Source organism: Streptomyces sp. NPDC048584, assembly GCF_043199595.1.
Classification (GTDB): Bacteria; Actinomycetota; Actinomycetes; order Streptomycetales; family Streptomycetaceae; genus Streptomyces; species Streptomyces edwardsiae.
Map to the genome: position 1 here is coordinate 1 of NZ_JBICWF010000017.1, position 183151 is coordinate 183151.

Consider the following 183151-nt stretch of genomic DNA (forward strand, 5'->3'; position numbering starts at 1 on the left):
GCTCCGTCGACCGCCCCGTCTACGACACCCTCATGGCCGACCAGCTCGACACCGCCCTGGAACAACAGGGCAAGGGCGACCTCGGAGCCCTCCTCGCCGGCGGCGACACCTGGACCGTCGTCGGCTGAACCGCCGAAGGCCGTGACGAGGCCCGGGTGCGCTAGCGCACCCGGGCCTCGTCGTATGCCTGCCGGGCCCGCGTCACGGCGGCCATGCGCTTCTCCGTCCACAGGGCGAGGTCGCGCACCTGCTCGGCGGCCTCGCGGCCAAGGCCGGTGAGGGAGTAGTCGACGCGGGGCGGGATGACCGGCTTGGCGTCGCGGTGGACCAGGCCGTCGCGCTCCAGGGTCTGAAGGGTCTGGGTGAGCATCTTCTCGCTGACCCTGCCGATCGCCCGGCGCAGTTCGCTGAACCGGTACGGGCGTTCCAGCAGCTGGATCAGTACGAGCACGCCCCAGCGGCTGGTCACATGCTCCAGGACCAGCCGGTGCGGGCACATGGCCTCGGCCTCGATCAGTCGTTCCGTCTCGCTTACCGCCATGCCAGTACCTTACTCCAAAGTGGGTACTTTCCAAAAGTTAGCGCACCTCCTAGAGTGAGTGGCACATCCGCATCCGCACCACCCCCCTGGAGTTCCGCATCATGAGCATCGTCGTCACCGGCGCCACCGGACACCTCGGCCGTCACGTCGTGGAACAGCTGCTGGAGAAGGTCCCGGCCGAGCAGATCACCGCCGTCGTCCGCAGCGCGGAGAAGGCGGCGGACCTCGCCGGGCGCGGGGTGCGGATCGCGGTCGCCGACTACAACGCCCCCGCGACCTTCGACGGCCTGTTCGCGGCCGGCGACAAGGTCCTGCTGATCTCCGGCAACGAGTTCGACAAGGGCAGGGTGGGCCAGCACCGGGTCGTCATCGACGCCGCGAAGGCCGCCGGTGTCGCCCTGCTCGCCTACACCTCCGCCCCCGGCACCCTGACCGCCGCGCTCGCCGACGACCACCGCGGCACCGAGGAGGCGCTGCTGGGCTCGGGCGTGCCGTACACGCTGCTGCGCAACGGCTGGTACCACGAGAACTACACCGAGAACCTGGCCCCGGTGCTGGAGCACGACGCGGTCCTCGCGGCCGCCGGTGAGGGCCGGATCTCCTCCGCCTCGCGGACCGACTACGCGGCCGCCGCCGTCGCCGTACTGACCGGTGAGGGGCATGAGGACGCGACGTACGAGCTGGGCGGCGACGAGGCGTGGAGCTTCGCCGAGTACGCGGCCGAGCTGAGCCGGCAGACCGGCAGGGAGATCGCCTACAACCCGGTCACGCCCGAGGCGCTCACGGGGATTCTCGCCGGTGCCGGGATTCCCGGGCCGATGGCCGCCGTCCTCGCGGGCGTGGACGTCTCGATCGAGAAGGGCGAGCTCGTCGTCGACAGCGGCGATCTGTCCCGGCTGACCGGCCGTCCGACCACCCCGCTCGCCGACGCGGTCGCGGCCGCTCTCAAGAACTGACCTCCGGGGCCGGCCCCCGCGCGTCATGACCGTATGCCGGTACGGACATGACGCGCGGGGGTGTCCGGCGTTACCGTCGTCCGGTCGAGCACCGCGCGCGTGCGCGGGCCTCGCCAGGACACGGCACGCACCGGACACGAAGGAGGGCCCCATGACCGGGAAGTCGGCCGCAGAGCGGCGCACAGGACTGCTGAACGGCTTCGCCGCGTACGGCATGTGGGGCCTGGTCCCGCTGTTCTGGCCGCTGCTCAAGCCCTCGGGCGCGGTGGAGATCCTGGCCCACCGGATGGTCTGGTCACTGTTCTTCGTGGGTGCCGCCCTGCTCTTCATACGCCGCTGGGCCTGGCTCGGCGAGCTGCTGCGGCAGCCGCGCAGGCTGGCGCTGGTCGCGGTCGCCGCGGCCGTCATCACCGTGAACTGGGGCGTCTACATCTGGGCCGTCAACTCGGGCCATGTCGTGGAGGCGTCCCTCGGCTACTTCATCAACCCGCTGGTCACCATCGCGATGGGCGTGCTGCTGCTGAAGGAGCGGCTGCGGACCGCACAGTGGGCGGCGGTCGGGGTCGGCGCGGCGGCGGTGGTCGTGCTCACCGTCGGCTACGGCCAGCCGCCGTGGATCTCGCTCTGCCTCGCCTTCTCCTTCGCCACGTACGGGCTGGTGAAGAAGAAGGTCGACCTCGGCGGCGTCGAGTCGCTGGCGGTCGAGAGCGCGATCCAGTTCCTGCCCGCGGTCGCCTATCTGGTGTGGCTGGGCACGCGGGGCGACGCCACCTTCGGTGCGGAGGGGGCGGGGCACGCGGCGCTGCTCGCCGCGTCCGGGATCGTCACCGCGCTGCCGCTGGTCTGCTTCGGTGCCGCCGCGATCCGCGTGCCGCTGTCCACGCTGGGGCTGCTCCAGTACATGACGCCGGTCTTCCAGTTCCTGCTGGGCGTCCTGTACTTCAAGGAGGCCATGCCGCCCGAGCGCTGGGCCGGTTTCGCGCTGGTGTGGCTGGCGCTCACCCTCCTCACCTGGGACGCGCTGCGTACCGCCCGCAGGTCCGCGCGGGTGCTCGCGGAGAAGAAGAGGCGCGCGGCGGCGGCCGACCCCGCGAGCGTGCCCGCCGAAGCGGACCCGATCCGGAGCACGACCTAGAAGTCCTCCCGGCGGCCACCCCGGAGACCCGGAACCCGCCCCGCACACTCCCGAGAGCCGCCCGGCGTCCACCCCGGAGACACAGGGCCCGGCGCGCGCATCCGCACGCACCGGACGCCGCCCGCCCGGGCCGGAGGGCGCCGCCGGTTTCCTCCGGCCCGCTCCGCCGGACAGGCGCTAACGCGCGCGTTCCGTCAGGCGGCCCATGCGGGCGCGGGCGGATTCCAGTTCCTCGATCTCGTCGGCGGCGGGGCCGTCCTCGGTGGTGAGTTCGGTCCACAGGGTGATCAGCTCGTGCCCGAGCTCCAGTCCGGGCCCCGGGTCGCGTACCGCGCGCCAGGCGGTCGCCGCGCTGCGGACATTGCCGTAGGCGGCCTCCGCGTCCCCCGCGCGGCGGCAGATGACGGCGAGGTCGAGGGAGATCCGGAAGGCGCGCAGCGGCTCTCCGGCCAGATAGGCGATGTACGCGGCGAGCTCGCGCAGCCGCAGCACCTCGGGGTGGTCCGGGCCCAGGGTGCCCGACGCCTCCGCGACGGTCTCCTCGGCCAGCCGGGCCGCCTCGTCGATCCTGCCCGTCCGGACGGCGTCGTTGATCCGTGCCATGGGTCCGGCGAGGTGGTTCTCGGCGGCGGGGGGCTCGTCCCCGAGCACCGCCTCCGCCACGGCGTCGAACCCGCGCGGCGGGGTGGGCTTGGGGTCGGGGTCGTACGCGGACTCCGGAGCCGAGGTGACCGGATCGGGTTCGGGGTGCGGCCGCGCGTCCATGGGCGGGGGCGGGCCGAACTCGCCCGTCGGCGGTACGACCGTACCCGGCGGCGTCGGCTCCGCCGGCTCGGGGACGGCCCGCAGCGGGAACGTGGGGGCGGCGTCCCGGGGTGTCTCCGGTCCGGGCAGGGGGCGCAGCTTGAAGGTGGGGGCGCTGTCCCGGTGGGGCGCCGGCGGTGCGGACGCGGTCCCGTGCGCCGCCTGCTCGGGTACCGGCCGCAGGAGGTGGGTCGGCAGGTCCCTGTCGGGCGTCGGCGCCGGCCCGCGGTCCCGCGGGGGTTCCGTCAGGACCGGCTGTCCCGTGAAGTGGCTGGAGCCGTCGGGGTCGACCCGGAGCGGGATGACGTAGCCGACGCGCTCGTCGTGCACGGTGGCGAGGGCGGCGTGCCCGGAGGCGATGGCGATGCGGTGGAGGCGGTTCAGCACCGCCTGCTGGATCTCCTCGCCGGGGCCGGCGATCACCGTCACCCCGCCGACGGACGCGCCCGTCCCGCCCAGGGGGACATGGACGTCGATCGGCGCCGCCGCAGGGTTCACCGCGTCCGCGGCCTGCTGCTGTTCCCGCTTCTTCTCACGGCTGAGTCGCGACATCGTCCCCTCATTCGGGTCGTACACCTACGGTCGAGTCTGTCCGCTCGCCCGCTCTTCTCACGTCACCGCGTTGTCACAGGCTCGTCCCAACGACCGTATGTGCGGTTTCCTGTCCCTGGGGCGGCATGGTGATCGACAGGGCGAGCAGGAGAAGCAGCATGCGAGAGGGACCGGAGATCTGGATCCGAGGACCGGTGGCGTTACCGGAGCCGGCCGCGCCGGAGCCCGCCCACGCGCGGGCGTCGGCGCGGCGCTTCTTCTGGGTCGGTCTGCACGGCGGCGCGGGCGTCTCCACGCTGGCCGCGGTCTACGGCGGCCATGACGGCGGACGTGCCTGGCCCGGCCCCGCCGATCCGCGGTCGGTGCTGCTCGTCGCCCGGACCCATGCGGCCGGCCTGGACGCGGTGGTCCCGGCGGTGGAGCTGTTCCGGCGCGGCGACGCCCCGGAGGGGCTGGACCTGGACGCGGTGGTGCTGGTGGCGGACGCGCCGGGACGGCTGCCGCGTCCGCTCGCTCACCGGGTCCGGCTCATCGAGTCGGTGATCGACGTGTACCGGGTGCCGTGGGTGAGCGAGTGGCGCCTCGGTGACCTCGGCGAACGGCCGCCCCGCGAGACGGAGTCGCTGGCCCGGCTGACGGGCGCGATGCGCTGACCGGGGGCAGCGCGCGGGAGGTCGCGGCCGCCGTGGGCGCACGGCGGCTGCGGGCCGTGGACGTGGTCGGGGAGGCGCTTTCGCGGATCGAGCGGGCCGATCCGGTGCTGTGCGCGTTCCTCGAGGTATGGGGCGAGGAGGCCCTGCGACGGGCGGCCGAGGTGGACGCGCGGGTCGCCGCCGGTGAGCCGCTGCCGCTGGCCGGGGTGCCGGTCGCGGTGAAGGGGCGGCACGGACGGCGTGCGGCGCGGGCGCTGCTCGCGGCCGGCGCGGTCGCCGTGGGCGCCACGTCGGTGCCCGGTCCGGGAACTCCGTGGCAGACCTGGGGGCTCGGGGCGCACGGCCGTACGGTCAACCCGTGGCGGGCGGACCGTACTCCTGGCGGCTCCTCGGCCGGGGCGGCGGTGGCGGTCGCGGCCGGGCTGGTGCCGCTGGCGACGGGCAGCGACGGGGCGGGCTCGGTGCGGATCCCGGCGGCGTGGTGCGGGGTCGTCGGGCTGAAGGTCACGGGCGGCCGTCTGCCCTCGGCCGACCGTACGGGCCTGGCAGCGCCCGGCGTCCTCACCCGTACGGCGTCGGACGCGGCGGCGTGGTGGCGGGTGGTGTCGGGGCGGGCCGACCCGGTGGCGCTGCCCGTCTCCGCCTGCTGGTCCCCCGACCTGGGCTTCGCCGCCCCCGACCCGGAACCCGTCGCCCTGGCCCGCGCGGCGGCCGACCGGCTGGCCGACGCGGGGATCGTACGGCTCGTACGGCGGCCCCCGCCCGGACTCCTCGACCCTGCCCCCGCCTGGCTCGCCCTGCGCACTCCCGGTGCCGATCCGGCCGACGCCCATCGGATCCGGGCGGAGAACGACCGGCGTCTGGACGACCTCTTCTCCGGCGCCGACCTGCTGCTCACCCCCACCGCGCCCACCGCCCCGCACGGTCACGAGGGCCCCGGTGACGTCTACTCGACGGCACTCACCTGGGCGTTCAACCTCAGCGGGCACCCCGCGCTGAGCCTGCCGGCCGGGTTCGGCACCGACGGCTGCCCGGCGGGGCTCCAGTTGGTGGCACGGCACGGGCGGGAGGACCTGTTGCTGTCGGTGGCGGGGGAGGCCGAGCTCCGGGGAGCTGTCACCCTTTGACATGTAAATGCATGCGCATATGATGCAGAGGCGCTTAATTGACGTCCGCCGAGCATCTGGGGATGACCATGGCTCGCCGTTTTCTCTTCGTCCTGGGCAGTGCCCGCCCTGACGGCAACACCGAACTGCTGGCCCGGGGGGCCGCCGAACAGCTGCCCCCCGATGTGGAGCAGCAGTGGATCGACCTCACCTCCGACCCCCTGCCCGACTTCGAGGACCTGCGCCACGACAGCGACCACGCCCGCCCCACCGAGGGCCCCGTGGCCGAACTCCTGGACGCCACCCTCGCCGCGACCGACGTGGTGATCGCCTCGCCGCTGTACTGGTACTCCGTGTCCGCACAGACCAAGCGCTACCTGGACTACTGGTCGGGCTGGCTGCGCACCCCCGGCCTGGACTTCAAGGCGGCGATGACGGGCCGCACCCTCTGGGGCGTCACCGCCCTCGCGCACGAGGAGCCGGAGGTCGCCGACCCGCTGGCCGGCACGCTGAACAACTCGGCGGCGTACCTGGGGATGCGGTTCGGCGGGGTACTGCTCGGCAACGGCAGCAGGCCGGGCGACGTACTGAAGGACACGGAGGCGCTGGCGCGGGCCAAGACGTTCTTCGCGCGGGAGGCACCGCTCGCCCGCTTCCCGTACGAGACGGGCTGACGTCACCAGCCGAGCTGCGCCTCGCCCAGGACCTCGCTGCCGATGTGGGCGGCGAGGTCCTGGGCGAGGGGCAGGTCCCCCCACTTGGTCACATGGACGAAGACGGTGTGCTCCTCCGTCCATTCGCCCCACTGGGCCTCGTCACCGTGGAACAGGACCTGGATCCCGTCGTACTTCGAGGGCCAGTCCACATCCGCGTCCGAGTCGTCCGGCCAGCGCCCGTGCCACTCGACGGAGACCATGCCGTCGCCCAGCGCGGCCAGGATCCCGGCCTCGACGCGCTCCCGCTCGACGTCCTCCGAGAAGGTCAGCGGCAGGTGTTCCGCCAGTGCCGCGTCGTCCAGTGCCGTCACGTCGAGGTCGAACCGGAGGTAGTCACCCGTCGCCGGATCGGTCCGGGTCCCCGAGTAGTCGAAGGGCAGCCCAGGAGCGATCGCGGCGATCGCCCTCACCTCGCGGACCGTTGCCGGTTCGGCGAACAGCCACACCTTGTCCTCGACATTCTTCAGCAGTGCGCACAGCCGCATGGCCTGCCGAAACGCCTCGGCCGCGTCGGTGGTCCGCAGGACGGGGTATGCCTTCGAGTTGCCCATGGCCCGAACCGTCACACGCCCCGCCACGCTCCAGCCACCGATTTCTTACGCGCTGATGTCCTTCGCCGTGAACCGGGCCCACGCCGCCGAGCCGAACACGGCCGCGTAGAGGGCCTGGAGGCCGAGGTTCCTGGTCAGGTCGTCCCAGTAGACCGGTTCGCGCATCAGGTCGGCGAAGGACAGCCAGTAGTGGGAGAAGAGGTAGGGGTGCACGGCGTGCAACTGGGGGATCTGGTCGACGATCTGGACCGTGATCAGCAGTCCCACCGTGGTCGCCATCGCCGCGATGCCACTGTTGGTCAGCGTGGAGACGAACAGGCCGAGCGCCGCCACACCGATCAGTGACACGGCGACGACCAGGGCGATCAGCAGCGCTCTGGCCAGCCCCTCGGAGAAGCTGATCCGGGTGCCCGAGATGGTCGTGAGATCGCCGAGCGGGAACAGCAGCGCGCCGGTGATCAGCGCCGACACGGCGACCACGAGGGTGGCGACCAGACAGAACGTCATGACCGTCGCGTACTTGGTGAGCAGCAGCCGGGTCCGCCCGGCCGGGGCGACGAGCAGATAGCGCAGGGTGCCGGCGTTCGCCTCACCCGCGACGGCGTCGCCCGCCACGACCCCGATCGCCATGGGCAGGAAGAACGGCAGCGTGGCGGCGAGCGCGGTGAACACCAGGAAGAGGCCGTTGTTGGTGATCTGCGAGATGAACGCCGGGCCCCCGCCGCCCCCTCCCCCGGCCGACGACCCGTCACCCGTCTCGATCCGTACGGCGATCCCGACCAGGACCGGTACGGCCGCCAGCACCCCCAGCAGGGCGAGAGTGCGCCAGCGCCGGAAGGTGGTGAGCAGTTCGCTGCGGAACAGTCCGAGGGTCCACAGCGGACTCACCGCGCGCACCGCTTCAGCCCGCGACATCGAAGCCCTCCCCGGTCAGTGCCACGAACGCGTCCTCCAGCGAGGCCCGTTCGACCGCGAAGCCGCGCACCCGGACCCCCGCCGTCACCAGGGCCGCGTTCACCTCGGCGAGGTCACGCTCGGGCACCTCCCCGGTCACCCGCTCCCCGTCCGCCACGACATCGGCGACCCCCTGCTCCTTCAGCAGCCGGGCCGCGTCCGCCGGGTCCGGGGTGGTCACCACCAGCCGGCCCCGGGCGCCCGCGGCCAGGTCGGCGACCGGGCCCTGGGTGAGCAGCCGGCCCCGCGCCATCACGGCGGCGTGGGTGCACACCTGCTCGATCTCGTCGAGGAGGTGGGAGGAGAGGAAGACGGTGGTGCCGTCCGAGGCCAGTTCGCGCACGAGGCTGCGGATCTCGCGCATGCCCTGCGGGTCGAGACCGTTCGTGGGCTCGTCCAGGACGAGCAGCCGGCGCGGCTGGAGCAGGGCGGCCGCGAGACCGAGCCGCTGCTTCATGCCGAGGGAGTACGCCTTCGCCTTCTTGCCCCCGGCGGCCGTGAGGCCCACCCGCTCCAGCGCGGCCAGGACGCGGATACTCCGGGTGCGCGGGTCGGCGGTCGGGTCGGCGGCGTCGTAGCGCAGGAGGTTGTCGCGGCCGGAGAGGAAACCGTAGAGGGCCGGGCCCTCGATGAGGGCGCCGACGTGGGGCAGCACGGCGCGCGCGGAGCGCGGCATGGGGCGCCCGAGGACGTGCGCCGTGCCGGAGGTCGGCTCGATCAGGCCCATCAGCATGCGGATGGTGGTGGTCTTGCCGGAGCCGTTGGGGCCGAGGAAGCCGAAGACGCTGCCCGCCGGGACGGTCAGACACAGACCGTCGACGGCGAGCTGTCCGCCGCGGAAGCGCTTGGTGAGCGCGCGGGTGGTGATGACTGCCTCACCCGTGTGCTCCCCGTCCTGCTCACTGGCGGACGCCTCGCCCATCGGCTCCCTCGATCCCTGTAGGGCCTTGTAGGGCCTTGTCACTTACCCGCGTCGGCGGCCTTCACGAGCGCGTCCTTGGTGACCGTGCCCACGTAGACCTTGCCGTCCTCGGTGATCAGGGCGTTGACCAGGCGGGTGCTGAACACCGTGCCGGTGCCGAAGTCGCCCTTGACCTCGTCGCCGAGGGAGCCGAGGAAGCCGCCGAGGTCACCGCCGGGTCCGCCCGTCTCGCCGGTGGGCAGGCCGCCCTCGCCGCCGGTGTCGAAGACGGCGACGGAGTTCCAGCCCTCGCCGAGCATCTTCAGCCCGTCGAGCCCCTTGCCCAGGTCCTCTTCGGACTTCGGGCCCCGCTCCGGCTTCCCGGAGTGCTCCCGGCCCTTGGCCGGCGCGTCGTCCTCGGTCACCTTGGCGCCCTTGGGCGGGGTGAAGTCGAACGTCGACGCGGACGGCTTGTCGAAGCTCACCTGGGTGAAGCCGACGTCCACGACGGCCGCGCCCCCGCTGGACGGGGTGAGCGTGAACTTCAGCGGCATACCGGTCTTGTGGTCGACGGCGATGCTGATCGCGCCGACCGTGGAGCCGGACTGCCTCGGCTTGACGACCAGTTTGTAGGCGTCCCGGCCGGCCACCTGGGCGGTGCCGTCGACGGTCACCGACGTGGTGTCGTCGACCGACTTCAGCGCCTCCTCGGCGAAGTCCTTCGGGGTGGCCGGGGGCTGCTGCTCCCGGTCCTCGCCGGACGCGCCGACGGTGCCGTGGTAGACCTCGTTGGAGCCGCTGTCGTAGCCCCAGACGTCCTTGCCGTTGTGGATCAGGCTGTACTCGGCGGCGTTCTCCAGGAGCGACAGCTTCTGCCGGTCCGGGCCGTCGGCCGCGACGCGCAGCGTGTGCGTGCCGGAGGCCAGTTCGGTGAGCTTGGCGGACGGGTCGGCCGAGGAGCCGCCGTCGTCGCCGCGCCCCATGGCGCCGGACGTGAGGCTGTTCTCCAGGCCGCCGAGGTTCGGCAGTCCGAGGTCCGTGGTGATCTTCACGGTGCCGGACAGCCGCTCGACGTCCGACTGCGCGATCTTCTCGATGAGCTGCGCGGCGGTGATCTCCGGCAGGTCGGGGTCGCCGGAGTCGGCGAGCGCGGGGACGAGCCCGATGGTCGCGGCCGCCACCCCCATCACGGTGACCGGGACGATGTACCGTGCGGCCCTCCGCCGCCCCGTGCGCGGCTCGTCGACGTCCCCCGCGGTCGTCATGTCGTCGGATTCGTACGGTGCCATGTGTGCCCTACCTCCGTGGTCGGCGGCGGCTTCCGTCTCGTGTGCTCGCACCGGTCCCACCCTGAGCCGCCATTCTCACCCGAATCAGTGAGAAGTGGTGTGGTCCGTCGTTGTCCATCTGACCAAATCCGGCAGGCTCAGTCGTCAGACCCCGGACGCAACTCCGTGTACTGCTGCGGTATGACACGGGGGACGGTTTCGTCCCCCGACCAGTAGGGGTCGGCAGGGAGATCGAGGCCCGCTCAGCCCGCGCGGTGCACCACGGCGTCGCACAGCTGCACGAGCGCGGTCTTCGCGGCGCACTCCCGCAGCGGGGCGAGCGCCGCGCGCGCCTCCTCGGCGTAGCGCACGGTGTCGCGGCGGGCCTGCTCGAGCGCGGGATGGGCGCGCAGCAGCCGCAGTGCCTCGGCGTGCCGGGTGTCGTCGGTGAGGTCGGAGTCCAGCAGCTCGCACAGGGCGATGTCCTCGGCCAGGTCCAGCCGGGCCGCCCGTTCGCGCAGCCGCAGCACAGGCAGGGTGGGGATGCCCTCGCGCAGGTCGGTGCCGGGGGTCTTGCCGGACTCGTGGGTGTCGGAGGCGATGTCCAGGACGTCGTCGGCGAGCTGGAACGCGACGCCGAGCCGCTCGCCGTACTGGGTGAGCACGTCCACGACCGTCTCGTCCGCGCCGGACATCATCGCGCCGAACCGGCAGGAGACGGCGACGAGGGAGCCGGTCTTGCCGCCGAGCACGTCCAGGTAGTGGTCGACCGGGTCGCGGCCGTCCTGCGGTCCCGCGGTCTCCAGGATCTGCCCGGTGACCAGCCGCTCGAACGCCTCCGCCTGTACCCGTACGGCCTCGGGGCCGAGGTCGGCCAGGATGTGCGAGGCGCGGGCGAAGAGGAAGTCGCCGGTGAGGACCGCGACGGAGTTGCCCCAGCGGGTGTTGGCGCTGTCGACGCCGCGCCGCACCTCGGCCTCGTCCATCACGTCGTCGTGGTACAGCGTGGCCAGATGGGTCAGCTCCACGACCACGGCCGACGGCACGACACCGGGCGCGTAGGGGTCGCCGAACTGGGCGGCGAGCATCACGAGCAGCGGACGGAACCGCTTGCCGCCGGCCCGCACCAGATGCTGGGCGGCCCCGGTGATGAAGGGCACCTCACTCTTGGTGGCCTCGAACAGCCCCTCCTCGACAGCCGTCATCCCGGCCTGGACATCGGCTTCCAGAGCCTGGTCCCGCACGCTCAGCCCGAACGGCCCGACGACGGTCACGAGGGGTCTCCTGTCTGCTGGTGTCCACTGGCGGTTATACGGAATGTCGATAGGTCGCTGCCCTCACTCAAGTCAGCGTATCCGGTCATGTTTCGATCACCGCCAGCGCCCGACGTTACGGGCAGGGCGACAGGGGATCAGGAGCGGAGTGTTTTTGATCAGGTGATCACAAGGGGCATTCCCCGACATTCCCGTATGTACCGATCCACTCCTCGACCCGACTCTCGACCCGGCCCGCGACCCGCCTTCCGTCACGCGGACCATCCTGCCCGCCCTCGCGTCCGATTTGCCGCACATACAGAGCGAATTCCCTTTGGCGAGTAATGCGCTCACAGGTGAGGCACAGTGAAGTGGCTCACGCGCGAACCCGTACCCCCGCCACGGTCCGCGACACCCGTTTCCCCCGCCCCCGCAACCGAGTTGACCCTTGGCACTCGCAAAGGATCAAGCATCCCAAAAACCCCATCGCAAGATCAAACGACCTCATCCATGAGATCCGCACTTGTTCCCGACATGTGCTCTCGCATACGTTCCGGGCCTGCCGGGTGGACGCCTGATCCTGCCGCCGCCCGCATCACACCCAACGACATCCCAGACGGCAGGAGTGGGGGACCCAGGTAAGTCGCCGGGCCGGTCATGTGCCGGAACGGCTAGGGGTGAAGCCATGCCCGCAGGGGCACGGCCGGGCACTCTCCCGCCCGAACCCGACAGCTCACCTCGCAGGCGTAGGAGAGGAACCCAGTCATGCCCGCTTCCGCTCGTCACCGGCGTCTCGTCCGCTCCCTCGCCGTCGCCGGCACCGGCGTCGCCGTGGTCGCCCTGCCGCTGTTCGGTGCCACCGCCGCCTCCGCGGCCACCACCGGAACGACCACGACCGCCGCCTCCGCCACGGCCTACCCGGACAACCTCGACGGCTGGATCCGCGAGTCGCTGTCGGTCATGGCGCAGAACGGCATCCCGGGCAGCTACGAGAGCATCCACCGCAACATCATGCGCGAGTCCTCCGGCAACCCGTTCGCCATCAACAACTGGGACTCCAACGCCGCCGCCGGCACCCCGTCGAAGGGTCTGCTGCAGGTCATCGACCCGACCTTCGCGGCCTACCACGTGGCCGGCACCGCCTTCGACCCGTACGACCCGGTCGCGAACATCACGGCGGCCTGCAACTACGCGGCCGACCGCTACGGCTCCATCGACAACGTCTTCGGCGCGTACTGAGCCACCCGCTGACGGGCGAGCACCCCCGCGCCGCCGAACAGTCGCTCGAGGACGACGGCCACGCCGTCGTCCTCGTTCGACGTGGTGATCTCGTCCGCGACCGCCTTCAGTTCGGGATGCGCGTCGGCCATGGCGACACCATGGGCCGCCCAGTCGAACATGGGGATGTCGTTCGGCATGTCGCCGAAGGCGATGGTCCGCTCCGGGCCCACCCCCAGTTCCCCGGCGGCCAGCGCGAGCCCGGTCGCCTTGGTCACCCCGCACGGCTGGAGCTCCACCGTGCCGGGGCCGGACATGGTGACCGTGGCCAGTGAGCCCACCACCGCCCGGGCCGCCGCCGCCAGTTCGTCGTCCGACAGCTCCGGATGGCGCAGCAGCACCTTGCTGATCGGCCGGTCCCACAGCTCCCGGCGCCGCTCGACCCGCACCGCGGGCAGGGTCGGGTGCGGCATCAGATAGCCGGGCTCGATCAGCGTCAGCCCGTCGACCCCGTCCTGGTCGACCGCGGCGTACACCTCCCCCACCTCGGCCTCGATCTTGCCGAGGGCGGTCTCCGCCAGTTCCCGGTCCAGCGTGACCGACCACAGCAGCCGGTCCGCTGCGGCGTCGTACACCTGCGCGCCCTGGCCGCACACCGCGAGCCCCGTGGAGCCGAGGTCGTCCAGGAGCGCCCGCACTCTGGGGGCCGGCCGCCCCGTCACCACGAGGTGCCGCGCACCCGCCCGGCCCGCCCGCGCGAGCGCGGCGAGGGACCGGTCGGAGAGGGTGTCGTCGCCGCGCAGCAGCGTCCCGTCCAGGTCGGTGGCGATGAGTGAATATGCGGTGGGTGCGGCCATGATCAGAGAATACGGACAACACGACCGTCCGATTCACCGTGCCCGTATCCGCTCGCTTCGGTGCGATTCCCCTTCTCTCGATGCCGGTCGAGGAACGTTTCGGGCCTCTTTCCCCGATTGCCTCGAACATGGTCCGCTGTCTGTCCCTGCGACGACGCGGTCGGACGATCGACGCCGGTGTGTCCGCCCGGAGCGCCTCCCGTTCGCAGCCGGGACGCCCGGCGAACAGCGTGACGGTCCAGGAGGAAGTGCGGGTGCGCCACCACGCCGGCTCTGCCCAAGACCGCCGTCGCACCCGTAACGTGTGGCACGGCCACAGACACGTGGAGCACCTGCGCACACGAAAGCGAGGCAGCACCCGATGCCCCCCTTCGATGTACCCGAGGGCGATCCCTTCGGCCCGCACAACCTGCCGTACGGCGTGTTCTCGCCCCCCGGTTCGTCGGAGCGGACCGTGGGCGTCCGGCTCGGCGACCACGTCCTCGACGCCGGCGCCGCGGCACACGCCCTGGGCTCGCCGTACGCCTCCCTGCTCGCCCGTCCGAGCCTCGACCCACTGCTGGCGGCGGGCCGCACGGCCTGGTCGGACGTGCGGCGGGCGCTCACGGCGTGGGTGACCGTACCGGCGCACCGGGAGACCGTCGAACCCCTGTTCCACCCGCTGTCCGAGGTGACCCTGCACCTCCCCTTCGAGGTCGCGGACTACGTCGACTTCTACGCCTCGGAGAACCACGCCCGGAACGTCGGCCAGATCTTCCGCCCCGACGCCGCCGACTCCCTGACCCCCAACTGGAAGCATCTCCCGATCGGTTACCACGGCCGCGCCGGCACCGTCGTGGTGTCCGGCACCGATGTCGTACGCCCCTCGGGCCAGCGCAAGGCGCCCACGGACGCCGCACCGGTGTTCGGGCCGTCCGTCCGGCTGGACATCGAGGCCGAGGTCGGCTTCGTGGTCGGCGCCCCGTCACGACTGGGCCGGCCGGTGCCGCTCGCCGACTTCCGCGACCACGTCTTCGGCCTCTGCCTCCTCAACGACTGGTCCGCGCGCGACGTCCAGGCCTGGGAGTACGTGCCCCTCGGCCCGTTCCTCGGCAAGTCCTTCACCACCTCGGTGTCGGCCTGGATCACCCCGCTGGACGCCCTGGACGCCGCCCGTGTCGCGCCGCCCGAGCGCACCCACGAACTGCTGCCCTACCTGGACGACACGGACGAGGAGCCCGGCGGCTACGACCTGCGGATCACCGTCACGGTCAACGGCCACACCGTCTCCGAGCCGCCCTTCTCCACCATGTACTGGACGGCCGCGCAGCAGCTCGCCCACATGACCGTCAACGGCGCCTCGCTGCGCACCGGCGACCTGTACGGCTCCGGCACGGTGAGCGGCCCCGCCGAACGGGAGCGCGGCTCGCTGCTCGAACTGACCTGGAACGGCCGTGACGCCCTCGAACTCCCCGACGGCAAGCGGACGTTCCTGGAGGACGGTGACGTGGTGACGCTGTCGGCCTGGGCGCCCGGACCGGACGGCGTCCGCGTGGGCCTCGGTGAGGTCACGGGACGGGTGGTCCCCGCGGTGTGACCCGTCAGGCCCTCACGGATCCTCGCCGACCCCTGACCCGCACCGCCCCGCGCCGTCATAATCGGAGTGGGGCGGTGTGCGCGTCCGTACCGCGCTCCCTCTGTACGCCCCCGCACCGTCGCACGCCCCGAAGCCGCCCTCTTCCGACAGGATCCGGAGCCCGTGGCATGACCGTCTGCCTGCTCCTGCTGAGCGTTGTCGCCGTGACGGCCGCCGTGCCCGTCCCCCGGACGCTGACCCGGGCCAAATGGCCGGAACGGGAGCCGGTGGTCGCGCTGTGGGTGTGGCAGTGCCTGGTCGCCACCGTCCTGCTGTGCTGTGTCACCGCTCTCGCCCTGGGTGCCGCCGCGGTCTTCGGCACCGTCCGCGCCCAGCTCTTCGCCCCGGCCCCGCCCGCCGTCACCGCCGCGTACAACCTGTCCGCCGCCTCGCCCTGGACCGTGGCCCTCACCCTGCTGCTCGCCTGCGGCGCCGCGTGGACGACCGCCATGCTCGGGCGTGAACTGGCCGAGGCCCGCCGTCGGCGCACCCGCGCCCGGGAGCAGCTGCGCGAACGCGCCCCGGACCTGCCGGCCGGCCTGCCCGAGGCCCGCGGTCCCCTGCTGGTGCTGGAGGACGAGTACCCCGACGCCTGGTGGATGCCGGGCAGCCCGCCCCAGCTGATCGTCACCACCGGCGCCCTGCAGCGCCTCACCGACCACCAACTGGACGCCGTCCTCACCCATGAGCGCGGCCACGCCCGCGCCCGACACGACTGGCTGCTCCACCTCTCCACCGCGCTGGCCACCGGCTTCCCGCGCATCCCCCTGTTCGCGCACTTCTGCGACCAGACCCACCGCCTGGTCGAGATGTCCGCCGACGACACGGCCTCCCGGCGCTGCGGCCACCTGACCACGGCCCTGGCCCTGATCGAGCTCAACCAGCACCGGGGCGTCCTCTCCTGCGCCTCCAGCCACCGACTCCTCGGCGAACGCGTCGACCGCCTCCTCGCACCTCCGCCTCGTCTCACCCGTCACCACCGCGCCCTGACGACGGCAGCGGCGGCCCTGGTCCCCCTGGTCCCCTTGCTGATCACTTTCGCGCCGGCCCTGACAGCGCTGCCGTAGCCCCCACAGGCAGCCACCCCGCTGCCACGTAGCCGCACGCGGCTGAGCCGCGTAGCCGCACGCGCCCCTCCCACATAGCCGCACGCGCCTCTGCCGCGTAGCCGCACGCGCCTCTGCCGCGTAGCTGCGGGCGGCCCTGCCGCGTAGCTGCGGGCAGTCGTGCCGCTGGGGCGGCACGGGTGGGCGCAGCGGCACCCCCTCCAGCGGGGCCAGCGCACACCCACCCCCGCCCAGCAACCACCCGGGGTGACGGCTGAGCAGGGGGACGGAGCGCGGCCCGGCGCAGGCGGGGTGCCGTCGCGCCCACCCGTGCCGCCCTGCGGCACGCCTGCCCGCGGATCGGCGGAGGCTGCCCGGAGCCGCGGGAACGCGGGGCGCGGAGGCGCGGGGGTGACGGGAGCGCGAATGGGCGGCAGGCGCGCGGGGAACGGAGGCGCGGGCGCGCCGAGGCGCGGAGGCGCCTGGGTGCGGGCACGCGGGCACGCCAAGGCGCCGGGGTGCGGGCACGCCGAGGCGCCGGGGTGCGGGCACGCCGAGGCGCCGGGGTGCGGGCACGCCGAGGCGCCGGGGTGCGGGCACGCCGAGGCGCCAGGGCGCGGGCGCGCCGAGGCGTGGGGGTGTCTACTCCCAGTCGTCGGGCTGGGGTTCCTCCTCCGGCCAGTCGTCGGCGCCCGCGTCCCCCGGCGCCGTCAGTCCGGCCAGCACACCCACCACGCCCTCCCCGTACGTCGCCAGCTTCTTCTCCCCCACCCCGCTGATCCCGCCGAGCTCGGCCACCGACGTGGGCCACACCGTGGCGATCTCCCGCAGCGTCGCGTCGTGGAAGATGACGTACGCAGGGACGCCCTGCTCGCGGGCCTGCTCCGCCCGCCAGGCGCGCAGCGCCTCGAACGCGGGCTGAAGCGACTCGGGCAGCTCCGCAGCAGCGGCCTTGCCCTTACGCCCCGAACCCGACCGCGAGGTCACCGCCTTCTGCGGCTCCTTCCGCAACGGCACCTCCCGCTCCCGCCGCAGCACCGCCCCGCTCTCCTCGGTCAGCACCAGCGTGCCGTACTCCCCCTCCACGGCAAGCAGCCCCTGCGCCAGCAACTGCCGTACGACGCCCCGCCACTCGGCCTCGCTCAGCTCCTCACCGATGCCGAACACCGACAGCTGGTCGTGGTCGAACTGGATGACCTTGGCCGTACGCCGCCCCAGCAGGATGTCGACGATCTGCACCGCGCCGAACTTCTGCCCGCGCTCCCGCTGCAGCCGCACCACCGTGGACAGCACCTTCTGCGCCGCGACGGTGCCGTCCCAGCTCTCCGGCGGGGTGAGGCAGGTGTCGCAGTTGCCGCAGCCCGTCGGGTCCGGGTCCTGGCCGAAGTAGGCGAGAAGCTGGCCCCGCCGGCACCGCACGGTCTCGCACAGGCCGAGCATCGCGTCGAGGTGCTGGTTGGCCCTCCGGCGGAACGCCTCGTCGCCCTCCCCCGACTGGATCAGCTTGCGCTGCTGTATGACGTCGTTCAGCCCGTAAGCCATCCACGCCGTGGACGGCAGCCCGTCACGGCCCGCACGCCCCGTCTCCTGGTAGTAGCCCTCGACCGACTTGGGCAGATCGAGGTGGGCGACGAAGCGGACGTCGGGCTTGTCGATACCCATGCCGAACGCGATGGTCGCCACCACGACCAGCCCCTCCTCCCGCAGGAACCGCGACTGGTGCGCGGCGCGCGTCCTCGCGTCCAAGCCCGCGTGGTACGGCACCGCCTCGACACCGTTGCGGGAGAGGAACTCGGCGGTCTTCTCCACCGAGTTGCGCGACAGGCAGTAGACGATGCCCGCGTCCCCGGCGTGCTCCCCGCGCAGGAAGCTCAGCAGCTGGTTCCTGGGGTCCGCCTTGGGCACGATCCGGTACTGGATGTTGGGCCGGTCGAAGCTCGCCACGAAGTGCCGGGCGTCCGGCATGCCGAGGCGCTCGGTGATCTCCCGGTGCGTGGCGTGCGTCGCCGTAGCCGTCAGCGCGATACGCGGTACGTCCGGCCAGCGCTCGCCCAGCACCGACAGCATGAGGTAGTCCGGCCGGAAGTCGTGCCCCCACTGGGACACGCAGTGCGCCTCGTCGATCGCGAAGACGGAGATCTTGCCGCGTGACAGCAGGTCCTGGGCGCTGTCGAGACGCAGCCGCTCCGGCGCGAGATACAGCAGGTCCAGCTCGCCGGCGAGGAACTCCGCCTCGACGGTCCGCCGCTCGTCGAAGTCCTGCGTGGAGTTCATGAACCCGGCCCGCACGCCCAGCGCCCGCAGCGCGTCCACCTGGTCCTGCATCAGCGCGATCAGCGGGGAGACGACCACTCCCGTCCCCGGCCTGACCAGGGCCGGAATCTGGTAGCACAGCGACTTTCCGCCACCGGTCGGCATGAGCACCACGGCGTCGCCGCCCGTGACCACATGCTCGATGACCGCTTCCTGCTCACCGCGGAAGGCCTCGTACCCGAACACGCGGTGCAGCGCGGCCAGCGCCTCACTCTCCGTCACTGCCATTCCGCCACTACCGCCCATCACCGGTGCCCCCCGAAAGCCGTCCCTCGACCACTGCCTCCACGATAGGGGTCCGCACCGACAGCCCCCGGAGTTGTCCACAGGCCCATCCGTACGACAACGGCGGCCCGGCCCCCCGAAGGGTGCCGGGCCGCCGTCGGCGTACCGAACCGAGTGATCAGCGCACGAACACTCCCGCGTCCCCCGCCAGCTCCAGGAAGTACTGGGGCGCCACGCCCAGCACCACCGTGACCGCCACGCCCACCGCGATCGCCGTCATCGTCAGCGGTGACGGCACCGCGACGGTCGGGCCCTCGGGGCGCGGCTCGCTGAAGAACATCAGGACGATCACGCGGATGTAGAAGAACGCCGCGATGGCCGACGAGATCACACCGACCACGACCAGCGGGGCGGCCCCGCCCTCCGCCGCCGCCTTGAACACGGCGAACTTCCCGGCGAAGCCGGAGGTCAGCGGAATGCCCGCGAAGGCCAGCAGGAACACCGCGAACACCGCCGCCACCAGCGGGGAGCGCCGGCCGAGTCCCGCCCACTTCGACAGGTGCGTCGCCTCACCGCCGGCGTCCCGCACCAGCGTGACCACCGCGAAGGCGCCGATCGTCACGAACGAGTACGCCGCCAGATAGAACAGGACGGACGAGATGCCGGACGGCGTGGTCGCGATGACACCCGCGAGGATGAAGCCCGCGTGCGCGATCGACGAGTACGCCAGCAGCCGTTTGATGTCGGTCTGGGTGATCGCCACGATCGCACCGGCCAGCATGGTGACGATGGTGACGGCCCACATGACCGGCCGCCAGTCCCAGCGCAGGCCCGGCAGCACGACGTAGAGGATCCGCAGCAGCGCGCCGAACGCGGCCACCTTGGTCGCCGACGCCATGAAACCGGTCACCGGTGTCGGGGCGCCCTGGTACACATCGGGCGTCCACATGTGGAAGGGGACGGCGCCGACCTTGAACAGCAGGCCCATGACCAGCAGCGCGGTGCCGATCAGCAGCAGCGCGTCGTTGCCCATGGTGCCGGCGAGCGCCGGGCTGACGTCCTGGACCGTGCCGTCGACGACCTGCGCGATCGTGGCGTACGACATCGAGCCCGAGTAGCCGTACAGCAGGGCGATGCCGAACAGCGTGAACGCGGAGGCGAACGCGCCGAGCAGGAAGTACTTGACCGCGGCCTCCTGCGACATCAGCCGCTTGCGGCGGGCCAGCGCGCACATCAGGTACAGCGGGAGCGAGAGGACCTCGAGCGCCACGAACAGCGTCAGCAGGTCGTTGGCCGCCGGGAAGACCAGCATGCCGGCGACGGCGAAGAGCAGCAGCGGGAACACCTCGGTGGTGGTGAACCCGGCCCTGACCGCCTGCTTCTCGCCCTCGCTGCCCGGTACGGCCGCGGCCTGCGCGGCGAACGAGTCGACCCGGTTGCCGTGCGCCTCCGGGTCGAGCCTGCGCTCGCCGAAGGTGAACAGGGCGACCAGTGCCGTCAGCAGGATCGTGCCCTGGAGGAACAGGGCCGGCCCGTCGACGGCGATGGCGCCCATCGCCGCGATGCCCGCCTTCGTCGTGCCGTAGCCGTCGGCGGCGAGCGCCACGACCGCGGCGAACGCGGCGGCCAGGGCGACCACGGCGACGCACATCTGCGCGTGGTAGCGCGACCTGCGCGGGACGAACGCCTCGACCAGCACCCCGACGAGCGCCGCTCCGACGATGATCAGGGTGGGCGCGAGCTGCCCGTATTCGATCTTCGGCGCGTCGATCTTGGAGATCGGGTCGGCCGCCGTTGTCCACAGGCTGTGGACGGCTGTTGCGCTCACTTGGCCGCCTCCACCTCGGGCCGGGGGTCCTGCTTCTGTACGTCGGACATGGTGTGCTTCACCGCCGGGTTCACGACGTCCGTGAGGGGCTTCGGATAGACGCCGAGGAAGACCAGCAGCACGACCAGCGGCGCCACCACGGCGATCTCCCGCACCCGCAGATCGGGCATCGCGGAGACCTCGGGTCTCACCGGACCGGTCATCGTCCGCTGGTAGAGGACGAGGGTGTAGAGCGCGGCGAGGACGATGCCGAAGGTGGCGATGATGCCGATCACCGGATAGCGCGTGAACGTGCCGACCAGGACCAGGAACTCACTGACGAAGGGCGCGAGCCCCGGCAGTGAGAGGGTCGCGAGTCCGCCGATCAGGAACGTGCCGGCGAGCACCGGGGCCACCTTCTGCACACCGCCGAAGTCGGCGATGAGCCGCGAGCCGCGCCGCGAGATCAGGAATCCGGCGATCAGCATCAGCACGGCGGTCGAGATGCCGTGGTTGACCATGTAGAGCGTCGCTCCGGACTGGCCCTGGCTGGTCATCGCGAAGATGCCCATGATGATGAAGCCGAAGTGCGAGATCGACGCGTACGCGATCAGCCGCTTGATGTCGCGCTGGCCGACCGCGAGCAGGGCGCCGTAGATGATGCTGATGACCGCCAGGACGAGGACGGCGGGCGTCGCCCACTTGCTGGCCTCCGGGAACAGTCCGAGGCAGAAGCGGAGCATCGCGAAGGTGCCCACCTTGTCGACGACCGCCGTGATGAGCACGGCCACCGGGGCGGTGGACTCCTGCATGGCGTTGGGCAGCCAGGTGTGCAGCGGCCACAGCGGCGCCTTCACCGCGAAGGCGAGGAAGAAGCCGAGGAACAGCCAGCGCTCGGTGTTCGTCGCCATGTCCAGCGAGCCGTTGGCGCGGGCCTCGGCGATCTCCGGGAGCGAGAAGTTCCCGGCGACGACGTACAGGCCGATCACGGCGGCCAGCATGATCAGACCGCCGGCCAGGTTGTAGAGGAGGAACTTCACCGCCGCGTACGACCGCTGGGTCGCCGCCGTCTCCTCGCCGTGCTCGTGGGCACGGTCCCCGAAGCCGCCGATCAGGAAGTACAGCGGGATCAGCATGGCTTCGAAGAAGATGTAGAAGAGGAAGACGTCGGTGGCCTCGAAGGAGATGATCACCATCGCCTCGACGGCCAGGATCAGGGCGAAGAAGCCCTGCGTCGGCCGCCACCTCTTGTTCCCCGTCTCCAGCGGGTCGGCGTCGTGCCAGCCCGCGAGGACGATGAACGGGATCAGCAGGGCGGTCAGCGCGATCAGCGCCACCGCGATGCCGTCCACACCCAGCTCGTAGCGCACGCCGAAGTCCGCGATCCAGGCATGGGACTCGGTGAGCTGGTAGCGGTCGCCGTCCGGGTCGAACCGGACCAGGACGACGATCGCCAGCACGAGCGTGGCGAGCGAGAACAGCAGGGCCAGCCACTTGGCGGCCGTGCGCTTCGCGGCCGGTACCGCGGCCGTGGCGATCGCCCCGATGGCCGGGAGCACCGCCGTCGCTGTCAGCAGAGGAAAGGACATCGGTATCAGACCGCCCTCATCAGCAGGGTCGCGGCGACCAGAACCGCCGCGCCCCCGAACATCGAGACCGCGTAGGACCGCGCGAAGCCGTTCTGCAGCCTGCGCATCCGCCCGGACAGGCCGCCCATGGAGGCCGCCGTGCCGTTGACGACCCCGTCGACCAGGGTGTGGTCGACGTACACCAGCGAGCGGGTGAGGTGCTCACCGCCACGGACCAGGACCACATGGTTGAAGTCGTCCTGGAGCAGATCGCGCCGGGCGGCCCGGGTGAGCAGCGACCCGCGCGGGGCGACGGCGGGCACCGGACGGCGCCCGTACTGGGCCCAGGCGATCGCCACGCCGATGACCATCACGGCCACCGTGGAGGCGGTCACCGTGGTCGCGCTGATCGGCGCGTCCCCGTGGTCGTGACCGGTGATGGGCTCCAGCCAGTGCACGAAGCGGTCGCCGATGCTGAAGATCCCGCCGGCGAAGACCGACCCGAAGGCGAGCACGATCATCGGGATCGTCATGCTCTTCGGCGACTCGTGCGGGTGCGGCGGCTCGTAGGCGCCGCGTGTCTCGGCGGCGGGCTCCACGTCCGGCGCGGCCGGGGACGGCGTCGGGGCGTCGCGCCAGCGTTCCTCGCCGAAGAACGTCATCAGCATCACGCGTGTCATGTAGTACGCGGTGATGGCCGCGCCCAGCAGGGCGCAGGCGCCGAGGATCCAGCCCTCGGTGCCGCCCTTGGCGAACGCCGACTCGATGATCTTGTCCTTGGAGAAGAAGCCGGACAGGCCCGGGAAGCCGATGATGGCGAGGTAACCGAGGCCGAAGGTGACGAAGGTGACCGGCATGTACTTCCTCAGGCCGCCGTAACGGCGCATGTCGACCTCGTCGTTCATGCCGTGCATCACCGAACCGGCGCCCAGGAACAGCCCGGCCTTGAAGAAGCCGTGCGTCACCAGGTGCATGATCGCGAAGACATAGCCGATGGGGCCGAGGCCGGCGGCGAGGACCATGTAGCCGATCTGCGACATGGTCGAGCCGGCCAGCGCCTTCTTGATGTCGTCCTTCGCGCAACCGACGATCGCACCGAACAGCAGCGTGACCGCGCCGACGATGGTGACGACCAGTTGCGCGTCCGGGGCGCCGTTGAAGACGGCCGCGGAGCGGACGATCAGGTACACGCCCGCCGTCACCATGGTCGCCGCGTGGATCAGGGCCGAGACGGGGGTCGGGCCCTCCATCGCGTCCCCGAGCCAGGACTGCAGCGGCACCTGGGCGGACTTGCCGCACGCGGCGAGCAGCAGCATCAGCGCGATCGCGGTGAGCTTGCCCTCACCGGCCTGGCCCGCGAGTCCGGCCTCCCCGTGGCCGCCGAGCACCGGCCCGAAGGCGAAGGTGCCGAACCACAGGAACATCAGCATGATCGCGATGGACAGGCCCATGTCGCCGACCCGGTTGACCAGGAAGGCCTTCTTCGCGGCCGTGGCCGCGCTGGGCTTGTGCTGCCAGAAGCCGATCAGCAGGTAGGAGGCGAGACCGACGCCCTCCCAGCCGACGTACAGCAGCAGGTAGTTGTCGGCGAGGACGAGGATCAGCATCGCCGCGAGGAACAGGTTCAGATAGCCGAAGAAGCGGCGGCGCCGCTCGTCGTGCTCCATGTACCCGATGGAGTACAGGTGGATCAGCGAGCCGACTCCGGTGATCAGCAGGACGAACGTCATCGACAGCTGGTCGAGCCGGAAGGCGACGTCCGCCTGGAATCCCTCCACCGGGATCCAGCTGAACAAATGCTGCGTGACCGTGCGTTCCTCGGCGCCCTTGCCGAGCAGATCGGTGAACAGCACCAGGCCGAGCCCGAAGGAGACGGCCGCGAGCAGCGTACCGATCCAGTGGCCCACGGCATCCAGCCGGCGTCCGCCGCACAGCAGGACCACCGCTCCGAGCAGGGGCGCCGCCACCAGCAGCGCAATCAGGTTCTCCACGATTCAGCAGCCCCTCACAGCTTCATCAGGCTGGCGTCGTCGACCGAGGCCGAGTGGCGGGAACGGAACAGGGACACGATGATCGCCAGCCCGACCACGACCTCCGCGGCGGCGACGACCATCGTGAAGAACGCGATGACCTGCCCGTCGAGGTTGCCGTGCATCCGGGAGAAGGCGACGAACGCGAGATTGCAGGCGTTGAGCATCAGCTCGACGCACATGAACAGGACGATCGCGTTGCGCCTGATCAGTACGCCGGTGGCGCCGATCGTGAACAGCAGCGCGGCCAGGTACAGATAGTTCACGGGGTTCACTTCGACGCCTCCTCGGCCCGCTTGAAGGTCGGCGCGTCGATCGCGGTGCGCTCCAGCCGCTCCTCGGCGCGTCGCTCGATCGCCCGCAGGTCGTTGATCGCCTCGTGCGACACATCACGGATCTGGCCGCGCTCCCGCAGCGTCTTGCTGACGGTGAGGTCCGACGTGGTGCCGTCGGGCAGCAGGCCCGCGATGTCCACGGCGTTGTGCCGGGCGTACACACCGGGCGCCGGCAGCGGCGGCAGGTGCCTGCCCTCACGCACGCGCTGCTCGGCCAGTTCCCGCTGGGTCCTGGCGCGTTCGGTGCGCTCGCGGTGGGTGAGCACCATGGCACCGACGGCGGCCGTGATGAGCAGGGCGCCGGTGATCTCGAAGGCGAACACGTACCGGGTGAACAGAAGCGTCGCGAGACCCTCCACATTGCCGCCCGCGTTCGCCTCGCCGATGCCATTGAACTCGCTGAGCGAGGCGTTCCCGATCCCGCCGACCAGCAGGGCGCCGAAGCCGAGCCCGCACAGCAGGGCCAGCCAGCGCTGGCCCTTGATGGTCTCCTTGAGGGAGTCCGCCGCGGTGACGCCGACCAGCATCACCACGAAGAGGAACAGCATCATGATCGCGCCGGTGTAGACGACGATCTGCACGACACCCAGGAAGTAGGCGCCGTTGGCCAGGTAGAACACCGCCAGGATGATCATGGTGCCGGCGAGGCAGAGCGCGCTGTGCACGGCCCGCCGCATGAAGACGGTGCACAGGGCGCCGATCACCGCGACCGTGCCGAGCACCCAGAACTGGACGGCCTCTCCGGTGGAGGTGCCGGCGGAGAGGGTCGCCGCGGCGGCGAGCTGCGCGGTCATCGCCCGACCACCTTCTCCGACACCGGCTCCTCGGGCCCGAAGGTCGAGTCGGCCTCCTGCACGACCTCACCCTTGGAGTGGGCCTCCTGCTGCTCCGTGCCGGGCGCGGCCTCGGTCACCAGGCCCCGGTAGTAGTCCTGCTCGTCGGTGCCCGGGTACATGGCGTGCGGGGAGTCGACCATGCCCTCCTCCAGACCGGCGAGCAGCTGCTCCTTGGTGTAGATGAGGTTGGCGCGGCTGGAGTCCGCCAGTTCGAACTCGTTGGTCATCGTCAGCGCCCGTGTGGGGCACGCCTCGATGCACAGACCGCACAGGATGCAGCGGGCGTAGTTGATCTGGTAGACGCGGCCGTACCGCTCGCCGGGCGAGTAGCGCTCCTCGTCCGTGTTGTCCGCGCCCTCGACGTAGATCGCGTCGGCGGGGCAGGCCCAGGCGCACAGCTCGCAGCCGACGCACTTCTCCAGGCCGTCCGGATGGCGGTTGAGCTGGTGCCGTCCGTGGAAACGCGGAGCGGTGGTCTTCGGCTGCTCCGGGTACTGCTCGGTCAGCCGCTTCTTGAACATGGCCGTGAAGGTCACGCCGAAGCCGGCCACGGGGTTCAGGAAACCGGGCTTGGTGTCCTTGGGTTCCTCAGCCATCGGACGCCTCCTTTCCATCCGTGGACCCGCCCGCGGATCCGTCACTCTGAGTATCGGGTGCACCACTGACAATCAGTTCCCGCTCGCGGCGCGGACGGCGTCGCGGCACCGGCGGCACCTCCTGTCCCGGCAGCGGCGGTACGGGGAATCCGCCGCCCATGGGGTCGAAGGCGGGCGGGCCCTCGGCGGGCTGTCCCGCCTCCTTCTCCTTGCCGCGGAACAGGTCCGCGACGAAGGACAACAGCAGGAGGGCGAGGACGGCACCGCCGATGTAGAGCGCGATGTCGGTGAAGTCGTAGCCCTCGTTGCGCAGTGCCCGCACGCTGGCGACGAGCATCAGCCACACCAGGGACACCGGGATGAGGACCTTCCAGCCGAGCTTCATCAGCTGGTCGTAGCGCACGCGCGGGAGCGTGCCGCGCAGCCAGACGAAGGCGAACAGCAGGCTCACGAGCTTCCCGGTGAACCAGAGCATCGGCCACCAGCCGTGGTTCGCGCCCTCCCAGAAGGTGCTGATGGGCCATGGGGCCCGCCAGCCGCCCAGGAAGAACGTCACGGCGACGGCCGAGACGGTCACCATGTTGATGTACTCGGCGAGCATGAACATCGCGAACTTGATGGACGAGTACTCGGTGTTGAAGCCGCCGACCAGGTCGCCCTCGGACTCCGGCATGTCGAAGGGGGCGCGGTTGGTCTCGCCGACCATCGTCACGATGTAGATGAGGAAGGACACCGGCAGCAGCAGGATGTACCAGCGGTCGGTCTGCTGTTCCACGATCGTCGACGTCGACATCGACCCCGAGTACAGGAACACGGAGGCGAACGCGGCGCCCATGGCGATCTCGTACGAGATCATCTGCGCGCAGGAGCGCAGGCCCCCCAGCAGCGGATAGGTGGAGCCGGAGCTCCAGCCCGCGAGGACGATGCCGTAGATGCCGACCGAGGCGACCGCGAGGATGTACAGGGCCGCGATCGGCAGGTCGGTGAGCTGCATCGTGGTGCGGTGGCCGAAGATCGAGATCTCGTTGCCGGCCGGCCCGAAGGGGATCACCGCGATCGCCATGAAGGCCGGAACGGCCGCGACGACCGGCGCGAGGATGTACACCGCCTTGTCGGCCCGCTTGACGACGAGATCTTCCTTGAGCATCAGTTTGATGCCGTCGGCGAGCGACTGGAGCATGCCCCAGGGGCCGTGCCGGTTGGGGCCGACGCGCAGCTGCATCCAGGCGACGACCTTGCGCTCCATGACGATGGAGATCAGCACGGTCACCATCAGGAACGCGAAGCAGAACACCGCCTTGAGGACTACCAGCCACCAGGGGTCGGTGCCGAACATCGAGAGATCTTCGGCGGCGAGGTACGGGCTCATGCCTCCACCTCCTCGGAGGCCTCGTCGGCGAGCGTCGCCGGGCCGATACGGACGAGGGAGCCGGGCAGGGCCCCGGTGCCGGAGGCGACGCCGCCGCCGACGGAGTTCAGCGGCAGCCACACCACGCGGTCGGGCATCTCGGTGACCGCCAGCGGCAGCGATACCGTCCCGGCGGTGCCGGTCACCGCGAGCAGGTCGCCGTCCTTGACGCCGGCCTCGGCGGCCGTGGCCGCCGACACCCGCGCGCGGGCGGCGTGCCGGGTGCCGGCGAGCGCCTCGTCGCCCACCTGCAGGAGGCCCTCGTCGAGCAGCAGCCGGTGTCCGGCGAGCACGGCCTCCCCGGCGGCGGGCCGGGGCAGCGCGCTCGCGGTCTCCAGCGGGTCGCTCGCGGCGGGGCCGTCCCAGGCGCCGAGCCGGTCGAGCTCCGCGCGGACGGTGCGCAGATCCGGCAGCCCCAGATGGATGTCCATGGCGTCGGCCAGCATCTGCAGCACACGCGCGTCGGTGGGCGGAAGCCGCCGGGTCATCTGGTCGGGCTTGAGCGCCGCCTCGAAGAGGCGGACCCTGCCTTCCCAGTTGAGGAAGGTGCCGGCCTTCTCGGGGACCGCGGCGACGGGCAGCACCACGTCGGCCAGTGCGGTGACCTCGCCGGGCCGCAGTTCGAGGGAGACCACGAACCCGGCCTCGGCGAGCGCGGCACGCGCGCGTGCCGGGTCGGGCAGGTCGGCGACCTCCACGCCCGCGACCAGCAGCGCCTGCAGCTCACCGCGCGCGGCCGCCTCGACGATCTGTCCGGTGTCGCGCCCATAGCGGTGCGGCAGTTCGGCCACGCCCCACAGGGCGGCGACCTCCGCGCGTGCGCGCGGGTCGGTCGACGGGCGGCCGCCCGGCAGCAGCGCCGGCAGCGCGCCCGCCTCGACGGCGCCCCGCTCACCGGCCCGGCGCGGGATCCACACCAGCCGGGCGCCGGTCGCGGCGGCGAACCGGACGGCGGCGGTGAGACCGCCCCGTACGGCGGCCAGCCGCTCGCCGACGACGATGACCGCGCCGTCGCCGCGCAGGGCCTCGGCGGCTGCCCTGGCCCCGTCGCCCTCCAGGCCGACGCCGCTCGCCAGCGCGTCCAGCCACTCGGTCTCGGTGCCGGGGGCCGCCGGCAGCAGGGTGCCGCCGGCCTTCTCCAGCCCGCGCGTGGCGTGTGTCGCGAGGGCGAACGTCTTCTGCCCGTGCCGCCGCCAGGCCTTGCGCAGCCGCAGGAAGACGCCGGGCGCCTCCTCCTCCGACTCGAACCCGACCAGCAGGACCGCGGGCGCCTTCTCCAGGGCGGTGTACGTGACACCCGTGCCGTCGAGATCGCGGCCGCGTCCGGCGACCCGCGCGGCGAGGAAGTCGGCCTCCTCGGCGCTGTGCACGCGCGCGCGGAAGTCGATGTCGTTGGTGTCGAGCGCCACCCGCGCGAACTTGCTGTAAGCGTAGGCGTCCTCGACGGTGAGCCGGCCGCCGGTCAGCACACCGGTGCGGCCCCGCGAGGCCAGCAGCCCCTGGGCCGCGATCTGCAGCGCGTCCGGCCAGGAGGCGGGCTCCAGCTCACCCTCCGGGTTGCGCACCAGCGGGGTGGTGAGGCGGTCCCGCTGCTGTGCGTACCGGAAGCCGAAGCGTCCCTTGTCGCACATCCACTCCTCGTTGACCTCGGGGTCGTCGGCGGCGAGCCGCCGCATGACCTTGCCGCGCCGGTGGTCGGTGCGGGTGGCGCAGCCGCCGGAGCAGTGCTCGCACACGGACGGCGAGGAGATCAGGTCGAAGGGACGGGAGCGGAACCGGTACGCCGCCGAGGTGAGCGCGCCGACCGGGCAGATCTGGATGGTGTTGCCGGAGAAGTACGACTCGAACGGGTCGCCCTCGCCGGTGCCGACCTGCTGCAGCGCACCCCGCTCGATCAGCTCGATCATCGGGTCGCCCGCGACCTGGTTGGAGAACCGGGTGCAGCGGGCGCACAGCACGCACCGCTCACGGTCGAGCAGCACCTGGGTGGAGATCGCGACGGGCTTCTCGTAGGTGCGCTTCTTGCCGTCGAAGCGGGAGTCGGCCTGGCCGTGCGACATCGCCTGGTTCTGCAGGGGGCACTCGCCGCCCTTGTCGCAGACCGGGCAGTCCAGCGGGTGGTTGATGAGCAGCAGCTCCATCACACCCTTCTGGGCCTTCTCCGCGACCGGCGAGGAGAGCTGCGTCTTCACCACCATCCCGTCGGTGCAGGTGATGGTGCAGGACGCCATGGGCTTGCGCTGGCCCTCGACCTCGACGATGCACTGCCGGCACGCGCCGGCCGGGTCGAGGAGCGGATGGTCACAGAACCGGGGGATCTCGATGCCGAGCCGCTCGGCGGCCCGGATGACCAGGGTGCCCTTGGGCACGCTGATCTCGGCGCCGTCGATGGTCAGCGACACGAGGTCCTCCGGCGGGACCGCCGCCTCTCCCCCGCCGGAGGGAGCGTTGGTGGTCACAGTCATGCGTGCACCTCCGTACGGTCGGCCCAGGCCGTGGACTTGGCCGGGTCGAAGGGGCAGCCCCGGCCCGTGATGTGCTCCTCGTACTCCGCGCGGAAGTACTTCAGGGAGGAGAAGATCGGCGCGGCGGCACCGTCGCCGAGGGCGCAGAAGGCCTTGCCGTTGATGTTGTCGGCGATGTCGTTGAGCTTGTCGAGGTCGGACATCCGTCCCTTGCCGGCCTCGATGTCACGCATCAGCTGGACCAGCCAGTACGTTCCCTCGCGGCAGGGGGTGCACTTGCCGCAGGACTCGTGGGCGTAGAACTCGGTCCAGCGGGTGACGGCGCGCACGACGCAGGTCGTCTCGTCGAAGCACTGCAGGGCCTTGGTGCCCAGCATGGAACCCGCGGCGCCCACACCCTCGTAGTCGAGGGGGACGTCGAGGTGCTCGTCGGTGAACATCGGCGTCGAGGAACCGCCGGGGGTCCAGAACTTCAGCCGGTGGCCCGGGCGCATTCCGCCGCTCATCTCCAGCAGCTGGCGCAGCGTGATGCCGAGCGGCGCCTCGTACTGGCCGGGGGTGGCGACATGGCCGCTGAGGGAGTAGAGCGTGAAGCCCGCGGACTTCTCGCTTCCCATCGAGCGGAACCAGTCCTTGCCCCGGTTCATGATGGCGGGAACCGACGCGATCGACTCGACGTTGTTCACCACGGTCGGGCAGGCGTAGAGCCCCGCGACGGCGGGAAAGGGGGGACGGAGCCGCGGTTGGCCCCGGCGTCCTTCGAGCGAGTCGAGCAGTGCGGTCTCCTCGCCGCAGATGTACGCGCCCGCGCCCGCGTGCACGGTGAGCTGGAGGTCGAGTCCGCTGCCCAGGGCGTTCTCGCCGAGGAGACCGGCCGCGTAGGCCTCGCGCACCGCCTCGTGCAGCCGCCGCAGTACGGGGACGACCTCACCCCGCAGATAGATGAACGCGTGGGACGACCTGATGGCGTGGCACGCGATGACGATGCCCTCGATGAGGCTGTGCGGGTTCGCGAAGAGGAGCGGAATGTCCTTGCACGTCCCGGGTTCCGACTCGTCGGCGTTGACCACCAGGTAATGGGGCTTTCCATCGCCCTGGGGAATGAACTGCCACTTCATGCCCGTCGGGAATCCGGCGCCGCCGCGTCCGCGCAGTCCGGATTCCTTGACGTACGCGATGACGTCGTCCGGGGACATGGCGAGCGCCTTGCGGAGCCCCTCGTATCCCCCGTGCCGCCGGTAGACGTCCAGCGTCCAGGACTCGTCCTCGTCCCAGAAGGCGGACAGCACGGGTGCGAGCAGCTTCTCCGGGCTCATGTCCTTGAGTTCGGGTGCCAAGGTCATCACTCCCCCTCCTCGGCGGCGGGACCCGACGGGTGGGAAGGGTCGGAGGCCGATGTGTCCTGCGGCGCGTCGTGCGAGCTGAGGTGCTCCGTGGGCGACGGCTCGTGCGGCGGGGTGTCCCGGGGCGCCTCACCGCGCGGGTGCACCACACGCGCGGGCGCGGCCTCGCCCTTGGCCAGCTTCAGGCCGACCAGGGAGGCGGGCCCCGCGCTGCCGGTGGCCGCGACGGCTCCCTCGCGTGTGTCGGGGAAGCCGGCCAGGATGCGGGCGGTCTCCTTGAAGGTGCACAGCGGCGCCCCGCGCGTGGGCGAGACCTCGCGGCCGGCCCGCAGGTCGTCGACCATGCGCTTGGCGCTCTCGGGGGTCTGGTTGTCGAAGAACTCCCAGTTCACCATCACCACGGGCGCGAAGTCGCAGGCCGCGTTGCACTCGATGTGCTCCAGGGTGACCTTGCCGTCGCCGGTGGTCTCGCCGTTGCCGACGCCGAGGTGCTCCTGGAGCTCCTCGAAGATCGCGTCGCCGCCCATGACGGCGCACAGGGTGTTGGTGCACACCCCGACCTGGTAGTCACCGCTCGGCCGGCGCCGGTACATGGTGTAGAAGGTGGCGACCGCGGTCACCTCCGCGGTGGTCAGGTCCAGCATCTCCGCGCAGAACCGCATCCCGGTGCGCGTGACATGGCCCTCCTCGGACTGCACGAGGTGCAGCAGCGGCAGAAGGGCGGAGCGGGAGTCCGGGTAGCGGGCGATGACCTCGCGCGCGTCGGTCTCCAGCCGGGCCCGTACGTCGTCGGGGTAGGCGGGCGCGGGCAGTTCGGGCATGCCCAGGCTGACGCCGTGGTCCGAAGAAGAGGTGGTCACCGGTCGACGCCTCCCATCACGGGGTCGATGGACGCGACGGCGACGATGACGTCGGCGACCTGGCCGCCCTCGCACATCGCCGCCATGGCCTGCAGGTTGGTGAAGGACGGGTCGCGGAAGTGGACCCGGTAGGGGCGGGTGCCGCCGTCGGAGACGACATGCACCCCGAGTTCGCCCTTGGGCGACTCGACCGCCGTGTACGCCTGTCCGGGCGGGACCCGGAATCCCTCGGTGACCAGCTTGAAGTGGTGGATCAGGGCTTCCATGGAGGTGCCCATGATGTTCTTGATGTGGTCGAGGGAGTTGCCCAGTCCGTCCGGTCCCAGGGCGAGCTGGGCGGGCCAGGCGATCTTCTTGTCGGCGACCATGACCGGTCCGGGCTGCAGCCGGTCCAGGCACTGCTCGACGATGCGCAGCGACTGGCGCATCTCCTCCAGCCGGATCAGGAACCGGCCGTAGGAGTCGCAGGTGTCGGCGGTCGGGATGTCGAAGTCGTAGGTCTCGTATCCGCAGTACGGCTGGGCCTTGCGCAGGTCGTGCGGGAGGCCGGTGGAGCGCAGGATCGGGCCGGTGGCGCCGAGGGCCATGCAGCCGGCCAGGTCGAGGTAACCGACGTCCTGCATACGGGCCTTGAAGATGGGGTTCCCGGTGGCGAGCTTGTCGTACTCCGGGAGGTTCTTCCGCATCTTCTTCACGAACTCGCGGATCTGGTCCACCGCGCCGGGCGGCAGGTCCTGGGCGAGTCCGCCGGGCCGGATGTACGCGTGGTTCATCCGGAGGCCGGTGATCAGCTCGTAGATGTCGAGAATGAGTTCACGATCACGGAATCCGTAGATCATGATCGTGGTGGCGCCGAGCTCCATGCCGCCGGTGGCGATGCACACCAGGTGGGAGGAGAGCCGGTTCAGCTCCATCAGGAGGACCCTGATGATGGTGGCCCGGTCCGGGATCTGGTCCTCGATCCCGAGGAGCTTCTCGACGCCCAGGCAGTACGCCGTCTCGTTGAAGAACGACGTCAGGTAGTCCATGCGCGTCACGAACGTGGTGCCCTGGGTCCACGTGCGGTACTCGAGGTTCTTCTCGATGCCGGTGTGCAGGTAGCCGATGCCGCAGCGGGCCTCGGTGACCGTCTCGCCGTCGATCTCCAGGATCAGCCGGAGCACTCCGTGGGTGGAGGGGTGCTGGGGACCCATGTTGACGACGATGCGCTCGTCGTCGGCGCGGGCGGCGGTCTGGACGACCTCGTCCCAGTCGCCGCCGGTGACCGTGTAGACGGTGCCCTCGGTGGTCTCCCGAGGGGAGGCGTGCGAAGTGCTCATGAGTACGACCTCCGCTGGTCCGGAGCCGGGATCTGGGCGCCCTTGTACTCGACGGGGATGCCGCCGAGGGGATAGTCCTTGCGCTGCGGATGGCCCGGCCAGTCGTCCGGCATCATGATCCGCGTGAGCGCCGGGTGGCCGTCGAAGACGATGCCGTAGAAGTCGTACGTCTCGCGCTCGTGCCAGTCGTTCGTCGGATAGACCGAGAACAGCGACGGGATGTGCGGGTCGCTGTCGGGGGCGCTGACTTCCAGGCGGATCAGCCGGTTGTGGGTGATCGAGCGCAGGTGGTAGACGGCGTGCAGTTCGCGGCCCTTGTCGTTCGGGTAGTGCACGCCGCTGACGCCGGTGCACAGCTCGAAGCGCAGGGCGGGGTCGTCGCGCAGGGTCCTCGCGACCCGGACCAGGTGTTCGCGCTCGATGTGGAAGGTGAGTTCGCCCCGGTCGACGACCGTCTTCTCGATGGCGTTCTCCGGGAGCAGGTCCTGCTCCTCCAGCGCGCCCTCCAGTTCGTCGGCGACCTCGTCGAAGTATCCATATGCGCCTCCGCCGCGTGGGCCGCCGTAGGGGCGGGCCGCCGGTCCGGGGAGGCGGACGGAGCGGACGAGTCCGCCGTAACCGGAGGTGTCGCCGCCCTCGGTGGCGCCGAACATGCCGCGCTGGACGCGGATCTCCTCGCCGCCCTGGCCGCGCTGGCCGGGGAGGTTCTCGGCGGAGAGGTCCTTCTCGGGGTTCACCCCGTCCGACCCGCCCGCGCCGTTCGCGTCGCTCATCGCAGCAGCCCCTTCATCTCGATCGTGGGCAGGGCCTTGAGCGCCGCCTCCTCCGCCTCACGGGCCGCCTCCTCGGCGTTCACGCCGAGCTTGGAGTTCTGGATCTTCTCGTGGAGCTTGAGAATCGCGTCCAGCAGCATCTCGGGGCGGGGCGGGCAGCCGGGGAGATAGATGTCGACCGGGACGACATGGTCGACGCCCTGCACGATCGCGTAGTTGTTGAACATGCCGCCCGAGGAGGCGCAGACCCCCATGGAGATCACCCACTTGGGGTTCGGCATCTGGTCGTAGACCTGCCGCAGCACCGGCGCCATCTTCTGGCTGACCCGGCCCGCGACGATCATGAGGTCCGCCTGCCGCGGCGAGCCGCGGAAGACCTCCATGCCGAAGCGCGCCAGGTCGTAGCGGCCGGCGCCGGTGGTCATCATCTCGATGGCACAGCAGGCGAGTCCGAACGTGGCCGGGAAGACGGACGACTTGCGCACCCAGCCCGCGGCCTGCTCGACGGTGGTCAGCAGGAATCCGCTCGGCAGCTTTTCTTCGAGTCCCATGAGTTAAGGCCCCTCAGTCCCATTCCAGGCCGCCGCGCCGCCATACGTACGCGTACGCGACGAAGACGGTGAGCACGAAGAGCAGCATCTCCACGAGCCCGAAAATCCCCAGGGCGTCGAAGGTGACGGCCCAGGGGTAGAGGAAGACGATCTCGATATCGAAAATGATGAAGAGCATCGCCGTCAGGTAGTACTTGATCGGGAAGCGCCCGCCGCCGGCCGGCGTGGGGGTCGGTTCGATACCGCACTCGTACGCCTCGAGCTTGGCGCGGTTGTACCGCTTCGGACCGATCAGCGTGGCCATGACCACGGAGAAGATCGCAAAGCCTGCCCCGAGGGCTCCCAGTACGAGGATGGGCGCATACGCGTTCACCGCTCCTCGCTCCTCTCAGTCGGCACTGACTGCTGGCGTTGTGCAGTGGGGCTCACCCGCCTCAACTGCCCCACGAACCACGCCCGCCCCGGCGAAGATCGAGAACATGTGAAGCAGGTCACAAGCCCAACCGCTCCGCATCCTATGCCCGCGAGTCTGTGATCTGCGACACGGGGTATTGCACAAGCTTTGTGATCTCCACCACCTGACGAACGATCATGAAGTCGGATGAGCGGTGATCTTCACACGCCAAGCATCCACGTGATCACCAATGGTGACATTTTGACTGGTCAGCGCAGCTCAGAGGGCTCGTCTCCATATCAAGAGGCTTCCCGCGCATGCAAATTGGTGTGGGACTCGATCTCTTGATAGAGGCCCGTTCACACATCAGGGGGACGCGGAGCGGGATGTGGACGTGTGCACGCGTTCACGAAGTCCCCCGCGGCCCGATCGGCGAGGAAGCGGAGCGCCCCGGGGCCGGGGGCACCTGGGTGCGGTGCCCCCGGCCCCGGGGTGGCTGGTGGTGCTGTGTCTCAACTGCCGGTCGAGGCAGGGAACTTGACCGGGATCTCGGGGGCGGGCCGGTCGGGGGTGTCGAAGTCGCCGCCCTCGACGTCGAGGTGGGGCAGCAGACGGTCCAGCCCGCGGGGCAGCGTCCAGGCCCTGTCGCCGAGGAGGGCCATGACCGCAGGGACCAGGGTCATCCGGACCAGGAAGGCGTCCACGAGGACGCCGAAAGCCAGGGCGAAGGCGATCGGCATGATGTCGGCGTCGTGGGAGAAGAGGAAGCTGACGAACACCGAGATCATGATGAGCGCGGCGGCGGTGACCACACGGGCGGCGTCGCGCGCGCCGGCCACGACGGCGGCGCGGGCGTCGCGGTGGCGGACGTAGTCCTCCCGCATGGCGGAGACGAGGAACACCTCGTAGTCCATGGCCAGACCGAAGAGGACGGCCATGACGATGATGGGCATGAAGCTCGCCACCGGTCCCTCACTGCTGACGCCCAGCACGCCGGCCAGCCACCCCCACTGGAACACCGCGACGGTCGCGCCGAACGCCGCGCCGACGGAGAGCAGGAACCCGACGGTGGCCTTGACCGGGATGGCGACGGACCGGAAGGCGATCATCAGCAGCAACAGGGAGAGACCGACCACGACGACCGCGAAGGGCACGAGCGCGCCGCTGAGCTTGTCGGCGACGTCGATGCTGACGGCGGTGTGGCCGGTGACGGCGACACGGCTGCCGCCGTCCGCGGCCGGCGGCGCCACCTCGGTGCGCAGATGAGCCACCAGTGAACTGGTCTCGGCGGTGCGCGGCCCGGTGGTGGGGATGATCCTGATGCGTGCGGCCGTGCCGTCCTCGGCGATGTCGGCGTCGCCGACGTCCGCGATGCCCCCGACCCGGCCCAGCCTGTCGCCGACCGCGTCGGCGGTGGACCGGACGGCCGCCGGGTCGTCGTCCTCGACGAGGACCACCAGCGGACCGTTCACACCGGGGCCGAAGGCGTCGCCGATCAGGTCGTAGGCCTGGCGGCTGGACGTGGTGGCGGGGTTGTCGCCCTCGTCGGTGACGGCGAGCTGGAGCTGCAGGGCCGGGAGGGCGAGCGCGATGACGGCGACGGTCCCGACGACCAGGATCCGCACGGGACGCCGCAGCACACCCTCGGTCCAGCGCACGCCCAGCGGCGTCCGGCCGGCGCGCGCCTTCCGGACGGTCCACCGCCCGGTCCGCGCACCGGGCCCGGGCGTGAGCCTGTGCCCGGCCATGCCGAGGAGGACGGGAAGCATCCCCAGCGCGAGTACGACGGCGACGGCGACGGCTCCGGCGGACGCGAGCCCCATCGAGGTGAGCAGCGGCACCCCGGCCACCGACAGTCCGGCGAGCGCGATGACCACGGTGGCGCCGGCGAAGACCACCGCGCTGCCCGCGGTGGCGTTGGCCCGTGCCACGGACTCCACCACCGGCATCCCGGCGGCCAGTTGACCGCGGTGACGGGACACGATGAACAGGGCGTAGTCGATACCGACCGCGAGCCCCAGCATGATCGCGAGCGTGGGCGCGTTGTCGCTCACCCCGAACACCGTGGCGGCGCCCGTCATGGCGGCCATCGTGCCCACGACACCGAGGACGGCGGTCAGCAGCGGCAGCCCCGCGGCGATCAGCGAACCGAACGTCATCACCAGGATGACCAGGGCGACCCCCAGCCCCACCAGCTCGGACGGGCCGAACGGCGCGGTGGAGGGAGCGTAGGCGTCACCGCCGAAGACGGCCCTCATCCCCGCCCGCTCGGCCGTCTCCCCCGCGGTCCGCACCGCGTCCAGCGTGCCGGCCGGCACGTCCTCCTCGGCGGCGGCCGTGAACGTGACCTCCGCGACGGCGGTACGTCCGTCCTCCGACACCATGACGTCCTCGGCCGGGCCGCTCACCTCCCGTACGCCGCTCACGTCACCCATCGCCGTGAGGCTGGAGTCCAGGGCCCGCCGCAGCGCGGGCTCGGTCACCCTGTGGCCGGGCGGGGCCCGGAACACGATCTGCGCGGACTGCAGGTCCGGCGCGGGGAAGTGCCGGTCCATCCTGGTGAGCGCCGTCTGCGCCGGCGACCCGGGGATGGAGCCGCTGTCCTCGAACTCACCGGCGAGCGAGAAGCCCAGCCCGGCCACCGCGCACAGCGCGACCAGCCATCCGACCCACATGGTGCGCCATCGCCGTGCGCCCAGTGCGCCCAGCCGGTACAAGTACGTAGCCATTCCCGGATCCCTCGTCAGCGGTCATCGACACGCCGATCCTTCTGCGCACGGTTGACGGTCCCTCCCCCCGCGGCCTGAGGACTTCCTGACGGTCCCCGCACCGCGCCGTCAACCCGATGCCCGCGGTCGCCGGCGGTGCGCACGGGCCGGGATCGAATCCGGCCGTCGACCGGAGCGGCCGGCCGTCGCGGCCGACGCCGTGACACGGGTAAGCGTTCCGTGACCTCCGTCACATTCATGAGAGCCGCATGAGAGGAGGGATTGGCCAACCACTTCAACCGATGGTAAGTGCGGGGCAATTCGGGCGTAACGATGAAAGCGCGTGATCACGGGCCGATCACGGGCGCCCGCAATGTCCGTTAGGGCGTCAATAAAGAGCGACACGCCCGGGAATTGACGCCCCGATTGAACAACTGTGGCGCAGCACACGTTTCTTGAAGATATGAAGCAGCCCCTGGTACCGGTTGTTCCCATGTCCCACACCGCTCACATACGCAGCCACCGGAAACCCCGCCGCACCGCGTCGTCCACGATGGCGATGCGTGCCGGAGTCGCCGGTGGTGTTCTCAGCACCCTGGCAGTGGCCGGGGCGTCCGGTGCGGCCAACGCGGCCGAGCCGGTGACGCAGACCCTCGAACTGCCCACCCTGACGGCCGACCTGGCCGTCCAGGCCGCCCAGTCCGCGGACGCCACCCAGCAGGCGGCCGCGAACTACCAGCTGCAGGCCGAGCGTGACGCGGCCGCGGAGCAGGCCGCCAAGGAGGCCAAGGCGGACCTCGCCGTGGCCAAGAAGAAGGCCGAGGCGAAGAAGCAGGCCGCCGAGGAGGCCCGCAAGGCCGCCGCCGAGCGCGCCACCCGCAACGCCGAGCGCACCACCCTCACCACCACGGCCGCGTCCACCACCGCCTCCGCGCCGGCCAGCGGCAGCGTCGCGTCGGTCATCGCCTTCCTCAGGGCGCAGGTGGGCGACGCCTACGTCATGGGTGCCTCGGGCCCCAACGCCTGGGACTGCTCCAGCCTGGTGCAGGCCGCGTTCAAGCAGGTCGGCGTCGACCTGCCGCGCGTCTCGCAGGACCAGTCGATGGCCGGCACCGACATCCCGCTGTCCAACGTCCAGGTGGGCGACATCCTGTACTGGGGCGGCAAGGGTTCCGCCTACCACGTGGGTGTCTACATCGGCAACGGCCAGTACCTGGACGCGGCCAACCCCTCCAAGGGTGTCGTCATCCAGGACCTGTCCGGCTACCCCGCGTCGGGTGCCGTGCGCGTGCTCTGAGCCGCGCCCCGTTACGGGCCGGAGGGCCGCTGCCGCTCGAAGGAGCGGAGCGGCCCTCCGCCGTACCCGCACACCACCCAAGATCACCCGATTGCCCGAATCGTCCCCCGATTCGGACCGGTTGGCGCTGCCGCCGTGCGCCGCCACACCGCCCTACGGCCCCGCGGTGCCCCCTCACGCGTCCCGGCACACACGCGGGCGACCGGAGCCCACCTTCCCGACTCCGGCCGCCCACAACGCCGCTCACGGCTTCGCACCGCTCAGGCGACGGCCCCGCCCGTCTGCCGTGCCCGGCGGCGCAGCAGCACGGTCACACCCGCGCCGAGACCCAGCGCCAGCAGCGCCGCCCCGCCGATCAGCACGGTCCCGCCGGCTCCGGTGGACGCCAGACCGCCCTGGACGCCGTCACCGGACGTGCCGCCGGTACCGGAGCCCGAGGTGCCGCCCTGCCCGGGGCCGGACGACGACGAGGGCGAAGGGGAGGCGGACGGCGTACCGCCGCCGTTCTGGCCCGTCGTGCCGTCCGGCTGTCCGTCCGGCCCGTTGAGGACGATCCAGGCCGAGTTGTTCTCGAGGTCCGACTCGGCCGGGTCGTGCGACTCCGGCAGCGCCACCTTGCCCTTGGCGTTCTCCACGACCCGGTCGACCCGCAGTTCGAACGGGTAGGTGAACTCGGCGTCCTCCAGCAGCGGGGTGCTCACGAAGCAGCGGTAGCCCTTCCCGCCGCCGTCGGGGAGGGTGATCTCCCGGCACTTCTGCGGGACCTCGGTGACGGTCGCGCCGTCGGGGGCCTGCACCGTGAAGGAGAAGGACTCGCCGCCGGAGCGCAGGGCGCTGATCCAGGCCGGCCCGTTGTTGCGGAAGCCGATCTCCGCGGTCACCGTCTCGCCGGCCCCGGCGTCCAGCGAGGCGCCGGTCAGCTCGAGGTCGTAGGTGTTCGTCGTGGGCAGGTCCAGTTCCGCGTACCGCGCGTAGTCCGCGGGGTCGGCGTCGGAGACCTGCTTCAGCTCCAGGTCCGCTCCGTTGCCCTGCCGGTAGCCCTTCGCCGCCGGCAGTCCGGCCGCCTCGTCCGGGGCCACGGCCGTGAAGGAGTAGGTGAAGATGTCGCGCAGCGCGAAGTCCGCGGTGTTCACCTTCAGCGGCTCGGCCGTCGTGTACGCCGCGCCGGCGGCGATGCTGTCCGGGAAGACGCAGACGACGTCGGTTCCCTGGTACAGCAGCGGGCCGGTGGTCACCTCGGAGTAGGCGCAGTTGCCGTAGGAGTCGGGGAAGAACACGCCGCGCGAGCCGTGGAACCGCAGCACCGCGCCCTCGGCGGGCATGTCACCGGCGTTGCGCAGGCCCAGGGGCGCCTTGTAGGTCTCGCCCGCCCGGTAGTCCTCGGGCAGCGAGAGCTTGCGGTTCACGAACTCGGGCCCGCCGACGAGGACATCGACGGTCAGCGGCGTGAACTCCAGGCCCTCGCCCGCACCGGTGACCTCGATGCTGCCGAAGTCCCCGGCCTCGCTGTCGTCGTCGATGTCGAGCCGGATGCCGCCGAGCCTGTTGTACTGCTGCCCGGCGTACAGCTCCCAGCCCGTGCAGACGGCGACGAGACCGTCGGCTTCGCAGGGGAGGTCCACCGAGGCGACGCCCTCCAGGGCGGTGGCGTCGATACGGATCGTGTACTCGCCGTTGTGGACGGCCGGGATGTCGCCGTCGCCCTCGTGCTCCTCCCCCGGGACGTCCAGCCGCAGGTCGACCTGCGGTTCCGTGGGGTCGCCGTTGCCGGACCCCAGCGACAGGTCGACCCGGTCCTCGCCGGTGATGGTCACGGGAAGGGGCTCGTCGGCCGCCCGGGCGGTGCCCGTGGCGGCACCGGCCACGACCAGACTCGCGGCGGCCACCAGTCCCAGGGTTCTCAGCGGCCCGGGCCGCCGTCGTGCCTGCTCTGTCATGGAAGGCTCTTTCGTCGTACGGGACGTGCCTCACTGGTTACGTCCCGTACGACCCCGACCACCGTCGAACAGTTGTCCGTGCCCGGATCACACAATGATCACGACCCGACGGTCCGTCAGACCCCTCACGCCTTCGGCGCCACCTTGCTCAGGCCGTTGATGATGCGGTCCATCGCGTCGCCGCCCGTCGGGTCGGTGAGGTTGGCGAGGAGCTTCAGGGTGAACCTCATCAGCATCGGGTGGGTCAGGCCGCGCTGGGCGGCGATCTGCATGACCTTGGGGTTGCCGATGAGCTTTACGAACGCCCGGCCGAGCGTGTAGTAGCCGCCGTAGGTGTCCTTCAGCACGCGCGGGTAGCGCTGGAGGGCGATCTCCCGCTGCGACGGGGTGGCGCGGGCGTGGGCCTGGACGATGACGTCGGCGGCGAGCTGCCCGGACTCCATGGCGTAGGCGATGCCCTCGCCGTTGAACGGGTTCACCAGACCGCCCGCGTCACCGACGAGCAGCAGCCCGCGCGTGTAGTGCGGCTGGCGGTTGAACGCCATGGGGAGGGCTGCGCCACGGATCGGGCCGGTCATGTTGTCCGGGGTGTAGCCCCAGTCCTCCGGCATGGACGCGCACCACGCCTTGAGGACCTCGCGCCAGTCCAGCTCCTTGAAGGAGTCGGAGGTGTTGAGCACGCCGAGGCCGACGTTGCTCGTCCCGTCGCCCATGCCGAAGATCCAGCCGTAGCCGGGCAGCAGCCGGTCCTGGGCACCTCGGCGGTCCCACAGCTCCAGCCAGGACTCCAGGTAGTCGTCGTCGTGGCGCGGTGAGGTGAAGTACGTACGGACCGCGACGCCCATCGGCCGGTCCTCGCGGCGGTGCAGGCCCATCGCCAGGGACAGCCGGGTGGAGTTGCCGTCGGCGGCCACCACCAGCGGGGCGTGGAAGGTGACTTCCCGCTTCTCCTCGCCGAGCTTCGCCTTCACGCCGGTGATACGGCCGGTGCGGTCGTCGATGATCGGCGCCCCGACGTTGCAGCGCTCGTACAGCCGGGCGCCGGCCTTCTGGGCCTGCCGGGCGAGCTGTTCGTCGAAGTCGTCGCGCTTGCGGACGAGCCCGTAGTCCGGGAAGGAGGCGAGATCCGGCCAGTCCAGCTGGAGACGGACGCCGCCGCCGATGATGCGCAGGCCCTTGTTGCGCAGCCAGCCGGCCTCCTCGGAGATGTCGATGCCCATCGCGACGAGCTGCTTGGTGGCGCGCGGGGTGAGGCCGTCGCCGCACACCTTCTCGCGCGGGAACTCGGTCTTCTCCAGCAGTAGCACGTCGAGTCCGGACCGGGCCAGATGGTAGGCGGTGGTGGAGCCGGCTGGCCCCGCGCCGACGACGATCACATCGGCGGTGTTTTCGGAGAGGGGCTCGGTCACGGCGGGATCTCCCCAAGTTCGAAATCTGCGTGCCGACCGGCACTGGACACGGGCAGTCTATTCAGCACGATTGATCACCCGGCTGAAGGGCTGCCCCGTGAACCGAGCTCTCCCCGCTGTACGGCTGCGCGTACCCACCCATGAGGACGCCATCGCCTGGCACCGGATCTTCGCCGACCCGGACGTCATGGAGTTCCACGGCGGCGCCCCGGCGGAGCTGTCGGTGTACGAGGAGCTCACCGCCCGCCAGCGCCGGCACGACGCCGAGCACGGCTTCTGCCTGTGGAGCGTGCTCGACGGGTCGGGGCAGGTCATCGGCTTCACCGGCGCCCAGCCGTGGGAGCGCGAGTGGGGTCCCACGGGCGAGATCGAGATCGGCTGGCGGCTCGCCCGCGAGCACTGGGGCAAGGGGTACGTCACCTCGGCGGCCCGGCAGACCCTGGAGCGGGTGACGGCGTCCGGCCTGAAGGGCGTGGTGGCGATGGTGGACTCCCGCAACGCCCGTTCCATAGCGGTGACCCGGCGGCTCGGCATGCGCCTCGCCGAGACGTTCACGCTCCCGCCCGACCCGCGGACGGCGCACTGCTACCGCCTCGACCTGTGATCCCGAATCGTCACTCTGCGTAGTCAATTGTCACGGAAAGCCATCTGAAGCTTCCGGCGGGCCCGCTCCCGGTCTACTCTGCCGGTATCGCTTGGGGGTGACGTCCGTGCGTATGACACCCAGGATCCCGACGCCCGACGTGCGCGTACCGCGCCTGGTCGGACTGATGGCCGTGGACGCGCGCGAGTCGGCCCGGGCACGGGGCCTGTCGGTGAACGCCCCGGACCGGGCGGACTTCCAGTTCGTCGTCGTCGACTACGTCGTACGGCAGTATCCGCAGCCCGGCACCGAGGTGCCGCGGGACTCCGTGGTCCACGTGTGGTTCGACTTCGGGGAGGGCGAGGGCGGCGGCGGGGTGCGCGAGCCGCGCGGGCCGAAGCCGCCCCCGGGCGGGTTCCCGAGGGAGCTGGAGGAGCCCGCCCTGCCGCACCCGGTGGTGCTCAGCTCTCCTTGAAGCCCCGGTGCAGCGCCACCACACCGCCCGTGAGGTTCCGCCACGCCACCTTCGACCAGCCCGCGCCCTGCAGGCGTCCGGCCAGCGCGGGCTGGTCGGGCCAGTCGCGGATGGACTCGGCGAGATAGACGTACGCGTCCGGGTTGGACGACACCGACCGGGCGACCGGCGGCAGCGCGCGCATCAGATACTCGGTGTAGACGGTGCGGAACGGCGCCCACGTCGGATGCGAGAACTCGCAGATGACGATCCGCCCGCCGGGCCGGGTCACCCGGTGCATCTCGCGCAGCGCCGCGTCCGTGTCCTGCACGTTGCGCAGCCCGAAGGAGATGGTGACGGCGTCGAACACGTCGTCCTTGAACGGCAGCCGGGTCGCGTCGCCGGCCGTGTACGGCAGCCAGGTGTTGCTCCGCTTGCCGACCCGCAGCATGCCCTGGGAGAAGTCGCAGGGCACGACGTAGGCGCCGGCGCGGGCGAACGGCATCGACGACGTGCCCGTACCGGCGGCCAGGTCCAGGATCTTCTGCGCGGGCCGCGCGTCGACGGCCTTGGCGACCTCCTTGCGCCATCGCCGGTCCTGGCCGAGGGACAGCACGTCGTTCGTCAGGTCGTATCGTTCCGCGACGTCGTCGAACATCGAGGCGACTTCGTGCGGCTGCTTGTCCAGAGATGCGCGGGTCACGAGCCCATTCTTACAGCCCTCCCCGCGGGCGGAGGCGTCGGCGTACGCCCCTCTCGCGGTCCGCCGCGTCAGCCACCGTTCCCCGACGGCATCCCGACCTCACCCGTCCGCTTCAGCTTCTGCCAGCGCAGCCGGCCACCGGTCAGTGCGGTGACACAGGAGTGGATGAGGACGAGGTACATCATCTGCCGGTACGCGAGCTGCTGCAGCGGCATCATCAGCAGATACCGGTACTTCTCCCGGTCGAGCCGGAACGCGTAGGCCGCACACCCCAGTTGCACACCGAGGACGGCGAGCCAGGCCAGCAGGGCGGCCCGGAGGTCGACGAACAGCATCGAGTACAGGGTGAACACGTCGATGAGCGGAGCGAACACCGGTGTGACGATCTGGAACAGCACCACCAGCGGCATGCCGACCCGCCCGAACCGCCCCGAGGGCCCCCTGTCCGTCAGGGACTTGCGGTGCTTCCACAGCGCCTGCATGGTGCCGTACGACCAGCGGTAGCGCTGCGACCACAGCTGGCTCGGCGAGCGGGGCGCCTCGGTCCACGCGCGCGCGTGCTCCTCGTAGACGACCCGCCATCCCGCACGGTGCAGCGCGATGGTGATGTCGGTGTCCTCGGCGAGCGTGTCCTCGCTCATCCCGCCCGCCTGGAGGACCGCCTCGCGGCGGAACGCGCCGATCGCGCCGGGGATGGTCGGCATGCAGCGCAGCAGGTCGTACATGCGCCGGTCGAGGTTGAAGCCCATCACGTACTCGATGTGCTGCCAGGCGCCGATGAGCGTGGAGCGGTTGCCGACCTTGGCGTTGCCCGCGACGGCGCCCACCGACGGGTCGGCGAAGGGCTGCACCAGCCGGCCCACGGTGTCCGGTTCGAAGACGGTGTCGCCGTCCATCATCACGACGATGTCGTGCCGGGCACTGCGGATGCCGTGGTTCAGGGCGGCCGGTTTGCCGGCGTTGGCCTGCCGGATCACCCGCACGTCCGGCAGGGCGAGCGCCTCGGCGAGTTCCGCCGTGCCGTCCGTGGAGCCGTCGTCGACCACGAGGATCTCGATCGGATGGGTGCTCGCGGCCAGCGAGCGCAGGGTGCTCTCGATGCACTCCTTCTCGTTGTACGCCGGGACGATCACGCTGACCGGCCGGGTGACCGGCGGTCCCCAGCCGAAGCGGCGTCCGTTGCGCCGCCGGTGATGGCGCCGCGCCAGGACGAGCATCAGCCCGAACCGGCCCAGGACGGCCACGCCCACGACCACCAGCCCCGTCGAGAGCGCGGGCACCGTCCACTCGGCGACGGTGACGGCCGCGACGAGTGCCCTGCCCTCGTAGAGGGTGGTGCCGGTGGCGGGGCGGTGGGAGGCCTGGAGCGGGTCGCCGGCGGCACGGGGTACGCCGGCGTCGCCGGCCATGGCGCCGCTGACAGTGGTGAAGGTGTAGCCCTTCGCCTTCATCTTCTCGATGTACCGCGGCAGCGCCTCGATGGTCTGGGTGCGGTCGCCGCCGGAGTCGTGGAAGAGCACGGAGGCGCCGTCGCCGTCCTTGGGGGTGGCCCCCTCGACGATCTTCGAGACGCCCGGTTCCTTCCAGTCCTCGCTGTCGGTGTCGATGAAGACGCTGGTGTACCCGTCCTCGCCGAGCCGCTGGTAGACCTCCCAGCTGTAGTCGTCGACGGCGTCCGTCTTCGAGGAGTACGGCGCCCGGAACAGTGTGGTGGTGATCCCGGCCGCGCCCGCGAGCGCCAGCTGGGTCTGCTCCATCTCGCGGGTGACGCGGGAGGCGCTCTGGTACGACAGGTCGACGTGGGTGAAGGTGTGGACGCCGACCTCGTTGCCCTGGTCCACCAGGTCCCTCACGATGCCGGGGTGGCGCGCCACCATCGAGCCGACCACGAAGAACGTGCCGGGTACGTCGTACTCCTGAAGGATCTCCAGCACCCGGGGCGTCCAGGTGGGGTCCGGTCCGTCGTCGAAGGTGAGCGCGATCGTCCTGTCGGGGACGGAGACGGTCGTGGCCTGTCCGCCGGGGAAGGTGAGGATCGGGCCGCCGTCGAGGATGTCGTCGGGTACGCCGGAGGACGAGGCCCCGGTGCGGACCCGCTGGTCGTCGCCGACCTCGGCGCGCAGATAGCCGTCGAGGAGCAGTACGCAGGTCAGGGCGAGCAGGAGCAGCAGGGCGAGGAGCACGCGGGGCCGGTGCAGTGCGGCGGCCCGGCCCGCTGCCCGCTCGATGCGGGTGGGGGCGCGGCGGCGGCCGCGGGCGGGCGGGGCGGCGGTCATGAGGCGGCGGGGGCGGGGGCCCCGGCGGTGGCGGTCGGCGGTGCCGGGGGCGTGCCGGTCGGGGGTGTGCCGTCGCGTGGTCCCGCGCCGCCGGGGCCCGCGCCGTCTGGGAACGGCAGCAGCGAGACCGGGGTGACCGAGGTGCCGAGGCCCAGGAAGGCCAGCCCCAGCACGACCGCGTATCCGGCGCAGACGGTTCCCAGCAGGAGGCCGATCCGGCGCAGCAGCCTGGCCCGGCGGCCTGAGGAGTCGACGAAGACGGGCCCCTCGCCGGGTCCGTTACGGCGTTTGCGGCGACGGCCGCGCCCGGTGGCACGGCTTTCGATGGCGGGATCGGATTGCATGCCCGGACGGTAGAGGCCGTAATCTGCGGAAAACCTGGCATTTCCTGTGGGTCTTCCGTGAGAGAGCCGCCAACCTCGGCCTCCGCTGAGAATCTTCCGGAAACCGGGCGTACATCCGCAGACGGCACACAGGCGTGTGTGTCACGTTGGGCGTCCGCCGAGAAGATCGTATGAACGGAGCGCGATGCGCGGTTCCCGGAGGTCCGTCACCGGGCTCGTCCTGTCCTGGCTGGTCCTGCTCGCGGGCTGCTCCGGCGGGGACGGTGGAACGGACGCGGCTCCGTCGCCCGTACCGGGCACCGTGTACGCGCCGTACGTCAGTGCCGACACGGCCTCCGACACGGACTCGGCGGGGTCGCCGGCGGCGTACAACCTGGCGTTCGTCATCTCCGCCGACGGCGACTGCGTCCCCTCCTGGGACGGCGTCCATGACATCGGCACCGAGACCGTGGCCTCCCGTATCGCGGGGCTGAGGAAGTCCGGCGCGGACGTGCGGGTCTCCTTCGGCGGCGCCTCCGGTGAGGAACTCGGGGCCGTCTGCGACAGCGCGGAGGCGCTGGCGGAGGCGTACGGGACCGCGCTGGACGCGGCGGGTACGGACCTCGCGGACTTCGACATCGAGGGTGACGAACTCTCCGACTCCGCGTCCGTGGACCGGCGTTCGGAGGCGATCGCGCTGCTGCGGGAGGAACGCGGCGAGCTGGAGGTGTCGTTCACGCTGCCGGTGATGCCGTCGGGGCTCGACGAACACGGGCTGGCGCTGCTGGAGTCGGCCGGCGATCACGGGGTCGACGTCACCACCGTCAACATCATGACGATGAACTACGGCGAGTCGTACGACGGTGACATGGGCGAGTACGCGCTCGCCTCGGCGCGGGCCGCGCACGGCCAGCTCCGGGAGGTCTTCGGGCTGTCCTCGACGGAGGCGTGGCGGGGCCTGGCGATCACGTCGATGCTCGGCGTCAACGACGTCGAGGGGGAGACGTTCACGCTTGCCGACGCGGCAGAGGTGCGGGGGTTCGCGGAGGAGAAGGGGGTCGCGTGGGTGTCCATGTGGTCGGCGTTCCGGGACAAGGAGTGCGGCGAAGGCGCGTCCGAGGACAACCCGTTGACCAATTGCAGCGGGGTGTCCCAGGGGGACGGGGCGTTCGGGGAGGCGTTCTCGGGGTGAACCCGGCCCATCCGTGCAGCCGTTGCGTTTCGGGTGCGGGCCCGTCGTGGCTTGTCGCGCCGTTCCCCGCGCCCCTGTCCGCCAAGAGCTCGGGCGCTGGCGTTCTTCGCGGTGTGCGGACCGCATGTGGTTGATCGCGCCCGCGCGGCGGAGCCGCAGATCGATACAGCCCCGCGCCCTTTTGGGGGCGCGTTTCAGCGGCGGCGATGGACGAGGCGCCCTGCGCATACGGTTGCCACACACGCGCCTGTTTCGTCGAGGACCGCCAGATCCGCGCGGCCGGCGACGGTGATCTTCGGCGTTCGTGAACGGTCCAGGACCGCCACATCGTTGCGGCCGGCCGCCGCGCGGAGTTCCGGCGTGCCGGCGTGCTCCGCCAGTACCGCCACCGCGCCCAGTTTCAGCACCGCGTGCACCCGTTCGCGCGGGCTCGGTGCCTCCGGGAGCGGGCCCGCGTGTACGCGTCCGGGACCGAGTGTGCCCGGCCAGTGGCGGACGCGGGCCGTCGGGAACCGCTCGGTCAGTTCGGCGAGCGGGGCCACGGCGGCGATGCGCGTGCCGTCCACGGCGACGGCACCGTCCTTCAGCGGTTCGGCGTCCCAGGTGACACGCACCGTGTCCGCCGCGTGAATCGTCAGCACGGGTACGTCAGTTGGGCGCGAGGAGCTTGAGTTCCGGGTGGGCCGTGCCGCCCTCGATGGCCGTGGAGGAGATGTGGGAGACCACGCGGTCGTCGACCGGGTCGTTCGCCGGGTCGTCGTGGACGACGAGGTGCTCGTACGTCGTCGCCCGCTGGGCCGGGACCCGCCCCGCCTTGCGGATCAGGTCGATGATCTCCATCCGGTTGGAGCGGTGCCTGGCGCCGGCGGAGGAGACGACGTTCTCCTCCAGCATGATGGAGCCGAGGTCGTCCGCGCCGTAGTGCAGGGAGAGCTGGCCGACCTCCTTGCCGGTGGTGAGCCAGGAGCCCTGGATGTGGGCGATGTTGTCCATGAACAGCCGGGCGATGGCGATCATCCGCAGGTACTCGAAGAGCGTGGCCTGCGTGCGGCCCTTCAGGTGGTTGTTCTCGGGCTGGTACGTGTACGGGATGAACGCGCGGAAGCCGCCCGTACGGTCCTGCACGTCACGGATCATCCGCAGGTGCTCGATGCGCTCGGCGTTGGTCTCGCCGGTGCCCATCAGCATGGTGGACGTCGACTCGACACCCAGTCCGTGCGCGATCTCCATGATCTCCAGCCAGCGCTCGCCGGACTCCTTGAGCGGGGCGATGGCCTTGCGCGGCCGGGCGGGCAGCAGTTCGGCGCCCGCGCCGGCGAAGGAGTCGAGCCCGGCCTCGTGGATCCGGGTGATCGCCTCGTCGACGCTCACGCCCGAGATCCGCGCCATGTGCTCGACCTCGCTCGCCCCCAGGCTGTGGATGACGAGCTGCGGGAACTCCTTCTTGATGGCGGCGAAGTGCTTCTCGTAGTACTCGACGCCGTAGTCCGGGTGGTGACCGCCCTGGAACATGATCTGCGTACCGCCGAGCTCGACGGTCTCCGCGCAGCGCCGCAGGATGTCGTCGAGGTCGCGGGTCCAGCCCTTCGCGGTGTCCTTGGGGGCCGCGTAGAAGGCGCAGAACTTGCACGCCGTGACGCACACGTTCGTGTAGTTGATGTTCCGCTCGATGATGTACGTCGCGATGTGCTCCGTACCGGCGTAGCGGCGCCTGCGTACGGCGTCGGCGGCGGCACCCAGCGCGTGCAGCGGGGCGTCGCGGTAGAGGACGAGGGCCTCTTCGGGGGTGATCCGCCCACCGGCGGCGGCACGGTCGAGGACGGTCTGAAGGTCGGCCTTCTCGGTCACCGGCGTCCCTTTCGGAAGCGTTGTGGACGGACCGATCCAGCGTACGTCAGGCGGATCAGAGGGTTCACGTCAGGCCGCGTACGCGCCGATCAGCAGCCCGGCGAACGCCCCGCTGATCAGGAAGGGCCCGAACGGGATGGCGGACTTGCGTCCCGCCTTCCGGGCGACGACGAGGGCACCGCCGTACAGCGCGCCGAACACGAATCCGGCGAGGGTGCCGAGCATCACGGTGGGCCAGCCGTACCAGCCGAGGACGGCACCGGCGCCGAGCGCGAGTTTGACGTCGCCGAAGCCCATGCCGCCCGGGTTGACGAGGAAGAGGACGAAGTAGCCGGCGCCGAGGGCGAGCGCGCCGAGGAGGGCGGTGGTCCACTCCCCCGCGTGCTCGGGGGCGAGGGCGGTGAGGCCGAGGAGGGCGAGGGCGGCCGCGGCGAAGGGCAGGGTGAGCGGGTCGGGCAGCCGCTGCACCCGGAAGTCGACGACCGCCAGCAGCACGCCCGCGGGGGCGAGCAGCAGCCAGACGAACAGTTCGGGCCGGGTGCCGGTGGCGGCGGCGAGGGCGGCGCAGACGAGGGCCGTGACGACGACGGACGCGGTCCCGGGGCCGTACGACGGTCCGGCACAGGACCCGCAGCAGGCCCGTCCCAGCCAGCCGGCGACCGGGTGCCCCGCCGGGCAGGCCGTCCGCCACTCCTCGCCCGCCGGGACGGAGAACCGGTAGGCCGCGCGGGGCAGCACCCGGCCGGCCGCCGCGCCCCACAGCGCGGCGACGGCGATCAGCAGGGCGTCCGCATACCCGCTCATCCGGCCGCCGCGACCGCGTCGCGCCAGGTGGGCAGGAGTTCGTCGAGCAGTGCCTCGGTGCGGGGCGGCAGTCCGCGGGCGCCGGCGCGGCCGACGAGGTCGGCGGCCAGGGCGGTGAGCCGCCCGTGGTCGTCGAGGGAGTGGGTGGCGCGCAGCAGCTCGTTCCACAGCCGCTCGTCGGCCGGGGCGGTGCGCAGCGCGGCGTTCAGCGCCTCGATGGCCTTCTCCGCGCGGTTCTTCTCCATGTGGAACTCGGAGAGCGCGAGTCCGGTGTCGGCGACGAGCAGCGGGAGCTGGGCGTCGACGATCTCGTGGGTGAGCCAGCGGTAGCGGCCCTCGGCCCGGTCGGCGAGGAGCGGACCGCGCACCAGTACCAGCGCGTCGGTGAGCAGCCGTCCGCGGACGGCCCGGCTGTCGACGCCCCTGCCCTGGGTGGCCTCGTGGTACAGCGACCGCAGCACGTCGAGGTCGGAGACGACGGACTTGGCGAGGGTGAGCCGTCCGGTGGTGTCCGTGCCCAGGCGGGGGGTGCCGTCGGGGTCGGTGCCGAGCCAGGCGCGCAGCCGCTCGACGAGCGCCTCGCGTACGTCGTCGGTGACCCCGCGCGGCCACAGCGCGGACGACAGCACGCGCGGGTGCACGCCCTCGCGGTGCAGGAGCAGCAGTGCGAGCGCCTCGTGGAGCAGGGCGCTGCGTTCGCCGTCCGGGGTGTCGAGGCCGATGATCTCGTACGGTCCGACCAGCCGCGCGTAGACGGCGGGCCGCCCCTGCTCGCTGATGTCGACGAGGAACGGCGGGGTGTCGCCGGGCCCGTCGGGGCCGCGCTCGGGGTCGGCGCCGGCGAACAGCTCGACGACCGCGCGCTGTTGGGCGACGGGCAGCGTCTGGGCGTCGAGTTCGAGTCCGAGGAGGGGCGCGAGCAGCTTGCCCTCACCGGTGATCTCCATCTCCCAGGCGGCTCCCGGCAGATCACCGCCGCCGCTGCCGACGAGGTAGCCGATGCCGAGGCGGCCGGCGTCGGCGGCGAGTTCGGCGAGCGTGACGGCGTCCTCGGCGGACGGTTCGGCGGCGAGCAGGACGAGGTGCGGGGCCCAACGGGTGTGCTGGGCGGGCCCGGTGCGTCCGGTGAGCACGGAGTCGTGCCCGGCCGCACCGAGTGCGCCGCGCCGCTGCCGGGTCTCGGCCTCCATGGTCTCGATCAGCGCCTCGACGCCGTCGAGGTGGCGGAGGCGGTGGGGCGCGAGCGGGGTGAGGTCCTCGCCGAAGCCGACGAGGGTGATGGTCATCCGGTCCGACCAGCCGTTGGTGGCCAACTCGGCGGCGACGGAGGCGAACACGGCGGCCCGGTCGGCCTCGGCGCCGCTGAGTGAGACGAGGCCGGGCACGGCCTCCAGGTTGAGCAGCAGACGGGAGTCGTCCATGGTGCCGAGGCTGACGAGGCCGGGGAAGGGAGCGGCGGTGTCGACGTCCTCGTACCGTACGGCGTCGTCCCCGGCCAGCGTCCAGACGGTCTGGTCCTCCCCGAGGCGCCACGGGGCGGGCGGCTTCCCGGACGGCTGGGCGAGCTGGAGGTGCAGGTCGCCGTCGGTCAGCCAGGCCGCGTAGACGGTGGGCAGCGGACGTCCCTCGTCGGCGAGGGACGCGGCGAGCCCGCGCAGCGACCGGTCCAGCAGCCGTACGCCCTCGGGGTCGGCGCCGACGAGCAGCGCGTCGTGGACGTCCAGGGCGTCACCGGTCGGTGTGGGCGGCTCCATCCCGCGCCCGCCGATCCCGGCGACCGCCGACTGCCACAGCGCCTGGCGGCGCCGGTGCCCGAGGGCGCCGAGGAGGCCGGCGGCGAGGAGGGGCGCGGCGAGGAGGGCTTCGGGGAGCCCGAAGGAGGACGTGTCCCGGGCAGGGGTGGCATGCTGCCCGGCGTTGTCCTTCGCGGGCGCGGGGGCGGGGGCGGGCCGCTGCTCGGGAACGGAGACCTGAGCGGTGTCACCGCCGCCCCCGCCCCTCTCCGCATGCTCCCCGGTCCTGTCGTAGTCACGGATCTGCTCGCGCACCTCGGCCGAGACCTCGGGCGCGTCGTCCGGCATCTCGACGAGGTCGCCGCCGCGGGCGTCGCCGGGCATCTCCATGATCCAGCCGGGCCGGATCAGACTGGCCTCGGACAGCCTGGAACCGTCGGGCTGGGCACGGTCCTTGTTGAGGTCGAAGATCTCCTTGTACCGGCGTCCGTCCCCGAGGTGCCGCTCGGCGATCTCCCAGAGGGAGTCGTGGTGCCGCCCCTCGGGGGGCTGGATCCGGTAGAACTTCGTGTCGCCGTGCTGCTCGCCCGCGGACGCGTCGGCGTGCGACGCCTGTTCGGCGAGGGCGGCGGCGGTACTGGCCGCCTGCTCCTGCTGCTGGGCGAAGAGCCCCGGCGTCTGCTGGGCGGACGCCGCGACCGCGGGCTGCTGGTTCCCCTCCAGGCCCTGCCCGAGCTGGCTCAGTCCCGGAGTGAAACTGGCCGCGGCCGCGCCGACGAGCAGTACGGCGGCGACGAGCTGCCGCGCGAGCAGCTGACTGGGACCGGCCCCGGGCACCCGCCCCGGCACCCCGACCCCCGACAGCGCGGCCTTCATCTCGACGAGCACACACGCGGTGAACTGCGCCCAGGCCAGCCAGACGACGAAGGTCAGGATGGCGAGGAACGTATCGACGGAGATGTCCTGCTTGAGCCACTCCATCGGTTCGAACGTGTCCGGCAACGGCCACCCGGCCTGCGTCGCCAGCGCGAGCGGTACCCCGGCCAGCAGCACCACCAGCGCCACGAAGGCGAGGAACGCCTTGACGAAGTCCCCGAACGACCGCCGCCGCACCTGGACCGGCTGCGGGGTGCGGTTCCTCGGAGCCGTCGAACTGGACGAGCTGGAACTGCGGCGTCGCGGCATGTCGGGTGTCCTGAATTCATGTGGAAGGAGGGTCTGCTGAGCCTACGGCGATCCTATTGACTCGAATGGCCCCCGTCGAAGGCCCGGGTGGCGTCGGCAGCCCTCACGTCCGGAACCGGGTCACCGGTCGATCAGTGATCTGAAGGCGTTGCGGATGTCGTTGGTGGACGGGGTGGAGCGGACGTCGGAGGGCGGGTCGAGAACGCTCCAGTACGACAGGCGTTCGGGGCAGCTCTCGCCGTTGATCTGCACCTTTCGGTCCGCGACCAGCTTGCCCGTGCGCAGTTCGTAGACCTTCACCGGGATCGCGGTCTTGTGGAAGGTGACGTTGACGATCGTCCCCGGGGACTGCTCGCGCTCGTAGGGGCAGGTGCGCAGGGCCGTTCCGTCCTGCTCCGCTCCCGCGCAGACCACCAGGACGGCCCGGGCGGGGTCGTCGGTCCGCCATGATCCGGGCAGCCGGTCCGTGTAGCCGTCGTTGCCGTGGAAGAGCCCACGGTTGACGCCCTTGCCGTACGGCTTCGCCCCGCTGTACCGCGCCGGGGCGGTGCAGTACTCCGGCTGGTCTCCGGCGGCCGACGTCTCCAGGAGGCGGCGTACGTTCTCCAGCTCGATGGTGAGCGTGGCCTTGCGCACGCCCTTGCGGGCCTGGTCGGCGAGGGTGGCGTTCTCCGGATACTCGTCGAGGAGTTGCTGGTAGCGCGTACGGGCCTGCGTCCAGTCCTCGGCCGTCATGTGGTCGTCGCCGCACTTCACCAGCGCTTTTGGCGCCGTCCGCTCGGCGGTGTCGGCGGACCGGTCGCGGGCGTCCCGGCTCGGTTTCCGGTCGCGGAGCCAGTCGGTCACCGTCACGGTGCCGCACGCGTCGTCGGTGGGCAGGCCGTCGAGGAAGTCGGTCAGGACCGAGCCGGCGATCTCGTCGTTGCCGGGTTCGCCCAGGACCGTCCCGAGCCCGTCGAAGCCCGCTTCGAGCGCCCTGGTGTCGCCGGTCAGACCGGTGGTCAGCCGGGCCCCCGCGTCCCGCAACCGCTCGCAGGTGTCGACCACTTCGTCCCCGCCGGCCGTCCCCGGCGCGTCGGCCACCCGGTGTCCGAACCACACCTCGTCCTGCGCCGACAGCACCTTCGCGCAGTCACCGCCCCGTCGGGCCTCGTCGACGTCCCGCTCGATGGTGTGGGCGTCGAACCGCAGCAGCCCCACGGCCAGCAGAACGGGAAGGGCCACACCCGCGGCGACCAGCCGCTGCCTGCGCGCCGAGGCCGGCCGCGCCCCCGCACGGGCCAGGAACCAGCCATGGGCGACGACGGCCACCCACCAGACGCCCACGACGATCTCGGCCCACGGCTCGGCGGTGGAGACGACGACGGAGACGAGCACGACGGTGACCACGACGGCGGCGACGGCGAGCAGGCGCCGGCCCAGCAGCAGATAGCCGACGCCGAGAAGCGAGGCGTTGCCGAGAGCGACGGCCGGCGGGTCGGCCGCCCGCGGCCCGCGCACCGCGGGCGGCGCGGGTGGTCCGGGCGGAAGCGGCGGTACGGGCGGCAAGGAGTACGTCGGGTCGTCCATTCTGGTCCCCCTGACTGCAGAACGGCATCGCGCACGAGAGCGCCTACCGCTCGTCATACTCCAAAACCCCTACCGCGTCGATGAGTCGACGGAGCAGGTTCCTGCACGGGGGAACAGTGCGGGGCCCCGGCCCGCACCCGGACCGGGGCCCCGCACACGCGCTCAGAGCATCGTGGTACGCGCCGCGCCCGCGTGGCCCGTCGAGGCACCGAGGCCGGCGGAGACGCTGAGGGGGCCCGCTTCGGCGTACACACCCACGCCGACGGAGCCGTGGTCCAGGACGACGGCCACACCGGCGTCGATACCGGCGGAGACGGAGTGGCCGCCGGAGATGCCGTCCAGGTCCGAGTCGGAGATCTCGGCCGTTTCCACCTGCGGGGCAAAAGTCATGGCTGGCCTTCCGTTCATGTCGGGGATTCGCGGCGGGGAATTCGCCGGACGTCCGGAACCGGGGCCGGTCACCGGCGAGCCGCGCGCACCGATCAAAGCACGGGGAACAACAGCCGACCAGCGACGAGCCGTTGACGCACGCAGCCGGGTTCACCACTGTGGTCGTACGGTCACCGAATCGGCCTTCACCTTCACGGCATCCGACGGAACACGCACCGAACGGGGCGCTCTCCCAGGGCTTTTCGACCGCCTCTCGCCCCTCCCCCGCTCCCTGTGCGACCTCCCCGTGAACGGTGTGCAGGTACGCGGGATGTTTCGGGAGGCGGGCCTCAGCCCACCTCGTTCTCCGCCACCGCGCGGCCGTGCACGACCACGTCACCGCCGTAGAACATGCCCGTGAAGACCGGTGCGTACGTCAACCGCACCTCGACCTCGACCGCGTCCACGGTCGCCGCCACACAGTGCGTCGCCGCGATGTCCGGTCCGGACATGTCCATTTCGCGGGCGAACGCCTTCACCCGGGCGTCGCAGTTCTCGAAGTTGATCGGCGCGGGCCCGCCCACGTCGTCGTACAGCGCCTCGCGGTCGATGTCCTGGGCGGCGTAACGGGCCGCCTGTTCCGCGATGTCCGCCGCGCGCTCCCGCTTGGAGATCGACAGGCCGCCGTCGACGACGAAGGCCGCCAGAGACAGGAACACGAGCGCGAAGATGATGACCGCCCCAGCGCCCGAACCCCGGTCGTCCAGCGCCGTACGGCGCTCCGCGACCCGGGCCCGTACATGTGCCGCCGCGCTCACGCCGTCCTCCGGTACGGGTCCAGCGGCGAGCTGAAGCTCGAGGACAGTGTCGTCGGGATGTCCAGGCCCAGCATGGCGAGCCCGCGCACCTCGCAGCTCACCTCGACCGTGAAGATGGTGTCCGGCTCGAAGCCCTGACTCGTCTGTACGACGCTCACCGGACCGGAGCAGACGTCCGCGAGGTTCGCCTCCGCCGCCGCACGCGCCTGAGCCATCGCCGTACCGTGGTCCTTCTGGATCGATCCCGCACGGGCCGCGTCCCGCGCGGCGCCGTCCAGCGCACCGCGCCCGTCGACCAGTTGACCGAAGCCGACCAGCACGAGAATGAAGAGGATCATGACCGGCGCGAGGATGACCACCTCGACCGTGGACAGCCCGCCGTCGTCCGCTCTTCGCCGTCCGGCGCCCGGGGGGAACCCCATCTAGTTCTCCCCCTCTCGCACGAACCGCTCCACCGGCCCCGTCGACCGCGCGTGCACCGTCAGATCCAGGCCCGGGAACACCGTCGGGATACGGGCCGTGATCTCCACGCCCACCGTGTTCTGCTCCGGCTGGAGCGTCTTCACCTCGGGCGCCAGCACCAACTGCGGGCCCAGCTGCCGGATATAGCTGTCCACCACACCCCGTGCCTCGCCCTGCCAGCCGCCCGGCCGGGCGTCCGCCGTCGCGCGCGCCTTGCGCGCACCCGCCTGCGCCGCCGCCTGGGCCACATGATCGGCGAAGAAGTACAGCGCGAACTGCACCGTCGCGAAGATCATGAAGAACAGGACCGGAGTGAGGAACACGAACTCGATCGCGGTCATGCCGGAATCGCCGCGGGCGGAGGCTGCCTCCACCCGTCGGCGTACCCAGCGGCGTACGCGCATTCCCACAAGCCCCGGCGCCGTCGCGGTCAGCAGGTACCGCTCGCGCTGGCACCCTCGATGCAGTCGCCGACCTTCTCGGCGCCGCCCTTCAGCGCGGCGTTGATGATCGCGGCGACCACGCCGACGATCGCCACGACGACCGCCGAGATGATGACCCACTCCACCGCGGAGGCGCCACGGTCCAGTTCGCCGGAGCGGGCGCGCTCCACGCGGGCCCGCATGAAGGTGACCAGGAAGTCCACGGCGGGGATGCCGGTGTGGAAGGTACGTCCGTTCATGACGCGTTGTCCTCTCGAATTCGGTTCACGGAAGTTCTGACGTACGGATCAGGGGTCGCGGTTCTCACACCTGGAACACCCGCATGGCCGCCGGGAAGATCAGGAACACGAGGAATCCCGCGCACAGCAGCAGCTGCGCCACGAGCATCGACTGGGACTTCTCACCCGCGCTGCCCTCGATCTCGGCGAGTTCGCGGTGCCGCATGGTCTCGGCGCGGGAGGCGAGGGACTCGCGCACCTTGGCGCCGTCGTCCGCGACCAGCGCCAGCGACGCGGAGAGGTCCTTGAGCTCCTCCACGCCCAGCTCCTCCCCCAGCTGCCCCAGCGCCTGCCACTGGCTGATGCCGGTGATCCGGGCGTCGGCGAGGGCGCTGCGGATGCGCTGCGTGGCCCAGCCGTCGGACACCTCGGCCGCCGCCATCAGCGCCTCCGGCAGGCCCCGCCCGCCGGCCAGGCTCATCGACACCAGGTCCAGATACGCGCCGATCACCCGGCGCAGATCGCGCCGCTTCTCGGCGGCGTCCCGGCGTACCTCCAGGTCGGGCAGGAAGAAGAACAGCGCCGCGCACAGCAGGGCCATCCACACCGGGATGGCCGGGCTGTCGGCGAGGGCGAGCGCCCACCCGATGGCGAAGAGGAACGGGCCGAAGATCAGGCCCGACACGGCCAGCAGCACCTTGGTCGCCAGGAACTTCTCCCAGCTCCGCTCCAGCACGGCGAGGTCCGCGCGCAGCGACCGCTGCTCCCACCCCTGCTGCAGATACAACTCGGCGATCCGTGCGCCCACTTCGCTACGGAGCGAGCCGAACCGTCCGGTGTCCCGCTCCGTCGTACGGGCCGACTCGTACGCCGTACCGCGCGCCCGCATCGCGTCGATCCGGGCGACCTGGGAGAGCGCGCTGCGCCTGGTGGGCATCAGCGCGCGGACAAGGACGTAGATCCCCAGTCCCAGGACCGCGCCGACGATCACCGGCGTGGTCAGGTCGTCACTCACCGGCGTACCCCCTCTTCCGGCTGGAGCGGCGCCTGCTGACCCGGTACGGCGCCGGGCGTCTGCGGACGGACGAACCGTACCGACGACTCGTCGCGCACCAGGAACCGTTCGGGTGTCTCGATGGTGGACAGCTTGCGCAGCCACCAGAAGCCGAGCGCGAACAGCCCGCACACACAGGCCAGTACGAGCTGTCCGACCGCCGTTCCGTACGGCTCGACGAACTCCCGGTTGAAGATGGACAGTCCGAGCACGAACGCGACCGACACGGCGACGACGATCTGCACGGACCGCCGGGTCGACGCCCGCTGCGCCATCACGCGCTGGCGCATGTCGACCTCCTCGCGCGACGACTTGGCGAGCGCGCCGAGCACCTGCCGCAGACCGGGGCCGCGCAGCCGGGCGTTGAGGATGAGGGCGGCGACGATGATGTCGGCGGAGGCGTCGTCGATCTCGTCGGCGAGCTGCTGGAGCGCGTCCGGCAGCGGGGTGCGGGAGCGCAGCCGGTCGACGAGCGCGTCGAGGTGCGGGCGCAGCACGGGCGCGGCGGCCCGCGCGGACGCCGGGATGGCCTGCTCCAGGCCGACCGCTCCGGCGATGGTGTCGCGCAGCGACTCGGTCCAGGAGGCCAGCGCCTCCACGCGCCGCATCGCGGCCCGCTCCTCCCCGGCTCCGCCGAAGAGGCGGTCCCAGAAGAAGACGAGGACGGCGGCGGCGATTCCGGCGACCGTCCAGCGGGTCAGCAGCAGTACGGCGAGGCCGACGAGCGCGGCGAGGGAACCGCGCCGGCCGGCGAACCGGATCAGCTCGTCGGAGCGCCGTCTCGCCTTCCGCTTCTCGTGCTCGGGCTTCGCGGGCAGTCCGCGTACGGCGACGGCGAGCAGGGCGAGGCCGCCGCCGACGGCGACACCGCACGCGAGCGCGTACAGGACGGTGGTGGAGAACAGCCCGCCCATGGAGCCGAGCGAGTCGAGTGCGGCGAGGTCGGTGGTCGTACGGTTCACCGGCTCACCCCCACGTTCCGCTGGGCCGGTAGCCGTAGGCCATCAGTTCCTCCAGGCAGGCTATGGGGGCGTGCGCGGTGACCCGCCCGTCGGGGGTCTGGGCGAACACCTCGCTGGACAGCACGCGTCCGTCGACGCCGTTGACCTCGCGCACCGAGGTGACCATGCGCTGGAGGCGGCCGCCGCTCTGGTACTCGTTGCGCCGCTGGATGAACACGACGAAGTTCACCGCGCCCGCGATCAGCATCTGGCTGGCCTCGATGGGCAGCCGTTCCGTCGCCTGGAGGGCGTAGGTGGAAATGCGGTTGAACACCTCGCTGGAACTGTTGGCGTGGATCGTGGACAGCGAACCGTCGTTGCCCTGCGACATCGCGTTCAGCATGGTCACGATCTCGTCGCCGAGCACCTCGCCGACGATGACGCGGGAGGGGTTCATACGCAGCGACCGGCGCACGAGCTCCGCCATGGAGATCATGCCCTGGCCCTCGGAGTTGGGCAGCCGCTCCTCGAACGCCACGACGTTGGGGTGGAGATCGGGGAAGGTGTCGAGCCCGAGCTCCAGCGCCCGCTCGACGGTGATCAGCCGCTCCTGCGGCGGGATCTCGTTGGCGAGGGCGCGCAGCAGCGTCGTCTTGCCGGCGTTCGTCGCGCCCGCGATCATCACGTTCTTGCGGGCGCGGACGGCGCAGGCGAGGAAGTGGCCGAGCTCGGGGGTGAGCGTGCCGTTGCCGACGAGGTCGGAGATGAACACCTTGCCCATCCGGGCACGGCGGATGGACAGCGCGGGCCGCCGCGTCACGTCCATCACGGCCGACAGCCGCGAACCGTCCGGCAGCCGCAGGTCCAGCTGGGGGTTGGCGGAGTCGAAGGGCCGGGACGACAGTCCGGAGTAGGCGCCCAGGATCTGGATCAGCTCGACGAGTTCCTCGTCGGTCTCGGCGACGGCGTCACCGCGCACCTCGCGGCCGTCCGAGTAGCCCACGTACACCTGGTCGCAGCCGTTGATGTCGATGTTCTCGACGTCGGGGTCGTCCAGCAGCGGCTGGAGCCGCCCGACGCCGAACAGCGCGGCGTGCACGGCGGCCGCGTACTGCTCCTCCGTCTCGGCGTCCGGCGGGGTCCGGCCCGCGTTGATCTCCGCGCGGGCGTACTCCTCCAGGATCTGGGCGATGACGGCACGGGCGTACTGCCGCTCGTCCTCGGTGGACATCGGCGTGACGCCGCCCACCTGGTCGATGCGGCGCTGTTCGGCGATCCGGTCGCCGGCGTCCTGCCGGAACCGCTTGACCAGCTGATGGTCGACAGCGGTCATCGCCCGGCCCCGTGCGGCTGCCGGCCCTGGTCGGAGGTGGCCGTCCACAGGGCGCCGTACTGCTGGTACACGTCCGCCGTCACCTTGCGGGCGGAGCGGATCAGCAGCGACTTGTCGAGCCGCCCGCGCCTGCGCCCGGCCAGCTGCTCGGCACCGGCCGGGTCGTCGGCGAGGGTGCCGAGCACCCGGGCGCCGGTCTGCGCGTGGACGAGCATGTCGTTGACCTGGGACGCGAGTTTGGCCGCGCTGCCGGTCTCGGCGACGAGGACGACGCCGATCACCGGATTGCCGAGGGTGGCGGCACCGCGCTGCCCGCCGTGCAGCTTCCCGGCGAGCGCGGCGGCCCGGTCCCGTACCCGTGCCAGTGCCTCGGGTTCGGTGCGGGAGATGAGCAGGACGAGGGAGGCGTGCGGGAACAGCTCCATGGCCGGGGTGTCCCCGCTGATCCGTCCGCAGTCGGCGATGACGTCGGCGGGCGCGTGGGGGGAGTCGGCGAGCGAGGCGAAGGCGTGCCCGAGCGTCGGCCACAGCCCGGCGAGCCCGGTGGCCTGCTCGGCCACCCCGAGCCCGACGAGCACTTCGAGCCCGCCGCTCAACGGCTGCACGTGGTCCCAGAGTTGGTCGGGCGCGAGTCCGCGACGCGCGGTGGCGGCGATGGACAGCATCCCGGTGTTGGGGTTGAGCGGTCCGCCGTGCGCGGCGGCGCTGCGGTACACGAGGTCACCGCCCGCCGGGTCGGTCTCGGCGAGCATGACCCGCCGCGGCCAGACCGCCGCGAGAGCGACGGCCGCGGTGGTGACGCCGGGAGAACCCTTGTCGGCGGCGAGGGCGATGAGGGCCATGGGTCGGGTGCCGCCTTCTAGTTGCCAGATACGAGGACGAGTGCCACCTCGCCGTTGGAGGCGGCCTGAGTGAGCGCCGCGGCGTCGGCGCCGGTGACGAGGAGGGTCACGGGAAGGCTGGAGCTGCTGACGATGTCGCCGCTCTTCTTGTCCTGTACGAAGTCCACCCGTGCCTTGTCCACGACCAGGGTGTTGGCGTCGCCGGCGGAGGAGCCGCCGTCGGCGTCGGAGTCCGAACCGGACCGGGCGGTGCCGCCGACACGGTAAGCGGCGACGGTGTCACCGGACTTGATACCGGTCGGGTACTGCCCTTCCTTCAGCGACAGCCCCACGAGCGCCTTCCCCGCGGGAACGCTGGCCTCGTCACCGAACATCTCACCGACGGCGACGACACCGCCGGGGATGGTGCTCTTGGCCTTCAGCTTCTTGAGGGCGTCGAGCTGGGTGTACTCGACGTAGTGGATGTCCGGGTCCTCGGCGACCATCACCGACGTGGTGTTGGCGTCGGTGACGCTCTGGCCGGCCGGGATCTCCGCGGTGATCTTCACGACCTCGATCCGGTCCCCGACCTGCAGCACGAGCATCGTGGCACCGAGCGCGCCGACCAGGATGAGCAGCACCGCCAGCGCGGCCAGCGCCGGTTTGCGCTCGCGGGGCGGCGTGGGAAGCCGGTCCCCGACCGCCGGCCCGGCCGGTACCGCGGAACGGCCGGCGCCCGCCCCCGTGCGCTCCTGGATCTTCACGCGACCGCTCCCCGTACACCCAAGACGATGACTGCCAAGTCCTATGAATTCGCGGACACCACGACCGTCCGGACCTACCCGCCCGAACCGGGCAAATAGCCAACACCGAGGCGGGTGTCAAGCGATGGCACCGTATCAGCCACACACAACCCCCTCAAGGCCGAACCGGCCCCACCCGCACCCCCACTCATCAGCAATTTCACCTTTGAACAACCCTGCCGAACCCCCGCCCCACCAGCCAGAATCCAACGCACCCCGCACGCCTCGTCACCTGGCGCACATACCCCCTCCGCAATTCACTCACGAGAACGGCGGACAAAGGCACACATGCGACTCGGCCCGACGCGTACAAGCGCTTCAGCGGGGGTGAGTTCGCGTTGGCGAAACCGCTAACCCCGTCGATATCGTCGGGGCACTCGCTACGTCTCGTCCCACGGGGAGCTCACTGTGAAGCGTCGCACTTTGCCCGTTGCTGTCGCGTTCGCCGCCGCCGCGTCCTTGCTGCTGTCGGCCTGCGGAGGCGGGGACGACAAGTCCGGCGACAGCGACGAGATCGCCGGCGCCGACCAGGGGACGGAGAAGCCGAGCAAGTCGGCGGACCCCTCGGGAGCACCGGCGGAAGACAAGCCGGACGGCGTGGACGTGTCCCTGCCCGCGGACATCAACCTGGTCTTCGACTGGAAGAAGCCGGGCAACGAGAACGAGGCGGCCGCCATGGACGACGCGGCGAACTTCTTCCGGGCGATCTATCGGGGGGTGGACAAGCGGACGACGGAGGACGCCGCCGTCGTCACCTACTCCACAGGCGACGGCCTGAAGTACGCGAAGACGCAGATCGGCGCCAGGCTCGAAGGTGGCTGGACGTCAACCGGTACCCGGCGCCACTACCAGGCCAGCACTCGGTCCACTCCGAACGGCAACTCGGTGGAGGTCGCGTTCTGCGTGGACTCGACCAAGTTCTATTCCAAAGAGGTCAAGACCGGAAAGGTCCTGAAGGGCACGCCCAGCATCACGGACTTCGACTACTTCAAGCTCATCATGGTCAAGCTCCCCACCGGGGAGGGCCTGTGGCGGGCGTCCAAGGTGTCCGTCGAGGCAAAGGCGGCGAAGTGCCGGTAACCGGTTCACGGACGGCCCTCAAGGCCGGCACTGCCGGTCTGACGCTGGCCCTGGCCATCGCCCTCGCGGGGCCGGTCCACGCGGGAGAGCAGCCGAGCAATACTCAGGGCGCCACCACGGAGGAGAAGGGCGGCAGCACCGACACCGGCATCTACGCCGCCGCCCGCATCCTGTACTCAGGCTCGGTCGCCGAGAACGGCGGTACGGGAAACGTGACCTCCACCGACGTCAATTGGGCGCCCCCACCCTGCTGGTACGCCCCATATCTCGGCGCCGAGGACTTCAAGACGAAGATGTCCAGGGACCTCGAGCACGCCGCTTCCCTCCCCGGAATGACGGGGCACGCGGGCGCGGCGATCGGCGAGACGAAGCGGCACTACGAGGACGGGTACGGCTGGACCGACACCCCCGGCTACGAGGACTACAACGTCGACAGGGACGGCGAGGGCATGTTCTGGGCCGGCGTCGAGAACCCCGACGAACCCGACCTCCTGAAGCGCAGCTCGTGCACGGACCTCCCCTTCTGGGTCGACAACGGCGAGGCCCCGCCGCCCCAGCACGAAGAGGCCATCACCCCGGAGATGCTCGCCGCCCTCGCCTACCAGCACATGCAGTTGCCCGACACCGAGGTCAGCCTCAAGCCCGAGGACACCACCAAGGTCAACCTGCCGACCTGGGCCTGGCTCGACGAGGCCGTCTTCGACGAGGTCAGCGCCACGGCGTCCATCGACGTCCCCGGCTTCGCCCTCCGGGCCACGACGACGGCCGAGCCCGTGTCCTTGAAGCTGGAGCCGGGAACCGGCGACGCCGTGACCCACCCGGCCTCCGGCGAGTGCGCCATCAACGCCGACGGCTCCATCGGAGAGCCGTACGCCAAGGGCAAGGCCGACCGCACCCCACCCTGCGGAATCACCTACCTCCGCTCCTCCGGCGAGGGGACCTTCAACCTCCAGGCCACGATCACCTGGCACATCACCTGGACCGGCACGGGCAACACGGGCGGCACCCTCCCCAACGGAACATTCGCCCACACCCAGACCATCACCGTCCAGGAGATCCAGTCCATCAACCGCTGACCTCACCTCAGCTCGTACGCTGGATCAATCAAAGGGATTGAGGGCGCTGCCCAACTTCTTCGCGCCGTCGGCCAGCTTGCCGGCACCTTCTGCGGCCTTTTTGCCCGCCCAGGCTCCCGCGTCGGCGATCTTCCCGGGAAATTCTTTGATCTTTTCCCGGTTCTGCCAAAGGGTGACTCCACCGTAAACCGCTCCGGTGACCACCGCCGCACCAATGGTCACCGGGTTGGGCGCCACCATGGCTGCGGTGAGGGAGGCGTTGAAGGCCACTCCGGACACCTTCGAGACGTATCCCAACTTGTCCCGCTTGAAGGCATCGGCAGGATTCCCCTCCTGTATGAGATCGAACGCGCCGACACCCGTGGCCACGGCGCTTCCGCCAATCCCGGCTGCCCGCCACCAGCCTGCCGTACGCAGCGCGGCGCCCGTACCGGACCTCAACGCCCCCAGCCTGCTCGCGCCGGCCGCCCGGGACGAGTTACCAACGTTGTTGCCGACCTTCAGGAGGTTGGCCTCCCAGGCATGCAGCCGTCCACCATGGAGTTGGGCAAGCCTGTCCGATCCGGTGAGCACATCAAGAACCACAGGGGGTGTGCTTCTGCCGATCTGCGCACCCAGCCTGGCGATTCGGGCGGGAAGCAGGGACGGTGGACGGCCTTTGAGGATCTGGGCAAGTGTGGTTCCCGGCGCTTTCAAGAAGTCACCGTGCTTGAACCGCTTGATCAGACTGAGTGTTCCCAAGGTCGCCATTTTGAAGGCGCCCGGGACGGTGGACGCGAGGGCGGTGATCTCTATGTAGTCACCAACCACCTCACCGAAGTCTTCATTACCGCTGACTTTGGCAACGGCATCTCCGGGAATTCGCTGCAACCAGTCCTGATAAGTTTCACCGGGTTCACGCTTGAGCCATGCGGCATCGAACTTGTCGCCGCTCGCGATGGAGGCATTCGCGATCAGCATCGCGTCCGGCGGGAGTGTCAGGCCGTTGAGTTCCTCCGGTCTGAAGCCCGCGTACAGGGCGGCGGCTTTGGGATCGCCCTTCTCCGCCCGCAGGATGGCGGCCCGCCGTCGCAGGTCGGTGGCGGTCTCGCCGGTCCAGGACCGTAGAGGCTTCAGTGCGGCCAGCTTGTCCTGCACGCCGAGCCGGGACGCCCGGGTGAAGGCCTCGTCGAGTTTGTCCTTCAGATTCCCCCTGCCGTCGAACAGCTTCGCCAGGTGTTCGAGGTCCGACGGGTTGGCCATGCGCTTTGAACTGTCGCTCATTTCTCCCCGTATTCATCTGCCGCGTTCCACGCGGGATGCCTGAAGACGGATTCCCGGCGGAACACCGAACGGTGTCAGGATCCGCTCGACGACGAACTCAGGAGGTCTGCGCCTGAGCAGTGGCGAGTTGTGCCCCGTCCGGGAGCAGGGCCGTGATCAGGCGCCATAGCTCCTTGGCCGAGGTCCGTCGCACCCGCAGCTCGCTGTTCGCATCCACCTGACCGTCACCGACCGGTTCGGCCGGCAGTTCGCGCAGCCAGTAGCCCTCCAGGCCGCAGTCCCAGACCGACAGCGCCGCGACAGAGAGTCCGCCCGGGTCTCGCTTCCCTTGCGCTCCCTGCCAGACCACGGTCATCCGCCACATGCAGTTCAACTGAGCGAGGGTCTCCGAGAGCCGCAAAGGCGCTCCGGTCGCTTCCGCCACGGCCTCCGGCTCCTCGAACTCACCGGCCTCCATCCGCTCGACGACCTTGTCGAACAGCCCCATGGACGACGCGATCACCTCGCTGCCGTCCGCCTCGTCGGTGAAGTCCCTGTGCAGGTCCACCATCCTGGCCAGGGACCACACCAGGGTCTCGGGCTCGGCCGGCACGTACTCGGACTCCGTCGAACCGGGCCACGCCTCGTGGACGAAGATGAATTCGTCGCCGATGACAGCCCCATTGCTGGTGACACCCTGTGGTCCGGTGACCTCCACGCGCACGATGACACGCGGCGCCATCAACGTGGAAACCAGCGGATAGAGATCGGCAACGATCTTGTCATCTCCGTCGAGCAGCCCCGCTTCCCTCAACTCGTCCCGCGCCTGCGACAACTCGTCCGGCAACCGGTCCTCCTCGACGAGGACCCCGAGCACGCTGATATGGGCGTCGGACAGCCGCAGCCGACGTCGCGCCGTATCCAAGGAAGGCATTCTGTTGTATCCCCCAGGAAATCAGAGAAAATTGCACCGGTTCAGAAAGCGCCCAGGCATCGACACCAGAGCACCGGGCATCGACAGATTCCGCGTGTACACGGCCTCCAGTACGACGGCGAGGCTGATGTCAAGGGCGTCCGGTGCGCCTGAGCAGGTCCCCGAGAGGGTCTGCGGGTTGTTCCAACTGGAACGCCTCATGCGGACACTCGCGCCCGGCCGGGCCAGTTCATGGCTGCGCTTGCCGCCCGTCTGGACATAGGTGTACGGACGCCCCTTGACCTGTAGGCGAAGGGCCCGCCCCTGTCGGCCCGGCAGATAGACGTTGCGGGAGAGGTCCGCCGGATCCCAGTCGACGCGTAGTTCCCCTCTGGCCAGGAGCGGGCGCCGGAGGTAGCGCAGTCCCAGATATGTGACGAGGGGGACACTGTCGCCGCTCACCGCCACCTCGCAGTACTCCGGCGGATAGTCGCTGTGCTCCGTCGGAAAGGTCAGCTCGATACCCCCCAACCCGTCGACGGTGCCGACCCACGAGAAAACCTCCCCTCGGCGCCCTCGGGACGATGCCGTGCGCTGGAGCTCGAAGGAAACCCCACTCATCCACGTGCCTCCGGACCACAAAAACGACATAGGTGAAATTGTGACGCAATCACCGCATCAACCCCAGTACGGGAAGGGTTCACCACGCCATAGGCCAGTAAAGCAAAGGTAATCAATGTGCCGCCCTGCACCCGAATCCTTATGTGGCGGGTCTGCGCCGGTCGCGGATATTTCTGTCCGCAACCATGGCACGTGACCGGTTCTCGTATGCTTCACCGGCGATCCGGTGCGTCAACTTGCGTGTTACCGCCGGACAATTGCGGTCAACGGGGAGGAAGTCGGCTGTGGGGCCTGCGGATGCGGACAGTGGTGCCGAGTTGAGGAAGCGGGCCGGGCGGTTGCGGGAGTGTGCGCGGGAGGCGCGGACGCTGGCGCGCAGTCTGGGGCCGTTTCTCGACGACGCCGTGAAGAAGGCGACTCCCCGGGCGGCGCACGGTACCGACGCCATCTGGCAGGGGCCGTACGCCGACGAGTGCACCGCCCTGTTGCAGCAGCGGCAGCGCAGTCTGGGCGGTATGGGCGGCGCCCTGCTGGCCGATGCCACGCGGTGGGAGAGCCAGGCCGACGAACTGGACCGGCAAGCCAAGGAGAAGGACAAGGCCAAGACCGGGACGGGTGGCAACTGATGGGATTCAGAGGCTTCGACGCCCCGAAGCTCACCGCGCTCGCAGGCGACCTCGACACCCTCGCCGGCAACGCGGGCAAGCTGCACAGCCGGCTGGCCGCGCTTCTGACCTCCGCCCAGCAGGACCTGCCGTCGGGGCAGAGCGCCTCCCGCGACCCCGATCTGCAGGCGCTTGTCGGGGACCTCGTCCCGATGCCGTCGTTCTTCGGCGGGCGCCGCCGGCTGCCCGGTTCCCTGTCCGGCGAACTGGGCGACATGCAGGCGTCGATGAAGCGCCGGATCAAGCAGTTGGAGGGCGTCCGGGAGTTGGCGGGGAAGGGGTATCCCGTCGCCGACGGAAGCGTGTTCCTCGACGAGAACGCCCCCGACGCCAAGAAGATCGACGAGGCCCTGCGCAATCTGCGGGCCCTGGACGGCAAGGACTTCGGCACCAACGGCAACCGCGACGACCTGGAGAAGATATCCGGCGAACTCGACGGGCTGACGGCCGCCGAACTCGACGCCCTCATGACGAAGGCGTCCCCGAAGGACCTCGCCTTCTACAACGAACTCCTGACCGACACGGGCGACTCCCTCTGGAACCCGTTCGACGAGAACGGCCTCCCCGAGGACAGGCGCCGGGACACCCTCAGCCTGATGCTGTCGAAGATCAGCCCCCAGAACGTGCCCAGGTTCCAGACCGCCTTCCCCGGCACGCAGCCGACGTTCACCAACACCGGCGCGTACGAACAGGGCGGCAACAACCAGAACGGCCAGACCAACAGCGGCATCCACTGGGCACCACCCGGCGACCCGCTGTTCCAGAACGGCGTCTCCGCCGACGACGTCAACCAGAACCAGTTCGGTGACTGCTGGTACGTCGCCTCGCTCGCCGGCCTCGCGCAGAAGAACCCCCGGTTCGTCCAGGAGGGCATCAAGGAGAACCCGAACGGCACGGTCAGCGTCCGTGTCTGGGACAAGGAGGGCACCTACCACTGGGTCACCATGACCGCCGACCTTCCCACCGACCAGAACGGCAACCCGATCAGCACGTACGGCAACGGCGAGTCCTGGCCCGCGTACTACGAGAAGGCCTTCGCGATGGTCTACTCCGAGGACGGGGACGGCGAACGCGGCTACGGCGGCATCGAGGGCGACGACCCGAAGAAGTCCGCCCCCTACCTCACCGGCCAGGAGGGCGAGGACCTGAGAACCGGTGGCTTCCTCGGCCTCGGCGAGCACGACGACAAGAACCTCGGCTCCCTGAAGAGGGCCTTCGAGTCCGGGCAGGTCGTCACCGTCTCCACACCGGCCGACGAGAGCCTGGACAAGAACCACCCCCAGGAATGGGGCAGCACCTACCACAGCAACCACGCCTACTACGTCCGCGGCTTCACCGACGACGGCAAGGTCATCCTCGGCAATCCCTGGGGAACGTCCGGCTATCCGCCGATCACCGTGACGCAGGAGCAGTTCGACCAGTACTTCCAGTCGCCGGAGGCGTTCGATGTCCCGTGACCACCAGCCCGACCGCCCCCAGGTGAAGTATCCGTTCGAGATCGACGGCCGCTGGGTGCTCCGCTACCACATTCCGTACACCGTGGAACACGACGGTCACACCCACCGGATCGTCGCCACGATCTTCGCCCAGCCGTCCGTGCACGGCCGGATCCAGATCAACCGCGACGGACAGTTCATCGCCGAGTACGACGAACTGGTTCCCGGGAGTCCGGTGGAGATCACCGGGGATGTGTGGCGGGTGACGGAGGTCGAGTACCGGACCCATGTCGTCCTGGAACGCGCCCCCGAGGAGACGAAGGAGGAAGCCGGTGAGTAGGTACCGCATCGCAGTGCCCGCGCTGGCCCTGCTCACGCTGGCCGGCTGCGGGTCGTCGTCCGGCGGGGGCGGCGGGGAGCCTACGAACGCACCCGAGACGACCCGGGCGGCACCCGGGGACAAGGGCCCGGTCTGTGCCGGAGAGAAGTCGCCGGAGGGGCCGCACGTGCTGCGCGGCGGCGGCTTCCGGCTGCCGGGCGGCGGGGGTGTGCAGTACGCCGGTGCCGACGCCGACGGCACGACCCGTACGGCGACCCTGCGGGACGGGGAGCGGTACGAGTCCGGCCAGCGGGAGTGGACGGTCGAACCCGGCTCCGAGGTCACCGTCTCCGGCCACGCCTACACCGTCCGGCAGATCTGCTCGTACCGCGTCGTACTCGAACCGAGGACCGCCGAGGACAGGACCGCGCTCGCCGCGGCCCCCGAATCCATGAAGCCGCCGGGCGGACCGGCGGACGCACCCCTGTGCTTCACCACCAACGGGGCCGTCCTGGCCGCCGCCGCGGCCGGCTTCCCCGCCGCGGGCGAACAGCTGTCCCTCGTCGGCAACGGCGGAGTCCAGCGCTTCCCGACCGGCCTGTCCCTCACCGTCTCCTACCTCGACACGAAGACGGGCACGGCCGGCATCGCGGCGAACTGCGCGACGATCCCGGTCGCCGCCTACAAGGACGTACGCGTGGGCGATCCCGTGGAGTTCGCGGGAGTTGGGTTCGAGGTCTCGGAGATCACCGAGCAGGCCGTGCGGCTCGCACGGACAGGAGATTAGCGAGCCGGCCGACGCATCCGCTTTCCTACTTCTTCTTGTCCTGGAGGTCCTTGGCATCCTGCGTGCACTGCTGTGCCTCGTCACGCAGGGCCTTGGCGACCGTGCCGCACTTCGTCTGCCAGCCCTTCAGCTTGCCTCGGACGTCGTCGGCGTTGGGGCCCGACCAGGACTTCATCCCGGTGGTGCCGTGGTTCTTGGCCGTGTCGACCAGTGAGTCGATGTGGTCGGCCAGCGAACGCAACTTGCTCGCGCGCTGGTTGAGTTCCTGTATGTCAGGATGTGCCATAGCAGCCTCCCCCGCTGTCCGGACGGCCAGGATACGGTCGCAGCCTCCCGTGCGCCCCGGGACCCCGTCGGCCGGTCCTCGCCGGACACGCACATGTTGTTCACCGAACGGTCCCAACCCTTCTGCGCCAGACAGGAACTGGGCGTGGTGCGATAGCGTCCACTGTTGCAAACGGACAGTCCGCTTGTTCCTGATGACACGGGGAGGATCACCATGGATCGCGGTGCAGATCTCACACGGCTCCGGGAGTTGTCGAAGACGTACGCCCGCAAGGCGCACGACCTTCAGCTCCTGATCAAGGACCTTCAGACGGCCACGGCCGACAGCACCGGCTACTGGAAGGGCCCGAAGGCCGACCGGTTCCGGGACGACTGGCGCGACGTGAAGCCGACCTTCGAGAAGTGGGTCGACACGCTGAACGAGGCCAGCAAGTCCGCGAACACCAGCGCCGACAACATCGAGCGCGCCACCTGATCCCAGGGCGGAACACGCGGAGTCACGAACCGGCCGGGGCGCCGGGGCCAACCCCTTGAGGGTGACGGCCCCGGCGCCCCGCCGTTGTCAGGCGCCCGCGCGGTACGAGCGGGCCTCCGCCGCCGACACCTTCTCCGGCTCGCCGCGGATGGCCGCGTCGAGGAGCGGCAGCAACAGGCCCATCTGCTGCCCCAGCCTGCGGTGCCGCCCGGCGAGCTCCCGGTGCCAGGCCCGCGCGTTCTTCCCCACCCAGACCTTTTCGCCCCCGAGGTCCTCCGCCGGTGCCTTGAGAGCCCGCGCCAGGTCATCCACCTCCTTGGCCAGGTCACCGCGCAGCTTCCGCAGATCCGCTTTCCGGGGATTGGGAATACCGGCCTCAGGTCCCGTCATTTCTCATACCTTCCGACTTTCATATTCCGTTGGGAATTGCTCCCGCTCTCGGCGCCTCATAATCTAAGCCGGTGACTTCCGAATACCTCGTCCTGCCGACGATGAGCAGCTCCCCTCCCGACGACGAAGGCACGGTCGAGGTGACGCTCGTTCCCGTCACCGGTGCCGATGGGCAGGAGCAGCTCGTCGCGCTCGCGTTCACCTCGGTGCCGCTGCTGGTCGAGGCCATGGGTGAGCGGCAGCCGTGGGCCGTCCTCCCGGTGGGGGAGGTCGAGGGCGCGTTGGAGGGTTCGGGCGCCCGGAGCGTACTCGTCGATCCTCGGCTCGCCTCGGACGAGGAATAGGAAAATCCCCGTGGTCGACCCCGATTTCTCCGGCATCAATCCGGACAACCTTCTACGGACCATCGACAGGCTGGAATCCGGCAGCAAGGCGCTGAAGACCGCGAAGACCTCGTACCTCCCCAGGTTCAACCGGTTCGGTCTGGACACCGCGCAGCTGACGGAGATCGGGAAGATCGCCGGCTGGGTGGACGACGAACTTCCCATACTGCGCCGGAGGCAGGCTCTCGCGGCAGCCATGGAGACGGATCCCGGGAGACGCGAGGGCAGCGGGGCCATGGTCCGGTTGCCCGAGCCCGTTCCGACGGCCGGCGAGGCGAGGGGGCGGGGCAGGAAGCTCGCCGAGGGGGCCGACAAGGCGGGCGCGCTCGACCCGGGCGCCGCCGGTGCGGAGTTCCATCGGATCGCCGAGGAGCTGGCGGCACACCGAGGGGACGCGGACTTCGCCTCGGCGTTCTACGCCGCGCTCGATCCCGAGTTGCTGAAGGTGCTTCCGGTGACCGTCGCCGCCGCCCACGCGCCGACGGCGGAGAGCGACGCGAAGGTGTTCGGCTCCGCCTTCACGACCGCGGTCGGCACGGACACGCCCGCGCCCGGCTTCAGCAGGACAGTCGCCCTGTTCCACGGGGACATCGGCGAGGACGAGCCGACGGCCGTGTTCAACAGGGCGCTCATGCAGGGCGACGACGCCGGCCTCTGGGCGCTCGCCTGGAAGCACACGCGGATCGCCGTGAAGAAGCTCGGCGACCCGAACGACACATGGTCCGACACGGTCGGGCTGCTGGCGTCGGTGGTGGGCATGCAGGCGAAATACGCCGGTCATTTCTGGGAGGAGTCGCAGGACTTCTCCGACGAGGCGCGTCGGCTGCGCGACCAGCGCTTCCACAGCATGACCAAAGCCGAGAGGAGGCGGTGCAAGAACGCGGCGAAGCGTGCGGGCCGGGTCGCCACGGAGTCGGCCGCCGAGGCGGAACGCATTCTCGGCAGGTTCGGCATGGGCGGGTTCTCGCGGCTGATGGAGTTCTCCGTCGCGGACGGTGGCAGCTGGCTCATCGGCAAGGTGCCCGGCCTTCGACCGCCCAGCTCGACAACCCTCTTCGGCCGCGCACTCCACACGGGCGGCAAACTCCCCTTGGTCGGCACGGTACTCACGGTCGGGGCCATTGGGTGGGACATCGACCACGGGGAGGAGATGGACGTCGCCGTCGCCGCGAACGCGGGTGGGATGGCTGCCGGGGCTGGTGGCACCTGGCTGGGTGTAGCGGCTGTCTCGGCGGCCGGTGGTCCTGTGGGGTGGGGAATTGGCGCCGGAATCATTGTCGGGTTCGGTGCCGGATACGGAATCTCGTACCTCCTCAAGAGCGACCCCGGAAAGGAAGCGATCAACGCGGTCACAGACACCGTGAAGGACGCGGGCGAAGCCGTGAGCGACGCGGCATCAAGTGTCAGGAAGACAGTCGGCGGATGGTTCTCATGAACGGCAGCAACGGCAGACCACGTCCACCGATTCCAGAGCGCCGCATCATCTTCGGTGTCCTCGGCGGCGGCCTGCTGTGTGTCGCACTGGCCCTCGCCTTCTGGCTTCCGGCCCATTTCCTGGTTGAGGAGCTGCGCGACAGGGGAGTCACCGACGCCGCGAGAGTCACCAAAGTCGACAACAAGCCCAAGTATGTGAAGTTCACGCTCGTTCAGGGACCCAGGTCAGGAACGGAAATCAAGCTCGGGGAGTACGCCGGGATGCTCCCCGATGTCCGTCCCGGCGACGCACTGCTCGTCACCTACGACCCTGGTGACCCGCACCGCAGTCTTCCCGATGCCTGGGTCACCCATCCGCCCGCCAATCTGCCCGCCTACGGCAGCTCAGCTATGGCCGCCTTCCTCCTTGCAGCAGCGATCGTAGGGACGATTCGCCGCCGCAGGCTACTCCTCACCCGCTCACCACCGCCTGGACCGGCATGAACGAGCCCCCGCTCACGAACAATCCGCTCCCCGCCGCCCCGCCCCCGCTGTTCGACGGGAGGCGAATGCCGAAGAGTTCGCCCTCCGACGGGCTCTGCGGGGTCAGCAGCAGGCCGTTGCGGGACTTGCGGGCCTCTACCGCGAAGCCGCGGTACTGACCCGAGAGGCTGTCCGTGGAGCCGGCCGCGACGAGGCCGATACCGCCGTCGGCACCCTTGCGGACGACGGCTTCCAGGGCCTCATCGAGGCGGGTGTCGTAGAGGAGTTCCGCGTCGTCGACGATCACGACGTACGCGCCGCCGGACGCCTTCTCCACCAGCGCGTCCAGGTCCTCCTCGCGGCTGTCCGCGTTCAGCAGGCCCAGGACGCCGTCCCGGCCCTCCAGTTCGCGCAGCGGTGAGCGGCGCGGAGCGACCAGCACCACCGGTGTGCCGGAGCGCAGCAGCGTCTCCGTGGCGGCCACCAGCAGGGTCGAGCGGCCGGACTTCGGCGGTCCGGCGATGACGAAGCCGGGGCCGTTCTCCTCCAGGTCGACGCCGACCGGCCGGAGCTCGTCGCCGCCGACGCCGACCAGCGCCCAGAGCGGGGACGGGGCGGTGAAGTCGGGGTCGAGGGCCAGCGCCTCGGTCACCGTGATGCGGGACGGCAGGGCGTCGACCCGCATGGGGCGCCGGCCCGCCGGGATACGGCCGTGGCGGGCGGCCGACTCCTCCGCGATCTCACGCAGCGCCCGCACCTGCGCCTGGCCGGCGGGATCGGCGGCGAGCAGGCCGATCTGGGTCTCGTCCACGCCGGTGTCCGTGATGCGCAGGGCGCGTCCCGGGGGCATGTTCTTGGGGACCTCACGGGCTTGGAGACCGGCCGTGGAATAGTCGTTCGGGTCGGCGAAGCGCAGCACCAGGCGGTCGGCGAAGGCGGACGAGACATGGCCGCTCAGTCCGCTGCGGTCGGCGGTCATGACGACCTTGAGGCCGACCGCCGAGCCCTCGCGGAAGATGCGTTGGGCCGCTTCGAGCAGTTGGCCGTAGTTGTAGCTCTCGAAGGTGGAGGCGAAGCCCTCCCAGCTGTCCAGCAGGAGCACCATCCAGGGGAGGCGGTCCTCGGGAGCGGCTGTGGCGCGCTGTTCGGCGGCGCTGGACGCCCCCTCCATGGCGAGGAGTTGCTGTCGGCGGGCGATCTCCGCCAGCAGGCGTTCGATGAGGCGCCGTACGCGGTCCGGTTCGTCGCGGGTGACCACGGCGCCGACGTGCGGCAGCCGCATCAGCGGCAGCAGGGCGTTGGAACCGCAGTCGATGCCGTACAGGTGCACGTCGTCCGGGGGCGTGCTGCGGGCCAGTGAGCCCGCCAGGGTCCGCAGCGCGGTGGAGCGGCCGGAGCGGGCGCCGCCGAGGAGCATGGTGTGCTCGCCGTGCACCACGTCCAGGGACAGCGGCGTCCGGGACTGCTTGGCCGGCAGGTCGATCAGGCCGTACGGGATCGGGGCGATGTCCGACGACGAAGCCGGCGGGGCCCCGTGCGCCGCGAGTTCGTCCAGGGTGACCTGCTCGGACAGCGGCGGCAGCCACGGGCTGCGCTGTGCGCCGAAGCCCATGCGCTGTGCGCCGTCCCGTACCGCGTCGACGAGGACCGCGAGGTCCGTGACCATGGTGCCGTCGTCCTCGGCCTCGGCCCGCCTGGGCAGCGGGCGGCTGTACGCGTTCCAGGGCAGCGGCAGCAGCGTCGCCTTCGGACCCGAACCGCCCGTGGCCGGGCGCCGGCCGCCGATCCGGGCCGACTGCACGCCGACGAGGGACTGCGCACCGGAGCGTACGTACATCCGGCCCGGTGTGGACTTGGCGATGGCGCCGGAGTCCGGGGCCTCGATGACGTCGATGGACTCGGAGGCGTCCGTCACCCGCAGCGCGATACGGAGGTTGGTGTTGGCGCGGATGTCCGCGCTGACGACACCGGCGGGACGCTGGGTGGCCAGGACCAGGTGCACGCCGAGGGAGCGGCCGCGGCGGGCGATGTCGACCAGTCCGGCGATGAAGTCGGGGAGTTCCGCGACCAGGGAGGCGAACTCGTCGATGACGAGGACCAGTCGGGGCATCGGCTCCAGCTCGGGGCGGAGCGCCCGGGTGTCGTTGTAGTCCTCGATGTCCTTGGCGGCGGCGTCGAAGAGGATCTTCTCGCGCCGGTGCAGCTCGGCGGCGAGGGACGCGAGGGCCCGCTCGGTGAGGTGGGCGTCGAGGTCGCTGACCATGCCGACCGTGTGCGGCAGCCGGGCACAGTCCATGAAGGCGCTGCCGCCCTTGTAGTCGATGAGGACGTAGTTGAGGGCGTCGGGGCGGTTGGCGACGGCCAGCGAGGTGATGATCGTCTGCAGGAGCTCCGACTTGCCGGCGCCGGTGGTGCCGGCGACCAGCGCGTGCGGTCCGTCGCGCCGGATGTCGAGGACGAAGGGGCCGTCGGCGGCGATACCGACGGGAGCCGCCGTGGTGGAGCCGCCCGTCCGCCAGATCCGTTCGACGTCCACCCCGGTCGGATCCGGCATGCCCAGCAGGGTCAGCAGCCGGGCGGAGGTGGGCAGGGCGCTGCCCGCGTCGTCGCGGCTGACGTCCCGGACAGGGGCGAGGGAGCGGGCGAGCAGCTCGCACCACTCGGGCGTGACCTGGTCGGCGAGGACGTCCCCGGCGGCCTCCAGCCCGTGGCCGCGCACCCGGACGTGGTGGGCGGAGTCGGGGGACCAGGCGACGACGGCCTTGCACTCCTCCGGCAGCAGCCGCTCGTCCTCGTCGACGCACAGGGCGAGAATGCCGTACTGAGGCCCTTCCGCGAGGAGTTGGGGCACACCGGGTACGCGGCGCAGCAGCCGGGCGCCGTCGAGGATCAGCAGGACGGTGGCGTCCGGGTACAACTGGCCGGTCATGCTGTTCTGTTCGCGGGACGCCTTGCGCCGGGCGAGCTCGTTCAAAAGCTCGTTGACACGGCGGGTGATCCCCTCGGAGTCGAAGCCGACCAGCGCGACGCAGTTCTGTCCCTGGTCGGGGTTGGTGTGGGGCAGCCAGTGCACCCACTGCCAGTCGGCGCCGGCGTCCGGGGTGGCGGCGAGCGTCACGAGGGAGAGGTCACGGGGGCTGTGCAGCACCGCCGCCTGGACGCCGAGCCAGCGGGCGGTGGCCAGCGCCCGCGCCCGGTCCCCGGCGACACCGACCACGCCCAGCTCGGTGAAGGGAAGGGTGACGGGAACGTCGGGGAGAACCGGCGGCTCCGGGCGCTCCTCCTCGTACAGGGAACCGCCGCGGCCCAGGACGAGTTCGACGTCGGACGGGAGGCTGCCGGAGCCGACCCTCAGCTGCAGGGCGTCCGGGTCGGTGAGCCGGCGCTCCCACAGACGGCGGCGCGGTCCCGTGGCGAACAGCAGGACCTCCGCCGGGTCGGGGCTGTCCGCGCGGCGGGCGCGCTGCTCCTCCTCGCCGAGGACGGCGAGTTCCGCCTTGTGGGCGGCGATGTCCTTCTTGTACTGCTTGACGGACGTCTTGTGCTTCTTCTTGCCCTCGCGGTTCTCGCTGAGCCACTGGCCGGCCATCATCATCGGGCTCATCAGGCAGAAGAGCAGCATGTAGATCTGCTTGGTGAGCAACCACATGCCGATGCCGAAGAGCATGGGCATGAACGCCATGATGAACTGGAACCGGGCCCGGTCCCCCTTGGTGGGCGGTACGGGGACGACCAGTCGTCGCCGGGGCCGCAGCGGGGACAGCCGGGGCGGCCGGTTGTAGGCGAGGCCGCCCTCGCTCATCGCGGACAGGTGGGCGTCGGGCTCCGCGACCCTGTCGAGTACGAGCAGCGAGTCACCGGCGCGGACGACGCCGCCGAGCGGCCAGGGGGTGGCGGAGGTCACCGGCCGGTCGTCGAGCAGGATCTCGGCGCCGCCCTCGGGGGCGAGCGTGGTGCCGCCCTTCATGTCGATGGTGATCCGCAGGGCGACCGGCGGCAGCGTCGTGTCGCTCAGGGGCAGCGAACACGTGGGCGCGGAACCGGCGGTGGCGGCTCCCGCGCCCAGCCGGACCACCCGCCCGGAGGCGGGACCGCCGGCCACCCTCAGTTCGTACTGTCCGACCGGTTCGCCCTTGCGCAGCAGCGGGCCGATCGAGTCGTCGACCGAGACCCGCATACCGTCCTGGAGTACGGCGGTGGCGGGCGCGGAGGGGTCACAGCGCTCGCCGTCGGCCCACAGCCGCGGCGTTCCGGCGGCCGCCGCCGCGCCATGGCCGTACGGCAGGGCGACCACATTGCCGGTCGCGCCCGCCGGGAGGCCGGGCCCGCCGAGGGCGGTCGCCAGTGCCTGCGCGACATCGCCGGCCGTGGCGGTGTCGTCCGTGGCGACGACGACGTCCTGCGGCCGACCGCCCTCCCGTACGACCGTGACCAGCATCTGCATGGTGGTTCGTCCTCCCCCGTCGGCCCTGCGGCCACGTACGTTGCCTCGGTTGTGGCCCTGCGCCGGACGCCCGCTGCCGTTCGCCGACGCACACACATTAGTGAGTGCCGGGCGGCGCACGACGGCCGGGCGTAACCGGAGGGCACTCACTCGATCTTCGACAACCGGGCCTTCGGTGAGCCCGATTCCTTGCTGTCGGACTCGTAGACGAGGTCGTCGCCGACCGGGGTGAGGAGGACCGTGTGGCGGGCCGGGTTGCAGACGTCGCGGTTGGACTCCGCGCCGGCGGAGGTCGTGACGAGGTGTTTCTCCGTGACCTGCTTGAGGGTGAGCACGTCGTCGCAGACACCGCCGAAGATGTCCGTGTGCCTCAGGGTGCCGACCTTCTCCCCCACCTTCGCCTGCTTGAGCGTCACCCGGAACGTGCCGAGCGGAATGGCAATGCTCTCGCGGGAACTGGCCTGGCCCTCCCAGGTGCCGAGGTAGGTCACCGGGACCGTGAGGGGGGAGGCCGGTTCGCCGGACCGGCCGCCGTCGTCGTCGGAGTGGGAGGTGCCGCCGGGGCCCCCGGGCAGCACGTCGAACACGAACACGGAGCCGACGGTGACCGCGGCCAGCGCCCCCGCGACGGCGACGGCGACCGTACAGCTCACCCGCCGGCCCCGGCCGCCGGCTCCCGGGGCGGAGGTGGCCGCGACGGAGACGGAGAGCCTGCCGGGGCGGGGGCCGTCCGTGGGGCTGTCGGCGGACGACGGGTGCGGGGTCGCGGGGGCGGTCGGTGGATGCCCCGTCCCGTGGCCGGCCGCCGGGTGCCCGGTCCCGTTCGACCGCCCGTCGCGCGGCCCCGGTACGCCGGTGACGCCCGGCCCGTTCCCGACGGACGGCGGCATCACGGGCGGCGGGCCGAAGACACCGGACGCCGGTGCAGCGGACGGTCCGAAGCCCTGGGCCGGGGACTCACCCGACGCCGTACCCCCCGTGTCCGCCCCGTCCCCGGGCCCCGACGCGGAAGCCCCCTCCGGTCCCCCGCTCACCGACGCCCGGCTGAACCCCACCGGCCCCGAAGCCTCGTCCCCACCCCCCGTGGCCTCCAGGTTCAGCAACCGCACAGCCGCCCGGCTCACCTGCTCCACCAGCCGCCCCGGCAGCCACCCGTTCGTCATCAGCCCGGCCGCACCCCCCTCCGGAGCGAGCCGGCCGGACAGCTCGGCGGGAGTGGGCCGCGCCGACGGGTCCTTGGCGAGGCACGCCTCGGTCAGCTCACGCAGCTCGCCCTCCAGCCCGTCCAGTTCCGGCGGCTCGTGCACGACCTTGTACAGCAGCGCCGCCGACGAGTCCCCGGGGAACGGCGGGCTGCCCGTGGCCGCGTACGCCAGCACCGCGCCGAGGGAGAAGACGTCCGCCGCGCCGGTCACGCCCTTGCCCAGGATCTGCTCGGGGGCCATGTAGCCGGGGGAGCCGATCGACACGCCCGTCGACGTCAGGGCCGCGGTGCCCCCGGTCGCGCGGGCGATGCCGAAGTCGATCAGCAGGGGCCCGTCGAGGGTGAGGAGGACGTTGGACGGCTTCACGTCCCTGTGCACCAGGCCCAGCGCGTGTACGGCCGTCAGCGCCTCGGCCAGCCCCGCGCCCAGCGCCCGTACGGTGGGCGCGGGCAGCGGGCCGGTTTCGGTGACCGCCCCGGTGAGGGACGGGCCGGCCACGTAGGCGGTGGCGACCCAGGGGATCCGGGCGCCGGGGTCGGCGTCGAGGACGGGGGCCGTCCAGGCGCCACCGACCCGGCGGGCGGCGTCCACCTCGCGCCGGAAACGGGTACGGAACTCCTCGTCCAGCGCGAAGTGGGGGTGCACGATCTTCACCGCGACCGTGCGGCCCCCCGCGCTTCGGCCCAGATAGACGCGGCCCATGCCGCCGGAACCGAGCCGGCCGAGCAGCCGGTAGGGGCCCACGACCGTGGGCTCGTCCACTTCGAGCGGCCGCATGGCGCCACCCCTCCCCCGTCGAGCCGGTACGCCGGAACCTTCCAGCAGGGTAGTGGCCGGGCCGCCGCCGGCCTCAGGGCTGGAGCAGATCGACCTTCACGTCCGCCGGGAAGCCGGTCGTCGGCCCCACCCGGCGGGCGAACTCCGCGACCGCCTCCAGCTGCGGGGCGCCGAAGCTGAAGTCGAGGGTGGTGAAGTACTGCGCCAGGGTCGCCTCGTCGAAGGCCTCCCAGCGGGCGGCCTGCTCGGCGACCTTGTCGACCTCCTCCAGGGAGAGGTTGCGGGAGGCGAGGAAGGCCTCGTGCACCCTGCGGGTGATGACCGGCTCGCGCTCCAGGTAGTCGCGGCGCACCGCCCACACCGCGAAGACGAAGGGGAGGCCGGTCCACTGCTTCCACAGGGCGCCCAGGTCGTGCACGTCCAGCCCGTAGCGGGGCCCGTCGACCATGTTCGCGCGCAGGGCGGCGTCGCCGATGAGGACGGCCGCGTCGGCCTCCTGCATCATCAGGCTCAGGTCGGGCGGGCAGGTGTAGTAGTCGGGCTGGACGCCATACCGCTCGGCGAGGAGGAGCTGGGCGAGGCGTACGGAGGTGCGGGAGGTCGACCCGAGAGCGACCCGCGCTCCGTCGAGCCGGTCCAGGGGGACCTGCGAGGCGATCACGCAGGACATGACGTCGCCGTCGCAGCCGACGGCGATGTCCGGGAAGGCGACCAGCTGGTCCGCGTGCTTGAGGAACTCGACGAGGGTGATGGGCCCGATGTCGAGATCGCCCTGCACCAGCTTCTCGCTGAGCTTCTCCGGGGTGTCCTTCGTCAGCTCGAAGTCGAGGAGCGTGCCCGTTCTCGCGAGCCCCCAGTACAGGGGCAGGCAGTTCAGGAACTGGATGTGGCCGACGCGCGGCCGGGTGCGAGGATTGTCCACATCGTGAGGCTAGCCCTCGCCCCGAGGGCGCGGACTTTCGCCCCCCACGGTTCCCCTTGATCGCCAGAGTGTTCGACACCGGCGTCCGTGACGGACGAGGTGTTCAAACATTCGGGTGACGTGATCTTGACCTCTATTGCATTCGGGAGCCTGCGTGCTAGGCTCGTCGCAAGTTGCAGTTTGGTTTCCCTTGCAGTACAGAGCCTGCGGAGCATGTGACCGCGGGCTCTCGTCGTTCTCAGACATGAGCGATTGTGCGGAATGCTCTTCACACTTGCTGGTTCTGGAGCAGGGCAACCCTTTGGGCCCAAGGAGGGCTTATGGCTACCGGAACCGTGAAGTGGTTCAACGCCGAAAAGGGCTTTGGATTCATCGCCCAAGAAGGCGGCGGCCCCGACGTCTTCGTCCACTACTCCGCGATCAACGCGAGCGGCTTCCGCTCCCTTGAGGAGAACCAGCAGGTGAGCTTCGACGTCACGCAGGGTCCGAAGGGCCCGCAGGCGGAGAACGTCACCCCGGTCTGATCCTCGCGATCCGGGAACGACCAGCAGTACCCAAGGAGCCCCGCGCCGTCAGGCGACGGGGCTCCTGCCTTTCCGCCGGGGGAATGCCCCGGTGAATGTTCGGGGAATTCCTCGCATACGGGCCATACGGTCGGTTCAGACGGTCCACACGGCCGGCCCGCATTCCGTACCGGCCGGACACGCGGCGCCGGAGCCCGGCCGGTCCGCATTCATACCGCCGGGCCCTCGGGGCCCGGGATGCTATCCCGCGTACAGCCCCTCCACCGCGTCCGCGAAGTCCCGCAGGATCTCCTCCCGCCGCAGCTTCATCGAGGGGGTCAGCTGGCCGGCCTCCTCCGTGAAGTCGGCCGCGAGGACGGTGAAGCGGCGGATGGACTCCGGGCGGGAGAGCATCTTGTTGGCCTCGTCGATCGCACGCTGCAGGATCGCCAGCAGCTCCGGGTCGTCGGCGATCAGCTCCGGCGGGACCGGGTGCTTGCCGTTCATACGGCGCCAGTGGCTGATGCCGTCGCGGTCGAGGGTGATCAGCGCGGAGACGAAGGGGCGGTGGTCGCCGATCACCATCACCTGGGAGATCAGCGGATGTGAGCGCAGCCAGTTCTCCAGCGGGGCCGGGGCGACGCTCTTGCCGCCCGCCGTGATGATCAGCTCCTTCTTGCGGCCCGTGATCGTCAGATAGCCCTCGTCGTCGAGTGCGCCGACGTCGCCGGTGGGCAGCCAGCCGTCGGGCGCGGCGGGGACGACCCCGCCGGCCTGCGGGTCCCAGTAGCCGCGCAGCACATGCTCGCCGCCGACCAGGATCTCGCCGTCCGCCGCGATCCGGATCCGGGTACCGGGCAGCGGCCAGCCCACCGTGCCGAGGCGGGGCTTCAGCGGCGGGGTGACCGTGGAGGCGCCGGTGGTCTCCGTCAGGCCGTAGCCCTCGAAGATCTCGATGCCGGCACCGGCGTAGAACGCGGCGAGCCTGCGGCCCAGCGGTGAGCCGCCGCAGATGGCGTACCGGACCCTGCCGCCCATGGCGTTGCGGATCTTTCGGTAGACCAGCGGATCGTAGAAGGCGCGGGCCGTCTTCAGGGAGCGGGACGGGCCGGAGCCCGACCCCGTCTGGCGGCTCTCCAGCGCCTCGCCGTACCGGCGGGCCACCGACTCCGCGCGGTCGAAGGCCGAGAGCCGGCCGCCCGCCTCCGCCTTCGCGCGGGCGGTGTTGAACACCTTCTCCAGCATGTACGGGATGGTCAGCAGGCAGGTCGGCCGGAAGCTCGCCAGGTCCGGCAGCAGGTCCGCGGGTGCCAGGCTCGGCGCGTGCCCGAGGCGCACCCGGGCGCGTACGCAGGCGACGGCGACCATCCGGCCGAAGACGTGGGACATCGGCAGGAAGAGCAGGACGGAGGCGTCTTCGCTGGTCCGGGTCTTGAAGACGGGGTAGAGCAGCTCGATGGCGTTGTCGACCTCGGCGAAGAAGTTGCCGTGGCTCAGGGCGCAGCCCTTGGGGCGGCCGGTGGTGCCGGAGGTGTAGATGAGGGTGGCGAGGGTGTCGGGGCCCAGCACACCGCGGCGCACCTCCACCTCCTGGTCGGCCAGGTGCGCACCGGCGTCCGCGAGCGCGTCGACGTGCCCCTTCTCGACGACCCACACCCGCCGCAGATCGGGCAGGTGCGGGAGTTCGGGGCCCAGGGCGGCGGCCTGTCCGGTGGTCTCCGTGATCAGGGCGACGGCGCCGGAGTCGTGCAGGATCCAGCGGGCCTGGAAGACGGACGAGGTGGGGTAGATGGGAACGGTGACCAGCCCCGCGGCCCAGGCGGCGAAGTCGAGGACGGTCCACTCGTAGATGGTGCGGGCCATGACGGCGATCCGGTCGCCGGGCATCAGGCCCTCGGAGATGAGCCCCCTCGCGACGGCCAGCACCTCGGCGGCGAACCCCGCCGCCGTCACGTCCTGCCAGCTGCCGTCCGCCGTCTTCCGGCTGAGCACCACCGCGTCCGGCGCCGTGTTCGCGTTCTCGAACGGCAGGTCGGCGAGCGACCCGTGCCGCACCGGCCGGGCGAACGGCGGTACGGACGCTTCCCGTACGACGCCGTCCAGCCGCCGGGTCTGCGGTTCGACCAGGACGGGCGCCCCGTAGACGTCGTCGTCCAGGGCGGAGGAATGCGGGGTGGACACGGGGCGGCTCCTGGTGCGTGCAGTGAAACTGCTTGATGCCACGACGTACGTGCCTCGCCCGCCGAGGCGCTCACCGAAGGCCGGTGGGGAAAGCGATCACTCACCGGTCGGTGCCGGGATCGTACGGCCCTGACGTGGGGGGTCTGTGCGGGTACGGGGAGGGTCCGGGGCCGGGCGTGTGCAATGTCGGAGGTTACGTGAGGGTCGTTCACGTCCGTTCCAGTACGGCGGTCACCCCCTGGCCGCCCGCCGCGCAGACCGAGATCAGCCCGCGCCCGGGCCCGTCCCGTTCGGCGAGGAGTTTCGCCAGGGTGGCGACGATGCGGGCGCCGGTGGCGGCGAAGGGATGGCCGGTGGCCAGGGACGAGCCCGCCACGTTGAGCCGGGCGCGGTCGACGGGCGCGAGACCCCGCTTCTCCCAGGCGGCCAGGGTGGCGAGCACCTGGGAGGCGAACGCCTCGTGGACCTCGACCAGATCGAAGTCCGTCATGCCGAGACCGGCGCGTTCCAGCATGCGCGGGACCGCGTGGGCGGGGGCCATCAGCAGGCCGTCCTCGCCGTCGGAGACGTCCCCGTGCACGAAGTCCACGGCCGCCGTCTCGTACGCGGTGAGGTGGGCCAGGGGTTCCAGGCCGCGCTCGGCCGCCCACTCCTCACTCGCGAGCAGCACCAGCGCGGCACCGTCCGTGAGCGGGGTCGAGTTGCCGGCCGTCATGGTCGGGCCGGGGCCGTCGAGGCCGAACACCGGCTTCAGCGCGGCGAGTTTCTCCACCGTCGAGCCCGGCCGCAGGTTCTGGTCGCGGGCCAGCCCCCGGAAGGGCACCACCAGGTCCTGGAACAGGCCGCGTTCGTACGCCGCCGCCAGCCGCTGGTGACTGGTCGCCGCCAGTTCGTCCTGGGCCTCGCGGGCGATGCCCCAGGCGCGTGCGGTGACAGCGGCGTGCTCACCCATGGACAGACCGGTGCGCGGTTCGGCGTTGCGCGGGATGTCGGGGACGAGTTGCCCCGGACGCAGCTTCGCCAGCGCCCTCAGACGACCGCCAAGGGACGTGGCCCGCCGCGCCTCCAACAGCACCTTGCGCAGCTGGTCGTTGACGCCGAGCGGCGCGTCGCTCGCGGTGTCGGCGCCGCCCGCGATCGCGGCCTCCGTCTGGCCCAGGGCGATCTTGTTGGCGGCGGCGACGACCGCCTGGAGCCCGGTGCCGCAGGCCTGCTGGATGTCGTAGGCGGGCGTACGGGCGTCGAGAGCCGAGCCGAGGACGGTCTCGCGGGCGAGGTTGAAGTCGCGGCTGTGCTTGAGGACCGCCCCGGCGACGAACTCCCCCACCGCACCCGGCGCCTGGAGTCCGTACCGCTCGACGAGGCCGTTCAGGGCGGCACTCAGCATCTCCTGGTTGGAGGCGGTGGCGTAGGGGCCGTCGGAGCGGGCGAAGGGGACACGGCTGCCGCCGATGACCGCCACGCGCCGGACGGTGCCCGGCTTCAGGATGCTCATCTCGACCTGCTCCTCACCGTGACATAGGCTTACCTCCAGTAACCTTACTCCAGAGTAAGAAGTTGGCACAGGCACGCCCGGAGCAGGCACGGAGGAATCCCGAATGGCCGACCGCTATCTGAGCTTCACCGGCACCGCGCCCGGCCGCTTTCTGACGCGCCGCCTGGGTCTGCCTCGGCCGGCGCCGCTGCGGCGCTGGTCCCCGGAGCGGCCGGACCTGGACGGCGGACTGCTGCACCTCACGGCCGGCAAGTCCGCCCTGGACCTCGCCCCCGTACTCGCCCGCACCGGGCTCGGCACGGACGACAGCACCGGCCACCCCGCCGCCGTCGTCCTGGACGCCACCGGCGTACGCGACGTCGAAGGGCTCGCCGAGGTGCACGCGGCCCTGCACCCCGTCGTACGGTCGGTCGCCACGAGCGGCCGGATCGTGCTGCTCGGCGCCCCGCTCGACCCCGCCGACCACCATCAGGCCGCCGCCCAGCAGGCGTTGGAGGGATTCGCCCGCTCCCTCGGCAAGGAGACCGGCCGGGGCATCACCGTCAACCTGGTCCGCCTCACCGACGCCCCCGCCGCCGAGTCCACCCTCCGCTTCCTGCTCTCCCCCAGGTCGGCCTACGTCAGCGGCCAGGTGATCGGAGTCGACGCCCCGGACACCCCGGCCCCCTACGACGTGGACCGTCCCCTGTCCGGCCGTACCGCCCTGGTGACCGGCGCCGCGCGCGGGATCGGCGAGGCGGTCGCCGAAACGCTGGCCCGGGACGGCGCCAAGGTCGTCGTCCTCGATGTACCGGGAGCCGAGGCGGACGCCCGCCGGGTCGCCGAACGGCTCGGCGGCATCGCGCTCCCCCTCGACATCACGGCCGCGGACGCGGGCGCCCGGATCGCCGGGGCCCTCCCCGACGGTCTCGACGTCCTCGTGCACAACGCGGGCATCACCCGTGACCGGCGGCTGGTCAACATGCCCGCCGAGCGCTGGACACCGGTGCTGGAGGTGAACCTGGCGAGCGTGCTGCGCACCACCGACGCGCTCCTCGCCGCCGGGACCCTGAAGCGGGGCGGCCGCATCGTCACCACGGCCTCCATCGCGGGGATCGCCGGAAACGCGGGCCAGACCAACTACGGTGCGAGCAAGGCGGGCATCACCGGTCTGGTCCGCGCCCTCGCGCCGCACGCGCGGTCCGCGCACGGGGTGACGGTGAACGCGGTCGCGCCGGGCTTCATCGAGACGAGGATGACGGCCGCCGTCCCCCTGTTCATCCGGGAGGCGGGCCGCCGGATGAACTCCCTCGCCCAGGGCGGCCTGCCCGCCGATGTCGCCGAGACCACCGCCTGGCTCGCCCACCCGGCCTCCGGCGCGGTCAACGGCCAGGTCGTCCGGGTCTGCGGCCAGAGCCTGCTGGGAGCGTGAGACGCCCATGACGCCCACGGTGGAACTCCCCGCACCGCCCGCCCTCGCCCCGCTCCTCGCCCGCGGCGCCCTGCTCTCCCCCTTCAAACGCCCGCGCTCCGACGGCAGTTGCCCGCGCACCCGCCTGGTGCTGCGCGGTCTGCGCGTCGACGCCGGCCGGCTCGCCGCCTACGAGCGGGTGTGCGGCTTCCCCACCGGCGAGGACACGCTGCCGGTGACGTATCCGCATGTACTGGGCTTCCCGCTCGCCATGCGCCTGATGAGCCGACCGGACTTCCCGCTCCCTCTCCTGGGCCTAGTCCACACCTCGATACGGATCACCCGGCACCGCGCGACGGCGTCCCCGGGCCCGTACGAACTGGCCGTCCACGCCGAAGGGCTGGCCCCGCACCGACGCGGCACGGAAGCCACCGTGGTCACCGAGATGCGCCGGCACGGCGAGCTCGTATGGGAGTCACGGAGCACGTATCTGGCCCGGCACCGGACCGCCTCCCGGCAGCCCGCCGGGCGGCGGGAGGAGGAGCCGGAGCCGCTGCCCGCCGTCGAGGAGTGGCGGCTCGCCGGGGACGTCGGGCGGCGCTACGGTGCCGCGTCCGGCGACCGCAACCCGATCCATCTGCACCCGCTCACCGCCCGCCTCTTCGGCTTCCCCCGCGCCATCGCGCACGGCATGTGGACCGTGGCCCGCTGCCTCGCCGCCCACAGCACCCCGGACGCGGCGCATGTCAGCGCGGACTTCCGGGCGCCGGTACTGCTGCCGGGGACGGTGACGTACGCGGCCGAGGGCGGACGCTTCGCTCTGCGCGGCGACGGCGGCCGGGTTCACGTCGCCGGCGAGGTCAGCCCGCTCTGAGCCGTCTCCGGGCCCGGCTCGTCTTCGGGCGGGGTCCAGCGGCGGCCCGCCATCAGGTCGCCGAGCCCCGCCCAGGCGAAGTTCATCAAGGTCGCCGCCGACTGCCGGACCGTGACACCGGGCGTCGTGTTGGCCCAGTCCGCGAGGGACTCCGCGGCGCCCACCAGCGCCTCCGCGAGCCCGGCGACCTCGCGCTCCGGGAGGTCGGGGTCGCGGTGGGCGTCCCGCGCGGCGGCGAGGATCAGCTGCGTCACGAACTCCACGATCTCCGCCCGCATCGCGGCCACCTCGGCCGCGAAGACCACACCGTGCGTACGGGCCTGAAGATGCAGCACCGCCCAGCCGTCGGGGTGCCGGGCGGTGTGCGTGAAGAACGCCGTCAGACCCGACCACAGCTGCCGGTCGGCCGGCAGCCCCGGCCGGGCACCGGCACGCACCGCCGCCACGAGGGCCGTCGCCTCACGCCGGATGCACGCCGTGAACAGGTCCTCCTTGGAGTTCAGATACAGGTACACCAACGGCTTGGACACACCCGCCAGTTCGGCGATCTCGTCCATGGACGCCGCCATGTACCCCCGTTGTCCGAAGGTCCGCACGGCGGCGTCCAGCATCTGCTGTTCACGGACCGCACGCGGCATCCGCTTGGTCTTCACGGCACCCATGGGACACAGCGTACGGTCCGTCCGTCACCCGGAGTCCCGGCCGCCGTGGTTCCCGTCACCGGGAGCGGGCCGCGCGCCGCCCGTCAGCCCCGGCAGCAGCTGCGCCGTGAACAGCGTCGACAGCGCCGAGGTGTCGGTGCCGCCGTCGGTGCGCACCACCACCGGCTGCGGAGCCTTCCCGGCCAGCCCGGCGCCCACCTCGAGCCGTCTGCGGGCCAGTTCGTACTGGAGCACCGCCCGGTTGTCCCGGTACGCCTTCGCCAGCGCACGCTGGGCGCGGGCCTCGTTCTCGGCCGCGATGAGCCCGCTGCGGCCACGCGTCTCGATCTCGAACCTGACGCGCTGCGCCTCGGTCTCCTGCCGCTCCAGCAGCTGGGCGACCTCCTCACGGGCCCGGTTCAGCGCGGCCTTCACCTCGACGATCCGGGCGTCCCGCACCTTCTTGGCCCGCTCGATGTCCATGCCCAGACTGTCGATACGGCGCTTGCGGGTCAGGCCCCACTCCTGCTCGTACGCGGTGCGCTCCTTGGCGATCCGCTCCCGGGTCGCCAGGTGGTGCTGGTACTGCGTCGGCAGCTGCACATCCGGGATGTTGCAGCCCGTGATGCGCACCCCGTAGCCGGACAGCTGCCGGTTCAGCAGATCCTGCATGTCGGCCACGTCCGAACCGCGCAGGTCGTAGGCGCGCTGCGTGCGCATCTGCCGGGCCCGCTGCCGGATCGCGTCCTGCACGGCACTGGACAGCACCAGGTCGAAGTTGCCGGCGCCGATGGTGCGCACGAACAGCACCGCGTCGTTGATACGGAACTTCAGGAAGAACTCGATCGAGCGCAGCGGCACGTTCTCCCGCGTCGGACAGGCCATGACGGGTGCCGAGTACGGGATCTCGGTCGCCGTGTCGACGACGAAGTCGACCCGCGACCACGGGTGCCACAGATAGTGCCGGCCGGCGTCCAGCGTGCGGGTGACGGCGCCGTAGCGCGTCAGCACACCGTTGGTGCCCTGCTCGATCTCGACGATCGAGGACCGCCACCACCACAGCGCGCCGATCAGCAGCAGCACCACCCCGCCGACGTAGGAGAGGGTGGCCAGCGCACCGTAGGCGAGGTCGCCCAGACCGTCGGAGCCGGCCTCCGCCAGCGTCAGCATCACGCCCGTCAGCAGGGCGTAGACACCGAGCCACAGCGGCAGCATCCACCACAGCCGGCGACGGTGCCGCGGAATGATCACCGGGATGAGGGTGTCGGCCTCACCGCCGCGCAGCAGCCGGGCGATGTCGCTCCAGGGGGCGACGGCCTCGGAGATGACCGAACGGCGTCGGGTACGTACGGAGCTCACTGCTGGGCCTCCTCGGCGGACTCGGACACATCGCCTGCCGCGACGGCCTCGGGCATCTCCGGCACGGTCGGCCGGTCGGCCGCCAGCAGCGCGCCGATCTCCTCCTCGCGCGCGGCGATCCGCTCGGACACCTCCGACAGCCGTCCCCGTACGGCGGCCATGTCCGCCTCGGTGAACAGCTCGGCCCCGCGCTCCCCGACCAGCTCACGGGCCAGTTCGAGAAAGTCGATCCCGGCCGCCCCGGTACCGTCCGCGCCGCCGATGCGCACCAGCCGCGGCAGATGGTCGGCGACCTGCTCCAGCGTGTCCAGCACCTGCTGCTGGTAGCGGTACTCCAGGATCTCCGGCGCCTGCGCCGCGGTCACCGCGCGGATGTCGAGCGCCTGCGCCTCCAGCAGCGCCGCGTTCGCCTTGGCCTCCGACTCCGCCTGGACATAGCGCTGGCGGGCCAGTGCCTCGGCGCGGTTGGTCTCGCGCTCCACGGCGGTGTCCATCTGGGCCTGGTACTGGGCGATGTCGGCCTGGATCGCGGACAACGTCTCCTGACTGGAGGCGAGTTCCTTGCTCAGGTCGCCCTCGTCCTGCTCCTTGCGCAGCTGGAGCGCGTACTCGTGGGTGTACGCCTCCTTGGCCATCCGCACCATCTCGGGGGCGGCCAGGTCCATCCGGTACCGCTGGTCGGACGGCTCGGCGTGCGTGATGTTGGCGTTGGTCAGCTCCACCGCCGGACGGAACTGCTGGTTCAGCTGCTCCAGCAGCCGCCCGCTGTCCTCGCCGACCATGTCGTAGATACCGGCCGCCTCCTGCTCGTAGATCAGGCTGCGGATGGTCTCGCTGACGGCGTTGCCCAGCTTCTCCTCGAACCCGCGCACGGCACCGAGCGTGTAGACGAACTCGACCGGATCGCTGATCCGGAACTGGATGAACAGGTCGATGGAGGCCTTCACCCCGCCCTTGGTCGGGGCCTCGCGCACCGGCGCGTTGAACGGGTACTCGCGTGTCGTGTTCACGATGTACGACACCCGCTTCCACGGGCTGAGCAGCGTGACCCGGCCGGGACCGACGACCTTCTCCAGCTTGCCGAACCGGGTGATCATCGCCTGGCAGCCGTCCGGCACCATGACCAGACCCTGCCGCCACCACACGAACAGCACGGCGAGCAGCGCGACGACCCAGTAATGCGCCCCGAACAGCGGATTGGTGAACCCGTCACCCCCGGTCGCCGACACCACCGACGTCCCCACCGCGCCGATCACCAGCAGCGACAGCACCGGCAGCATGGAGAGCAGGGAGCGGCCCTTGGGCATCACCATCGGGCAGATGGCGTGCACCACCTCGCCGCCCTCGCGCAGCTGCTCGCTGCGGCCGAGCGCCTCCCCGGCCTCGTCCAGCGGCACCGTCTTCTGCCGCATGACGGTGTCGACGGAGCTTCCGTCCTGTTCCCGGGCGGCCGGGAAGTCGGCCGGGTCCATCCCGTCGCCGCCCTCGGTCCCGGTGCCCTGCGACGCCCTGCCGCCGCTCCCGCCGTTTCCCGCGCGGCGGCGCAGTTCGTCCTGGGCCGCCGTACGTGGATCGGTGCCGGAGGCGACCGCCTCGGCTACGTTGCGCAGACTCTGCGCCCGCGTGCGTGCCACGGGTTCCCCCTTCGCGTGTGGTTCAAGTGATTCCAGTGATTCCACACCATGGGGGGGTACGGCGATAAGGGGCGCCCCCAGCAACGGACACCACTCGGTGGTTGCCGGAAAGCGCCCCTGCCGGGCCGTCGGTCAGGCGGCCACGGCCACCTGCTGGGGCTCGTCGACCGGGGAGGCGTGGACCGAGTCGTACGCCTTCCGGTCGAGCAGGCCCTCACGGGCGGAGACGATGACCGGGACCAGCGCCTGGCCGGCCACGTTCGTCGCCGTCCTGATCATGTCCAGGATGGGGTCGATGGCGAGGAGCAGGCCGACGCCCTCCATGGGGAGGCCCAGGGTGGAGAGGGTGAGGGTGAGCATGACGGTGGCGCCGGTGAGACCGGCCGTGGCGGCGGAGCCCACCACCGAGACGAACGCGATCAGCAGATAGTCGCCGACGCCGAGCTGGATGTCGAAGATCTGGGCGACGAAGATCGCGGCGATGGCCGGGTAGATCGCGGCGCAGCCGTCCATCTTGGTCGTCGCGCCGAACGGGACGGCGAAGGAGGTGTACTCCTTCGGTACGCCGAGGCGTTCGGTGACCTTCTGGGTGAGCGGCATGGTGCCGACGGAGGAACGGGAGACGAAGGCGAGCTGGATCGCGGGCCAGGCGCCCTTGAAGAACTGCACCGGGTTGACCTTGGCGACGGTCGCGAGCAGCGCCGGGTAGACGCCGAAGAGGACGAGCGCGCAGCCGATGTAGATGTCGGCGGTGAAGGTGGCGTACTTGCCGATCAGGTCCCAGCCGTAGGTGGCGATGGCGTTGCCGATGAGACCGACGGTGCCGAGCGGGGCGAGCCGGATGACCCACCACAGGGCCTTCTGGAGGAGTTCGAGGACGGACTCGCTCAGGGTGAGGATCGGCTGGGCCTTCTCGCCGAGCTGGAGGGCGGCGATACCGGCGACGGCGGCCATGAACACGATCTGCAGGACGTTCAGTTCGGTGAACGGCGTGATGACGTCGGTGGGCACGATGCCGGTGAGGAAGTCGATCCAGGAGCCGGACTTCTCCGGCGCGGCGCCGTCCGCAGGGGTGAGGCCGGTACCGGCGCCCGGGTTGGTGACGAGGCCGATGACCAGGCCGATCGCCACCGCGATCAGCGAGGTGATCATGAACCAGAGGAGGGTGCGCGAGGCCAGCCGGGCCGCGTTGTTGACCTTCCGCAGGTTGGTGATGGAGACCAGGATCGCGAAGAAGACGAGCGGGGCGACGGCCAGCTTCAGCAGGCCGATGAAGGTGCCGCCGACCTTCTCCAGGGTGGTGACCAGCCAGGAGAGGTCCTGGCTGCGGGCGAGCCAGCCGAGCAGGACGCCCAGGACGAGGCCGGCGAGTATCTGGGCCCAGAAGGGCGCGCGGACGGGCAGCTTGAACTGCGTGTTCGTGGACACGGACATGCTCCGGTAAGGGGACGCGTGGGGATGGTGACGATGACGTGGAACGGGGGAACGCGGGTGGCGGCGAACGTCAGGGACGACAGTTCGCGGCGGTGACCCGGCAGAGGTCCACGTGCAGGCGCGCCACGAGCGGAACACTCCGGGGCGTGGGGAACACGGCTGCTGACTTCACCCCGAGACCGTAACACCCGAGCTTTGAGATCCTCAAAGCGCTGCTTTGAGAGGTGGGGGGTCATAGTCGTCCATACAACGCAAAGCGCCCTGATTCCCATGGGAGTGGGGAGTCAGGGCGCGTGGTGCGTGGTGCGCGGCTGTGACGGAGGTTACGAGGGCCGGGCCTCCGCGCGGGCGGTGTCGTCGGCCGCGTCCTCCTGGTTGCGGTGGGCGTCCAGGTTGGCCTTCGCCCGGTCGACCCGCCGCACGATCCGCTCGGAGGCACGGTCCCGCTCCGTGCGGAGCACGACGAAGCTGATCGGGGCCGAGAGCAGCAGCGCGAGCAGCACGATCCACAGGCCGTTGGAGTCGCCGAGGCCGCGTGGGGCGAGGCCGGAGTAGACGAGGCCCCAGACGACCACGAGGCAGCCCACGAAGATCCCGAGGCGCATCAGCGTGTAGCGGAGCATCTCTTCCACTCTTCCCTGCGTACGGTCAGAACGTCCCGAAGGGACAACGTCCAGTGAAGCACGGCCGGCCGGGGATCTTCCGGCGGGGTACGGGCGTCAGGTGAGCGGCAGCAGCATGACGACGTCGTCCCGGTCGTCGCCGGGGGCGACACGGATGGCGTCCGGGATGCGGCCGACCTCCTTGTAGCCGCAGGAGGCGTAGAAGCGTTCCAGGCCGAGTCCGCCGCGGCAGGTGAGACGTATCGCCTCGACGCCGTCGAGGGTGCGGGCCGCCCGGGCGGCGGCGGCCATGAGGTCGCGGCCGTAGCCCTTGCCCTGGTGACGGGGGTGGACCATGACCGTGTAGAGCCAGATCCAGTGGGTCATGAGGGGGTGGGTGTTGAAGGTGAGGAACGCGGTGGCGGCGACGTCGCCGTCCTCGTCGTGCCCGACGAGCAGCCGGGACCGCTCCTCGGCCATCGAGACGAACTGGCGGACGAGCGCGGGGCGGATGTCCTCCCGCCCGACCGGCGGCACGAACCCGACCGCCCCGCCGGCGTTGGTGACGTCGGTCCACAGGTCGAGGACGCCGTCACGAAGGTCGGGGGTGACGACGGGGTCGAGGGTGAAGGTAAGGGGCATATGACGATGCTAACCATTACGCAAGCGGCGGTGCGTCGCCTTCTCGAGATGCCGAGCCGGGTGGTGGGGTGGGCGTACACCGGGGATCCAGGGGGCGGGAGCCCCCTGGCGGGGTCGAAGGGGCGGAGCCCCTTCCCCTCACACCCGCATGGGCTGGGGCGAGTCCCGACGCGCCGGGTCGGCACCGTCGTACTCCCGGATCACCTCGTACCGGGTGTTCCGCTCCACCGGCCGGAACCCCGCGTCCCGGATCAGATCCAGCAGATCCTCACGCGTCAGCTTGTTCGGCGTACCGAAGTTGTCCGCGTCATGCGTGATCTTGTACTCGACCACCGACCCGTCCATGTCGTCCGCCCCGTGCTGAAGGGCGAGCTGCGCGGTCTGGACGCCGTGCATGACCCAGAAGACCTTGACGTGCGGCACGTTGTCGAACAGCAGCCGCGACACCGCGAACGTCTTCAGCGCCTCCGCCCCCGTCGCCATCTGCGTCCGCGCCTGGAGCCGGTTGCGTACCTTGCCGTCCTTCATGTCCACGAAGTCGTGCTGGTACCGCAGCGGGATGAAGACCTGGAACCCCCCGGTCTCGTCCTGGAGTTCACGCAGCCGCAGCACATGGTCCACCCGGTGGCGGGGCTCCTCGATATGCCCGTACAGCATGGTGCACGGGGTCTTCAGCCCCTTCTCGTGCGCCAGCCGGTGGATGCGCGACCAGTCCTCCCAGTGGGTGCGGTGGTCGACGATGTGCTGCCGCACCTCCCAGTCGAAGATCTCCGCGCCGCCGCCGGTCAGCGACTCCAGACCCGCGTCGATCAGCTCGTCGAGGATCTCGGAGGCGGACAGCCCGGAGATGGTCTCGAAGTGGTGGATCTCGGTGGCGGTGAACGCCTTCAGCGAGACGTCCGGCAGCGCGGCCTTCAACTCCCGCAGCGAACGCGGGTAGTAACGCCACGGCAGATTGGGGTGCAGCCCGTTGACGATGTGCAGTTCGGTGAGGTTCTCCGACTCCATCGACCTGGCGAGCTTCACCGCCTCCTCGATCCGCATCGTGTAGGCGTCCTTCTCCCCCGGCTTGCGCTGGAAGGAGCAGTACGCGCAGGAGGCGGTGCACACGTTCGTCATATTGAGGTGGCGGTTGACGTTGAAGTGCACGACGTCGCCGTTCAGCCGCGTCCGCACCTCGTGCGCCAGCCCGCCCAGCCAGGCGAGGTCGTCCGACTCGTACAGCGCGATGCCGTCCTCACGGGTCAGGCGTTCGCCCGCCCTGACCTTCTCCTCCAGCTCGCGCTTGAGCCCGACGTCCATGCCGATCCCTCTTTCCGTCGTCGAACAGACCCGGTCAACCGTACCCCCCGGCCCTTCGGGCGGAAGGACCCCCGAACGGCGCTCCGCGCCCCGCCTACTCCACCTCTTCGGGCAGCTCACCGACCCGGTTCTCCCACTTGGTGGAGAGCACGATGGTCGTACGGGTCCGGGAGACGCCCTTGGTGCCGGACAGCCGGCGGATGGTCTTCTCCAGGCCGTCCACGTCGGTCACCCGCACCTTGAGCATGAAGGAGTCGTCGCCGGCGATGAACCAGCAGTCCTCGATCTCCTTGAGGTCCTTCAGCCGCTGCGCCACGTCCTCGTGGTCGGCGGCGTCGGAGAGCGAGATGCCGATCAGGGCGGTGACACCGAGGCCCAGCGAGGCGGCGTCCACGGTGGCGCGGTAGCCGGTGATGACCCCGGCCGCCTCCAGCCGGTTGATGCGGTCGGTGACGCTGGGTCCCGACAGGCCGACGAGGCGCCCCAGCTCCGCGTAGGAGGCCCGGCCGTTCTCCCTCAGGGCCTGGATGAGCTGCCTGTCCACCGCGTCCATGCGATCGAAGCCTTCCACTGAAGAGGTCTGAAGTTCTGAGTGCCGGAATGGTGCCGCAGGGCTCAGCCGGGCCGGGATCCGCCGCCGAGTTCGCCCTTCCAGCGGCGGTAGAGCCGGTGCTCGACACCCGCCGCGTCGAGTACGCGTCCGGCGACGAAGTCCACCAGGTCCTGGATGTGCGTCGCGCCCGCGTAGAAGGCCGGCGAGGCGGGCACCACGGTCGCGCCCGCGTCGTCCAGCGTGACCAGATGCCGCAGGGTCTGGCCGTTCAGCGGGGTCTCCCGTACGGCCACGATCAGCGTGCGTCCCTCTTTCAGGGTCACGCTCGCCACCCGCTGCAGCAGGTCCTTGGACAGCCCGAGCGCCACCCCGGCCACACAGGCCGTGGAGGCGGGCACGATCAGCATGCCCTTGCTCGGATACGACCCCGAGGACGGCCCGGCCGCGAGGTCACCCGCCGCCCAGTGCCGTACGCCGTCGAGGTCGACGGTGAACGTGTCCGGCTTGCCGTCCGCACCCCGGGACAGCCATTCCCGCAGGTCGTCACGCCAGTGGGCGTCCCGGAAGGCGATACCGGTCTCGTCCAGCAGCGTGAGCCGGGAGGCCCGGCTGACGACGAGGTCGACGCTCTCCCCCGCCGCCAGCAGCGCACGCAGCACAGCGGCTGCGTAGGGGGTCCCGGACGCCCCCGACACCCCCACGATCCAAGGCTTGCGCCGCGTTTCTCCTGCGTTCACATCTCGAGCCTACCGGCGGGCACTGGACGCCGGCCGTCAGGACCGGCTCGGACGGCCAACCGCTGCTCAGACGGTCAGACCCCGCACCAGCAGATCCAGCAGCGCGCACACGAACAGGGCGATGCCGATGAAGCCGTTGACGGAGAAGAAGGCGCGGTTGAGGCGGGTCAGGTCGGTCGGGCGGACGATGGTGTGTTCGTAGACGAAGGCGCCCGCCACGATCAGCAGGCCGAGCCAGAAGAAGGCGCCGGCGTCGGTGAGCAGGGCGTACCAGACGAACAGGGCCGTCGTGACGGTGTGGCAGGCACGGGCGCCCCAGATCGCGGCGGGGATGCCGAAGCGGGCCGGGACCGACTTCACACCGATCTCCCGGTCGGTGTCGACGTCCTGGCAGGCGTAGATGAGGTCGAAGCCGCCGATCCAGACACCGACCGCGAGGCCGAGGACGACGGCGTCCCAGGACCAGGAGCCGGTGATGGCGAGCCAGCCGCCGATCGGTCCCATCGCCTGGGCGAGACCGAGGATGGCCTGCGGGAAGTTCGTGAACCGCTTGCCGTACGGATACACCACCATCGGGATGACGGCGACGGGCGCGAGGGCCAGGCAGAGCGGGTTCAGCAGGGCCGCCGCGCCCAGGAAGACGGCCAGGGCGACCAGCGCGCCGGTCCAGGCGTGCTTGACGGACATCGCCCCGGTGACCAGTTCGCGGTGTGCGGTGCGCGGGTTACGGGCGTCGATCTCGCGGTCGATGATCCGGTTGGCGGCCATCGCGAAGGTGCGCAGGCCGACCATGGCGACGGTGACCAGGAGCAGCCGGCCCCAGTGGATGTTCTCGTCCCACTCGTACATCGCGGTGAGGGCGGCGATGTAGGCGAAGGGCAGGGCGAAGACCGAGTGCTCGATCATCACCAGGCGCAGGAAGGCTTTCGTGCGTCCCGGCTGCTGCGGCAGGGCGGCGGAGGCCGAGGTCACAGTCCGTACTCCTTCCAGCGACGGTCGACCAGGGCGGCCGTGTCCGGGTCGGACTCGACCATGTCGGGCCAGCCGCCGTCGCGCGTGTACCCCTCCTCGGGCCACTTCCTCGTCGCGTCGACGCCCGCCTTGCCGCCCCAGAACTGCTGGTAGGAGGCGTGGTCGAGATGGTCGACGGGGCCTTCGACGACGGTGAGGTCACGGGCGTAGTCGGTGTTGCCGAGGGCCCGCCAGGAGACCTCGTGCAGATCGTGGACGTCGCAGTCGGAGTCGACGACCACGATCAGCTTGGTCAGGGACATCATGTGGGCGCCCCAGATGGCGTGCATGACCTTCTGCGCGTGCTTGGGGTACTTCTTGTCGATCGAGACGATCGCGCAGTTGTGGAAGCCGCCGGACTCGGGGAGGTGGTAGTCCACGATGTCCGGGACGATGATCTTGAGGAGCGGGAGGAAGAAGCGCTCCGTGGCCCGGCCCAGCGGCCCGTCCTCGGTGGGCGGGCGGCCGACGACGATCGACTGGAGCAGCGGCCGCCTGCGCATGGTCACGCAGTCGATGGTGAGCGCCGGGAACGGCTCCTGCGGGGTGTAGAAGCCGGTGTGGTCGCCGAAGGGCCCCTCGGGCAGCATCTCGCCCGGTTCCAGCCAGCCCTCCAGGACGACCTCCGCCTGCGCGGGCACCTGGAGCGGCACGGTCTTGCAGTCGACCATCTCGATCCGCTTGCCCTGCACGAACCCGGCGAACAGGTACTCGTCGATGTCGCCGGGCAGGGGTGCGGTGGAGGCGTACGTCACGGCGGGCGGGCAGCCGAAGGCGATGGCGACGGGCAGCCGCTCGCCGCGCCGGGCAGCCACCTGGTAGTGGTTGCGGCTGTCCTTGTGGATCTGCCAGTGCATGCCGATGGTGCGCTTGTCGTGCCGCTGGAGGCGGTACAGGCCGAGGTTGCGGACGCCGGACTCGGGGTCCTTCGTGTGGGTGAGGCCCAGGTTGAAGAAGGAGCCGCCGTCCTCGGGCCAGGTGAACAGCGCCGGGAGCTGTTCGAGGTCCACGTCGTCGCCGTGCAGGACGACCTCCTGGACGGGCGCGTCCTTCACCTTCCTCGGCGGTACGTGCGTCATCGCGCCGAGTTTCCCGAACGCCTCGCGCACCCCGACGAACCCGTGCGGCAGCTCGGGCTTCAGCAGCCCGCCGATCCGCTCGGAGATCTCCGCGTACGACTTCAGGTCCAGCGCCTTCAGCAGACGGCGGTCGGTGCCGTACACGTTCATGGCGAGGGGCATGGAGGAGCCGCGCACGTTCTCGAAGAGCAGCGCGGGACCGCCGGCCTTCTGTACCCGGTCGACGATCTCACCGACCTCCAGATGCGGGTCGACCTCGGCCTTGATGCGCTTGAGGTCGCCCTCGCGCTCCAGCGCCCTGAGCAGGGAGCGAAGATCGTCGTAAGCCATGGGGTCAAGTATCCCCGAGCGGTTACCCTGGGCCTGTACCGCCCACCGTTTTCGCTGGAGAGGCCCCATGCTGCGGGTGCTGATGTTCCTCGTGCCACTGGCCCTGAGCATCTACGCGTTCATCGACTGCATCGGCACGAAGGACGACGACATCCGTCATATGCCCAAGCCACTGTGGGCGATCCTCGTGCTGCTGTTCCCGCTGGTCGGCTCGATCTCGTGGCTGATCGCGGGCAAGAAGCGGCACCCCGCGGGCGGCTCCGCGTGGGGCGGGGGCGGCGGCCGGCAGCAGTGGGTGGCGCCGGACGACAACCCCGACTTCCTGAAGTCGCTGGACGACGACAAGGACAAGGACGACCGGCCGGGGGACGGCGATCGCGGCGGGGCCGGCTGACCGTCCCGCCTGCCGCGTCGTCGTGTTGTTCCGCTGATGCGGGCCCGCCCGTTCCCCCGTGACGGGCGGGCCCGCACGTCGAACAGGGGTCAGTCTGGACCAGCGCGGGCTAGAATTGGAAGTGGATTCTAGAAATTCACTCGAGAAGCGGCCGGAAGGTACGACGACCCTGCGATGAGCCCCAAGCAGCACCGCGGTGAGGTCACCGTCGAACAGCTTCTGGACGCGGCGCTGCGCGTCTACGGCGAGTCCGGCGAGCAGGGGCTCACGGTGAGCGCGGTGACGGCGGCGAGCGGCGTCAGCCCCGGCAGTCTCTACCACCATTTCGGCAGCATGGACGGCCTGTTGACCGCCCTGTTGACGCGCTGGCTCGAGCGGCTGCTGGACCGGATGGTCACGGCGCTGGAGCGGTCGGATTCCGCCCGGGACGGCGTACGGGCCCTGGTGGAGGCGTATCTCGCCTTCATCCGCGACCACCGGGCGGCGGGCCTGCTGCTGCACTCCGCCCGCGCCGACGAGCTGGGCATGCGGGAGGCCGGGCGGATCCGTGACGCGCAGGAGGCCCGGCTGTCCCCGCTGTCCGCCTGGGTGAGCGGGCACGTCGAGTCGGGCGAGATCGCGCGACTGCCGGTGGCCGTGCTCGAATCCCTCGTCCTCGGACCGGTCATCGGCGTCAGCCGCCGCTGGCTGACGCTCGGTGACGTCGACCTCGACACGGCGGCCGCGGTCCTGCCGGACCGGATCTGGCGGTCGATCACCGCGGATCCGCGGTGAGTACGGCGGTCAGCCGAGCTTCTTGATCCGGGCGGGCGCGAGGGCCCGGTCGAAGACCCGTACGTGGCTCGCGGGTGCGATCCGGATGCGGATGTCGGGGCGACATCCGGCTCTCAGCACATGCGCGCACCGGCCGCGCATCACTTGCGGGCCACCGATGACGGTCCGTAGGCAACTCTATTCCAATACAACGTGGTGGAGCGGACCTTCGGCATCCAGAGACTCCCCGTGCTGGTACTGCTCGGGTCTGGTCCGGCAGTTCGGCATCTCCCGGGTGGTGATCGGCGAGGCGGTCACCTTCCACGGCGGGCACGACTGGCTGGCCGACCACGGCGTGGAGATCGTGCTGCTGGACGATCCCGGGTGCGCGGCGCTGATGCGAGAGTCACCGCCCGTCATCCACAGCTGTGGAACGAGGACATCGGCCGTCAGAGGGCCGACCGCGGCCGGCTGCGGTCAGGTGCTGGTGAGGGAGATCCTTCCCGCGTGCAGCCGTCCGTCGCCGCCGTCGAAGTACACCCGGTCGCCGTCGACGGTCGCGTCGGGGTCACCTGACGACAGGCGCGTTTCGACCGGGGGCGCTCCGGTACGGGCGTCCGCGGCGTACAGTCCGCCGGCTTTGGTGCTGAAGAGCACCGAGCCGTCCAGCAGACCGTGCAGCTCGGGTTCGCGTTCGGTGTGCTCGGTCCGGAGCAGTCTGCCGGAGTCGGCGGCGACCGCGTGCACGGCTCCCGAGTCATAATCGCTGGTGGGGCTTCCAGTCCCGCCGTAGACGACGCCGTCGGAGACCACGAGCGGTTCGAGCCATTCCTCCAGACCGTCGGTATCCGGTTCGCAGGTCCACAGCTTCGTGCCCCGCCGGGCGTCGACGGCGTGGAGGACACCGCGGCTGTCGCCGAAATAGACCGTGCCGTCTGACACCGTGATCGCCGTCACCTCGCCCGCGTAGTGTCGGCTCGCGCTCGCGTGGTATCGCCACAACTGGTCCCCGCTGTCCGCGTCCCAGGCGTGGAAGTAGGTGCCGCCTGCCTCCTTCACCCCGCCGTAGAGGACCCCGTCCACGACCGCGAGCGCCCCGGACAGAGTGTGCTCGACCGTCCGGGTCCACTTCAGCCGTCCCGTGGCAGTGTCCAGCGCCGACACGGCGTACGTGCCGGAACGTTCGGCCCCCTCGGGCAGGTCGTACATGGCGTTCACGTACACGGTTCCGTGGGCCACGACGACCCGCAGGTGGAGATGCCACGACGTGCCGGGTGCCGTGTGAGCCTTGGCGGGCACGCTCCAGACCCGCTTGCCGCGGTCCAGGTCAATGCCCTGGATCGTGCCGTTCTCGCTGCTGGAGGCGATCACCAGGCCGTCGCTCACGCCCTCGAAGGACGACGCGTCCGGATCGTCGTACGTCCACACGATGTCCCCGCTGTCGGCGTCCACCGCGTGCAGCACGCCGTCGCTCTCGCCGACCACCTTGCCGTCGGCGGCCACCGGTTGCCACAAGTCCTTCTCGGCCGACCACTGTCCCCGTACCGCCAGCTGTTTCGCAGCGGCCGTGGGGCTGCCGCTGCTCGTGGTGCCGTCGCCCCCGCCCGAGGCCCCGGAGAAGGCGCGCGGCAGGAGCAGGCCGGCGACTACGGCCAGGACGACGAGGGTGCCCGACACGGCGAGGACCGCAGCACGCCGCTGCCGGGCCACCGCACGCAGCCGGGCGGCGAGCGAGGGCCGCACGTTCGGCGCGCCGAGCCGCGCCGTGGCGACGGCGGTCGGCGGCGCCACCGTGACCGTCGGCAAATCCGCGTCCGCCGTAGTCGCGGTGGCCTCCTCCGGCAGCGGGGCCGCGCGCAGCGCGGTGACGTCGGCGGCGACCGGCGCGGGCAGCCAGGTGACAGGGGTGAACGTGCTCCGGGTCCCGTCCGTCCCCTCCCACCGGCCGAGTTCCTCGATGAGTTCCGGCACCCCGGGTCGCCGCCCGGGGTCCTTGGCCAGGCACCGGACGACCACGTCGGCGAGTCCGTCCGGCAGGCCCGCCAGGTCGGGATCCTCGTGGACGACGCGGTAGTTGACGGCGTAAGCGGGCCCGCCCCCGAACGCTCCGGTCCCGGTCGCCGCGTACACCAGCAGCGCGCCCAGCGCGAACACGTCACCGGCGGGCCCCACCTCGCGGCCGACCAGTTGCTCGGGCGGAAGGTAGCCAGGGCTGCCGACCACGGCCCCCGTGGTGGTCAGTTTGGTGTCGTCGGCGGCCACCGAGATCCCGAAGTCGATCACCCGAGGGCCGTCCGGTGCCAGCAGCACGTTCGACGGCTTCAGGTCACGGTGCACGACGTGAACCCGGTGGATCGCCTCCAGCGCCTCCGCCAGCCCGGATCCCAGGGCGCGTACGGACCGCTCGGGCCAGGCACCGTGCGTGGCGACCGCCGTGCCCAGTGGAACGCCCGGCACATGGGCGGTGGCCAGCCACGGCTGGTCCGCGTCCGGATCCGCATCGACCACGGGCGCGGTGAACGGGCCCGTCACCCGCCGTGCCGCCACCACCTCCCGCCCGAACCGCTTGCGGAAGGCGGCGTCATCGGACAGTTCCTCGTGCACCACCTTCACCGCGGTCGCCCGGCCGCCCGGCGACCTGGCCAGGTACACCCGGCCCATCCCGCCCGAGCCGAGCCTCCCGACGATCCGGTACGGACCGACCCGCTCGGGATCCCCCGCCTCCAACGGCCTGAACACCTGCATTCGCCCCCCTTGTCGCCGCCAAGGCCCTGTTCGGTGCTGATCAGGTCGCGGCCCGATAGGCTGTCACCCGGCTGTCACGCTCGACGTACACGGTGTTTCCGACGAGCCAGAGATGCTCGCCGTCGCCCATGATCAGCCGTTCCCGCCATACGGGGTTTCCGCTGCGGGCGTCCAGTGCGCTCAGGTACCCGTCCGAGTCGTGGGTGAGGACGGTGTCGTCCACCACGGTCAGGGACGTCACCTCATCGGCCTTCTGTTTCCGCTGCCACCGCAGCGCACCGGTGTCCGCGTCGAAGGCGGACACGTAGCCGTCGTTCTCGAAGTACACGGTTCCGTCTACCACTTCCGGCATGCCCGCTCCCCCGCCGAGCCTGCCGTCCCACAGCTCCCCCTCGAACGTACGGCGCCACACCTCGTCGCCCGACCCCGCGTCGACCGCGTACAGGGCGCCGTCCTGGGTGCCGAAGCAGACCTTGCCGTCCGCCACCACGAGGCCCGTCTCCGCGTCGCTCGCGGCCTGGTGGGTCCATTTCTGCTTGCGGGTACGGGTGTCGACGGCGATCAGCTTCTTCTCGCTGTGCACAAGGAGCGCGTCACCGGTGACGGCTATGTTGCTGCCGTCCGCGTTGACGCCGTACCCGTAGTCCCACAGCTTCTTCCCCGTGCGCGTGTCGAGGACGTAGAAGAACGAGATCATGTGTGCGTAGGCGGCGTCGCCCACGACGACGGGGGAGGCGTGGAAGGAGTCGTCCATGTATCTCCAGCGATATGCGCCGCTGTCCGCGTCCAGCGCGTAAAGGTGATCGCCGCTGCCGTAGTACAGGAGGCCACCCGCGAGGCCGGTGACTTGGACGCCGTTGCCCACGGTGTCTCGCAGATACGCACTGTCCTGGCGGATTTCGGCGACCTCGACCTTGCGCCCCCAGCGCTTCGTGCCGTCGGTGACGTCCAGGGCGGTGATCTCGTGACGGTCCTCGTTCTGGAGATAGACCATCTCGTCCGAGGTCACGGTCGTTCTCTGTCCCTCGGCCAGCGTGTGGGACCAGAGCTGCTCGAGGTTCGGAGGGCGGACGGGCCCGGTGTCGTCCTCGCTCGCGGCCACCCTCCACAGCACGGTGCCGGCCACAGTGACGGCCAGTGCGGTCGCCATGGCGAGGGCCGTCCGCAGGCGGCGGCGCCGGCTGCGGGGCGGTGCGGCGGCGGTCGAGGGCTCCGGCATACCGTCGTCCGCCCGGGGCAGGGGCTCGGTCGGCACGTCGGCGCGCAGCCGGGTTGCCGAGTCGGCCACCGGGCCGGGCATCCAGCCGACCGTGGCGACGCCCCCGTCCGGAGCCGTGGCGCCCTGAGCCGCATGCCGGTCGTCGTCCGCGGGGGCCGGGTGGCCCAGTTCGTCCAGCAGCCACGTCACCGTGGGCCGCTCCGCCGGATCCTTCGCCAGACACCGGGCCACCACATCCGCGAGTAGGGGCGGCAGGCTCCTCAGGTCGGGGTCCTCGTGCACGACCCGGTAGTTGACCGCGTGGGACGCGCCGCCGCCGAACGGGCCGACGCCCGCGGCCGCGTACGCCAGCACCGCCCCCAGGGCGAACACGTCACCGGCAGGTCCGGAGCTCTCGTGGCGCAGCTGCTCGGGAGGGATGAAGCCGGGCGTGCCGATCACCGTTCCGGCCTCGGTGAGTGCGGTGTCGTCGGCCGCCGCCGAGATACCGAAGTCGATCACCCGCGGCCCGTCCGGCGCCAGCAGGACGTTCGACGGTTTGAGGTCGCGGTGCACCAGGCCCGCCGCGTGCACGGCTCCGAGCGCCTCGGCCAGAGCGGCACCGAGGCCGCGTACCGCCTGCTCCCGCCACACCCCGTGCCGGGTCACCGCCTCCTGGAGGGAGGGGCCGGGGACGTACTCCGTGGCCAGCCAGGCCGGGTTCCCCTCCGGGTCGGCGTCGACGACCGCGGCGGTGAAGAAACCCGTCACCCGCCGTGCCGCCGCCACCTCGCGCACGAAGCGCCGCCGAAACCCCTCGTCGCGCAGCAGCGTCTCCCGCACCACCTTCACCGCCACCGCACGCCCGCCGGGCGAGCGGCCCAGGTACACCCGGCCCATGCCGCCCTGGCCCAGCCTGGCCAGCAGCCGGTACCGGCCCACCCGTACCGGATCCCCCGCCGTCAACGGTACCGACGCCACCCGTCCCGCCCCTCCTGCCGCCCCGCCGTCTCAACGGGTCTCCCCTCCACCGGACTACCGGCGCCACCCCCACGGTTCCCACCGCTCACACCTCGCACCACCCGTTCGGGAAACCCTCCCCGGAACCATCACGTCTCCGGAGCACGAAAGACCGGTCCCCGTGACGCGAGTCGCGGGAACCGGCCTTGTGAGGTGCGTGATCAGAAGCCCACGGACCGCAGCGCGCCCAGGCCGACGTCGGCGTACGAGTGCTTGCCCGAGACGAAGATGTTCACGCCGTAGTAGTTGAACAGCCAGCAGCCGAAGGCGAGCAGGGCCAGATAGGCCGCCTTGCGGCCCTTCCAGCCGGCCGTGGCACGCGCGTGCAGATAGCAGGCGTAGGCGACCCAGGTGATGAAGGACCAGACCTCCTTGGGGTCCCAGCCCCAGTAGCGGCCCCACGCGTCACCCGCCCAGATCGCGCCCGCGATGATCGTGAACGTCCACAGCGGAAAGACCGCCGCGTTCACCCGGTACGCGAACTTGTCCAGCGACGCGGCCGCGGGCAGCCGCTCCAGGACGGATGTGGCGAAGCTGCCCGGCCTGCCGCCGCCCACGAGCTTGCTCTCGTACGAGTCCTTGAACAGGTACAGGATCACGCCGACCGCGCCGACGTAGAACACCGCACCGCACAGGATCGCCGTGGAGACGTGGATGTACAGCCAGTACGAGTGCAGCGCGGGAACCAGCTGGTCGCTCTCGGTGTAGAGGACGGTGACGGCCAGACCGAGGTCGAGGAGGACCGAGGTGGTCAGGAACAGACCGAGCCAGCGCACGTTCTTCTTCAGCGCGAGCAGCAGCAGGTACACACCGACCGCGGTGGTGGAGAAGGTGATGTTGAACTCGTACATGTTGCCCCACGGCGCCCGCTCCACGGACAGCGCGCGGGTGAGCACACCGGCGAAGGAGAGCAGGAACGCGAGCACGGTGAGGGAGATGGCGATCCGCCCGTAGAGGTCGCCCTTCTCGTCGCCGCCGTGCGCGCCGGGCCCGTCGGGCACGTCCCGCGATCCGGCGGCGGCGCGTACGACGACCTTCGGCCGCTCCAGTACGGCGGTGCCGCCCCCCTGCTTCACGGTGACGGCCGGCCCCGTCCTCGCCTGCGCCGCGGGGGTGAGCGCGGAGGCGGTACGGGCGACCTTGCTGCGGCTGCCGAAGGTCCACTCCGCGATGTACGCGAAGAACGCGAGGGTGTAGACGGCCATCGCGGAGTAGATCAGCACATTGCTGATACTCGCGAGGTTCTCGTTGGTCGCGGCGGCGAGAGTCACTGCTGCTCAGCCCCTTCGGCAGGTACGGCTTCAGGATCGGTGGATTCGGACGGTTCCGGGTCGGGTACGCCCGGGGCCTGGTCGTACAGGATTCCGGCGAGGTCGCCGAGCTCCTCGGGGACCTTCGCGGACTCGCTGCGGCCGAGGCCGGCCATCTCGACGACGGTCACCCCGTCGTCGCCGCGCACCGCGCGGACCCATACGCGGCGGCGCTGGATGAACAGGGAGCCGGCGAGGCCGGCGATCGCGACGACGGCGCCGCCGAGCGCCCAGCCGCCGCCCGGCTCCTGGACGATCTGGAAGCCGGCCCACTCCTTGACGTCCTTCTCGAAGGTGACCGTGCCGGCGCCGTCGGGGAGCGTCATGGTCTCGCCGGGGGTGAGCAACTTCTTGAAGAGCTCGCCCTCGGAGTCCTTGAACTCCTTCATCTTGGACTTGTCGAGCTGGTACACGCTCTGCGGAATGCCGGAGTCGGCCCGCAGGTCGCCGTGGTAGGCGGAGAGGGCGAGCACCGGGTAGTCCAGGGCCGGGAACTGGGAGAGCATCGTGCCGCTCTCGGAGCCGCCGAAGGTCGGCACGAAGAAGGCGTTGAAACCGAGTTGCTCCTTCTCGCCCTTGGAGTCGCGGTAGCCGTCGAGGACCTTGACCACTCCGGAGGACGTCACATTCGCGTCCAGCGGCAGCAGCGGTACCGCGTCCCGGTAGACGACCTTCCCCTTGCCGTCGCGGACCGTGATGACGGGCGCGTAGCCGTGGCTGACGAGGTAGACCTTGGCGTCGCCGATCTGCAGGGGCTTGTTGACCTTGACGAGGGCCTTCCTCTCCTCGCCGCCCGCCCCCGCGGTGTACGTCAGCTCCGTCTGGTACGTGCGCGGGGTGCCCTTGTTGGGGCCGGTGCGCTCGTAGGTGCCGGTGAACGACTTCACGTCGAAGCTGAACGGCTCCAGGTCGTCGTTGGTGAAGAGGTTGCCGGACTTGAAGTCGTCGTACTGGGTGAGCGTGTTGGCGAAGCCGTCGCCCTCGACGATCAGCTTGTTGCCCTCGGACTTGTACAGCTGGCCCCAGCCGAAGGCGATCAGCATCACGATCAGCGCGATGTGGAAGAGGAGGTTGCCGACCTCCCGCAGATAGCCCTTCTCGGCGGCGACGGCGTCACCGGCGAGGTGGGCGCGGAAGCGGCGCTTCTTCAGCAGGGCGAGCGCGGCCTCGCGTACGGCCTCCGGTTCGGCCGCGGTGCGCCAGGTGGTGTGGGCGGGCAGCCGGTCCAGCCGGCGGGGCGCGCCGGGCGGGCGGCCGCGCAGCTGGCCCACGAACTGCCAGGTGCGGGGCAGGATGCAGCCGATGAGGGAGACGAACAGCAGGATGTAGATCGCGGAGAACCACACCGAGCTGTAGACGTGGAAGAGGCCGAGCCTGTCGTAGACCGGCGCGAGGATGTCGTGCCGGTCGCGGAAGTCGGCGACCTGGGTCTCGTCGACCCCGGTCTGCGGGATGAGGGAGCCGGGGATCGCGCCGAGCGACAGCAGCAGGAGCAGCAGCAGCGCCACCCGCATGGAGGTGAGCTGCCGCCAGAACCAGCGGGCCCAGCCAATCACGCCGAGGGACGGCAGGTTCGGCGCGTCCTCCGTGGGCGCGGTGGACAGCTGGGAGCCGGCGGCGCCGAGTTCCCGGTCGTCGGCGGCCTGCGGGGTGTCGTCGGTTGTCGTCTCGCTCATCGGGTCAGATCCCCACAGTGAAGCCGTTGGACCAGGTCTGCATCTGCGCCACGAGGCTGCCCCACGCGCCGGTCAGCAGCAGCACACCGGTGAGGATCATCATCGTGCCGCCGACGCGCATGACCCAGACGTAGTGCCGCTTGACCCAGCCGAAGGCTCCGAGGGCCTTGCGGAAGGCCACGGCGGCGAGCACGAAGGGCAGGCCCAGTCCCAGACAGTACGCGACGGTCAGCAGGGCGCCGCGTCCGGCGCTCTCCTGCTGTGCGGAGAGGGTGAGGACGGAGGCGAGGGTGGGGCCGATGCAGGGGGTCCAGCCGATGCCGAAGAGGGCGCCGAGGACGGGGGCGCCGATCAGCCCGGTCGCGGGGCGCTTGTGGAAGCGGAACTCGCGCTGGGTGAGCCAGGGCATCAGGCCCATGAAGAAGACGCCCATGAGGATCATGAGGACGCCGAGCACCTTGGACAGGACGCCCGACTGCTCCTGCAGCGTCTGTCCGAAGAAGCCGAAGAAGGCGCCGCCCGAGACGAACACGGCGGTGAAGCCGAGGACGAAGAGGGAGGCGCCGGCGACCATGCGGCCGCGCCGGGCCTCGGCGAGGTCGGTGCCGGAGACGCCGGTGACGTAGGAGAGGTAGCCGGGGACCAGCGGCAGGACGCAGGGCGAGAAGAAGGAGACGAGGCCGCCGAGCAGGGCGATGGGCAGGGAGACCAGCAGGGCGCCGTTGAGCACCGTGCCGTTGTAGCCCGCGTCGGCCAGCGTGTGCAGTGCCGTCACGTCACTTCTCCGCGACGACCGGCTTGAGCATCTTCAGCAGCCGCTCGTCGTCGAGCTGGGCCAGTGCGCGGGCGGCGATCTTCCCGTCCCGGTCCAGGACCAGGGTGGAGGGTACGGCCTGCGGGTTGAGGGTGCCCTTCTCGAAGCGGAGCATCAGCTTGCCCGTGGGGTCGTACAGGCTGGGGTAGGGGATGCCGAAGTCCTTCTCGAAGGCGAGGGCGGCGGCGGTGCTGCCGTCCCGGGTGTTGATGCCGACGAACTGGACACCCTGGTCGGCGTACTGCTTCGCCACCTTGGCGAAGTACTTGGCCTCCGCGCGGCAGGGGTTGCACCAGGAGCCCCAGACGTTGAGGACGACGACCTTGCCCTGGTAGTCGGCGACGTCGAGCTGTTCGCCCTCGAGGGTCTTCCCGGTCAGCTCGGGTGCGGCGGCCCGCTTGCCGGCGGGGACCGTGGAGATGCCGTCGCTGCCGGTGACGAAGTTGGTGTTGCCGCCCCCGCCGGACGTTCCGCCGGAGCCGCAGGCGGAGACGAGCAGCGCGGCCGCGGCGGCGCCGGCGGCCAGGGTGGCGCGGCGGCGGGCGCGCGGGACACGGAGGGCGCGGTCCGGGCTGTGAACGGCTCGGTTCGAGCGCTGGGGGGCGCGGCTGGCGGCACTCATGTGAAAAGTTTCGCATGCCCGTTCTGGGGATCTTGCGCACCCCCCGTCCGGGCCGAATTCCGCATTTCAGGCGGCGTCGCCGGCGCCCGCTCCGGCGGTGTCCTTCGCGAACGCCTTCCAGCCCCCGGCCGGTTCCTGGCCCACGTCCAGGGTGCGGAACCGCTCCAGGACCTCCGGCTTCTGCACGTCGAGCCAGTCGGTGAACTGCCGGAAGGAGACGAGCCTCACGTCGCCGCCCTTCTCCTTCTCGCGCGCGATGTGCTTGAGCGCCTGCTCCACGGCGTCCATGTAGATGCCGCCGTTCCACTGCTCGAAGTGGTTCCCGACGAAGAAGGGCGCGCGATTCGACTCGTATGCCCGCTTGAAGCCGGATATGTACGACTGGGCCGCCTGCTTTCGCCAGCCCGGGTAGTTGTGGGCGGGGGCGTTGGTCGAGTTGACCGACTGGTTGGCGAGCATGTTGTAGTCCATCGACAGGACCTCGAAGGAGTGGCCGGGGAACGGTATCTGCTGCAGGGGCAGGTCCCATATGCCCTGCCGCTTCACCGGCCAGACCTGGCGGCCGCCGGGCGAGGAGGCGTCGTAGCGCCAGCCGAGCTCGCGGGCGGTGGGCAGCAGTTTGTCCTGGCCGAGCAGACAGGGCGTACGGCCGCCGACGAGTTCCTTGTCGTAGTCGAACGGCAGGGACTCCAGGTCGGTCCAGCCGGAGTTGGTGCGCCACTCCTTGACGAAGGACTTGGCCTGGTCGATCTCGCTGCGCCACTGCTGGGACGTCCAGTTGCCGACACTGCCGGAGCCGCCGCAGAAGTGGCCGTTGAAGTGGGTGCCGATCTCGTGCCCTTCGAGCCAGGCACGGCGGATGTTCTTGAGGGTGTCCTTGATGTGGCCGTCGGTGAGGTAGCCGATGTCGGAGGCGCCGCGCGGGTTGTTCGGCGGGTCGTAGAGCCGCTTCTTGGACTCGGGGAGCAGATAGACGCCCGAGAGGAAGAAGGTCATGGCCGCGCCGTGCTCCTTGGCGAGGTCCAGGAAACGCGGGAAGAGGCCGTTGCCGACCTCGCCGGCCCCGTCCCAGGAGAAGACGACGAACTGCGGCGGGGTCTGCCCCGGCTCCAGCGGCACCGGCGCGTCGGGCTGGTGGGGCTGCTTGCCGGTGAAGGAGGTGGAGCCGTCGCCGATCGGGCGGGCGGTCTTCGTCGGCTTCGGGCCGGGCTTACGGGTCCCGCCGCCGCCGGGCCGGGAACCGCCGGCGCCGCCGCCGTCGTCCGAGTTCTTGTGGCCGCCGCAGCCGGCCAGCGGTACGGCGGCCGCGGCCCCCGCGCCGAGCCCGAGCATTCCCCTACGGGAGAGACTGCGCATGGCAACCCCGTTCGTCACGTCCTCTGGTGGTCACATAATCAGAGGACATGACGAAGCGGGAGGTTCCCGTCGTATGCGAAGGTTTCGCAACGAAGTGCGAACGAACCTTTCCGCACCGGCCGGTTTACGGCCTTACGCCCCGAATGCCTTGCTCTTGCCCTTCACCGGCTTGGCACCGGCGAGCAGATGCGCGGGGACGAGATCACGGGCCGGCTCGCTGTAGCCGACGGAGACGATCCGGTCGCCCTGGTAGGTGAACGAGGTCAGCGAGGCGAGCGTGCACTGCCGCTTGCGCGGATCGTGCCACAGCCGCCGCTTCTCGACGTAGGACCGCACGATCCAGATCGGCAGCTGATGGCTGACCAGCACCGCCTCATGACCGCGTGCCGCGTCCTTCGCCGCGTGCAGCGCGCCCATCATGCGGATGACCTGGTCGACGTACGGCTCGCCCCAGGACGGCTTGAACGGGTTGACGACATGCTTCCAGTTGGCCGGGCGGCGCAGCGCGCCGTCGCCGATGCCGAAGGTCTTGCCCTGGAAGACGTTCGCCGCCTCGATCAGCCGCGCGTCCGAGCCGATGTCCAGGCCGTGCGCCTTGGCGATCGGCTCGGCCGTCTCCTGTGCCCGCTCCAGCGGGGACGCGACGACATGGGTGATGTCGCGGGAGGCGAGGTGCTCCCCGACCCGGTCGGCCATGCGCCGGCCCAGTTCGGAGAGGTGGTAGCCGGCCAGCCGGCCGTACAGGACACCGTCCGGGTTCTCGACCTCGCCGTGCCGCATCAGGTGGACGACGGTGACGTCGTCGCTCTTCGGGGTGCTCACGCTGTCGCCTCCGCTGCCGCTCGCGCCGCCGCCGGGAGGGCGTCGGCGATCCGCTGGACGGCCCGCTCGTCGTGCGCGGCCGACACGAACCAGGACTCGAAGGACGACGGCGGCAGATAGACGCCGTTGGCGAGGAGCGAGTGGAAGAAGGCGGTGAAGCGGTACGACTCCTGCGCCTTCGCCTCCTCGTAGTTGCGCACCGGGTGGTCGGTGAAGAAGACGGAGAACATGTTGGAGGCGTTCTGCAGCGTGTGCGCGACGCCCTCCTTGGCCAGCGCCTCGGTGACGAGGGACCGGAGCTGTGCCGAGACGGCGTTCACCTTCTCGTAGGCGGCGTCGTCGAGCAGCCGCAGCTGGGCCAGCCCGGCCGCGGTGGCGATCGGGTTACCGGAGAGGGTGCCGGCCTGGTAGACGGGGCCGGCCGGGGCGAGGTGGCCCATCACGTCGGCGCGCCCGCCGAAGGCCGCGGCCGGGAAGCCGCCGCCCATCACCTTGCCGAACGTCATCAGGTCGGGCCGGACACCGTCGACGCCGTACCAGCCCGCCCGGCTGGTCCGGAAGCCCGTCATGACCTCGTCGGAGATGTACAGCGCGCCGTTCGCGGCGCACGCGTCCTTCAGCCCCTGGTTGAACCCGGGCAGCGGCGGTACGACGCCCATGTTGCCCGGCGACGCCTCGGTGATCACGCACGCGATCTCGCCGGGGTGCGCGGCGAACGCGGCGTGCACCGCCTCGAGGTCGTTGTACGGCAGCACGATCGTGTCACCGGCCTGGGCGCCCGTGACGCCGGGCGTGTCGGGCAGCGCGAACGTGGCGACACCCGAGCCGGCGGCGGCGAGCAGCGAGTCGACGTGCCCGTGGTAGCAGCCGGCGAACTTGACCACCTTGGTGCGCCGGGTGAACCCGCGGGCCAGCCGGATCGCCGACATGGTGGCCTCGGTCCCGCTGGAGACGAGCCGTACCTGCTCCAACGGCTCGATCCGGGCGACCATCTCCTCGGCGAGCGCGACCTCGCCCTCACCGGGCGTGCCGAAGGACGTACCGCGCGCGACGGCGTCCTGTACGGCGGCGATCACCTCGGGGTGGGCGTGCCCGAGGATCATCGGCCCCCAGGAACAGACCAGGTCGACGTACTCGCGTCCGTCGGCGTCGGTCAGGTACGGGCCGGTGCCCGACACCATGAACCGGGGTGTGCCACCGACGGCGCGGAAGGCGCGTACCGGTGAGTTCACCCCGCCGGGCGTGACGTCCGCGGCACGGTCGAACAGCGCCTGCGAGACCGGGGCTTCGTATGGATATGGCAGTTCGCTCATGACCTGCGACTTCTCCGACCTTCTCCGACTTTCCGGGGGGCTTCCCGGCTCCGGGTGCGTATGACGTGTCCAGCGTAGGCCAGGGGCGGCCTGCGGCATCCGGCCCCCGATCCGCCGTGATCTGCGAAACTGACCTCTGATACACACAGCTCACACGGCCGGGGCGGGCCGGAGGCTGCGAAGCCCCCGCGGGCAGTTGTCACACCGTACGTTTCGGCGGGCGGCCGTGGGGGAGGTCACTGACACGATGATCGGGTTGCGCGGCGGGGGCCACGCGTCCTAGAAAAGCAGTCGGGTGGAGATATGCATCGCGGTGGCGGACTGGGCGAGGGGACTGACGACCTGGGTCCTCGACGTGCCCGGCGGGGAAGGCACCGGCGCGAGGCGGAAGACCCGGACGAGACGCGCCTGGCCCGTGGCGGGCCGGAGCGGAGCGGCCCCCCGGCGGGGGCAGGGAGCAGGAATGGTGGTCGGGTGGGGGTGACGTACAAGTACTTCGGCGCGCCGGACGGCGCCACCGCGGCCCGCGTCCCGATCTCGATGCGCCCCGAGGAACTCGGCGGCGACGAACTCGGCATGGGCGGCATGTTCACCAAGATCAAGCCGGAGACCATGGCCGCGATGGTCCTCACGGGCATCGAAGGCGTCCCCCTGCACAAGGTCCCGCCCCTGGAACTGGTCGTCCTCCACCCGGACTACGCGGTGGTGAAACTCCCCATGACGGTCGTCGACCCCCTGCGCGGCATAGGCGAGGAGGCGGTCGGCGCGGCGGCGTTCATCTGGTCCACGGTCCCGGACCGCGGAGGGCCGCGGGACGCGTTCAACGTGTACCAGCTGCTGCACGAGTGGCAGGACTTCTCGCATCGGCTGCACGAGGCGGGGCATCAGCCGTACTGCCTGGTGTGGCCCTGAGCCGGGGTCGTCGCAGGAGTCGGGCGGGGTCTTCGGGCCTCGCCCTTTTCCGTGCCGGGGAGGAGCCGTCAGACGGCCAGGGCGTATCGAGGAGTTCGGCCTCACCCGCTTCACCGACTTCCTCGTCCGCCACCACGTCGACGGCCTGTCCGTCCCCGAGACCCTCCGCCGCCCCACCCGCGCCACCATGGCAACCGCCTGCGGACGACACCTCCATCCTGCTGTGCGAATGGCTCGGCCCTCGATCCGACGAGGTCACGAGCGCCGCAGCTCTGGCAGACGTACCCGGCACCGCAGTCAGCGGTTGAGAGGATCGGCAGGGTCGGCCAGTGCTTGCACCCAGCACAGTTCTGTCGGGCATCCGACGCCGCCGTCCGTACCGCTGTGTGGCCCCGCGCCGGTGGCGTCCGGTGGCCCGATTCGATGGTGTGTGGCGGTGAGCACCATCGCGGGCGGTAGGCACCGGGCACGGTCCGGCGGTCCGCTGGCATGCGAGAAGAGCGGACGGAGCCTGAGAGAGTGGGTGGTATGGACATCGAACGCAGGAACAATGTCACCGTCACCGGAAACCCTCGGGGCCGAGCGGTGGTGCTGGCTCATGGGTTCGGCTGTGATCAGAACATGTGGCGTCTGACCGTGCCTGCTCTGGCTGAGGACCACCGGGTGGTGCTGTTCGACTACGTCGGTGCGGGCCGCTCGGACCTGACCGCGTTCTCGGAGAGCCGTTACGCCTCGTTGGACGGTTACGCCCGTGATGTGGTGGACGTGTGCGAAGCGCTTGACCTGCGCGATGCGGTGTTCGTGGGCCATTCGGTCAGCGCGATGATCGGCGTGCTGGCCGCCAGAATGGCCCCGGAACGCGTCGGAGCGCTGGTGATGGTCGCCCCGTCTCCGCGGTACATCGACGAGGCGGGCTACCGGGGTGGGTTCAGCGCCGAGGACATCGACGAGCTGCTGGAGTCCCTGGAGTCCAACTATCTGGGCTGGTCGGCGGCGATGGCGCCCGTGATCATGGGGAACGCGGACCGGCCCGAACTCGGTGAGGAACTGACGAACAGCTTCTGCGCCACCGACCCGGACATGGCGCGGGTCTTCGCCCGCACCACGTTTTTGTCGGATTCGCGAGACGACCTGAGGACCGTGACGGTGCCCACTCTGATCCTGGAGTGCGCCCAGGACGTCATCGCCCCCCGGGAGGTCGGTGCTTTCGTCCACCGGACGATCGCCGACTCCAAGCTGGTCACGCTCGATGCCACAGGGCACTGCCCACACCTGTCCGCGCCCGAGGCCACCAACGAGGCGATCACCGATTTCCTGGCGCGCCTGCCGTGATGTGTCGCAACGGGCCGGAGCCCGACTGCGAGAAGGCGCCGGCTGCGGCATTCGCCGCCCTGCTGGAAGACAGCGTCGAGGAACTCTACGAGAACGCACCCTGCGGATACCTCTCCACGCTGATGGACGGCACCATCGCCAAGATCAACGCCACCCTCCTGGGCTGGCTCGGCCTGGAGGCCGACGCGGTGGTGGGCCGGATGCGTTTTGCCGACCTGCTGACCGTGGGCGGAAAGCTGTACCACGAGACGCACTTCGCGCCCCTGCTGCGGATGCGGGGCGAGATCAGCGGCATAGCCCTGGAGATCAAGCAGGCCGGAGGCGGCCGTATACCGGTACTCGTGTCCTCCGTCGTCAAGAACGGCGGAAACGGCGAGCCCTTGCTGATCCGCACCACGGTCTTCGACGCCCGGGACCGCCGTGCGTACGAGCGGGAACTCCTGCGAGCCCGTAGAGCGGCCGAGCAGGCACACGAGCAGGCCGAAGCCGACCGGACCCGGCTGCAGGATGCCCTCGCCGTACTGCAGCAGTCGCTGCTGCCCGCCACCCTGCCACCGGTGCCGGGGGTGGAAGCCGCAGCCCACTACCGCGCCGCCTCTCCGGACCGCCTCGGCGGCGACTTCTACGACCTCTTCGCCATCGACGGCAGGCGCTTCGCCTTCTTCCTCGGCGACGTGTGCGGAAAGGGCCCCCAGGCCGCCGCTGTCACCTCACTGATCCGCTACACCCTGCGAGCCGCGGCCCTGCACGACCCCGACCCCGTTGCCGCCCTGACGACGCTCAACCATCTGCTGCACGAGCGCTACACCGGGGACGACCCGCGCTACTGCACCGCCATCTTCGGCACCCTCGAACCCGGCCCCACGACGGGAGAGGTCACCGTCCGCATCGCCTCCGGCGGCCACCCGCCGGCACTTGTCCTGCGCGCCGACGGTACGGCCGGCTTCCTGGCCACCCCCGGCGGACTCCTCGTCGGCGTTCTGCCGACCGCGCCCTTCACCGCCGCCGCCACCACTCTCGGCCCCGGCGACACCCTTGTGCTGTACACCGACGGCCTGACCGAGGCCCGAACCGGCGAAGACCGCACCGCCCTCTACGGGGACGAGGCCCTACTCGCGTTCGCCGCCGGCCACGCGGGCAAGGCCCCACAGGCCGTGATCCAGGCATTGAAGGACCTGCTGGACGACCTGGGTGACGGCCTCGACGACGACACCGCCCTCCTCGCCATCGGCGTACCCGCCCCCAGCACACAATCGAGAACCGCCACATGAACCCGCTGAGCATCACCACACAAGAGGCCACCACCGGTCCCGTGCTGGAAATCTTCGGCGACCTCGACTACACCACCGTCGGCGAGCTGCGCGAACGGCTCACCGCACTCACCCTCCGACCAGGCCAGCGCCTCGTCCTGGACCTGGCCGGAATGACCTTCTGCGATTCCAGCGGCATCACCGCCCTGATCGCAGCCCGCAACCAGACCCACGCCGCCCACGCCGACATCGCACTCGCCGCCGTTCCCGCCCACACCCTCCGTGTGCTGCGCATGGTCGGCCTCGACCAGATTTTCGTCGTTCACCCCGACAGTGACGCCGCCACTCGGCCCTGATCCCCGAGGAGGGCGGTGAGTCCGATGAACGGCAGCGAGAACGCCCGCGGTGTGCCGCCGCGCGACCATACGACGAAAGTGCTTATTTCCTCCCGCATCGGGCATGAGCGCACGCTGGAAGTCACCCGGTCACTCACGCGGGGACTCCCGGTCGACGGCTGAGGTGGGGGAGTTCGGGGAGCATATGCCGGCACATGAGCGGCCTCGCGGTGTGAAGGGCGATTCCGGTGTCGTCGAATGAGACGGCCGCGCTGATCTCGTGCAGGGCGACATCGGCCGGGCTGAAGTTCGCCCAGGCGTCCGGCGGTCGAACGCGACGTAGCGAGCCACTTCCCTTGGCCGCCCCAGCTCACGATCTGCGTCAGGCAGAGGGCAGGTGGGGCGGCGCGGGGCCGCGACCGGTCCACTGTTCCGGTCGCGGCCCCGCTGTCACGGGTGTTGAGGCGGGTCACGAGCCGCAGCAGCCGCCCGCCGGTGCTTCCTCGGCAGCCGTGCCTCCCGCCGCGGGCGCGACGAGCGTCACGAGCTGCGGTTCCGGCGCAGCACAGCATCCGCCACCTCCGGTCTGCTGGGCGTCCGGGGTGTCGAACAGGCCCGCGCCGCCGCAGACCCCGGTTTCCGGGAGGGTGAGTTCCACGCGGTCCGCGGAGTCGAGGTCGCCGGCGATCGCTGCGGCGACGGAGCGGACCTGCTCGTAGCCGGTCATGGCCAGGAACGTGGGGGCACGGCCGTAGGACTTCATGCCGACCAGGTAGACACCCTGCTCGGGGTGGGAGAGCTCGCGGTGACCGTGCGGGTGGACGGTGCCGCAGGAGTGCTGGTTCGGGTCGATCAGCGGGGCCAGTCCCACCGGAGCCTGAAGACGCTCGTCCAGGCCCAGGCGCAGCTCGTCCAGGAACGAGAGGTCCGGGCGGAAGCCGGTCAGCACGATCACATCGTCCACCGGGTCGAGCCGGCGACCGTCCTCGCCCACCAGGACGAGGCGTCCGTCGCCGTCGCGCTCGAACGCCTCGGTGCGGAAGCCGGTGACCGCGTCCGCGTGACCGTCTTCCACGGCGGCCTTCGCGGCGAGGCCGAGGGCACCGCGGGCGGGCAACTGGTCGGCGGTGCCGCCGCCGAAGGTGGAGCCGGAGATGCCGCGGCGCAGGATCCACACCGCGTGCGTGCCCGTGCCGTCCTCGGACTCGGCCAGCTCGGCGAGGTACGCGAGCGCCGTGAACGCGGAAGCGCCAGAACCGATGACGGCCGTGCGCTTGCCCGCGTAACGGGCGCGGACGGCCGGGTCATTCAGGTCCGGGACGCGGTAGGTGACGCGCTCGGCCGCCGCCCTCTCGCCGAGCGCGGGCAGGCCGCTGCCGCCGGCCGGGCCGGGCGCGGTCCAGGTCCCGGAGGCGTCGATCACCGCGCGGGCGAGGACACGCTCCTCGCGGCCGCCGGCGTACTCGACGTGCACGACGAAGGGCTGATCCTCGCGGCCGGCGTCGACGATACGGTCCCGGCCCGCACGGGAGACACCGGTGACGGCGGCCCCGGTGCGGACCTTGTCGCCGAGGGCGTCGGCGAGCGGCCGCAGATACCGCTCGGCCCAGTCGCCGCCGGACGGGTACGTCGCCGGGGCGGGGCGCGTCCAGCCGGTCGGGGCCAGCAGCTTCTCGGCGACCGGGTCCACGACCTCACCCCAGGTGGAGAACAGCCGTACGTGGCTCCACTCGCGAACGGCCGCACCGGCCTGTTCCCCCGCCTCCAGAACGAGGGGCTCGATGCCGCGCCCGACGAGGTGGGCGGCCGCTGCGAGCCCGACGGGACCGGCTCCGATGACGACGACAGGGAGCTGCTGGGCGCTCATGATGCGGTCTCCTTGAAAGGTCACCTTGATTCGACATTCGTCGATACAAGCGAGCTTGCACCTCATATCGACGAGTGTCAACATAGACACATGTCGAAGTCTGAGGTCGTGGAGCTGCCCGTACCGCGGGGCGGCGACGTCGTACCGTGCTGCCCGCCGATCACGGCCGGGGAACTGTCGCAGGCGGACGCGGAGAAGATGGCCGTGATGTTCAAGGCGCTGTCGGACCCGGTGCGGCTGCGACTGTTCTCGAAGATCGCCTCCCATCCGGGCGGGGAGGCGTGCGTGTGCGACATCGCGGACGTCGGCGTCTCGCAGCCGACCGTCTCCCACCACCTCAAGAAGCTCCGCGAGGCCGGACTGCTCACCTCCGAGCGGCGCGGCACCTGGGTCTACTACCGGGTCGCCCCGTCCGTGGTGGCGGGCATGGCGGCGCTGCTCGACCTGCGCGGCTGAGCGCCGCCCGAGCCGGTTTGCGGTCGGGCACTGCAGGCGGACGGACGGCAGCGCAGCAGGAATGCCTCGAGAGCGTCCAGGTGACGAACCATGGTGGTGCCGTCGGTGCGGCAGAGGACCGGCTTACCCTCCTGACTGGAGAGAACCGGGCCGCCGCGACGCAGGAGGCTCAGATACTCGGAGGCTGTTGACGGCTCGAGGTCACACCGCTCGGCGATCCCTCCGGCGGTCACGGCTCCGCCGGCGGCGGCAGCGTCCCCAGCGTCTGGCCGCGTCCGTATGCTGCGTCACGCACGCTGTCGTTGCGCCCTGCACGCGCCCTGTGCCTCCGGTTCACTCCATCAGGGCTGACCTGCCCGTTTCGCTGTCCCTGGGCTCTCCCGTCTCTCAGGATCGGTCCGCGGTAGGTACGACGGACGGCGATCCTCTTCCGTTGCGTGGTGCCCGCCGCGTGGGTGCAGCGACGCAGAGGAGAGGGGGACCAGCGTGCATCTGACACCGCACGAGCAGGAACGTCTGTTGATCCACGTGGCGGCCGATGTCGCCCAGCGGCGGCGTGAACGCGGTCTGCTGTTGAACTATCCCGAAGTCATGGCGCTGTTGACGGCGCACGTCTTCGAGGAGGCGCGGGCCGGGGCGACGGTCGACGCGGTGATGGAGTCCGGGCGCCATGTGCTGAAGCGCAGCGAGGTCATGGACGGCGTGCCGGAGATGGTCGACAACGTCCAGGTCGAGGCGACGTTCCCGGACGGGACGAAGCTGGTGACCATCAGTGATCCGTTCGACGAGGCGTCCACGAAGGTGGATGTCCATCCCGGCAAGCCCGAACTGCTGCCGGACGAGGACGAGTACCGGGTGGCCTTCAACGACGACGTGACACCCGTGCCGCTGGTTGTGCGCAACCCGAAGGATCGCCCGGTCCAGGTGGGATCCCACTTCCACTTCGCCGACGCGAACAAGGGACTCAAGTTCCGCCGCGAGACGGCCCACGGCATGCGGCTGCACATCCCGTCCGGCACCTCGGAACGGTTCGAACCCGGCGACGAGCGCACCGTGATGCTGGTGCCGATCGCCGGCGAGCGGATCGTCCACGGGCTCCAGGCCGACAAGAGCGAAGAGGAGAAGCACCTCGATGCCGAACACGGCTGAGAAGAACAACCCCTGGGACCCGCTGCCGCGTTCCCGCTACGCCGACCTGTACGGGCCGACCGCCGGCGACCGGGTCCGGCTCGCCGACACCGATCTCGTCCTGCGCATCGACGCGGACTGGTGCGGTGGCCCGGGGCGCAGCGGTGACGAGATGGTCTTCGGCGGCGGCAAGGTGATCCGCGAGTCGATGGGCCAGTCACACATCCCCCGTGATGACCCCCGCGAACCGGTCGACACCGTGATCACCGGAGCGCTGATCCTGGACCACTGGGGAGTGGTCAAGGCCGACGTCGGGTTGCGCGACGGCCGCATTCACGCCATCGGCAAGGCATACAACCCGGAGACCATGACGCCTCGCCCCAACGACGACCCGCGCGCCGCGGACTTCATCGTGGGTCCTGAGACGGAAGTGATCTCCGGCAAGGGCCGCATCCTGACCGCCGGCGGCGTCGACACCCACGTGCACTTCCTGTGCCCGGAGCAGATCCACGAGGCGGTCGCTTCGGGCGTGACGACGCTGATCGGCGGCGGCACCGGTCCGGCCGAGGGCAGTACGGCCACCACCGTGACGCCCGGCAAGTGGCACATTCAGCGGACCTTCGAGGCGCTGGACGCCTTCCCGGTGAACATCGGCCTGCTCGCCAAGGGCAGCACCGTCTCGGCCAAGGCGCTGCACGACCAGGTCACGGCGGGCGCCCTCGGCTTCAAGATCCACGAGGACTGGGGTGCCACTCCGGCGGTGATCGACGCCGCGCTGAGCGTGTGCGAGGAGACCGGTGTACAGGTCGCGCTGCACGCCGACTCGCTGAACGAGGCCGGGTTCGTGCAGAGCACTTTCGCCGCGACCAGGAAGGACCGCAGTGCCAAGAAGGCGAAGTATCGCAGTCTGCACATCTTCCACATCGAGGGCGCCGGCGGTGGTCACGCTCCCGACATGATCAGTCTCGTCGGCAAGCCCAACGTGCTCCCCGCGTCGACGAACCCGACCCGGCCCTTCACGGTCAACACCGTCAAGGAGCACCTCGACATGATGATCGTGTGCCATCACCTCAATCCGGAGGTCGACGCGGACATGGCGTTCGCCGACTCCCGGATCCGGCCCTCCACCATGGCCGCCGAGGACCTGCTGCACGACATGGGCGCCATCTCGATGATGTCCTCCGACGCCCAGGCCATGGGCCGCATCGGCGAGATGATCCTGCGGACCTGGCAGACGGCGCACGTCATGAAGTCCCGTTACGGCCACCTGCGCGAGGACGACGCGCACGCGGACAACTTCCGTGCCCGCCGCTACGTCGCCAAGTACACGATCAACCCGGCCATCACCCACGGCATCGACCACGAGATCGGCTCCGTCGAGACCGGCAAACTCGCCGACCTGGTGCTGTGGGAGCCGAAGTTCTTCGGCGTCAAGCCGCACCTGGTCATCAAGGGCGGCCAGATCGCCTACGCCCAGATCGGCGACGCCAACGCCTCCATCCCCACCCCGCAGCCCTACCTCCCGCGCCCCGTCTGGGGCTTCCAGGGCCGCGCCCCGGCGGCGAACTCCTTCAACTTCGTGGCCGAGGCCGCCCTCGACGGCGAACTCTCCGCGATCGGGCTGCTCAAGCCCCTGCGCGCGATCCGCTCCACCCGGGAGGTCACCAAGGCCGACATGGTCCACAACAGCGGTGTCCCGAAGATCGACATCGACCCCGACACCTTCGACGTCACCATCGGCGGCGCCACCACCTCCGACGTCCGCACCACGGTCGACGGGCATGAGGTCGGACGGAACTACGCCACCGAGCTGCCCTTGGCGCAGCGGTACTTCCTGTTCTGACCACCATGGCCGGCCCCAGCACCTCCTCGCGAAAGGCGGTCCCGCCACCTCATGAGCCGTACTGCCCTGCTCGTCCTGGCCGACGGTCGCTTCCCCGCCGGCGGGCACGCCCATTCCGGCGGGATGGAGGCCGCCGTCGCGTCCGGCCGGGTGCACGACACCGCGAGCCTGGAGGCGTTCTGCCGGGGACGGCTGCACACCGCAGGACTGGTCGCGGCCGGCCTGACCGCAGCCGCCGCCAACGGTTACGACGCCCTCGCCCTGGACGAGGCCGCCGACACCCGCACCCCCGTACCGGCTCTGCGCCGCATCTCACGCCGCCTGGGCCGGCAACTGATGCGCGCGGCCCGGGCCACCTGGCCCAGCACCGACCTCGACGACCTCGCCCGCCACCTGCCTCAGGGCGCCCACCAGCCGGTCGTGCTCGGCGTCACCGCACGCGCAGCCGGACTCACCCCGCTCGACGCCGCTCAGGCCTCCGCCTACGAGAGCGTCGGCGGCCCGGCGACCGCCGCGGTGCGGCTGCTGGGCCTCGACCCGTTCGACGCCACCGCCGTCCTGGCGCGGCTCGCCGCCGATCTCGACACCGTCGCCGACACCGCGACCGACGCGGCGGCGCGGACGGCGACGGAGGGGGTCGGCGTCCTGCCCGCCGCGTCCGCTCCCCTGCTGGACATCACAGGTGAGCAGCACGCCGCCTGGGCCGTCCGGCTCTTCGCTTCCTGACCAGCCCTGACCCACCCCTGGAGCACCGCCGTGCATCTCGACCACCCCGTGACCATGCCGCACCGCCACACCCACAGCGCCGAACCGCTGCTCGCCGACGGCAGCCGCCGCGCCCTGCGCATCGGCTTCGGCGGGCCCGTCGGCTCGGGCAAGACCGCGACCGTGGCCGCCCTGTGCCGCACCCTGCGCGACCGGTTCTCCATCGCCGTGGTCACCAACGACATCTACACCCAGGAGGACGCCGCCTTCCTGCGCCGCGAGGCCGTCCTGCCGCCCGAGCGGATCACGGCCGTGGAGACCGGAGCCTGCCCGCACACCGCCATCCGCGACGACATCTCCGCCAACCTCGAAGCGGTCGAGGAACTCGAACAGGCCCTGCACCCGGTCGACCTGATCCTCATCGAGTCCGGCGGAGACAACCTCACCGCGACCTTCTCCCGCGGACTCGTCGACACCCAGGTCTTCGTCATCGACGTGGCCAGCGGCGACGACATCCCCCGCAAGGGCGGCCCCGGCATCACCAACGCCGACCTCCTCGTCGTCAACAAGACCGACCTGGCCCCCTACGTCGGCGTCGACCTGGACACCATGAGGGCCGACACCCGCAAGCAGCGCAAGGACCTGCCCTACGCCTTCACCAGCCTCACCTCCGCCGACGGCGTCCGCCCGGTCGCCGACTGGGTCACCAGCTGCCTCGCCACCTGGCACGCCGCCGGATCCACCCGGTGAACGTCACCACCGCGCGGACGCCGACCGCGATCCCGGCTCCGGCCGCGGAGCCGCTCCGAACCGACGGCGGACCACATGGCCCGCGCGGCACCCGAGCCGCCCCGGCGCACCCGTCCGCAGTCACCGCCACCGCTCGCATCCTGGCCACCCACAACGGCCTCACCACGACGGTCCCGCTCCTGCACAGCGACGGCCCCTTCCACCTGCGCCGACTACGGGCCCGCGGAGATCAGGCACGTGTCCGCGTACTCTCCGCGATGAGCGCGCCGCTCGGCGGAGACCGGCTCGCCCTCGACATCACCACCGAGCCATGCGCCCGGCTGGAGGTGACCAGCGCGGCCGCCACCATCGCCCTGCGCGGCCCCACCACCGCCCCGGCCACGTACGACGTACGAATCAGGGTGGCCGACCACGCGACCCTGCACTGGCTGCCCGAGCCCCTGATCAGTACCCGGGGCAGCACCCTGCACCAGAGGTTCGCCCTCGACCTCGCCCCCACCGCCCACCTGCTCATGCGAGAGGAACAGCTCCTCGGCCGCTCGGGCGAAGCACCGGGCCACCTCACCACCCGCCTGACCGTCCACCGCGGCGGACGACCACTCCTCGACCAGCACACCTCCTACGGTGACCCGGCACCGGCGTGGGACGGCCCGGCCGTCCTCGGACCCCACCGCGCGACCGGGCAGCTCCTCCTGGTCGACCCGGAGCTGAACACGCCCCAGGAGCCGCACGTCATCGGCGACGACCCGGCGGAGGGACACGCGGTACTGACCCCGCTCGCCGACTCCCAGGCCCTCGTCACCACCGCCATCGCCCCGACACCGACCCGGCTGCGCCACCTCCTGGACACCGCCCTCGCATACGTCTACGAGACACCGGGACCGGAGGCGGAGGACAGGGCCGGGCAGTAGACCCGTAACAACGTCGACGCCGAACGGAAGGACAGGAACATGGGACGAGCACTGATCGTGGTGGACGTGCAGAACGACTTCTGCGAGGGCGGCAGTGTCGCCGTGGCAGGTGGCGCCGAGATCGCCGGGAAGGTGCGTGACCTGGTCGAACGCGCGACGGAGGCCGGGTACCGGCGTGTCGTGGCAACCCGCGACCACCACATCGACCCCGGGGACCATTTCTCCGACACCCCCGACTTCAGGACCTCCTGGCCCGTGCACTGCGTGGCCGGCACGCAAGGCTCCGACTTCCACCCGGACTTCCTCCCCGCCGTACACGCCGGAGCCATCCACGCCGTCTTCTACAAGGGCGCCTACGAGGCCGCCTACAGCGGTTTCGAAGGCGCCACCGAAGACGGGACGGGGATGACCGCGTGGCTGCGGGCGCAGGGCGTCACCACCGTGGACGTCGTCGGTATCGCCACGGACCACTGCGTGAAGGCCACCGCCCTGGACGCCGCCGCAGCGGGGTTCACCACACGGGTCCTGCTGGACCTGACCGCCGGCGTGAACCACGACACGATCCGGCTGGCCCGCGAGGAGCTCCGGCGAGCAGACGTGGAAGCGTCCGGCACGCCCGTGGTCGCGGAGGCTTGAAGCCGCGCCGGCAGCCTGTCCTCGGCGTGGGACCGGAGGGCGAGCGATCCGCCCCGGATCACCGTGATCTCCGCAGGACCGTCCTCGTGAGTGCGCCTGCACGGGCTCCTGGTTCGAGCACGCTTCGCCGAGGGGGACCAGGTCGGCACCCCGCCGCGTTCAATCGCCGCACGAGTGGCAGGACTTCTCGCACCGGCTGCGTGAGGCGGGGCATCAGCCGTACTGCTTGGTGTGGCCCTGAGCCGGGGGTTCCAGCCGTCGCGGGTAGCGGTCGGCCCCGCCACCGGTACGGGTCCGGATGTCACGGATGGCCCGCGCCGCCGCAGACCCCGGTTTCCGGGGGACCTGGCCGACGGCCGTACCGGGGGCCGCTCCGCCGGCTCCGCCCGGTTGCCGAGGTCGACCCGGCCGCCGTCGAGGCGATGCCCGAGGCCGGCATCGGCAGCTCCACCGAGATCGACGCGCGGCCCGGCGCATGACCGCGGGTGGAGGGCACGGTTTTCGTCCTCCGGTCCCCGCGGGGTGCCGATGTGCTCCGGGCGCGGTCAGTGGCTGCCGGTGAGTTCGCCGGTGAGGCGGGCGTGGAGGTCGGCGCTCGGTTCGTTCAGGCCGGTGATCCGCACCGTCTTGCCGCGCTGGGCGTATCTCGTCTCGACGGCGTCCAGCGCGGCGACCGAGGAGGCGTCCCAGACATGGGCCCCGGACAGGTCGACGACGACCCTGTCGGGGTCCCCGGCGTAGTCGAACCGGCCGACGAGGTCGTTGGAGGAGGCGAAGAACAACTCGCCGGTGACGGAGTACACGACCGTGCTTCCGTCCGGGTCGGTGACCGCGGTGACGTCGGCGAGGCGGGCGACGCGCCGGGCGAAGACCACCATCGCCGTGACGGAGCCGACGACGACGCCGATGGCGAGGTTGGCGGTGGCCACCACGCAGACGACGGTGACGGCCATGACGGCGATCTCCCCGGCCGGCATCCGCTTCAGTGTCCTCGGGGCGATGGAGTGCCAGTCGAACGTCGCGAACGACACCATCACCATCACGGCGACCAGGGCGGCCATGGGGATGTCGGAGACGACCGGGCCGAAGACGATGCACAGCACCATCAGGAACGAGCCCGCGAGGAAGGTCGACAGACGGGTGCGCGCGCCGGACACCTTCACGTTGATCATCGTCTGGCCGATCATGGCGCAGCCGCCCATGCCGCCGAAGAAGCCGGTGACGATGTTGGCGACGCCCTGGCCGATGGACTCACGGGTCTTGGAGGAGCGGGTGTCGGTGATGTCGTCGACGAGCTTGGCCGTCATCAGGGACTCCATCAGGCCGACCAGCGCCATGGCGAGGGCGTAGGGGGCGACGGTGGTGAGGGTGTCCGGCGTGAACGGCACATCGGGCAGGCCCGGGGCGGGGAGGGACGAGGGCAGCTCGCCCTTGTCGCCGACGGTGGGCACCGCGATGCCGGCGGCCACGGTGATGACGGTCAGGACGACGATGGAGACCAGCGGCGCCGGGATCACCTTGGTGAACTTCGGGAAGAACACCATCAGCGCAAGCCCGCCGAGGATCAGCGGGTAGACCGCCCACGGCACGTCGTACATCTCCGGCACCTGGGCCATGAAGATCAGCACGGCGAGCGCGTTGACGAAGCCGACCATGACCGAACGCGGCACGAACCGCATCAGCTTGGCCACCCCCAGCGCGCCCAGGACGATCTGGAAAACACCGGCGAGGATGACCGCGGCGACCAGATAGCCGAAGCCGTGCTCACGGTTCAGCGGTGCGATGACGAGGGCGACGGCGCCGGTGGCGGCGGAGATCATCGCCCGCCGGCCGCCGACGACGGAGATCGTGACGGCCATGGTGAACGACGCGAACAGGCCGATCGCCGGGTCGACCCCGGCGATGATCGAGAACGAGATCGCCTCGGGGATCAGGGCCAGCGCGACGACCAGGCCGCCCAGCACCTCGGTGCGCCAGACCTTCGGATCGTTCAGCCAGTCGGGCTTGAGGCCGCGCAGCCGCGCGGCGGGGGACAGTACGGAAGAGGACAAGGAGCCGGGTACCTGTCGTGCTCGGGCACGCCTGTGCCGGGACGGGAAGGAAAGGGGCGGGCCGGGCCGGTGGTGCGTCGGCTCGTATCGCGGAGTCGGGGAATCAGGGAGTCACGGCGAACAGGCGGCGGCGACCGACGTCATGGGCTCGCGCACGCTCTCCCCTGCGAGAATCGGAACTTCGCCGGAGGCGCCATCGGCCCCGGCACGACAGCGGCAACTCTACCCTAACGTTAGGGTAGGGATCGGTGGGCCGTACGCGGGAGGACACAGTCGTGGACGACAGGCACATGCAGATCGGCGAGGTCGCCGCGCGCACGGAGCTGTCCCTGCGCACCATCCGGCACTACGAGGAGACCGGTCTGGTCATCCCCTCGGCCCGCTCCCAGGGCGGCTTCCGCCTCTACACGGAGGCCGATGTCGCCCGGCTCATGGTCATCCGCCGGATGAAGCCGCTCGGTTTCACCCTGGACCAGATGCGCGACCTGCTGGACGCCACCGACCGTCTCGACGCGGCCGGCGACACGCTCGACGCGGGCGAGCGCGCCGCCCTGCTGGACCGAGTCCGCGCCTACCACCGGACCGCCGCCGACCAGGTCGAGAGGCTACGCGTCCAGCTGTCCCGCGCCGAGGAGTTCGCCACCACCCTGAGCGCCCGGCTGGAGCGGACCGGGTCCGCGGCCCGCTCCTGAAGCACGGTGCCCCGCGGGCCGTCCGCGGCGTGGAGGTGACGGCCGTCGCGGTACACGGTGCGCTCCCCGACCGCCCGGCGGCTATGTGGTCCCGACGGTTCGCAGCACCGTCAGGACGAGGGTCCGGGCCGTCTCCGCCGTCTCGCGCAGGGACACGTGTTCGCGGTCGCTGTGGGCCACCGCGATGTCGCCCGGGCCGTACTGGAGGGTCGGGATGCCGGCGCCGGTGTAGTGGCGCAGGTCGCTGCCGTACGTCGCCGCGCGCCGCCTCGGCCGGGGGCGGCCCGTCGCGTCGGCGTACGCGTCGCGGACGACGTCCGGGAGCGGGTGGCCCTCGGGCAGCCGGCCGCTCGCGAACTGACCGCCCGGCCAGGTCACCGTCGCCGGGTGATCGCGCAGCCAGGGGTCCGCGGCGCAGGCCTCCGCGACGTGGTCCTCCAGCGCCGCGCGCGCGTCCGCCGGGTCCTCGTCCAGGCGTACGCCGAGCCTGCCCTCCGCGACCAGCAGGTCGGGCACGCTGCTCGCCCAGTCACCGGCGCGTACGGTGCCGACCGACAGGGCGTACGGGATCGGGTACTCGGCGAGCAGCGGGTCCGGGGCCCGGTTCCGTTCCGTCTCCAGGGCGGTGAGCGCCGTGTGGAGCGGGAGGTAGGCGTCGACGGCGCTGACGCCCTGGTCGCGTGAGCTGCCGTGTGCCGCCCTGCCGGGGACGGCGATACGGAAGGTGAGCGCGCCCGCGTTCGCCGTGATCAGGGTGCCCGCGGTGGGTTCGGCGATGACGCAGGCGTCGCCCCGGTGGCCGCGGCGCAGGGTGGCGAAGGCACCGAGGCCGCCGTCCTCCTCGCCCACGACGAAGTGTGCGGCGACCCGGCCGCGCAGGCGTATGCCGGCGGTGCGTATCGCGGCGAGGGCGGCGAGGTGGGCCGCGAGGCCGGCCTTCATGTCGCAGGCGCCGCGTCCGTGGACGAGGTCTCCGGTGACGCGGGGGACGAACGGGTCGCCGTTCCATGCGGACGGGTCGCCCGGCGGTACGACGTCGACGTGGCCCTGGAGGATCAGGGTGGGGCCGTCGCCGGCGTCGGGGGTGGTGCCGACCAGGCCCCAGGCCTCGTCCCGGGGGGCCTCCGTGCCGGGGAAGCCGGGGGCGGTGCGGAGGTCCGGGAGGTCTATCTGCCAGAGGTCGGTGTCCATGCCTAGCCATTCCAGGCGGCCGGCGAGTTGGTGCTGGAGTTCTGATTCGGCGGGGGTGCCGGTGATGCTGGGGACGGATATCAGCTCGAGGAGTGTGCGGGTGAGGGAGTCCTCGTCCAGGGCCGTGAGTGCGGCGGCTTCCTCGTCTGTCAGCACGGTGGCCTTTCGTCGGGCGGGGGGTGCGGGATGTGTGGCGCACCCGCAGTCATCCTGCGCAGCCTGTTGTGGGGGTATGCGTCGTAGGGGCCGGGGTTCGGTGGGGGGGTGGAGGGGTGGGTGTCAGTCGCCGCCCACCGTGAACCCCGTCACCGTCCCGCCGCCCTCGCGGGGGAACGCGTACGGGGCGCCTCCGTGGGAGAGGGCTACCTCGCGGACGATGGAGAGGCCCAGGCCCGAGCCCGGTAGGGAGCGGGCGTCGGCGGCCCGGTAGAAGCGGTCGAAGACGCGGGTCAGGTCGTCGGCGGAGATGCCCGGCCCCCGGTCCCGTACCTCCACCCGGACCCTGCCCGGACGCGCCGGGCCCGCCACCCGGATCTCCACCGGGGCCCGGCCGTCCCGGTCGAACTTGACCGCGTTCTCCACCAGGTTGGACAGCGCCCGCGTCAGCATCGCCGGCCGCCCGTCGGTCGTCGTGTCGCCGCTCACCTCGACCACGAGCTCCCGCCCCGTACGCCGCCGGGCGAGCGCCGCCACCTCCTCGGCGATGTCCGCGAGGTCGACCCGCTGCGGCGGCTCGGTGTCGGACTGGCCTGCCGCGAGTTCGACGAGCTCGTTGACGAGGTCGGTCAGCTCGCGGGCCTCCTGCGTGAGATCGGCGACGAGTTCCTCACGGGTGCCGGGCGGGAGTTCGTCGATGCGGCGCAGCAGCGAGATGTTGGTGCGCAGCGAGGTCAGCGGCGTACGGAGTTCATGGCCCGCGTCCTGGACCAGCCGGCGCTGGTCCTCCTCGGACTGGGCGAGCCGGCCCAGCATCCGGTCGAAGGCGCGGCCGAGGCGCCCCACCTCGTCGTATCCGGCGACCGGCACCTGGATGCCGAGGCGCCGGGTGCGGGCGACGGCCTCGGCGGTGTTGGTGAGGACGACGAGGCGGCGGGTGATGCGCCGGGCCAGCCACCAGCCGAACAGCCCCGCCCCGACCACCACCGCCGCCATCAGGATCAGCGTGCGCCGCTGCAGGGCCCGCAGCAGGTCCTCGGTGTCGCTGAACTCCTGCGCGACCTGTACCGCGCCCCGGCTTCCGCCCAGCGCGACGGTGGCGACGCGGTAGACGTCGTCGCCGACGTCCACGCCCGCGTGCACGACCACCCGCCCGGCGGTGGCGGCGCCCGCGACCCGCCGGTCGGCGTCGACCACCGGCAGCCCCGGATCGCCGGGATCGAGGACGCCGCCGTCCGGTCCCAGCACCTGGACGTCCGTCCGGGCGGGCCGCACCAGGTCGTGGCCGGGGGCGGCGGAGGAGAAGTCGAGCGGTGACATCCGGTTCTCCCGGACCTCGTCCCGCAGATCCTGCACGACCTCGTCGAACACGGACTGCTGGTCCACTCGCACCAGCCGGGCGGCCGCGTTGTACGACAGGATCCCGACCAGCACCGTGACGGTGGCCGTGACCGCCGCGAACGCGACCGCGAAGGTGGTGCCCAGGGACAGCAGCCGCAGCCGGCGGCGGGAGACCGGCCGTCCGTACGACACTCAGCCCTCCCGCAGCACGTAACCCACCCCGCGCACCGTGTGGATCAGCTGCGGCGCGCCGGGCTCGTCGAGTTTGCGGCGCAGGTAGCCGACGTAGACGGCGAGGTTCTTGGAGCCGGGGCCGAAGTCGTAGCCCCAGATGCGGTCGTAGATCGTGGAGTGGTCGAGGACGATGCCGGCGTGCCGGATCAGGAGCTCCAGGAGTTCGAACTCGGTGCGGGTCAGCTCCAGTTCGCGGGTGCCCCGCCAGGCGCGGCGGGCCTGTGGGTCCATACGCAGGCCGGCCGCCCCGAGGTGGCGGCCGGAGGGGTCCGGTTTCGGCTCCACCGCGGGCTCGGCCACGGCTGGGGCCGCGCGGCGCAGCAGGGCGCGGAGGCGGGCGAAGACCTCCTCCACGTCGAACGGTTTGACGACGTAGTCGTCGGCGCCCGCGTCCAGGCCCGCGATCCGGTCGGCGGTCTCCACCAGGGCCGTCAGCATCAGTACGGGGGTGCTGTCGCCCTCGGCGCGCAGGACCCGGCACACCTGGAGTCCGTCGATGCCGGGCATCATCACGTCCAGGACCAGGATGTCGGGGCGGCTGCGGTGGGCCTGGGCGAGGGCCTCGACGCCGTCGGCCACGGCCGTGACGCGGTAGCCCTCCAGGGTGAGGGCCCGCTCCAGGGCGTTGCGGATCGCGCGGTCGTCTTCGGCGAGGAGAACGGTGTGCGGCACGCGGTCAGTCTGCCAAGCCCCGGCGTCCACCGGCCGCGGCGGAGGGGATCGGGGGGTGCTTCTTACCTCGCTCTCACCCGGTGGGCCGCACATGGTGGCCATGGGCCGTCCGGCCGCGTTCGCCTTCGTTCGCCGGTGCGGCGGCCGCGGGTGGGAGGGGCTCGAGCCGGGGGTTGTCGCCCCCGCCGCCCCTTCCCGTCCGGTCCCCGGGTGCTTCGCCCCCGGACCCCCTTCGCGCCCACGCGGCGGAGCCGCACATCGACACAGCCCCGCGCCCCTCGAGCTCCCTCAGCCCGCCGGTCGCAGCGCCGCCAGCCGTTCCTCGAACGGGGTGACCTCCTCGAAGGAGTCCCGCCTCGGGAGCGGGCGGGCCGTGGAGAGGCCCGCCATCAGGGTCGCCAGTTCGCCCGCCGCGCGGTCGATACGGCCGTCCAGGCCCTCCGCGCCCCAGTCCTCCGAAGCCGCGTAGACGCCGGTCGGGACGACGACGGCCCGCAGGTAGGAGAAGAGCGGCCGCAGCGCGTGGTCCAGGACCAGGGAGTGCCGGGCCGTGCCTCCGGTCGCCGCGATCAGCACCGGCTTCCCCGCGAGCGCGTCGGGGTCACTGACGCTCAGGGCGTCGAAGAACGACTTGAACAGCCCGCTGTACGACGCCGAGAACACCGGCGTGACCACGATCAGCCCGTCGGCCCCGGCCACCGCCTCGAACGCGGCGGCCAGCGCACCGGCCGGGAACCCGTTGGTGAAGGTGTGCGCGATCTCCACCGCGAGGTCGCGCAGCTCGATCACCCGCACGTCCGCCGGCCCGGGTTCCGGCGCGGTCGCGGCCGGGGCGGCGACCGCGGCGAGGCGGTCGCCGAGCAGCCGGGTGGAGGACGGGACGCTCAGCCCCGCCGACACGACGACGAGCTTCATGCGCCGACTCCTTCCTTCTTCTTCACGTCTGCCAGCAGCGAGGCGTGGACGGGCGCGTCCGGCACGTCCGCCGGACGGTCCTTCGCGAACTCCTTCCGCAGCACCGGCACGACCTCCTCGCCCAGCAGGTCGAGCTGTTCAAGGACGGTCTTCAGGGGCAGTCCGGCGTGGTCCATCAGGAACAGCTGGCGCTGGTAGTCACCGGCGTACTCGCGGAACGACAGCGTCTTCTCGATGACCTGCTGCGGCGAACCCACGGTCAGCGGGGTCTGCTGGGTGAACTCCTCCAGCGACGGCCCGTGCCCGTAGACCGGCGCGACGTCGAAGTACGGGCGGAACTCGCGCACCGCGTCCTGCGAGTTCCGCCGCATGAACACCTGCCCGCCGAGCCCGACGATCGCCTGCTCGGGGGTGCCGTGCCCGTAGTGGGCGTAGCGGGCCCGGTACAGCTCGATCATGCGCTTGGTGTGGTCGGCCGGCCAGAAGATGTTGTTGTGGAAGAAGCCGTCGCCGTAGTACGCGGCCTGCTCGGCGATCTCCGGCGAGCGGATCGAGCCGTGCCACACGAACGGCGGTACGCCGTCCAGCGGGCGGGGCGTGGAGGTGAAGCCCTGCAGCGGGGTGCGGAACTTGCCCTCCCAGTCGACGACGTCCTCACGCCACAGCCGGTGCAGCAGCGCGTAGTTCTCGACGGCGAGGTTGATGCCCTGGCGGATGTCCTTCCCGAACCAGGGGTAGACCGGGCCGGTGTTCCCGCGCCCCATCATCAGGTCCACCCGGCCGTCGGCCAGGTGCTGGAGCATCGCGAAGTCCTCGGCGATCTTCACCGGGTCGTTGGTGGTGATCAGGGTGGTCGAGGTGGAGAGGACCAGCCGCTCGGTGCGGGCCGCGATGTAGCCGAGCATGGTCGTCGGCGAGGACGGCACGAACGGCGGGTTGTGGTGCTCACCGGTCGCGAAGACGTCCAGGCCCACCTCCTCGGCCTTCAGCGCGATGGCGACCATGGCCTTGATGCGCTCACGCTCGGTCGGCGTACGACCCGTGGTCGGGTCGGGCGTGACATCCCCGACGCTGAAGATCCCGAACTGCATCCCGCTCACCCTCCAGGTTGTTTACGGTTCAACTATACCCCTGGAACGGCTCACCCGGCCGGGCTATTCCACCCACCCCGTACTACCCCTCGGCGAACCCCGACCGCAGCCGCGCCGCCTGCTCCGCACCGAACTCCGTCGTACGCCGCATATGGTCGATGAACAGCGCCAGCTGCCCGTCGTCGAGATCGTCGAACAACGCGAACCACCCCCCGCCGACCCGCTCCCACACCCGCCCGAACTCGGCCGCCTTCTCCGGCACCACCGCCACCAGCACCACCCGCCGGTCCCCCGCGTCCCGCTCCCGCACCACCTGCCCCGCCCGCTCCAGCCGGTCCACCAGCCGCGTCGCCGACCCCGTCGTCAGCCCCGTCAGCTCCGCGACCCGGCCCGTGGTCACCGGGCCGCCCTCCAGCGTCAGCAGGTTCAGACACTGCACATCGGTCGGATGCAGCCCCAGATGATCCGCAAGCGCCTGGTTGAACAGCGCGTACGCCGCCATGTACCGCCGCGACACCACACCCAGCTCCGCCAGCAGCCCGGTCCGCGTGACTCCCGCCATCCGCGGCTCCTCTCCACTCCCGCGCAGGTATCCCACCCCCGGCCCGGCGGCAGGCGCCGCCCATCAGGTGACAGGCGGAATGCGAAGCTGCACCCATGCTCATCCTGCGCTCCGCCGCCCTGTTCGTCCTCGCCGCCGTACTCGAGATCGGCGGCGCCTGGCTGGTCTGGCAGGGCATACGCGAGAACCGCGGCTGGATGTGGGCGGCCGGCGGCGTCCTCGCCCTCGGCGCCTACGGCTTCGTCGCCACCTTCCAGCCCGACGCCCACTTCGGCCGCGTCCTCGCCGCGTACGGCGGCGTCTTCGTCGCCGGCTCCCTCCTGTGGGGCGCGATCGCCGACGGCTACCGCCCCGACCGCTGGGACATCACCGGCGCCCTCGTCTGCCTCACCGGCATGGCCCTGATCATGTGGGCCCCGCGCAACGGCTGACACGCCCGCCGGTCACCCGGCCGGCCCCGCATATGCTGGCCGCGACCGCACCCGCACGCACCCGCCCGAGGAGCAGCCCATGGCCGCCGCCGCACCGCCCGCCGCGTCCCGTATCGCCGTCGTCACGGGTGCGAGCAGCGGAATCGGCGCCGCCACCGCCCGCCGCCTCGCCGAAGCCGGCTACCGCGTCGTCCTCACCGCCCGCCGCAAGGACCGTATCGAGGCCCTCGCCGAGGAGATCGGCGCGGCCGGCCACACGGCCACCGCCTACCCCCTCGACGTCACCGACCGCGCCGCCGTCGACGAGTTCGCCACCGCCTTCAGGACGATCGGCGTCCTCGTCAACAACGCCGGCGGGGCGCTCGGCGCCGACCCCGTCGCCACCGGCGACCCGGAGCAGTGGCGCACGATGTACGAGACGAACGTCCTCGGCACCCTCAACCTCACCCAGGCCCTGCTCCCCAAGCTGGACGCGAGCGGCGACGGCACGATCGTGGTCGTCTCCTCCACCGCGGGACACGCCACCTACGAGGGCGGCGGGGGCTACGTCGCCGCCAAGCACGGCGCCCACGTCCTCGCCGAGACACTGCGCCTGGAGATCGTCGGCCGCCCGGTGCGCGTCATCGAGATCGCGCCCGGCATGGTGAGGACCGACGAGTTCGCCCTGACCCGCTTCGGCGGCGACACGGAGAGGGCCGCCAAGGTCTACCAGGGCGTCGCCGAACCCCTCACCGCCGACGACGTCGCCGACACCATCACCTGGGCGGTCACCCGCCCGCCCCACGTCAACATCGACCTGATGGTGGTCCGCCCCCGCGCCCAGGCGTCCAACACCAAGGTCCACCGGGAGCCCTGATGCCCGCCGACGAGATCGAACAGCGCCGCCTCGCCCTGGAGAAGAAGCGCGAACGCTACGTCTGGTACTACCTCGGCTACTTCCTCTTCGGCATCCACATCGTCGCCTTCGTCATGATCTACGCGGTCATGCACGCGAAGTAGCGGACTCCCGCGAGGAGTCCGCCACTTGAGTTTCACCGTCGCGTCAGCCCTTCACGCAGACGACCTGCTTCAGCTTCGCGACGACCTCGACGAGGTCCCGCTGCTGGTCGATGACCTGCTCGATCGGCTTGTAGGCGCCCGGGATCTCGTCCACGACGCCGGAGTCCTTACGGCACTCCACGCCCCGTGTCTGCTCCTCCAGGTCCTTCGTCGAGAAGCGCCGCTTCGCCGCGTTGCGGCTCATCCGCCGACCCGCGCCGTGCGACGCCGAGTTGAAGGACGCGGCGTTCCCGAGACCCTTGACGATGTACGAACCCGTGCCCATGGAGCCCGGGATGATCCCGTAGTCGCCGGAGCCCGCGCGGATCGCGCCCTTGCGGGTCACCAGCAGGTCCATGCCGTCGTAGCGCTCCTCGGCCACGTAGTTGTGGTGCGCGCTGATCTCCTGCTCGAAGGTCGGCCTGGCCTTCTTGAACTCCTTGCGGATCACGTCCTTCAGGAGCGCCATCATGATCGAGCGGTTGCGCTTCGCGTACTCCTGCGCCCAGAACAGGTCGTTGCGGTACGCCGCCATCTGCGGGGTGTCCGCGATGAAGACGGCGAGATCGCGGTCGACCAGACCCTGGTTGTGCGGGAGCTTCTGCGCGATGCCGATGTGGTGCTCGGCCAGTTCCTTGCCGATGTTGCGGGAACCGGAGTGCAGCATCAGCCAGACGGAATCGGACGTGTCGACACAAACTTCTATGAAATGATTTCCGGATCCCAGCGTTCCCATCTGCTTGGTCGCCCGCTCCTCCCGGAACTTCACCGCGTCCGCGACCCCGTCGAAGCGGCCCCAGAAGTCGTCCCAGCCGGCCGTCGCGAAGGCGTGGAAGCGGGCCGGGTCGACCGGGTCGTCGTGCATGCCCCGGCCGACGGGGATCGCCTGCTCGATCTTCGAGCGGAGGCGGGACAGGTCGCCCGGGAGGTCGTTGGCCGTCAGGGACGTCTTCACCGCGGACATGCCGCAGCCGATGTCCACGCCCACCGCCGCCGGACACACCGCACCCCGCATCGCGATGACCGAGCCGACCGTGGCGCCCTTGCCGTAGTGCACGTCCGGCATGACCGCCAGGCCCTTGATCCACGGCAGGGTGGCGACATTGCGCAACTGCTGGAGCGCGCCCTCCTCCACCGTCGCCGGATCCGTCCACATCCGGATCGGCACCTTCGCACCCGGCAGTTCCACGTACGACATAACGTCCCCATTCCCCCGTAAGCCATCAGAAGTCATGAACCGCAAAACCGGCGCCAAGGTCGATGAAAAGGGATGACGGACCGGCGTCCACGGCAGTGCGTGCGATACACATTGTCTGCAGGGGACGCCCCCGTGCGGCAAGCGATTAACCAGCGGGGACACTGGTACGACCGGCGGGCACCGGCCCGCTCCCCACCGTCGAGAGGAGCCCGAACGTGCAGCGCAAGGCGTACGTATCCGGCGTCGCCGCGCTCCTGGCGGCCGTCCTGACCGGCTGCACCGGCAGCCCGGACGACGGCGGTCAGTCGGACAACTCCAACCCGGGAAGCGCCGATACGGCCACGCAGGCGGCCCAGCCCGGCCGGTACGCCACGCTGCCCGAGCCGTGCGGTGTGGTCGACGGCGCGACGCTCGACCAACTCCTGCCCGGCATCGGACAGATGGCCGACCTGGACAAGCGCGAGAAGGCGTACGCGGGCGCGGCGACGCTCACGTACGACACCGACCGCAAGGTGGGCTGCCGTTGGAAGGTGGAGTCGGCGGAGGCCACCGACCATCTGCTGGTCGACTTCGAGCGGGTCGTGTCGTACGACAACGCGGTCAGCGACGACGCCCAGGCCGGGGAACTCTTCGCGACGAAGCAGTCGGCGGCGCGGCTGCCGGAGCCGGCGGTGACGTCCACGGAGTCCGGTACGCCGTCCACCGACCCTTCCGCCGACCCGAGTTCGCCGGGTTCCGCGTCGCCGGACGCCACCTCGCCGTCCGCTGCGCCGACCGATCTCCAGCCGCGACTGCTGGAGGATCTGGGCGACGAGGCGTTCCTCGACGACGAGCTGGACAGCTCCGGTTCGACCGCCCAGCAGCGCACGGTGACTGTGGCGTTCCGCACGTCCAATGTGATCGTGACGATCGAGTACGCGGAGCAGCCGATGACCGTCGGCGTCGTCCCGGACAGCAAGGAACTGCAGGACAGGGCAAGGAAACTGGCCGCCGAGCTGGCCGACTCGCTGGGCGGCTGAGCCCGGTTCACGGCTCCTTCACCCCCGCTCGCAAAGCACCCGAAGGTGGGCCGCTCGGGTGGCTCACCGCGTACGGTGACCCCTCGGACCCCGTTTTGACCGCAGGGAACACGAGCGTCATGAGTGAAGGAACCATGCAGCGACGAGTACAGCGAGACCCGCGTAACAAGCAGGCGAAGCGTTTCACCCGCGTCCTTGTCTGCGCGGTCGCCGTCCCCCTGGTCGCCGCCGGCTGCTCCTCGGACTCCGGCTCCGGCGACGGCAAGGACAAGGCCGCCTCCGCGTCGGCCTCGAAGTCGGCGAGCCCGTCCCCGACCGTGCGGGCGGCGGCGTACAGCAGGCTTCCGGAGCCGTGCGCGGTGCTGGCCGAGAAGACCCTGGACGATCTGGCGCCGAAGGCGAAAAAGGGCAAGGAGGGCTCCTCGGACGACGTCTCCACCCGGGGCAGTTGCTCCTGGAGCAGCCTGGACAACAACGGGGTGAAGGGTTCGCAGTTCCGCTGGCTGAACGTGTCGCTGCTGCGCTTCGAGTCGGACACCACGCGTGGTGCGGGCGACGAGCTGGCCGAGAAGTACTACGACAAGCAGGTGCGGGACGCCCAGTCCGCCGAGGGTGCGAAGAACTCCCAGGCGGAGCCGGTGAGCGGGACCGGTGACGAGGCGACGGCGGTGCGGTACGACCTGAAGAAGAAGGAAGGCACCTTCAAGCAGCAGACGGTCGTGGCCCGCGTGGAGAACGTGGTCGTCACCGTCGACTACAACGGTGCCGGTCTCGCCGGTGACAGGACGCCGTCCGCGGACGATCTGATGAAGGACGCGCAGAAGGCGGCGAAGGAGGCGGTGGCCTCGGTGACGAAGGCGAACGGGACGGACGCGGAGCCGTCGGAGCCGTCCTCGAAGTCGCCCTCCGCGAAGCCTTCGGCGTCCGCTTCGGAGTCGTCGGCCAGGAGCTGACCCGGCTCCGAATCGGCACCGGCCACCCGTCCACCGCACACATGTGCCACTCTGTTGCGCGCAACAACAGGCAAGGGGAGGGGAGTACGGGTGGCCGCGCCACTACAGCTGACCCGGACGCATCGCGTTCTCATCGGCATGGTCGTCTTCGGTGCCGTCATCATCGCCGGCATCGGGTTCGCGGGTTCGTACGCGGCGGTGCGGGAACTGGCGCTGCAGAAGGGCTTCGGGAACTTCAGTTACGTTTTCCCGATCGGCATCGACGCGGGTATCTGCGTACTACTGGCCCTGGATCTGCTGCTGACCTGGATTCGCATCCCGTTCCCCCTGCTGCGGCAGACGGCGTGGCTGCTGACGGCGGCGACGATCGCGTTCAACGGCGCGGCGGCGTGGCCGGATCCGCTGGGTGTGGGTATGCACGGCGTGATCCCGATCCTGTTCGTGGTGTCGGTGGAGGCCGCCCGGCACGCGATCGGCCGGATCGCCGACATCACCGCCGACAAGCACATGGAGGGCGTCCGGCTGACCCGCTGGCTGCTGTCCCCGGTGCCGACGTTCCTGCTGTGGCGCAGGATGAAGCTGTGGGAGCTGCGCTCCTACGAGCAGGTGATCAAGCTGGAGCAGGAGCGTCTGGTGTACCAGGCCCGTCTCCGTTCCCGTTTCGGCCGCGCGTGGCGCCGCAAGGCCCCGGTCGAGTCCCTGATGCCCCTGCGCCTCGCCAAGTACGGCGTCCCCCTGGCCGAAACGGCCCCGTCGGGCCTGGCGGCGGCAGGCATAGAGCCGGCCCTGATACCCCCGGCGCCGGTTCCGGAGATCGACCCGGCTGTGGGCAGTCGTGCCGCTGGGGCGGCACAGGTGGGCACAGCCGCACCTCAGAGCGAGCAGCGCCTGGAGCTCGAGGGCAACCAGAACCCCGCGGCCTCGAAGGACACGGCCCCGGACCAGAACCAGTGGCTGCACGCCCGCGACCCCCGCACCGTCGAGTACCAGGGCGGCTACGACCCCACGTACGACCCCGACGAGGAGTACGCCCGCTGGTACGCGGAACAGCAGCAGGCGGAGCAGTACCAGGACCAGTACCAGGAAGAGCCCCCGCTCCAGGAGCCCTCTCCGGAGGAGACCGGCAGCTTCCCCATCCCCGTCGTACCCGGCGGCCGCACCCGCGAGCTGGGTGAGGGCGGCGGCACCCCCGACCCGGACGAGGAGGCGTACTACCAGGTGTTCCGTCAGTCGATAGACGGCAGCTACCCCACGCCCCGTGTCCTGGGCGACAACATCCAGGCGACCTACGGCACGACGCTGAACCCGAGCGACCTGAAGACCCTCGCCGAACGCTTCCAGGCCCGCCACACGGCGGAACTGGAAGAGGACCACATCGCCTGAGAGCGGATACGACGGAGGGGGCGCCCGGTACGACACCGGACGCCCCCTCCGTCGTAAACCTGAAGGCCCTACTCCCCGAGCAGCCCCCGCACCCGCTCCTGGCCCACCGCCAGCAGCAGCGTGGGCAGTCGCGGACCCGTGTCCCGCCCGACCAGCAGCTGGTAGAGCAGGGCGAAGAACGACCGCTGAGCCGTCTTGATCTCCGCCGGCAGTTCCTTGGGCGTGGCGTCGGCGGAGAAGCCCGCCTGGACCTTGGGGACGCCGTAGACGAGGTGGGTGAGCCCGTCGAGCGACCAGTTGCCGGCGAGCCCGTCGAGGAGGAGCCGCAGCGACTGCTGTCCCCGTTCGTCGAGCGACTTCAGCAGTTCGGCGTCGGGCTCGGCGCGGACGATGGTGCGCTGGTCGGCGGGGACCTGCGTGTTGATCCAGGCCTCGGCCTTGTCGTAGCGCGGGCGGGCCTCGTCCAGCGAGCCGAGCGGGTTCGCCGGGTCGAGGTCGCTCAGGATGCGCAGCGCCTGGTCGGCGTGGCCGGCGGTGATGTCGGCGACCGAGGCGAGCGTGCGGTACGGCAGTGGGGTCGGCGTGCCGGGCAGCGCACCGCTCGCGGTGCGTACGGCACGGGAGTGGGCGGCGATGTCGGCGGGCAGGGCGGAGCCGTCGGCGACCTTGCCGTCGAGGCGGTCCCACTCGTCGTAGAGGCGCTGGATCTCCTGGTCGAAGGCGATCTTGAAGGATTGGTTGGGGCGGCGGCGGGCGTAGAGCCAGCGCAGCAGCTGCGGCTCCATGATCTTCAGGGCGTCGGCCGGGGTGGGCACGCCGCCCTTCGACGAGGACATCTTCGCCATGCCGCTGATGCCGACGAATGCGTACATCGGCCCGATCGGCTGCTTGCCGCCGAAGATCCCGACGATCTGGCCGCCGACCTGGAACGAGGAACCGGGCGAGGAGTGGTCCACGCCGCTGGGCTCGAAGATCACGCCTTCGTAGGCCCAGCGCATGGGCCAGTCGACCTTCCAGACCAGCTTGCCGCGGTTGAACTCGCTGAGCCGGACGGTCTCCGAGAAGCCGCAGGCCGTGCAGGCGTAGGTCAGCTCGGTGGAGTCGTCGTCGTAGGCGGTGACCGTGGTGAGGTCCTTCTCGCAGTTGCCGCAGTACGGCTTGTACGGGAAGTAGCCGGCGGAGCCGGAGCTGCCGTCGTCCTCGGCGGCGGCGCCGGAGCCCTCGGCGGCCTCCAGCTCGGCCTCGTCGACCTGCTTCTGCTGCTGCTTCTTCGCCGGGGCCTTCTTGGTGCGGTACTGCTCGAGGATGGCGTCGATGTCCCGCCGGTGCTTCATGGCGTGCAGGATCTGCTCGCGGTAGACACCGGAGGTGTACTGCTCGGTCTGGCTGATGCCGTCGAACTCGACGCCCATCTCGGCGAGGGACTCGACCATGACGGCCCTGAAGTGCTCGGCCCAGTTCGGGTGGGGGGAGCCCTTCGGGGCGGGCACGGAGGTCAGGGGCTTGCCGATGTGCTCGGCCCAGGACTCGTCGACGCCGGGGACACCGGCCGGGACCTTGCGGTAACGGTCGTAGTCGTCCCAGGAGATCAGGTGCCGGACCTGGTGGCCGCGGCGGCGGATCTCGTCGGCGACGAGGTGGGGCGTCATCACCTCGCGGAGGTTGCCGAGGTGGATGGGGCCGGAGGGGGACAGCCCGGACGCGACGACGACAGGTTTCCCCGGGGCCCGACGCTCCGACTCCTCGATGACGTCATCCGCGAAACGGGAGACCCAGTCGGTGGTCTCGGTGCTCTGAGCCACGATCGGCACGTCCTTCTTTCTGCTCGAGCAGCCCATACGGTCGCAAGGCTGACCGCCCCATTCTCCCAGCAACGACGGCAACGACGAAAACGCCTTTTCACCAGCGCCCCGAAGGGGCGCGGGACCGTACCGACATGCGGCTCCGCCGCGCGGGCGCGACCGGCCCCCGCCGTCCCGCGGCCGGGCACCTTTCCCCAACGCCCCAGGGGACACGGGCCGCGTCACGGGCACGGCCGGCCACCGGCCCGCGGCCGAGAAAACGGCTTTACCCCCCGTGGGATACTGACCGTGTCTATCTGAACCCACGAGGAGAACGGCACCCACCCCTATGGCCTCGGTCACATCGCTCACCGATCTCGTCAACCAGCAGCTGACGTCCGCCCTCTCGGCCACCCAGCCGGACGCCGACCCGCTGCTGCGACGAAGCGACCGGGCGGACTTCCAGGCCAACGGCATCCTCGCGCTAGCCAAGAAGGCGAAGGCGAACCCGCGGGAGCTGGCCACGCAGGTGGTCGGCGGCATCGTCACCGGCGACGACCTGATCAAGGACGTCGAGGTCTCCGGCCCCGGCTTCCTCAACATCACCCTCGCCGACCGTGCGATCACCGAGAACCTCGCCGCACGGCTGGCCGACGGCGACCGCCTCGGCGTGCCGCTGAAGGCGGACGCGGGCATCACGGTCATCGACTACGCCCAGCCGAACGTGGCGAAGGAGATGCACGTCGGCCATCTGCGCTCCGCGGTCATCGGCGACGCCCTGCGCGGCATGCTCGACTTCACCGGCGAGCGGACGATCGGCCGGCATCACATCGGCGACTGGGGCACCCAGTTCGGCATGCTCATCCAGTATCTGTTCGAGCACCCCGGCGAGCTGGCCCCGGCCGATGACGTCGACGGCGAGCAGGCCATGTCGAACCTGAACCGGGTGTACAAGGCGTCGCGCGCCGTCTTCGACGCGGACGAGGAGTTCAAGGAGCGGGCCCGTAAGCGGGTCGTCGCCCTGCAGTCCGGCGACAAGGAGACGCTCGAGCTGTGGCAGCAGTTCGTTGACGAGTCGAAGGTCTACTTCAACTCCGTCTTCGACAAGCTCGACATGGAGATCCGCGACGAGGAGATCGTCGGCGAGTCCGCGTACAACGACGGCATGCCCGAGACGGCCCGGCTCCTGGAGGAGAGGGGTGTCGCGGTGCGTTCCGAGGGCGCGCTGGTGGTGTTCTTCGACGAGATCCGCGGCAAGGACGACCAGCCGGTTCCGCTGATCGTGCAGAAGGCCGACGGCGGCTTCGGCTACGCGGCCTCCGACCTGACCGCGATCCGCAACCGGGTCCAGGACCTGGACGCGACCACGCTGCTGTACGTCGTCGACGTGCGCCAGTCGCTGCACTTCAGGATGGTCTTCGAGACCGCCCGCCGGGCCGGCTGGCTCGGCGACGACGTCACCGCGCACAACATGGCCTACGGCACGGTGCTCGGCGCGGACGGCAAGCCCTTCAAGACGCGTGCGGGTGAGACCGTACGGCTGGAGGACCTGCTGGACGAGGCGGTGCAGCGGGCGGCCGAGGTCGTGCGGGAGAAGGCGCGGGATCTCACCGAGGACGAGATCCAGGAGCGGGCCACGCAGGTCGGTATCGGGGCCGTGAAGTACGCGGACCTGTCGACGTCGCCGAACCGGGACTACAAGTTCGACCTGGACCAGATGGTCTCGCTCAACGGTGACACGTCCGTCTACCTGCAGTACGCGTACGCCCGTATCCAGTCCATCCTCCGCAAGGCCGGCGAGGTCCGCCCCGCCGCTCACCCGGAGCTGGGGCTGCACGAGGCGGAGCGCGCGCTGGGACTGCACCTGGACGCGTTCGGGGACACGGTCTTCGAGGCGGCGGCGGAGTACGCGCCGCACAAACTGGCCGCGTATCTGTACCAGTTGGCGTCGCTGTACACGTCGTTCTACGACAAGTGCCCGGTGCTGAAGGCGGATTCGCCGGAGCAGGTGGAGAACCGGCTGTTCCTGTGCGACCTCACGGCCCGCACACTGCACCGGGGCATGGCCCTGCTGGGCATCAGGACGCCCGAGCGGCTCTGACTGCCCTGCGTACGACAAGCGAGCGCGGCCCGTCCTTCCCCCCGGGGGACGGGCCGCGCTCGTCCGTCGCTCCGCGGCGGAGGTCTCAGGCCTTCGTGGCGACGGCTCCGTAGACGTTGATGTCGGCGTCGGTCACGTCGTTGATGTCCTCGTAGCGGACCCGTTCGATGGGGTCGAGGCGCTCCAGGTAGGAGTCCTCGGGGCGCTCGGGGACGGGAGCGGCGTGGTCGGGGTGCCAGTGGTGCACGGGGACCACGCCCGGGTCCAGGATGTCCAGGGAGTTCTCGGTGAAGAACCGTTCCACGTCCGCCCGGGTGCGCAGCACGAAGGTGAACCCGCGCTCGGTGTACGTCCGTTGCACTGCCCGGATGTTCTCGGGGTTGAGGTCCTCGGTGAGATGGCTGAGCACCACGCGACTGCCGGAGGGCAGCGCGTCGACGAGTTCGCGCACGATCGGGTAGGCCTGCTCGTCCTCGACGAAGTGCAGGACGGCGACCAGGCACAGGGCGATCGGCTGGTCGAAGTCCAGTGTCTTGGCCGCCTGTTCGAGGATGACGGCGGGGTCCTTGAGGTCCGCGTCGATGTAGTCCGTACGTCCCTCGGGGCCGCTGGTGAGCAGGGCGCGCGCGTGGGTCAGCACCACCGGGTCGTTGTCGACGTAGACGACGCGGGAGTCGGGGGCGACGCGCTGGGCGATCTGGTGCACGTTCTCGGCGGTGGGCAGGCCGGTGCCGATGTCGAGGAACTGGTGAATGCCGTCCTCGGTGACCAGCGTGTTCACCGCGCGGCGCAGGAAGTCCCGGTTGTGGCGCACGTCGAGGAATCCGCGCGGGTTGGCCGCGAGGCCGGCGGCCGCCGCCGACAGGTCCGCCGGGTAGTGGTCCTTGCCGCCGAGGAACACGTCGTAGACCCGGGCCGGATGCGCCTTGCTGCTGTCGATCCGCCGCTGCAGCTCGGCGGGATCCTGACTGAGGGCGTCTCCGGTCATGGGTGTCTCCCTGATGTTCGATCGTCGGGCCGATGTTCAACAACCTAACGTGCGGCCGGACTTGGTGGTGCCCGGTCCGCACGGTCGGCTATTCGAGCGTCGTGGTGCCCTCCGGGACCCACTCCTCGCCGCCCAGCGGGAACTCGTACGCCGGGCGCCCGTTGTTGCCGCTGGTGCGGAAGGGGCGCCCCTTGTCGTCGACGGTGAGGGTGCCGCTGCGGGAGCCGCTGGACCACTCCAGCTCCAGGTACCAACTGACGTCGTACGCCGAGGCGTCGGCGGTGATGTAGTAGATCTCCGGGTCGGATTCGCTCACCTTGAACGGGAAGTCCTGGTGCCCGGCCTCCGGGGTGAGGGCCGGCCGGGCGGCGTCCAGGGCGACGGTGAAGGAACGGGTGGGCACGCCGCCGCCGCAGCCGACGCCGGGGTAGCCCATGGCGAAGTCGTTCCAGGCGAGCGGCGACCGCTTGCCCGCCACCCGCACGGTGAGCCCCTTCACGACCACCGTCTCGTCGCCGGTCCCCTGCACGGTGAGCCGCAGATACTGTTCGTCCGAGGAGACGGCCCCGAACGCGCTGACCCACGCGGGCGCGCCCTGCTCGACGGGCGGCGGCTCGACCTCACCCGCGGGCCTGTTGATCAGATACCGCTGCACGCAGGGGCTCTCCCACACATACGGGTCGGCCTGCACGGTCAGCGGTACGACGTCCGGGTCGCCGTCGTCCGCAGGGGTGCTGGGCGGGTCGGCCGGGGCGCGGGGGGCGTCCTTGTCCTTGGCGGAGGGGGACGCGGAGACCTTGGGGGAGGCGGAGGGCGACGGGGACGCGGTGACGTCCTTGTCCCGGCCCGCCCCGGCATCGAGGGTCGCGGCGCCCACCGGGTCCTTCCGGTCGCCTCCGCCGCCGTCGCCACCGCCGTCCGGCAGCCCCAGAGCAAGCGTGACCCCGCCGAGCACGGCGGCGACGGCGATCCCCGCGAGGACGGCGGTACGGGTACGACGGCGGGGCCGGACACGGGCCGCCCCGGGACCGGTGACCACGGGGACACCGTCGTCCTCCCCGGTCCCGGGGCCCGGACCGTCCTCCCCTGCCGGGGCCCCCACCTCTGAGACCTCCCCCACCGGGATTCCCGCCTCCGGGGCCCCCACCTCCGGAGCCCCCGCCCCAGGGGCCTCCACCTCCGGGATTCCCGCCTCCGGGACCCCCGCCTCTGAGACCTCCCCCGCCGGGGCTCCCACCTCCGGAGCCTCCCCCACCGGGGCTCCAACCCTTGAGGGCCCGGGGGCCGGAGTCCCCGACCTCGGAGTCCCCGCCTCTGAGACCTCCCCCACCGGGGCTCCCGTCCCCGAGGCCCCCACCTCCGGAGCCTCCCCCGCCGGGGCTCCGGCCCTCGAGGGCCCAGGGGCCGGAGTCCCCGACCTCGGGGTTCCCGAACCGGAAGTCCCCTCGGTCGCCGAATCCGGGGGGCCCGCCTCCCGGCTCACCCCCTCCACGCGCTCGGCGTCCGCCTGCCCGGATGCCCACTGTCCGTCCGCCGAAGGGTCGCCTGCCGAAGGGGCGCCGCCCGCTTCCCGCCCCCCGGCCGCCGCATCCGCCCCCGGCTCGCCGGCAGGCGCAGGCGCGGGCGCCCCCTTCCGCCCCCGTACCGCGTCCGCCAGCACCCAGCTCCGGTGCAGTGCGACCAGTTCCTCGGGGCCGGCCTTGCACAGCCGGGCCAGCCGTTCCACCGGGGCGTACTCGTTCGGTACCGCGTCGCCGTTGCAGTAGCGGTGCAGGGTCGACGTACTCATATGGAGCCGTTTGGCGAGCACCCCGTAGCTCAGCCCGGACCGTTCCTTCAGCGCCCTCAACCGCGCGGCGAACTCCGCCGCTGCCGTGTCCCGCGACACCGTTCCTCCCACCCCGTATCCCATTCCACCGTTCCAGGGAACGTTCGTTTCCCCAGGTCAACAGTGGTTCGAGCGTTCCAGCGTCCCGGATGGTCCGTCAGGCCTGGCGGTCGGGACGAATCACCGGACAAGCTCTGGTCATCCAAGCACGCCGCTCCCGGTCACCGGTCGAGCGGTAGTGCCGAACCCCTTGTCGACGCAAAGGAATTCGCCATGCGCAAGTCCCGCATCCGTCTGTTCGCCGCCACCGGTGCCGCCCTCGCCGCCCTCGCCCTCACCGCCTGTGAGGACGGCACGGGCACCGAGGACGAAGGCGCGGGCACCGGCACGTCCCAGCCGAGCGCGTCGGCGACCACGGACACGCCGTCGGACTCCGCCAAGGCCCCCTCGAAGGAGGACACCACCGCGAACGACCCGGCCCAGGCCGGCGGGGGCAAGAACGGCGGAAACAAGGGCGCCGGAGGCTCCGGCACCGGCACCGGCACCGGCACCAGCACCGGAGACAAGGACGACAACGCCCCGGAGAACCGCGTCTCCTGCAACGGCTCCAACACCACCGTCGACGCCCGCCCGGTCCCCCGCCCCGTCAACCACATGCTGATCACGGTCAAGAACTCGGGTTCGAAGACCTGCGACCTCACCTACTACCCGGTGCTCCGGTTCGACGAGATGCAGTGGGTGCCGCAGCCGATCGAGGCGTCGAAGCCGCAGGCCGTGGTCACCCTCGCACCGGGCGAGACGGCGTACGCGGGTGTGCTGCTGTCGGCCGCCGACGGCAGCGGCGACGGCGGCGACACCGCCCACAAGCTCACCGTCGCCTTCCAGGGCAGGACCCCGAACAGCGACGGCGGCCCGTCGGCCGTCCCCGGCCTGCCGGCGGACGGTGTGTACTACGACAGCAGCATGGCGGTGACGTACTGGCAGCAGTCGATGGCCGACGCACTCACCTACTGAGCCCGCCGCACCTACTGAGCGGCACCCAGCCTCTGGGCCACTTCGGTGGCCCAGTAGGTGAGGATGTTGCGCGCCCCGGCCCGCTTGATGCCGGTCAGCGCTTCGTGGATCGCCCGGTCCCGGTCGATCCACCCCTTCTCGGCGGCGGCCTCGATCATCGAGTACTCACCGGAGATCTGGTACGCCACCACCGGCACGTCCACCGAGTCCGCGACCCGCGCGAGAATGTCCAGATAGGGACCCGCCGGCTTCACCATCACCAGGTCGGCGCCCTCCTCCAGGTCGAGCGCCAGTTCGCGCATCGACTCACGGACGTTCGCCGGGTCCTGCTGGTACGTCTTGCGGTCGCCCTTGAGCGAGGAGCCGACGGCCTCTCGGAACGGGCCGTAGAAGGCGGAGGCGTACTTGGCGGTGTAGGCGAGGATCGCGACGTCCTCACGGCCGATCTGGTCGAGGGCGTCGCGGACGACGCCGATCTGCCCGTCCATCATCCCGCTGGGGCCGACGATGTGGGCGCCCGCGTCGGCCTGGACCTGGGCCATCTCGGCGTACCGTTCGAGCGTGGCGTCGTTGTCGACGCGGCCCTGCTCGTCGAGGACCCCGCAGTGCCCGTGGTCCGTCGTCTCGTCGAGGCACAGGTCGGACATGACGAGCAGGTCGTCGCCGACCTCGGCGCGTACGTCGCGCAGGGCGACCTGGAGGATTCCGTCCGGGTCGGTGCCGGGCGTGCCGACGGCGTCCTTCTTGGACTCCTCCGGCACGCCGAACAGCATGATCCCGGAGACCCCGGCCGCCACTGCCTCCGCCGCCGCCTTCTTCAGGCTGTCGCGGGTGTGCTGTACGACGCCGGGCATGGCCTCGATCGGCACGGGTTCGCTCACGCCCTCGCGGACGAAGGCCGGGAGGATGAGGTCGGCGGGGTGCAGCCGGGTCTCGGCGACCATGCGCCGCATGGCGGGGGTGGTACGCAGACGCCGGGGCCGCGTGCCGGGAAAGGATCCGTACGTCGTCATACCACTACGCTACGCCCGCCCCTCCCATGCGTTTGCCGACGCGGAGTCGGCCCGCGCCGCGCGCCGCAAGGCTTCCGCACCCCGCACCCCGCGCGCCGCACGGCTTACGCACTCCGCCCAGCCGCGGGCAGGCGTGCCGCAGGGCGGCACGGGTGGGCGCGACGGCACCCCGCCGGCGCCGGGCTGCGCGACGTCCCCCCGCTCAACAGCCACCCCGGGTGCCTGCTGGACGGGCGTGGGCGTGCGCCGGCCCCGCTCAAGGGGGTGCCGCTGCGCCCACCCTCCCCCATCGCCCCAGCGGCACGACTGCCCGCAGCTGCAGCGAGTGCGGCGGACGGCCCGTTCCCCGGCGCGGACGGGCTGACGGCCGCGGGTGTGTCGGTGGTGCCGGTCCCCGACTGCGGGCACACCATCATGCTGGACAATCCGGAGGCGTTCGCCCGAGCCGTGGCGGAGGCACTGGCCCCTTGGGAAGGACTGCTGTGCTGCTTCGCTGTGCCGTGCTCGACGACTTCCAGAACGTCGCCACCACGATCGCCGACTGGAGCCCCCTCCGGGACCGAGTGGAGGTGACGCCCTTCACCGAGCACCTCACCGATGAGGACGAACTGGCCGCGGCTCTCGCGGACTTCGACATCGTGGTGACCCTGCGCGAGCGTGTCCCCTTCCCCGCCTCCCTGCTGGACCGGCTCCCCCGGCTGAGGCTGATCGTCGCGTCCGGCATGCGCAACTCGGTCATCGACTACGCGGCCGCCGAGCGGCACGGTGTCACGGTGTCCGGCACCCAGAGCTTCCCCACCCCGCCGGTGGAGCTGACCTGGGCGCTGCTGCTCGGACTCGCCCGGGGCCTCGTCACGGAGAACAACGCCCTGCGCGAGAACGGCCCTTGGCAGTCGACGGTCGGCGCCGACCTGCACGGCCGCCGGCTCGGTCTGCTCGGGCTGGGGAAGATCGGCAGCCGGGTGGCGCGGGTCGGGCTCGCCTTCGGCATGGAGGTCACGGCGTGGAGCCCGCACCTCACGAAGGAGCGTACGGACGAGGCGGGCGTGGAACTCGCTCCCTCCAAGGAGGAGTTGCTCAGCACGGCCGACTACGTCTCGCTCCACCTGGTCCTGGGCGACACCACCCGGGGCCTCCTGGCCGCCCCCGAACTCTCCCTGATGAAGCCGACCGCCTACCTGATCAACACCTCCCGCTCGGCCCTCGTCGACCAGGACGCACTGCTCCCGGCACTGCACGAGGGCCGTATCGCCGGAGCGGCGGTGGACGTCTTCGACACGGAACCCCTCCCCGCCGACCACCCGATGCGCACCGCACCCCGCCTCCTGGCGACCCCCCACCTCGGTTACGTCTCCCACCTCAACTACCGCACGTACTACACCCAGGCGATCGAGAACATCGAGGCCTACCTGTCCGGCACCCCGATCCGCCGTCTCGGCTGAGGTCGCGGGGCGCTAGAATGTACATGTCGGCCTTCGGCGCCCGCCCCGGCGGAAGCGTCCGGAGGCTTTTTTCATGCCATCCGACACTTCCTCGCCCACCACCTACCGCGCCCTGCTCCGCAACCGGGAGTTCGCCGGCCTGTACGTGAGTTTCACGCTCACGGTCGCCGCGAGCACGCTGTCGGGCTTCGCGCTCGCCACGCTGGTCGACCGGCGGACCGGCTCCCCGTTCCTGACGGCCGTGAGCATGTACGGCGCCACCTTCGCGACCGTGCTCGGCGCGATGACGCTGATGTCGGTCGCGGACGGGAACCGCCCCCGCCGCACCCTCGTCGCGCTCCAGTGCGTCTCGCTGCTGGGCGTGGCCGCGCAGGCGATCCCCGGACTCCCCCTGACCGCCCGCTTCGCCCTCCTCCTGGTCCTGGGCTTCTTCCAGTCCCTCGGAACTGGCACCCGCATGGGCCTGCTCGCCGAGGTCGTGCCGGCCACCGCGTACGTCACCGCCCGTTCCCTGATGAACATCACCTCGGGCGGCACGGCCGTCCTCGGCTACGCGCTGGGCGCCGCACTCCTGCGCCACCTGACCCCGCAGGAGGTGTTCCTCACCGCGACGGCCCTGACCGGCGCGGGACTGGCCGTGGTCGCGGCGACCGTCCGGGACCACTCGATCCGCCCGCCCCGCCGCCCCGGCCTGCGCCAGACCTGGACCACGAACAGCACCCTCCTGTCCCGCGGGGGCCCGCGCGCCCTGCTGCTCAACCTATGGGTCCCCAACGGCCTGATCGTCGGCTGCGAGGCCCTGTTCATCTCCTACGCCCCCGGCCACGCCGGAATCCTCCTGGCCGCAGGCTCCGCGGGCATGCTCCTAGGCGACCTGACCGTGGGCCGCCTGCTCACCCCCGCCGCCCGCGCCCGCTGCGCGTTCCCGCTGCGCCTCCTCCTCGCCGCCCCCTACCTGCTGTTCGCCCTCCACCCACCGCTACTCCTGGCGACGACCGCCGTGTTCCTCGCGAGCGCCGGTTTCGCCGCCACGCTCCCGCTCCAGGAACGCCTCCTCGCCGTGACCCCCGCCGAGGTCCACGGCCAGGTCCAGGGCGTCGAATCGGCCGGCCGCATGACCTGGCAGGGCATAGGCGCGGCACTGGCAGGCGCCCTGGCCCAGTACGTCACCCCGGCCACCACCATCACCGCCCTGGCCGCGACATCGATCGCCCTCACCCTCGCCTCCCGGCCCTACGTGCGAATGACGATTGCGGGCGGTGTGTAACAGGGGTAACAGCGGCGTAGCAGCAGACAGTTGGACGAAACGCGCCTCTCACCGGCCTCCTCTTGAAGGTCAGAAACGCCCGACCTACACCGAGGAAGACACCATGCGCGTCAACAAGCTCACCATCGCAGCCCTGGCCGTCGTCGCGGGTCTCTCGCTCACCGCCTGCCAGAACGACGACGCGGCCGCCGCCGTGGACCAGAGCAAGCCGTCCGCCTCCTCCACCGAGGGCTCGGACGACTCGGCGCAGGGCGAGGCGAAGGAACCGGCCGCGGAGGAACCGGCCGCAGCCGACAAGTGCCGCACCGACGAGCTGGACATCAAGGCGCAGGACAGCACCATCGACGGCGACGAGCTCAACACCGTGGCGGTGACGTTCACCAACGGCGGCGGCCACGACTGCTCGGTCGGAGGGTTCGCGGGTGTGGACCTCAAGACGAACGCGGGCACGGTCTCCGCGGAGCGCGCGGGCGAGCCGGCTCGGACGACCACCCTGAAGGACGGCGAGTCGGTCTCCTTCTACGTCTCCTACCCCGCCAACGACACCGGCGGCTCCGGCGTCCGCATCACCGGCCTGGTGGTCACCCCGCCGAACGAGACGAAGTCGGTCACCCTCGACTGGCCCGGCGCCGCGTCGCTCCCCGTCACGGACGGCTCCGGCACCCCCGTGAAGGTCGGCCCGATCGGCAGCGCGGGCCAGGGCGGCTGATCCGGACGGGGGGGTGGGACGGCGGCGGCCACGGCGAGGCGGAGACACTGGCCTCCTGCTACCGCCGCTGCCTGGAGGTCGCCGACGAACTCGGCGCCACCAGCATCTCGTTCCCTGCGATCTCCACCGGCGTCTACGGCTACCCGGCGGCCGAGGCCGCGCGGATCGCCGCCACGCCCCTCACCGCCACCCCCACCTCGCTCGCCGAGATCCGCCTGATCGCCTACGACGCGACCTCCCGCGACCTCCTCCGCACCGCCCTGGCATCAGCCACCCGCTGAACCGAGCTCCAGCTCGGCCCACACGGTCTTGCACGGCACCGGGCCCGTCCGTACGCCCCAGCGGTGGGCCAGCTCCTCGACCAGGAGCAGGCCGTACCCGGATTCGGCGGGGTCCGCCCCGTCGTCCGCCCGCTCCTGCGGGGGCAGTTGATCGCCCCGGGGGTCGGTGACCTCGATGCGCAGGGTGCCGGGCGCCGTGACGGTGAGACCGAGCCGGAAACTCCGGCCTGCCACACGCCCGTGCACGACAGCGTTCGCTGCGAGCTCCGCGACGATCAGCCGGGCCGGATCCAACGGCAATCCCCAGGCGACCAGTTGTTCGCCGGCGAGCAGGCGGGCGAGTCGGGCGCCCCGGCGGGTGGCGGAGAGCGGCACGGTGAACTGATGGAGCGGGGTGCGCGGTGTGGCGATTCCTCGATTCATGTCACTCAGCGTGTTCAGCCATGCGCCTGTTGTGAAGGCGAGTGGCCCGTGCGACCGGGGGCTGTCCGGCTCCGTCCAGGCCGCCTTCATGGCGACGACAGCGGAAGGCAGGGCACGTGCGGGTGTCGCAGGTGCTGTCCGCCGTCGTGGACGCACAGGGTGAAGGTCTCCACTCCCGGCCGCCCTGCCGTGTCGTAGGCGTCGAGAACGCGCTCGACCCGTCCCCACAACCGCACCGGACCTCCCTCCCGCACCCGCCAGCCACCGTCACCGTCCGGCGTCAGCGCGGCGGCCGACCCGCTCACCACGTCGATCAGATGCAGGACATCGCCGACGGCGGCCAGTTGGGCATCGGGTACGGCGCTCTGCGCGAGGAAGCGCAGGTGGAAGGCCTCCTCGGTCGCGGCGGTGATCCGCTCGGGACCGTGCCGGGCGACTCGCGCCTCCCCTGGCAGCCGGGCCGCCCAGTGGGCGGGGTTGCCGAAGGCCGGCGCCGCGTGCGTACGCGCCGACATGAAGGAGACCGTGCCACCCAGCAGACGCCCCTCGGCGGTGCCGCCACCGGCGACGGTGAGCAGGACACGGGCGTACCCGTAGAGCCAGCCGGAGAGCGTCAGCAGGATCTTTCCGCCCGGCCGGGTCTGGGCGATCAGGGCCGGGGGCACGGCCCGGAAGGAGCAAGCGGCGACGATCCGGTCGAACGGGGCCTCGGGCCAGTACCCGTACAGCCCGTCCGCGACCGCGAGGGTGGGTGTGTGACCGCAGCCGTGCAGCGCGCTCGCGGCCCGCTCCAGCCGGTGCGGGTCCACCTCGACGCTCGTCACACCCGCCGATCCGAGGCGTTCGCAGGCGAGCGCGGTCGAGTACCCCGTCCCCGTGCCGATCTCCAGCACCGTGTGCCCCTCCCGGACATCGGCGTCGGCCCACATCCGCACCACGAGCGACGGCAGGGTGGAGGACGAGGTCGGGGCTCCTCCGTGCCGCTCGGCCGGGTTCCCCCAGTCGGGTTCGTCGCCGTCGAACTGCGTGACGAGCGTGGTGTCGGAGTACGCGGCGGCCAGCCAGCGCCCGTGGTCGAGCGCGGCGGTGACCGGCTGCCACACGGTCAGCCCCTGCCCGTCCCGCTCCTCGCCGGGCAGGTAGAAGCCGAGCACGAACCGGTGCCGGGGCACCGTCTCGACGGCCGCCCGCCAGGCCGGATCGTCCAGCGCCCCGCGTACGGCGAGGTCCTCCGCCATGACGGCGCGCAGCCGCGCGGCATCGGTGTCGAGGTCTACGGGCATCGTCATGAACAGCCCTTCCTTTCCACGGTGAGAAGGTCGGCGAACGCCTCGGTCATGTCGTCGGCGTCGGGCAGCCAGCCCCACTGTCCGTTCGGGTTGCACTCGATCGCCGTCCAGTGTTCCGGGTCGTCCCCGTCACCGGTGAGCGCGAAGTCGAAGCAGCCGAAGACGAGACCGAACGAGGCCAGGTAGGAGTGCAGTGCCGCCACGACAGGCGGCGGCACGGTGATCGGGGCGTGGAGCAGGGCCTCCCAGTCGCCCCGGCGCCAGTCCAGCGCGCCGTCGGGTGCGGCGATCCGCTGGGCGAAGACACGGCGGCCGATCACGGTGACGCGTACGTCACCGGTCTTGGGGACCTCGGCCTGGAACAGGTGGGCGGTCACGGCGAGGGTGTCGTCGAAGGTCCCCGGGTCGACCCGCTGGGTCCAGATCGCCCCGGCCTGCCCGTCGTCACCGGCGGGCAGACCACGGAACGCCTTGCAGACGACAGGGCCGTGGGCGGCGGCGAACTCACGTGCCGCCATACGGTCGTTGGTGATCAACGTCGGCGGGATCCTCAGGCCGAGCCGGGCGAGCCTGCGGAGCTGGGCGGGCTTGGACTCCGCACGGGCCACCGCGGCCGGGTGGTTGACGTACCGGGCGCCGGACAGGGCGTTCAGGACGCCGCCGAGCCCGTGCCGTGCCTCGGCGGCGGCGAAGTCCCGCTGTTGCCGGGGCAGATGCGCGAACCGGGTGCCGTACGGAGTGGGGCGGCGGTAGTACACCGCCGCCACCTCCCCCGGCTCCACCTCCCGGCTCGCCGTACGCAGTCGCCCGCGCCACGCCGGACGCTCCGCGTCGACACGGAAGCCGAACGTCAGGGCGGGGCCGATGTCGGCGGGGTCGACTCGGACGACGGGCACCTCTCGCGCGTTCAGCGCGGCGACGACCAGGTCCGCGGTGACGTCCTCCAGGGCGGTGACGACCAGGACGGTGGAGGCCATCGGTCAGTCCGATTCGTAGTCGGTGGTGCTGTCGTCCTGCGTCTGGGACTGCGGGCCGTTCCCGTCACCGCCCCCGGACACGGAGGCGGTGACGGCCGTCTTCGACGTCCCGTGCTTGCCCATCTCGACCGGCCGCCCGGTGGTGTCGGTGTAGCGGGCGGTCTGCGTGACGGGGTCGAGCGTCACGGTCGCGTACGGCGGCGGCCCGACCGGCAGCCGGTCGGTGACCAGGCGCAGCGCCCAGGGGGTTTCGGGGGCGAGTGTCGTCATGGGAGTCCTTCCTCTGTCCGCGATGCGGAGTTCCAGATTCTCGCAACACAGTGTGCTCATGCGTGTGCACACTGTGAATACGGGCAGCTCGTACGGCCGACGGCTGTACGCCAGGCGTCCGGTTTTTGTCCGCCCTGCCCGGGGTGACCGGGCTCGGGCGGCCGGAGTTGGTCCGGGGAAGGGCGCGCGACGGGAGGCGGCGAAACATGGGTGAGTGGGAAGCGGGGCTGGACGACGAAGAGGCCGGGGCCGTGATGCGTACGGTCACACGGCAGTTGAAGCTGTGGCGGGAGGCGGCCGGCCTCACCCAGGCGGAGCTCGGAGCGGCGATCAAGTACGGGGAGGAGACGGTCTCCTGCGTGGAGCGAGGGCGGCGGATTCCCCGGCCGGAGTACTTGGACGCGGCGGATGAGGTGCTGGGGGCGGGCGGCAAGATCGCCGCAATGAAGAAGGACGTGGCGGAGATCCGGTATCCGAAGAAGGTACGGGACTTGAAGAACCTGGAGGCGGAGGCCACGGAGCTGTGCGCCTACAACAACTCTGTCGTCCATGGGCTGCTGCAGACCGAGGAGTATGCACGGGCAGTGCTCAGCGCCCGCCGTCCGCCCTTCACCGCCGACCAGTTGGAACAGCAGGTGTCGGCCCGCGTGGCACGACAGGAGATCGTCGGCGATACGACAGCCCAGGCCCTCTTCAGTTTTGTCCAATGCGAGTCGACGCTTCGTCGGCCCATCGGCGGCAAGATGGTGATGCGTGGGCAACTCGAACGGCTGTTGGAAGTCTGCGCGTTCCGCAACGTCGACCTTCAGGTACTGCCTCTGAACCGCGAGGAGAACTCGGGGCTCGACGGCTCGTTCAGGTTGCTCAGGCTCGGGGACGGCACCACGGTCGGTCATGTCGAGGTGGCGCACATCAGTCGCGTGATCGCGGAGCCGAAAGAGGTGCAGCTCCTGGACATCCAGTATGGAATCATCCGGGCACAGGCTCTCAGCCCCCGGGAGTCGATGGCCCTCATCGAGAAAGTGCTTGGAGAGACATGAAGCTGGAGTGGATAAAGAGCAGCTACAGCACGTCCAGCGGTCCCGACTGTGTTGAGGTGGCCACCCCGGACGAGAGTCACGTCTTCGTCCGCGACTCCAAGAACCCCGCAGGCCCTCGCCTCGATCTCACCTCAGCCGCTTGGTCGGCCTTCCTGCCGTACGCAGTCGAACGCTGACGAAGTAAATGCGCGCGGCCTGTACCCGATGTCACGAGTACAGGCCGCACGTCTGAGCACTCAGGCCAACCCCTCCGCCATCTCCTCCGCCTGCTTCAGCACCCGCTCGATCGCATCGGGCTGCTTGCCCGGCGGGTACCCGTGCTTCCGCAGCAGGCGGAGCACGCGGGCCATGATCCGGTCCCGGGCCTGCTCCTTCACCTTCCAGTCGACCGTGACGTCCTTGCGGATCTGCTCGTACAACTCGTGCGCGATCTTCGCGAGAACACTGTCCTCCATCTCCTCCAGCACGGAGGGATCGGCGGCCAGGGCGTCGTAGAAGGCGAGTTCGTCCTCGGTCAGGCCGAGCTTCCTCGCCCTGCCCCGGTCGGCCGACACCTCCCGCGCCAGCTCCACCAGGAACTTCATGAACTCGGCGGCCGTGAGCAGGCCGTTGGTGTATCGGTTCATGGCGGTCTTCATCTTCTTGGTGAAGGTCTCCTGACGGGTGATGTTGTTGGGGTAGGCGTCCTTGATCTCCTTCATCAGCGTGCGCCGCAGTGCCGCGATGGCGAGGTTGGGGTGCTTGCTGTTCTGGAGGTCGCGCAGGACCCGGTCATCCAGGTGGGACAGATCGGGCTTGGTCAGACCGGCGGCGTCGTAGATGTCCACCACGCCGTCGGAGGCGACGAGGGACTCGTTGAACTGTGCGATCACCAGCCGCAGGTCTGCGGCCGTGGCGAGGCCCTGCTCCTCCTTCTCGTCCATGGCGTACTTCTCGCGCGAGGTGCGCACGGCCTCGAAGAAGCGGATGTCGGGGAGCCGGTCCTGCACCCGCCGGTCGGTCGGGCAGAGGGAGAACGCCTGACGCAGCACGTTGGCGTGGTGCATGAACTGCTGCCTGCGGGTGGCCTTACCGGGTTCCAGTCCTGGTTCCGGGGTGATCAGGAACTCCAGTGCCTCCCTCAGGGCTTCCCGATAGGCCCTGGGCCCGCCCGCGTCGCGCGTGCTCCGCCAGGCGCAGCCGGCGAGGAGGGCGTCGAGGTGCTGGTGGCTCTCCCGTACGAGCTTCACGGCCTCCTGGAGGTCCGCGCCGAGCATCCGGTGCTCCTGGTCCTGCTCGGAGTACTCGGCCAGCGCCTCCTTGATCTCCCGGATCACACCCTGGAAGTCGACGACCAGACCGGACGGCTTGCCCGGCCAGGTGCGGTTGACGCGGGCGATGGCCTGCATCAGGGCCGCGCCGCGCATGCGTTTGTCGAGGTAGAGAGTGTGGAGCGGCGGCGCATCGAAGCCGGTCAGCCACAGGGACTGGACGATGACCAGCTCCAGGGGATCGTCCTGATTGGTCACCCGCTTCTGGATCTCCTTGAGCTGGGTGGACGTGCGGACGTAGTCGGCGATTTCCTCGGTGTCCTTGGCGGGGTTACCGGTGAACACCACCCTGATCCGGCCGGTGTCGTCCGTCAGCAGGTGCGTCTTGGGATCGCGCTCGCCCGCCCAGTCCGGCCGCCGACGGATGATCTCCTCGAAGAGCCGGGCGGCGATGACCCGCGACGCGCAGACGATCATCCCCTTGCCCCGGTGACCGGTGAGCTTGACCATCTCGCTGCTGCGCGCGTCCCAGTGGTCGAGCAGCTTCCCGGCCAGTTCCCTGATCCGCTCTGGGGAACCGATCAGGCTCTCGTACTCCCCGAACTGTCGACGGGCCTTGCGCTTCTCCTCCTCCGACAACCCCTCTACCAGGCCCTCGGCACGGGCGTCGAGGTCATCGAGGTCGGCGTCGGCGGGCAGGTCCACCTTGACGAGGTGCGGTTCGTAGAAGACGGGGACGGTCGCCCCGTCGTCCACGGCCTGGGTGAGGTCGTAGGTGTGGATGTCTTCGCCGAACACACCCCGGGTGCTGCCCACCCGGTTCTCGATGGGCGTGCCGGTGAAGGCGATGAAGGTGGCGTTCGGCAGGGCGTCACGCAGGTTGCGGGCATAACCGTCGATGAAGTCGTAGTGGCTGCGGTGCGCCTCGTCGACGACAACGATCACGTCACGACGCGGGGAGACGAGCGGATGCCTGACACCGGCTGCCCGCTCCTCCGGGGTGAGACGGAACTTCTGGAGCGTGGTGAAGATGACCCCGCCGGCCTGCCGCGTGAGGAGTTGACGCAACTGGTCGGCGTCGTCCGCCTTCTCCGGAGCCCCGGTGATCTTCTCCAGGGTGCGGCTGGTGACGAAGGTCTTGTGCAGCTGGGTGTCCAGGTCGATGCGGTCGGTGAGGAGGACGAAGGTCGGCTTGGCCAGCTCAGGGCTACGTGCCGCCTTGCCTACGTAGAACAGCATCTCCTCGCTCTTGCCGGCACCCTGCGTGTGCCAGACCACACCTGCCCGGCCGTCGGTGGCCACGGCGGACTCGGTGGCTCGCACCGCGGCGTTGACGGCGATGTACTGGTGGGCCTTGGCGAGCTTCACCGTGTCGACGGAGCCGCACTCCGGGGCCGAGTAGGACAGGAAGTTGGCGATCAGGTCCAGGAAGCGAACGGGCTCGAAGGCGCCGTAGAGCATCCGCTCCAGGGCACGGCCGTCCTGCCGTTCGTCCTTGCGGAGCATGACGTCGTGCTCGTCGGCATGCCAGGGGGCCATGTGCTGCCAGGGCGTGAACGGGGTGCCCATGCGGGCGGTGACCCCGTCGGAGACGAGGGTGACCAGGAGCGTGGAGAAGGTACCGCTCTCCTTCAGCTCACGCCGGTAGCCCTGAAGCTGGTCGTAGGCGGTACGGGCGCTGTCGTTGCTGTCGGCCTTCTTCAGCTCGAAGACGGCGAGGGGCAGGCCGTTGACGTACAGGACGATGTCGAAGACGAAGGTCCGGTTCTTGGTACTGCGCACCCGTACCTGGGAGGCGGCGACGAGGTCGTTGCCGTGCGGGTCGCCGAAGTCGATGGGACGGATGGTGACGTGCCGCGTCTCGCCGGTGGCGGCGTCTTCGTAGGGAACTTGGACACCGGCCGTCAGGCGCTCGTAGAAGCGGTGGTTCTCTCGCAGATCGTTCTTGGTGTGCAAGCGCAGTAGCTCAGTAGCGGCGTCCTCGGCGACGTGCTCGGGCAGACGCGGGTACCGGTTGCGGATCGCCTTGACCAGACGCGGACGCAGGACGAGATCGTCCCAGTCCGCCCGCACACCATACGCCGGCCCCAGTTCGGGTCCCGAGATGTGTTCCCATCCGTACTCAGCCAGCAGTTCGAGCGCGTGCAGCTCCAACTCCTTCTCAGTGAGCCGGTCTATCGAAGGCTCACCGAGCGGCGGCTCGACACCTGCGGTCATACAACCTCCTCGACGGTACGAACGGCATCCTTGACGCGGAGCTTTCCGGAGAGCAGTTGAGGGAGAAGAGTGTCACGGAGGTCGGCGAGGGTGCGGTTCTCGTTCGTCACGGCAACTGCGCGGTCCATCAGCGCACCCGCACGTGCGGCAAACCCTGCTGCGGCTTCCCCTTGCGGAAGCCGCACCCGAAGGTTTGCGACGCGCTCGGTCACCAGGCGTCCGGTTCCGTGTCCGGCGAGATCGACCATCCCCAGGATCTTCGGCGACTGCGCCCTGATTGCCAAAAAGAGCGTGGCCGGATCAATGCCGGCATGCGGGATCAACGCCTTGCAGTCCTGCCCGAAAGCCACCTCTCGTTGCGCGATTCCAACCCGGAATTCTGTCGTCAAGCTCATACCCCGCACCACGAAGAGGATCGTCCCCTTCGGCACGAGACGGGTGCCGTTTTGCGCCCCCAGTTCAGTTACGGAGCGCTCGGAAGCATAAAGCCATGGAGTTTTGAGGCTTGCTGCGGAGATCCAGGGGATATTGCCCGCCCAGTAGCTCGGCTCGCTGGTCCTCGGCGTACCGCCAGAGAGCCACTTCGCGGTGTCCTTGAGAGCCGATTCAGTCCAACGGTCATGCTCTGCGGATTCACGCTGGTACAGGCAGCCCGCCAACTCCAGGGCCGTCTCCGCGTTCTGCTCGTTGAGCGCGATCTTGTCGTCCAGGGCACCGAGCACTTCGATAATGGCACGCTGAACCCGCACGTCGGGTACCTCAACGAGAAGCTGGCGTTGCTGTGTAAGCGAAACGTAGGCCGCCATGTCGGTTTCGTTCTCTCGCGCACGAAGCTGACTAACGAATTGCGGAGACTTCAAGTAATAGTAGATGTAACGCGGATCCAAGAACGAATGGTTGAGACTACGCCAGAGAGTCGTTTGCGGAGAGCAGACGAATCTAGGCGATCCATTCGGCACAAAGGAGACCTTACCAACCGTCCCCTTATGAGAAAGGATTACATCAAGGTCAGCACCTCTTCCCTTCCTGATGCGCGCTAGAGCAACATCGCTGATTTTCTGCGTTCCATCAAAAGCGATGCGTCCCCCACGCATGTCAGTCGCTCTGACCAACGAGGTTCCGGAGCTCTCGAACTCATCCGATCGAGGGCGGTATTCGCCGTGATTCCCATCTTCTACGAGCAGAGCCCCACGTTGTTGCAGTTCCTCTACCGTGAAGGTGCCGATCTGCATCACACCCTCCCCAACTGCTCGTCCACGACCTTCGCCAACCGCTCCGACTCCGCGAACTGCTCCCGCAGCAGGGCCGTCAGGCGAGCGATCTTCTCCTCCACCGGCTCCGCATCCGGGTCGGCCTCCGCCTCGGCCGCGCCCACATACCGCCCCGGCGTCAGTACGAAGTCGTGCTCCTCGATGACACTCAGCGAAGCACTCACGCAGAAGCCCGGTACGTCCTCATAAGAAGCCGCCCCCTCCATGCCCCGCCACGCCCGCACCGTCCCACCGATCCGCCCAACGATCTCCTCCGGGGTCAGCTCCCGCAGCGTACGGTTCCGCATCTCGCCGAACTCACGCGCGTCAATGAACAGCACCTCCCCCCCACGCCCCGGCGCCCACCCCGAGTGCCGCCCCTTGCCCTCCACAAGGAACCACAGGCACGCCGGAATCTGCGTGGACCGGAACAGCTGCCCCGGCAGGGCGATCATGCAGGCCACCAGGTCCGCCTCGACGATCGCGCGCCGGATGTCCCCCTCCCCCGACTGCTTGCTGCTCATCGAGCCGTTCGCCAGGACCACACCGGCCCGCCCGCCCGGCGCGAGCTTGCTGATCATGTGCTGGAGCCAGGCGTAGTTCGCGTTGCCGACCGGCGGGGTCCCGTACACCCACCGCTTGTCCATGCCGAGCATCTCCCCGCCCCAGTCGGAGATGTTGAAGGGCGGGTTGGCCATGACCACGTCCGCCTTCAGCTCGGGGTGCTGGTCGTTGCGGAACGTGTCGGCCGGCTCGTCGCCCAGTTTGGCCTCGACCCCGTGGATCGCCAGGTTCATGTGGGCCAACTGCCAGGTGGTCTGGTTGAGTTCCTGACCGTAGACGGCGACGTCGAGCGGGTTGCCGCCGTGCGTCTCGATGAACTTCTCCGCCTGGACGAACATGCCGCCCGAGCCGCACGCGGGGTCGTAGACCCGCTCGCCCTGCTGCGGTTCCAGGACCTCGACCAGGAGCTTCACCACGCTCTCGGGGGTGAAGTACTCGCCGCCCTTGCGGCCCTCCTTGAGGGCGAACTCGGCGAGGAAGTACTCGTAGACCTCGCCCATGAGGTCCCGCGCGCCCTTGCGCCTGCCGTCCTCACCCAGCTGCTCCTGGAAGACCAGCCGGTCCAACAGCTTCACCAGGCCGGCGAGACGTTCCTCGTCCACCTGCCCGCTGTTGTAGATCTTCGGCAGGGTCCGGTTCAACGCGGGGTTGAACTTCTCGATGGCGCGCATCGCCGCGTCGATGGTCTCGCCGACGCTGTCGCCCTCGACCGTGCCCTTCGCCCGCTCCAGCACGCTCTCCCAGCGGGCGGTCGGCGGGACGTAGAAGATGCCGGAACCGGTGTACTCGCGGCGCTCCTCCAGGGTGGCGAGGATGTCCTCCTCGCTCCAGCCGCCCTCCTCGCGCAGCTCGGCCTCCAGCTGCGTCCTCTTCTCGGCCATGGCGGCGGAGACGTACTTGAGGAAGACCAGGCCCAGCACGAAGTGCTTGTACCCGGCGGCGTCGAGGCTGCCGCGCAGCTTGTCCGCCGCGGCCCACAACACCTTCTTCATGTCCTGGGGTTCAGCCGTCTTCTTCTTCCGTGGCGGCACGGGTGCCTCACTTCTTTCCTGATCGTGGTGTGGTTCGTCGTACGCCGTGGTGGCCGGCGTCGCCGTTCTTCTCGCTGTCGTGCCCAACCGCGTCCTCATGCACCGCCGGGTCTGCGCCGCAGCGTCAGGTCCCCGTCGGCGACACCGGCCGCGAGCCGCCCCGCCAGACTGTCCAGCGCCTCCAGCTGCCGCCGCACGTCCGCGCGCTGGCGTTCCAGCTCGGCCAGGATCGTCTCCAGCTCGGCGATCTCCTCGGACGGCAGCTCCGGCAGGTCCATGTCCCGCACGCTCACCCTGCGCACCAGCGAACCGCTGCCGCGCTGCTGGTTGCGCGGGGCGGCGATCAGCTGGGCCAGCGGATGCGGACGCATCCACACCTCTTCGGGTCGGGCTTCCCCGGCCAGGAATTTCTGATAGGCCGGGATCCGCAGTCCCTGCACCGGCGCGAGCAGGACGCATCCCCCCGCGTCGTCCACGCGCGTGCGCACCCCGTGCTCGGTGAGCAGGAAGACGTCTCCGCGCTCGGTGATCTGGGCCGGGTAGTCGGCCAGATCCTCCAGCGTGATCCGTCGCTGTCCGAGCGGCAGCGCCCCGAGTATCTCCTCCCGGCCGACGACCATCAGACCGGCGTCCCCGATGTCCGACTCCCGGATCCGGTGCCCCGCCAGCAGTCTGAGTTGTCCGGCCCTCAGATACCCGCCGACCCTGCGGTGCGCCACCCCGGCGTCCGCGGGCCGCCTGGCGATGCCGAGATCGCCGATCCATTCCTTCAGCCGGGGCAGCACCACGGCGGCCTCACGCCGTGCGTCCCGGGTGGCCGAGAAGTGGTCCAGGTCCTGTTCCTTCGACGCGAGCCTGTGTGCGGGCAGGATCGAGCGGCCGTCGAGGAGGTTCTCCGCTCTGGGTCCGGCTGCCGCGAGGGAGAAGAATCCGGCTTCCTCGTCCACCGGTGACCGCCCGGCTTCCAGAACCTCGGCGACGTACGCCGGCCACGCCCCACCGACCCGCCGGGCGATCCGGTCGGCGTCGACCAGGAGGACCCGGCCCCGGTTCTCCGGTGCCGCCTCGCCGCGCAGCACGAGCAGCGCGTGCTCCGCGCCCGTGCGGAACGGGTGAATACGGCGCGGCAACTGGATGACCGCCGCCACCACTCCTCTGTGCAACAGCTCCTCACGCATCCAGGCGTTCGGTGTCGGTGTCGTGCCGCGGGGCCGGCTCAAGGTCCAGGACGGTACGACGACCAGACCCCGGCCGTCGGGGTTCAGGCGTTGCATGGCCTGAAGGGCCCAGGCGAGGGGCCCGTCCTCGTCGAACTCCCGCTCCCCCGCGGCATAGGGCGGGTCGGCGAGGACAACGTCACCGGAAGGGACGCCCCAAGGGCGTTCCGGATCCAGGTTGAACTCGCGCTGTTCCCACGGCCGCAAGGTGTCCAGCTCCTCGGGACTCGCGCAGACGTCCACGGCTGTGCGGTGGTGAGCGAAGAGCCGGTAGCGAATGAGCTTGCGGCGCAGGGGATCGGGCTCCACCGCGACGATGCCTCCGCGTCCACGGATGCTGTCGAGTGCGAACAGCAGCTCCCCGATGCCGGCGCACAGGTTGATCACGGTCGGAGGATTCGAGCCGGATGAGACGACGCCCACCGGACCGGCCAGTGCGCTGATCAGCTCCGCAAGAGCCGGCGGCGTTGTGTCCATGACGAGCTTCGACTCCAGGCGCTCGCTCAGACTCAGCACCATGTCGGCGGCGGCACCGGGTGAGCCGAGTTCCCTGACGAGCTGCCGAACGACGCGGACCACGCGGGGGTCGGCGGTCTCCGCGTCCTTCCGCAGGTCGGCGGGCAGCTCCTCGGGGTACCAGTCACCCCCTTCGCCGGCCATGGCGCACACAGCGAGCGCATCGGTGATGAGCCGTTCCGCTGAGCCCAGTTCGTACCGCAGAGCGACCAGTCCGCGCAGCCTCAGGCCTCGTCGGAAGCGGTCACCGTAGGTGGGGAGCGTGCCGTCCTTGGCGGGCTCGGCGTCCGGGATCGGGCGCAGGTCCAGCCAGGACGCCACCTCCTCGGCGTCGAAGAGCGGCCTGCTGTCGCTGCCTCCCACGGGATCGGGGAACGGCGGACGCCTGCCGCCTCCCGTCCGGACGGCGTCCTTGGCGAACCTGCGCCGCCAGTTGCTGACCGTGGGCCGGCCGACCTCGGCGAGCTCCTTGATCTCGCCCAGTGAGACCAGCGACGCCGCGTCCGCCTCTTCCGGCATCCGCGTGGTCATTTCCGCTCCCATCGGTTCCCTTCCCCTCCACGGCGGCTCTCACCGCCGACGTCCGCGGCTTCACAACCGCATGGGCTCCTCGCCGGACAACACCGTCCTCTTGCGTGCCAGCACCTCCGGGACCTGCCCGTACTTCTCGTGACGGTCTGCCATCTCGGGCGAGACGTACCGCAGCAGCGTCAGCGCGGTCTCCAGGTCCTTGTCCAGGTGCCGCTGGAAGACGCACTCGTGGTGCGCGATCCGGTTCCGCAGCGTGAGCATGAACTGGAACTTCTCGTACAGGTCCCGCCGACCGCCGCGGTGCTCACGAAAGAGGTGACGGAGCGAGGGGTTCCAGTACTTCATCTCGTAGTTGTCGCCACCGCCACGCCCCAGGAGACTGACCCAGAAGCCGAACGACAACTGCGCCACGATGTCGCACGGGCCGAACGGACGGTACGGACGCCTGTCCTCCAGGGTCTCCCGCGCCCGGTCCAGCATGTCCTGCCCCTTGTAGTTGGGCCGGGCCCTCGGAACTCCCCACCAGTCCTCCCGGCCGTGCCGCCCCATGAGCTGGCGGTGCAGCCGGTTGCGCAGACTCACCTCGAGGTCGCGCAGCGGGCTCTGCAGTGCCCTGGCCGCCTCCGAGTCCCAGGCGTAGAGCCGCAGCGCCCGGGTGCGGTCACCACCGCACCTGTGCAGGAACGGCTGGAACCGTTCCGGGGAGATGGCCTCGATTAACCGGTCGTCTTCATTCACCTATCGCTCACTCAACGTCATCACACGCCCTTTCCCCCGTGACCCGCCCGTGTTAGGGTCTGTCGAGTAAGCCTTGGATCGCTGTCACTGCTTCGCAAACAGTCCTTGGCAGTGCTTGGTTGTGGCCCTCGAGTCCGCCCGCCGTTGTCAGGCGGACTCGAGGGCACAACTGCTTCTGGCGCAGGACGGCTTGAGCCGAAGCCGCCATGGCTGCGGCGCCACTAACCACAGTAGTAGACATCGGACTCCATGGTCAACAGCTTCGAGCATGGCGCTTGTGAGAAGCACCCTTCTCACAGAGAGCATAATGCTTAACGAAACTCTGAAAATTTCAGCTCCACTACCAAACAAGTAACCCCGCCGTCCAGAAAGACGGCGGGGTTACTTGTTGTCCGGTTATTTATTTGGGGGCAGACCTCGTTCTTACTGCGGTCCCCTGCTCAAGCCTGGGCTGCGACGACCGCTACGTCGTCGACCGGCGTCTCCGGGCCCCGGGCCGCCGCTCGCTCGGCCGGGTCACCGGGTCGCCGGCGTCCAGCGCGGCCAGGCGGCGGCGGGCGCCGAAGTCGGCCAGGGCCTCCGCCAGCTTGTGGACCGACGGCTCCGGGGCCATCACGTCCACGCGCAGGCCGTGTTCCTCCGCCGTCTTCGCCGTGGCCGGACCGATGCAGGCGATGACCGTCACGTTGTGCGGCTTGCCGGCGATGCCGACCAGGTTCCGGACCGTCGACGAGGACGTGAACAGGACCGCGTCGAAGCCGCCGCCCTTGATCGCCTCACGGGTCTCCGCCGGAGGCGGCGAGGCACGCACGGTGCGGTACGCCGTGACGTCGTCGACCTCCCAGCCCAGCTCGATCAGCCCGGCGACCAGGGTCTCCGTGGCGATGTCGGCGCGCGGGAGGAAGACACGGTCGATCGGGTCGAAGACCGGGTCGTAGGGAGGCCAGTCCTCGACCAGACCACGGGCGGACTGCTCACCGCTCGGGACCAGGTCGGGACGTACGCCGAAGTCGATCAGCGCGGCGGCCGTCTGGTCGCCCACCGCGGCGACCTTGATACCCGCGAAGGCGCGCGCGTCGAGGCCGTACTCCTCGAACTTCTCCCGGACCGCCTTCACCGCGTTGACCGACGTGAACGCGATCCACTCGTAGCGGCCCGTCACCAGGCCCTTGACCGCCCGCTCCATCTGCTGCGGGGTGCGCGGCGGCTCCACCGCGATGGTCGGGACCTCGTGCGGGACGGCGCCGTACGACCGCAGCTGGTCGGAGAGCGACGCCGCCTGCTCCTTGGTCCGCGGCACGAGCACCTTCCAGCCGAACAGCGGCTTGGACTCGAACCACGAGAGCTCGTCGCGGCGGGCGGGGGCGCTGCGCTCACCGACCACGGCTATGACGGGGCGGCCGCCGTCCGGGGACGGCAGCACCTTCGCCTGCTTCAGCGTCTGCGCGATCGTGCCGAGCGTCGCCGCCCAGGTGCGCTGCCGGGTCGTCGTACCGGCGACGGTGACCGTCATCGGGGTGTCGGGCTTGCGACCGGCGGACACCAGTTCGCCCGCCGCTGCCGCCACGGAGTCGAGCGTGGCGGAGACGACCACCGTGCCGTCCGACGCGCCGACCTCCGTCCAGCACCGGTCGGACGCCGTACGCGCGTCGACGAACCTGACGTCCGCGCCCTGGGCGTCCCGCAGCGGCACACCGGCGTACGCGGGCACGCCGACGGCGGTCGCGATACCGGGGACGACCTCGAACGGCACCCCGGCCGAGGCGCACGCCAGCATCTCCTCGGCGGCGTACGCGTCGAGTCCGGGATCACCGGTCACCGCACGCACGACCCGCCTGCCGCCCCGCGCGGCCTCCATGACAAGATGTGCCGCATCCCGCATCGCGGGGGCACCGGCGGTTGTTGACGCGCCGTCAACGACCGTGAGCTGGGGCGTGCCCGTGCCCGGTTCCGACGTGTCGGAGTCCGTGTGCACTTCGGCGACGCCCTGCCGCGCGTGCGTGCGTACGACGTCGAGCACCTCGTGCTCGGCGACGAGAACGTCCGCGTTCGCCAGCGCCTCCACGGCGCGCAGAGTCAGCAGTCCCGGATCCCCGGGTCCGGCACCGAGGAAGGTGACGTGCCCGTGTTCCGGAGGGGCGGGAAGGGTGGTGGGGCTCACTGTGCTCGCTCCCCCATCAGACCGGCCGCGCCCTGCGCGAGCATCTCGGTGGCGAGTTCGCGACCGAGCGCCATCGCCGCCTCGTGCGTCTCGGGGACGGGACCGGTGGTGGACAGCTGCACCAGCGTCGCGCCGTCGGTCGACCCGACGACGCCGCGCAGGCGCATTTCCTTGACAACCCGCCCGTCGGCCACGAGGTCGGCGAGCGCGCCCACGGGTGCGCTGCAGCCGGCCTCGAGGGCGGCGAGCAGGGAACGCTCGGCCGTCACGGCGGCCCGTGTGAACGGGTCGTCGAGTTCGGCGAGCGCGGCGATGAGTTCCGCGTTGTCCGCGGTGGTCTCGACCGCCAGTGCTCCCTGGCCGGGAGCGGGCAGAACAGTGTCGACCGACAGGAAGTCGGTCACCTCGTCGCTGCGGCCGACCCGGTTCAGCCCGGCGGCGGCCAGCACCACGGCATCGAGGTCGCCCTTGGTGACGTACCCGATGCGGGTGTCGATGTTGCCCCGGATCGGGACCGTCTCGACATCCATACCGTGGCTGCGCGCGTACGCGTTCAACTGCGCCATGCGGCGCGGCGAGCCGGTGCCTATGCGGGCGCCGCGCGGCAGATCGTTCAGCTTCAGCGCGTCCCGTGTGATCATCACGTCGCGCGGGTCCTCGCGCACCGGGATGGCCGCCACGACCAGCTCGTCGGGCTGCGTGGTCGGGATGTCCTTCAGCGAGTGCACCGCGAAGTCCACCTCGCCCCGCGCCAGCGCCTCGCGCAGCGCGGCGACGAACACGCCCGTGCCGCCGATCTGCGCGAGGTGCTCGCGCGAGACATCGCCGTACGTGGTGATCTCGACGAGCTCGACGGGCCGTCCGGTCACCTGGCTCACGGCTTCCGCCACCTGCCCGGACTGGGCCATGGCGAGCCTGCTCCGCCTGGTCCCCAGCCTCAGTGCCTTCTCAGTCATGCCGGCCCTCGGTTCCTTGCGTTCTTCTCGGTGCTTTCCTCGGCTCGGGAGACGGAGGCCACCGTCTCGGGGTCGAGGTCGAACAGGGTGCGCAACGCGTCCGCGTACCCGGCGCCGCCGGGCTCGGCCGCGAGCTGCTTGACCCGTACCGTCGGCGCGTGCAGCAGCTTGTCGACCACGCGCCGCACGGTCTGGGTGATCTCCGCGCGGTGCTTCTCGTCCAGGCCGGGAAGCCGCCCCTCCAGTCGGGCGATCTCGCCGGCCACCACATCGGCCGCCATGGTGCGCAGGGCGACGACGGTCGGCGTGATGTGCGCCGCCCGCTGTGCCGCCCCGAAGGCGGCGACCTCGTCCGAGACGATACGCCGGACCTGGTCCACATCGGCAGCCATCGGAGCGTCCGCGGACGCTTCCGCGAGCGACTCGATGTCGACGAGCCGGACCCCGGCGAGCCGGTGCGCGGCCGCGTCGATGTCCCGCGGCATCGCCAGGTCCAGCAGGAACAGTACGGGCGCGGGGCGCGGCGGTACGGCCACCGGCTCCGGGCGGCGCCGCTCGGGGATCCGGCCGACGGTGGACGCGGTCGCGGCGAGCGCGCCGATCAGCTCGGCGTCGGCCTCCGGGCCGGTCCGCTCGTTCTGCCGGCGCTCCACGGTCGTGCCCGCGGCCCACGCGGCGTGCTGTTCCAGCGTCGCCGTGTCCATGCCCGCGACGGCGGCCTCGCCCATCACGGAGAAACCGGGCTGTACGGCGGACAGGTCCAGCGGGCAGCCGTCCTCGGTGCCCACGGAGGTGGGCGGGAGGGCGGCCGCCTCGGACGCCTCTTCGTCCAGGTCGATGACCTGCAGCTCGCCCATCCGGCTCTCGACGCCCGCGGCGATCGCGTCGGCGGTCAGAACCAGGCCCGTCGCACCGGTGCAGGAGACGACGACGTCGGCACGTGTCAGCTCGAACGGCACCGATCCCATCGGAACCGCGCGGGCCAGTACGTCCGTGTCGTCACCCTCGGCGAGGATCTCGGCCAGCCGCTCGGCGCGGTCGGACGTGCGGTTGGCGATCACGATCTCGCCGACACCGGCCCGCGCGAGCGTGGCCGCGGCCAGCGAGGACATCGAACCGGCACCGATGACCAGCGCCTTCTTGTCCCGGGCCCAGCCCTCGACGGGCGCGCCGGCGGCCAGCTGCTCCAGGCCGAACGTGACCAGGGACTGCCCGGCCCGGTCGATACCGGTCTCGGAGTGGGCACGCTTGCCGACCCGCAGCGCCTGCTGGAACAGGTCGTTCAGCAGCCGTCCGGCGGTGTGCAGTTCCTGCGCGCGGGCGAGCGCGTCCTTGATCTGGCCGAGGATCTGACCCTCGCCGACGACCATCGAGTCCAGGCCGCAGGCCACCGAGAACAGGTGGTGGACGGCACGGTCCTCGTAGTGCACATAGAGATAGGGAGTGAGCTCCTCCAGGCCGACCCCGCTGTGCTGGGCGAGCAGCGTGGACAGCTCGGCGACACCGGCGTGGAACTTGTCCACGTCGGCGTACAGCTCGATGCGGTTGCAGGTGGCGAGGACCGCGCCCTCGGTGGCGGGTTCCGCCGCGACCGTGTCCTGCAACAGCTTGACCTGCGCGTCCACGCCCAGCGAAGCCCGCTCGAGCACGCTGACGGGCGCGCTGCGGTGGCTCAGTCCGACGACGAGGAGACTCATGCCGGCATCACGGCGGGTACGTCCCCGTCGGGCCCCTGGTCGGTGGCGGAGTCCCGGCGGGCGGCGGCCGGGGCGGGGGCCGGGGCCGGGGCCGGCGTCTGGGCGGCGGCCTCCTCGCCGGCCTTGCGCTGCTCGTGGAAGGCGAGGATCTGCAGCTCGATCGAGAGGTCGACCTTGCGCACGTCGACACCGTCCGGCACGGTCAGCACGGTCGGCGCGAAGTTCAGGATGGAGGTGACACCGGCGGCGACGAGACGGTCGCACACGGGCTGGGCGGCACCGGCGGGGGTGGCGATGACGCCGATCGACACGCCGTTGTCCTGGATGATCGACTCGAGCTCGTCACTGTGCTGCACCGGGATGCCGGCGACGGGCTTCCCGGCCATCGCGGGGTCGGCGTCGATCAGCGCGGCGACGCGGAAACCGCGGGAGGCGAACCCGCCGTAGTTGGCGAGGGCCGCGCCGAGGTTGCCGATACCGACGATCACGACCGGCCAGTCCTGGGTGAGCCCGAGTTCGCGGGAGATCTGGTACACGAGATACTCGACGTCGTAGCCGACGCCCCTCGTGCCGTAGGAGCCCAGGTAGGAGAAGTCCTTGCGCAGCTTCGCGGAGTTGACCCCCGCGGCGGCCGCCAGCTCCTCCGAGGAGACCGTGGGCACCGAGCGCTCGGAGAGCGCGGTGAGGGCGCGGAGGTACAGCGGAAGGCGGGCGACGGTGGCCTCGGGAATCCCTCGGCTACGGGTCGCCGGTCGGTGAGTTCGGCCAGTTGCCACGGTGCTCCTGCGGGTAGAGCGGGGCTTCAGGCGGTCATACGTCCCCGGACCGCCCCGTCGCATGCAGGCTATGTCTTTGTGAACGCGTGCACAAAGATTGTGTCCGATTTGCCCGGCCAACGTGACCGGGGTCACGCGCCCCCGGCGCACTGCTGCGGAACCGGCGCACGAGCACCACCGTTCCTTTCCTTCTGGGGGCAAAACCGCACACTCTCCTCTGTGAATCCCGCCCCCGAGACCAAGACACCATCGATCCTAAGCGACCTTCCCACCATTTTGGACTGGCTGGTCAGTCCGTCAAGGCCTTGCGGAGACGGTCCTCGTTCACACGCCAGAACGTGTGCTGACGGCCGTCGACGAGTACGACGGGGATCTGCTCCCAGTAGCGGTCGTGCAACTCCTGGTCCTGGGTGATGTCCTTCCCCTCCCACGGGACGCCGAGCTCCCCGCACACCTTCTCCACCACCACCTGCGCGTCGTCGCACAGATGACAGCCGGGCTTGCGGACGAGGGTGACGAGCCGGTCCCGCGAGGCGGCCGGGGTCGTGCGGCGGAAGAGAGGACTCATACGGGCCATTGTCGCGCGCGGCTCAAGGCCCGTCCGGCGGATCACGTCGGAGGAAACCGGCGGCACCCTCGCAGCCCGCGCCTCCGGCGCGATCCGCCGGGCAGGCCTTCACGCCACGGACCCGGAGAGTTCACGGCCCGCGAACCTCGCTGCGACGGAACACCCCGGCCGACTGGCTATGCTCACGCCATGGCCGCTCTCGGATGGCTCACTCCCCGTAGGCGCTCCGCCACGGCGCGCAGCGTTTTGGCAGGCGAGGCCTCGGCGGAGGCAGCACGCAAGTCCACCCAGGAAGTTCCCGAACGCGAACCGGAGTTCCCGGTTCCCGGGGACGAACGGGCCGCCGCGTTCTTCGACCTGGACAACACGGTGATGCAGGGCGCCGCCCTGTTCCACTTCGGGCGGGGCCTGTACAAGCGGAAGTTCTTCGAGACCCGCGACCTCGCCCGGTTCGCCTGGCAGCAGGCGTGGTTCCGGCTGGCCGGGGTCGAGGACCCCGAGCACATGCAGGACGCCCGCGACTCCGCGCTCTCCATCGTCAAGGGCCACCGCGTCGCCGAGCTGCAGTCCATCGGCGAGGAGATCTACGACGAGTACATGGCCGAGCGGATCTGGCCGGGCACCCGGGCACTGGCACAGGCACACCTGGACGCGGGGCAGCGGGTGTGGCTGGTGACGGCGGCGCCGGTGGAGATCGCGCAGGTGATCGCGCGCCGGCTGGGGCTGACGGGAGCGCTGGGCACGGTCGCGGAGTCGGTCGACGGCGTGTACACCGGCAAACTGGTGGGCGAACCGCTGCACGGCCCGGCGAAGGCGGAGGCGGTACGCGCGCTGGCGCTGGCGGAGGAACTCGACCTGGGCCGCTGCGCCGCGTACAGCGACTCCCACAACGACATCCCGATGCTGTCACTGGTGGGCCACCCCTACGCGATCAACCCGGACTCCAAGCTCCGCAAGCACGCCCGCCGCATGGACTGGCGCCTGCGCGACTACCGCACCGGCCGCAAGGCGGCCAAGGTGGGCATCCCCGCGGCAGCGGGCCTGGGCGCGGTGGCAGGCGGCACAGCGGCCGCCATCACCCTCCACCGCAAACGCCGCTAGCCCCACCCCCTCCGCCCTCCGCCCTCCGCGGGCAATCGTGCCGCTGGGGCGGCACGGGTGGGCGCGACGGCACCCCGCAAACGCCGGGCCGCGCAAACACCCCCCGCTGCACCCCAACACCGGGCACCTGCCCACCCCCTCCGCACGGGTGGGCGCGACGGCACCCCGCAAACGCCGGGCCCCGCACCCCGCCCCCGCCCAGCCCCCACCCCGGGCCACCAGTCAACGCCCGCGGCCCAGACCCGACCGCCGGTGACAGAACCGGCCAACCGGTCAACACCCGCCCAATCCAACTCCCCCACCCCGCAACCCCTCTGTCCTGCACGGTTGGCTGAACACGGCCACAACCCGCCCCACCCCACCTCCATTCACGACCATTTCCGTTCACCAACCGATCACCACCCCACCCTCAACCCACCACCAACCCGTAGCGAAACAGACGGAATCGGCGATTTAAGCAACTCGGTGTAGCGGCACCTGCACGAAGCGTTATTCTCCTCAGACGCATTCCGGACCCCACCCATCATCACCACGGGTGAACGGTCCCCCACTGCACGTGATGGAAGCTCTGCCTCTGGGAGTCCCGTGTACCCACACGTCGGGGTTGACGCCTCGGGCCTGGCTAAGCTGCGCGCGACAGTCGCGACAGCCCGAGACCTGCTGCGCGGCATCGCCCCCGCCGCGCACACGGTCCCCGCGTTCGCCACCGCCCCCGCCGCCGGCCCGTGTTACGCCCTCGCCGACGGCAGCGCCGCGTTCGGCGGCCGGGGGCGCCACGCCACCCACCCCACAGCCCCCGCCGCCGCGGCCGGAGGAGCCGCCGCCCGGGGAACCGCCGCACGGACGACCTCCGGCACCCCCGCCGCCCGGCGCCCCGCCGCGGACAGCGACAGCGCCCGCATGATGGACCTCGTCGAGCGCGCCCAGGCCGGCGAGGCCGAAGCCTTCGGACGGCTGTACGACCAGTACAGCGACACGGTGTACCGCTTCATCTACTACCGCGTCGGCGGCAAGGCCACCGCGGAGGACCTCACCAGCGAGACGTTCCTTCGCGCACTGCGCCGCATCGGCACCTTCACCTGGCAGGGCCGCGACTTCGGCGCCTGGCTGGTGACCATCGCCCGCAACCTCGTCGCGGACCACTTCAAGTCCAGCCGCTTCCGCCTCGAGGTCACCACCGGCGAGATGCTCGACGCCAACGAGGTCGAGCGCTCCCCCGAGGATTCCGTTCTCGAGTCCCTGTCCAACGCCGCCCTCCTCGATGCCGTACGACGGCTCAACCCCCAACAGCAGGAGTGCGTCACGCTCCGATTCCTCCAGGGTCTGTCCGTCGCCGAGACCGCCCGCGTCATGGGCAAGAACGAGGGCGCGATCAAGACCCTCCAGTACCGCGCCGTACGCACCCTCGCCCGCCTCCTCCCGGACGACGCCCGCTGACCCGACCAGCCGCCCGCCGACCGGAACACGCTCCGCGACATCCAATTCACGGTACGTGAAACCCGGTTGGCTTCCTCATTCGGTCATCCCATGTCCGTAACCCAAGTGCCGCGCCACTCGTTGTGCGGGATACAGGCTCCCTGTGGTCACCCCCTGACCGACTTCGATCACTCGATCGTGTGGCCGTGGTCAGGGCGGGGAACCCTCAGGACCCCCTGGGGAGTCGACCGTGATGACGAGAGGAGGTGCCGCCAGTGATCGCGAACGTATCGGCGCACCGGCGGGCGAACGCCTTCGCCCAGGCCCTGGAGGAGCAGTCCGACCAGGGTTCGGCGGCCGAGCAGTCCGAAGAACCCGCGCCGGCCCCGGCCGGCGGCGCCCAGACGGAGCAGACACAGCTGCTCGCGCTGACCTCGGACCTCGGCGCGCTGCCCAAACCGGAACTGGACCCCGAGGTCAAGGTCGTCCAGCGGGCCCAGCTGGTGGCCGCGTTCGAGGCCATGCTCCAGGAGGGCACCGCGGCGGGCGGGGCGACGGACCAGGCCGTACCGGAGCAGCGCTCGCGCAGAGGCGCCCACCGGGCGACCCCGCTGGGCAGACTGCGACCACGATCAAGGCTGGCCAAGGGGCTCACGGCGGGCGGACTCACCCTCGGTGTCGCCGCCGGCGCCCTCGGCGGAGTCGCCGCCGCGAGCTCCGACGCCCTGCCCGGCGATTCGCTGTACGGCCTCAAGCGCGGCATCGAGGACGTCAAGCTCGGCCTCGCCGACGGAAACGACGAGCGCGGCCGGGTCTACCTCGACCACGCCTCCACCCGCCTCGGCGAAGCCCGTCGGCTGATGGAGCGCGACCGCGGCGGCCCCCTCGACCACGAGTCGCTCGGCGAGGTCCGCCGCGCCCTCTCCGGCATGCGGCACGACGCCGCCGAGGGCCACCGACTGCTGCGCGAGGCGTACGAGCGCGACCCGAAGTCCCTGGGCCCCATGCAGGCGCTCTCCTCCTTCTCCCGGTCCCACCGGCAGACCTGGGGCACCCTGCGCGACCGGCTGCCCGTGCAGCTGGGGGATGTGAGTCAGCAGGTCACGTCGGTGTTCGACGCCATAGACGAAGACGTCGCCCCGCTACGGTCCCTGCTCCCCGAGCCCTCCACCGGCAAGGGCGACGACACACAGCGCCGCGGCACCGAACCGCCCTCCGGCACCCCGTCGGACGCGTCCCCCGCCCAGTCCGCCGGCACCAACCCGTCGGACGGGACCAACACGGACCCGTCCGCATCCACCGCCCCCGACCGCGAGACCGACGGCCTACTGGGCGGCAACACAGGCGACCTGTTCAACCCCCCCGAGCAGAACGACACAACCACCCCACCCCCGCCCACAGACAACGTCACCCCACCCACCACCCCCGACATCACCCTCCCCCCTCTCCTCCCCGGCCTACTCCCAGGCCTGGGAATCGAAGCCGAAGACGCGGAGTAGCGCGGGAAACAGCAGTTCCCCGCGCCCCTGCAACGCCGTGAGGTACGGCGCCTCAAAGGGGCGCGGGGCTGTGCCGACATGCGGCTCCGCCGCGTGAGCGCGACAAGCCCCCACCAGCTCGCACCCACAACACAACACCCAGCGCCCCAACCGCGGAGCCCGGAGCTAGTCAAGGCGCGGCCTTAAAAGAACACCGACCGCCGCTGCACCAGCAGTTTGTAAAGCGTGTGCTGAATCTGCTCCCGCACCTGATCCGTCAAATTGAACATCAGCATCGGATCCTCCGCCGCCTCCACCGGATACCCATCCGTCAGAATCGGCTCACCGAACTGAATCGTCCACTTCGTCGGCAGCGGAATCGCCCCCAACGGCCCCAGCCAAGGAAACGTGGGCGTCAGCGGAAAGTACGGAAACCCCAGCACCCGCGCCAGCGTCTTCGCGTTGCCGATCATCGGATAGATCTCCTCCGCCCCCACGATCGAGCACGGAATGATCGGCGCGCCCTGCCGCAACGCGGTCGAGACGAACCCGCCCCGCCCGAACCGCTGCAACTTGTACCGCTCGCTGAACGGCTTCCCGATGCCCTTGAACCCCTCCGGCATCACCCCCACCAACTCCCCCTGCGCGAGCAGCCGTTCGGCGTCCTCCGCACAGGCCAGGGTGTGCCCGAGCTTACGGGCGAGCTCGTTGACCACCGGCAGCATGAACACCAGGTCCGCCGCGAGCAGCCGCAGATGCCGGTCGGCCGGATGATGGTCGTGGACGGCGACCTGCATCATCAGGCCGTCCACCGGCACCGTCCCGGAGTGGTTGGCGACGATCAGCGCACCGCCCTCCGCCGGAATGTTCTCGATGCCCTTCACCTCGACCCGGAAGTACTTCTCGTACATCGGGCGCAGCAGCGACATCAGGACCTGGTCGGTGAGCTCCTCGTCGTAACCGAAGTCGTCGACGTCGTACTCCCCAGTGAGCCGGCGGCGCAGAAACGCCAGCCCGCTCGCGACGCGCCGCTCCAGACCACCGGAGCCGTCACCGGCGCTCCCCTCGACCTGCTCCTGGGCCTGCTCGTCCGCACCGCTCACCGGTTCATCCTCCGGTACGGACGCCACTCCCGGCAGTGGCTGGACCTCCCCGACCGCCGCGGGCTGCCCTGTGCCCTGGCGCCGGCTCCCCGCGCCGCGGCGGCGCGACGGGCGCTGCGCACCGCCCCCGCGGGAGCGGTGGTCGTCGTCGAACGGAATGACCTTGGCGTCCGCCATCGTTGCAACGCTCCTCAGTTGGCGCTCTGCGTCGGGAGGTGAGAGCTGCCCGGCACGGGCAGCGCGGCGATCCGGTCGACGGCCCTCGCGACCGTCTCCGGCGGAAGCAGCCCGGGGCCACGGCCGCGCACGAAGTCCGCAAACGTTTCAGCAGTCGAGTACTTCGGGGTGAAGCCCAGCGTCTCCCGCATCTGGTCCGTCGCCACCACCCGCCCGTGCGTCAGCAGCCGGATCTGCTCGGGCGAGAAGTCCGTCATCCCCAGCGTACGCACCAGCGAGCCCGCCCAGGTGACCGCGGGAAGCAGCAGCGGCACCGTGGGCCGGCCCAGCCTCCGCGCACACTGCGACAGCAGCAGAACGCCGTCGCCGGCGATATTGAACGTGCCGCTGTTGAGCGTGGAACGCCTCGGTTCGTGCGAGCCGATCCGCAGCACCTCGATGACGTCGTCCTCGTGCACGAACTGCAGCCGCGGGTCGTAGCCGAACACGGTCGGCAGCACCGGCAGCGAGAAGTACGAGGCGAGCGGGCTGTCCGCGGCCGGGCCCAGGATGTTGGCGAACCGCAGCACGCAGACGGCGACATCCGGACGACGGCGCGCGAAGCCGCGCACATAGCCCTCGACCTCGACGGTGTCCTTCGCGAAGCCGCCGCTCGGCAGCGACTTGGGCGGGGTCGTCTCGGTGAAGACCGCGGGGTCGCGGGGCGCCGAACCGTAGACGTTGGTACTGGACTTCACGACCAGCCGCCTGATGTTCGGCGACTTCTGGCAGGCACCGAGGAGCTGCATGGTGCCGATGACGTTGGTCTCCTTGAGCGTGGCCCGGCTGCCGCTGCCCAGCGGAGTGCCGGTCACGTCGAGGTGGACGACCGTGTCGGCGCCCGCCTCCGCGAGCACCCGCGCGATGCCGGGCTGCCGGATGTCCGCCTGGACGAACTCGGCGCCGCCCAGATGATGCCCGGGCGGGACCGCGTCCACGGCGACGACCCGGTCCACCTCGGGATCCCGCAGGATCCGCCGGACGAAACGGCCGCCCAGCGGACGAGCCACCCCGGTCACGAGCACGACCTTTCCCAAGATCAGCGCCTTCCTCTCGCCCTGCCCCCGACGGCCAACCTAGCGGGTCGCCGTAGCCCTGTGGTGTCGACCGGACACGTGAAGTGACGACATCCCCGGACGTACGAACGCCGGACGCACCCATGAGATCCCGGACGTACGAATGACAGCAGCCCCCCACCGGTGTGCGGTGGGGGGCCACTGGACACGCTCTCGCGCTGTCGCTTACTTCTTGTTGCGACGCTGGACGCGCGTGCGCTTGAGCAGCTTGCGGTGCTTCTTCTTGGCCATCCGCTTGCGCCGCTTCTTGATAACAGAGCCCACGACTACCCTCGCTCACTTCTCATCACTCGGTGTTTGGGCGCCATGGGCCCACACGACCTACGAGGGGCTAGCCTACCCGCCCGAGCGCTGAGACCGTAATCGAGGTGACCGGGGAGGCCCATGAGTGCCCGATGAAGACCTCCCCGGATCGCCGTCAGGCGGTTTCCACCCCCACGTAACTCTCGCGGAGGTACTCGTGAACCGCTTGCTCCGGGACGCGGAAGGACCGCCCCACCCGGATCGCGGGCAGATGACCACTGTGCACCAGCCGGTACACGGTCATCTTCGACACTCGCATCACCGAGGCGACTTCCGCCACGGTAAGGAACTGAACCTCGTTCAGAGGCCTTTCGCCAGCTGCAGCCATGACACACCTGAACCTTCCGCACTCGACGGCCACCGGCTTCCCCTTCCGGTGACTCTTCGTCGTTGCGTGCTCACTCCCCAATGTAGGGGCGGGTGATGCGAGTGGGGAAGAGGTGCACCCATCGGCGGCCTACTGTGACAGACACGCTCGATTGAGTACGTAGCGGGTCAGCGGCAGGTAGTAATCGGACCGCACACCGTCATCAAGTGGAACGACGAGCGCGACGAGCCCCTCGGCCTCACCGACGAACGGCGCGGGGTCGTTCACATCGGCCGTCCCGATGGCCTCGAACCCCAGCTGACCTGCACCGCAGACCCAGCCGTGGTCTCCGATCACCAATTCCGGAAGCGGCCCGCCGGCATCCGCCGCCGCGGCGAGTGCGGTCCGAACCGGGAGGGGGGAGTGCGTGTGTGCGCCCGGCTCACAACCGGGGCGTTCCGCGGTCGCGCTCCGGACGAGCCCGACTCCCCGGACGTAGTCGAGGTTGTGGGTGCGTAGACCGAACCGGGTCGTTATGTCGACAGAGCGACCCTGCGCGGGGGTGAGGACGGCACATCCCGCCGCCGACAAGGCGTCTGCCAGAGCGACGTAGAAGCCGAGCATCCGGCGCGGATGTCCGGTGCCGAGCAGCACCGGCCCGCCACGCTCCGCGACGACCGCCAGCCGCTTCGCGAACGCGTCCAGGGCGGTCAGGGTCCGCTCGGGGTCGATCACATCATGGCCGAAGGTGCGCGCCGGGTCGTCCGGAACCCCGCATCTCTCCGCCATCAGAGCGAGCAATTCACGCTCACCCCATACCCGTTCGGGGTCCAGCCCGATCAGCAGACGCGGATCCCGCGCGGCGAACAGCCGATAGCTTCGCAGGCTCTCCTCCCGCGTGGTGCCCACGACCCCCGCGAGCCGGGCGGTGAGAAGATGCGCGCGAAGCTCGGCGATGGTCTGCACGGAAGCGATGGTCCGGGATACGAGGCCGGGGCGGGCCGGAAACGGCGGGACATCGCACGGTCGGCGTAACGGAACATCCTTACGGCCGTCAGGGCAGCAGCCCCCGCAGCGGGAAGGCCGCCCGCCGAGCCGCCAGGATCGCCTGGTCCAGCCGGTCCGCCGGGTCGTACCCCTCGTCCCACCCGGCCCACGACACCGGCCACCGCCCGTCCGTCATCCGCCGCGGCGCCGGCTGCCGGGTCCGGGCGTACACCTCCTGCCGCCAGCCCTCCGGGATCATCGTCGTCGGCTCCACCGGCCGTTCGGCCGCGATCCCCACCAGGTGCGTCCAGGACCGCGGCACCACCTCCACCACCGCGTAACCGCCACCGCCGAGCGCCACCCAGCGGCCGTCGGCGTACTCGTGCGCCAGCTCGTGGCACGCCACCTGTACCGCCCGCTGCGCGTCCAGCGACACCGCCAGATGGGCCAGCGGATCCTCGAAGTGCGTGTCGGCGCCGTGCTGCGTCACCAGTACCTGCGGCCGGAAGTCCGCGATCAGCTCCGGCACGACGGAGTGGAACGCCCGCAGCCACCCCGCGTCGCCGGTCCCGGCCGGCAGGGCGACATTCACCGCGCCGCCCTCGGCACCGGCCGCACCCGTCTCCTCGGGCCATCCCGTCTGCGGGAACAGCGTCCGCGGATGCTCGTGCAGGGAGATCGTCAGCACCCGCGGGTCCTCCCAGAACGCCGCCTGCACCCCGTCCCCGTGATGCACGTCGACGTCGATGTACGCGACCCGTTCGGCGCCCAGCTCCAGCAGCCGCGCGATGGCCAGCGCGGCGTCGTTGTAGACACAGAACCCGGAGGCCGCACCCGGCATGGCGTGATGCAGCCCGCCCGCGAAGTTCACCGCGTGCGGCGTCTCCCCGCGCCACACGGCCTCCGCCGCGCCCACCGACTGCCCCGCGATCAGCGCGGACACCTCGTGCATCCCGGCGAACGCCGGATCGTCCACCGTACCCAGCCCGTACGACTGGTCCGCCGACGCCGGGTCGGCCGACGCGGCCCGCACCGCCTCGATGTAGTCCTCCCGGTGGACGAGCCGCAGCGTCGACTCACCGGCCGCCTTCGCGGCGACCACCTCCACCTCACGGTCGAGCCCGAGGGCACCCACCAGACTCCGGGTCAGCGCCAGCCGGACCGGGTCCATCGGATGGTCCCGACCGAAGTCATAGCCCGTTACCGCCTCGTCCCACATCAGCTGTACGCGCCCGCTCATGCCCGCCACCGTATCGGTCCGGTTGAGCCGCGAACGACTTGGCGCACACCAGTGTCACCAGCACCAACACCATCGGCACCAGCATCGCCCCCCGATAGCTCCAGGCGTCACCCAGTGCCCCCACCAACGGCGAACCGATCAGAAAACCCACGTAATTGAAGACATTGAGCCGCGCCACGGCAGCGTCCGAAGCCCCTGGACGGCCGCTCTCGTGGGCCCGCCGCCCGGCCGCCGCGAAGGTCTGCGGCACCAGCACACACAGCCCGAGCCCCAGCAGCGTGAACCCGAGCATCCCCACCCACGCACCGGACGCCCCGGCCACCACGGCGAACCCCACCGCCGCCACCAGCGCCCCCGCCCGCACCACCGCCACGGCACCGAAGCGCCGCACCCCGACATCCCCGATCGCCCGCCCCAGCAGCGTGGTGACCATATAGACGTTGTACGGGACGGTCGCCAGCTGCTCCGAACTCCCCAGCACATCCTGGAGGTACTTGGCACTCCAGTTGGACACCGTCGAGTCACCGATGTACGCCACCGTCATCACCAGACACAGCGGCAACAGCCACTTGAGACCGCCGCCCGAGCCCTCTCCGGTCTCCTGCGTGTCCTCCTCGGCCGCGGGGCCGTCGACGTACCACCGGCTCCCGACCAGCGCGGTCGGCAACAGCAGCAGCACCACCGGGAGATACGACACCCACAGTGCCAGCTCCCAGTGGGCCCCCACCCACGCGAGCGACGCCCCGACGATCCCGCCCGCGCTGTAGGCGGCATGGAAGCTCAGCATGATGCTGCGCCCGTACGCCCGCTGGAGACTCACCCCGAGCATGTTCATCGAGGCGTCCAGCACCCCGACGGCCAGCCCGAACGCGGCCAGTGCCACGCCGAGCACCGCCATCCGCTCCCCCGCCCCCAGACCGAGCAGGGCCAGCAGCACGACCGGCTGCGACCACCGCAGCAACCGGCTCGGCGGTATCCGCTTGACCAGCCGCTCCGTCGTGACGCTTCCGATGCCGGCCAGGATCGGCACGGCGGCGAGGAAGGCCGGCAGCAGCGCGTCGGACACCCCGTACCGGTCCTGGATCGCGGGAATCCGCGTCACGAGCAGAGCGAAGGCGACGCCCTGCACCAGGAAGCTGAAGGCCAGTGAGGCCCTGCCGCGCCGCAGCACATCAGTCATGGCGGCGAGCGTAGGGCGCGGGGGTACCGGTGGGTAGATCCAGTCAAAGATGAATTGGATTCAGCTTCGAGGCGGTGAGAGCAGGGCGGCCAGCTCCCGCATGTCCCCGAAGAGCCCTGTGGCCGCGCTCAGTTTCCCGGCGGGCGTCATCGCGGTGAACCCGTACACGTCCATTCCGGCCGCGACCGCCGCCTGGACGCCCAGCGGACTGTCCTCGACGACGAGGCACCGCTCGGGTGTCACGCCCATGCGTGCGGCCGCGTACAGGAACAGGTCCGGGGCCGGCTTGCCCCGGCCCACGTCCTGCGAGCTGAAGACGCGCTCGTCGTCGAACCACCGGTCGAGCCCCGTGGTGCGGTGCCCGACCCGGATCCGCTCATGGCTCCCGGACGACGCCACGCAGTACGGCATCCCATCGGCGGCCAGCTTCTCGAGTACGTCCGTGGCGCCGACGACCGGCTTCAGCTCCCGCTCGAACGCGGCGAAGACCCGGGCGTGGAACACGTCGTCGAAGTCCGCCGGCAACCGTCGCCCGGTCCTCTCCTCCACGAGATCGTGCACACGGTGCATGGCGGAGCCCATGTAGTCCCGAATGGAGTCGTCGTACGACGTCGGGTGGCCGAGCTCGGTGAGATAGGCGGCCAGGAGCCGGTTGGAGATCGGCTCACTGTCGACGAGAACACCGTCGTTGTCGAAGATGACGAGGTCGTAGCGCATACCTCGACCCTAAACGCAGAAAACCCCGCACCGTAATGGTGCGGGGTTTTCTATAAGAATTGTTCGGCGGCGTCCTACTCTCCCACAGGGTCCCCCCTGCAGTACCATCGGCGCTGTAAGGCTTAGCTTCCGGGTTCGGAAT

168 protein-coding genes, 1 rRNA gene, 5 pseudogenes and 1 riboswitch are annotated in these 183151 nt (G+C 70.8%); of the genes and pseudogenes, 60 read left to right on the forward strand and 114 right to left on the reverse strand.

Annotated features, from left to right (window positions below; translation table 11 throughout):
* Positions 1-128 (forward strand): annotated as a pseudogene (locus ACGFR9_RS30290) (2-oxoacid:ferredoxin oxidoreductase subunit beta); the annotation flags it as partial.
* Between the two features lie 32 nt (positions 129-160).
* Here ACGFR9_RS30290 and ACGFR9_RS30295 read toward each other — a convergent pair.
* Entirely contained in the window at positions 161-541 is a 381-nt protein-coding gene (locus tag ACGFR9_RS30295) for a winged helix-turn-helix transcriptional regulator (protein ID WP_393214720.1), read from the reverse strand.
* Between the two features lie 101 nt (positions 542-642).
* Between ACGFR9_RS30295 and ACGFR9_RS30300 the strand changes: the two genes are divergently transcribed.
* Positions 643-1497 (forward strand): SDR family oxidoreductase, encoded by an 855-nt coding sequence (locus ACGFR9_RS30300; protein WP_393214723.1) that lies wholly within the window; start codon positions 643-645, stop codon positions 1495-1497.
* Between the two features lie 151 nt (positions 1498-1648).
* A complete protein-coding gene (gene rarD / locus ACGFR9_RS30305; RefSeq protein ID WP_393214726.1) occupies positions 1649-2632 on the forward strand; it encodes an EamA family transporter RarD in 984 nt (327 codons plus the stop codon).
* A 177-nt stretch (positions 2633-2809) separates the two neighbouring features.
* On the opposite strand, the gene ACGFR9_RS30310 is transcribed toward rarD, so the two are convergent.
* Entirely contained in the window at positions 2810-3988 is a 1179-nt protein-coding gene (locus ACGFR9_RS30310) for a tetratricopeptide repeat protein (protein WP_393214729.1), read from the reverse strand.
* Positions 3989-4146: 158 nt separating this feature from the next.
* On the opposite strand from ACGFR9_RS30310, the gene ACGFR9_RS30315 reads away from it, so the two are divergent.
* The 3 genes from ACGFR9_RS30315 (at position 4147) to ACGFR9_RS30325 (ending at position 6421) form a co-directional block, all read left to right on the forward strand.
* Positions 4147-4641: a DUF6668 family protein gene (locus tag ACGFR9_RS30315; RefSeq protein WP_393214732.1), complete on the forward strand. Its 495-nt coding sequence runs from the start codon at positions 4147-4149 to the stop codon at positions 4639-4641.
* 32 nt (positions 4642-4673) lie between these two features.
* Positions 4674-5768, forward strand: a complete 1095-nt coding sequence (locus tag ACGFR9_RS30320) for an amidase family protein (RefSeq protein WP_393214736.1) — start codon at positions 4674-4676, stop codon at positions 5766-5768.
* A gap of 68 nt (positions 5769-5836) precedes the next feature.
* Positions 5837-6421 carry a flavodoxin family protein gene (locus tag ACGFR9_RS30325; RefSeq protein ID WP_393215137.1) on the forward strand — a complete coding sequence of 195 codons (585 nt, stop codon included), beginning with the start codon at positions 5837-5839 and terminating at the stop codon, positions 6419-6421.
* A 2-nt stretch (positions 6422-6423) separates the two neighbouring features.
* Here ACGFR9_RS30325 and ACGFR9_RS30330 read toward each other — a convergent pair whose 3' ends face one another.
* The 5 genes from ACGFR9_RS30330 to ACGFR9_RS30350 form a co-directional block, all read right to left on the reverse strand.
* The gene (locus ACGFR9_RS30330; protein ID WP_393214739.1) at positions 6424-7014 is read right to left on the reverse strand and encodes a hypothetical protein; all 591 of its coding nucleotides are present in this window, start codon (positions 7012-7014) and stop codon (positions 6424-6426) included.
* A gap of 45 nt (positions 7015-7059) precedes the next feature.
* Entirely contained in the window at positions 7060-7929 is an 870-nt protein-coding gene (locus tag ACGFR9_RS30335) for an ABC transporter permease (protein ID WP_393214742.1), read from the reverse strand.
* Complete coding sequence (locus ACGFR9_RS30340; RefSeq protein WP_393214745.1) at positions 7916-8890, reverse strand: ABC transporter ATP-binding protein; 975 nt, start codon at positions 8888-8890, stop codon at positions 7916-7918. The genes ACGFR9_RS30335 and ACGFR9_RS30340 overlap by 14 nt, the downstream gene beginning before the upstream one ends.
* Positions 8891-8928: 38 nt before the next feature.
* A complete protein-coding gene (locus tag ACGFR9_RS30345; RefSeq protein ID WP_393214748.1) occupies positions 8929-10158 on the reverse strand; it encodes an outer membrane lipoprotein carrier protein LolA in 1230 nt (409 codons plus the stop codon).
* 242 nt (positions 10159-10400) lie between these two features.
* Positions 10401-11411 carry a polyprenyl synthetase family protein gene (locus ACGFR9_RS30350; RefSeq protein WP_393214751.1) on the reverse strand — a complete coding sequence of 337 codons (1011 nt, stop codon included), beginning with the start codon at positions 11409-11411 and terminating at the stop codon, positions 10401-10403.
* Between the two features lie 574 nt (positions 11412-11985).
* Positions 11986-12150, forward strand: a riboswitch (cyclic di-AMP (ydaO/yuaA leader).
* A 5-nt stretch (positions 12151-12155) separates the two neighbouring features.
* Here ACGFR9_RS30350 and ACGFR9_RS30355 point away from each other — a divergent pair.
* Positions 12156-12629, forward strand: coding sequence for a transglycosylase SLT domain-containing protein (locus ACGFR9_RS30355; protein WP_393214754.1), 474 nt, complete (start codon positions 12156-12158; stop codon positions 12627-12629).
* On the opposite strand, the gene ACGFR9_RS30360 is transcribed toward ACGFR9_RS30355, so the two are convergent.
* Positions 12593-13465 carry an HAD family hydrolase gene (locus ACGFR9_RS30360; protein WP_393214756.1) on the reverse strand — a complete coding sequence of 291 codons (873 nt, stop codon included), beginning with the start codon at positions 13463-13465 and terminating at the stop codon, positions 12593-12595. The genes ACGFR9_RS30355 and ACGFR9_RS30360 overlap by 37 nt on opposite strands.
* Positions 13466-13826: 361 nt before the next feature.
* Between ACGFR9_RS30360 and fahA the strand changes: the two genes are divergently transcribed.
* Positions 13827-15041 (forward strand): fumarylacetoacetase, encoded by a 1215-nt coding sequence (gene fahA / locus ACGFR9_RS30365; protein ID WP_393214759.1) that lies wholly within the window; start codon positions 13827-13829, stop codon positions 15039-15041.
* A 167-nt stretch (positions 15042-15208) separates the two neighbouring features.
* A complete protein-coding gene (locus tag ACGFR9_RS30370) occupies positions 15209-16147 on the forward strand; it encodes a M56 family metallopeptidase (protein WP_393214762.1) in 939 nt (312 codons plus the stop codon).
* 621 nt (positions 16148-16768) lie between these two features.
* Here the strand turns inward: ACGFR9_RS30370 and recQ are convergent.
* The 16 genes from recQ to ACGFR9_RS30450 all read right to left on the reverse strand — a co-directional run bounded on the left by recQ (position 16769) and on the right by ACGFR9_RS30450 (position 37678).
* Positions 16769-18667 (reverse strand): DNA helicase RecQ, encoded by a 1899-nt coding sequence (gene recQ, locus ACGFR9_RS30375; protein ID WP_393214765.1) that lies wholly within the window; start codon positions 18665-18667, stop codon positions 16769-16771.
* A 175-nt stretch (positions 18668-18842) separates the two neighbouring features.
* Positions 18843-20492, reverse strand: a complete 1650-nt coding sequence (gene nuoN / locus ACGFR9_RS30380; RefSeq protein WP_030221862.1) for an NADH-quinone oxidoreductase subunit NuoN — start codon at positions 20490-20492, stop codon at positions 18843-18845.
* Entirely contained in the window at positions 20489-22060 is a 1572-nt protein-coding gene (locus tag ACGFR9_RS30385) for an NADH-quinone oxidoreductase subunit M (protein ID WP_393214769.1), read from the reverse strand. The genes nuoN and ACGFR9_RS30385 overlap by 4 nt, the downstream gene beginning before the upstream one ends.
* A gap of 5 nt (positions 22061-22065) precedes the next feature.
* On the reverse strand, positions 22066-24030 hold the full coding sequence (gene nuoL, locus ACGFR9_RS30390) for an NADH-quinone oxidoreductase subunit L (RefSeq protein ID WP_393214772.1): 1965 nt from the start codon (positions 24028-24030) through the stop codon (positions 22066-22068).
* 14 nt (positions 24031-24044) lie between these two features.
* The gene (nuoK, locus tag ACGFR9_RS30395; protein ID WP_030221872.1) at positions 24045-24344 is read right to left on the reverse strand and encodes an NADH-quinone oxidoreductase subunit NuoK; all 300 of its coding nucleotides are present in this window, start codon (positions 24342-24344) and stop codon (positions 24045-24047) included.
* A complete protein-coding gene (locus ACGFR9_RS30400; RefSeq protein ID WP_393214775.1) occupies positions 24341-25198 on the reverse strand; it encodes an NADH-quinone oxidoreductase subunit J in 858 nt (285 codons plus the stop codon). The genes nuoK and ACGFR9_RS30400 overlap by 4 nt, the downstream gene beginning before the upstream one ends.
* Complete coding sequence (gene nuoI / locus ACGFR9_RS30405) at positions 25195-25836, reverse strand: NADH-quinone oxidoreductase subunit NuoI (protein ID WP_393214778.1); 642 nt, start codon at positions 25834-25836, stop codon at positions 25195-25197. Before nuoI ends, ACGFR9_RS30400 begins: the two co-directional genes overlap by 4 nt.
* Positions 25829-27205 carry an NADH-quinone oxidoreductase subunit NuoH gene (gene nuoH, locus ACGFR9_RS30410; RefSeq protein ID WP_393214781.1) on the reverse strand — a complete coding sequence of 459 codons (1377 nt, stop codon included), beginning with the start codon at positions 27203-27205 and terminating at the stop codon, positions 25829-25831. The genes nuoI and nuoH overlap by 8 nt, the downstream gene beginning before the upstream one ends.
* Positions 27202-29709 carry an NADH-quinone oxidoreductase subunit G gene (locus tag ACGFR9_RS30415; protein ID WP_393214784.1) on the reverse strand — a complete coding sequence of 836 codons (2508 nt, stop codon included), beginning with the start codon at positions 29707-29709 and terminating at the stop codon, positions 27202-27204. Before ACGFR9_RS30415 ends, nuoH begins: the two co-directional genes overlap by 4 nt.
* Positions 29706-31052: an NADH-quinone oxidoreductase subunit NuoF gene (nuoF, locus tag ACGFR9_RS30420; protein ID WP_030221888.1), complete on the reverse strand. Its 1347-nt coding sequence runs from the start codon at positions 31050-31052 to the stop codon at positions 29706-29708. The genes ACGFR9_RS30415 and nuoF overlap by 4 nt, the downstream gene beginning before the upstream one ends.
* The gene (nuoE, locus tag ACGFR9_RS30425; RefSeq protein ID WP_393214787.1) at positions 31052-31912 is read right to left on the reverse strand and encodes an NADH-quinone oxidoreductase subunit NuoE; all 861 of its coding nucleotides are present in this window, start codon (positions 31910-31912) and stop codon (positions 31052-31054) included. The genes nuoF and nuoE overlap by 1 nt, the downstream gene beginning before the upstream one ends.
* Positions 31909-33231: an NADH-quinone oxidoreductase subunit D gene (locus ACGFR9_RS30430; protein ID WP_030221893.1), complete on the reverse strand. Its 1323-nt coding sequence runs from the start codon at positions 33229-33231 to the stop codon at positions 31909-31911. The genes nuoE and ACGFR9_RS30430 overlap by 4 nt, the downstream gene beginning before the upstream one ends.
* Positions 33228-34004, reverse strand: a complete 777-nt coding sequence (locus tag ACGFR9_RS30435) for an NADH-quinone oxidoreductase subunit C (protein WP_030221894.1) — start codon at positions 34002-34004, stop codon at positions 33228-33230. Before ACGFR9_RS30435 ends, ACGFR9_RS30430 begins: the two co-directional genes overlap by 4 nt.
* Positions 34001-34555, reverse strand: a complete 555-nt coding sequence (locus ACGFR9_RS30440; RefSeq protein WP_030221896.1) for an NADH-quinone oxidoreductase subunit B family protein — start codon at positions 34553-34555, stop codon at positions 34001-34003. The genes ACGFR9_RS30435 and ACGFR9_RS30440 overlap by 4 nt, the downstream gene beginning before the upstream one ends.
* 13 nt (positions 34556-34568) lie before the next feature.
* Positions 34569-34928 (reverse strand): NADH-quinone oxidoreductase subunit A, encoded by a 360-nt coding sequence (locus ACGFR9_RS30445; protein WP_003974383.1) that lies wholly within the window; start codon positions 34926-34928, stop codon positions 34569-34571.
* Positions 34929-35461: 533 nt separating this feature from the next.
* Complete coding sequence (locus tag ACGFR9_RS30450) at positions 35462-37678, reverse strand: MMPL family transporter (protein WP_393214792.1); 2217 nt, start codon at positions 37676-37678, stop codon at positions 35462-35464.
* Positions 37679-38120: 442 nt separating this feature from the next.
* On the opposite strand from ACGFR9_RS30450, the gene ACGFR9_RS30455 reads away from it, so the two are divergent.
* Entirely contained in the window at positions 38121-38954 is an 834-nt protein-coding gene (locus ACGFR9_RS30455; RefSeq protein ID WP_393214795.1) for a C40 family peptidase, read from the forward strand.
* 260 nt (positions 38955-39214) lie between these two features.
* On the opposite strand, the gene ACGFR9_RS30460 is transcribed toward ACGFR9_RS30455, so the two are convergent.
* On the reverse strand, positions 39215-40891 hold the full coding sequence (locus ACGFR9_RS30460; protein WP_393214798.1) for a hypothetical protein: 1677 nt from the start codon (positions 40889-40891) through the stop codon (positions 39215-39217).
* Positions 40892-41016: 125 nt separating this feature from the next.
* A complete protein-coding gene (locus ACGFR9_RS30465; protein WP_311642405.1) occupies positions 41017-42300 on the reverse strand; it encodes a geranylgeranyl reductase family protein in 1284 nt (427 codons plus the stop codon).
* Between the two features lie 97 nt (positions 42301-42397).
* Here ACGFR9_RS30465 and ACGFR9_RS30470 point away from each other — a divergent pair, with 97 nt between their 5' ends.
* Together ACGFR9_RS30470 and ACGFR9_RS30475 are read left to right on the forward strand one after the other, a co-directional pair.
* Positions 42398-42904: a GNAT family N-acetyltransferase gene (locus ACGFR9_RS30470; protein WP_393214801.1), complete on the forward strand. Its 507-nt coding sequence runs from the start codon at positions 42398-42400 to the stop codon at positions 42902-42904.
* 112 nt (positions 42905-43016) lie between these two features.
* The gene (locus ACGFR9_RS30475; RefSeq protein WP_311709904.1) at positions 43017-43358 is read left to right on the forward strand and encodes a PASTA domain-containing protein; all 342 of its coding nucleotides are present in this window, start codon (positions 43017-43019) and stop codon (positions 43356-43358) included.
* Here the strand turns inward: ACGFR9_RS30475 and ACGFR9_RS30480 are convergent.
* From ACGFR9_RS30480 to ACGFR9_RS30490, 3 genes are all read right to left on the reverse strand, one after another.
* Entirely contained in the window at positions 43345-44040 is a 696-nt protein-coding gene (locus ACGFR9_RS30480) for a demethylmenaquinone methyltransferase (RefSeq protein ID WP_393214804.1), read from the reverse strand. The two genes, ACGFR9_RS30475 and ACGFR9_RS30480, sit on opposite strands and share 14 nt — an antisense overlap.
* Positions 44041-44108: 68 nt before the next feature.
* Positions 44109-46316, reverse strand: coding sequence for a bifunctional polysaccharide deacetylase/glycosyltransferase family 2 protein (locus ACGFR9_RS30485; protein WP_393214807.1), 2208 nt, complete (start codon positions 46314-46316; stop codon positions 44109-44111).
* Positions 46313-46660 (reverse strand): hypothetical protein, encoded by a 348-nt coding sequence (locus ACGFR9_RS30490; protein WP_393214810.1) that lies wholly within the window; start codon positions 46658-46660, stop codon positions 46313-46315. The genes ACGFR9_RS30485 and ACGFR9_RS30490 overlap by 4 nt, the downstream gene beginning before the upstream one ends.
* A 184-nt stretch (positions 46661-46844) precedes the next feature.
* On the opposite strand from ACGFR9_RS30490, the gene ACGFR9_RS30495 reads away from it, so the two are divergent.
* Positions 46845-47831, forward strand: coding sequence for a chitinase (locus ACGFR9_RS30495; RefSeq protein WP_393214813.1), 987 nt, complete (start codon positions 46845-46847; stop codon positions 47829-47831).
* A gap of 194 nt (positions 47832-48025) precedes the next feature.
* Here the strand turns inward: ACGFR9_RS30495 and ACGFR9_RS30500 are convergent, their stop codons facing one another.
* The 15 genes from ACGFR9_RS30500 to ACGFR9_RS30570 all read right to left on the reverse strand — a co-directional run bounded on the left by ACGFR9_RS30500 (position 48026) and on the right by ACGFR9_RS30570 (position 62193).
* Positions 48026-48472: a hypothetical protein gene (locus ACGFR9_RS30500; protein WP_393214816.1), complete on the reverse strand. Its 447-nt coding sequence runs from the start codon at positions 48470-48472 to the stop codon at positions 48026-48028.
* A 7-nt stretch (positions 48473-48479) separates the two neighbouring features.
* Complete coding sequence (mqnC, locus tag ACGFR9_RS30505; RefSeq protein WP_393214819.1) at positions 48480-49679, reverse strand: cyclic dehypoxanthinyl futalosine synthase; 1200 nt, start codon at positions 49677-49679, stop codon at positions 48480-48482.
* 69 nt (positions 49680-49748) lie between these two features.
* Positions 49749-50483, reverse strand: a complete 735-nt coding sequence (locus ACGFR9_RS30510; protein ID WP_393214822.1) for a prepilin peptidase — start codon at positions 50481-50483, stop codon at positions 49749-49751.
* A complete protein-coding gene (locus tag ACGFR9_RS30515) occupies positions 50480-53401 on the reverse strand; it encodes a BTAD domain-containing putative transcriptional regulator (RefSeq protein WP_393214825.1) in 2922 nt (973 codons plus the stop codon). Before ACGFR9_RS30515 ends, ACGFR9_RS30510 begins: the two co-directional genes overlap by 4 nt.
* Before the next feature lie 120 nt (positions 53402-53521).
* Positions 53522-54970 carry a tol-pal system YbgF family protein gene (locus ACGFR9_RS30520; protein ID WP_393214827.1) on the reverse strand — a complete coding sequence of 483 codons (1449 nt, stop codon included), beginning with the start codon at positions 54968-54970 and terminating at the stop codon, positions 53522-53524.
* A 162-nt stretch (positions 54971-55132) separates the two neighbouring features.
* Positions 55133-55360 carry a hypothetical protein gene (locus tag ACGFR9_RS30525; RefSeq protein ID WP_393214830.1) on the reverse strand — a complete coding sequence of 76 codons (228 nt, stop codon included), beginning with the start codon at positions 55358-55360 and terminating at the stop codon, positions 55133-55135.
* Between the two features lie 329 nt (positions 55361-55689).
* Positions 55690-56157 (reverse strand): pilus assembly protein TadG-related protein, encoded by a 468-nt coding sequence (locus ACGFR9_RS30530; RefSeq protein ID WP_393214833.1) that lies wholly within the window; start codon positions 56155-56157, stop codon positions 55690-55692.
* A complete protein-coding gene (locus tag ACGFR9_RS30535; protein ID WP_393214836.1) occupies positions 56154-56579 on the reverse strand; it encodes a TadE/TadG family type IV pilus assembly protein in 426 nt (141 codons plus the stop codon). The genes ACGFR9_RS30530 and ACGFR9_RS30535 overlap by 4 nt, the downstream gene beginning before the upstream one ends.
* On the reverse strand, positions 56580-57023 hold the full coding sequence (locus ACGFR9_RS30540) for a TadE family protein (protein WP_234325254.1): 444 nt from the start codon (positions 57021-57023) through the stop codon (positions 56580-56582).
* 26 nt (positions 57024-57049) lie between these two features.
* Positions 57050-57301, reverse strand: a complete 252-nt coding sequence (locus tag ACGFR9_RS30545) for a hypothetical protein (RefSeq protein WP_030221948.1) — start codon at positions 57299-57301, stop codon at positions 57050-57052.
* Between the two features lie 64 nt (positions 57302-57365).
* Positions 57366-58295: a type II secretion system F family protein gene (locus tag ACGFR9_RS30550; RefSeq protein WP_393214840.1), complete on the reverse strand. Its 930-nt coding sequence runs from the start codon at positions 58293-58295 to the stop codon at positions 57366-57368.
* Positions 58292-59248, reverse strand: a complete 957-nt coding sequence (locus ACGFR9_RS30555; protein ID WP_393215140.1) for a type II secretion system F family protein — start codon at positions 59246-59248, stop codon at positions 58292-58294. Before ACGFR9_RS30555 ends, ACGFR9_RS30550 begins: the two co-directional genes overlap by 4 nt.
* Positions 59249-59300: 52 nt before the next feature.
* On the reverse strand, positions 59301-60608 hold the full coding sequence (locus ACGFR9_RS30560) for a CpaF family protein (protein WP_393214843.1): 1308 nt from the start codon (positions 60606-60608) through the stop codon (positions 59301-59303).
* Positions 60605-61450 (reverse strand): hypothetical protein, encoded by an 846-nt coding sequence (locus ACGFR9_RS30565; protein WP_393214846.1) that lies wholly within the window; start codon positions 61448-61450, stop codon positions 60605-60607. Before ACGFR9_RS30565 ends, ACGFR9_RS30560 begins: the two co-directional genes overlap by 4 nt.
* A gap of 17 nt (positions 61451-61467) precedes the next feature.
* The gene (locus tag ACGFR9_RS30570) at positions 61468-62193 is read right to left on the reverse strand and encodes a hypothetical protein (protein ID WP_393214849.1); all 726 of its coding nucleotides are present in this window, start codon (positions 62191-62193) and stop codon (positions 61468-61470) included.
* Positions 62194-62640: 447 nt separating this feature from the next.
* Here ACGFR9_RS30570 and ACGFR9_RS30575 point away from each other — a divergent pair, with 447 nt between their 5' ends.
* The gene (locus tag ACGFR9_RS30575) at positions 62641-63312 is read left to right on the forward strand and encodes a hypothetical protein (protein ID WP_393214851.1); all 672 of its coding nucleotides are present in this window, start codon (positions 62641-62643) and stop codon (positions 63310-63312) included.
* On the forward strand, positions 63303-64388 hold the full coding sequence (locus tag ACGFR9_RS30580; protein ID WP_393214853.1) for a hypothetical protein: 1086 nt from the start codon (positions 63303-63305) through the stop codon (positions 64386-64388). The genes ACGFR9_RS30575 and ACGFR9_RS30580 overlap by 10 nt, the downstream gene beginning before the upstream one ends.
* Positions 64389-64412: 24 nt before the next feature.
* On the opposite strand, the gene ACGFR9_RS30585 is transcribed toward ACGFR9_RS30580, so the two are convergent.
* The 3 genes from ACGFR9_RS30585 to ACGFR9_RS30595 form a co-directional block, all read right to left on the reverse strand.
* Positions 64413-65651 carry a mucin-2 gene (locus tag ACGFR9_RS30585; RefSeq protein WP_393214856.1) on the reverse strand — a complete coding sequence of 413 codons (1239 nt, stop codon included), beginning with the start codon at positions 65649-65651 and terminating at the stop codon, positions 64413-64415.
* 97 nt (positions 65652-65748) lie between these two features.
* Positions 65749-66564: a hypothetical protein gene (locus tag ACGFR9_RS30590; protein ID WP_393214859.1), complete on the reverse strand. Its 816-nt coding sequence runs from the start codon at positions 66562-66564 to the stop codon at positions 65749-65751.
* Between the two features lie 21 nt (positions 66565-66585).
* Entirely contained in the window at positions 66586-67074 is a 489-nt protein-coding gene (locus tag ACGFR9_RS30595) for a hypothetical protein (protein WP_311709911.1), read from the reverse strand.
* A gap of 374 nt (positions 67075-67448) precedes the next feature.
* Here ACGFR9_RS30595 and ACGFR9_RS30600 point away from each other — a divergent pair, with 374 nt between their 5' ends.
* Genes ACGFR9_RS30600 through ACGFR9_RS30615 form a run of 4 tightly spaced genes read left to right on the forward strand, consistent with a single transcriptional unit; the run spans position 67449 to position 70371 of the window.
* Entirely contained in the window at positions 67449-67790 is a 342-nt protein-coding gene (locus ACGFR9_RS30600) for a hypothetical protein (protein ID WP_393214862.1), read from the forward strand.
* On the forward strand, positions 67790-69286 hold the full coding sequence (locus ACGFR9_RS30605; RefSeq protein ID WP_393214865.1) for a C2 family cysteine protease: 1497 nt from the start codon (positions 67790-67792) through the stop codon (positions 69284-69286). Before ACGFR9_RS30600 ends, ACGFR9_RS30605 begins: the two co-directional genes overlap by 1 nt.
* Entirely contained in the window at positions 69276-69605 is a 330-nt protein-coding gene (locus ACGFR9_RS30610) for a hypothetical protein (protein ID WP_393214868.1), read from the forward strand. The genes ACGFR9_RS30605 and ACGFR9_RS30610 overlap by 11 nt, the downstream gene beginning before the upstream one ends.
* Entirely contained in the window at positions 69598-70371 is a 774-nt protein-coding gene (locus tag ACGFR9_RS30615; RefSeq protein WP_393214871.1) for a hypothetical protein, read from the forward strand. The genes ACGFR9_RS30610 and ACGFR9_RS30615 overlap by 8 nt, the downstream gene beginning before the upstream one ends.
* 25 nt (positions 70372-70396) lie before the next feature.
* Here ACGFR9_RS30615 and ACGFR9_RS30620 read toward each other — a convergent pair whose 3' ends face one another.
* The gene (locus ACGFR9_RS30620; protein WP_393214874.1) at positions 70397-70657 is read right to left on the reverse strand and encodes a WXG100 family type VII secretion target; all 261 of its coding nucleotides are present in this window, start codon (positions 70655-70657) and stop codon (positions 70397-70399) included.
* A 213-nt stretch (positions 70658-70870) separates the two neighbouring features.
* Here ACGFR9_RS30620 and ACGFR9_RS30625 point away from each other — a divergent pair, with 213 nt between their 5' ends.
* The gene (locus tag ACGFR9_RS30625; protein WP_030221971.1) at positions 70871-71131 is read left to right on the forward strand and encodes a WXG100 family type VII secretion target; all 261 of its coding nucleotides are present in this window, start codon (positions 70871-70873) and stop codon (positions 71129-71131) included.
* An 87-nt stretch (positions 71132-71218) separates the two neighbouring features.
* Here the strand turns inward: ACGFR9_RS30625 and ACGFR9_RS30630 are convergent, their stop codons facing one another.
* Positions 71219-71521, reverse strand: coding sequence for a hypothetical protein (locus ACGFR9_RS30630; RefSeq protein WP_393214878.1), 303 nt, complete (start codon positions 71519-71521; stop codon positions 71219-71221).
* A 71-nt stretch (positions 71522-71592) separates the two neighbouring features.
* Here ACGFR9_RS30630 and ACGFR9_RS30635 point away from each other — a divergent pair, with 71 nt between their 5' ends.
* From ACGFR9_RS30635 to ACGFR9_RS30645, 3 genes are read left to right on the forward strand one after another with little or no spacing between them, the layout of a single operon-like run.
* Positions 71593-71865 carry an SAV_915 family protein gene (locus ACGFR9_RS30635; RefSeq protein WP_393214880.1) on the forward strand — a complete coding sequence of 91 codons (273 nt, stop codon included), beginning with the start codon at positions 71593-71595 and terminating at the stop codon, positions 71863-71865.
* 10 nt (positions 71866-71875) lie between these two features.
* Positions 71876-73339, forward strand: coding sequence for a hypothetical protein (locus tag ACGFR9_RS30640; protein ID WP_393214883.1), 1464 nt, complete (start codon positions 71876-71878; stop codon positions 73337-73339).
* A complete protein-coding gene (locus ACGFR9_RS30645) occupies positions 73327-73821 on the forward strand; it encodes a hypothetical protein (RefSeq protein WP_393214886.1) in 495 nt (164 codons plus the stop codon). The genes ACGFR9_RS30640 and ACGFR9_RS30645 overlap by 13 nt, the downstream gene beginning before the upstream one ends.
* Here ACGFR9_RS30645 and ACGFR9_RS30650 read toward each other — a convergent pair.
* The 3 genes from ACGFR9_RS30650 to ACGFR9_RS30660 all read right to left on the reverse strand — a co-directional run bounded on the left by ACGFR9_RS30650 (position 73790) and on the right by ACGFR9_RS30660 (position 81148).
* A complete protein-coding gene (locus ACGFR9_RS30650) occupies positions 73790-78244 on the reverse strand; it encodes an FtsK/SpoIIIE domain-containing protein (protein ID WP_393214889.1) in 4455 nt (1484 codons plus the stop codon). The two genes, ACGFR9_RS30645 and ACGFR9_RS30650, sit on opposite strands and share 32 nt — an antisense overlap.
* Positions 78245-78390: 146 nt before the next feature.
* The gene (locus ACGFR9_RS30655) at positions 78391-80226 is read right to left on the reverse strand and encodes a protein kinase (RefSeq protein WP_393214892.1); all 1836 of its coding nucleotides are present in this window, start codon (positions 80224-80226) and stop codon (positions 78391-78393) included.
* A 73-nt stretch (positions 80227-80299) separates the two neighbouring features.
* Positions 80300-81148, reverse strand: coding sequence for a menaquinone biosynthetic enzyme MqnA/MqnD family protein (locus ACGFR9_RS30660; protein ID WP_393214895.1), 849 nt, complete (start codon positions 81146-81148; stop codon positions 80300-80302).
* Between the two features lie 320 nt (positions 81149-81468).
* On the opposite strand from ACGFR9_RS30660, the gene ACGFR9_RS30665 reads away from it, so the two are divergent.
* Complete coding sequence (locus ACGFR9_RS30665; protein WP_003992177.1) at positions 81469-81672, forward strand: cold-shock protein; 204 nt, start codon at positions 81469-81471, stop codon at positions 81670-81672.
* Positions 81673-81912: 240 nt separating this feature from the next.
* Here ACGFR9_RS30665 and ACGFR9_RS30670 read toward each other — a convergent pair whose 3' ends face one another.
* Together ACGFR9_RS30670 and ACGFR9_RS30675 are read right to left on the reverse strand one after the other, a co-directional pair.
* On the reverse strand, positions 81913-83832 hold the full coding sequence (locus ACGFR9_RS30670) for an AMP-dependent synthetase/ligase (RefSeq protein WP_393214899.1): 1920 nt from the start codon (positions 83830-83832) through the stop codon (positions 81913-81915).
* A gap of 208 nt (positions 83833-84040) precedes the next feature.
* On the reverse strand, positions 84041-85327 hold the full coding sequence (locus ACGFR9_RS30675; RefSeq protein ID WP_393214902.1) for an acetyl-CoA C-acetyltransferase: 1287 nt from the start codon (positions 85325-85327) through the stop codon (positions 84041-84043).
* 103 nt (positions 85328-85430) lie between these two features.
* On the opposite strand from ACGFR9_RS30675, the gene ACGFR9_RS30680 reads away from it, so the two are divergent.
* Together ACGFR9_RS30680 and ACGFR9_RS30685 are read left to right on the forward strand one after the other, a co-directional pair.
* The gene (locus tag ACGFR9_RS30680) at positions 85431-86738 is read left to right on the forward strand and encodes a 3-oxoacyl-ACP reductase (RefSeq protein ID WP_393214904.1); all 1308 of its coding nucleotides are present in this window, start codon (positions 85431-85433) and stop codon (positions 86736-86738) included.
* A gap of 7 nt (positions 86739-86745) precedes the next feature.
* Positions 86746-87591: a MaoC/PaaZ C-terminal domain-containing protein gene (locus ACGFR9_RS30685; protein WP_393214907.1), complete on the forward strand. Its 846-nt coding sequence runs from the start codon at positions 86746-86748 to the stop codon at positions 87589-87591.
* Here ACGFR9_RS30685 and ACGFR9_RS30690 read toward each other — a convergent pair.
* The 12 genes from ACGFR9_RS30690 to ACGFR9_RS30745 all read right to left on the reverse strand — a co-directional run bounded on the left by ACGFR9_RS30690 (position 87561) and on the right by ACGFR9_RS30745 (position 98915).
* Positions 87561-88253, reverse strand: a complete 693-nt coding sequence (locus ACGFR9_RS30690; protein ID WP_393214910.1) for a TetR/AcrR family transcriptional regulator — start codon at positions 88251-88253, stop codon at positions 87561-87563. The two genes, ACGFR9_RS30685 and ACGFR9_RS30690, sit on opposite strands and share 31 nt — an antisense overlap.
* Positions 88254-88277: 24 nt before the next feature.
* Complete coding sequence (locus ACGFR9_RS30695; RefSeq protein ID WP_393214913.1) at positions 88278-89591, reverse strand: SPFH domain-containing protein; 1314 nt, start codon at positions 89589-89591, stop codon at positions 88278-88280.
* Positions 89588-91225 carry an SPFH domain-containing protein gene (locus ACGFR9_RS30700; protein ID WP_393214916.1) on the reverse strand — a complete coding sequence of 546 codons (1638 nt, stop codon included), beginning with the start codon at positions 91223-91225 and terminating at the stop codon, positions 89588-89590. The genes ACGFR9_RS30695 and ACGFR9_RS30700 overlap by 4 nt, the downstream gene beginning before the upstream one ends.
* A gap of 132 nt (positions 91226-91357) precedes the next feature.
* Complete coding sequence (locus ACGFR9_RS30705; protein ID WP_030222018.1) at positions 91358-92659, reverse strand: dicarboxylate/amino acid:cation symporter; 1302 nt, start codon at positions 92657-92659, stop codon at positions 91358-91360.
* Positions 92660-92729: 70 nt separating this feature from the next.
* Positions 92730-92831, reverse strand: coding sequence for a putative leader peptide (locus ACGFR9_RS30710; RefSeq protein WP_311709939.1), 102 nt, complete (start codon positions 92829-92831; stop codon positions 92730-92732).
* Between the two features lie 151 nt (positions 92832-92982).
* Positions 92983-93282 carry a DUF4229 domain-containing protein gene (locus ACGFR9_RS30715; protein WP_393215143.1) on the reverse strand — a complete coding sequence of 100 codons (300 nt, stop codon included), beginning with the start codon at positions 93280-93282 and terminating at the stop codon, positions 92983-92985.
* Between the two features lie 96 nt (positions 93283-93378).
* On the reverse strand, positions 93379-93903 hold the full coding sequence (locus tag ACGFR9_RS30720) for a GNAT family N-acetyltransferase (RefSeq protein ID WP_393214920.1): 525 nt from the start codon (positions 93901-93903) through the stop codon (positions 93379-93381).
* A 138-nt stretch (positions 93904-94041) separates the two neighbouring features.
* Complete coding sequence (gene mqnE, locus ACGFR9_RS30725) at positions 94042-95205, reverse strand: aminofutalosine synthase MqnE (protein WP_393214923.1); 1164 nt, start codon at positions 95203-95205, stop codon at positions 94042-94044.
* Between the two features lie 94 nt (positions 95206-95299).
* On the reverse strand, positions 95300-95758 hold the full coding sequence (locus tag ACGFR9_RS30730; RefSeq protein ID WP_030222038.1) for an Lrp/AsnC family transcriptional regulator: 459 nt from the start codon (positions 95756-95758) through the stop codon (positions 95300-95302).
* Between the two features lie 62 nt (positions 95759-95820).
* Positions 95821-96495: a UbiX family flavin prenyltransferase gene (locus tag ACGFR9_RS30735; RefSeq protein WP_393214926.1), complete on the reverse strand. Its 675-nt coding sequence runs from the start codon at positions 96493-96495 to the stop codon at positions 95821-95823.
* Positions 96496-96561: 66 nt separating this feature from the next.
* The gene (mqnP, locus tag ACGFR9_RS30740; RefSeq protein WP_393214929.1) at positions 96562-97467 is read right to left on the reverse strand and encodes a menaquinone biosynthesis prenyltransferase MqnP; all 906 of its coding nucleotides are present in this window, start codon (positions 97465-97467) and stop codon (positions 96562-96564) included.
* Positions 97464-98915, reverse strand: a complete 1452-nt coding sequence (locus tag ACGFR9_RS30745) for a menaquinone biosynthesis decarboxylase (RefSeq protein ID WP_393214932.1) — start codon at positions 98913-98915, stop codon at positions 97464-97466. Before ACGFR9_RS30745 ends, mqnP begins: the two co-directional genes overlap by 4 nt.
* A gap of 67 nt (positions 98916-98982) precedes the next feature.
* On the opposite strand from ACGFR9_RS30745, the gene ACGFR9_RS30750 reads away from it, so the two are divergent.
* Positions 98983-99309, forward strand: a complete 327-nt coding sequence (locus tag ACGFR9_RS30750) for a PLD nuclease N-terminal domain-containing protein (RefSeq protein WP_393214935.1) — start codon at positions 98983-98985, stop codon at positions 99307-99309.
* Positions 99310-99483: 174 nt separating this feature from the next.
* Positions 99484-100083, forward strand: a complete 600-nt coding sequence (locus tag ACGFR9_RS30755; protein ID WP_393214938.1) for a TetR/AcrR family transcriptional regulator — start codon at positions 99484-99486, stop codon at positions 100081-100083.
* A gap of 9 nt (positions 100084-100092) precedes the next feature.
* On the opposite strand, the gene ACGFR9_RS30760 is transcribed toward ACGFR9_RS30755, so the two are convergent.
* Positions 100093-100224 (reverse strand): hypothetical protein, encoded by a 132-nt coding sequence (locus ACGFR9_RS30760; protein WP_393214940.1) that lies wholly within the window; start codon positions 100222-100224, stop codon positions 100093-100095.
* Here ACGFR9_RS30760 and ACGFR9_RS30765 point away from each other — a divergent pair.
* Positions 100169-100509: pseudogene (locus ACGFR9_RS30765) on the forward strand (hypothetical protein); the annotation flags it as partial. The gene ACGFR9_RS30760 and the pseudogene ACGFR9_RS30765 overlap by 56 nt on opposite strands.
* A 30-nt stretch (positions 100510-100539) precedes the next feature.
* Here ACGFR9_RS30765 and ACGFR9_RS30770 read toward each other — a convergent pair.
* From ACGFR9_RS30770 to hemL, 9 genes are all read right to left on the reverse strand, one after another.
* Entirely contained in the window at positions 100540-102807 is a 2268-nt protein-coding gene (locus ACGFR9_RS30770) for a PQQ-binding-like beta-propeller repeat protein (protein ID WP_393214943.1), read from the reverse strand.
* Positions 102808-102847: 40 nt separating this feature from the next.
* A complete protein-coding gene (locus ACGFR9_RS30775; protein WP_393214945.1) occupies positions 102848-104986 on the reverse strand; it encodes a PQQ-binding-like beta-propeller repeat protein in 2139 nt (712 codons plus the stop codon).
* Positions 104987-105186: 200 nt separating this feature from the next.
* Entirely contained in the window at positions 105187-106296 is a 1110-nt protein-coding gene (gene ccsB / locus ACGFR9_RS30780) for a c-type cytochrome biogenesis protein CcsB (RefSeq protein WP_393214948.1), read from the reverse strand.
* Positions 106293-108011: a cytochrome c biogenesis protein ResB gene (locus ACGFR9_RS30785; protein ID WP_393214951.1), complete on the reverse strand. Its 1719-nt coding sequence runs from the start codon at positions 108009-108011 to the stop codon at positions 106293-106295. The genes ccsB and ACGFR9_RS30785 overlap by 4 nt, the downstream gene beginning before the upstream one ends.
* Positions 108012-108015: 4 nt before the next feature.
* Positions 108016-108786, reverse strand: coding sequence for a cytochrome c biogenesis CcdA family protein (locus tag ACGFR9_RS30790; RefSeq protein WP_393214954.1), 771 nt, complete (start codon positions 108784-108786; stop codon positions 108016-108018).
* A gap of 1 nt (position 108787) precedes the next feature.
* Positions 108788-109447, reverse strand: a complete 660-nt coding sequence (locus tag ACGFR9_RS30795; protein WP_393214957.1) for a TlpA family protein disulfide reductase — start codon at positions 109445-109447, stop codon at positions 108788-108790.
* Positions 109448-109513: 66 nt separating this feature from the next.
* Entirely contained in the window at positions 109514-110779 is a 1266-nt protein-coding gene (locus ACGFR9_RS30800) for a hypothetical protein (RefSeq protein ID WP_393215146.1), read from the reverse strand.
* Positions 110780-110935: 156 nt separating this feature from the next.
* The gene (locus ACGFR9_RS30805) at positions 110936-111583 is read right to left on the reverse strand and encodes a histidine phosphatase family protein (RefSeq protein WP_393215149.1); all 648 of its coding nucleotides are present in this window, start codon (positions 111581-111583) and stop codon (positions 110936-110938) included.
* A gap of 38 nt (positions 111584-111621) precedes the next feature.
* Positions 111622-112938 (reverse strand): glutamate-1-semialdehyde 2,1-aminomutase, encoded by a 1317-nt coding sequence (hemL, locus tag ACGFR9_RS30810; protein WP_393214960.1) that lies wholly within the window; start codon positions 112936-112938, stop codon positions 111622-111624.
* Between the two features lie 303 nt (positions 112939-113241).
* Between hemL and ACGFR9_RS30815 the strand changes: the two genes are divergently transcribed.
* The 5 genes from ACGFR9_RS30815 to ACGFR9_RS30835 all read left to right on the forward strand — a co-directional run bounded on the left by ACGFR9_RS30815 (position 113242) and on the right by ACGFR9_RS30835 (position 116950).
* The gene (locus ACGFR9_RS30815) at positions 113242-113850 is read left to right on the forward strand and encodes a hypothetical protein (RefSeq protein WP_393214963.1); all 609 of its coding nucleotides are present in this window, start codon (positions 113242-113244) and stop codon (positions 113848-113850) included.
* 528 nt (positions 113851-114378) lie between these two features.
* Positions 114379-115182: an alpha/beta fold hydrolase gene (locus ACGFR9_RS30820; RefSeq protein WP_393214966.1), complete on the forward strand. Its 804-nt coding sequence runs from the start codon at positions 114379-114381 to the stop codon at positions 115180-115182.
* Positions 115182-116453: a PP2C family protein-serine/threonine phosphatase gene (locus tag ACGFR9_RS30825; RefSeq protein WP_393214969.1), complete on the forward strand. Its 1272-nt coding sequence runs from the start codon at positions 115182-115184 to the stop codon at positions 116451-116453. The genes ACGFR9_RS30820 and ACGFR9_RS30825 overlap by 1 nt, the downstream gene beginning before the upstream one ends.
* The gene (locus ACGFR9_RS30830; RefSeq protein WP_393214972.1) at positions 116450-116788 is read left to right on the forward strand and encodes an STAS domain-containing protein; all 339 of its coding nucleotides are present in this window, start codon (positions 116450-116452) and stop codon (positions 116786-116788) included. Before ACGFR9_RS30825 ends, ACGFR9_RS30830 begins: the two co-directional genes overlap by 4 nt.
* Before the next feature lie 24 nt (positions 116789-116812).
* Positions 116813-116950 (forward strand): hypothetical protein, encoded by a 138-nt coding sequence (locus tag ACGFR9_RS30835; protein WP_393214975.1) that lies wholly within the window; start codon positions 116813-116815, stop codon positions 116948-116950.
* Between the two features lie 10 nt (positions 116951-116960).
* Here ACGFR9_RS30835 and ACGFR9_RS30840 read toward each other — a convergent pair.
* Positions 116961-117136: pseudogene (locus tag ACGFR9_RS30840) on the reverse strand (transcriptional regulator); the annotation flags it as partial.
* 100 nt (positions 117137-117236) lie between these two features.
* Positions 117237-118634, reverse strand: coding sequence for an NAD(P)-binding domain-containing protein (locus ACGFR9_RS30845; RefSeq protein WP_393214978.1), 1398 nt, complete (start codon positions 118632-118634; stop codon positions 117237-117239).
* A 90-nt stretch (positions 118635-118724) separates the two neighbouring features.
* Here ACGFR9_RS30845 and ACGFR9_RS30850 point away from each other — a divergent pair, with 90 nt between their 5' ends.
* From ACGFR9_RS30850 to ACGFR9_RS30880, 7 genes are all read left to right on the forward strand, one after another.
* Positions 118725-119090, forward strand: coding sequence for an ArsR/SmtB family transcription factor (locus ACGFR9_RS30850; protein WP_393214980.1), 366 nt, complete (start codon positions 118725-118727; stop codon positions 119088-119090).
* Between the two features lie 486 nt (positions 119091-119576).
* Positions 119577-120239 (forward strand): urease subunit gamma, encoded by a 663-nt coding sequence (locus ACGFR9_RS30855; RefSeq protein ID WP_393214983.1) that lies wholly within the window; start codon positions 119577-119579, stop codon positions 120237-120239.
* A complete protein-coding gene (locus ACGFR9_RS30860) occupies positions 120223-122061 on the forward strand; it encodes an urease subunit alpha (RefSeq protein WP_393214986.1) in 1839 nt (612 codons plus the stop codon). The genes ACGFR9_RS30855 and ACGFR9_RS30860 overlap by 17 nt, the downstream gene beginning before the upstream one ends.
* Before the next feature lie 51 nt (positions 122062-122112).
* Positions 122113-122787 (forward strand): urease accessory protein UreF, encoded by a 675-nt coding sequence (locus tag ACGFR9_RS30865; RefSeq protein ID WP_393214989.1) that lies wholly within the window; start codon positions 122113-122115, stop codon positions 122785-122787.
* A gap of 30 nt (positions 122788-122817) precedes the next feature.
* Complete coding sequence (gene ureG, locus ACGFR9_RS30870; RefSeq protein WP_393214992.1) at positions 122818-123516, forward strand: urease accessory protein UreG; 699 nt, start codon at positions 122818-122820, stop codon at positions 123514-123516.
* Positions 123513-124427 (forward strand): urease accessory protein UreD, encoded by a 915-nt coding sequence (locus ACGFR9_RS30875; RefSeq protein ID WP_393214995.1) that lies wholly within the window; start codon positions 123513-123515, stop codon positions 124425-124427. Before ureG ends, ACGFR9_RS30875 begins: the two co-directional genes overlap by 4 nt.
* A gap of 39 nt (positions 124428-124466) precedes the next feature.
* Positions 124467-125063 (forward strand): isochorismatase family protein, encoded by a 597-nt coding sequence (locus ACGFR9_RS30880; protein WP_393214997.1) that lies wholly within the window; start codon positions 124467-124469, stop codon positions 125061-125063.
* Between the two features lie 545 nt (positions 125064-125608).
* Here the strand turns inward: ACGFR9_RS30880 and ACGFR9_RS30885 are convergent.
* The gene (locus ACGFR9_RS30885; RefSeq protein WP_393215000.1) at positions 125609-127114 is read right to left on the reverse strand and encodes a SulP family inorganic anion transporter; all 1506 of its coding nucleotides are present in this window, start codon (positions 127112-127114) and stop codon (positions 125609-125611) included.
* Positions 127115-127389: 275 nt separating this feature from the next.
* On the opposite strand from ACGFR9_RS30885, the gene ACGFR9_RS30890 reads away from it, so the two are divergent.
* Positions 127390-127806 (forward strand): MerR family transcriptional regulator, encoded by a 417-nt coding sequence (locus ACGFR9_RS30890; RefSeq protein ID WP_393215003.1) that lies wholly within the window; start codon positions 127390-127392, stop codon positions 127804-127806.
* Positions 127807-127887: 81 nt separating this feature from the next.
* Here the strand turns inward: ACGFR9_RS30890 and ACGFR9_RS30895 are convergent, their stop codons facing one another.
* The 6 genes from ACGFR9_RS30895 to ACGFR9_RS30920 all read right to left on the reverse strand — a co-directional run bounded on the left by ACGFR9_RS30895 (position 127888) and on the right by ACGFR9_RS30920 (position 133968).
* The gene (locus ACGFR9_RS30895; RefSeq protein ID WP_393215006.1) at positions 127888-129153 is read right to left on the reverse strand and encodes an ArgE/DapE family deacylase; all 1266 of its coding nucleotides are present in this window, start codon (positions 129151-129153) and stop codon (positions 127888-127890) included.
* 123 nt (positions 129154-129276) lie between these two features.
* A complete protein-coding gene (locus tag ACGFR9_RS30900; protein WP_393215009.1) occupies positions 129277-130686 on the reverse strand; it encodes an ATP-binding protein in 1410 nt (469 codons plus the stop codon).
* On the reverse strand, positions 130687-131400 hold the full coding sequence (locus ACGFR9_RS30905) for a response regulator transcription factor (protein WP_393215012.1): 714 nt from the start codon (positions 131398-131400) through the stop codon (positions 130687-130689).
* 288 nt (positions 131401-131688) lie between these two features.
* Positions 131689-132315, reverse strand: a complete 627-nt coding sequence (locus tag ACGFR9_RS30910; protein ID WP_393215014.1) for an FMN reductase — start codon at positions 132313-132315, stop codon at positions 131689-131691.
* Complete coding sequence (locus tag ACGFR9_RS30915; protein ID WP_393215017.1) at positions 132312-133406, reverse strand: LLM class flavin-dependent oxidoreductase; 1095 nt, start codon at positions 133404-133406, stop codon at positions 132312-132314. The genes ACGFR9_RS30910 and ACGFR9_RS30915 overlap by 4 nt, the downstream gene beginning before the upstream one ends.
* A gap of 82 nt (positions 133407-133488) precedes the next feature.
* Positions 133489-133968, reverse strand: a complete 480-nt coding sequence (locus tag ACGFR9_RS30920) for a MarR family winged helix-turn-helix transcriptional regulator (RefSeq protein WP_393215020.1) — start codon at positions 133966-133968, stop codon at positions 133489-133491.
* 95 nt (positions 133969-134063) lie between these two features.
* On the opposite strand from ACGFR9_RS30920, the gene ACGFR9_RS30925 reads away from it, so the two are divergent.
* From ACGFR9_RS30925 to ACGFR9_RS30935, 3 genes are all read left to right on the forward strand, one after another.
* Complete coding sequence (locus ACGFR9_RS30925; protein WP_393215023.1) at positions 134064-134399, forward strand: YnfA family protein; 336 nt, start codon at positions 134064-134066, stop codon at positions 134397-134399.
* A gap of 79 nt (positions 134400-134478) precedes the next feature.
* The gene (locus tag ACGFR9_RS30930) at positions 134479-135255 is read left to right on the forward strand and encodes an SDR family NAD(P)-dependent oxidoreductase (protein ID WP_393215026.1); all 777 of its coding nucleotides are present in this window, start codon (positions 134479-134481) and stop codon (positions 135253-135255) included.
* Positions 135255-135398, forward strand: a complete 144-nt coding sequence (locus tag ACGFR9_RS30935) for a hypothetical protein (protein ID WP_393215029.1) — start codon at positions 135255-135257, stop codon at positions 135396-135398. Before ACGFR9_RS30930 ends, ACGFR9_RS30935 begins: the two co-directional genes overlap by 1 nt.
* Positions 135399-135441: 43 nt before the next feature.
* Here the strand turns inward: ACGFR9_RS30935 and ACGFR9_RS30940 are convergent, their stop codons facing one another.
* Positions 135442-136635, reverse strand: coding sequence for an RtcB family protein (locus ACGFR9_RS30940; protein ID WP_393215032.1), 1194 nt, complete (start codon positions 136633-136635; stop codon positions 135442-135444).
* A gap of 215 nt (positions 136636-136850) precedes the next feature.
* On the opposite strand from ACGFR9_RS30940, the gene ACGFR9_RS30945 reads away from it, so the two are divergent.
* The 3 genes from ACGFR9_RS30945 (at position 136851) to ACGFR9_RS30955 (ending at position 139990) form a co-directional block, all read left to right on the forward strand.
* On the forward strand, positions 136851-137654 hold the full coding sequence (locus ACGFR9_RS30945; RefSeq protein WP_393215035.1) for a DUF3558 domain-containing protein: 804 nt from the start codon (positions 136851-136853) through the stop codon (positions 137652-137654).
* Positions 137655-137773: 119 nt separating this feature from the next.
* Positions 137774-138607: a DUF3558 family protein gene (locus tag ACGFR9_RS30950; RefSeq protein ID WP_393215038.1), complete on the forward strand. Its 834-nt coding sequence runs from the start codon at positions 137774-137776 to the stop codon at positions 138605-138607.
* A 90-nt stretch (positions 138608-138697) separates the two neighbouring features.
* Positions 138698-139990, forward strand: coding sequence for a DUF2637 domain-containing protein (locus ACGFR9_RS30955; protein ID WP_393215041.1), 1293 nt, complete (start codon positions 138698-138700; stop codon positions 139988-139990).
* A 68-nt stretch (positions 139991-140058) separates the two neighbouring features.
* Here ACGFR9_RS30955 and lysS read toward each other — a convergent pair whose 3' ends face one another.
* The gene (gene lysS / locus ACGFR9_RS30960) at positions 140059-141801 is read right to left on the reverse strand and encodes a lysine--tRNA ligase (protein ID WP_393215044.1); all 1743 of its coding nucleotides are present in this window, start codon (positions 141799-141801) and stop codon (positions 140059-140061) included.
* Between the two features lie 319 nt (positions 141802-142120).
* Here lysS and argS point away from each other — a divergent pair, with 319 nt between their 5' ends.
* Positions 142121-143872, forward strand: coding sequence for an arginine--tRNA ligase (gene argS / locus ACGFR9_RS30965; protein ID WP_393215047.1), 1752 nt, complete (start codon positions 142121-142123; stop codon positions 143870-143872).
* 85 nt (positions 143873-143957) lie between these two features.
* Here argS and ACGFR9_RS30970 read toward each other — a convergent pair whose 3' ends face one another.
* The 3 genes and pseudogenes from ACGFR9_RS30970 to ACGFR9_RS30980 form a co-directional block, all read right to left on the reverse strand.
* Entirely contained in the window at positions 143958-144860 is a 903-nt protein-coding gene (locus ACGFR9_RS30970) for an SAM-dependent methyltransferase (RefSeq protein WP_393215049.1), read from the reverse strand.
* Between the two features lie 88 nt (positions 144861-144948).
* A complete protein-coding gene (locus ACGFR9_RS30975; protein ID WP_393215154.1) occupies positions 144949-145899 on the reverse strand; it encodes a hypothetical protein in 951 nt (316 codons plus the stop codon).
* A gap of 693 nt (positions 145900-146592) precedes the next feature.
* A pseudogene (locus ACGFR9_RS30980) lies at positions 146593-146772 on the reverse strand (helix-turn-helix domain-containing protein); the annotation flags it as partial.
* Between the two features lie 189 nt (positions 146773-146961).
* Here ACGFR9_RS30980 and ACGFR9_RS30985 point away from each other — a divergent pair.
* Positions 146962-147702: a DUF4232 domain-containing protein gene (locus tag ACGFR9_RS30985; RefSeq protein WP_393215052.1), complete on the forward strand. Its 741-nt coding sequence runs from the start codon at positions 146962-146964 to the stop codon at positions 147700-147702.
* A gap of 11 nt (positions 147703-147713) precedes the next feature.
* Here ACGFR9_RS30985 and hemB read toward each other — a convergent pair whose 3' ends face one another.
* Positions 147714-148715, reverse strand: a complete 1002-nt coding sequence (gene hemB, locus ACGFR9_RS30990; protein WP_393215055.1) for a porphobilinogen synthase — start codon at positions 148713-148715, stop codon at positions 147714-147716.
* A 330-nt stretch (positions 148716-149045) separates the two neighbouring features.
* On the opposite strand from hemB, the pseudogene ACGFR9_RS30995 reads away from it, so the two are divergent.
* From ACGFR9_RS30995 to ACGFR9_RS31015, 5 genes and pseudogenes are all read left to right on the forward strand, one after another.
* A pseudogene (locus tag ACGFR9_RS30995) lies at positions 149046-149180 on the forward strand (alpha/beta fold hydrolase); the annotation flags it as partial.
* A gap of 17 nt (positions 149181-149197) precedes the next feature.
* Positions 149198-150157 (forward strand): D-2-hydroxyacid dehydrogenase family protein, encoded by a 960-nt coding sequence (locus tag ACGFR9_RS31000; protein ID WP_393215057.1) that lies wholly within the window; start codon positions 149198-149200, stop codon positions 150155-150157.
* Positions 150158-150230: 73 nt separating this feature from the next.
* On the forward strand, positions 150231-151424 hold the full coding sequence (locus ACGFR9_RS31005) for a hypothetical protein (protein ID WP_393215060.1): 1194 nt from the start codon (positions 150231-150233) through the stop codon (positions 151422-151424).
* 103 nt (positions 151425-151527) lie between these two features.
* Positions 151528-152133: a DUF4232 domain-containing protein gene (locus ACGFR9_RS31010; protein ID WP_393215063.1), complete on the forward strand. Its 606-nt coding sequence runs from the start codon at positions 151528-151530 to the stop codon at positions 152131-152133.
* Entirely contained in the window at positions 152133-152414 is a 282-nt protein-coding gene (locus tag ACGFR9_RS31015; protein WP_393215151.1) for a macro domain-containing protein, read from the forward strand. The genes ACGFR9_RS31010 and ACGFR9_RS31015 overlap by 1 nt, the downstream gene beginning before the upstream one ends.
* On the opposite strand, the gene ACGFR9_RS31020 is transcribed toward ACGFR9_RS31015, so the two are convergent.
* The 4 genes from ACGFR9_RS31020 to ACGFR9_RS31035 all read right to left on the reverse strand — a co-directional run bounded on the left by ACGFR9_RS31020 (position 152400) and on the right by ACGFR9_RS31035 (position 155373).
* Positions 152400-152837 carry an ATP-binding protein gene (locus ACGFR9_RS31020; protein ID WP_393215066.1) on the reverse strand — a complete coding sequence of 146 codons (438 nt, stop codon included), beginning with the start codon at positions 152835-152837 and terminating at the stop codon, positions 152400-152402. The two genes, ACGFR9_RS31015 and ACGFR9_RS31020, sit on opposite strands and share 15 nt — an antisense overlap.
* Positions 152838-152923: 86 nt before the next feature.
* A complete protein-coding gene (gene tgmC, locus ACGFR9_RS31025; protein WP_393215068.1) occupies positions 152924-154126 on the reverse strand; it encodes an ATP-grasp peptide maturase system methyltransferase in 1203 nt (400 codons plus the stop codon).
* A complete protein-coding gene (tgmB, locus tag ACGFR9_RS31030; RefSeq protein WP_393215071.1) occupies positions 154123-155103 on the reverse strand; it encodes an ATP-grasp ribosomal peptide maturase in 981 nt (326 codons plus the stop codon). Before tgmB ends, tgmC begins: the two co-directional genes overlap by 4 nt.
* 3 nt (positions 155104-155106) lie before the next feature.
* The gene (locus ACGFR9_RS31035) at positions 155107-155373 is read right to left on the reverse strand and encodes a putative ATP-grasp-modified RiPP (RefSeq protein ID WP_393215074.1); all 267 of its coding nucleotides are present in this window, start codon (positions 155371-155373) and stop codon (positions 155107-155109) included.
* A 206-nt stretch (positions 155374-155579) separates the two neighbouring features.
* Between ACGFR9_RS31035 and ACGFR9_RS31040 the strand changes: the two genes are divergently transcribed.
* A complete protein-coding gene (locus ACGFR9_RS31040; protein WP_393215077.1) occupies positions 155580-156413 on the forward strand; it encodes a helix-turn-helix domain-containing protein in 834 nt (277 codons plus the stop codon).
* Complete coding sequence (locus ACGFR9_RS31045) at positions 156410-156589, forward strand: DUF397 domain-containing protein (protein WP_393215080.1); 180 nt, start codon at positions 156410-156412, stop codon at positions 156587-156589. The genes ACGFR9_RS31040 and ACGFR9_RS31045 overlap by 4 nt, the downstream gene beginning before the upstream one ends.
* 60 nt (positions 156590-156649) lie before the next feature.
* Here ACGFR9_RS31045 and ACGFR9_RS31050 read toward each other — a convergent pair whose 3' ends face one another.
* The 10 genes from ACGFR9_RS31050 to ACGFR9_RS31095 all read right to left on the reverse strand — a co-directional run bounded on the left by ACGFR9_RS31050 (position 156650) and on the right by ACGFR9_RS31095 (position 171885).
* Positions 156650-159880, reverse strand: a complete 3231-nt coding sequence (locus tag ACGFR9_RS31050) for a type I restriction endonuclease subunit R (RefSeq protein ID WP_393215083.1) — start codon at positions 159878-159880, stop codon at positions 156650-156652.
* Positions 159877-161112 carry a restriction endonuclease subunit S gene (locus ACGFR9_RS31055; protein WP_393215086.1) on the reverse strand — a complete coding sequence of 412 codons (1236 nt, stop codon included), beginning with the start codon at positions 161110-161112 and terminating at the stop codon, positions 159877-159879. Before ACGFR9_RS31055 ends, ACGFR9_RS31050 begins: the two co-directional genes overlap by 4 nt.
* On the reverse strand, positions 161112-162725 hold the full coding sequence (locus ACGFR9_RS31060; RefSeq protein WP_393215089.1) for an N-6 DNA methylase: 1614 nt from the start codon (positions 162723-162725) through the stop codon (positions 161112-161114). Before ACGFR9_RS31060 ends, ACGFR9_RS31055 begins: the two co-directional genes overlap by 1 nt.
* 95 nt (positions 162726-162820) lie before the next feature.
* Positions 162821-164989 carry an N-6 DNA methylase gene (locus ACGFR9_RS31065; RefSeq protein ID WP_393215092.1) on the reverse strand — a complete coding sequence of 723 codons (2169 nt, stop codon included), beginning with the start codon at positions 164987-164989 and terminating at the stop codon, positions 162821-162823.
* Positions 164990-165049: 60 nt separating this feature from the next.
* Positions 165050-165727: a hypothetical protein gene (locus ACGFR9_RS31070; RefSeq protein ID WP_393215095.1), complete on the reverse strand. Its 678-nt coding sequence runs from the start codon at positions 165725-165727 to the stop codon at positions 165050-165052.
* Between the two features lie 463 nt (positions 165728-166190).
* On the reverse strand, positions 166191-167888 hold the full coding sequence (locus ACGFR9_RS31075; protein WP_393215098.1) for a uroporphyrinogen-III synthase: 1698 nt from the start codon (positions 167886-167888) through the stop codon (positions 166191-166193).
* Entirely contained in the window at positions 167885-168844 is a 960-nt protein-coding gene (gene hemC / locus ACGFR9_RS31080; RefSeq protein WP_393215101.1) for a hydroxymethylbilane synthase, read from the reverse strand. Before hemC ends, ACGFR9_RS31075 begins: the two co-directional genes overlap by 4 nt.
* On the reverse strand, positions 168841-170541 hold the full coding sequence (locus ACGFR9_RS31085; RefSeq protein WP_393215104.1) for a glutamyl-tRNA reductase: 1701 nt from the start codon (positions 170539-170541) through the stop codon (positions 168841-168843). Before ACGFR9_RS31085 ends, hemC begins: the two co-directional genes overlap by 4 nt.
* Positions 170538-171317 carry a redox-sensing transcriptional repressor Rex gene (locus ACGFR9_RS31090; RefSeq protein ID WP_393215107.1) on the reverse strand — a complete coding sequence of 260 codons (780 nt, stop codon included), beginning with the start codon at positions 171315-171317 and terminating at the stop codon, positions 170538-170540. The genes ACGFR9_RS31085 and ACGFR9_RS31090 overlap by 4 nt, the downstream gene beginning before the upstream one ends.
* A 289-nt stretch (positions 171318-171606) precedes the next feature.
* Positions 171607-171885 (reverse strand): glutaredoxin family protein, encoded by a 279-nt coding sequence (locus ACGFR9_RS31095; RefSeq protein ID WP_393215110.1) that lies wholly within the window; start codon positions 171883-171885, stop codon positions 171607-171609.
* Positions 171886-172074: 189 nt separating this feature from the next.
* On the opposite strand from ACGFR9_RS31095, the gene ACGFR9_RS31100 reads away from it, so the two are divergent.
* From ACGFR9_RS31100 to ACGFR9_RS31110, 3 genes are all read left to right on the forward strand, one after another.
* Positions 172075-172986: an HAD-IB family hydrolase gene (locus tag ACGFR9_RS31100; protein WP_311647951.1), complete on the forward strand. Its 912-nt coding sequence runs from the start codon at positions 172075-172077 to the stop codon at positions 172984-172986.
* 585 nt (positions 172987-173571) lie between these two features.
* Positions 173572-174423: an ECF subfamily RNA polymerase sigma factor, BldN family gene (locus ACGFR9_RS31105; RefSeq protein ID WP_393215114.1), complete on the forward strand. Its 852-nt coding sequence runs from the start codon at positions 173572-173574 to the stop codon at positions 174421-174423.
* Between the two features lie 254 nt (positions 174424-174677).
* Entirely contained in the window at positions 174678-175901 is a 1224-nt protein-coding gene (locus ACGFR9_RS31110) for a DUF5667 domain-containing protein (protein WP_393215116.1), read from the forward strand.
* A 182-nt stretch (positions 175902-176083) separates the two neighbouring features.
* Here the strand turns inward: ACGFR9_RS31110 and ACGFR9_RS31115 are convergent, their stop codons facing one another.
* The 9 genes from ACGFR9_RS31115 to rrf form a co-directional block, all read right to left on the reverse strand.
* On the reverse strand, positions 176084-177160 hold the full coding sequence (locus tag ACGFR9_RS31115; protein WP_393215119.1) for a lysophospholipid acyltransferase family protein: 1077 nt from the start codon (positions 177158-177160) through the stop codon (positions 176084-176086).
* 14 nt (positions 177161-177174) lie between these two features.
* Positions 177175-178236: an NAD-dependent epimerase/dehydratase family protein gene (locus ACGFR9_RS31120; protein WP_393215122.1), complete on the reverse strand. Its 1062-nt coding sequence runs from the start codon at positions 178234-178236 to the stop codon at positions 177175-177177.
* Between the two features lie 204 nt (positions 178237-178440).
* Positions 178441-178539: a 30S ribosomal protein bS22 gene (locus ACGFR9_RS31125; RefSeq protein ID WP_003948845.1), complete on the reverse strand. Its 99-nt coding sequence runs from the start codon at positions 178537-178539 to the stop codon at positions 178441-178443.
* A gap of 154 nt (positions 178540-178693) precedes the next feature.
* A complete protein-coding gene (locus tag ACGFR9_RS31130) occupies positions 178694-178906 on the reverse strand; it encodes a helix-turn-helix domain-containing protein (protein ID WP_004984898.1) in 213 nt (70 codons plus the stop codon).
* A 129-nt stretch (positions 178907-179035) separates the two neighbouring features.
* Complete coding sequence (locus tag ACGFR9_RS31135) at positions 179036-179851, reverse strand: phosphatase (RefSeq protein ID WP_393215125.1); 816 nt, start codon at positions 179849-179851, stop codon at positions 179036-179038.
* Between the two features lie 88 nt (positions 179852-179939).
* Positions 179940-181112, reverse strand: a complete 1173-nt coding sequence (locus tag ACGFR9_RS31140; protein ID WP_393215128.1) for an acetoin utilization protein AcuC — start codon at positions 181110-181112, stop codon at positions 179940-179942.
* Entirely contained in the window at positions 181063-182292 is a 1230-nt protein-coding gene (locus tag ACGFR9_RS31145; RefSeq protein WP_393215131.1) for an MFS transporter, read from the reverse strand. The genes ACGFR9_RS31140 and ACGFR9_RS31145 overlap by 50 nt, the downstream gene beginning before the upstream one ends.
* 60 nt (positions 182293-182352) lie before the next feature.
* The gene (locus tag ACGFR9_RS31150) at positions 182353-183009 is read right to left on the reverse strand and encodes an HAD family hydrolase (protein ID WP_393215134.1); all 657 of its coding nucleotides are present in this window, start codon (positions 183007-183009) and stop codon (positions 182353-182355) included.
* 61 nt (positions 183010-183070) lie between these two features.
* A 5S ribosomal RNA gene (gene rrf, locus ACGFR9_RS31155) occupies positions 183071-183151 on the reverse strand; the annotation flags it as partial.

Excerpts from the sequence above, each read along its gene's own strand:
- ACGFR9_RS30295 (WP_393214720.1), bottom strand. The coding sequence starts at position 541 with ATGGCGGTAAGCGAGACGGAACGACTGATCGAGGCCGAGGCCATGTGC.
- ACGFR9_RS30300 (WP_393214723.1), top strand. The coding sequence starts at position 643 with ATGAGCATCGTCGTCACCGGCGCCACCGGACACCTCGGCCGTCACGTC.
- rarD (WP_393214726.1), top strand. The coding sequence starts at position 1,649 with ATGACCGGGAAGTCGGCCGCAGAGCGGCGCACAGGACTGCTGAACGGC.
- ACGFR9_RS30310 (WP_393214729.1), bottom strand. The coding sequence starts at position 3,988 with ATGTCGCGACTCAGCCGTGAGAAGAAGCGGGAACAGCAGCAGGCCGCG.
- ACGFR9_RS30315 (WP_393214732.1), top strand. The coding sequence starts at position 4,147 with ATGCGAGAGGGACCGGAGATCTGGATCCGAGGACCGGTGGCGTTACCG.
- ACGFR9_RS30325 (WP_393215137.1), top strand. The coding sequence starts at position 5,837 with ATGGCTCGCCGTTTTCTCTTCGTCCTGGGCAGTGCCCGCCCTGACGGC.
- ACGFR9_RS30330 (WP_393214739.1), bottom strand. The coding sequence starts at position 7,014 with ATGGGCAACTCGAAGGCATACCCCGTCCTGCGGACCACCGACGCGGCC.
- ACGFR9_RS30335 (WP_393214742.1), bottom strand. The coding sequence starts at position 7,929 with ATGTCGCGGGCTGAAGCGGTGCGCGCGGTGAGTCCGCTGTGGACCCTC.
- ACGFR9_RS30340 (WP_393214745.1), bottom strand. The coding sequence starts at position 8,890 with ATGGGCGAGGCGTCCGCCAGTGAGCAGGACGGGGAGCACACGGGTGAG.
- ACGFR9_RS30345 (WP_393214748.1), bottom strand. The coding sequence starts at position 10,158 with ATGGCACCGTACGAATCCGACGACATGACGACCGCGGGGGACGTCGAC.
- ACGFR9_RS30355 (WP_393214754.1), top strand. The coding sequence starts at position 12,156 with ATGCCCGCTTCCGCTCGTCACCGGCGTCTCGTCCGCTCCCTCGCCGTC.
- ACGFR9_RS30360 (WP_393214756.1), bottom strand. The coding sequence starts at position 13,465 with ATGGCCGCACCCACCGCATATTCACTCATCGCCACCGACCTGGACGGG.
- fahA (WP_393214759.1), top strand. The coding sequence starts at position 13,827 with ATGCCCCCCTTCGATGTACCCGAGGGCGATCCCTTCGGCCCGCACAAC.
- ACGFR9_RS30370 (WP_393214762.1), top strand. The coding sequence starts at position 15,209 with ATGACCGTCTGCCTGCTCCTGCTGAGCGTTGTCGCCGTGACGGCCGCC.
- recQ (WP_393214765.1), bottom strand. The coding sequence starts at position 18,667 with ATGGCAGTGACGGAGAGTGAGGCGCTGGCCGCGCTGCACCGCGTGTTC.
- ACGFR9_RS30385 (WP_393214769.1), bottom strand. The coding sequence starts at position 22,060 with ATGTCCTTTCCTCTGCTGACAGCGACGGCGGTGCTCCCGGCCATCGGG.
- ACGFR9_RS30400 (WP_393214775.1), bottom strand. The coding sequence starts at position 25,198 with ATGACCGCGCAGCTCGCCGCCGCGGCGACCCTCTCCGCCGGCACCTCC.
- nuoI (WP_393214778.1), bottom strand. The coding sequence starts at position 25,836 with ATGGCTGAGGAACCCAAGGACACCAAGCCCGGTTTCCTGAACCCCGTG.
- nuoH (WP_393214781.1), bottom strand. The coding sequence starts at position 27,205 with ATGAGCCCGTACCTCGCCGCCGAAGATCTCTCGATGTTCGGCACCGAC.
- ACGFR9_RS30415 (WP_393214784.1), bottom strand. The coding sequence starts at position 29,709 with ATGACTGTGACCACCAACGCTCCCTCCGGCGGGGGAGAGGCGGCGGTC.
- nuoF (WP_030221888.1), bottom strand. The coding sequence starts at position 31,052 with ATGACCTTGGCACCCGAACTCAAGGACATGAGCCCGGAGAAGCTGCTC.
- ACGFR9_RS30430 (WP_030221893.1), bottom strand. The coding sequence starts at position 33,231 with ATGAGCACTTCGCACGCCTCCCCTCGGGAGACCACCGAGGGCACCGTC.
- ACGFR9_RS30435 (WP_030221894.1), bottom strand. The coding sequence starts at position 34,004 with ATGAGCGACGCGAACGGCGCGGGCGGGTCGGACGGGGTGAACCCCGAG.
- ACGFR9_RS30440 (WP_030221896.1), bottom strand. The coding sequence starts at position 34,555 with ATGGGACTCGAAGAAAAGCTGCCGAGCGGATTCCTGCTGACCACCGTC.
- ACGFR9_RS30450 (WP_393214792.1), bottom strand. The coding sequence starts at position 37,678 with ATGGCTACGTACTTGTACCGGCTGGGCGCACTGGGCGCACGGCGATGG.
- ACGFR9_RS30455 (WP_393214795.1), top strand. The coding sequence starts at position 38,121 with ATGAAGCAGCCCCTGGTACCGGTTGTTCCCATGTCCCACACCGCTCAC.
- ACGFR9_RS30460 (WP_393214798.1), bottom strand. The coding sequence starts at position 40,891 with ATGACAGAGCAGGCACGACGGCGGCCCGGGCCGCTGAGAACCCTGGGA.
- ACGFR9_RS30475 (WP_311709904.1), top strand. The coding sequence starts at position 43,017 with ATGACACCCAGGATCCCGACGCCCGACGTGCGCGTACCGCGCCTGGTC.
- ACGFR9_RS30485 (WP_393214807.1), bottom strand. The coding sequence starts at position 46,316 with ATGACCGCCGCCCCGCCCGCCCGCGGCCGCCGCCGCGCCCCCACCCGC.
- ACGFR9_RS30490 (WP_393214810.1), bottom strand. The coding sequence starts at position 46,660 with ATGCAATCCGATCCCGCCATCGAAAGCCGTGCCACCGGGCGCGGCCGT.
- ACGFR9_RS30495 (WP_393214813.1), top strand. The coding sequence starts at position 46,845 with ATGCGCGGTTCCCGGAGGTCCGTCACCGGGCTCGTCCTGTCCTGGCTG.
- ACGFR9_RS30510 (WP_393214822.1), bottom strand. The coding sequence starts at position 50,483 with ATGAGCGGGTATGCGGACGCCCTGCTGATCGCCGTCGCCGCGCTGTGG.
- ACGFR9_RS30515 (WP_393214825.1), bottom strand. The coding sequence starts at position 53,401 with ATGCCGCGACGCCGCAGTTCCAGCTCGTCCAGTTCGACGGCTCCGAGG.
- ACGFR9_RS30520 (WP_393214827.1), bottom strand. The coding sequence starts at position 54,970 with ATGGACGACCCGACGTACTCCTTGCCGCCCGTACCGCCGCTTCCGCCC.
- ACGFR9_RS30525 (WP_393214830.1), bottom strand. The coding sequence starts at position 55,360 with ATGACTTTTGCCCCGCAGGTGGAAACGGCCGAGATCTCCGACTCGGAC.
- ACGFR9_RS30535 (WP_393214836.1), bottom strand. The coding sequence starts at position 56,579 with ATGGGGTTCCCCCCGGGCGCCGGACGGCGAAGAGCGGACGACGGCGGG.
- ACGFR9_RS30540 (WP_234325254.1), bottom strand. The coding sequence starts at position 57,023 with ATGCGCGTACGCCGCTGGGTACGCCGACGGGTGGAGGCAGCCTCCGCC.
- ACGFR9_RS30545 (WP_030221948.1), bottom strand. The coding sequence starts at position 57,301 with ATGAACGGACGTACCTTCCACACCGGCATCCCCGCCGTGGACTTCCTG.
- ACGFR9_RS30555 (WP_393215140.1), bottom strand. The coding sequence starts at position 59,248 with ATGGGCGGGCTGTTCTCCACCACCGTCCTGTACGCGCTCGCGTGCGGT.
- ACGFR9_RS30560 (WP_393214843.1), bottom strand. The coding sequence starts at position 60,608 with ATGACCGCTGTCGACCATCAGCTGGTCAAGCGGTTCCGGCAGGACGCC.
- ACGFR9_RS30565 (WP_393214846.1), bottom strand. The coding sequence starts at position 61,450 with ATGGCCCTCATCGCCCTCGCCGCCGACAAGGGTTCTCCCGGCGTCACC.
- ACGFR9_RS30585 (WP_393214856.1), bottom strand. The coding sequence starts at position 65,651 with ATGAGCGACAGTTCAAAGCGCATGGCCAACCCGTCGGACCTCGAACAC.
- ACGFR9_RS30590 (WP_393214859.1), bottom strand. The coding sequence starts at position 66,564 with ATGCCTTCCTTGGATACGGCGCGACGTCGGCTGCGGCTGTCCGACGCC.
- ACGFR9_RS30605 (WP_393214865.1), top strand. The coding sequence starts at position 67,790 with ATGGGATTCAGAGGCTTCGACGCCCCGAAGCTCACCGCGCTCGCAGGC.
- ACGFR9_RS30610 (WP_393214868.1), top strand. The coding sequence starts at position 69,276 with ATGTCCCGTGACCACCAGCCCGACCGCCCCCAGGTGAAGTATCCGTTC.
- ACGFR9_RS30620 (WP_393214874.1), bottom strand. The coding sequence starts at position 70,657 with ATGGCACATCCTGACATACAGGAACTCAACCAGCGCGCGAGCAAGTTG.
- ACGFR9_RS30625 (WP_030221971.1), top strand. The coding sequence starts at position 70,871 with ATGGATCGCGGTGCAGATCTCACACGGCTCCGGGAGTTGTCGAAGACG.
- ACGFR9_RS30630 (WP_393214878.1), bottom strand. The coding sequence starts at position 71,521 with ATGACGGGACCTGAGGCCGGTATTCCCAATCCCCGGAAAGCGGATCTG.
- ACGFR9_RS30645 (WP_393214886.1), top strand. The coding sequence starts at position 73,327 with ATGGTTCTCATGAACGGCAGCAACGGCAGACCACGTCCACCGATTCCA.
- ACGFR9_RS30650 (WP_393214889.1), bottom strand. The coding sequence starts at position 78,244 with ATGCAGATGCTGGTCACGGTCGTACGGGAGGGCGGTCGGCCGCAGGAC.
- ACGFR9_RS30655 (WP_393214892.1), bottom strand. The coding sequence starts at position 80,226 with ATGCGGCCGCTCGAAGTGGACGAGCCCACGGTCGTGGGCCCCTACCGG.
- ACGFR9_RS30665 (WP_003992177.1), top strand. The coding sequence starts at position 81,469 with ATGGCTACCGGAACCGTGAAGTGGTTCAACGCCGAAAAGGGCTTTGGA.
- ACGFR9_RS30675 (WP_393214902.1), bottom strand. The coding sequence starts at position 85,327 with ATGAGCATCCTGAAGCCGGGCACCGTCCGGCGCGTGGCGGTCATCGGC.
- ACGFR9_RS30680 (WP_393214904.1), top strand. The coding sequence starts at position 85,431 with ATGGCCGACCGCTATCTGAGCTTCACCGGCACCGCGCCCGGCCGCTTT.
- ACGFR9_RS30685 (WP_393214907.1), top strand. The coding sequence starts at position 86,746 with ATGACGCCCACGGTGGAACTCCCCGCACCGCCCGCCCTCGCCCCGCTC.
- ACGFR9_RS30690 (WP_393214910.1), bottom strand. The coding sequence starts at position 88,253 with ATGGGTGCCGTGAAGACCAAGCGGATGCCGCGTGCGGTCCGTGAACAG.
- ACGFR9_RS30705 (WP_030222018.1), bottom strand. The coding sequence starts at position 92,659 with ATGTCCGTGTCCACGAACACGCAGTTCAAGCTGCCCGTCCGCGCGCCC.
- ACGFR9_RS30715 (WP_393215143.1), bottom strand. The coding sequence starts at position 93,282 with ATGCTCCGCTACACGCTGATGCGCCTCGGGATCTTCGTGGGCTGCCTC.
- ACGFR9_RS30720 (WP_393214920.1), bottom strand. The coding sequence starts at position 93,903 with ATGCCCCTTACCTTCACCCTCGACCCCGTCGTCACCCCCGACCTTCGT.
- mqnE (WP_393214923.1), bottom strand. The coding sequence starts at position 95,205 with ATGGACGTCGGGCTCAAGCGCGAGCTGGAGGAGAAGGTCAGGGCGGGC.
- ACGFR9_RS30730 (WP_030222038.1), bottom strand. The coding sequence starts at position 95,758 with ATGGACGCGGTGGACAGGCAGCTCATCCAGGCCCTGAGGGAGAACGGC.
- ACGFR9_RS30745 (WP_393214932.1), bottom strand. The coding sequence starts at position 98,915 with ATGGCTTACGACGATCTTCGCTCCCTGCTCAGGGCGCTGGAGCGCGAG.
- ACGFR9_RS30750 (WP_393214935.1), top strand. The coding sequence starts at position 98,983 with ATGCTGCGGGTGCTGATGTTCCTCGTGCCACTGGCCCTGAGCATCTAC.
- ACGFR9_RS30755 (WP_393214938.1), top strand. The coding sequence starts at position 99,484 with ATGAGCCCCAAGCAGCACCGCGGTGAGGTCACCGTCGAACAGCTTCTG.
- ACGFR9_RS30760 (WP_393214940.1), bottom strand. The coding sequence starts at position 100,224 with ATGCGCGGCCGGTGCGCGCATGTGCTGAGAGCCGGATGTCGCCCCGAC.
- ACGFR9_RS30770 (WP_393214943.1), bottom strand. The coding sequence starts at position 102,807 with ATGCAGGTGTTCAGGCCGTTGGAGGCGGGGGATCCCGAGCGGGTCGGT.
- ACGFR9_RS30785 (WP_393214951.1), bottom strand. The coding sequence starts at position 108,011 with ATGAGCGAGACGACAACCGACGACACCCCGCAGGCCGCCGACGACCGG.
- ACGFR9_RS30795 (WP_393214957.1), bottom strand. The coding sequence starts at position 109,447 with ATGAGTGCCGCCAGCCGCGCCCCCCAGCGCTCGAACCGAGCCGTTCAC.
- ACGFR9_RS30800 (WP_393215146.1), bottom strand. The coding sequence starts at position 110,779 with ATGCTCGGGCTCGGCGCGGGGGCCGCGGCCGCCGTACCGCTGGCCGGC.
- ACGFR9_RS30805 (WP_393215149.1), bottom strand. The coding sequence starts at position 111,583 with ATGCGGCACGGCGAGGTCGAGAACCCGGACGGTGTCCTGTACGGCCGG.
- hemL (WP_393214960.1), bottom strand. The coding sequence starts at position 112,938 with ATGAGCGAACTGCCATATCCATACGAAGCCCCGGTCTCGCAGGCGCTG.
- ACGFR9_RS30815 (WP_393214963.1), top strand. The coding sequence starts at position 113,242 with ATGCATCGCGGTGGCGGACTGGGCGAGGGGACTGACGACCTGGGTCCT.
- ACGFR9_RS30820 (WP_393214966.1), top strand. The coding sequence starts at position 114,379 with ATGGACATCGAACGCAGGAACAATGTCACCGTCACCGGAAACCCTCGG.
- ACGFR9_RS30825 (WP_393214969.1), top strand. The coding sequence starts at position 115,182 with ATGTGTCGCAACGGGCCGGAGCCCGACTGCGAGAAGGCGCCGGCTGCG.
- ACGFR9_RS30830 (WP_393214972.1), top strand. The coding sequence starts at position 116,450 with ATGAACCCGCTGAGCATCACCACACAAGAGGCCACCACCGGTCCCGTG.
- ACGFR9_RS30835 (WP_393214975.1), top strand. The coding sequence starts at position 116,813 with ATGAACGGCAGCGAGAACGCCCGCGGTGTGCCGCCGCGCGACCATACG.
- ACGFR9_RS30845 (WP_393214978.1), bottom strand. The coding sequence starts at position 118,634 with ATGAGCGCCCAGCAGCTCCCTGTCGTCGTCATCGGAGCCGGTCCCGTC.
- ACGFR9_RS30850 (WP_393214980.1), top strand. The coding sequence starts at position 118,725 with ATGTCGAAGTCTGAGGTCGTGGAGCTGCCCGTACCGCGGGGCGGCGAC.
- ACGFR9_RS30860 (WP_393214986.1), top strand. The coding sequence starts at position 120,223 with ATGCCGAACACGGCTGAGAAGAACAACCCCTGGGACCCGCTGCCGCGT.
- ACGFR9_RS30865 (WP_393214989.1), top strand. The coding sequence starts at position 122,113 with ATGAGCCGTACTGCCCTGCTCGTCCTGGCCGACGGTCGCTTCCCCGCC.
- ACGFR9_RS30880 (WP_393214997.1), top strand. The coding sequence starts at position 124,467 with ATGGGACGAGCACTGATCGTGGTGGACGTGCAGAACGACTTCTGCGAG.
- ACGFR9_RS30910 (WP_393215014.1), bottom strand. The coding sequence starts at position 132,315 with ATGAAGCTCGTCGTCGTGTCGGCGGGGCTGAGCGTCCCGTCCTCCACC.
- ACGFR9_RS30915 (WP_393215017.1), bottom strand. The coding sequence starts at position 133,406 with ATGCAGTTCGGGATCTTCAGCGTCGGGGATGTCACGCCCGACCCGACC.
- ACGFR9_RS30920 (WP_393215020.1), bottom strand. The coding sequence starts at position 133,968 with ATGGCGGGAGTCACGCGGACCGGGCTGCTGGCGGAGCTGGGTGTGGTG.
- ACGFR9_RS30925 (WP_393215023.1), top strand. The coding sequence starts at position 134,064 with ATGCTCATCCTGCGCTCCGCCGCCCTGTTCGTCCTCGCCGCCGTACTC.
- ACGFR9_RS30930 (WP_393215026.1), top strand. The coding sequence starts at position 134,479 with ATGGCCGCCGCCGCACCGCCCGCCGCGTCCCGTATCGCCGTCGTCACG.
- ACGFR9_RS30935 (WP_393215029.1), top strand. The coding sequence starts at position 135,255 with ATGCCCGCCGACGAGATCGAACAGCGCCGCCTCGCCCTGGAGAAGAAG.
- ACGFR9_RS30940 (WP_393215032.1), bottom strand. The coding sequence starts at position 136,635 with ATGTCGTACGTGGAACTGCCGGGTGCGAAGGTGCCGATCCGGATGTGG.
- ACGFR9_RS30950 (WP_393215038.1), top strand. The coding sequence starts at position 137,774 with ATGAGTGAAGGAACCATGCAGCGACGAGTACAGCGAGACCCGCGTAAC.
- argS (WP_393215047.1), top strand. The coding sequence starts at position 142,121 with ATGGCCTCGGTCACATCGCTCACCGATCTCGTCAACCAGCAGCTGACG.
- ACGFR9_RS30970 (WP_393215049.1), bottom strand. The coding sequence starts at position 144,860 with ATGACCGGAGACGCCCTCAGTCAGGATCCCGCCGAGCTGCAGCGGCGG.
- ACGFR9_RS30985 (WP_393215052.1), top strand. The coding sequence starts at position 146,962 with ATGCGCAAGTCCCGCATCCGTCTGTTCGCCGCCACCGGTGCCGCCCTC.
- hemB (WP_393215055.1), bottom strand. The coding sequence starts at position 148,715 with ATGACGACGTACGGATCCTTTCCCGGCACGCGGCCCCGGCGTCTGCGT.
- ACGFR9_RS31005 (WP_393215060.1), top strand. The coding sequence starts at position 150,231 with ATGCCATCCGACACTTCCTCGCCCACCACCTACCGCGCCCTGCTCCGC.
- ACGFR9_RS31010 (WP_393215063.1), top strand. The coding sequence starts at position 151,528 with ATGCGCGTCAACAAGCTCACCATCGCAGCCCTGGCCGTCGTCGCGGGT.
- ACGFR9_RS31020 (WP_393215066.1), bottom strand. The coding sequence starts at position 152,837 with ATGAATCGAGGAATCGCCACACCGCGCACCCCGCTCCATCAGTTCACC.
- tgmC (WP_393215068.1), bottom strand. The coding sequence starts at position 154,126 with ATGACGATGCCCGTAGACCTCGACACCGATGCCGCGCGGCTGCGCGCC.
- tgmB (WP_393215071.1), bottom strand. The coding sequence starts at position 155,103 with ATGGCCTCCACCGTCCTGGTCGTCACCGCCCTGGAGGACGTCACCGCG.
- ACGFR9_RS31035 (WP_393215074.1), bottom strand. The coding sequence starts at position 155,373 with ATGACGACACTCGCCCCCGAAACCCCCTGGGCGCTGCGCCTGGTCACC.
- ACGFR9_RS31040 (WP_393215077.1), top strand. The coding sequence starts at position 155,580 with ATGGGTGAGTGGGAAGCGGGGCTGGACGACGAAGAGGCCGGGGCCGTG.
- ACGFR9_RS31045 (WP_393215080.1), top strand. The coding sequence starts at position 156,410 with ATGAAGCTGGAGTGGATAAAGAGCAGCTACAGCACGTCCAGCGGTCCC.
- ACGFR9_RS31050 (WP_393215083.1), bottom strand. The coding sequence starts at position 159,880 with ATGACCGCAGGTGTCGAGCCGCCGCTCGGTGAGCCTTCGATAGACCGG.
- ACGFR9_RS31055 (WP_393215086.1), bottom strand. The coding sequence starts at position 161,112 with ATGCAGATCGGCACCTTCACGGTAGAGGAACTGCAACAACGTGGGGCT.
- ACGFR9_RS31065 (WP_393215092.1), bottom strand. The coding sequence starts at position 164,989 with ATGACCACGCGGATGCCGGAAGAGGCGGACGCGGCGTCGCTGGTCTCA.
- hemC (WP_393215101.1), bottom strand. The coding sequence starts at position 168,844 with ATGACTGAGAAGGCACTGAGGCTGGGGACCAGGCGGAGCAGGCTCGCC.
- ACGFR9_RS31085 (WP_393215104.1), bottom strand. The coding sequence starts at position 170,541 with ATGAGTCTCCTCGTCGTCGGACTGAGCCACCGCAGCGCGCCCGTCAGC.
- ACGFR9_RS31095 (WP_393215110.1), bottom strand. The coding sequence starts at position 171,885 with ATGAGTCCTCTCTTCCGCCGCACGACCCCGGCCGCCTCGCGGGACCGG.
- ACGFR9_RS31100 (WP_311647951.1), top strand. The coding sequence starts at position 172,075 with ATGGCCGCTCTCGGATGGCTCACTCCCCGTAGGCGCTCCGCCACGGCG.
- ACGFR9_RS31115 (WP_393215119.1), bottom strand. The coding sequence starts at position 177,160 with ATGGCGGACGCCAAGGTCATTCCGTTCGACGACGACCACCGCTCCCGC.
- ACGFR9_RS31130 (WP_004984898.1), bottom strand. The coding sequence starts at position 178,906 with ATGGCTGCAGCTGGCGAAAGGCCTCTGAACGAGGTTCAGTTCCTTACC.
- ACGFR9_RS31140 (WP_393215128.1), bottom strand. The coding sequence starts at position 181,112 with ATGAGCGGGCGCGTACAGCTGATGTGGGACGAGGCGGTAACGGGCTAT.
- ACGFR9_RS31145 (WP_393215131.1), bottom strand. The coding sequence starts at position 182,292 with ATGACTGATGTGCTGCGGCGCGGCAGGGCCTCACTGGCCTTCAGCTTC.
- ACGFR9_RS31150 (WP_393215134.1), bottom strand. The coding sequence starts at position 183,009 with ATGCGCTACGACCTCGTCATCTTCGACAACGACGGTGTTCTCGTCGAC.